We start from the raw sequence: 230,686 nt of genomic DNA, 5'->3' as shown, positions 1-230,686 counted from the left end.
TACAAAGGTTCGGCTTCGCTATAGCGTCCTGTGTATTCGTAGATTAATGCCAAATAGCTCAGGCTTGTGGCGACATCGGTATGTTCTTCTCCTAACAGACGTTTTCTCAGTGCTAAAGCTTGCTCAAGCAAGGGTTCGGCTTCTCTGTAGCGTCCTGTAGTTTCGTAGAGTACTGCTAAATTGTTTAGACTAGTGGCGACATGGATATGTTCTGAACCAAGACGATTTTGAGTCAGTTCTACACACCGTTGCAACCAAGGTTCTGCTTGTTGATAAAGTCCTTGACTTTGATAAAACCAGGCTAATTTGGTAAACAAAGTGATTAAATTGTCATCACCTAAATATTCGGATAGGTGAGTTGCAACTTCTGTAATATGCGGGATATGTGGAGTGAGGTTGAGAATATCTTCTGGGTTAAGCTGTTGCGGAATTAGCTTTGCTACCTCTAACATCATGGCTGCAAATTTAGTTTTTGCTTCATCCGCCTCACTTGACTTATCCAACTTCATTCGGAAAAGTTGTCGAATCTGTGGATTTAGAAGATAAATTTCTTTACTTTTCTGTTGTAATAAATGTAATTCTAGTAAATCGGCTATGGCTTTCGCGTTGAGTTCTTGTTTTTTGTTATCTTCTATTGTCTCAACAGATAAAGGAATGTCAGCTAAAGCACACAAACTTAGCAAACAGCCGAAGCTTTGAGCATTTTCATCCAACTGTTCCCAACTCAATTCAAAAGCTTCAACTATACCGTATTCATCAGGCATCAATGAGTGAGCATTGACTACTAGTTCATGTTCCACTCGTTTCTTCTCTAGCCGCTTCAGCAGTGTTTCCAGAGACAAATCTGGCATTTTATCCAAATATCGTCCCACTAACTCTAACGCTAAAGGTAAATATCCCAAAAATTTACAAATTCTTCTTGCAACCCAAGCTTCTTGTTGCAGTCGTTCCCGAACCACTAGCGATTTGAATAATTTCATCGCCGCCAATGGTTTGAGGACAGCCAATTCGCTATGATTATATTTTGCGCTCAGGTAAGCTTGTAACTTTTCTAGTTTTTCTTGATTGTTGAAAGTCGCTAACTCAGGATTATTCTGGGCAAACTTGTTATATACCTCACCCACCCACTTTGTGAAAGCGGCAATGTCAACGTTTAATTCGCTGGCAAGTTTAGCTTTAGTTTTACCTAAGTTTTCTGTCTGAAAATATTTTGTAAAAGCTGCCGTTTGCTCCAGAGATAAGCCATTCGTAGCAGCTTCTTTTGCTATAAAATTAGCCCATTGCATAAACAGCTTGTAAAGTTTATTTTTATTGTAGCTTTGTCTTTATTAGAAAATCTTCTCTGCTTGGGGTAAAAGTACCATTTATATAAAAAAATTTAAATTTAGTGGCTACGTACTTTGTGATTTAGGATGAGAATCAAACCACAGAGTCGCAGAGGGCAAGAAGAAAGAGAGAAAAGGAAGCAAAAGCTATTTGAAGTTACAATTGATAGCGATCGCTCTTCTTTTGTTTGAAGTTTTCAGTAAATTGACCAAACTATCGGATAACCTCAAACCAGCGTCACACCAAGCTGGAATTTAGGAGATATGCTTGGGATTAGTCCACGTCTTTTCGCTAATATCAGCAAGCCTCCGGTTCCGATAGTATTAATACCTAAAGCTTGACCACAACGCCATGCTACTCTATCGTCAACAATAGCAGGACAGTCGGAATTTTTTAGTGTCAAACTCAATTCATTTAACTGCTGCGGCAATTGGCATTTCTTGGATAAATTCTTTTGGATTTTTACAAAATGCTGAAAATACTGTTTCCTACTTGAAGCGACGCGAACATTTAACTCAACCTACAAATATTATTAACTGAATCAGATTGCGAGTTAAGGGATAATTGGTAATTGGTTTTCCAAAAGAATTCATTTCAGAAATTAGACCGGCTCTAGCGGTATCTAGCAGTTCCGGTGAGTACTATAGTTTGATATGACTGTAATTGTCCAAATAGGGGAGTACGAATAAATCCTGATGTTCTTTGAGTAGTTAAAATGGCTTCGGTTTGGACAGCAGTTTCTCGTGTTCCGATCGCTAGGTTGATAATTGGTATGAGTAAGCTCAGTTTAACTATATTTCCTCCCAAATCAGGGTTTAGTGGTTTGCTAATAATTATCGTCACTAGCGTACCGATATCAGTAGCTAATGTCTGAATTTGATCGCCACTAAAATGCTCAGAAATTTTTTGAGTTTTGTAATCAAGCTGTGGAACTCCATTGATAATTGAATACTTGATATTAGTATCTTTACCTTCAAGTTCAAATTCATTTGGTCGTTGCACAACAATTGCTTGTGCTGGCTTGATGGATTTGGTAATCCCAAAAGATAATAGTGATGTCGTAGTTAAGCCAGTCACAAAAGTGAGAGCAGTTTTGATAACTTGACGACGGGGAAATTTTGAGGATATGTCTTTAAGGTTCATCATCGTAATTTAAACCATTGATAAAGAAATATTTCTCTTTATAGAAAGAGATTAAGATTGCGCTATCCGATATAGAGCGTGACGAGCGCTAATATGATTCTAGATTATTCAGTTAGCAAGGTAATTAAAATACCAATTGTTGATTTTTAACTCTTCAGTTAGATAAAAATAAATTTCTGATGACAATATTAAGTGGTGTTGCAGTTCGTAAGCGATCGCACTTGAGCCTTTGAACCTCGAAGTTGCACCTTTGAACTCAAAATGGCTATACAATGTCTACGACGGGCTACGCCTACGCACTATTATTGACTGTACTATTTGGTGTGTAGAAGGCGATCGCTGCTAAAGTTTGAACTACAACTGTTGTGTGGCATCAATTTGGTGTGGTTTTTTGAAAGGGTGCGATCGCTAGCGATATGCTTCTCTTAAAAACCTTGCATAATTTTCCCGAACTGCCATTGTACCGGGATCGCCTACACCTAAAGTCTGCTCATAAATTGCCAAAGCTTGCTTATACAAGGGTTCGGCTTCGCTGTAGCGTCCTGTACATTTGTAGAGTAATGCAAGATTATTCAGGCTATTAGCTACATGAGGATGGTTGTCTCCCAAGAAGCATTTACTCAGTTCTAAAGCTTGCTGATACAGGGGTTCGGCTTCGTTGTAGCGTCCTGTAGAAGTGTAGAGTAATGCGAGATTGTTCAGGCTAGTGGCGACAGATGGATGTTGTTCTCCCAGTAACCGTTTTTTTAGTTCCAAAGCTTGCTGATACAAGGGTTCGGCTTCGTTGTAGCGTCCTGTAGAAGTGTAGAGTAATGCGAGATTGTTCAGGCTAGTGGCGACAGATGGATGTTGTTCTCCCAGTAACCGTTTTGTCAGTTCCAAAGCTTGCTGATACAGAGGTTCGGCTTCGTTGTAGCGTCCTGTAGAACGGTAGAGTTCTGCAAGATTGTTCAAGCTAGCGGCAACATCGGGATGTTCTTCTCCCAATATGCGTTTTCTCAATTCTAAAGCTTGCTGGTACAGGGGTTCGGCTTCACTGTAACGTCCTGTAAAACCGTAAAGTTCCGCAAGATTGTTCAGACTAGTGGCGACAGATGGATGTTGTTCTCCCAGTAACCGTTTTTTTAGTTCCAAAGCTTGCTGGTACAGGGGTTCGGCTTTGCTGTAATGTCCTGTAGAAACGTACAGTGCTGCAAGATTATTCAAGCTATTAGCGACATTGGGATGGTTATCTCCCAATAAGTGTTTTGTCATTTCCAAAGCTTGCTGATACAGGGGTTCGGCTTCGCTGTAGCGTCCTGTAGAAACGTATAGTCCTGCGAGATTGTTCAGGCTAGCGGCGATATCGGGATGTTCTAAACCAAAACGATTTTCAGCTACCTCTACACAGAGTTTGCACCAAGGTTCTGCTTGCTGAAAAAGCCCTTGGCCGTCATAAAAAAAGTTTAAACCTGTCAAAGACCTAATTAAATCCTCGTCGCTGAGATATTGGGATAGCTGCGTTGCAACTTCTGCTATGTGAGAGATAAAGGGAGTGAGGTTAAGAATATCTTGACGGTTAGGCTGTTGAGAAATTTGTTTTGCCACCTTTACCATTTGCGCTGCAAAGGCAGTTTTAACCTTATCCACTTCACTTGACTCATCCAATTTCATTTGGAAAAATTGCCGAATCAATGGATGTAGACGATAAATTCCTTTACTTTGCCATTGTATTAGATGGAGTTTCCGCAAATCAGCTACAGCTTTTTCCTTAAGTTCTTGTTCTTCCTCATCTTCTATTGCCTCAACAGAAAAAGGAATGTCAGCCAAAGCATACAAACTCAGCCAACAACCCAAGCTTTGTGCATTTTCATCCAACTGTTCCCAACTCAATGCAAAAGCTTCAGCTACACCATATTCATACCACATCAATTGGTTAGCCTTGGCTACTGCTTCGTGTTCCAGTCGCTTTTTCTCTAGCCGCTTCAGCAGTGTTTCCAGAGACAAATCTGGCATTGTATCCAGATATCGCCCTACTAACTCTAACGCCAAAGGCAAATATCCCAAGAATTTACAAATTCTTCTCGCAACCCAAGGTTCGGTTTTTAGTCGTTCTCTATCAACCAGTGCTTTTAATAATTTCATCGCCGCCAATGGTTTGAGAACACCCAAAGGTAATTGCGGCAAAGTTCTATCAAACCCCAGGCGCGTTGTCAGCAATACTTTAAACCGGAGTGATTCTGGTGGTAGATAAGGCTGAACCTGTTTTTTGTAGTCGGTAACATCATCAAACACCAACAGCACTTCACCTTTTTCCCAATTCTGCCAGCAGTATCTCAGTCTATCTGCTAATTCCCAGTCATCCGGTGCAATGAGTTTAAATTTCAATTCGGCAAATCTGAGAATCTGAATTCCCACATCAATACCCTGTGCAGATAACCAGCAAACCCCACCTTGATAATTCTGCAAGCGCTGTTTTGCATATTGGGTAGCGAGTTCTGTTTTCCCGACTCCACCCATACCCGCCACAGCTACAATGGCAACTTGCCGAGATGTTTGTAATGAAGAGTGCAGGTTTTGTAGTTCCGCCTCACGTCCCACAAATTTTTCAAATGGAACAGCAGGGGGAATATTTTGATGAATTTCTTTAATTGTTGATTGGGCATCTTGCCCGCCATTATATTTGTTTGTCAGACAAGCCCGTAACTTTTCTAGTTTGCCCCGACTGTTAGAAGTGGCTAATTCAGGATAACTCTTGGCAAATTTTTCATACACCTCAGCCATCCGCTTTTTGAAAGCAGCTGCACCAATGTTTAATTCGCTGGCAAGTTTCGCTTCACTCTTTCCTGAGTTTTCAGTCTTCAAACGCTCTACAAAAGCTGCCGTTTGCTCTGGGGATAAGCTATTAGTAGCAGCTTCATTGGCTAGAAAATCAGCCCATTCCATAGACAGCTTGTGAGATTTCTTCTCGATTCTACTTAATTTCTACTTTCTTTCTACTTTGTCTCAATTTCTACGGAATCTCCGCTTCTTCTGGCAGAAATACGATTTGCATAGAAACATTTAGAAAAGATTCAGCCATGAAAACTGCCTTAACAACTCCAGTCAACACCAATCAAACCACCCAAACTTCGCAATTAATCCCCGCCTCACCAACATCGGTAGAGAATCCATCTACCTGGATGCGAGATGGATATAGTCCGACTGAAATTATTCTGGCGGCGGCAATTTTAACTTCATTGTCGATTGGGGGAATTGCCACTGTGATTGTGGCGATTACGGGTTTAGTTAAAACTTTAGTACGCCCGACAAGCGAAAAAACAAAGTAGGGGTACTGGCAAAGGGAAATTCTTCGCTTCGTTGCTATCCCGCCTCGGAATCAATTCCGGGGCTAATAGCCTAAGTCCGTTCAAACGGACTAAATTTTAGTTAATTTGAGTCAGTTTTAACTGACTTATGCTGTTAGCCTGCGATTTGAATCGCAGGTGGGCTGAAGGTTTCGCCCGTAATTTGAGCCTTTTAACCTTTTAACCTCAACGTTGCACCTTTTATCCTCAACGTTGCACCTTTTATCCTCAACGTTGCGCCTTTTATCCTCGAAGTTGCGCCTTTTATCCTCGAAGTTGCACCTTTTATCCCCGACGTTGCACCTTTTATCCTCGAAGTTGCACCTTTTATCCTCGAAGTTGCACCTTTTATCCTCGAAGTTGCACCTTTTATCCTCGAAGTTGCACCTTTTATCCCCGAAGTTGCACCTTTTATCCTCGAAGTTGGGATTTGCTATTCAAAACAACCAGATAAATACTCCATCTCCTCTGCCCCCTGCCTCCTAATACTAAGGTGATTGATTTAACACCCACTTCAACCACTGACTAAAGGAACTTAAAACATTCAACCTTTGAACTCCAGGCGCACGAGCGGCGGCGAGTCCATCAACGGCGACTAATGCAGCGTATTGCAAGCCCAAGAAACTATCAACTGCGGCATAAGGGCCACCTAAAGTAATAGCTCCCGCAGCATACATTTGACCTCGATCGCTACGCATTTCTACCAATTCAAAATTGTTCGCTACAGTCAATCGCCCCAAGTGATTCACTGGCAGATTGTAATGCTTCACCAAATCTGCCAAGAGGGGATTGGCATCTACTTTGGCATCCAGTCCAGTAGCATCAACAATAAAGTCAGCTAACAATTTCTTTTCCCCAAAGCTTTGTTCTCGGATACGGGTAATAGTCCGGTTTTGGGCATCTCGTTCTACATCCAACACCTCACCGAAGGTAATTTGATACCAGCCTTCGCTTAACCCTTGGGCAGTAATTTGCTGCCAATCTCGGCGGTCGGCGGTGGTAGTTCCACCCCAGTCTGCTAGTAAACGCTTGCGTTCATCGGGGGTGGCTTTTTCTAACATTGCCCGGAGTTCGCCGCCCCAACAGGCTTTCGGCCAGTTAAAGGGTTGAAATTCGTAATGATTTTTGACTAGGCGCGTGGCTCTTTGAAATTTGTTACCTTGAGGTTTAGGCGATCGCATTAAATGCAAAACTGCAATATTTCGATTTCGCTTTCTAGCTTCATAAATTCGCTGTACAATCCGCGAAGCCACAATTCCCCGCCCCCGAATCAATACCGTACCACCATGTTGCTCTAGTTGCTCATAAACGCGATCGTGAGCTTCATAAGCATTGACTACAGATGTAAAATCTTGATATTTTTCCCTATAAGCTTGCAAATCTGGGAGAAACTGAATTGCTGGATACCCAGTAGCTAAATGTAAATAACGACTAACTAAAAAAGCATAATTTCCCGGGCCGCGAGAATAGGCTACGCAATATCTACCGTCATCAGTTTTGCGAATTACCCTAACTCGCCCATACCGATAAATTTGATTCCAACCAATGCGCTTCGCTTCTCGGTCTATGGAATCAAAGACATTACCCGCACGAGGAGTATAAGTTTCTGCAAATGTTGGTTCAGCAAAAACTTGCCATAAATACTTGAATGCTGACTTGATCTCGCCCTTGGCTAAGTCTCCCCAAGCTTCACGCAAGGCATAACTAGGCCAACCCCAAATATTATCGGGACAAGAATCAGAATTAGAACGCAGTCTTTCATATAAGGGAATTTGCGAATTCAGACAGAGGCGCTTGTAACGAGCATAAGGTTCCGCCTCTAATCCCAAAGCGACAATTTTGTCAGCACGTACACCACTAATTCGCAGCAAATCAGCCCAAACGAAGCTACCCAATCCCGCCCCGATCGCTAGATAATCAGATTCATCTACTGGTAATCCTGTAGCATGAAGTGCTTGCACAGAGACTTTTTGTGCCTGAAACGCCAATGGCGGGAAATTACTGGCTACGGGCGTTAGCGGCTGGACTACAGGCAAGCTGGGGTCTGGGCGATTAGTATTTGCGTTGAAGTGAATCGTTGAAGGGGGGCTAGTATCTGGTGCAGAGGCGCTAGCACCAAATGTCACTGCGATCAGATACGGGCCAATTTGCAACGTATCGCCATTAACTAGAACACTGCGCGTTTGTGGTTGACCATTGACATAGACACCGTTAACGCTACCTTGGTCAATCACTACTAAATGGTCTTGTTCCCAGTCAATGAGGGCATGGTAGCGAGAAACTTCATTACTGTTAAGCAGCATCCGAGAAACGCGCACTCCCCTGAGTTCAGCAGGTAAGCGAGCAAATTCTCGACCAAAAGCGATCGGCACATTTAATAATGGTTCTCGCCGTTCACCCGTCGCTGGTTCTTCCCAACTCAATTGGATTTGTAGGTCATTTGTCATTTGTCATTTGTCATTGGTCATTTGTCATTTGTCATTGGATATAGGGCATTGGGCATGGGGCATTGGACAAGAAGGCAATAGGCAATAGTCAATAGGCAATAGTCAATAGTCAATAGGCAATAGTCATTCTCTCCCTTGTCTCCCTTGTCCCCTTGTCTCCCTCATCTTCCCCTGCTCCCCTGCTCAACTACCCCGTGCTACCAACACACTCACAGCCGCAGCTAAAGATGTCCCACACCAATGACAGCCAATTTGTAGATTCTCTCCTGGGGAAACTTTATGACATTTGGGGCATTCTAAGCCATAAACTCCTGGCGGTGGTGCGGGGGGTGTTTGTGGGTGATGGTGATGTCCGAGATTTACTGCTGGATTGGGTGGTAGCAAAATTGTTGCTGGAATGCTACCTGTGGAAACGCTTCTAACGTTGAGTTTTATTTGTCCTAAAGTGATAGTAGTGTTTTCAGTTAACGGCATTTCACCTTGGACTAATTGCCGTCCATCAACAACGGGGGGATTTTGCGATCGCAAATTCCTGATATAAAAACGCTGTTGTTGGTGATGAAAAAAGATTTCAACGTGCAGTCCAGACACAGTAGGATGACTCAGAACAATATCGCACCGGAGAGGGTCGCGACCAATGCGGACAGTACCAGGATTATGACTTGGCTGTTGTTCGTAAATATTCTGAGTTTTATCTTGGCCTGCATCGTGCCAATGTAAAGTTAGTGCGTTCATTGTTCTAACTTCGTAAGTGGTATTTAGCTACATCAACTTCTTTCTGTGCGATTCCTAACACGATTGAGTAGGTGCAAGCAAGTATTTAGAAAAAACTTCAACAAGCTTTATCTATCCGACGCTAATTTATCAGCAATGCGTGTAGTTTCTGGCAGTCGATATTTGGGCGTGCAGCGCAATACATAGTCAATTGCTGTCGGTAAACTAATTCGATGACCACTGGAAATATACAGAGGTTTTACTCCTGTGCGCGATCGCAAAACTGCCCCAATGGTTTCACCGTTATAGATCAGTGGTTGCGTGCTGCCTTTGGTTTGTGCCAATTCTTCATGCTTACCTATCAACCTGGACTTAGCTACACCAATTGTTGGCATATCTATAAGTAACCCTAAATGGCTAGCTATACCTAATCTGCGGGGGTGAGCAATTCCTTGACCATCACACAGAATGATATCTGGTGTTGTTTTAATCTTCTCCAAGGCATCAAGGACGGCTGGAATTTCCCGAAATGACAGGAACCCAGGAACATAAGGAAAGGTCGTAGGACGATGTGCTAGGCTGGTCTCGATTACTTGCAAATCAGGAAAACTCAAGACTGCGACAGCAGCACGGCTAATTGTCCCATCAGCTTCAAAACCCATATCTACTCCAGCAACATACTGGATAGGTTCTTGCAGTCGATCCTCAGTAATTACTCTATTTTGCAGCGTTTCTTGGATAACTATGGCTTCTTCTAGCGTCGAAGGCCAAGCACGATCTCGGTAAAATTTCATATTGAAAATTGGAATTTAACTGATTAATATTAATTTTGTTAATTTAGCAAGTACAAAAACAAAAGTTTTTGATGTTGAGACAGGGAAAATATATTTTTGTAAAAGTCTGTGAAAGACTATCTTTATATTAAATATTTTAGCCCAGGTTAGCTGATATCTTGCATCACAATGTTACTTAAGGCTGTCAAGAGGGAATCCTAAGAATATAAGCTTATTTTCCTAGATTTTCTCTTTTACTGGTTATGATACAGCCAAATATTCTAAAACTTGCAAAACAGGGAGATGCAGAAGCGATCGCCTCTCTGATGAACCGCCACTTACACCCCAAAGGGATCAACGCAAAAGTTGCTTTACAAGATGCTTGCTTGGAGGTAACGCTAGAATCTGCCCAAGTACCAAATCAACAAATTTTAGTTGCATTTATCCGCAAAGGGTTAACAGCTTTAGGGGCTGCATCTGTTGAAAGAGTCAAAATTTATGGACAACAAACAGGTAAGGGTTTTCCGGCTTGGAGTAAAGAGTTTGATTTGGGCATGGTAGAAGCTGATTTAGAACCAGTAGATAATGAAGAGTCTTATAACAATCCTCAAACTCTAACTATTTGTATTAACTTCAGTGGTGATAATGCACAGGGAATAACAAACCATGATTTTGAATTTATTGCTAATCAAATCAGCACTGATATTTTATCATCTTCTACTAATGTTTTTATTCAAAAAGTAAGTATTAGTAATGGTAGTTCTGTGATTACAAAGGAACGTTAGGATTTAATTTTTCTCACGCATAGATACAGAGATAGAGCATAAAATTCGGGCTTTTATGAAAATTATCATAAATCTATATAAATTTTAAATATAGGACTATAAAGATTTTGAAGATGTTGCTTTCACCTGTAAATGGGGAATTCTGAGATAGAAGAATATTATCTTAGTTGTTTGGATTTATTTATTGGTTATGAAACAGCCGAATACTCAGGAACTTACTAAGCAAAAGCAACAAACGTTTTCCTGGCCTTTATGGTTTCCTTATCCTACTTCTTGGTTAAAAGCATTGATTTTAACTCTATTTTTGAGAGTTATTATATTTATACTAAAGAATCCTGGAAAGTTAGGCTACCGTATCGCATATTTTGTAAACAGTCCTGACTTATTTGCTATATTTACAATACTGTTAATCCTATCTCCAATTCCTATAATTTCTTTTACTCATCACTGTTTACACTTGCTCATTAGTCGATTTATCTCAGAAATTCAAGCACCGGAAATAGGTAGAACACAAGGATTATTACCAGGAATAATGAGTTGGTGGGAAGGATTGTACGCTTGGCTTGTAATTGCAATTTCTACACTGATAGCAGCTTTGTTTTCTACAATACTTCTACCATTCTTTAATCTTAGTCACACCAGACAAATTGAATACTACGTACAAATGCAAAATTTTAATAATAATACAACATTAATATTTGGGTTATTTTATGTTTCTACTGGGGCACTAACTTATCAAATTGAATGTTTGGTAAAACAACGAATAATATCTGCTTATTCTGGTAATCAAAGAACAGATGCAAGTGAAGTAAACCCTGATTTGAATACAGATAAGAAAATAAAAATATTGCCCGAAGAAATGGGGATGCACAAAAGAAAATCAGATGTTTTATCAAATGATAAAAAAACTACAATCATCAATAATCGACGAAAGTATCGTAATTTAAATAAAATTTGGCTGCTCCTTTCTGTGATAGTTTCAATTGCTGTAGGAATATACTTTTCTTCAAAGTTTGTAGAAATACTTCCTCTAACCTCTAAGATTCCAACACAAGTACCATCAAAGTCTGTATTAGTTACACCATCACCAGTGACTTCAGAATCGCCTACTGTGTTACTTGAAACTGATAGATTTCGAGAGGCAGTAAATCAAGCAATTAATGCAGCTAACCTGACTCAATCAGCAAAATCTCCAGATGAGTGGAAGACAGTTGTGAGTCATTGGAAAGGTGCGATCGCACTTATGAAAACTGTGCCATCTTCTAGCCCAAATTATGTAGTAGCCCAGCAAAAAAGTAAAGAATATCAAATAAATCTCAACTACGCTGAGAAAAATTCCCTTGAGAACAAGTAATGCGATTTCGTGCCAGTATTAACATCAAATTACCAGATGCGCTCCATGCATCCACAGCACTGTTGACTCAATGCTTTACTTTTCTAACCAACGATCGGCGCTTTCGTAGTGTTCCTAAACTATCAGTAATTTTGCTTTCTGAGATTAATCCCCCCTAGTTAGAATTTATAATAAAAGTAATTTCGCCCCCGAACCCAATCATGACAGAAGGAAAAACGCGGCGTAATTTCCTAATTACTAGCATTGCTGTGACTGGAGGTATTGTGGCAACTAATGCTTTTGAGCAAAATACTACCAACACTGCAACACCGCCAGCAAATATGCCGGAACGGGTACTAGGACGCACGAAAGTAAATCTGCCTATCTTCGGGTTTGGAGCAGGACAAGTGCCACTATCCGGCGGCGAAGGAAAAGAGGATGATGCTACGGCAATTATTCAAAGAGCGCTGGAACTTGGCATTCGCTACTTTGATACAGCCGCTAGTTATGGGCCGAGTGAAGATTATTTAGGCAAAGTGCTACCACCCCATCGCTCAAAGCTGTTTCTAGCAAGCAAGACCGATCAAAGAGATCGGGATGGTGCATGGCGAGAATTGGAGCGATCGCTTAAACGTCTCAATACAGATTATCTCGATTTGTGGCAGTTGCATCACGTCTCTTTTTCGGAAGAACTCGACACTATCTTTAGTCCATCTGGTGCAATTAAAGCTTTAGAAGAAGCCATAGAACAAAAATTGGTGCGTTTTGCTGGGATCACCGGACATCACGACCCTGAAATAATTGCTGAAGGGTTACGTCGCTATCCTTTCCACACTACACTGATTCCTGTAAATGCTGCCGATAAACATCACCCACGTCCATTTATCCCAGTAGTTCTACCAGTTGCTCAAGAAAAAAATGTCGGTGTGATTGCGATGAAAGTCCTAGCTTATGGTCGGTTGTTTAAATCAGGTGCGTTGACAGGTATGGAGGAAGCTTTAGGTTACACACTGTCTCAGCCTGGGGTTCATTGTTGCGCGATCGCAGCACAGACAGTTCCACAATTAGAAAATAATGTCAAGATAGCGCGGGCTTTTGTACCCCTGAAGGAACCAGAATTAACAGCGATCGCAGGGCGGGCTGCTAATGTCTGGGAAGATAGTACATTCTTCCGTGCTTGGACTTAACCTAACTTGCACATATTACAAAGTGTATTCTTACTAATCACACTGATAATATTGTGCCGCTTGCGACATATTAAATTGTACTAGCTTCTCCTCTGGCAACTTGTATCCCAAACTCGGCTTCAAAGGCGAAATATTCAAACTGCGAATAATTTCTGACGCCACAGCCTTGGCTAATAACGGTGGTACAGAGTTACCAACTTGTCGAAATCCGTGCCATTTGGTTACATGAAATCTAAACCAATCGGGGTAAGAATGCAATCTCGCCGCTTCCCTGACAGTGATACAGCGCGGCGTAGATGGATGAATCGGTCTCGGAGATGTGAAAGAACCTCTATACTTATCTGTTCCGGCTCTTAAAGTATTACAGACACCATCACGATGTAGCTTATGAAAACGACTAATTTTTTCTCTCTCGCCTTGTTGAGTCTCCTGAAAACGTTTAACAGTTTCTGCGGAATGTTTGGTTCTTAAACTTGAAGAAAGTATTCGCAAATCATATTCTCGTTTGTAAGAATAATCATCATCTAGGCATTTGATCCCGCGAAGTATAAGAGCATAGTTACTAGGCTTTTCATAGTCTGCAACAACCCAATCTCTTGTTAGTAACTCTGGATATTTTTCTATTTCAGGTAAATCTCCAATTGCATCCCATACTGTAGGACTCAATGGAATGTCAGATATTTTTTGAGAATTTAAATTATTTGGTAAAGCTTGTTTAGTAATCGGCTGAGGATATTTCGGTAATTCTATATCCTCCCTTGCACCTATAAGAAATAATCTCTCACGTGACTGTGGTACTCCGTAATTTGCAGCGTTAAGAACTTTATAATTTTCTTCTACTTTATAGCCATGAATTCTAAAATCGCTAATTAATGTTTTGAGGATTTGTTTATGTTCGCCAACTGTAATTCCTCGAACATTTTCCATCACAAAGAATTTCGGTTTTAGTTCAAAAACCAGTCGATGAAAGTGAAATACCAAAGAGTTTCGAGGATCGTCAACAGCCCGTTTACCAATTAGGGAAAATCCTTGACATGGTGAGCCACAAATAACCACATCAATTTCGCGATCGCCAACACGAGACCGATTCCTAATTTCTTCCCCAGTTGTATCCACAACACTTTTGCATAACACAGAGCAATAAGGGAAGTTAAACTCATGTGTTGCACAGTGGATCGGGTCGATTTCCACAGACGCTAGCACATCAAAACCAGCTTGCTCAAAGCCAAGAGTCATACCGCCCGCACCAGCAAATAAATCAACTGCGATCGCTCGTTGTTTTTTCATCTCATAAGCCATGACACCTCAATATATTTGGTCGCATTTGCAAAATTTCTTGAGCAGCGCGATCGCAAACCCCAACTTCTCCCAAACTTTGCCGCATTTCTTCATAATCTAGCAAAGTTTGCTCTCTGCGACTGGGATTGAGTAGCAGTTCCATCGCGGCTTGGGTAATATTTTCTCCTGTGGCTTGCTCTTGTAAAAATTCTGGCACAATCGGCTTCATTACGATTAAATTAGGTGGCGATGCGAAGGTTATAGAACCTTTGAGGATTTTCCGAGCTATCCACGCAGTCAAACGACTGAGGCGATAAACTACAACCTGTGGCACATTTAATAGAGCGAGTTCTAGATTGACAGTACCAGATTTGCTAATGGCTAAATCAGCCGCAGCAAAAACTTCCATTTGTTGACTTGATAGAACTGTCGCCCGTAAACCGTAACGCTTAATAGCCTCTTCGATTGGCTGTCTATAGACTTCTAGCGATAGGGGAATCCAGAAACGAACTTCAGGTAATTTAGCTTGAATAGTTTGGGCAGCTTGAAAAATTACTGGTAAAAGATATTTTAGTTCTTGACGGCGAGAGGCGGGGAGGAGTGCGATCGCAATTTCTTCTGGTGCAATCCCCAATGTTGCACGAGCTGCTTCCCGACTAGGAGCATCTTGCATTCGGTCAACCAAAGGATGTCCCACCCAACTAACTTTTGCGCCTTTCTCGCGAAAGTAACGGGCTTCTTGTGGGAAGATTGCCAACAGCTTATCTGTAAAACCAACAATCCGGTTAGTTCTTCGCAAACTTATTGACCAAGCCCACTCTTGGGGAGCAATGTAATACACCACAGGCACATCTGGCAGATGCTGTTTCATATAAGTCCCAATTTCCAGATTGGGAGTCATATAATCGATCAGCACTACCAAGTCAGGTGGATTTTGCTTTAGGGAAGCGATCGCCTGACGTTGCACCTGAAGAGTCGGTAAAATATAAGGCAGCCCTTCTAGAATACCCATTGAGCCAATACTACTGGTATTTCCCAGCAGAGTTGCCCCAGCCTCTACCATTTTTTCGCCACCCAGCGCCACAATCTCTAATTCCAACCCAATCGCCGCAGCTTGACGCTTCAGCGCTGAAATTAGTAGCGATCCTTGTAAATCGCCAGATACTTCGCCAGTGCTGATAAATATCCGCATTTGATAATTAAAGTTAGGAGTTAGCTGTTAGAGAAGCGATTAACCCAAGTCTTTCCAGGAGTTAGCAGTTAGGAGTTAGGAATGAAGAGTGAAGAGTTAAAAAATTTAATTTATCAACTCATAACTCATAATTCCTAACTCCTAACTTTTAATTCACGATTCATCACTTGCGCCTTTTTTCCCTTTACTAGGAATCAAGCCACGTCTTCCAGGCATCTGAGAAAGTAGAAGGAAGCGCCGCAGATGCTGCAATTCTTCGCTATCCCCTAATAATTCCAACTGTTCCAAGGCATCCTTAAAAGACAAATCAGAACGGTAGAGAATGCGGAAGGCTTTTTTCAGCAAAAGCAAATCTGCTGAGTCCATACCAGACCGTTTGAGTCCGACAAGATTGAGAGTTCGCACCCGCGCTGGATTTCCCTCCACCAGCATATATGGGGCCACATCTCGATCGATACGTGCCATACCTCCCACCATTGCTTGTCTACCAATATGCACAAATTGATGGACACCTAAAACGCCACTTAGCCTAGCGCGTGACTCTATATGGACATGACCAGCCAACGCCACAGAGTTAGCAATCACTACTTGGTCTTCAATCACGCAGTTATGAGCCACATGGACATAAGCCATCAAAAGATTACCGTCACCAATTATTGTCGCTTCACCAGCACCAGTGGCGCGGTTAATAGTAACGTACTCACGAATCAAGTTGTTATCACCAATTTTGACCCAGGTTGGTTCTCCTACAAACTTCAGATCCTGGGGTTCCATGCCGATGGCCGCACCTGTAAAAATCTGATTTTGCGCCCCAATTTCACAAGGCCCCTCTAGCACTGCATGAGCGCCGATTATTGTTTCAGGGCCCACTTTGACATGCGCTCCAATCACAGCATAGGCACCGACTTGCACTGTATGGTGGAGTTCCGATTTCGGATGAATTACAGCAGTTGGATGAATTAGCGTTTTCAAGGGTGAATCTCCAGAACTGTCTTAATAATCCAGCGCCAGGCGGGGTTTTTGAGGCAGCGCGTTACTCTGGTTAAAAGAGTTATACCGACTACCGCCCCATTGAGGCGACTGGCGTTGTTGAGCGTGAAATATTTCAGTGAACGAAAGTGTCGGTCAAAGCAAGTTAAATGTGTTTGTGAGTGCGTCTCGTAGAGAGGGCGGCGAAAATCAAGAAATTATTCAGATGCTGTTGTGGATTTTTTAACTGTTATCCTGAAACAGGATTCAGTAGGGGCATTTCACGGCTATACCCATACCACGAAAGCAAACTTTTAGCTAACTAAAGAAAACATTAATTCTCCTTCACAAGCAAGTTGACCATCAACTTCGGCACGACCTTGCATCTTACCGAAACGACGTTGTTTTACCCATAACAGTTCCACCGTCATGACTAGTTGATCCCCCGGCACGACCTGGCGACGAAAGCGAACTTTATCGATACCAGCGAAGACGAACAGCCCGCCTTCTACCGAAGACATTTGAGTTAGGACAATGCCTCCAACTTGTGCCATTGATTCAACAATTAGCACCCCTGGCATCAGTGGACGTTCAGGGAAATGTCCTTGAAAATGGGGTTCATTAATAGTGACATTTTTAACCCCAATAGCTTTTTTACCTGGCACGTAGTCAATGATTTTGTCTACAAGTAAAAATGGGTAGCGATGGGGTAGCAATTTCTGAATTTCTTCAGATGTGAAAGTTGTTTTAATCTCCGAACTGATTGTAATCTCATTTATACCCTGTGGTTCGGTAGATGTAGGTGTAGTCGTATCGATGGTATTCACTTCAGTGAGGATTGACATTGGCCGTGTAGTTGATTTTTTATCTAAAAGTTGAGTAGGCAAGCGTATATCCAAAGCCTTAATAATCCTGGATGCAAACTTTAGATCGAATCTAAAATCTAAAATCGTTCGACTGAGCGAAGCCGAAGTCCAAAATCTAAAATTTTCTGAGCCAGTTGAATGTGTAAATTATGACTGGCTTTATACGCTAAAAAATGAGCACGAGGAAAAGTTCCTAGTAAACTCAAATCTCCTACTAAATCCAAGATTTTATGACGGACTGGCTCATTTGCAAATCTCAACGGTGGATTTAGCCAGCCTTCTGGGCCACAAACGAGTGCATTATCCAAACTGCCACCTTTAATTAACCCTGTTTTTTGTAAGTGTTCAATTTGATGTAGTAACCCAAAAGTACGAGCAGGAGCAATTTCCGCAGCAAAGCTAGCAGAAGTTTTTTCTAGTTCAGCGGTTAGCGACCAACTATGCCATTGATTACCAATAGCGGGCAGGTCAAAATCAATACCGTAACTAAACCGGGTTTCTGCTGCTGGAAGGGCAGATACAAAGGCATCCCCTTCATAGACCCATAAGGGTTCTGTAATAGCCAAGGGAACTTGGTTGTTAGCGGGTTGTGAGACTAAGCCAACTTGGGCAATATTGGCTGTCCACACACTTGCTGAACCATCTAAAAGTGGGACTTCTGGGCCATCAATTTCAATTCGGGCATTATCCACACCCATACTCGAAAGTGCTGCCAACAAATGCTCTACCGTGCGAACATATACCTCACCTTTACCCAACTGAGTTGAAAGAACAGTGTGACTAACTGCTGCAACTTGGGCTGGAATTATTGGCAAATCCGGTAAATCCACCCGCACAAAGTAGCGTCCACTTCCCGCCTCGGCTGGTAATATCCGCACCTGGGTATTCACACCGCTATGCAGTCCCACCCCTCTTTGGGTGATTTGGGCTGCTAGAGTGTGCTGTCGCATAGCCGAAAAGTCAATATATTTCCTTTAGTATTGTTCATCGTCTGTTTTGGTAAAATCCCTGATATTCCCTGAAAAATGTCATTAATCCCTTTATCGGAACAGTATTGAGGTAAATGTAACAATTAGCAAGCTAATCCAGAAAAGTTATGAGTTAACAGTGAAAAGTGAGGAATTAAAACTCATAACTCCTAACTTCTGACTCCTAACTAATTAAAATCTTTCGCCAATACCGAAATTAATCCGGCTATCACCATCATCGTTGATACCGTAGTCAATCCGAATCGGCCCCAGTGGAGATTGGACGCGAACGCCAAGGCCATAACCATAGCCACTGCCATTTTTGTTCAACACTTCAGCAGCCCTAGTACTAGTTCCCAAGTCACTGCCGAGATCAAAAAATAATGCGCCACTAACTACTGAAAAAACTGGAAACCGATACTCAACTGATGCTTGCACATAAGAGCGTCCACTACCTAATGCTCCTTCTTCATAACCCCGGACGGAGTTGCTACCCCCAAGAGTAAAAGCTTCGTAGGGAGGCAAGTCACCAACGATGGTTCCTGCTTGCAGGTTAAATGCTAAGGTTTGTGCCCCTTTGCTAAGGCTAATCAGCTTAATGGGTAAATATTGGCTGTAGCTACCCCGGAATCTGGTCAGGAAGATGTTGCCTAGCCCCACAGGGACTGACTGATCGACTCCAAAGCGCAGATAAGAACCACTAGTGGGTTGCAGGGGGTTATTACGGAGATCGCGCTGTACCCCTACTTGAAACAGTAGTAAATCGTCTTGACCGCCGCTAGAGAGAGTCAATGGAATTTCATCACTGAGGCGGTTTCCAGTATTATCATCAAATACCGCTCCTGTTTTTCTCAGATTGCCATCAGCATCACGGGCGGAAACTCGTTGATACTGTAAACCCGCTGAGGCAGTCCAGACAGAAGTTTTATAAGGGTTGGCAGACAAGGGACGAGTAAAGGTGACACCACCACCTAGACGGAGAATCCGGGGGCGATCCTGAGAATCTACATCGGTGGGATTACCCGGATCAAACGTCCTAATATCTTCATCTTTACCATCGAAAATCAACGAAATAGAACTGCGACGGAAAATATTGGTTGTGTAGGAAGTCCGGTAAGGATCTCCTGCGATCCAGGGATCAGTAAACCGCACGTCAAACAGCAGTTCCCGTTCTCCTACCTGGATTTCTGTCCCCAGTTTTTGGTTCCTACCGTTCAGGTTTTGCTGTTGATAGCTAACTGTTCCAAAAAGTCCGCTAGCAGAACTAATCCCTGCCCCAGCCGCAATAGAGCCGCTGCTGCGTTCAGCTACATTCACTACTACATCCACCTTGCTGGGGTCGGTACCAGGGTCTAGAGACACATTCACATCTTCAAACAGTCCCAGTCCATACACGCGCTGTAGGTCTTTTTGTACTGTGTTGCGATTGAATACTTGTCCTGGCTTTAACTCCACTTCTCGGGTAATAATGTAATCTTGTGTTTTTCCCCGAATTGGTTGTCCTTTCTCGTCTGTCTCCTGTCCATCTTTGTTGCGGAACCGGACTCTAATATTTTCTACTACCCCTTCTGCTACTTGTAAGGTAACAACTCCGCTTTCAGAGACTTGTGGCGCTCCAATCACGTTAGCTAGGACGTAACCTTGGTCTTGATACCGCTTGTTTAACTGCTTGATGCCTTCTTGCAAGTCACGCAAATTGAGAATTTTGCCATACTGCTCCCGAAACACTTCATCCACAGTGTTAGCTGGTAGTACAGAAGGGACACCAGTGCCAGGATTGGCTTGCACTTCTACTTTACTGAGGACGGGATTAGGCTGGACAACAAAGCTTACCCGCACTCCCAAAGGGGTATCTTCTGGCGCTGCTTGGACGTTGGAGAAGAAGCCAGTACCAAAGATAGCGTTAATATCTTCTTGCAGTTGGCTGCGGGTGGTTGTTTGTCCTGGTTGGGTACGAATTACTCTGTAAACTTGGCTTTCCAGTTCTGGTGATAGTTGGCCAGTCTGGGATCTAACGACTACTTCCGATACCAGTACGCGGGGATCATTGGCTTCTGGGGCTGTGTTGGGTTGAGTATTGTCCGGAGTTGTCGGTGGATTAACATTCTGCGGACTGGGAGTAGCGCCTGGAGTTGTCGGTGGATTTACATTTTGCGGACTGGGAGTAGCGCCTGGAGTTGTCGGTGGATTTACATTTTGCGGACTGGGAGTAGCGCCTGGGAATGGAGTATTGCCCGGAGTTGTCGGTGGATTAACATTCTGCGGACTGGGAGTAGCACCTGGGAATAACGTAGGTGTTCTTTGTTGACTAGCTGGGGGGGGAATATCTGGAGTAGCTGATGGTTCTGGAGTTGTGGGTAATAAAGGTTCTGTTGTCGGTGGATTTACATTTTCTGGGACTGGAGTGGTCTCAGGAGTTGGGGAAGGCGTTGGTTGTTGAATTTCTGGCGGTGGAATGTCTGGAGCCGGAGACGGCTGTTGAGTAGGACTGGAATTAATTTCAGGGGTTTGTGCAGTTGTTGGCGTTGTGGAGGTTGGCACAATTACCTTTGGGGTCGCGCTTGCTGCTGGGTTGGCAGGGTAAATTGCGACGACGCGGGATTGGGGACGCTCTGCCTCTATAGTTGCTGTAGATTTAGGTTGAGATTCTAGACTTTTACTAGAGTTAACCTGACCAGTGTCCTTTTCTGAGTGTTGATTTTTTTCTAGTGTCAAAACTTCTGTTGTCTGTTTGGAATTGTTGGCGGTTTCTGCATTCGCACTCAATGAGCCACCCAAAGGGGCTGCAATTGCTACTGCTGCCAGCAATACGGGAGATAAACGCATTTTACTTATATTCCTCTTCACGACCACACACACACCATCACAAGGCAATAATGCCCTTATGCCAAAGGTAAAATTTCAAAACATAATTTTTTTCTTTTGCTTTTTTACTTTACAAGGCAAAAGGCAAAAGGCAAAAGTTAAATATAATTCCTTCTCACCTTTTGGTTTTTACCTGGTTAACTTATAGTTTCTACTGCTTTTAGCACTCTTTGTAAGACCTCCTGGTAGGCATCCTCTACATTTCCTAAGTCTCGGCGAAAGCGATCTTTGTCCATTACCCGGCGGTTTGAGTCCTTTTCTGCGGTATCCCATAAACGACAGGTGTCGGGGCTAATTTCATCTGCCAAGAGTAACTGCTGTTGTGAGTCCAAACCAAACTCTAGTTTGAAGTCTACTAGGGTAATGCCACACCGCTGCCAAAAGTTATTGAGAAATTCATTGATTTGCAATGCAAGATGTGTAATTGCGTCTACTTGTTCCGCAGTCGCCAGTTCTAGCAGGTACAGGCGATCGCGTGTCAACAAAGGATCTCCTAATGAATCGTTTTTATAATAGAACTCAACCAAAGGCTGTTTCAGAATTGTACCCACTGGTAAACCAGTTTGCTGACACAAACTGCCAGCAGCAATATTTCTGATCACTACTTCTAAGGGTAAAATCTTTACTGCTCTCACCCGCATTTGATTCGGGGCAGGACTATCGATAAAGTGAGTCTTTATACCATAAGCCTCCAACTGTTTAAAAAGCTGGCTGGAAATGCTACAATTAATTTTTCCTTTCCCTTCGATGTTGCCACGCTTTTGGGCGTTAAACGCTGTAGCATCGTCTTTAAAATCAGCCAACAAGACTTCTGGATCGTCCGTTGTATAAAGAATTTTTGCTTTGCCTTCGTATAACTTGGAATTAACAGACATGGTGGCAGGTAGTGTTTTAGGCGATGGACAAAAATTGTCCTTTGAGGCTTCACCATTTTATCTTTAGTTATTAACTATTAGCCATTGATGATTATTTAAAAGGAAGCAGAGGCAGGTTAAAATAAGTAATAACTAATACCAAGACCAATTTTCTCTTCTGCGTCGCTGCTTAATAGCCAGTTGCCAAATATTTATAACTAAATATCTAACTTTTAACAGAGGACAATTTGCTTTCGGATATACTATGTTCACCTAAGTAGTTTTACGAGCGGGATTTTCAGGAGTTTTGATAAAATAAGTTACTTAGGCATACTAGTATGTCATAATAATTTGTACCTAAAGGTTTCGACTGAAGCTAATTACAATTTCAACTTCATAAATTAAGATGAGATAAATTGATAACCAGGAGGAAAATAAAATATTCTCTCTAGTTACTTTGGCGGAATTTTTTTGTAAGATTTGGAGTACAGAATATTACAAGCTTTATCCTCTAGCCTTAAAATCTGAATCAACTAATTCCTGCATCAACAATTGGAAAAGGAATTGAACAATCTAATTTAACCCAATCTGACAAAAGAAAGATTAGGTTAGCTAGTAATTCAGCTTCAGAAACCCCAAGATAAGGTGAATTGAATAAATGGAAAAAAAAATAGTGAACAAGGATGATTTTCTCTTCCCTCGCGGTCGCTACTACGGTCAAGTGAAGCCAGAAAACTTGGTTTTTAATGCAAATCTCCAGGAATTTGCCCAACGGGTAAGTTACATTTGCAACTTAGAAACAGGCGGAAAAGTGCCTCCAGGTGTAGCTTACGAACAAATAAGGGATCTGTGGAAACAGTTGAAACGCTCAAAAAAAGAGCTAGGAATTGGCGAAGATCCCTTTCAAGATGACCAGGGAGAGACTAAAGATTAAATGGGGTACGGGGCATTGGGAACTGATAAATCACAAATGACCAATGACCAATACAACTCTTAGAGAGGCTGCGCCCGAAGCGTAGCTATGCCGCAGGCTTTACGACTACGCTCAGTACAAGTGACCAATGACAAATGACCAATGACTACTTAGTAAGCATTGTCCAAATACCATCCCAGGACTCTGGAGGCGGCGTTTGTTGGTAATTACGCGCACGCTCTAGGTGGATATCAACAGCTTGGTCTTGGGGTTGGATAGATTTGGCGGCTTCAAAACAGGCGATCGCTTGTGAGAAGTTGCGCGATAAATAGGCATCGCGTCCAGTATGATAATGAAACAAAAACTCTTGAGTGTTGGCATCTAGGGGAGTAGTGCGATCGCCAATTAACTCGTAGATATTTACGGCCTGGTGTTTCCCTTTGACTCGGATTTTATCTAACTGGCGCACCCAAATGCGATCGCTGCACAATTGGTAAGTAAATTCGCTTAAAAGAATATCACAACCGTAATCTTTAGTTACCGCTTCCAGACGCGAACTTAAATTTACACCATCTCCAATTACGGTGTAATCCATTCGTTTGCGGGAACCAATATTACCCGAAACCACATCCCCAGAACTAATCCCAATGCCAATACGAATTTGCGGCTGCGCCTGGATAATTCGCCGTTGGTTAAATTCCTCTAAGCGGCGTCTCATATCTAACGCTGACTGCACAGCCCTCCAAGCATGATTCTCTGTCAATGGTAGCGGCGCACCAAATACCGCCATTAAGGCATCACCAATAAATTTATCGAGAGTGCCTTCGTGATTAAAAACCGCCTCTACCATCGTTTCAAAATACTGATTGAGCAGCAATACCACCTCAGCTGCACCGAGATTTTCCGTAAGTGTTGTGTAGCCACGGATATCAGAAAACAAGATAGTTACTTCCTTGCGTTCGCCTACCATTAAAGCATCTTCCCCTAGAGCCATAACTTGTTCAGCGACATGGGGCGTCAGGTAGCGGGACATGGTAGTTTTCATCCGTTTTTCCTGAGTAATGTCTTCTAAAACCACCAAACCACCGCGCACACCGCCTTCTGGGTTAGTCAAGGGATTAACAGTAAGATTGATATTGCGCTCTAATGTTTGTACTTGATTAGAAGTGAGAAACTCAGATTTGGGAGTCAGAGGTTGATTCCAAGGAATAAAAAGATCGGGGTTGGTGCGATCGCGCACTGCTAAAATTGAGTGCTGAGTACTGAATGCTAAGTATTGAGTTTCACTTTTAACTCCTAACTCCTCACTCATAACTTGATGCATTCCCAGCATCAAACTTTGCTCTGGCACATAATGTTTAGCTCCAGTTTTTAGACTATCTTCTAGTCGCATTTGGAGATTTTCAATTGGGACAACTTCCCAAACTAGGCGACCAATCAAATTTTGTTCCCACAAAAGCTTGTTGTTTTTACTATTAGCGTCTCCTATCGGACAACCCAGCAACTCTAGGGCTGCATCATTAATCGTGACAATCTGTCCTGCCATATCTGTAGAAATCACGGCATCTGACAGACTTTGCAAAATATCTTTTTGATACTGTTTTTCTAACAGCACATTTTCAAACAGCCGAGCATTTTCTAAGGCAATTCCTGCCTGATTATTAAAAGCCCGCATAAACTCTTCATCAGAAGCAGTAAAACTGCTTTGTTGCTTATTAATTAATTGTGTAACGCCAATCAATTCATTTGCAGAATTAAACACTGGTAAACATAAGATATTGCGAGTTATATAACCAGTTTTTTTATCTGTAGTCGGGTCAAAGCGGGGGTCTTTATAAGCATCAGAAATATTTAAGGCTTCACCAGTGGAAGCTACATATCCAGCAATGCCACGGTTAGCAGGAATGCGAATTTCTATCAAGTTTGTGCCATCTGCTGCTGCTGCAACTTTCGTCCAGAGTTCGTTTAGCTCTTTACGATATAAAAACAGTGTGCTGCGGTCTGCTTGCATTAAAATTCGAGCTTGTTCCATGACTATCTGCAAAGTCGCTTCTAAATCTAAACTTTGCCCCAGTGTCTGAGTTGCCCGCAATAAAGCCGTTGCGCCTCTTTGATTGCGAGCCGCTACATAAAAAGATTGGCAGCTTTCTAGGATAATACCAATCGAAGCGGCAAAGTCTCGAAAACGTTCTTCATCATCATGATTAAACGGAACATTCCCGGTTTTATTAGCTAGTTGCACTACCGCTACAGTCTGGTTTTTGCTACTGATAACGGGCATACATAAAATATTACGGATTTTGTAGCCCATTTGTTTTTCAAGTTCTGGGCTAAATAGGGGATGAGTATAAGTTTCAGATATATTGAGATATTGGCCTGTACTAGCAACATGACCAGGGATACCTACTGTAATGGGAGTGCGAATTTCTAAGAATTTTTGGGTATTATCTTGAGGAACTTTTGACCACAGTTGACCTTTGTCGTAATCAACTAAAAAAATGGCTGTATGTTCTGCTTGGAGAATTTGACCAATTTTGAGTGTGATAGCTTCTAATACTTTCTCCAACATAGTTTCTAGAGCTTCATTATTGATTAGTTCAATAGCTCTCAGAAATTGTTGGAACTCAGCAGTTATAAAGTCGAGTAAGCAAACAAATTCATTAACAGATAAGTCTTTGACGCGACGCAGTAGGGCATGAGCGCGATTAACTTGAGTCAATTCAGTTAATGTAGCCAAGACGCTGCCAGAGTTAGGGAGTGTCACGTTGCTTCGCTCCGAATTAAAAATTCACGCATTCAAAATTAATAATCCCCATAAATAAATGGGCTTGTATCATGAGTCTGTTTTGGTCATCGGAATTTTAGATTTTAGATTTTGGGCATAGGGCGTTAGAGTGCTGTTAGCGATAGCGGGGCGTTTAGCCCGTGCTGAGTTAGGAGTTAAAAGTAGAGACGCGATTAATCGCGTCTGTACAAGAGTTAGGAGTTTTGTTTATCTTCCTCATCTCCCTCATGCCCCATGCCCCATACCCCAATACCCTATTTTGCCAACTGTTCAGAAAATATCACCTTTTGATAGTAATCTTGTAGCTGCCTGGTAGCAGCTGCCCAACCCCAACTTTCTGCTTCCTGGCGGGCATTTTGACGGATGATATCTCGCTGTTGTTTTTGTTCTAAGAGGCGAACAGTAGCAGCGATGGCTCCTTGAATATCTGCTGTTGGCTCAAAAAGATATCCATTTACCCCATCTGTCACAATATCAGGAATTCCCCCGGAACGGGCTGCTACCACGGGACAGCCAGCAGCCATCGCTTCTAGTAGCACTAAGCCTAGTGTTTCTGTGCGGGAAGGAAAGATGAAGGCATCAGCACTCGCAAAGGCAGAACCTAACTCTTGCCCTATAAGATAGCCAACAAAATAAGTGTTTGTGCCAGCAAAGTGTTTTTGCAATGCTTGACGGTGCGGCCCATCTCCAACCAATGCTAACCGTGCTTGGGGAATTGCTTCTAAGATTGGTTTGATGCGCTCAATTTCTTTTTCAGCCGAAAGTCGCCCAACGTAAAGTAATAATGGACTTTCTGGATGATTTTGTGATAGACGCGATCGCATCTCTACACTAGCTAAATCGGGGTGAAATAATTCTGTATCTACCCCACGCTGCCATAAATCTACACGTTCAATACCATGTGCTCTCAGTTCCTCTACCATTGCTGTGGAGGTACATAGATTCAAAGCAGCTTGATTATGAGCACCTTTGAGCAGTTCCCACAGAAAACCTTCCAGCATCCCCAAACCGTAATGCTGGAGATATTGGGGTAAATGGGTATGGTAAGACGCTACTAAGGGGATTTTGAGGATTTTGCTATAAAATATGCCAGATAAACCTAAAACTGCTGGATTTACGACATGAATAATATCTGGCTTGAACTCTTCCAAAGCGTACCCAATGGCTGGGCGGGGAAGTGCCATTTTTAATTCTGGATACAATGGCAGAGGAAAGCCAGTAACGCCGTAAACTTTAGCGCCTTTGTGTTCTGTGATGCCTCCATCAGGGGCAATCACCAGTACTTGATTACCACTGCGCTGGAGATGGTCAACAGTATGGCGCAGGCGCGTTACAATGCCGTCAACCTTGGGTAAAAAGGTTTCGGTAAATAGGGCAATTCTCATAAAAAACTATTCAGTCCAGGCAGATAATCTCAGCTTTGCTTGCGTTTCGGTATCAAACACAGAATAGACTCTCTCGCGTGGTGTAATCAACTCTGCACAGTCAGATTTAATGTTTTGCCGCTGTTTTTGTACAAAGTCCGAGATATCCTCAATGTTCACAATCCAATCTTTGGCGTAAGCAGCTAGTACTTCACCACGTAATCCTAACTGAATAGCGCGTCTTTCTAATTTTTTCCCGCTTGGGTGATGGTCTGGGTCCCATTGTAGGCGAACTTGGGATTGCTTCAATGCTCTTTGCCATGCACTTTTATCGGCATAAAGTTCTGGAACGTAGCTGGAATGAACAGCCGCCGCTAAAATTTCTTCAATTGCCGAACGCTTAATCCAAATAGCTAACACTACCTCTTGCCCATTTTTTGTACCCCATCCAGAACGATGCATCATCCAAAGGAAGTTAGGTTTTATCCAACTCATACGGTCAAAACCAAACTCACCACCAAAATAACCGTAAGTGGCGGCGAAGTTACCAATAGCTGGACGATACGCCTGATAAACAACAATTGAATGGTCGTCATATTGTGCTAATATATGACGACCATTTTCAGGCCAATTACTGACTTGAGTTAAATAAGGTTCTGTTATCAGCCGCACGCAGAGTTTATCCTAATTTCTGTGCCAAGAGACTTTAGGCAAAATTTGTTTGCGATCGACTCGCGTCTGATATTTGATAGCAAAGTTTAACAGAGAATCGAGGAGAGAATCAGAGAGCAAGTGAGGCTGTAAACCTAAATCGAGCAATTTAGTGTTTTTAGCATTGAAATAATGTTCTTCTTTTTCAACTCTGGGATTATCTAAATGATTGATTTCTACCTTCAATCCCATAGCGTTACCAGCTTTTTTCACCATCAATGCCAAGTCACCGACGCTAAATTGTTCGGTAAATTGGTTAAATACGCGGAATTCACCAGCTTCAGCAGGGTTAGCGATCGCTAATTCCACACATCTAACTGTATCCCGAATATCCAAAAATCCGCGAGTTTGTCCACCTTTACCGTAGACAGTTAACGGATGTCCAATTGCTGCTTGAATACAAAAGCGGTTCAGTGCAGTACCAAACACACCATCGTAATCCAGCCGATTAATCAATAGTTCGTCCATCCCCGTTTCTTCGGTTAAGACGCCATAAACTACACCCTGATTTAAATCAGTTGCCCGCAATCCCCAAATCCGGCAAGCAAAGTGGATGTTATGACTATCATGCACTTTGCTTAAATGGTACATTGAACCGGGCTGCTTGGGATAAGGTAGGGTATCCTTGCGTCCATTGTGTTCAATGGTGATATACCCTTCTTCGATATCAATATTGGGTGTACCATATTCGCCCATCGTCCCTAGCTTCACCAAATGACAGTCGGGGAAATCTTCCCGCATAGCGTACAGCAAGTTCAACGTCCCAACTACATTATTGACCTGGGTAACAACTGCATGTTCTCGGTCAATCATGGAAAATGGGGCCGAACGCTGTTCGCCAAAATGCACCAAAGCATTTGGCTGAAATTGCTGTAATGTTTTATGGAGAAACTCGTAATTCGTAATATCGCCGATGAACAAGTCAATCGATTTACCCGTCAAATCTTGCCAGCGCTGGAGACGTTGTTGAATTAGTGCGATCGGAGTGAGAGTTTCGACACCAAGTTCATTATCCCAATGCCGCCGCACCAAACTATCTAAAATTCCAACTTCATAACCTCGATTGGAAAGGTAAAGAGCAGTTGCCCAACCGCAATATCCATCACCACCAATAACCAGGACTTTCATCTTCACCAGTTTTTACTCGCTGATAGCTAAATCTATCAGGTTTCTGTACCCTCTCAATCATCATTCTGAAAGAGATGTGGATTTTGGGGAAAGTGGGGAGCAGGGGGGAAAATTCTTCTCCTCTGCACCATTCCCCCTGCCCGTCTGCCTCTTCTCAATACCCAATGCCCAATGTTTATCTTTCAAGATTTCGGAATGCGATACTGTTGGGCAATGTAATAAAAGAAACGATAGTAATTTTGAAATTCTTGGCTCTTGCTTCGTCCCTGCCAGTAGTATTTCACTTGACTCTGAGTTAGTGTTAGTGTCATTGAACCTAGTCGTCGATCGACTTCTACAACCAGCACCCCAGACACTCCTTGGGCAGTTTGAAAGTTGGGTTTTCTCTTTTTCACAGATTCTTGCTCTGTAACAATAGAATTTGGTAACTGCTGACTTGCCCACCCTCGAATTTCTACTGAGTTATCCTGTGGTGAAAAAAACGCAATTCCATCATCATTTGCTGGTGCTGCTAAAGAAGTCCAATTACTCGGATATGGAAATTCAAAGCCATAACGGGAGTTGCTATAAGTTTTCCAGGCGATCGCTCCAGCGTTAAAATCATTTGCAGTACAACCCCACAGCATGATTAACAGGGCAATGACTCCGCTAACGCTGGCAGCAAACCGATAAATTTTTCGCCCCAAACTAGAGATTTTATTAGCAGTAGCCATTTACATCACACATTTTGCCAAAGTCACTGATTTCATAGAAATACCAGAAACTCTGATATTGCACTATTCTCAATCAGCTAACAAGTAATCTGCCAGATCAATTTTAAGAGATTCGTAGTGAGCGATTTATCGCTCAATTTCAAGGGCTAGAGTCACTAGTAATGATGCCAACAAACCCAAATGTAAATAAAAGTAACGAAATAGACGTTAAAACGTTTTACTGTCTTGACAACTAATAAAAGAACCGATAACTTGATATACATACCCGGGTAAGACCGTTAAAGAGTTATATGCAAACGCAAACTAAGCAAAAGGTCACTTTGTATTTATCGCCAGAGTTGCACAGAAAACTGAAGATTCGTTCAGCAGTTGATTCCGAGCCAATGTCAGAACTTGCCGAACGTGCCCTTGGTTTTTACCTATCCAATCAAGAATTGGTTGATGAGTTACAAGATTCTTCTTATGGGCGGACTCATAGAGTCTATTCATGTCCAACTTGTGATAGCTCACTAGTCTTACGTGATGGGGAACTGGTTACTTTAGGCAATCAACCAGGAGTAGTTGGTCAAGAGCATCTTTCTCTTAACGAGATGGATGAAGATGAAACCAATCCCAAGAGTGAGGAAGAGTTAGTTCCTTGCTAACTTGCTAAATAGATATTCACAGATGCGGTTGTCTTTACCAGAAGCAATGTCTCTACTGTCTCTATAAGGTCTCAAGTAGGTCGAAGTATGAACGAAGAGCTCAAGATCCTAATTCAAGCTCAATACCCTTTAATCTACCTTGTTACCTCCGAGGAAGAGCGGGCCGAGCAAGCAATTTCCACTATCGCCCAGTTGTTAAAGCCCCAACGTCGGGTATTTGTTTGGACAGTAACACACGGGATTGTTGAGTACGGTCAACCCCGGAATGTTACCCAACATAATACCGTGTCTCCAGAAGCGGCGATTGAGTGGATTATCCGACAGAAAGAAGCTAGTATATTTATTCTTAAAGATTTACATCCCTTTATAGATGCGCCTGCAACTAACCGATCGCTGCGTGATGCGATCGCTAGTTTCAAAGGTATGCAAAAGAACATCGTTTTGATGTCTCCGATGCAACAAGTACCTATAGAACTGGAAAAAGAAGTTGTCGTTCTCGACTTTACATTGCCAGATATGGCTGAGTTGAATAAAGTCTTAACTCACCATATAGAGCAAAATCGCGGTCGGCGACTGACAACAGAAGCCAGAGAAAAACTTCTCAGAGCTGCTTTGGGTCTAACTAAAGATGAAGCGGAGAAAGTCTACCGTAAGGCACAGGTAACTAAAGAGCGTTTAACGGAAGATGAAGTAGACATAGTTTTATCTGAGAAAAAGCAACTAATTCGGCGCAATGGCATCTTAGAATACATTGAAGAAGATGAAACTATTGATGCTGTAGGTGGCTTAGAAGAGTTAAAAAGATGGCTCAAGCAACGCTCTAACGCTTTCACAGAAAGAGCGAGAGAGTACGGTTTGCCTCAACCAAAGGGGATGTTAATTCTAGGAGTTCCCGGTTGCGGTAAGTCATTGATTGCTAAAACTACTTCCCGGCTGTGGGGTTTACCACTGTTGCGGTTAGATATGGGGCGAGTCTACGACGGCTCAATGGTGGGACGAAGTGAGGCAAATCTGCGAAACGCCCTGAAAACAGCAGAATCTATTTCCCCAGCGATTTTGTTTATCGATGAATTAGATAAATCCTTTGCTGGTAGTGGAGGTTCATCTGATTCTGATGGGGGGACTTCAAGTAGAATCTTCGGCTCTTTCCTGACTTGGATGCAAGATAAGAAATCACCAGTGTTCGTGATGGCAACAGCCAACAGAGTAGAACGCTTACCTGGCGAGTTCTTGAGGAAAGGACGATTTGATGAAATTTTCTTTGTCGATCTGCCCACACCGGAAGAACGGCAGCAGATTTTCAATATTCATCTGACCAAGCGCCGTGAAGACATCTCTCGATTTGACCTTGAGCAACTAGCCAAGATGTCTGATGGCTTTTCTGGGGCAGAAATAGAGCAAGCGATCGTTGCGGCAATGTATGAAGCTTTTGCCCAAGATCGGGAGTTCACCCAACTAGATATTATTGCTGCACTGAAGGCAACATTGCCGCTGTCTCGAACGATGCAAGAACAAGTAACGGCTCTGAGAGATTGGGCCAGACAGCGCGCACGCCCCGCAGCATCCTCCGTAGCTGAATATCAGCGAATGGAGTTTTAAAAGCTTTCCTCTGCCATCCCAGGGGGAAAGGCTAGCAGAAGATGCTAGCAGTTATAAGAAAAGCCGCATCCTGTTAAGCGCGGCTTCGCCCAAAACAAACCGTTGTCGTTTTTCTCAATCTTCTCATTGGAGGAAACCCAAATGTCTCACTTTAGCACCCTGCGTACCAAAATCACCGATGCCGAAATCCTCAAGGCTTCCTTGCGCGACCTCGGTATCAGCGTAAAGACTGAAGCTGATGTCCGTGGTTATAACGGTCAGCGTGTCCGTTCTGACATCGTTGCCGTGTTGGAAGGCGAATATGACCTCGGCTGGTCTCGCAATGGCGATGGTTCTTTTGACCTAATCGCTGACCTGTGGGGCGTTGCTAAGAAGCACAACCAAACCGAGTTGATCAACTCAATCAACCAAAAGTATGCCGTTAACAAAACTTTGGCTGAAGTGAAACAGCGCGGTCTGCAAAACGCCAATGTGAAGTTGGTATTGCAATAACAATTTCTCTGCGCGTTCCCAAAGCTGCACGGGTTAACCATATAAATAGCGGTTAGCCCGCTTTTTTATCGGGACTGAGATTTATTTCTCAGTCCCGATTTTTTCGGCTTCATTTTTTTGTAAGCATTGGCGAAGTTTATGAGGTAAAGCATTCACAAATACTAGTGCATCTCTATAAAGTTGATAGATTTCATCAGACGTTTTTTCTAGAGAAAATGTACCAAAATCTTGATGAACTAATCTATTTCTTTCGCGTCCTATTTCAAGAAATGCTTTAATAGATGAACTCAGTTGCTCACTATTTTTAACCTCTTGTTTGATAAAATTTGAAAATATATCACCAAATAAACCAAAAAAACTATTTGCATTTGTATCTTTCCAATTGAAATACGTATGATATTGTCTACTTATAGCTTTATTATTCACAAAGGAAACTAAAAGCTCGTTTTTGTTAGATATTTCACCAATGTACTCGATAATATCATTAGTTATACGGTATTCAAAATAACTTGCTGCGGACAAGAGTAAAGCTTTCCTAAAATTTTCATCTACAGTATTTCGGAGTGATATTTCATTTCCTTGTTCAATATATTCTATTAAAGTTTTAAACTCTTTATATAGCCTATCAACACCTGTTTCTTCTAGCACTTTTCTACCCTTAAATATCTAAAATATCTTTAGCCCGTTTTAAACGAATTTCAACATTTGTCTTTTTTGTTGTGCCTTCTGAGGAAGCCTTTATAAACTGTCCATCGGTTTCTATTTGCCTAATTTTACTAATGTCTACAGGAGAATCTAAAAATTCATGGTGTAAAAATCTTGGTTTACATACTCCGGCAAAAACAGCTTCAAAAAGTGCTATATGAAAGCGTTTGTTACGTTTTCCAATAAATGGATCTTCAGGTAAAGATTCAAATTGCCTTAGAAATGATTTAAACAAGTTCTCAAGATAATCATTTTGAGCTTGAGTGTTTTTTCTACTCCTTCTTGAAAAATTATTTAAAAATTTTGGTAGTGAAGGGGCATAATCTTCTCCATCAATTAGCATGGCAAAACCTCGAAGTAAAAGCTCAACATCTTTCATATGAATATCTGGCTCATTCATTTGTAATAATTTTCGCCATCCTTCTTCCATATTTAGACGGTTAAGCATTTCGTAAAAAGGAGAATGATATAAGCTGGCTCTAATCTCTTGTGGATACAAATTAACACCACCCGAATTTAAACGATTAAATATTTCATATATTGAAGAACTATCATCTTTAGGGAAATTTTGCTTAACTATTACATTCCGAATAGGTCTAAGCTCAAACTGTGTTTTGTAGTCGCCTAAAGTGTAGTAATTAAGCCCTTTAAATTTATTAGGCTGTTCGGGGAGCTTTTGTGGAAGACTTAGATCAAACTTACTAAAATAATTATCATCACTCAATATTTTATCAGGAATAAAACCATCTTTTTCAAATATTATTCTTAGTTCAACACGTTTCTCCTTAAGGGGAAATCTACCTTTAATAAAATAGTATATAGACATTAATCGCTGTTGACCGTCAATAATTAAAAATTTATTTCTTGCTTCTTCATAGAGAAAAATTTGTGGAATTGGTAGACCTAAAATTATTGATTCAATCAGCTTAGATGCTCTGTTTATATCCCAAACATAATTTCTTTGAAATCCTGGGATTTTCACAGCACCAGATTCCATAAAATTGTAAATTGTTATTACATTAAAATCATTTGGTGTAGAGGTTAAATCATATTCATCAATTTGAAAATCATCTTCTTCGTCAGCATAATCATTAAACCAAATTTGTTCTTCATCAAAAGGATAGTTATTATCCATAAAAATAATTGTTGCTTTTACTATGCACTGATGGGTTACTAAGACATGATACTCTTATACCCTACACTTATAGCATCTTGCTTCATTCAGTGTCTTAGTTATCTAATACTTCAACTGCAATATTAGGACGATAAATAAAAACTTGGCGTTGTTTTCTATCAATTAACCAACCAAGCTGTGTGCCATTCTCTATATACTCTTGCATCTTGTCTTGCAAAACTTGTAAGCGATCGCTCTTAGAACACAATTCAATCACAAACTGGTGCATACTTATTTAGCAGTTTTGCTGGTATCGGATCACACCATTAGCCATCATCAACCCACCACTGGAACTAAACCCTACACCTATACGATCTTGATTGTTTCTGCTAATTTGCAAAAGTGCGATCGCATCGCCGGAGATCCACTTTTGCACCTATAGCTTAGACTTAAAAAAAGCTTAGTATCGATGAATCAAAGTCTAAGTGCTACTCCCAGCCTGGAAGAACACACTCATGAAAATCCTGTTGTTACCAAACAGCAGCTATTTGGGAAGCAACTAATTGTGCTTGTCTTGGAAATGCTTCTGGCATTACCTCTGGGTTTACTCCTCGCAAAGTTCCAAATTGGTAGGATTGCCTGGATATTTGGCGGAATTGCCGCGGGTACAGTGGTTCTCCAAGGGTGTCGAATTTTTTATCAATATTCTCCCCAACCTAATCGCACTGCTAGAAAAGTGGGAATGGCACTTGTCGGCTTAACTGTCGGTGCTTCCAATGCCCACGCTAATCTAGCGAGTGTTGCTTCCGGTATTCCTATATTTATTTTTCTTACCCTGTTTTTGCTGCTGAGTGGAGGCTGTATCGGTTACATTTACTCCCGCGCCAGCAAAACCAACCTATTTACAGCAATGCTGGCTACAGTTCCTGGTGGTGTAGGAATTATGGCTGCGATCGCAGCCGATTACAATAAAAATGTGAGCTTGGTTGCCTTAGTTCAGGCGATTCGCGTCACCTGTGTAGTTGTTCTAATTCCCTTCATCGCTAGGACATCAGTTGGTAATGATTATCCGCAAACACTTCCAATCAAAGCTGCTTGGCTCAATCTCGATCCGTCTCAACTAGAATTACTCTTGTTAGTACTGGTAATTACTGGATTAGTAGTTTATCCAGCTATATTATTTAAAATACCTGCTGGCGATTTCTTTGGTGCATTGTTGATTGGTATTGGGTTTAATCCTTTGCTACATTGGCTGCCTTTTGTAGGTGATATTAGCTTTAGTCCGCCGCCAATAATAAATTTATTGGGTCAAATGCTCCTGGGAATTACAATTGGTGAATATTGGGGAGACAAACCTAACTTGAGAAAGCGGACTGTTGCCTATGCCTTGATGTCTGTGGGGATGACTCTCGTAGCTGGAGCGATCGCTGCTATACTTGCAATGCAATTAACTTCTTGGGACTGGTTAACCTGTCTTTTAGTCACAGCGCCAGGAGGATCGGCAGAAATGATCTTGGTTTCCCTGGCATTAAATCATAATGTTGAAATTGTCACAACTGGTCATTTAGTACGACTAATCGCGATTAATAGTTCTCTACCGCTTTGGCTGTTTTTGTTTCGCCGTCTGGATAAGCAACTTTCTGAACCAGTTTAATTTTATGAAAAATAAAGGTCAAATCACCCAATTTTGCTCTATTGGAACTTTCCTTGCTCAAATCTAGGACTATCTAATCTATTTAGGAAAAACGAGTTTCTTCAATAAAGGAGATGCCATCAAAAATACCATCTTTAAAAATTTGGGTACTACGAACTCGGTGATTTTCATCAAGTAAAGTCATTGTTTCTATAAATCTAATCAGCACGTTATCTTGAGTTTTCGTTACCCGAAAGCAAATTGTGTCCTGACCAGCATCCCAAGCGATGGACGAAAAGTCAGAATAATTGCTAGAAAACAATTTCAGAATTCTATCTTCAAAGTATCCTTCAAAATTAAGCTGGAGGTGAGAGCCATCTGAATATTCATAATTGTTAACCTGTCGGTACTGGCTTCCCTCAATCAAGATGGTAAAACTACCGAAAAAGCTGCGGGAAAAATGTCCGCCTTTATCAGTTTTGATATACTCACCTTTCCAAGTGCCAATATGACGTGTAAAAATTTCTGGAACTTTCTCCAGATCGACAGATATCGCCGAGGTGATGGTATTTTCGCTCATTACAGGATCGTTACTCATTAATTTTAGATAAAAACTAATTTTACTTTAAGTTTCGCCTTGGCTAACGACGACCAATTTTCTGGCTCATTTCCCGACTGGTGCGTTGATATTCATGGACAATGGGTAATCTTTCCGTCTGATAATTTTCCAAAGCTTCGGCAATACTACCACTAGACTTGATATGTTGCGTTAAAGCCAAACCATCTTCCCAACCTGAAGTCATGCCTCTAGCGCGAGTCGGACTTTTGGCGTGAGCCGCGTCACCAATTAAAATAACGCGACCATCATACAATTGAGGCAGGGGATCGATGTCATAGGAATAACGACAGATAATATTTTCCACAGGAGTTGACTCAATTACATTTCGTGCATCCTCTGGGAGTTTGGCTAATTCTTCGGGAGGAATAGATATATCAGTCGGTTGTAGTGCGCCTATTTCAGAACCCGTTTGCTCTTTTTCTATAAAGAAACCCCAATGAGTCAGATTTCCCCCAATATGAAAGAAATTTGCATAAATTCCCCGACCGCGTACATAAACAAAAAAGTTTCCTTCTGGACAGAAGCTATTATCTGTCACAATCCCTCGCCAAACTAGATCGCCTAAATAGCATAGTTTTACATTCGGAACCACAAACTGCCGAACCTTAGAAAGAATGCCATCAGCACCCACGATCAAATCCCCTTCCCAGTGACTTCCATCTTTAAAGTGTGCGATCGCACTATTCTTAGTCTGCGTTATCGAAGCTAATTGAGCGTTAAAATGAATATTATTAAGGGGTAAAGTATCAATAATTGCTTCTAAAATCGCTTTCCGGTGTACGAGCATTCCTGGTAATTCATCTTCAGCATAGGTGACGGTTTCTGAATTGATGAATCCACCTTTAAGGTTGCGAAACTCAAAGTATTTTACAGGATCGCCTGAGTTAATAATTTTTTGGCTGATTTGAGGATTTCCTTGATGAAGTGCTTGCATACCTGATTGGACAATAAGAATACCACATCCATCGGTACGAACTACGGGCGCTTTTTCAAACAAGTCAACTTGAAACCCTTCTTGAATAAGCAAACTGGCAAGATAAGCTCCTGATGTCCCTGCGCCGATAATACCTATCTTGCTGTTGGAAGAAACCATCTGTGACTCTCTTGATTTAATCTTGTTTAGATGATACTTGATTGAGATATTATCTTAAATAGTAAGCCAAAAAGTTGTTTATGAAGGGCGATGCCTGCGGTGGTCACTGAGCTTCTTGCCTTGAGTTTCGACTGCGCTCAACTACCGCGAAGCCGAAAGGTGTCGAAGTGCGGGCTACGCTTACGCTAATAATCAGCTGTATTTAACTGAAATTAAAAGGCTCCTTATAACAAGCTCAATAATACATCCAGTTAAAAGCAAATAAATTTCATATTTAATTGATATCTCATTTAAGCTGGCGGTTGTATCTTTTGAAATTCTTTAATTGCTTCGATATGGGCTTGATTTACCTTCGTATGCTCCTCTACTGCTTCTGAATATACATCTGTTGAAGGTTCTTCTATTAGTCTGTGCGCCAAATCTTGAAATTTCTGCGCGTGTTCGTGCATGGTTTTTCCATAGGCTTCGATACGTTCTTTTTGTTCGGGATCGATTTGGTCATCTGTTTCTAAACTCTTACCCAACTCTTGTATCTCTTTGCTATGCTCAATTGCTTTTTGAGCATGTTTTTGTGCTGCCTTTATAGTCTGCTTTGAAATTTCATGCATAATATTAATCCCAACTTTCGTCTTAAAAGAACTATAAAATACTCTAAAATAAAATTCCTCTACCCCTTTGCTTGTTTCAAGCAAATTTCGCCTCTCGATCTGAACAATCAAATAGATGTAAACCTAACCGTTGGGAAAGTTCTTCACACACCTTTACCCCCCGCACACTATTACCACGCACATCCAGCAGTGGCGAAAAAACTCCAATGCCCATCTTATTGGGTACAACGGCAATAATACCACCAGAAATACCGCTTTTCGCCGGAATCCCAATTTTATAAGCCCACTCACCTGCAAAGTTGTACATCCCGCAGGTATACATCACACTCAGAATATCTTTAATATAACGCTTATCTACCGCCTGTTCTTTGGTAATCGGGTTAATACCTCTGTTAGCCAGAGTAGCCGCCATCACTGCTAAGTCTTGACAATTCACCATCACAGCACACTGCTGGAAATAAAGATCCAGCGCCTCTTCAATATTCCGGTCAATCATGCCAAAGTTGAGCATCAAATGCGCCATTGCACGGTTGCGATGTCCTGTACTTCGTTCTGAGGTAAAAACTGAAATGTCAACGAATACGTCGCGGCCAATATATCGGCGAAACATATCCAGCATCCGGTTGAGGCGTTCGGTGGGGCCGGAACCTTTGATTAAGCTAGTGGTGGCGATCGCACCTGCATTTACCATTGGATTATAAGGTCGCTTTGATTGCTCATCCAAAACAATCGCGTTGAATGCATCTCCCGTCGGTTCAACGCCAACTCTAGTTAAAACATAATCCAGTCCATGATCTTCTAAGGCAAGTCCATAAGCAAACACCTTAGAAATTGACTGAATGGTAAAAAGTTGCTCGTAGTCCCCAACTTTATAAACCTGACCGTCTACTGTCACAATGCAAATGCTGAACAAATCCGGGTTTGCCTTTGCCAGTTCGGGAATGTATTTCGCTACTGCACCCTCTTGCACACACTTGTACTGGGAATGTAACTCGTTGAGAACAGCTTTTAATGGCGATGGTTCTATTTCTATATCTCCTGGATGTGCTTGGTTTGTCATTAGGCTGATGGCATTTCCCAAAATACCTACTATATATAGAAGAGGTGCAGCTGTACATCCCTACAGTTACAAAGATTTTGTCAAAAACAGCTTGCTCTAAAAAATCATACTTGAGCAATTACTGAAGATAAACAAGATAAGATGTGATTTATGCTACATGCAACATCTGTTGTTTAAGCGATCGCAAAGTTTTCTTAATTTTTAAGTCATTAATCCTGAAAAATATTTCTTTGGGTATTGTCCTTTTTTTTATACTCAGCAATACGGTCATGTAAGGTTATATTTATCACTAGTATCAGTTTAGTCATGGAGAATAAAAGTAATGATTGATGTAAGTAGAAAAAACTTTGAAAAAAGATATCAGACTCAAACTAATTTGCATAATTTTTTAAGATGTAACTGAGATCGTGACTTATTCATAGTGAAATCTAAATATTTCATTAAATAAATGATTTTAGGTATTTATGCCGATGCCATTTAATTAAAGTTATATTACCTTCTTATAGGAAATAGCCAAAAACAATGTGATCTAGAATACACGAATAGTTGCGAGCCTTTAGAAGTGATGTGAATAGGGTATCGCTACTTTAGTGTGAAATAAGCGTAAAGTTTTTTTAAGAAATTTTTGACTTACACAAAAAAGCGTTACATAGCCGAAGTCCGCTTTTGAGAAAGGTTTCGACCTTCAAATTGGAATGGGAATTTGAGAAAGTGGCCCATAGTTACGCTAAAACCCTGATCCCCAAGCTAAAAGGTTCGTGTTAGTCTGTTGCAGTTATAAAGAACAAAGTGAAAACGGAACGAGTTCGAGTTTTTCAAAAGGGAAATCACTTTCATTAGCGATAAATCCCGCAAGTTATAAAACTTTAAGTTCTACAGTCGCTTTCAAAAACGGACGCATGAATCAAAGACATTTGTGGACTATTGTTGCCCTGTTTATGGCTGTTTTGGGAGTACCCTCAGTCGGTTGCACTCAAACCACCAAAGGAAATGCGCTAGCATCCCAAAAATCACCTGCCCCTGATGTGGTTAAGGTGGGAGAGTACCAATCAACAGCAGGGAAACAAACCTTGGATGCTGTGATTACAGAAATTCATCCTCACAACATTAAAGGACGTAAGGCGGCAACCCTTTTTATCAAAAATATACCTGTTCTCACCTTTTTGAGTTCTGTATCAAATACAAATCTTGAGACTAAAAAAGTTGGTGCAATTGGCAATACTGGGGGCGTACAAGGGTACGCCCTTATTGCTAGCAATTCATCAAATGCATTGAATACTGGGAACGCAACAGATGCGAGTAACCAGATTAGCTCCACTGACGATGACCCGGTTCAGATAGCTGGTGTAGTAGCAGCTAAGATCAACCAGTTGAATCGAGAAAACGTGGACGGGAGTAAAATTACCGTCAGTTGGAAAGCAGGGGAAAAATCTACTGCCAATCAAGCGCAAAACAAAAGCGTCCCTGCCCAGCAAAATGGCGATCGCTATGTAATTAAAATTAATGACGAAGAGTTGGTCGAAATCAGCGAAGGTACGCGATTAGCAGGTACTACCAACGATCTAGCGCAAGATGCATTGCAAGCAACCAATCGCTTGCGGAGACTACTAGGCAATGCATCTCCCCTAAAAGAGATTGCAAATTTACCAGTTCGTCAACAAATATCAATATCAAAACTGCCTCAACAGGTTGCCGTCGGAGTAGTGCGAGCCACCCTGAGAGGCATGGCTTCTTATTACGGCTATGACGGTTCTGGTAATCGCACTGCTAGCGGTCAGAGATTTAATCCCGAAGCAATGACTGCCGCTCATCGTAGTTTACCCTTTGGTACGCAAGTTCGTGTAACTAACACTCGCAACGGTCGTTCCGTAGTGTTGCGGATTAACGACCGAGGCCCATACATTCGGGGTCGAGTCATTGACGTGTCTGCCGGCGCGGCTCGAATTTTGGGAATGATGGGCAGTGGCGTAGCGCCAGTGCATATTGAGGTATTGGGGAAATAATTATTAGGCAATAGGGAATAGGCAATAGGGGTTTTTCTAATGCCCAATCCCCATTACCCCTTATCCCCAGAGGGGACCCCCGCCTTCCCCAATCCCAGTTCCGTATCACTTAATTCCCCTAGTTCAATCAATTCCCTCTATTTCGGATATAAACTAACGGGGGAGGGATCGATAAGAACTAGGGGTATTTTTGTGCGCCTGCTGACAACAGTCGCAGCTTTACGCTGCTATTTAACTAAACGCTGCTCAGAAAACAAGCTAATTGCAGTTACTGAGGATCTGAGACTAGATGAGATGACTGGCTGGTATCAGACGGCAGTCGGTCTGGTGCCAACGATGGGAAATTTGCATCAAGGTCATTTAAGCTTGATCCAACGGGCGCGGCACGAAAATTCTACGGTGATTGTGAGTATTTTCGTTAATCCCCTGCAATTTGCTCCTAATGAGGATTATCAACGCTATCCCCGCACTTTAGAGCAAGACCAACAACTTTGCGAACAAGCTGGGGTAGATGCGATTTTTGCACCGACTCCGGAAGCAATGGCTGTTCCCCAGAAGAGTATACAAGAATCAAAGGTTACACAAGTTATCCCCCCATCTGCTATGGTCGCAGGTTTGTGTGGTCGTTCTCGGCAAGGTCACTTTCAGGGTGTCGCTACGATTGTTACCAAACTTTTCAATTTGGTACAGCCTGACCGTGCCTACTTTGGTGAAAAGGATGGTCAGCAACTAGCAATTATTAAACGCTTAGTGGCTGACTTAAATTTGCCAGTAGAAATTGTTGCTTGTCCAACAGTACGGGAAGCGTCGGGTCTGGCCTTCAGTTCTCGCAATCAATATTTGACGGCAACGGCAAAAGAGCAAGCAGCGGTATTATATCGGGGCTTGCGACAAGCCCAAGCCGCATTCATTGCAGGCGATCGCAATAGTAACAAGTTGATAGCAGTGGTACAGCAAGAAGTGGCAATGGTCAGCACGGCCTGTGTGGAATATATTGAATTGGTTGAACCGACTACGTTGATGTCTTTAGAAAAAGTTGAGGAGGAAGGAATGTTGGCGATCGCAGCTCGTTTTGGTGCTACACGTTTGATTGACAATATTATATTGCGCGATCGTCAACCCATTATCGCCATTGATGGGCCAGCCGGGGCTGGAAAATCCACAGTGGCGCGGCAAGTGGCAGCAAACCTGAATTTAGTGTATTTAGATACAGGAGCGATGTACCGTGCTGTCACTTGGTTAGTACTGCAAAAGGGTATTGCTATTGACGATGAGTGTGCGATCGCCGAATTAGCTAATCAGTGTAAAATTGAACTGATTCCCACCCAGGATTTACATTCGTCCGTGCAGGTTTGGATTGATGGTGCTGATGTTACCCAGGCAATTCGCACGATTGAGGTAACTTCTCTTGTATCGGCGATCGCGGCACAAAGCGCTGTCCGTCAAGCACTGGTTAAACAACAGCAAAACTGGGGTAAAAAAGGTGGTTTAGTTGCTGAAGGTCGGGATATCGGTACTCACGTATTTCCCGATGCCGAAGTTAAAATCTTCTTAACCGCTTCTGTAAGTGAACGCGCCCGTCGCCGCCAACAAGACTTTAACACCCAAGGTCAACCGGAAGTGAGTTTAGAGCAGTTGGAACACGACATCGCCGAACGTGACTGGAAAGATAGTACACGCAAGGTTTCTCCTTTGCAGAAAGCAGCAGATGCGATCGAACTTCAAACTGATGGTTTGGACGTGTCTGAAGTCACAGCACAAATCGTTAACTATTACCAACAGCGTTTATCTCAGTATTAATTGCTGCTATTTGCTGTTAGCTTTTTAGTTTCAAAAGGTGGTGAGTGATTATTCACTTACCATCCTTAAAACTGTATTTAAAAATAAATATAGATAAGTTAACTATCGGTTATTTTAATTTGAAAATTAACACTATAGTAAGTGTAAATATTTATTAAATTAATTTAAACTTCTTTAATTACTAAATCATCTCGCTTTCGACTGATTTTTAAAATCGTAATTAATCTTACTAAAGATAGAAGTATTAAAGTTTTAATTGCTAAATGCTATTTAGTTATTAGCCTTTAGTTATAAAATATTAGTCATTTTTATTTATAATCAGGAATTGCTAGCGATTTGACTTATCAACCAAGTACTTTGTTTCTGTCTTCACTTTGGTAGTAGAATGACGATGTTAAGTTTTATGTTTCACTAATCAAAGGCATAAAACCCCTAAAAATAAAAGCTATTAATTTCCCAAACTTCTGCAATAGCTTACAAACTAGAAACCGGTAAAGAGAGGATTTGACACAATGGCATTTGTACAGCCCCCACTACCCTTTGAAAAAGATGCTCTAGAGCCTTTTGGCATGAAAGCTGAAACTTTTGAGTATCACTACGGCAAGCATCACAAAGCTTATGTAGACAACCTCAACAAGCTCACTGAAGGTACAGAACTTGCTGATAAGTCCCTAGAAGAAGTAATCCAAATTTCTTTCCAAGACCCCTCTAAGGTGGGAATCTTCAACAACGCTGCCCAAGTTTGGAACCACACCTTCTTCTGGAATTCTTTGAAACCACAAGGTGGTGGTACACCCACAGGTGAACTCGCAGCCAAAATCGATAAAGATTTTGGTAGCTTTGACAAATTCAAGGAAGAGTTCTCTAACGCGGCTGCAACTCAATTCGGCAGCGGATGGTCTTGGCTGATCGATGATGGTGGTACGCTAAAGGTGATCAAAACACCAAATGCAGAAAATCCCCTAGCTCATGGTAAGAAGGCACTCTTAACCTTGGATGTTTGGGAACACGCCTACTACATTGACTATAAAAACGCCCGTCCAGCGTTCATCAAGAATTTCCTAGATAACTTGGTCAACTGGGACTTTGCTGCTGAAAACTTGGCTAAAGCTTAATTACTTGCCTAAAGAAAGGCAGAGGGCAGGAGGCGGGAGGCAGGAGGAAAGAATTTATTCTGAATTCTGACTCCTGACTCCTGAATTCTGTTAGATAAATCAAAATATATGGATAGCAAAGAACTAGCGCAATACATCGAAGCAACGAATAGCATCTCTAAACCTTGGGTATTGATACAACTGCGTCTCAAAAAATTGCAAGAGCGTCGAGCCACTCTGACAAACGATGTTTATACCAAAGAATTAGAAGATATTTACCAAGACTTGATGAAATTAGGTGAATGGTGGCGCGGTATTGAAGATGAGGTATTTTAAAGTGAGGAGTTATGAGTTATGAGTTTTCCTAACTTTTAACTCCTAACTCTTAACTTAAAACACAACCTGATGGCTCAAGCTCTCGATCAAGTCGATTACGATACTCTCGATGCTGCAAAACGACGCTTCATCGATGCTGCAAAACGCACACTTGGCTTTGCAAGCTCTTATGGCATCGTCCCCGCGTCAGGTCTAGGAGCAAGTGCTAATGCTTTCAGCTTCAATCTCGCTCCGTTTCTAGAGGCGGGGGCTAGAGAACTTTCGATGACACTTGTGCCGGAAGGACTAGGCACCGCAGACGATACCCGCCCTGACGATCTTTCCGAAGAAGAACTTCGACGATTCTGGTGGAATATTGGGATTAAGATCGTTTCGTGTCTGACGAATGATGCCGCAACTTCAGGTATGCAGACTATACTTCTCGGTCTTTATCTGCCTTCGAGTACTCCTGAAACAATTTTTACCCCCGCTTTCCTTGATGGGTTTCTTGATGGAGTAGTAGAGGGGTGCAAACGAGTCGGGTGTGTGTATCTCTCAGGAGAAACTCCTCAACTAAAAACCAAGATGATTCCAGGGCGGCTCGATATCGCTGGCTCGGTTTTTGGGGTTATGCCCGCTGGTGTCGTTCCTATTGATAGCTCGCGTCTGGATGCCGGAAATACTATTGTTCTGGTTGAAAGTTCGGGCCCCCATGAGAACGGCTTTACACCACTGCGAAAACTTGCCGAGTCGCTTCCTGATGGCTATAGAACAAAACTTCCGAGTGGGCAAGAGTTCTGGGAAGCGATGAATGCTGCTTCGTATCTTTACACGCCCCTTGTACAGGCGGTGCTTGGCGAAGGAATTCGTCCGACGGCGATGGAGAATATTACTGGTCATGGCTGGCAAAAGCTGATGCGGTCGGTGAAGCCGCTTCGGTACGTTATCGAAACCATGCTCCCAGTACCAGAGATATTTACATTTGTTGAGAGTCATCTTCAGGGCGGGGCCGAGACGATGCTTTCGGTGTTCAATTACGGTGCAGGATTCGCATTCTATACAGAGTCTAAACAGGATGCAGAGAGAATTGTCCTACTTGCAAGAGAACATCAACTTTCGGCTGCGATCGCTGGAAGAGTTGAAGCGTCTCTTTCCCGCGAGGTAGTGATAGAACCTCTTGGAGTCACCTTGAAGGGAGATTCTTTTGGAATTGCGCGAGGGGTATGATACAACCCAATCGTAGGCATAGCCCGTCGTAGACATCGCTAGTTTTCTCGAAGCTATTTTAAACTCACTTATGCAATGCCTGCGGCGGGCTACGCCTACGCTAAAATCATTATTAGTTAGAAAAAAGCTGTAATTACTGATAAAAATAATATTTTTTACACACGAAATCAATTTGTATTTCCGGCTTATTAAAGATAATTACTCTACTAAACCTTTATTTTTACGCCATTTAACACAGATGTTATGGGCGAATTGATGAAAGTTTAGATGTAATATTTACTACTACCAAAGGTAAAAGTAGTGCAAATTACCCATGACTACTGAGATTAAGATTTGCTAACGTAGTCTTAACATATTGAAAAATTTGCTGAGAAAGCTGAGAAAGTAGCAATCGATACTAATTTTTAGTGTTGGTTCTTTCTCATCCAGAGATGTGGCATTTTGGTGTGTTAAGGATAGATATTTTTCTTCAGAGGGGGTTATGGCTGTAAATTTGGCCCGTACTACAACTTCGGCAGAACTTTTAAAGCAAGTATTCCGCAACATTGATGCACATAGTTGTCCAAAGTTATTCAACTTTCACATGCACACTGTCTACTCGGATGGTAGATTGCAGCCTAGTGCATTGATGGAGCAGGCGATCGCTATTGGGTTAAAAGGGTTAGCGATCACCGATCATCATGGTATTGTCGGCTATCAAGCGGCCCTTGCTTGGTTAGAAGATTGGAAATGGAATAATCCTCATGCAACCACTCCTCACCTGTGGAGTGGCGTGGAAATCAATGCCAACCTTTTGAATATAGAAGTTCACATTTTGGCTTACGCTTTTGCAACAGAACACCCTAGTATGAAACCCTATCTGCAAAGAAAGCCGACTACAGGGCAAGAATATCAGGCAAGTAACGTGATTGCAGCTATTCATGAAGCTGGGGGATTGGCAGTTCTGGCTCATCCAGCTCGTTACAAGCGATCGCATTTTGACTTAATTCCAGCTGCGGCACAAAAGGGCATCGATGGTGTGGAAACTTTCTACGCCTACAATAACCCTAACCCTTGGAAACCCAGCGTATTGGAATCAGAACAAGTGCAAAAGTTGGCTGATGAATACTTTCTTTTCAATACCTGTGGTACTGATAGCCACGGTTTGAGTCTGCTACAACGCTTGTAAAGATGAATCAATTTTTTTAAATCTCCTGGTTCAATCTGCCAGGAGGTTATCTTTTTTTGGATACTCAATAGTCAATTTGTTTTAGAGTTAACTTCAAGAGATTGAGAGGCTATCATGATTGTCTCTTTGGCAGCTTTTTCCTTACGTTCGCTATAGCGGTCTGTGAGATAATCAACTTTGTCACGCAACAGCAAGGTAAATTTGTAAAGTTCTTCCATAACATCGACAACGCGATCGCGGTAGGGTAATCCTTGATAGTGTCGTCTTTGTTAAACTCCTGATATGCTTTGGCCACTGAGGATGGTTTTAAAGCATTCTCAGTTTATGAGAATGGCCACCAAGGAAAAAAATGTTTAGCAACCTCGTTAAGAAGTTTAATAACAGTGTTATTTACAAAATAACCAATGGTTTCTCCAATCTTTTGACCCCAGTCTTCTGCTATATATTTTCCTCCATCTCCTCCCAATTTCTCACCAATACCTATTTTGGCTTCCTCCTTAGCTTTCTCTGAACGATTTTCATTTAGTACAGTATTCGTAAATTCACCGAATTCTTTAAAAAAACCATTTTTCGCTTCCTCCTTAGCTTTCTCTGAACGATTTTCATTTAGTACAGAATCCACAAACGTTAACTTTTTCTCTTTAGGGATTGCATAGACAATTGTTTCCACAAGTGTTACCACGTTATATTTTTTACGACAGGAGACTGGGATAACGTTTTTGGTATCAAGACCAAACTTTTTAGCAACATCCTTTATCTTGGCATCAATATTTTTTTGCTGTTCACACCCAGGAATAGAGTTGTTTAAATCCCATTCATCCATCGGTTCAACCTTATCAACCTGGTTCAGCACAATGATAAAAGGCTTACCTTGTACCAAGTGAGGCTTGACAACATTGTGATAAAACTCTTCATCAGTACTAAAAGCTCTGTCATCTGCTTTGAGAACCCACAAAACTACGTCTAATTCTGGCAACTGTTTAGAATATAAATCTTTATATTCGATATCTCGCTCTTGACTTTCACCTACACCAGGTAAATCAACTAATTTGATATTTCCTGAACCCTCACCTACTGGATATTCCTGAGATTTTCGTGTAATAGATTCAATGTGACCGATAGGTGCAACGTCTTTTCCAAAAAGAGCGTTGCAAAGGCTTGATTTTCCTACACCTGTCTTACCGAGTATGCCTATTTTGGGCTGATAATTAAACGTTTTTGAAATAAAATTTTTTATTTTTGTTGCTACTCCAGGCTGTAGTTTGTAAAGGTGATCGAATTGGTCTAATACATTTTCTGGCATATTCATCATGAAGAACATCATCTTAGAGAAAGACTAGCTGTATTATTCCCAAAAAATCTATTTCATGATCACAAAGCATATATTTAGATTATAGATGTCATTATTTGAGATTTTGACGACATCGGGACAAAACCGCTTACCGTAAAGTATTCAGCGCCAGATTAACCCGCAAGTGCGTAGGCGTAGCCCGGCGTAGGCGTCACTTTTGAGTGGGAAATAAGAATCTTGAAAATTTGCTACTCCTGGATCGTTAAAAGCCAAATCTCCATTTTCGCCAACACCGAGATAGGATAAGTTATTACAATCTTTATTGAACAGGTATAATTTCTTTATTCACAAACTTAATCAATTGAGTGACTCGTTCTTTGATTTCATCGCGGACTCTCGGAAAAATTTCTGGTTGTTCTGCTGGATCGTCTAACTGCCAGTCTTCAAATACTTCTTGCACAACCCACTCAGGCGGCAAATTCACGCCACAGCCACACAAAGAAATCACTACATCAAAGTCTTGTGCTTGGAAATCATTGAGGGGTTTGGAGTGTTGATCGGTAATGTCGATACCGATTTCTTTCATAGTTGCGATCGCTTCTGGTCTGACCTGACTTGCTTCTAACCCAGAGCTAATCGCTGCAATTTTTCCCTTACCAAGAGTTTTAGCAAAACCTTCCGCCATTTGGGAACGGGCAGAATTTTTTTTGCAGACAAACATCACATGTTTCATGGTTCAACTCCTTTGAATAATTTGGCTAAATTTAAAAAGTTCTCGATTCAGATGGCAAAAAATAACGTTTTTCAAACCAGAAAGCTACATTAACCAGACCAATCAATACAGGCACTTCCACCAGAGGCCCGACAACGGCGGCAAAAGCAACACCCGAATTAATGCCAAATACTGCGATCGCAGTGGCGATCGCTAATTCAAAATTATTTCCTGCCGATGTAAACGCGACACTTGCGGCTCTAGAATAGTCTGTTTTAACGCGCCAAGCCATGTAAAAGCTGACCAGAAACATGATGATGAAGTAGACGATCAACGGAATTGCAATCTTCACCACATCGAAGGGGATCTGAACAATCAAATTCCCTTTCAAGCTGAACATAACCACGATTGTAAATAATAAAGCAATCAGTGTTATGGGGCTGATTTTAGCCACAAATTCCTCATGATACCACTGCTTACTTTTCACTTTTAATAAGAAGTAACGAGTGAAAAATCCAGCTAAAAACGGAATACCAAGATAGATAAACACACTTTTGGCAATCTCAGCAATGCTGACATTAACAACACTGCTTTGTAAGCCGAACAGTGGCGGCAGTACAGTAATCAAAAACCAGGCGTAAGGACTATAAAAGATGACTTGAAAGATACTATTAAAAGCAACTAAGCCAGCCGTATACTCTGTGTTACCTCGTGCCAAGTCACTCCACACAACTACCATTGCAATACATCGGGCTAATCCAATCAGAATCAATCCCGTCATGTATTCTGGATAGCTATGTAAGAAGATAGCCGCTAGAGCAAACATCAAAATTGGCCCAACGATCCAATTTTGAATTAGTGAAACACCAAGAATTTTTCCGTTGCGAAATACATCCCCTAATTCTTCATACCGCACCTTGGCTAAGGGCGGATACATCATCATAATTAACCCGATGGCGATCGGTATATTGGTTGCTTCCACCTGGAACTGATTGATAAAGGCTTCTACTCCAGGAAAGAAATAGCCTAGACCAACGCCGATCGCCATTGCTAAAAAAATCCACACGGTCAGGAAACGGTCAATAAAGGAGAGGCGTTTTGAAGTTTTTTTGTTCATTACAATTAACCCCATACATGAATGCAGGAGCTTTCAGCAGGAATTTCAGATTATTCAGTCTAAAATCTAAAATTCGTTGAGTTTATATCAAGAATATATCTTTATCATTTCAAAAAAAATTGATTTGTCAATGCCTAAAAAGCGAAAAGCCAACAAAATATTACAAAAAAAATTGATGTATTTTTAAATCTCGCAGGGGGGACGAATAGATAATATGGGGCTAAAACGGCGGAATTCTGCTAAATACTGCTCTAAGGCAGCAAACTGCGGTAGATTGAGGCTGTAGTAAATCCAGCGCCCTTCTTGACGAGCGCGAACTAAACCCGCTTCTTTCAGGGTTTTGAGGTGAAAAGACAGTTTAGATTGAGTGGTTCCCAGGTGGTCGCATAGGTCACACACGCATAGTTCTTGAGAGCGCAGCAGTTCTAATACCTGAATCCGTAGAGGGTCAGACAGGGCATGAAAGCCAGCAGCGATCGTGTCAGGAGTGAAGGTGCTATTAGAAGCCATCAACTTTTCTTGAAGTATTTCTTTATGGTAAATTCCCAATCATCGGTTAAATAATACCTTAACTAAAAAGAAAAGGTCAGTCTATAGTCGATTCTTGGTGGGAATCACAATCATTGAGAAATAGGGTACTTCGGCTGGATCGACTTCATCTAGGGGGATGATGCGTTGCTGTGATGTTGATGCCCGCTCAATATATCTTGCCCGTGATGCTAGGCCTAATTTATGCAAGATATCTCGTACTTTGGTAAAGTGACGACCTAGTTTCATAATTGCGGCGGCGTCGGTCATCAGCAGATGTGTAGTCAGTTCTTCTGCTGGCAAAGGGGCGGGTAAGACTGTGAGAATATCATTGTAGTAGGTGAAAGGTACACCCAAGGCTACCGGACAAGTCATCAGCGAGGAAACTCCGGGGACAACTTCTGTTTCGTACTGGTCGCATAACCGCGTGAACACGTACATGAACGAACCATAGAAAAATGGATCGCCCTCGCATAATACTACAACATCTCGACCTGCTGCTAAATGGTCAGCGATTGGTTGAATTTCCTGGTCATAAATAGACTGGGCCTTTTCTGGTTCCAAAGCGCGGGGGAGGTGAAATAGTACTTCGATTTGATTGCCAGGAAGATACTGCGCCACGATCGCTCTAGCAATACTTTCTTTATCTGTGGCTGATTGATAAGCTACCACAGGAGCCGCACGTAATAGCCGCAGTGCTTTGATGGTCAATAGTTCGGGATCGCCTGGACCGATACCAATTCCATAAAGACGACCTTTGGGTTGCATATTCATTCTTCCTCCGTTGCCAGGGCGTTAACTGCTGCTGCCGCGATCGCACTTCCACCGCGCCGACCGTGTAAGGTTAAAAATGGTACATTTCTGCTATCTGCTGCCAGTGCGGCTTTTGATTCTGCTGCACCGACAAACCCCACTGGAAAGCCTAAGATAATTGCAGGTTTGGGCGCTCCTTCATCAAGGATTTCTAACAATCGGAACAGGGCTGTGGGCGCATTCCCAATTGCAATTACTGAGCTTTCCAGGTGCGATCGCCATAATTCAAGAGCTGCCGCCGACCTTGTAGTACCCATACGCTGGGCAAGTTCTGGTACTTCTGGCTCGTTGAGGGTACAGATAACTTGATTGTTTGCAGACAACCGCCGTCTGGTAACGCCATCGGCAACCATGCGGCAATCGCACAGTATTGGCGCTCCATTTGCCAGTGCTGCTCTTGCGGATTGTACTGCTGTTGGTGAATATCCCAAGTCAGTGACAATATCCGTCATCCCACAGGCATGAATTAGACGTACAGCAACTTTTGCTACATCGGGTGGCAACACATCTAAGTTCGCTTCTGACCGGATGATTGCAAAAGAATTACGGTAAATTTCGTTGGCATCTCGGATATAGTCGGGCATTCAATTTGGGATTTTAAATTTGGGATTAATATATAAAAATCAAAAGGCTTAGATTGCCGACTTCTCTAAAAAGTTGGGAATCTTTTTGTTCGCAATTGATTGAGGGATTATATTAAATAATTGCTGTAATTGTTCCAGTGCAAATCGATTAGCAAATTCTCCAAAGGACTCATTAGAATTTAAGCGTTGAATTTTATATACATATAGCATCCGCTCTATTAATGCAGGTAGTTCGGCAAAAGTTACATATTGATATAGTTCGCGTCCGAATTTCTGATTGCTGTCACCAACATAAACGTGATAGCCTTCCACAGTTCTATTTTCAGCCTCAATGGTGACGCCGAGGAGAGTAATATCACTTTTGCTGTGCTGGGCACAAGATTTTTCGCAGCCAGTGAAGTGGATATTAACTGGGTAATCGAGAGTAACGCGAGTTTTAAGATACTCTGCCAATGCCAATGCATGACTTTTAGTGTCAGTGGCAGAAGCGGCGCAACCTTTTTTTCCCGAACAGGCAACTAATCCACCCTTGATATTGGTTGCAGAGCAATCTAATTCTAATAAACCAATTTCACTTTGGACATCAGCAACCCATTGCTGAGGAATATCTGTAAGGAGCAAATTTTGCCAAGGGGTTAGCCTGAGAGTTCCACTACCGTATTTTGCCGCTAAATCTGCTAAACCCCGCATCTGTCTACTTTCCAATCGACCAAGGGGCAAGACGACACCAATGTAAAATAAGCCTTGCTGACGTTGGGGATGAATGCCAATATGCTGATATTTCTCCCCTTTGCCTTGGTCTACGGTGTACACACAAGTCGAATTACCCCCCTTAATCCCCCCTTGGAAAGGGGGGAAACTAGAAATACAGTTCCCTCCCCTTTCCAAGCGATGCCCTGAGCTTGTCGAAGGGGGGAGGGTTAGGGAGGGGTAAAACTTACGCTTAAACTCAGATGAGTGAACTGTTTCAGACTTGTGTGTACACTGTAACTTGCCTTGCTGAGGGAGTAGGTCTTTTCTGTCACTGTACAAAAGAGAAAAAGGTAAACGCTGCTCAACTTCTTGGAGATAATTTTCACAACCCAAAGTATTCAATAACTCTCTTAGACGTAGCCGCCGCTTACTCGTAGTATGATCGCTATAAGCTAGATAGACATCCGCCAAAGCTGCTAAGACGGGCAAACAGTCTTCTGGTGGTAACAAAATTCCCGTATCGCTGGGGGGTTGACCCTTCTCACCAACACTGAGAGAGAGCCGAAAATAAACATTATCGTTAAGTAAGACAGCTGCAAAGGCGATATCATTCAAGCGATCGCCCACCTGAATTATCCCACCACCATCAAAGCAAACGCTGAATTTGGCCGACAGTCCCGAAAGCGCCGGATGTGCTGCAATATAATCATCCCAACCTTGAACAAAAGGGCGAGTATCGATTAATTCTAGCGGGTCGATACCAGCAGTTGGACTGGTCATAATATTGCGGATTTGGTCTACAACAGTATTGTCAGAACCCAATCCCATATTTTGGAGGTATTTCAGAACCTCAGCATTTATCCCGGTGCGGATTTCACGAACTTGCAGGTTAGCTCGATTAGTCACATCTATATAGCCGCCACCGTGCTGTTCTGCTATATCTGCGATTGCACGGCACTGCTGACTAGTAATAATTCCACCTGGTATTCTAACGCGAGATAATATCCCATCTGCGGCAGGAGTAGCATAAAACAAGCCGGGACAAGTGGCAAATCCAGAAACCAATTTTAGAACTCCTTCCCCGTGCAACGCAGGGAGTAGACGGTGAGTGTGTCTTGAGGACATCCTGAGAGTTGGCATTCTGACTTGGGTCATCCCATCACAGCTGCGGCACAGTCCCGGAATTTCACCGGAGTTTCCCAACTCTCAGCTTTAGTAATTTAGACTTTGTTGAGGTTATAGATATCAACCAGACATCATCCAGATAATCATTTTACATTACTATGGCGATAAATTTTAACTGAGCTTATCCACTACCGATCGCAAGATATAGTTCTTGAAGCTAATCTATAAATTGAATTTAGTCATGGCTCAGGCAGGAATGCTTGCAATACGGTTCGGTTAAAGGGGAAAGGGGAAAGGGGAATAAAAAACCTTTAACCGCAAACCCATTTCCCTTTTCCCCAAAGCTAATTCTGAGTTCAAAATGCTTATCCTAACTGTATTGGGAATGCTTGAGCCTTTTTGCTGAAAAACTTGCTTTAGAAAAAGTTAGGCGATCGCCGCTTCACGAGTAGCAACTTTGCTAAACTGATTTACTGGACGAGGTAAACCAAGATTTTCGCGCAGGGTTCGTGCTTCATACTCTGTACGGAACAGACCCCGACGTTGCAATTCAGGAATTACCAAGTCTACAAACTCATCCAATCCTCCCGGCAACCAGGGCGGCATAATATTAAAGCCATCTGCCCCGCCATTGACAAACCAATCTTCTAGCTGATCGGCAATTTGTTCTGGTGTGCCTAGAATCTGACGATGCCCACGCGCTCCAGCTATCGACAAATACAGTTGTCGAATCGTGAAATTTTCTCTCTTAGCTAGGTCAATCAGAAGTTGCTGACGGCTTTTACCCCCGTTAGTCTCTGGTAGCTCTGGCAACGGCCCGTCCAATGGATAGCCGGATAGGTCAAATCCACCGATCATTGAGCCAAGCAAATTTAAGCCGACCACCGGATCGATCAACTCCTGAATTCGATCGAATTTGTCTTTAGCTTCTTGCTCAGTTTTGCCGATAACTGGGAATACACCTGGCATAATCTTAAGATGCTCAGGTGAGCGCCCGTATTCAGCCAGTCTCCCCTTCACATCTTGATAAAAAGCCTGAGCTTCTGCCAAGGTCTGCTGGGCAGTGAAAATTACCTCCGCCGTTTGTGCAGCCAGATTCTTACCATCCTCGGAAGACCCAGCTTGAATAATCACCGGATAACCCTGGATAGGACGCGCCACATTTAGCGGCCCACGCACTGAAAAATGCTCGCCTTTGTGGTTGGGAACGTGCAGTTTATTGGGATCGAAGTAAATACCCGATTCTTTATCATGTAAGAAGGCGTCATCCTCCCAACTATCCCAGAGCTTGGTGACTACATCCACAAACTCTTTCGCACGCTGATAACGTAGGGTATGTTCCATGTGCTTTTCCCGATTGAAGTTCAACGCTTCAGCTTCGGTAGCAGAAGTTACAAGATTCCAACCTGCACGGCCACCGCTAAGATAATCTAATGATGCAAATTTGCGGGCGAGGTGATAAGGCTCGTTGTATGTAGTCGATACTGTCGCCGTCAAACCGATGTTTTCCGTCACCACAGACAAAGCCGACAACAGGGTGAGAGGCTCAAAGTGGACGAGTTTGCCATTTCGGCTCAAAAGGTCGGCGCTTTGATTGCGATCGCGCACAGCCACACCGTCTGCAAAGAAAATCATGTCAAATTTGCCGCGTTCTGCCGTCTGTGCCAGCCTTTTATAATGCTGAAAGTTCAAACCAGCATTAGCTTGCGCTTCGGGGTGTCGCCATGACGCTACGTGATGACCAGTACTGGGCAAGAATGCGCCTAGTCTAAGTTGAGGTTTTTTCGTACTCATACTTTTGTCTGTAAAATCGTAGTGTTTTTAAACGCATAGGCACGCAAAGTTAAGCCAGTGCGTTGCGCGGGTTCCCCGCGTTGTAGCAACTGGCGTAGCGCAGAGGAATGCAGAGTTTTGCCGAATTTATGCAATGTTGTACTAAGGTGTTATGAGTTAAATCACGTTAGTTTTTGGATTTTGAATTGCTTACACTGGCTGGGGTTTGAGTAAATCTGTTTTGGTAACAAATTCACTGAATGTACTTGCAACCTGCTGCGGTAATGCGATGCCTGGTGTTTGCACTGGTAAGCGAGGAAACAGTAATTCTGCGACTCGATAGGCTTCTTCGAGATGGGGATAACCTGAGAAAACGAAGGTATCAATTCCTAAATCGGCATATTCCAGCATCCGCGCTGCAACTGTGTCTGGATCTCCGACTAAGGCAGTCCCAGCGCCGCCACGTACTAAGCCAACACCTGCCCATAAGTTGGGGCTAATTTCTAGGTTTTGGCGTTCGCCTTTATGCAGTTGAGCCATCCGGCGTTGTCCTTCTGATTCCGATTCAGAAAACCGCTGATGTGCAGCTGCTATGGTTTCATCATCGACATACTGAATCAGTTCATTAGCTGCATCCCAAGCTTTTTGCGTAGTTTCGCGGACTATGACGTGCATCCGAATCCCAAAACGTACCGTTCTACCTTGTTCTGCTGCTAATCGGCGTACTTTTGCAATCTTTTCGGCAACTTGCTCTGGTGGTTCACCCCAAGTTAAATACACATCAATGTGTTTGGCTGCAACTTGGAGCGCCGCATCTGAAGAACCGCCAAAATACAAGGTGGGATAAGGCTTTTGTACGGGAGGAAATTGGAGTTTTGCGCCTTGAACTTTGAGATGGCGACCACTATAGGTTACTTCTTCACCTTGCATGAGCGATCGCCAAATTGTCAAAAACTCATCTGTCAGTTCATAACGCTGGTCACGATCTAAGAAAATCCCATCTTTTGCAAGTTCTTTGGTGTCGCCACCAGTGACAACATTCAGAATAATTCGACCATTAGAAATCTGGTCAAAAGTCGCAGCCATTCTAACTGCTAAAGAAGGCGACATAATTGCCGGACGAAAGGCTACAAGAAACCGTAAGCGTTCTGTAACTGAAATTAATGAAGTAGCGACAATCCAAGTATCTTGTTTTTGTCCGGTACCAATCAACATCCCGCCATAGCCCAATTTATCAACAGCTTGGGCGATTTGCTGCATATAGGGGTAAGTGGCTGCTCGTCTGCCAATTGTAGTACCTAAATAACGTTCATCTCCCTGGGTCGGCAAATACCAAAAAACTTCCATTTTCTTATCTCCTGGCGCTATTTCTGGCTAATGGTTTCCGGTGTTATCGCTGCATATTGTTCGCTAGTCAGCATCGCTTCCTTAATATTGATGGGTTTAGGAATCACTTTTTCTTTGGCAAATAAATCTGCAATTTTCTGTTGTTTTTCCATAATTTCAGGCGTAATTGGTCTTATACCGTAAGTTCGCCTTTCAACCATTGTTGTTAAAATATCTTCATCAATTTTGAGGTGAGGAATAGTCAGTTTTACAACTTGCGATCGGTTTTTTTCAGCCCATTGACCTGTGTTATCTATCTCCTCAAGAACTAATCGCACTAATTTCGGGTTTTCTGTGGCAAATTTTCGCGCTGCCATGTAATATCCGCCCTGAGTAGAAATGCCACTAGCATCTCTCAAAACACGAGCATTTGCTTTTTTTTGGGCCACGGCTAAATAAGGGTCCCAAGTTACCCAGGCATCAATTTTGCCTTGAATAAAAGCATCACGGGCTTCTGAAGGAGGGAGGCTAATAGCTTGAATATCACTATATTTCAAACCAGCCTCTTCCAAAGCTTTTATTAATAAGTAATGGGAAGCAGAACCCTTTTGAAAAACTACTTTTTTACCTTTGAGATCGGCTAAACTCCGAATCGGTGAATTCTTTTGAACGATAATTCCGCTTCCTTTACCAGTACTGGGTTTATTACTAGCAATATAAACTAAAGATGTGCCAGCCGCTTGGGCAAATATCGGGGGAGTCTCGCCTACAGAGCCAATATCAACCCTGCCTACATTCATTGCTTCCATCAGTTGTGGCCCGGCGGCAAATTGCGCCCATTCCACAGAAATACCTAAAGGCTTTAGACGTTTTTCGATCGATCCTTTAAGTCTGAAAATATCCCCAGAACTTTGATATCCCATTCGGACAACTTTGGTTTTCAAACTAGTGGTTTGATTTGCTGAATTTGGGATTTGGACTGAGCAACTGATTAAGGTTGTTGAGATTGTTAATAATCCAGGTAAAAGGAATAATGAAAAACGTTGTAAAATCTTAACTTGTGGCTGTTTGAAAACGGGAATCATGGACGTGATACTTTGTTTTTTAATTTGCTTTTGGACTTATTTGGCTAATTGCCTATGTTCAGTCGTAGAGGCGCACAGATGTACGCCTCTAGTGTTGTATTGCTTCTAATCTCAAAATTTAGACTTTTTGAAGCTGAAGGTTCTTTTGGAACAGTTCTTGAACATTTTTCCAAGCATCGGCGGCAGCTTCGGCATTGTAGCTGGCGCGATGGTTGCAGAAAAAGCCATGTCCTGCACCGGGATAACGGAAGATAGCATGAGTAATCTGATTTTTCTTCAATTCAGCCTCAATCTGTTCTGTATGTTCTAAGGGGATTCCCTGGTCATCAAGACCAAAGAAGGCGTAAATGGGGCCTTTAATCTCTGGAGTGCGCGTGATGGTTGGTTCTCCACCGCCGGGAGTTGAGTTGGGAATCCCGCCACCATAGAAAGAAGCTGTAACTTTAATATCTGGTAAAGTGGCAGCTAGATAAACGACGTGACCACCAAAGCAAAAACCAATAGAGCCGATCGCATCTCCTTGCACATTTGGTAAAGTTCTTAGATAGGCGATCGCAGCTTTAATATCACTCAATATTTCCTCGGCTGTTGTCTGCTCTTTATACCCTCTCCCTTGTTGGACATCTTCAGGAGTGTATCCCCCCTCAAAACCGGGAGCGGTGCGTTGAAATAAAGTCGGTGCGATCGCCACATACCCCTCTTTGGCAAATTTCTCAGCAACTTCTCGAATGTGAATATTAACCCCAAAAATTTCCTGAATCACGATAACGGCTGGGAAGGTTCCTTTTTGTGCTGGTTCAGCCAAGTAAGCATCAATTTGCAAATCTCCGTTAGGAACTTTAACTTGAGCAGTGCGAATTTCTGTGTTTGTCATCTTAGGATTAGCCTGTAATTGCTTTCAGGACGCGATGTTTTATGGTAATTTTTGTACAATACTACTTAAAACATATCGATTTGCCGTAGTTTTAAGAGTAGTATTTCACAAACAATGTGCAAAGGCAAGTCCTTTGATTTAGAGATGTAGATGAATATAAGACCATACCAAGAATCTGATGCTGAATTAGTCAGTGCTTTGTGGGATGAGGTGTTTCCTAATAACCCATCGCACAGCAGCCCAAAATTGGTAATCAGTCAGAAACTTGCTGTACAGCCTGAGTTGTTTTTCGTTACTGAGATTAACTCTGTGATTGTAGGGACTATCATGGCAGGATATGACGGGCATCGCGGTTGGCTATATACAGTTGCAGTCAGTCCTCAGTATCAACGGCAGGGTATTGGTAGCAAGCTAGTGCAGCACGCAGAGAAGGTATTAATAGCGATGGGATGCCTCAAAATCAATCTCCAAGTTCGTGTCTCCAACGCAGAAGTAGTTGAGTTTTATAGAAAACTTGGCTATCTCATTGAAGAACGCATCAGTATGGGAAAGCTTGTCGTATAGATGTTTGGTGAGTTTGAACAGAAAAACTTTAAAAATACGCCAGGATTACAGCAAAAGGTGATTGTAGGCATACCAAATTTAACCCAAATTAGGAGAAAAATTTATGAAGCTTAATGCAGTTCATCATATTCAAGTAACCTATCCTCTGGAAGTGGAGGATGCAATGCTGTTTTTTTATAGTAAAGTTTTAGGATTGACTGAAATTGCCAGACCTGATGTCATCAAAAATGATTCAGGAGCGTGGTACAAATTGGGAGATATTGAACTGCACGTTAGTAGAGAGAAAAACGCCAATAACCAAGCATCAAGACGGCATTTTTGTTTCCAAGTCGATAACTTGAACGCCTTTGAAGAACATCTAAAAGAGTATGGGATAGAAATTATTCCCGATCGACGACCACTTCCAGGATGCGTGCGGTTTTTCCTCCGAGATCCCGGTGGGAATCGTATAGAGATTGCAGAGTTCGTTAAGAGTACTTTTGCACAGCGACAAACAATCGATTTGATAGCCTGAAATTCTTACTGTGAAAACAATCGACACCATTTAACGTTCGCGCAGCGTCTCGTAGAGAAGTTACGATGGTTTTCAAGGTTCTGGCGAGTGGTGTCGATGAGTTCAACAAATTTGGAAAAAAAATATAGCATCTTATACCAATTTTGTATGAAGATGCGCTAAACCATATTAGGAGTGAAGTATAAGAAAAAAAACGAACCGCATTGCGCAGCGTCTCGTTAGAAAAGGGCGCAAAGTACACAAAGAAAAAAAATTTGGCGCAGCCTCGCAAAGAAATGGTACTATCTGACTTGTCAAAATTTTGTCAATCTAAATTCTGATTTCTGAATTCTTTTTCAAATCAACAATTTTCTCCTGATGTTTCACACGCACCAATACTCACCCAGGTGCTAGAACCATCTTGCCAATGTTCTTTCTTCCATATAGGGGCATTGTGTTTGAGCGTATCAATAGCATATTGGCAAGCTTCAAACGCCTCACTCCGATGAGGAGAACCCACAGCTACTAAAACGCTGATTTCCCCAACTTGCAAACGTCCAACACGATGATAAATCGCGACTCGATTCACATCAGACATAGATAAGCGAATATCAGCAGCAATTTGATAAAATATCCGCAACGCCATCGGTTCATAAGCTTGATACTCTAGAGCAATCACAGGTTTACCATCAGTTTGATTGCGAACCATACCACTCATCACAACCACAGCACCATTGGCTGGATCGTCGGATTTGGCATAGATTTCTTCCAGAGATAATGGTGCAAAGGTAATGGCAAAACTATCTTCGGCTCTTGGTTTAACAGCAGAGGTAAGTGTAGTTGTCATAACTGCGTTGATATTATATGGGTTTTTTCTATTGTCTCTGAAGAAAGCATTACTAGTAGTCTGCCAACCCAAAATTGTTAGGTGGAGATTGGGTAAAGGTTAAAGGGAAAAGGGTAAGGGATAAAAAACATGAGTCCCTTTCCCCCCGCCCCTTATCCCCAGAGCTTTCAAGGGCAGGTTTTTAGGCTTTCGATAAATAGTTGAGAATGTTCTCAATTATTGAACGTAGTTTTAAGTTCTCAGACAATGGTTTTGGTTTTAAAATCCCAAAAATTTGTCTAATCAAAAAAACCTGCCCCAGAAAGTATCCCCAGAGGGGGCCCCACCTTCCCCTTTTCCCGACTTATGCCAAGAAGTTTCTTATACAACGCAAGAATTATTAAAAACCCTACATACAGTTATTAGTCATTAATCTGCACCATCTAGACGATCGCAGTCATATCTACCTTTAATCTCTTGATTGAAAAAGCTGCCAATTGAGTCAGAGGAATGTAAATCTTCCCAAGTATCCTCGTCTACGCCTAAGTACTGATAAACCGCTCCACTTTGAAACTCAACTTGCAAAATCTGTTCGTTGCGATCGTAGCCTACAGCCATAGCCATTGATGAGACAACTGGTAGCATGACAATTGGTTCTTCTTCAAAGGGTAATGCAGTCGTTTCGGCAATTGCTTCGTTGAGTTCTTGCAATCCTTCATAAGCTTGTATCGGTGCTGGAATTTCCAAAAACTCTAGTTCGTTGCCTCGGTCGAGCAACAACTGCAAATATCCATCAGAATGAGCGATCGCTACTAAACTGCTCAAGTCTACCTTAGATAGCTTCATTTATTTTGTACTCTCCTATTAGCGTAGTCGGGAGTGGTAAAGTTTTATGCAATATCAAGCGCTTTTATAGTACATTTATACTAAATGAGCGCTTAAGTGTCAAGTTTTTCCTTCTAAGAGAGAATTTAATGTCTGTAGAGACGCTTTAGCAAAGCAGCACGCAGTGTTTTTCTCTGACATCCGGGTAAATACCCATGATATCAAGTCCGGTTAATTACTTATGATTACCGCATCTGTGCAAAATTCCGAAAAGCCTCTTTTCACTCGCTCTCTGGTCTAAAAGGATGTTTGAAAAGTCTGTAGTAGTGTATGCTAGTGAATTCTGAATTCTGCTGTAAGTACTTGACAATTTCAACCAATCTTTGTTGTATCTAGACTCAACTGAGTTTCCATTGCTGTTTGTATCACTCAATGAGCTCACCCTTTTGGGTGAGTCATATATCAACCGATCAGATGACCTGACTGAAGGAAGTTGAGATTAATAATAAAGAGGACTCTATTACTAAGGAACACCGATCGCATTTTACCTAAATATAACTTATGAAACTTGCTACCTTAATAAATTCTGCACTGATTTTTGCTTCTATCACTCTTGTACCTGGAATTGCTGGCGCTCAAACAGCTACTACTAACAACAGTGAAACAATAGCTGTTAACTCTAATAATTTATCCACGAACTCGACTTCTGCGAATTACCTCCAGCCTTTGAATCTAGTTCATTTTGCTTATCAAGGAGGTCTGCAACAACACGGTATTCCTAGTGGAGAAGCGCTAGTACTTAAAACTTTGAATAGAAATATTCTTGCGAAAGATTTGGTTAAAGCTGCTGTGAATGCAAATAAATTACCATCACAAGTTTTAAACGATCAAAATTATTTAAGTGCTGTTAATTCAGAACTCAACGTATTGCCAGATTATGCTGCTGCTGATTAATTTGGTTTTTCTGATATCTTTTGAGAAAGCTAAGTTTTTCAGTATGGTATATTTGTATGCTTGTTACTAAGGATAGATAAAAGCTTTTTATACATAGCGATCGCTGTGTATGAAAACTATATAAGAAAGCTTGATATTCAAGAATAATTTCTAAATTTTGACATAAGTTGCACTTATCCTGTGCTAAAGCCACAGAAAATTGTATAATCGTCAGCTTATGGAGCAAAAATTTCTATAGAGAATGACAGAAGTAATAAGATCCGGGGGACTAAATAATATTGAGTCCATTGAGTATGAAGAGCGGTGTTTAGAAAAAGCCAGAGAAACAGGCGATCGCAATCGGGAAGTGATTTCTTTGGCAAGTTTGGGCAATGCTTACCAGTCGCTAGGCGAGTACCACCTAGCAATTGAGTTTTATCAACAATGGTTAGATATAGCGAAAGAAATAGGCGATCGCTTAGAAGAAGCCAAATCTTTATCTGGGTTGGGTAACGCTTACCAATCACTGGGCAAATACCAGCGAGCGATTGAATATTATCACCAGTGGTTGAGTATTACCAGGAAAATAGGCGATCGCACTGGGGAAGGTCTTTGCTTGGCAAGCTTGGGTAATACTTATGAATACCTGGGTAAGTACGAGCAAGCGATAGAGCTTTACCAACAATGGTTGAGTATAACGAAGAAAACAGGCGATTGGACAGGGGAATGCATCTGCCTGGGAAGTTTGGGCAACATTTATGAATCGTTGGGATCTTACCAACTCGCAATTGAATTTTACCAACAATGGTTAGGGCTGGCGAAATTCATCAGCGACCGCAATGCTGAAGGCATGGCCTTGAGTGGATTGGGCAGTGCTTATAAGGCTTTAGGAAAGTACCAAAGGGCGTTGGAGTTTTATCAGCATTCATTAGAGATTAGAAGCGATCTTAATGACCCAAACGGAGAAGCAAATGCCTGGTTTAATTTGGGTTTGGTGTTAGAAAAAATCAATCGAGAATCAGAAGCGATGGATGCCTTTTGCAATGCTCGTGAAATTTATCGTGCAATGGGACTCGATGCCAGCCTGCAAGATTGTAACCATGCCATTGAGTTTCTTTCTCAAAATATTGCAAGCGCATCATCTACTTTCTGGTTGAGGAGATGGTTAAGTCATTTGTCGCAGTCGATCAAAACTGGTTCTAAATAAAGAGTGCTGAGTTTTGAGTTAAAAGATTCTTTCTATTGACTCAGAACTCACCAGGATACTTATTGAATACTGCAACTGAGTTCTTGCGATCGAAAGAAAGCACAGAAAACGGGTCTTTTCGATTCCCCATTTCCATCCCAGGAGTGCCTACAGGCATTTGCGGAACAGATAAACCAACAACATTTGGCTTTTCTTGAAGCAGACGTTTGATGTCGTCTGCTGGGACGTGTCCTTCAATAACATATCCATTAACAATTGCCGTGTGGCAAGATGACAAGTCATCCGGCACGTTGTACTTTTGTTTGACTGTTTCGATGTCAGGCTCAGAAAAATCTGTGATTTTAAAACCCTGTGTCTTTAAGTGCTCAATCCACCCGCCACAACAGTTACAATCGGGACTGCGATATACAGTGGCATTTAGCACTGTTGATTTTGATTGTGTCTGTTGCTCCTGGATGTAACTACTGCTAAAAACAGCTTGAGCATGACTCATAGGAGCAGTGCTTCCCAAAATGCTCAACACCCCTAATGTTAGAACCACTATTTGCACAATGGCAGGCATCAAGATGGGAAGTAACCATTTTTGCCAGCAAGAAATCAATTGTTTGTGTGACATCTGATACTTCCTAAATACAACATTACTTCCAAAACACTCTGCGTTTAAAAACACTACGATTTTAAATAAAAATAATCTCTCCATTGCAGTATTCATCGGGTTCTGGGTTGGTTTCTTCCATAGCCCGATGCTCATCTAACGTCAGGCGAGTTGTTATTACATCTGAGCGACTGGTTTGAGCAAAGACCACAATCAACCTCTTAAATAGACTTCTTGGCATTTGTCGAGAAAAGGCTCTGTATTTTTCCCCCTCTTGCAAAAAGCACAAATGCCAAGAGGTCTAATAATTAGCTCTAAAACTATTATCAGCAAAGGAAAGAAGAATTACCAATGAACTTTTAACTCATTCTTGGAGGCTCCGCCTCCAGTAGCTTGACAAGAGGCAGAGACTATTTTAAATACATTCTCAAGCCTCCAGGTTGCGAACAAGACAACACAAGCTTTTGGGCTTTACAAGCGTGCCATTCTCAGCTAGCACCTTGAAGTTAAACCTCATCTATGTTGAAACCTAGAGTTTTTTAAAAAATATATTTTTGTAGGTTGGGTGGAGTGAAACGCAACCCAACATTACCACCAAATTTTATGTTGGGTTACGCTATCGCTGCACCCAACCTACAAAACTACGGTTTTCAAGGTAGACGAGGTTTAGTAACAATATCTTTAATATGAAACGAATCCAGGCAGTTCATAAGTAAATCTTATATAAAAGAGAGTTTTTTCTACGTAATATAGACTTTGTTAAAAAATTTCCAAGAGACTTTAATGGTAGAATGTTATAAAATCATGACATTAAGCAATATTCTATTGGACTTGTTAATTTAGCGTTAATAGGTCTATGTAAATGTTGCTCTTAATGTCTTGAATAAATAATCTAGTCGATGCCTTATCTACAATTTGGAAAGGTACTACTGTGTGCATTGTTATCTTTAGTATATCAACCGAAAGATACTATTTTTGCTAAAAAATTTGAAATAAATATGTTTGTTTATTTCGGTATTGATAACTAGCTACAGGATAATGTCACCACTCATATTTTCTAAGTTGATGCTTATTTATGATTGTGGAGTTTATGAAAGGAAATTTCCCAAAAAAGCGAACTAATTCTGCTTATTTAAAATTATTTAATTACAAAAATCTTCACTTGAAATTGAAGAATTACTGGTTTAAGATAAGTGGAACCTGGCAGTCATGTCCTTTAACATGTCCTATAGATAAACCTCATCACAAACATATTTTTTGGAGTTGGCTTGGTAGTTTCTTAGCAATCGCAGCAACGGCTTACCTATCTGTGAGAACACATTCTCCTCTGCTTATGGCTCCGTTTGGTGCTACTAGTGTATTGATATTTGGTGTACCAGACAGTCCTTTGGCTCAACCCCGTAATGTAATTGGTGGTAATCTCGTAGCTGCCTTAGTCAGCCTAATTATTTTACATCTTTTCGGTTCGTCACCGTGGACAATGGGAATGGCAGTAGCAACAGCCATTGGGATGATGCAGCTGACTGGAACTCTACACCCACCTTCAGGAGCAGTTGCCTTAGTCGTGATGATGACAAAAGCTCCTTGGCAATTTCTATTAACACCTGCTTTACAAGGTTCTATTATTTTGGTGCTTTGTGCTGTGGTTTTTAATAATCTGGCACAAGAGAGGACTTATCCCAAGCACTGGCTGTAAGAAAACCTTAATCGAACCGTATTGAATTCTATTCTGGTTTTTTGTGCCAATGCCCATCATCGCCTTTTTCGTAATCGCGCTTTACCGCACTCCAAGCGACTCGAAAGGCACGTTCTTCTCCACCATATTGTTCTTGAGCGCTGTTAAATGCAGCTCGGAAAATTTCTTGGGCGTGTTTGGGTAAGTTTTCTTTGACTGAATCTGGTAAGTCTGCAATTTGTTTGTAAGGCATAACTTTTATTTCTCCAGTTTCATGTTTGTGCTTTGCTTTAGGGTGGAAAACCATGTTTGATTCTGCCTTCATCAGCAGCATATGGCTGACAGCGATACCTGCGGTGAGCTACGCTAACGCACACCACTTGCATTAGTTAAAAGCCAGCCACGGGCGATCGCTGAATTTCAATGCAGTGCTTTCAGTTACTCAATACCGCTAACAACTGCCGCAATTTCGGACAATAATTACACGTTTTAAATAATTCCTCATTGAATTCTTAACTACGAATTATTAATTACTTAAAGGCGTGATGTTGTCAAAAAACTAATTGTTTGTGGCTTGAAACTCGATACACTATCCCAATAATTAACCTGGTTAATATTTACCTTCAGCAAAGCAATACCAGGTTCATCTAGTCCCTTAGGAAACCAGGTTTGAAGTTCCGGCTTCCATAGCTGTCGCATTTTGTTGCGCTCTTTCACAAGTTGTGCTGTACCTGAGATAGAAACGTATCGCTGCTGTTCGGGTGAAGAGAAACTAATATTGACTTGCTCGTGATGTTCTATTTCAGTCACCTTATGGGAATCAGAATAAGTAAAGAACCAGAGTATGCTATCAGAGTTAATCTCACCACTCTTTGACATCGGGTAACTATGCAAGCTGCCATCATCATCGACTGTAGTAAACATCCCATAATCAATATCTTTGATGAGTTCACGCAGTTTTTGAATCTGTTGCTCGCGGTCAGTAGAAGTTGCCATTGTTTGTACTTTTTTCTCTATTTATCTATTTGTTTGTTGTCTAGGTTGCAATTTTTGATTACAACCATATTTAATTTTGATAATGTTATTTTTTAGTATTACCCTTTTTAGTTTAAATTGCGTGAGCCTAAAGGTGGAATTATAATAAAAGTAGCTTTTTTAGTTATATCTATAGAGATATTTGTTGAGAATGACTATTTTGTGCATACACAACTTTTAGGTATAGTCAGGTTAATTTTGCGCTTATTTCTTTAGACATAAATTTAATAAATTTTCTACTAAATTCAAAGTGCTTCTGTAACTTTGGCTGATAAAGTCATAATTTAGCAGACATATAGGAATCCGGTTTAATTCGGAGAATTTACTTGCGTGGGTAGGGAACAGGAAAGAAGGCATAGATCCGTTTGAAAAAGTCAAATGCCATTTAGCTTGTGGAAAACACTGAAATGAGTAACTAAACTGGTGTTTGAGAAAGCATTTAAGCCTTTTGCTTGCGGAAAACACCAAAATGAGAAAGCATTTAAGCCTTTTGCTTGCGGAAAACACCAAAATGAGAAAGCATTTAAGCCTTTTGATAAAGCATTTAAGCCTTTTGCTTGCTGAAAACACCGAAATGAGAAAGCATTCGAGTATTTTGAGAAAGCATTGAAACCTTTTGAGAAAGCATTTCGGTATTTTGAGAAAGTATTTTAATATTTTGATAAAGCAATTAGGCTTTTTGATAAAGCAATCAGCAAATATACCTGACGATTAAAAATCACGGCTGTACATAGCCTGCTTCCGGTTCGCCTTTAGAGGTTGTTTGAAAAGTTGCAAAGTATACTATAAAACCCACTTCTATTCCTCTCCCCGTTGGCGTCAACCTGCCGTTAGCCAAGCGGAGAGAGGCTTTGAAACCCCCATTCCCTTGTGAGTGTTGGGGGGCTAGGGGGGTTAGGTTTCCGAGGCTTCAGATGTGATGAAAAATACTTGTTCATTTTAATCCTAATAACCCAGCTGTAACTACCTCATACCATTTCACAAAAAATATGATACAGATGCAAACGCCCAAACCTATGCTACTTCTTACTTTCTTAATTTTGAATACTTCGACTACGCTCAGTACAAGTTTTGAATTTTGAATTGGTATCAGTTCCCCCAAATTCAAAACCTTTGCCAGCAACAGTATTGCTAAACTCCTCCCAAGTCAACCGTTTTGGCGTTGTTTTACAATCAAACGCACCAAATCTATGTAGGTAGAACTGTGACGCAACCGCCAGTTACCGAACCACCTGACACCAGTCCAACTTAATTAAATACTGGATACAACTACGGGTTTGAGTACTGTATAATTTCAATAATTTTATTAATAACCTCTGTTAATTTTTCAAGTTTTATTTGACCTGCTTGATATAAAATAATTTGTTTATCAGCAGTAAAAACTCGATTTGGTCTAATATTACTTGGCTGATTTAATTAACCGTAGCTAAAATCACTATTATCTAATTGAATGGCATAGATATCGCCAACAGCTTGGCTAGTAATTTGGCAAAGTATCAGATCGTCTCTCTGAAAAGTAGCAATAACTAAAGCAGGTCTGCGTTTTGTACCAGTTAAGTCTGAAAATGGAAATGGAACAATAACAACATCTCCTTTTACAAATCCTGCCATGCTGTATCTTCTTCTGGTCTTAACCAATCTTTTCGCAGTGATGATTCACTCATAATAGTGATTTCTAAGATTTTATCTTTTTGATACTTTGCTTGTAAGAATTGAACAAAATCTAAAATTTCCTGTAACAGAGGTTCAGGTAATTTTTCTAGTTCTTGTGTAATCTGTTCTTTAAGCATAATTGTCTGATTCTGTATTTGGGCAATATCTAAAATAATATTTATCATATCTGTTTTTGAATAAAAATATAAAATCAAACAAATCCTGCAACTGTAAAATGTTATATAACACCAGTAGCGATCGCAGCTAGTGACAATCGTTATTACATTTGCGATCGCAACTCATAATTGCCTTAAAATTAGGGTAATAGAGTATTACTACTTTAAGATGATGTTAAATTTATACCTTCTGAATGAGCCTCTTCAACCCATAGCAGGAGTATCACTTTCCATTCAGCGTCTAATATAAGCAACTAGGAAATCAAATTGCAGTATATCTGCCTTTTAAACTATGGACTGGAAGTATAGGTGGAAAAATGGTTATCGACCAAGCCGAGACGAAGCAGCAAAAAATCCTCATTTGTTAGATGAGAGCCAGTTCGAGAACGAACAAGACCGAAAGCTTGCTGAAGAAACTGCAAGGAAGCATTTGGGCGTACCTGCACCAACTTTAGACGAAGATCAATCAATACTACCTCATGCAGCTTTGCCTAATGACAAAATTTAATCCGAAGACATAGGCATTTTTTGCTTATGTCTGTTCCATACCATTATCAAGTTTAACAAAATGCAGATTTCGCAACTTGTCAATCGATTAAATAATAAATTTACTCAGTTACTCACTCAGACTGTAGCTTTAGGTGTAGGTGCTATTGTTCTTTCAACTACTAATGCTAATGCTGCCGAGCAAGTTATTTTAAAGTATGGTACTTTTCAGGGGCAAGTATCTGTTGAAGAATTAAGTCAGTTTACAGAAACTGGCAAGACTACCCCAACATTAAGAGCTTATTTACAGGCGGCGCAACAAGACCCCGCAGTAGCTCGTAAGGCATTGAAAGCCCCAATAAAAGCTGATGCTGCTTTTTTGAATAGTTTACTAGCTAGTTGGGCAGGGCCAATTTTAGTTAACCAAATTGGTGAGGTAGTTCATCCTCCCGCAGGACAATTAGACCAGCAAGCATTGCGAAGTGCTTTAAGTACATCTATTCAACAAAATGGTGAAGTGACATTACTTGGAGCCATTCAGAATTATCCAAATACTTCTGTTGAACTTGAAGGAGATCGTCTTATTTCTGTTTATGAACGTCTCAGCAATCTTGCAGAACTATTATAGGGTAATTTAGAGACAATACAGTTGCGATCTGATGATTGATTTAGTATCTCAATAGTCGTAAATTTTAATCACGATCGCAACGAAGTTAATACTGATGAGTCTATCTTAGGGTTCATACTGTGTTAATTAAAAATTCCCTAACCTAAATGTAGAGTTTAGTCTAAAAATAGGAAAGGGATTTTTATGACAACCGATGTTTCTAAAAATACTAACAAAAATGTGAATGGGTCACTGATAACAGGTGTTCTCTTGAGTATTTTAGGGGTGATTGCGATCGCAGCGCCTAATCTATCGACCATATTCGCCGAAACTTGGATTGCGGTGATTTTGATTTTCGCCGGATTTACAAAACTAGTTTATGCCACTCAAACCCGCCAGCAGGGAGGTTTTATTTGGAAACTTCTATTGAGCGGACTCTATATTGCAACCGGCATAATGTTGTTTGTTTATCCTTTTACAGGTGTACTCACACTAACTTTGTTGCTTGGCAGCTTTTTACTGGCTGAAGGTACATTCGAGTTAATTCTGGCATTCCGGTTACGTCCCCAAGAAAACTGGACGTGGATACTCGGTGATGGGATTATTACATTGGTCTTAGGCGCAATGATTTGGTTTCAGTGGCCCTTCAACGCACCCTGGCTTCTGGGTACACTAGTTGGCGTCAGCATTATTTTCACTGGCGTTTCACGCGTCATGCTATCTTTGAATGCGCGTTCTACCTCAAATCCTACTAATGAAGCTGCAAATCCTACTTAGTAGATAGGAGTGGGGAGTGGGGGGCAATACTGCTCGGTTAAAGGGGAAAGGGTAAGGGGAAAAGGATTGGAAGGCTCGATATATTAAGATAAGGTTTTTTCCCCTTCCCCATTTCCCATTCCCCCTTCCCCATTTCCCATTCTCAAACTTAAGTAGTTAAAGTTTACAAGACGACATTGCAGCAGCGATGCCTATGGCTGGCTATGCCTACGCCAACAAAATTGCTAAATTAACAAAGGAAATCAAAATCAAGGCCAGCTAGCTGCAATCAACAATGGTATCTATTGCTACTCCATTCTCGGATATTCAAAACCATTGGGCACGCTCATTTATAACAGCCTTAGCCCAACGCGGTATTGTCAGTGGGTTGCCTAATGGCACTTATCGCCCTGATAATTCACTTACCCGTGCTGAATTTGCCGCAATTATTGCCAACGCATTTGGGACAGTTTCCAAGAAGCGGCAGTATGTTTCCTTTGTTGATGTACCCACGAATTATTGGGCAGCAGCAGCCATTAAAACAGCTTACGAAAAAGCATTTATTAGCGGTTTCCCTGATAAAACTTTCCGTTCAGCTAACCGAATTACTAGGGTAGAAGTCTTAGTTTCCTTGGTAGCAGGCTTAGAAATTGCTACCAAGGTAAAACCTGACCTGCTCTCAAAACTCTCACAGATTTATCAGGATTCTGTACAGATTCCTGAGTATGGTAGAAATCATGTAGCTATTGCCACCAGCGCTGGATTGGTGGTTAGTTTTCCAAATATTAAATTACTCAATCCTAATCTCGCAGCTACTCGTGCAGATGTGGCAGTGATTATTTATCAAGCTTTGGTGTATTTAGGTCAGGCAGAAAAAATTGCCTCTAGTTACTTAGTACAGCCGCCAATCTTAACACCAACTCCAACTCCAACACCAACTCCAACTCCAACTCCAACGCCAACTCCAATACCAACTCCAATTCCAACACCGACACCAATACCAACTCCAACGCCCACACCTATCGGTAGCGTTAGGGTAAATCATAGCCGGGAATTCCGGGGAGCATGGGTAGTATCTGTGTGGAATGGTGATTGGCCTTCCAAACCGGGACTTTCTGTTGCTCAACAAAAAGCAGAACTTACCGAGATTATTACTAAATTACAAGCGCTAAACTTCAATGCTCTGATTTTCCAGGTGCGACCAGAGGGAGACGCTTTGTATGAATCTCGATTAGAGCCTTGGAGTGCTTGGATTACAGGAACTCAGGGGAAAGCACCGGAACCATTTTACGATCCTTTAGCGTTTGCGATCGCAGAATGTCATAAGCATAATCTTGAACTCCATGCTTGGTTTAACCCTTACCGCGCTAGCACTTCCACTGACCCAGCTAAAACAGTCCGTCCCCACATCGCAGCGACTAATCCAGAAAGCGTTTATTTGTGGAAAACACAACGCTGGATGGACCCAGGACTAAAAATAGTTCAGGATAGAGCTTACAACGTAATTCTCGATGTAGTGAAGCGCTACGATGTTGATGGCATTCACTTAGATGATTATTTCTATCCATATCCCATTGAGGGGCAGTCTTTCCCCGATGATAAAACCTACGCTGCATATAAAGCAGCTGGTGGTACACTCAGCCTTGGCGACTGGCGACGAGACAATGTTAACAAAATGGTACAGCGCCTCTGGCAAGGGATTAAAACAACTAAACCCGACGTTAAATTTGGTATTAGTCCTTTTGGGATTTATCGCCCCGGCCAACCCGCGGGTATTACTGGATTGGATGCTTACAATGTGCTGTATGCCGACTCAAAGAAATGGTTAGAAGAAGGTTGGATTGATTATATTGCTCCTCAACTTTACTGGCGCACAGACCAACCACAACAAAGTTATCCAGCGTTGCTACAGTGGTGGACACAGGTAAACACAAAGCAAAGACACGTTTATGCTGGTAACAATTTGACAGAACCAAGCAACAAGAGTCGGGAGAGTGATGAGATTGAAAAGCAGGTGAAAATTAGTCGTAGCCAAGCTGGACGATTGTCACTAGGGAATATCTTCTTTAATCTCAGTGTTTTGACAGAAAATAGTCAGGGTATTGCTGATAAATTTCAAAGTCTGCTGTATAACAAACCTGCCTTACCGCCAACTTTGCCTTGGCAAGATACAACACCACCATCTCCACCCATTGGACTACAAGTCAATAACCGCAAATTAAGTTGGCAGCCTGGAGATAATCAGCCAGTTCGTTCCTGGACACTTTATCGGCTGAGTGGCGATACTTGGACAATTCAACGAATTTTATCTGCTGGCACAACCTTCGCTACCGTCCAACAAGCCGGAACCTATGCCGTGTGTGCAGTGGATAGATTAGCCAACGAGAGTGCGGGAACAGTTATTACAGTTAGTTGAACAACAGTGTTGCCCAGATTCCTGAGAGGATGTTTTAAAAGTCAAAACCAGTCAAAAATTATGCCAGTCGTCTGACCATAATACGAATCATGGCAATATAGATAAATATCTCGGAAGTTTCAGGTAATCTTTCATAATCTTTGCTTAAACGCCGACACCAATTAAGCCACCCGAAAGTTCGCTCAACAACCCAGCGCTTTGGTAAATGAACAAAACCCTTTTTTTCCAAGGGTCTAAGAACAATTTCTACAATCCAGCGAAACATATCCATCACCCACCGCATAAATTCTTCTCCTCGGTATCCTCCATCCATCCAAATAGTGTTCAACCGTTTTACTTGATTGCCTGTATTGTGAACTCGGCTGAGGACTTTTTTCGCGCCTTCACGTTCTGGAAAACTAGCCGATGTTACCAAAACCCGTAAAACTAGACCCAGTAAATCTACACTCAAATGGCGTTTACGCCCATGAATTTTTTTACCTGCGTCGTAACCAACATCAATAGAGATCATCGTTGCTGTTTCTACTGACTGGCTATCAACTGCTGCTTCTGATGGGCTAGGTTCACGCCCCGCGTCTACTCTCACCCACTGGTAGAGTTGATCGTGAACTTTCAACCATGTACCATCTTTACCCCATCTCCAAAAATAACCATAAACCGTTGACCAGGCGGGAAAATCACCTGGTAGACCTCGCCACGTACACCCCTCACACAATACATAGAGAATCGCATTCACCACCGCAAATAAGGCTAATTTTCGGGGACGACCACCTGGCTTTGCTCCTGGGAATAGGTCTGCAATTAATTCCCACTGTTCCCATGTCAAATTGCTACGGTATGCTTTAGTCATTCGCTCACAAGGTGCTGTTTTCTACAAATCTCAGCATAAGCCTTGTGAGCTTTCTTACAACAGCCCCTCTCTTTTAAAACATCCTCTGATAACTTTTGTGGAGACAAGTAACGAATAGGGGTCTGACTCTTCAAGATAAAACCAGTCTGACAATAATACTGTAACTGCGGCATTAAAACCATCATCACCCGCTTAAACACTGATGCTGGAAATTTTTTGAATAATTAACTCTTATAAGCAAAAAATAGTTTTAACCTTTTCATAACTTAAGATTAACCCAAATTTATCCGGTATCAGCTCTAGAATTTCTGAAGTAAACATTGTACAAAAAAGCTAGGACGTACAGGATGTAAATTACATGACTCGAAAAGCCAGTAAAGTGTTTATACAGTCTGGGGTAATTCCTTACAGAGTGAACAATGGTAAAGTTGAAATCTTGCTAATTACAACTCGTGACTTTCAACACTGGGTGATTCCCAAAGGAGATATTCCTAATGGCATGAGTCCACCTGATTCCGCAGCCAAAGAGGCGTGGGAAGAAGCAGGGATAATTGGGCAAGTGGATGCAAATGAACTAGGAACTTACAAGTACCGCAAACAAGGCAAAATTTACTGCGTCAAGATGTATTTACTATCAGTTGATATGCTGAGTGAAGATTATCCAGAAGCAACTAAAAGAAAACGGCAGTGGGTAGAAGTGAAGAAAGCTATTAGGCGAGTTAAGTTTAATTCACTCAAACGAATCTTGAAAGGTTTTTTCCAGGTCGAATCTCAATTTTGTTCGTTACGATGTTAAGTAATAACCACAATAAATCAAACTACATTATACAATATAAAATTAATTAAAGGTTTGGAGCCGTTGACCACAAACCTTTGCTTATTCACACCTACTTACTTAAATCCATAGTAAAGCTATCCAAGTTTTTATACCGACAATTCCATCAGCTTGCAATTTTTTAGATGTTTGAAAACTAACAATTGCATTCTTAACTGACTCAGAAAAACGCCCATCGATGGCATCAGTATATAAGCCAATATCTTTTAATTGCTGTTGTAATTGTTTTACTCTTAGCCCAGAATCTCCTAGCTGCAATCCATTAAATCTATTCAAATCGGCTCGACCACTAACACCAGTTACACCAGATATATCACCTTCATATTGATGGATTAAGTATTGTCCTTGCCAAGCACCAGGAATAGTTGGGTTTCGAGTTCCGTAGTGGGCAATCCATAACGGATAAGTAGCAAAATCAGATGGATTACCAAGTTGTTCCCAAAAACTGGGGAAGGTATAAATAATTGGTTTGATTGGTTTTTTTGTTTGTTGCAAAAGGGCTTTTTCCACCTCTGCTAACCACAACTTCGCTCCATTAATTACAGCTTGGCTACTTCCTTTGTCAGTTACCTCTACATCCAGAACTGGTGGTAAGTCTCCCGGTTCTAATTTGCCCAAAGTTTTTAAGAATTCCTTTGCTTGCTGCACCGGATCGGATGTATGAGGGTGAAAAAAATGATAAGCACCGCGAATCAGACCAACAGCTTTCATAGTTTGCCAGTGATGAGCAAAAAGAGAGTCTTTGATGCTAGCTCCTTCTGTGGCTTTGACAAACGCAAAAGTTTTACCAGAGTTTTTTACTGCCGTCCAATCTACTCTGCCATCTTGATCGGCAACATCAATTCCTTCCATAAAATTTTTTAACCTTTTTGATCAGTACAATCCTGAACTTATCAGAGGCTTTGATTAAATTTATGCTTTTTTTGGGTATTTGAGTAAATTACAGAAATTTACTAGGGTTGAGTGTTAACGGCTCGTACTGGAGTCACTCTAACTTTGCCTGTACAAGGCTTGATTTGTTCTGTAAGGGTCAAGTGCTCGTAAGCATTAGGAGGTGTGATTTGAATTTTACTAGACATTGGGCAGTTTTGATCTGGGGAATTAATGTGGTTGTATGCTATCTGAAATGAGGCTTGTTTTCCAGGAGCCAGAATTACTTGTTGTCGAGGTTGCTTACTCGAAAAGTAAGTATCCTTGGAGCGAATAACTTTAATCCCCTGCAAAGGTTGATCTTTTGCATCCAGTAGTCCCAGTCCCGGATAACCATAGAGGGTGCAAGGGGATGAGCCGTTATTGGTGAAGGCGTAGGTGAGTGCAACATTCCCAACGCCAGCATCTTCGGAAATTCGGCGCACTGATAATTGGCTAGTTTCACAGCGCGTCGGATTTGTGGCAGTAGTGGCTTCAGGGGTAGAATGCTCTATAGGTTTTGCAGTCGGTGTAGGTGTTGAGTTCAACACAGCTTCTTTCGTCGGCTGTTCAGTGATTGTTGGCAAAGCTTGCGGCTGTTTTGTAACAGAGGAAGAACCGACACAGCCAGTTGTCATTGCAGTTAGGAGCAATAACAGACTGCTTTCCACAATTAGAATTCGCATATCTTCTTTTTTTGTAGTGAACTACTTACACTGATGCTTCATATACAGTATAAGTTTCCAAATTTACAAGGGTTATGCACGTCCGCTCCAATGACTTGTTCTGCTGCATCATTAGACCTCTTGCAAAAATATATTTTTGCAAGAGAGGGAAAAGGGAAAAGGTTAAAGGGAAAAGGTTTTGAATTTCTTTACTCTTTTACCCTTTTCCCCCGCCCCTTATCCCCAGAGCAGGGTGGTTTCATACAACGAGAGAAAAACTAAAAATAGATTTCAAAGCCTCTCTCCGCTTGCCTAACGGCAGGCTGACGCCAACGGGGAGAGGAATGGAAGTGGGGTCAAAATCTATGGTTATATATGAGAAATCAAGACTTATGTATTTTTCTTTTTTCGTATGAAACCACCCTGGCCCCTTATCCCCTTCAGGGGCCCCACCTTCCCCTTTACCCCGACAAATGCCAAGAAGTCTATTACATAACAAATTCAACAGCTTATCCATCTTTTCGGGCAACGTGAACAGCAGAAAGAAACGAGAGGTTTACACTGTCTCCAAAGTTCCTCAGCTTTTCTTGCAATTGTGCAAATAGCAACTCCTTCGCCTTTGGCTCCAGTGTACTCATGGTACTTAATAGCTTAAAGAAGTCATCAATGCTGTACGTCACCTCACACGCGATTTGCTCAGTTACCAACTCCTTAAAATAACCAGAGTCTAGAATGTCTTGTTCAAACCCTCTCAAAATTTCTGCTTGAGTTTCTGCACCTTCATAGCGGACAAGTGAAGGAGCATAAACTTGATACACTTGCTCGATCGCTTGGTAAACTTCATATTTCAGTTCAGGTCTCAGATTCCATAGTAGGATGAGAAACCCGTTGTCGCGTAATGCTGTCGCTGCCTTGGCATAGCGAATTTCTGACGGTATCCAGTGAAAGGCATTAGCAGATAGAACGGCATTGAACTGTTTTGCTTTTAGTTCCCACTCCTCAAATGAGGTGTTGTGGATTGCAACGTTTGGATAGGTTGCACAATGGCGTTGTGCCAAACGACAAAAATCTTGGTTTGGCTCAATACACGTCATTGAAAAACCAAATTGAGCGTAAGCTACTGTCGCATTTCCTGGACCACAACCGACCTCAAGAATCGATGCATCTGAGTCAAGTTGGGCTAAAACGACAGACCGCTCGATCAGTTCCTTTGGATATTTTGGTCTAGCGTTGTAATAAATATCAGCTACGGGAGAATACCAATTCCTTCGCTGTTCTAAATCTATAGAAGCTCTGGCATTTATTTCTTGTTTAGAGTCTTGCATAATTATCTGTTGCTTCAATCAAAACGCTATACTGCTTTTCACAATTAGAATTCCCATATTTTCTTTTTTTGTAGTGAACTAGTTACACTGATACATCATATACATTGTAAGTTTCCAAATTTACAAGGGTTAGCGTTGCTGTTCATATATATGTATTGGAAGATGCAAGAGGTAAATTATGAAAGATGAAAGAAAGTTTATCGAGCGTAGAAAGTTGCTTAAGAGATATGCTGCTGGCGAGAGAGATTTTGCTGGAATTAGAATCAGTTCCTCCGGGCTGGATGGAGAAGATTTGCGGGAAATTGACTTGAGCGGAGCCGATTTGATAGGTGTTGATTTGAGTGGCTCCAACCTGAGCTATGCTAACTTGAGTGGAGCCAAAATGCTTTGTGTTAACCTCACTAATGCCAATCTCAGTTATGCGAATCTGCGAGGAGTTGACTTAAGTGGTGCTGATTGCATAGGGACTGACTTTTCCAATGCCAGTTTGAATGATGCTATCTTTACTGCTGCTGTATTTGATGGGGCTAATCTCTACAGGGCGGCGATTGGTGGTACTGCCAAATTCATAAAAACTGATTTTAGAGGAGCCAAAAATTTCCCCCCTCTCGGAGAAGGTGTTTTGGTGTATAAAACTTTTAGAGAAGATGGAAGTTTCTTCAAAGCCCCTAATTGGATTGAGTGAGGTGGAGAGAGTAATAATTAAGTGCAAGCTTATAGGGAAACATATTGACAAAACGCGATCTTTGCTTTCGACTTTTGAATAATGTAGGGAAATAGATTTATGCTTCGTTCAGATCGCCCATTTACATAACTAGCAACTTGAGTTAGTAACAGAAATTCTACGAATGTATGATTAACTGTACTTAGTAAGTATGATTGTTTGAGCTAAAAAATTATGAGATTTTTCAATTTTTGTCAGATCAGTCTTCCACTGGTCGGTTTTGCCTTACTAGGATGGATAGCGCCAAGAGCTAATGCAGCGCTTTTAGTCGGGAGTTATTATAATAACTCCGTTCTGCGCTACGACGAAAAAACGGGAGAATTCATTGATGACTTCGTTCCTTCCGGTAGTGGCGGACTAAAGGGAGCAACTGGTTTAACTTTTGGACCCGATAAAAATCTCTATGTTAGTAGTATTTTGAGCGGTAGTATCCAACGTTACGATGGTAAAACAGGGAATTTCATTAGTACCTTTGTTCCTTCAGGTAGTGGTGGACTAGATTCACCTGAAGACTTAGTTTTTGGACCTGACAACAACCTCTACGTTACCAGTATTAACAGCCGCACTAGTAATAATGTTCTACGCTACAATGGGCAAACAGGAGAATTTATCAATGCCTTTGTCCCCTCCGGTAGCGGCGGACTCACTGCACCTTTTGGTTTGAGCTTTGGTTCAGACGGGAACCTTTACGTAAGTAGTAGTCTGACTGATAGTGTTTTAAGGTATAACGGGCAAACAGGAGCTTTTATTGATACTTTTGCTACAGAGGAAAAAGGGTCGGAACCTGATGGCTTGAGCTTTGGACCAGACGGTAATCTCTACGTCGCTAACTTTCGGACTAATAATATCTTGCGCTATAACGGTAAGACGGGAGCTTTTATCGATACTTTTGTCCCATCTGGTAGTGGCGGACTTAACGGCCCTGTAAAGCCAATCTTTGGTACTGACGGCAACCTCTACGTTAGTGGTTTAAATAGTAACAATGTATTACGTTACGACGGCAAGACAGGAGCTTTTATTGATACCTTTGTCCCTGTCGGTAGAGGTGGGTTGAATGGGGCTGGCTTTTTGGCTTTCACTGAAAATAGCACTGCTATTCCTGAATCTAGAATGGGGTTAGCTGTGTTGGCACTTGGTACTGTGCTAGGAGCAAGCAAGGTACTTAGCCGTAAGCAGAAAGCTACATCATAAAAATCCAGCAATTACTAAAGTTTGAGTAGGAACCCCAGGCGATTTGAGCATTTTGATTCCAAATACCCAAAAATTTAAATCTAAATTGAATTTACTACAATTTGGAGAGGAAGTAGCAGCTAATGGCTGTACTTACCCTCCAAATAATGATTATTTTTACTATTTTTGGTGATTTTATTTTTTTTAATTCCTTGATACAAATTAAATATTATCTGTTGCCTCAATCAAAGCACTGCAAATTCCTGGTTCGCTCATCGAATGTCCGGCATCAGGAACCACTATAAATTCCGCTTCTGGCCAAGCGCGATGTAATTCCCAAGCTGATATCATTGGGCAGACTACATCATAGCGTCCCTGAACAATTACAGCCGGAATATGGCGGATGCGGTCTACATTTAAGAGTAATTGATCTTCGGTTTCCAAAAATCCCTTATTCATAAAGTAATGGCATTCAATCCGTGCGAAAGCGGAAGCAAATTCACTCTCGCCAAACTTTTGCATGAGTTCTGGGTCTAAGAAAAGTCTACTGGTACTAGCTTCCCAAATTGACCAAGCACGCGCTGCTGTTAATTGAATTTCTAAATCTGGATTGGTCAAACGTTTGTAATATGCTGCGATTAAATCGTCACGTTCATCTATCGGAATTGGTTTAAGATATTCTTCCCAAGCATCAGGAAAAATATAGCTAGCACCCTCTTGGTAGAACCAGCGCAATTCTTTTTGTCTCAGCATGAAGATCCCACGCAGAATTAATCCTGTACAGCGAGAGGGATGGGTTTGACTGTAGGCTAATGATAAAGTGCTACCCCAACTACCACCGAAAACCGCCCACTTTTCTATACCTAAATGTTGGCGCAGTTTTTCAATATCACTGACTAAATCCCAAGTGGTGTTTTCTCGTAATTCTGCATGGGGTGTACTTTGACCACAACCACGCTGGTCAAACATGACTAACCGCCATTTTTCTGGGTGGAAATATTGCCGATAAAAAGCTGGACATCCACCACCAGGGCCTCCATGCAGCAAAACGATGGGTTGACCTTGCGGGTTTCCTGACTCTTCAAAATGGATAGTATGAAGGTCGGAAACTTGTAAACTACCTTCTAAGTAAGGCTCGATCGCTGGGTAAAGTTCTCGCATTTTCGATATTTTATCAGTAATGTTGTGATGGCGATCGCTATGTATCAATACGGTTCAGATAAGCATTTTGAACTCAAAATAGGGTTTGGGGAAAAGGGAAATGGGTAAGGGTTAAAGGTTTTTTATTCCCCTTTCCCCTTTACCCTTTCCCCTTTAACCGAACCGTATTGCGCTATGTCTTGGTCAAACAACATTTTTTACCTTGGAACTGGTACTTGATTAATTACCGACGCAATTACCGCATCCATTTGTAAACCATCCAGCATCGCTTCTGGTTTCAATATAAGACGATGACGCAGTAACGGTGATGCAACTGCTTTTACATCATCTGGCGTTACAAAATCCCTTCCCGCTAACCACGCTAGAGCTTGAGATGTCTGCAACCAAGCACCGGTAGCGCGGGGTGATGCACCCAAAGTCAAATCAGGATATTGACGCGATATTGTCACCAATGCCAACAAATAATCAACTATCGCTTCTGATACTTTAACTTCTTTAACTGCTTGTCGTGCTTGCAAAATGTCGGCTACTGTTGCGATTGGTTTCAAACGGCTAATATCTAAACGTCGTGCTGCAAAACCCGCCTGACGATTGAGTAACATTTGCTTTTCAGCAGCTCGATCGGGGTAATCTACCATCAGCTTAAATAAAAATCTGTCTAACTGGGCCTCTGGTAAAGGATAAGTACCCTCAAATTCTAGGGGGTTTTGGGTTGCAATTACCCAAAATAAATCTGGTAAAGGCAAACTTTCACCATCCAGTGTTACCTGCATTTCTTCCATTGCTTCTAGCAGCGCCGCTTGTGTCTTGGGCGGAGTACGGTTGATTTCGTCTGCTAGCAATACTTCAGTAAATATTGGCCCTTTTTTCAAAGTGAAATTGCGGCTATTCAAGTCAAAAATATTAGTACCAGTAATATCTGAAGGTAAAACATCTGGTGTTAATTGAATCCGGCGAAACTCCCCTTGAATTAACTGCGCCAACACTTTTACTAGTAGGGTTTTTCCAGTTCCCGGTACTCCTTCTAAAATTACGTGCCCACCCGCTAACAGTGCTACTAAGAGTTGCTGTATTAAGCTAGATTGTCCGACAATTACTTGATTAAGACCTTGACCAAGCCGAATTAAAATAGGATGCGTTTCACTCATATTTTTTATTGATAAATAACCAACGCCGAAATATTATGCATAATTCAAAAAAGTTAATTTTGAATTTTGAATACTTCGACTGCGCTCAGTACAAGTTTTGAATTTTGTATTTCCCTAATGGTTCGCCATTTTCCCAACCAGCTTAACAGGTCTCGTTCACTGATGGGTTGTTTGCGAGATTGTAGCTTTAAAACTGCATCTAGTTCGGCTGCACTTGCACCTGTCTTTTCCATCCAGAAATCGATCAAGGCTTGACGTTCTAAAAGTACTTGCCCTAATCCCAAGACTTTTTGGAGTTCTAGTTGTTCTTGTTTACCCACCATTTCAACCACAAAGTCGGTGGTATCAGCTTTCTGCAACACTCCGGCTAAAGCTTGGATGTATGCTTCGCTATTATCTATAACTGGTGTATCTAAAGCTACTGGCTTGCCAAAGCGGCGATTCTGCGCCCAAACTAGTACTAATAGCAGGATACCTGCCTGTATCAAGATTGGAAGTAAAGGAGTTTTGGCAAAAAAGCTAAATAAATCTCCTTCGCTTTCTTTCTTCCTGACCTCGGCATCTTTATAGCCGTGGATGTATTCATCGACAAAGACTGTGTTACTTTTTTCAGTAACCAAACTAGCTAAATACTTGAAATTACTTAAATAATCTTGGTAGGCGTTGGCAGCTAAATAAGGAGTAGTAGAAAAAATCACCTTTCCTTTTTTGTAATTTTTTTTCCAGACAACAGCACCAAAGCGATCGCCTAAATTAACTTGCTGGGAGTTAGCTTTTTTATATCGTCTACGTGTATCAATTTTAATATCACCTTCAGGAGATTTTTGCATAGTGCTAAACTCCGCTTCTGTAACCCGCGCCTTTGCACCCAAAATTACCAAAGTATTCCCTTTCTCTACCCATTCCTGCTCTTGACTATCTAGTGTGGTTTCTCTGGGATAGCCGCCTACTTGTAGGAAGGTAACTGGGCTGTTCTCTGGCTGAATATCACTAAAAGGCTTTTGCCAACGCTTGATAGAAATTCCCTGTTGTTGCATAAAAGCGTACCAAGCACCATAGCCATCAGAGTTACGGTTATAGGTAGAGCCAGCGTTAATTTTAGTATTATTGGGAGCCGCGAACAAACTAAGTAAAACGATCGCAGCCAGTGCGATCGCTCCCATCCAAGCAAGGCGATTTGGACGTTTCATTTTCGACTTTCATAGCCTTTGAATATCACTGTTAATACTTACTTATTTTTCAGTTAAAGTCAAAATATACTTTAGACCTCTTGCAAAAGTGCTTTTTGCAAGAGAGGGAAAAGGGTAAAGGTTAAAGGGGAAGGGGACGATACAGAACTTTTTCCCCTTCCCCTTTCCCCTTTTCCCGACTTATGCAAGAAGTCTTTTCTTTAACTTCTTGCAGCGATCGCCTGTTTGATGAATGCTTCTAAATTTTGGGTAGCGGTGGGATTGTCAAACAGAACCTTGCTTGAGAGTTTTAGGGCTTCACGAACTGAGTATCGCCAATCAATATCTTTGGCTAATCGCACTGCAATCTGAATATATTGCGAGGGATCGTCTGCAATTGTCTGTGTGACAGCGATCGCTTGCAAAAAACCATAGGAATGACGCCCCCGCATAAACTCACCAGGACAAGTAACAATTGGTAAATGACAGGCGATCGCATCCAGTGTTGTGTTACCACCCGCCCAATCGAAGGTATCTAAATAAATGTCTGCCAAAGAAAGCAAGTCAAAGTAATCATCACGCGGCAGGACAGGAGAAAATACACAATAGTCAAGACTATCTAATCCGACAGCCGCAAATGCCCGTTTCAGACGTTCTTGAGAAATCCCAGAGCGAAGAAACATAAACTGAGCATTGGGAACTTGACGGGCAATTTCTGCATAAACGTAATCGTACTGCGGTAAATATTTATAAGCAGCTTGACTAGAAATGTAGACGATCGCATCTTCTCGTAATCCAAAAAATAATCGGTTGCGGCTAACTGAGTCAACTTCGATCGTTGGATAGGAAATCCCAACACCAGTCAAACGTACAAGGCTTTCGCTGTAGTGATATTGCCCATTCACAGGCTCCATCAGTTCGCTAGATAAAAAATAGTCAATGGTGGGTAATCCAGAAGTGACAGGTTGCCCCCAAGCCATACATTGAATCGGCGCTAAACGCAGTCCAGCAATACATAGTGTTGTGGCATCCATTCCTAACTCTGGAAAAATTAACACATCAAGGCGATCGTCAATAACTTGTTGACAAATCTGTTCTAAATTATTCGGCAAATGATAAAACTTCGTACTATGACACTGGAATAATTGAGTAGCAGCATCAATTTGATGCCCGATGTGATATGAATAAATTTCAAAATTTTGATTATCTGCATATTTAAGCCAGTTTAAGAACAAAACTGTTCCACTCCAGCTACATAAAAAATAGGAAAGATAGCCAATTTTAATTCTGCGATTGTTACTAATAGAAGAAATCGGAGATACCTGACTCCATTGTGGATAATTTGCCGTCATAATTTGGTGAACTAGCTGTCCATATTGCTGCTGTAATATCAGGTCATTTTTTGCCTGATATGCAAGAAAAAAGTTTGTATGATGGCTGATTCCCATGAAAGCTTTTTTCTGCTCATCTGGGCTATTCATGGTTATTTCTTGAATCAATTTTTCTAGCCCATCTTGAAACCAGGCTCGATAGGTATCAATTTCTTGAGGAGTATGATAAGTTTCTGGCAGCATCAGATAGCTCAACATTTTAAATACGTAGTTTTCAGGAAACTTCTCTGTAACCTGTTGAGCGAAGTTACGAGCTTCCAGATAGTTCTGGCTTTGCTTTAGACGAATAATCAGCCAGTAATAGAGTTCTTCTGCTTGAGGGCAATTGCTAATACCATTTTGCAATGTTGCGATCGCCGCTGGCATCTGACCAGTTTTATACAAAACATTACTTAACTTTAGATAATAGTTAATTTGGTGCGGACAACTAGATAAATACTTGCTGTAATATGAGATAGCGTTTTCAGGCAATTCACTATCTGCGAAATAATCACCCCATCTTTGCCAAGATTCTAGCCGAGCCGCTTCATAAATAGTTGGCTGTTCAATTTCTGACAAATCACATCTGGGAATTTGTGCAATTTCTGGCTGCTGGATAATGTAGCGATCTTCGTGATTAATTGGGATGCGAAAGTTAATTAATGATTTAATAATAGACCATTCTTCGGTAGTTAATTGACCAGTAAGCCCTACATTTAGGTCTTCCGAAACAGCTTCTTCTAAACTAAGTTTCAGAACTGTTTCAAAAAGTAACGAGTTAGCATTATCCTGTAGTTCATCCGCTAAACTTTGGCTGTCAATTAGTAGTGTTATATCTTGTCTAGCTGGATGTGTGAAAAGAGTTCTGAGAACATTCGTCAAGTCTTCTGCGATTGCAGTTTCTAAATTAGACCAGTCAGGAAAGATAATCAAGTTAATATTTCTTAATTCATTAATTAACATAGCGTTGCAATTACTAATGATACGATCGTCTATTAAACTCGAAAAATCCTAAAAAGCCTTCAGTTTCCCCAGCGACTCAAAAAAGTTTTGCATTAGTTTATGGACGAAAATGAAAAACGAATCCTTGACTCATGGCAGATGAATGCTAAATTATGGACACAAGCAGTTCGTAATAAACAAATTGAAAGCCGTGCGATCGCCACAGATGCCGCTATAGTTAAAGCGATAACCCAACTTAATCCCAGAACATTCTTAGATATTGGATGCGGTGAGGGATGGTTGTCTCGACAGCTATTTTCTTTAGGAATTGATGGCTGGGGTGTTGATTTTTGCGCCGATCTCATCGAGACAGCAAAGGATAGTGGTGATTCTCGCTTTGTTGTCTGTTCGTACTCGGATCTTGCATCACAAAGATTTAGCACCATTAACTATTTCTCTTGCTTGATTTGCAACTTTTCAATTTTAGGCGAATGCGCTGTTGATGAGATCGCTAAGGCAGGTCATAGCCTGTTAGAAGACAAAGGCAAAATAATCATTCAAACACTTCATCCGATAATTGCTTGCGGTGACTCTCCATACTCCAATGGGTGGCGCGAAACTTCATGGCAACCAAATGCAGATCGACCATTCTACCCTACTCCTTGGTATTTCCGAACCCTGGAATCATGGATTAACGAATTCCATGCTTTGAATTACCGATTGCTAAATTTATATGAGCCATCCGATCCCAAGACAAATAAACCGATTTCCATTATTTTTGTCTTTGAACGGGAGTAAAGTATTAATTAACCGGACTTGATATTAGAGGATGTTTGAAAATTAGTATGCTGTGATTTTAATCACATTATTATCCCCCTTAATCTCCCCGATATATTGGCTACGGGCATTTGTAGGGAAAAGGTAAAGGGGAAAGGGAAAAGGAATAAAAAACTTTTCCCCTTTGACCTTTCCCCTTTTCTCGCAAGAGTGCAAAAGTTACTTTTGCAAGAGGTCTAATAATCTGGGTTTTACCCCACCCTAACCACTGCTTGAATTCAAGAAACGATCGCCCGAATTCAAGAAACGATCGCCCGAATTCAATAAACGATCGCCCGAATTCAATAAACGACCGCCCGAATTCAATAAACGATCGCCCGAATTCAATAAACGACCGCCCGAATTCAAGAAACGATCGCCCGAATTCAATATCCCTCCCCGCCTCGGAGCTACGGTGTATACACAAGTCAGAAAAAGTTTGATTTTCCATTGTTCTTTCGTTTGTCTCGTTCTCATGCAGAGCATGAGAATGCTCCTCGTTGAGGCTCTGCCTCCAATTTAGCATTGAGTCAGAGACTCAATGAATGCATTCCCAGTAGAAGACTGGGAACGAGGAATTTTTTCGTTGTCAACTAAGAATATTTCTGCCCCTCTCCGCCTCCAAGAGGGGTTGGGGAGAGGTTCATCGAACTCACGTCAAGTTACTAATTCCATGCTGAAGCAAAACTAAAGCTCTCCTTCTAACTGTTGGGCTACCAGTCTGGCAAATAACCCTGGTTGAGCAATCAATTCCGAAAAAGTACCTACCTGTACGACATGACCAGCGTCAATCACATAGATGCGATCGGCATTACGAATTGTGCTGAGGCGATGGGCAATTACCACTCTAGTAGCGTTTAACTTAGCTAAACTTTCAGTCACAATTGCCTGGGTACGGTTATCTAGGGCACTGGTCGCCTCATCCATCAAGATAATTTTGGGCTTGGAAACCAGCGATCGCGCAATCAATAATCTTTGCCGTTGTCCACCGGAAAGATTACTACCACCCTCAGCGACGATCGTATGCATTCCCATTGGCATTTGCTTGATATCATCAGCAAAACCTGCCATTTGTGCGGCTGACCAAGCTTCTTCTAGGGAGACTAAAGCTCCGGCGGTGATATTATCAAAAACCGATCCTGTACCGATTTTACCATTTTGCAGTACCACTCCTAACTGTCTTCGCACAGCTTGGAGTTCCATCTCTGCTAAATCTTTGCGATCGTAATAAATGCTCCCTGTTAATGGAGTTTCAAAGCCCAATAACAACCGCAATATCGTTGATTTTCCACTTCCAGAAGACCCAACGATCGCGATAAATTCCCCTGGTTCGGCATGGAGGCTGACATCATTGAGGATTAAGCTGCCATTTTCCGAATAGCGAAAGCTGACACGATTTAGGGCAATGCGACCGCTTAATTGACCGGGATTAACCTTGGTTGAGTCATATTCCGGCTGCGATCGCCAAATCGGTTTTGCTCGTTCCCAGATTGGTATAATACTCCAAATTTCCGATACAGTATTGCTCAGGTCAATTACTCCTTTGATAAAAATCGCCAAAGCATAGTTAAAAGCAACGAATGTACCCAGTGTTAGGCGTGTCTGCATCAACAACATGGCAAACCCAAACAGCAGTATAGAACTTACCAAAGGGAGTGCTTCGTTAAATATAGAAACACCATCTTTAATCTCTTGCCAACTCGCCTTCAGTCGGATCTGCTGGCTATACTTTTTTGCCCAAGCTGCAAATGCGCGTTCTTCCGCCATTGTGACTCGCAGTTTGGCAACACCGTTGATTAGTTGTACCGTGAGTCCCTGAATTGCACCATTGAGTTCTTGCTCTTTTTGCGATTTCTTCACCAAAAGGAAACTTGCAACAGTCGTAACCACAGTGGCAAATATTGCTAAACCCACACCCACAAGCGCTAGTTGCCAACTGTAAATAAACATCAGCACCAAGTTGAATAAGGCAAAAACTCCACTCAACAACGTTCTTTGGGTAGCACCGCTAAGTTTTTGATGAATTTCCCTCACCGCCATAACGCGGTTGACCAAATCTCCAGAAGTATACTGACGAAAAAAGCTAGGACTTAATCTGAGTAACCGATCCCAAATGGCTGGCTGTAATATGCTATCAGTGGCGCTTTCCACTCGTAGGGTAATAATGCTTTGGGCAACTTGAAAAGCTAACTGCCCAAAGGCGACTGCAAACATCACCAATCCGATCTGCCAAAGCATTGCGCGATCGCTATCGGGAATGGCATGATTGATTAAAATTGCTGTTGCTTGCGGTGCAACCATTCCCAAGATTGTGCCCAGTAGCCCTACCACTAAAATACTGGCGATGTCTTTTTCATAACCCTTGACCCCAAAGCGCAGTAAATCAATGGCGTTGAGCGCAATTTGTGGTAACGGTCGATACAGAACGTATGCTAAAGGTGACAGTGTTTTTGCTATTGATTCATTTACAGGTGTGCGAGTCCGCGCTACGGGGTCAAAGATGACATAATCCCGATTATCTGTAGGTAACAACGCCACTGGGCGTTCCAACTGAGTATAAGCTAACATTGCTCCTTGGTCTTGACGCCACCAGCCATCTGCTAAAGTTATACGCCGAATCCGAATTTGTGATGCTTGTGCGATCGCGGCTACAGGGTCTTTAATAGAATTCAAATCCTCTGCTGGTGGACGAATCTCTATCCCCAGCGTCCGTCCAACTGCCCCAAATGCTACTAATAAGGGCGGCCCTTCCTGAGAAAAAACCGCCTCCTGCTGTGGCTGTAATACTGTTGCTAAATCAGAGAGTGCCCCCTCTATTACTTGCTGATTAAATTGTTCGCGTTCCTGAAACTGCCGAAATTCTGCTTCTGTTTCTTTGTTCGCCAGCAAACTGAAGTAGTGAAAGAAATAAGTCTGCAAACTGGCTAAACCTGCCAGAAGTTCCTCGGAATTTTCTAAATCTGCCGTTGGCAAAATTTGTCCGATAACTGCATCTTCTGCCTCCAGCCACATATCACTCGTGAGTGGAAACGCTGGTGAAGCAGAATTCAACGTTAATTCCTCAACTCCCATCCAGTGAGTATTGCCTTGCTGCAACTTCACCCATACAAGTGTTTGTTGCGTCCACTGTAGCGTTTCATCAGGCGATAATGAAAAATCTCGCCCTAATGTCTGCACAAGGTTTAATGGCGTAGTCAAAACTGTCTGCTGGGCGCTAAGAGATTGTCCTAAATGATTTACCCAACCTTCTAAAAGTTCTATGGATTGAGAGTCAGCCGCCGTGATTCCCTTAACCAAATCAACCATTGACATCTGGCATAATTGGGTAGGTTCAATTGCGATCGCTACAAAATTCCATTGGCTTTGTGCGATTACTTCCGGTAACAAGACTTCACCAGCGTTGGCATGAAACAGATAGCGGCGATGCTCTTTTGGTAAACTGTTTTTAACTCTAGTTGCAAACACCGCCAATGTTCCAGACTGTACTATCCACAATGTTTCTGAGTCATTCAACAGTACTGGTTCGTTTGGTTGAAGAAAGTATGGTTTGGGAAAAGGATTCACTGAAGTAAATCGATATGAGTTTGAGCAGTGGAAAAAGATATAAAAAACTATTGTATCCCGGCTGAATATAACAGAAATTTTTTTGATGATAAAATTACGAACTGCTAACCTAAACGATATAGACTTCATCTTTACTCAAGAAACTAGAGATGAATTCAAAGACCTTATCCTCTGCTGGAGTCGAGAAGAACACGGCAGAAACTTACACTCTGCTGACAAACATTATTTAATGATTGAAAATGCTTCAGGAGAAACGCAAGGCTACGCTATTTTGTCTGGCTTAGAATCACCGAACCGTAGTATTGAATTAACTCGAATTATCGTTGCTGAACCAGGGCTAGGATACGGCAAGCGTGCATTACGAATAATCCTCAAAAAGATTTTTGAAGAGTATAATGCTCATCGTTGTTGGTTAGATGTATTTGAACACAATCAACGTGCTAGACATGTTTATCAGTCAGTCGGCTTTCAGGAGGAAGGAGTTTTGCGAGAAGTCTTGAGGCAAAAAGATAAGTATTCTTCGTTAGTAATTATGTCTATCCTTGAAAACGAATACTTCCAATAAATGTTCTCAAAACATTATGCTTCTGCTGCGTGAAGTAAGCGAACATAAGTTCCGCCTTGCTGCCATAATTCCTCATGGGTGCCACGCTGCACGATTTTACCTTGCTCTAGCACAATAATCTCATGGCAATCGCGTATTGTGCTGAGGCGGTGGGCTACTACAATACACGAACAACCGCGCTGTTGCAAGTTGCGGTTAATAATCAACTCCGTTTCTGCATCCAGGGCACTGGTTGCTTCATCCAGTACTAAGATTGTGGGATTTCTCACCAAAGCGCGGGCAATTTCTAAACGCTGGCGTTGGCCACCACTAATATTCATACCGCCTTCAATCAACTCAAAGTCATATTTTCCAGGCATAGATACGATCGCATCATGAATCGCTGCATCTTGGCAAGCCTGCACCAAATCGGCTTCTGGTATAGTTGAATCCCAAAGAGTGATGTTTTCTCGCACAGTGCCGGCGAATAAAAAGATATCCTGTTCAACCATTGCCAACCAGTTAGCCAGAACAGAACGCTTAATTTGCGATCGCTCTACACCATCAAAGCAGATTTCCCCTTCCCACGGTTGATAAAGCCCGCAAATTAATTTAGCAACTGTGGATTTACCAGAACCACTTCCCCCCACAAGCGCTATCCTTTGCCCTGGCTTGACTGTCAAGCTCAAATTCTCAATCAACGGAGGTTCTACACGACTGTAGCCAAATGTAATATTTCGTAACTCAAGATTACCCTGTAATTGCCAAAGAAACGAGGAAGTAATTTCTCCCCCTGCCCCCCCTGTTTCCTCTGCTCCCCCTGCTCCCCCTGCTCCCCTGTCCCCCTCCACTTCCAAATCAACGGGATTTTGCAATACATCATCAAGCCGATTTAAATCAGCTTCTAAATCTTGGAGTGTACTGCCAAAATTAACGAGGCTATTAACTGGCTCTAAGAAGCTCAGTGTTAGACTTTGGTAGGCAACCAGCATCCCAATGCTGAGATTACCCTTCATTATCTGTAAACCACCAACCAGCAAAATAGAAGCTGTGGCTAGGGCTGTCAAAATTGTGGGTAATGTGGTGAGAATTTGAGTTTGTAAGCCTAATTGTTGCTGGGCGTTCATGGCTTTAGCATAATAACCCGCAAACCGAGCAAATAAATCTGACTCCAGCCCAGAAGCTTTGATGGTTTCTATCGTTTGGATGCCACTAACCGTTACTCCGCCCACTTTGCCATATTCCTGAGCTAGGCGCATGTTTGCATCTACACGAGTTTGCGATAAAAATAAAAGAGCGAGAATGTTGATTAAAGCAAAACCGACTGCGATCGCACTCAGCAATTGATCATACTGAATCATAATCAGCAGGTAAAATATCATCATCACCGCGTCAATTATTGTGGTTGCCAAAGGCCCTGAAAGTACTTCTGCTACCCGGCCATTCAGTTGTACTCGGCTACTGATTTCCCCAGCAAACCGTTGATCGTAAAACCCAATGGGCAATCGCAGAATATGCCAGAGAAACTGTCCAGATGTGCTGACTGATAACTTAACCATCAATCGCCGCAGGTAGGTAAGGCGCAGTCTAGCAAGGAATGCCCGTAATAAAGTAGTTAACAGCATTCCTAACAGCAAAGGTCGTAACCAATCTTGCCGGTCTTGGATTAAAATCTCATCGATAAATACCTGAGAAAAGGCTGGCACAGCTAACCGAGGCAGTGTTAACAATAACCCCGCAAGCAAGCAAAATAAGATAGTAACTCGTGAATTTTGTAAGCGGCTACTTAAGGCTGAGACAATGTGATTTTTTTTGCCTCCCTTCTGAAAATCCGCTCCTGGTTCCATTGTCAGCACAACACCTGTGTATGCGCGATCGAACTCTTCCCAACTTACTTTTCTCCGACCATTGGCAGGATCGTTGAGGTAGACACGTTTTTTGCTGTATCCTTCTACTACGAGAAAATGGTTAAAATTCCAAAAGGCAATGTAGGGGAGGCGGGTAGTTTTGACGTTTTCCAGAGACAGTTTTAAACCTTTAGCATTGAGTCCATAATTTTTTGCAGCTTTGACAATATTAAAAGCTTTACTCCCATCCCGCGAAACACCGCATTCTTCACGCAGTTTAGCCAGTGGCACAATCCGCCCGTAATAGCTCAGAATTATTCCCAAAGCAGCCGCACCACATTCGACCGCTTCCATTTGCAAAAGTGTAGAAGTGCGGACACGATTTGGTTTAAATTTTGGGATTGGGAATGGGGCATTAGGCATGGGGCATTGGGGAGTTAAAACTTGAAAGTTGACCTTCTGAGGGTGGAAGTTGAGCTTCTGAGGATGGAAGTTGACCTTCTGAGGGTGGAAGTTGAGCTTCTGAGGGTGGAAGTTGAGCTTCTGAGGGTGGAAGTTGAGCTTCTGAGGGTGAAAGTTGAGCTTCTGAGGGTGGAAGTTGAGCTTCTGAGGGTGAAAGTTGAGCTTCTGAGGGTGGAAGTTGAGCTTCTGAGGGTGAAAGTTGAGCTTCTGAGGGTGGAAGTTGAGCTTCTGAGGGTGAAAGTTGACCTTCTGAGGGTGAACCTTCAAGTTTTAACCTCAATGCCCAAATTAACGCGATGTGCAACTTATCCTTAGAACCTCTCCCCCACAGGGAGCAGGGAGCTACGGTGTACACACATCTTGGTAATGAAGCTCAAACCCTGGATTTACCCCCCTTAATCCCCCCGATGTTTTGGGGGGAAATATCTGCTTCTCCCTTTTGCTAAAGGGGAAATATCCGGTTCTCCCCCTTACCAAGGGGGAGTTAGAGGGGGTGAAAAGGACTTGTGTGTACATCTTAGGCACAGGGAGGAGAGGCTTTGATTCTTGCTCCCCTTCCCTTGTAGGGAAGGGGTTGGGGGTTAGGTCTGAAAGAAAGTTGCATACGGCGTAAACTAATAAATTCCCGTCCAAGAGCGCAGCATAGGAATAATATAAGAAATCGGTGCTTTTTCTCCAACTTTTACTTGAACTGATGTAGTTGTCCCAGAAGATATTTTTAAGGCTGGGCCATCAGAGGATGACCATTTGTAGCCACTGACTGATGTAGGGTTTTCTTGGAGTTGGATAAAAGCTTGCACCTGATTTTCACCTTTACCTGCAAGACTGGCGGCAATTTCTTTGTTACCAACGATCGCTGTAATATCTTGTGTACTTACCGGAAATGAAGAAATATCTGCAACGGTTCCGACAATACCACCTTCGCGCTCGCGTTTAGCAAAGCTGGGAGTCACTTGTACAGCCATCCCTGGCTTGATTTGCTTACCATCTTTATTCGCAAAGTAAACAAGACTCATAAGTTTTGAATTTGGCTGTTCAGCTTCAATTGACCCCAAGCGACTACCCGGATTCATCATTTGTCCGGGGACAGCGCTCAGTTCGAGAATGTGACCATTATATTTGCTAATAATTCTACTTTCTTTAGATAATTGCAGTTCTAACTGGGCAATTCGCCGCTTTACTTCCCGAATTTGATTTGTTTTATCAATTGATTGCTTTAAATCTTGTTCGCGTAGTTTAGTATTTTGAGTATTAATATCTTTAATTTTGGTTTTAATTTCGTCAATTCTATTAAGATTTTCCAGATATTCGCGTTGCGTAGTGGTTTCTTGGATTTCCAGATCCTTGAGTTGTACATCAATATCTGACAGTTCACTTTGAGTATTAAAATATTCTTGTTCGGCTTGCACCAACATATCTTGGCTGATGACGTGCTGCTCAAAAAGGTGACGACGGTTATCAACCCGTTTTTTAAGAGTTTTGAGTAAGTAATTAATTTGTTGTTTGCGGGAATTAATGCTTTGGCGTTTTTGAGCGATCGCTCTTTGAGTTTGATCGCGTAACTTTGGCGCATCTTGCTCTCGGCGCAGATTATTTTCCAAATCCATTCTCTGCTGCCCAAGAGTGATAATTTGTTGGTCAATCAGCAGCTTTTGTAGCCTGTCAGTCTCTTGATTTTGGGTTTGCAGTTGTTGCAATTTTACTTGCTCTTGCTGCAACTGCTGTTTTAGCGCTGATTGGTCGATAATACCGAGTACATCACCTTGTTTAATAATATCCCCCGCCTTTACCTTCAGAGTTAGTAATGGCCCAGAACTGGGTGCTTGAAATTCCACAACATGGTGCGGTTTAATCAAGATACCTTGACCTGTGACAGTCAGGGGAATTCTGCCGAACACACTCCAAACGCCAGCTACAGCAACTACAAAACTCAAAGTAGATAGAGTCAACCAAGCTTGAGGTTTGACAACTTGTATTGCTCGATCCAGTTGTTCTGGTGAAGATAAACGCTCTAAGGCTTCTTGGCGATATATGTGGCTGTGTTTTAGTTGCATTGTTCTCCTTTTTCCTGAGAGCGCTTAGAGCTTCAAGTCTTCTAGACTTTTAAGATTAAAGTGCGATCGGGGAGAACTAGGGGAGAATTAAGGGAAGCGATCGCTTCTACTACACCAAACACGCATCCGCTAATGACATTGGAACTGACTGATAACGCTGCATCAACTCGTCAACAGCAGCTTCTTTAGAGAGCCGAAACGGAAGATGGATGATTCCCTTTTGCACAAAAGAAATTACTGCTGCTTCTCCTCCGTAAACATTCTGTAAGAGAAAACAAGCCTCTGTTACTACCGATTCACAAGTTAACAAAGGTGGTTCAATCTGTCCAAACTGATTTTTCACCCATTTATGAAACTGCTCTCGACTATTGACTAAAGCTACTAATGGGCCTGTATCTAGCAGTACCGCTTGCTTCATTCTGTTAATGGTCTTTTAAGGTACTCCTTGTTTGTCGAGAGATCCCCAGGCCCAGAATCCACGCAGCCAATTAAGTCTCCTGCTGTTTCTAAAGCAGACATTGGCGTGCCATCATGATGCTTAAACTCCACTGTTGGTGATTTCAATTGCAGAAATTCTACAAAGTCAAGTACTTGCTGCTGTTGTTCCTTTGATAAGGTAAGAACCTTTTGGGCAATAATTTGCTCTAGACCAATTGCTCTCGTCACCACTCTTTCCTCCAGTCCCATCACTTCAAGTCTAAATCCTACTGTCTCAGTCACACAGAAACCAGCAGAACGTTAAAATTTTGAGATGACTAGCTTTTGGGCTGTTATCAGCAACCAACACCTTGAGAGGGCTAGTTCTGACCCTATTAGTTTACTTTAATAGGGTGTGGTCAAAAGCGGTTTTTGGGTACGAACAACAAGCTCAATCCCACAATAATATTGAAGGCAAGTCATTGTTAGCCAAACGCAGCAATTGATAACCAATTCCAGATATACCGGGTAAAAAGCCAGGATTAAATACAGAATTGGGTAAGTTGGGGAACAGTTGATAAGCTCCAGTTCGCTTGGCTCTAGCCACAACATTTGTTGCATTCTGGTGAGCAATTTGATGCCAATCAGGACGGGAACAGATTTTTGCACCGACTAACAGCACTTCCGCTCGACCGAAGTTACCACAGCACAAGTGATCGATCGCCTGTAAGCCAAAATTTTGAGTAGTTTGGAGAGCAATTTCAATTTCTTGTTGAATTTCCGGCGTTTCCACGATTCTCAAACTGCCTAAGCGTCCCAAACCAATGCCGGCTGCACCATGACACCACTTATTTGCAAAGTCAGGTTGTCCTGGTTGTCCCATTCTGCGGAAGTCAGGCCAGTTGGCGGTGGACTGGCAAAAGACGCTACGCTCATACTCAATTCCTGCTAAACCTGCTTCTAAGTATTTGCCCTCTGAGGTGGCGGCATAAAGTCTGAGCAAGGCGTATGAGATACCTGCGGCTCCATGAGAGAAGCCAGTTAAGGGCTTGTCCCAATAAGTATGCCAAGCTTTGGGCGCACCGTTGTGGCTAACTTGACGGTTGATTAAATGTTGTCCACAGGCGATCGCTTTTTCTAAAACTGTTGCTTCTCCTGTGGCTTGATGCAGGGATAATAGCCCTAAAATTGCCCCTGCTGCTCCGCTCATAATATCCAAGTGTTCGTCGGCAGCAATTAGTTCTGGTGTCATGAAATCGGCTAATACTTGAGCCTCTGACAACAGCGTTGCATCGTTGAGAAATTGACTAATTTTCACCAGGCTATAGATCATTGACCCTAAACCTGTTGCACCCCCAACGCCCATGAAACGAGCCATGCGTTCCCAAGTTTCGGGATCGACGGTGTGGATTTGGCGACGCAGAGATTGCAATGTTCTAAATGCTAAATCGCGGTAACGGGAATCACCAGTTACTTGACTTAGTGCAGCTAAAAACAAGGCAACTCCAGAGCGTCCGTCACAAAGAGAATTGTTTAATACTTGCAGTTGATATCGTTCGGCGCGAGGCACAAAGTCTAAGCCAATCCAGTTAACGCTGTCATCAGGGTCAGAAATGGCTCTGGTTTCCAGTTGAGTGGCGATTTCTTTGGCTTCGGCAATCAATTGTTCCGAATTCAGCAACGGTAACGATTCGCCTTGCCATTGCCCACCTTGGCGGCTGGAGGTGGTTGCAATTTTAGCATCGAAGGAGCCTTGAATAATCGCTACTTGTCGAGCTAAGTCGGTTTCATCTAGAGATTGTAACTGGTTGAGCAGGTCTTGATAACTGGATTGCTTGAAGTAGTTGGGAATGGTTGATGAACCGTTTAAACTCAGTTCATCAACCACAGCGCTAGCCGTGAAGAAGGGAACATCCAATTGTTCCATCGCTCGCAGTTCCGCGCTCAAAACAGGAAAGGCGTTCGGTTTATTTTGAGCAACTAGAAAGGCACGGCTGAGAACATCGAGTTGAATACTGTAATCTACGCCGTGTTTGAGGTAATCGGGTGCCAAAGCTTTTTGCAGGATGATGCCATAGATGCGGGTGTTGCGGAAGATAAAGCGCACCTGCTGATTTTGCATAGCAGATAGCAAACTTTGGCGTGAAATTAAGAAATCTTTGTGCGCCATCAAAAAGCGATACATTTGCTCAAACCCAGTGGTGATTTGCTGCTGATAATCGTTTGGAGATAGAACAACTTCACCCAAAAACGGCACATTTTTTCCCATCGGCAAGGTTACAGACTCAGAGGACAGATGCATATTATCTGTATTAATATTCTGCCAGCGCGGCACTTTCCGGCGAGATAGTCGGGGATCTGTGCTGCCTAGTCCGCTAATATCATAAGCGACACTGCGATCGCCACTAAAATCCCAACGCGGTAAAAGTCCGGTGCGGAGTACGGAATCCCAAAATTGTTGTGTGGCGGTTGTTTCTAAATCTTGGGTAAGCGGTGAGTCTTCAATGAGATTCGGTTCGTGGTGCAGCAACGTTTCCATATCAATCAGCACCAGATGTTCGCCATTGGCAATTAAGTTTTCGTAATGGCAATCTGTGGCTCTGAGGGCATAAAGCACACACAATAACATCCCAGAACGCTGATAGAATCGTTTCGCAGCTGCTTCATCCACACAAGGCAACTGTTCAACATGTTCTACCCAACCGTAGCCGTTGCGTTCCAGTACTTGAATGACTTTTAAATCTAAAAGATTGCTGTGTTGATTGCACCAATCCAAAAATTGGTTAAAGACAACTTCTAATCCTAAATCTTTAGGTTTATAAACAAGTTTAAGTCCAGACTCAAAGGTGAGCAAAATCACCGTTCGTCCGCGCTTATGTGGATCGGAAATGGATGTTTGAATTTCAGCAACTTTGTTTTGAGAAAATGGGGCGATCGCTTCATCAAAAGTTCGTTGAATATCTGTCCTATCTGCAACTAAACGTTCGAGAAATTCAGCAGTAAACTCAACCCAAAAATTGACTGCTGTTGCCACTAACCGACCGAGAACTGGATACTTCTGGAAGAAGGTCAGCATTCCATCTTCTAGGAGTTGATTGACGAACTTAATGTAGTGAGTATTATTATTTTCTGTTTCCAGCCCCAGCAAACCGAGCAAGTTTTGACCAAAGGGACGTACCTGAGAAAATTCAAAATCTAATGTCTTTATGCAAAGTCCTGCTAATCGTTGCAGTAGACCGCGTTCTAAAGAACTGTAAGCTTCGTGGGAAAGAATCGATAAGGGAAGAGACTCGTGGGTGAATTGACTGCCGCACCGAGTCAGTAATTGCTGTCTGGCTACCAAAATAGCAGGCAAAAGGATATCTTCAAAGGCGATCGGATTTTGTGAATCGATTGGTAGAAATACTTCGGTTGCAGAATTGAATCCTGTAGCGGTTTGGATGATTTGCTGTAAGGTTTCTGCCCACTCAGGCAAAGGTCGATCGCCAAGCAACTCGATAGTTCCCAATTTGGAACTAACAGTATCGAGGTCTAGCCCTTCCCACTGTAAGCGTTTGTGCAATGTATCCAATTTACCTTCTGCTGCAACTTCGCACCAGCGATCTCTACGACGGTTAATTTCTTGTTCGTTGACTCGATCGCCATTAATTGCAAATCTGCTTTCATCAAGGCGTTCCCAGATAAAGCTAGCATTGGCTGCGATCGCCCTGAAATTGTCTGATATTTTCTGTTGAGATAAGCGAACAACTTGTTGAACCATAGCTAGATTTCTGATAGTGGGAGTTAAAACAGAAGAATCAATGGGATAAGGCAGAAGGTAGGAGTCAGAATTATATTTTCTTAAAGTTACGTGAGTTCGATGAACCTCTCCCTCCCAACCTCCCTCTCCCACGGGTCAAGGGAGGAGCAACGAGAAATTACGGTTTTGGCTCCCCTCTCCGTGTCCAAGAGGGGTTGGGGGAGAGGTCAAAAAAGGTCTTGTTGAACTCACGTTAAAGTTGGTAAGAATTATGAATTAAATTTCCTCTTTACCTTCATAAAAAAGTAAAGAAGCAATTCAATACTTGTCAGATTTTGAGGAAAAGGAAAGGGAAAATAAAAAACCTTTACCCTTTAACCTTTACCCTTTCCCCCCTCTTGTAAAAAGCACAAATGCCAAGAGGTCTATACTTTTTTTAACAGCAACCACCGTGTCCACCACCGCAGGAATCGGTATGACATAGTTTGGGCGCACTTTCAGCCATCATCCCGCCGCTAACACTGAGTAATTCTTCTTCGCTCAATTCGTTGGAGTCCACAAAGGTCAACTCTGCCAATATTTGAGCTATGCTTTCGGCTGTGAAAGTATAACCTTTTTCTGCACTGGCAATTAGCAACAGTTTGATGGCTTCTGTTTGAGTAACTGCTGCTTGCATATTCTCGCGTAGTTGGCTATTTTGGAGTAAGCTTTGAATTTGTGACAACATAATTGTATTTTCTCCGAGTTGGTGATAGTAATTGTTAATGGAATTCCCTCATTTTCTTGATTAAAAAAGTAAAGAGGGAACTGTTATGCAGTATCTCTTTGGGCATTGAACCTCAGTATTAGATATGGAAATTATCCAAATTAAAATATTGGAGATGTTGAATCTAAAAAACTCTTTTAGAGAAGCAACCTGACCTGTGGTGGTTACAATGCCAAAGAAAAACAGAAGCCGTTTTTAGCAGCAGCCTGCGTGTCCGCCACCACAGCTAGCTGTATGACATAGCTTGGCTGCACTATCAGCCATCATTCCACCACTAACACTAAGTAATTCTTCTTCACTCAGTTCGTTGGAATCCACAAAGGTTAATTCTGCCAGCATTTGAGAAATAGTTTCAACTGTGAAGTTATAACCTTTTTCTGCACTCGCGATCGCTATCACTCTGATAGCTTCTGCTTGGTTAGCTGCTGCTTTTACTTGCTGTTGTAATTGTGCGTTTTGCAGCAATTCTTTAATTTGGTGTAGCATAGGTTTGTTCTCCATTTTTATTGACTTATTTATACGGCAGAGATTGCGCGCTTGTTTGGGGCGGTGTTCTCTGCTTTTCTGATTTGAATTTAGAAAGAAATAGGGGAGAACTAGGGGAAATAGTTACGATTGCGAAAAAATTTTTCAGCACAGATTAATTCGGGAATGACATCGATATCCATCGAAATGCGCGGTGTATTTCTGCCTGACAATTGATTGTCCAGGTTTTACTGTAGATCCTCCCCTTTGGAGTCAACGCCCTTCGGGCAGGGAAAAGGTTAAAGGTTAAAGGGGAAAGGGAACACCATAACTTTAGTTATGGGCTTGAAGTAAAAACGCTTCGCAAGGGTTTGGGGTAAAGGGGAAGGTGGGGTCCCAAGAAGGGGATAAGGGGCACTTTCAAGGGCAGGCTTTTAGGCTTTCGATAAATAGTTGAGAATGTTCTCAATTATTGAACGTAGTTTTAAGTTCTCAGACAATGGTTTTGGTTTTAAAATCCCAAAAATTTGTCTAATCAAAAAAACCTGCCCCAGAAAGGATAAGGGGCAGGGGGTACTGGGTTTGGGATTTAAAACCTTTCCCCTTTCCCCTTTCCCCTTTACCCCGCTTGCGTCACGAAAGCGAACTACTAGATCCATCCAAATTAGTGTTGTAACTGATCCGTTGCGGTCTGCCGATCTCGATATTGTTTGCTTCAAAGGCTAGCCGCACCCGTAAACGGAACTCTCGCCCAACGCGCCATTGTTCCATCGCTGCCGTTTTAATCCAGACGCGCACTAACATACCTGTGTGGGAGAGGTCATCAATGCCTAGCACTTCAGGCAATTCTGGTAGGCGATCGCGCCATTCTGGTTCGCTATACAATTGCTGGGATACTTGCCTGAGAATCTCTAAAACCTGCTTCGGGTCGTTTTCATAGGCCACCACAATCGAAAAGTCTACCCGCGACCAAAGGCGGGTTAAGTTGTTGACATCAGTGATATTGCTATTAGGAATGGTAATTAGCTTACCTTCGCCATTGCGTAGTTGAGTCACGCGCAGGTTGAGATTTTCCACCAGGCCGCTTTTATTCCCAATCTCAATCACATCTCCCACAGCAAATTGATCCTCCAGCAAAATCAAGCAGCCATTGACCAAATCTTTCATCAAACTTTGGGAACCAAGGGAAATTGCAATACCGATTACAGCACCCCCTGCCAAAATTGAACTAGTGGGTACATTAAAAATGTCTAGAGTCCGCAAGATACCGAAGGTAATGAAAACAAAGGTGATTAATCCTTTTAGTGCCCCGGAAACTGTTGCAGCTCGCAGGGCAATCCGTTGCATTTCACTCAAGGGTAGAGAGGGATGGGTTGTCCAGACATCGGTGATGTAGTCAATTAAGCTTTTGCCAATACGAATGACAACACTGATGAAAAACCAAATAATCAGCAGCGCCAGGGGACGGGCTAAAGCGTCAGTCGACCATCTCATCAAGTAGGGGACGCGAGATATGATGACCACAATCCCGATGTACCATACGAGAATAAACGCCCAAAACAGGAGCAAGGTAAGAAAAGAATAGATCCCCAGTTGGCGCTTGAGAGTGAACTGTCGCTGGATGATTTCCAGAAATTGCGATCGCCCATCGGTGATGGTGTGTGCTTCTGGTTCGCTGGTGTCGATTGCCTGAGAGCGTTTGACCGCAGACTGTTTTGCCTCAGCTATATGCTCTTGATAACGAGCTTGCAATACCGTCTGTTTGCGAATTAGAGTTCGCCGCAGGAACCAGAACACAACACTACCCAACACCAAGCCGATGCTGATTTGTAGTGCTTGCCCAACCCGTTGAGACAATACCTGAGGTGAGAAGAGTCGCTCGATGCGTTCCACTTCTGCTTGTAATATTTTTTGCCACTCCTGGGCCAATTCCTCCAGTGTTTTCCCATAGTAGTCTGCATCTGGCTCTGTCACTGTCACCAGCCTTAAAGAATGGGTCGTTTGATCGTCATTGAGCTGGAGGATTAGGCGGTTATTCAGGGTGGCAACAGAAATTATGGGAGTTTGTTTGGCTTTGTTGGCTCTATCGAGCGCTCGCATCAGCCGTTGGGTAATTTCTTCAGCACGTACTTCCACAGGAAGACTTCCCTCTGGCGGTTCGTCGCGATTAAAAACAGTGGGAGAGACAACCTTAAACAAAAGGTTTTTGTCTAGTGGTGAATTCACGTCGGCAATTTCATATTCACCGAGACGGGTGACGCCTTTAGGGGGTTTGTGCGGATTGTTAGAAGCGGCGGTGGGTAACGAGGGCAGTTGACTGTGGGCGATCGCACCCCAGCCAAACACCATTGCGATCGTCACCACAATGATTAGCACAAACCGAATTGTTAGACGCTGCAAGCGATTAAACGAGAGTATAACCATAGAGAACTATTGCCCAACTGAATATTAGTTTCTCAGGAGGGGTTTGAATCCTATAAGTGAAAAAACCTCCTGCCTCCTGCCTCTCTCTGTGCAGGGGTTTTCGGACTTAACGGGAAAAGTCAGATTTAGCAACAACTCCAGACAATCTCAAGGATATCAGCGATCGCTTCGCTCTTTGTCAGGAGGAATAAAACATTGAACCAAACTCAGTCATAGAGGCACGACCCTAGTGGATGGAGAAACTCATGCTGGGTGAATATGGGTGGATATATTAAGCAAAATAAGCTACTAAGTAGGTAGACATAATTAAATATAAAATAAACTCCTAGTTTGTAGTGAGCGATTTATCGTTCAATGCAAGGATTATCAGGACTAAAGTCCTTACTACAAACTTTAAATTTATTTATGCCTGGATACTTAACTACAATAAGCCAGATTGCTTAATCCCGGAGTATTCGCTAAGTCAGTATTGACTATCCAACCATTACCAGATAATTCTCCAGGGAAACTTCTGGAAAGGTCTATTTCTACCCAAATATAATTCTCAGATTTGTATGACTTAACTATATTACCTGTAACCAAGTTCACAAACACAACTGTATTTGGCGAAAGTGTTGTAATAAAAGGTTCTCTTGTACTTGGTTGGCGACGTATAGTTTCCTGTCGTACAATTTGCCGACATACACTGCCAATAGTAGGTTTATTCCATATATTTTGAGCGTTGTTATTCGACTGGCAAAATTTCAGTACAGCAGTTTGAATAAACCCTGAAGTCGGAGATTTAATTCTGACAAATTTATCTCCACTAACTGGTATATATGCTAAAGTAATCTTTGTTTTTGGCGACAATATTCTGATAGCGTTGGATGATGTTGAAGGTTCTTTGAAAACTGGAGTACTTATTTTAGTTACACGACAACTTGACTGTGAAGAATTAAAGGGAGCCTGTGTGATTTGAGCAAATACAGGTACACTCAGAGCAAACGTAGCAATATTTACTAGAGTAAAAATATACAAGAACTTCTGAAATTCCACGTTTTTTCCTCAACATCACTTACGAAAAACTGTACATTAAATTCGGAACTTCTAAACTCTGATATTAAAAGAGCCTAACCAAATTATTTTTAACTATTAGAATATCATATAATGACTTATTACTACTAATTACCAACTATCTGCCATTTCTTAATTATGAATAAATCCAAGAATAGTAAAATATTTGAACAGTTTGTGAATACAGTGATGGGGGTAAAATCTGGGAATAAAGCACAGTCTCTAAACACATCAATAGCTACTACACAAGAACTAGATATCAAGGCAGTTTTAGTTTATACACTAGGGACTATCCTACAAATATTAGTTATGATTCTGGTGTTGTTGGGAATGGAAAAATTAGTAATGCTCATCAATAATTCTTCTTTTCCCAGTTGGTTTAGCACTTTATTGACTGGATTATTTTTTGCTCTATTAAGTATCCGTTCTCGAATTTTTTCTCTTTTAGATAATACCCGTTCTCGTCAGACTTATGACCAGGTAATCAGACCAAGATGGTCTCCTCCACCTTTAGCATTCCCCATAGTTTGGATGATAATTGCTGTTTTGCGGGTAATTTCTTCTGTATTGATTTGGCAGCAAATGAATCACCATTTTTTAGTGTTGCCTTTAATTTTGTTTGTGGTACATCTGGCTTTAGGGGATACTTGGAATACGATTTTTACTGTCGAACGGAGATTAGGTGCTGCTGTACCTGTAGTTATTTTAGGCCCTTGGTTATCTGCTGTAGTAGTGACGGCAATTTATTGGCAAACTAATCCTATAGCAGGAATGACTTTATCATTTTCTTGTGTGTGGTTAACTGTAGCTGCTGTCTTGGTATTTAGAATTTGGCAATTAAATGGATCTGAGCCATTGTATCCTTTAAAACTAACAATTTTGGATCGATAAATATCTAAAATTAACCTTGAGATCAAAGCTAGTACCGCTTTGCGTAATTCGTAATACTTCGGTTCCCAACTCTTGGAGAGGCTGCGCCCGAAGCGTAGCTATGCCGCAGGCTTTACGACTTCGCTACCTCGACTCCGCTCGGCACAAGTCAGGGCAAGACGCTCAGTACAAGTTCGTAATTCGTAATTCCCATTTTGTAAGGGTTTTAGAGGATGTCTGAAAACTTTTTGGTGTTGTATTCGAGACTTGTAGATCCCCCTAAATCCCCCTTAAAAAGGGGGACTTTGATTCCAGTTCCCCCCTTTTGAAGGGGGGTAGGGGGGATCAAGCGAAATATTTAATACTTCTCAGACATCCTTTTAGACATTTAAAATGGGTAGCTAATTTACGCCGAACTGTATTAGCAAAAATATTACTTGACTTTGGATTACCGCATTCAACATTCTCTAAAACAATTTTATCTAAATATTTTTTCTTAATCATAAATAATGACAAGCATCGCCAGTTCTAAATAGTGCCGAAAGTAACACCTTGTTGTTTGAGCCACTTTCGGTATGCTATAGAATAGCGATCGCTCGATAAATGCACTTCTGCTTGCAAATCTAAAGGTAAGCGTCGGGGTTGCTGGGACTCGACAATGGCGATATCTTGACTAGCAACTTGATTTTGAATATCTAGATACACTTCCACTTTTAATTCGCGATCGCTGTTAACCATTAACCAATATTGCACCACGCACTCATCTTCATCAACTGGCGTAATTGTATAGAAGATATTTAAACGCCGATCTCCAGGCCCAAGTTTAAAGTATGCCACTAGCGGACGGAAAATCCGGTAATCGTAAGTGTTAAAAATCAGTGGTGCTGACAGAGGATTACCGGAATTAAAATCTAGTTCCCACAAACCACATTTGAAACTAATCCCATCTGGAAGAGACTCTAATTCATAGTGCGTCAACTCAGGATGACTGGCGTGGGCAAATAATCCCGAATGCATAATTGGGAAGTGTGCCGGATCGATGAAATTTTCCAGTACCCGCAAAGGGCTAGAGTGATAGTAGTAAGGGCCACAGAAAATCTTCTGATAGGCCGGATCGTACCACTCAGAAAACGGAGCTATGTCTTGTTTTGGTGTCCCTAAACAAACCCAAAGCAGATCGTAACGCTCTTGAATTTGGTAAGTTTTAACACAAGCTTGAGCGGGGGGCGATTGTTCGGGATTAGCCGGAACTAGTACACATTTTCCCTCGCTATTAAAGGCTAAACCGTGGTAAGGACAAACAAGAGTTTCTTTATTAACATATCCTAGAGAAAGACGAGCACCACGATGAGGGCAAAGGTCTTGCCAAGCTAAAACTTTGTCCCCATTATGCCAAAGCAATATATTTGAGCCTAATAAGCGCTTGTGCAGAACTGTTCCAGGTTGGAGGTCTTGCGATCGCGCTATTACATGCCAATCATTCAGCAAAATCTGGTCTTGCACCATGAGTATCGACACCGATTAGACAATTTTGGATTTGAGATTTTGGACTTCGACTTCGCTCAGTCGAACGATTTTGGATTGACTCCATAGATAAATCTAGGGACTTGGGAATTTTAGTGAATCTAGATAAGCGTGTTGGGTTTCGTTCCTCAAACGCCACGTGCTTCAAGTCGGGGAACCCGCCCAACGCAGTGGCTCCCCAACCTACAAATATCATAAGTGTTTAACCGAACATGATATAAGTCCTAAAAGAACGTGAGTTCGACGAGTGCTATTTTGACCTCTCCCCCAGCCCCTCTCCTGGTAGGAGAGGGGATCAAAAACCCTCCTTACTCGTTACTCCTCCCTCGCCTTTTAGGAGAGGGAGGCCGGGAGGGAGAGGTCTGTCGAACTCACGTTAAAAGATATGCCAACCGAGAATTAGCTCGGAAAAACTTAGGCGATCGCACCTTGCCGAGCGCAGATTTGCAAATAGCAACATTTATTTTATCAATCACGGTGAAAGAGGAAGTCGAACGCTAAATGTACTACCTAGCCCAGGTTGACTTTGAACGTGAATACTACCTTTATGTGCTTGGGCGATCGCGATCGCAATGGCTAATCCCAATCCCGAACCGCCAGAGGTGCGAGAGCGTAGGCGCAGTCCGCCGTAGGCATCGCGATCTACTCGGTAGAAGCGATCGAAAATTCGCTGTTGATGTTCTGGGGCAATACCAATTCCTGTATCTTGAACTTTAATTATGGCGTAAAGCTCACTTTTTTCCCAAAAAACCGTGACTTTTCCACCGCTAGATGTCGCTTGAATTGCATTGACAATTAAGTTAGAAATTAAGCGATAAAGCTGATCTTCATTTCCCATCACATACAATTTTTCTGAGACTTGCACCTGCTTAGAGAGATTGACCTGAGTCTCTACGGCCAAAAATGCTAATTCCTCAATTAAATCGCTAATGATATCATTCAAACAGCAAGGCTGATATTCTCCTGTTAGTTGTTTCTGGTCTATCTTCGTTAATAACAGCAAATCTCCAACTAATTGTGATAAGCGCCGATTTTGACGTTTGAGTACATCTAAAATTCCATCATTGGCTTTTGGTTCTTGCTGTAACTTGATAGCAGCTTCAATAGTAGAGTACATTGCTGCTAAAGGTGTGCGAAACTCATGGGCAGCATCAGCAGTAAATTGTTGCATTTGTTGGTAAGAAAGATATACAGGTTGCATTGCCCTTCCTGCCAACCACCAACTAGACAAACCAACGAAAATCATGGAAATTGGCAATCCCAATACCAAAGTTAATCTTAAATAAGTAAGATGTTGGTCTAAATCAGTGATACTACGCGCTACTTGTAGATAACCCGAAACCTGGTTTTGAGTATACAAAGGTAAAGTGATTTCGCGGTATCGAGTGCCAGAGTAATCTGTTAATATCTGCCAATTATGTAATGTTGAGGCAATCGGTAACTTGTTAAATTCCATGCCGCCACTGGCAAAAAGTTTTCCTGAGCGATCCAATAAACGGATATAGTAATTAACTGGATTTGCTGCTTCTGTGATTGATTTGTTAATGGATGTTTTTTTAGGCAAACAATTAGTCTGAGCCACACATAATTCTAAATAAAATTCTTTATTCAGGCGTTGTAATTGTCCGGGTTGTCGCCAAGCTGGTTCAATACTTTTATGAAGTGCATTTGCGACTGATTGCAATCCCTGGTCTATGGTTTCATAGTAGGTATGGGCAACCACACTATAAACTCCCAAACTAGATAGCCCTAAAATACCGCCCATGACAAGGGTATACCAAGCCGCAAGCCGCAACCGAGTTTGGTGGAAAATGGGATTGCTTTCCATATTTTTAAACCCTTGCTGAAAGTATTGCTGTCAAGTTAGCAAAAATCAGCAGCATGAATAGATCCCCCGATATATTGGCTACGGTATACACACAAACCCTGGATTTACCCCCCTTAGTCCCCCCTTGTAAAGCTACGGTGTACACACAAGTCCTAAAAACCTACCTTGATAAGACTTTCCTCGTTCCCAGTCTCCGACTGGGAATGCATTCATTGAGTCTCTGACTCAATGTCAGATTGGAGGCAGAGCCTCAACGCGGGGCATTCCCATGCAGAGCATGGGAACGAGACAATACGGTTCAGTTAGCGCCAAAAACCTTAAGCTGCGTAGGTTGGGTTGAGGAACGAAACCCAACATTTCCGGGGCTTTGTTGGGTTGCGCTTTGCTTAACCCAACCGACAAATTTTCTTAACTTATAAAGGGGGGAAATAAGAAATCTTGTTCCCTCCCCTTTATAAGGGGAGCCACTGCGGTCTTGGGGTTTCCCCAAGTGGAGGAGGCAGTGCGGTCTTGGGGTCTCCCCAAGTGGAGCAACTGCCGTCAAGTGGCGTGAGGGTTAGGGTGGGGTAAAACCCTCAAGAGGTCTAATATTTAGGCGATAGCCTACACCATAAATAGTTTCAATTAAAGATTCGCTGTCTTCTTCTCCTAATTTGCGTCTCAATAAGCGAATTTGTGCTGCTACTACATTGCTAACTGGTTCTGCACCAATTTCCCAAAGTTGATTGATAATTTGGTCGCGGCTGATAATTTGGTTAGGATGCCTGATAAAATATTCCAATAATTGAAATTCCTTGGTGGTTAGTGAAAATACTTGCTTTTCACCATGAGCATACTCACGAATAACTTGATGAGTGCTGTAATTGAGCGTCAGACAACCTACTTGTAAGCGTCGGGGTTGGACTTGAGGTGTCAGCGTTGCTCCGACGTAAGAGGCTCGCCGTTGTAATGCTCGCAATCTTGCCAACAGTTCTGCCATATCAAACGGTTTAACTAAATAATCATCCGCACCGCTATCTAGACCAATAATCTTTTCTTCCATCCGGTCTTTAGCTGTTAGCATTAATATCGGTAGAGTTAATTGGCGATCGCGCAACCATTTACACAACTCTATCCCCGATACTCCAGGCAGCATCCAATCAAAAATCGCCAGTGTATACTCAGTCCAGCCAGTTTCTAGATATTGCCATGCCTGATTACCATCTAGAAACCAGTCAACTATATATGCCTCATGGCTCAGAACTTGTTTGATTGCTGCACCTAAATCTGCTTCATCTTCAACTAATATAAGCCTCATTGTCAACCCATTGCTAAGAGGTTGTTTGAAAAATAGTTGGCTGTAATTTTAAATTACATTATTACCCCCCTTAATCTCCTCCCTTCGACAAGCTCAGGGCATCGCTTGTCGAAGGGGGGAGGGTTAGGGTGGGGTAAAAAAGATTTCATACATCAATCATTACCAGAGGGAAGCTTTAGTTCAATGCCGAATTTGCTCCCTATTTCTATAACATTTAAGTTGAATTTGGTTAATGTTGACATACGGTTCTATTTTATTGCCTTTTCGACTTCTTCGCAAATTTTCACCCAAGCTTGATTACGTTCTGCCTTATTTAGAGTGTCGAGGGGTTTATTTGGAGGGTGAACAGCTTGGTATTCTTCGATTTCAGTTTTTCTGTATGAGCTTGCACTAATTGGAATCCAGATAATAGTTAATCCCTCTTTTTCGGCTGCGTTGAGTAAGGGGGGGAGTTCATGTTTGTCGATGAAATCAGAGCCTATAAAGTCAGGGCTGACTAGCAGGATAGCAACCTTAGCTGTGGCTAATGCTTTTTCAATCTCGGCTTTCCATTTTGCGCCAGGTTTGATTTTGGTGTCATCCCAAACGATGAAACCTTCTGCACGAATATAGGGTTTTAGTTGTGTTTGCAGTTGTGTTAACCATTCAGCATCTTGATGACTGTAGCTAACAAATATTTGGTTTCTGATGCTTTCTGACATAATTAGTTCCTTAATGGGGGCTGGTTCAATAATTCCTTTGTCTATTTGTTGTCTTTGTCGAGTTCTTATATCTTCATACCCATCAAGTAGTTGACGCAAATCGAGTTTTAATTTTAGTTTGCCGATGGTGATTGTACTTTCACCCATTGATTCGAGTCCGAGGAGTTCTTGGTAGTCGAGGGGCGGATGTTTGGGATAGTTGGGGACGGGAACCCATTCGGTGATTTCGAGATTGGGGAGGGTTTTGTGGATTTTTTGGAAGACATCGCGGATAATGCCAAGAAATAAGCGGCGGGTTTCTTGGCGGCCGCTAATGGTGATGAAGATTTTTTTGTCTTCGGGATCGGCTTTGATGCGAGCGAGGTTGTAGATTTCGTTGTTGTCTTCATATTGCAGCATTACGCCACTGCGCCAATAGATTTGGTTATAAATTTTTTCGTGGCTGATGACGATGAAGCGGGAAATGATGCTTTCGGGGAGAACTTTGTAATGGTATTGAAATTCCAAGGTTTCGCCGTGGAGTTCTGTTTCGTCTGGTTCGTCTTTGGGCAGAAGTCCCGGAATCAGAAATTGTGGAGGATAACATTCTAGTTCAAAGCAAAGCTCAAATTCTTTCATCAGCCCGATCAGATACTCGTGACGCTTGGTGGGATATCGCTCTGGATTGAGGATGCGGGTGAGATCGGCGGGGGTGAAAATGCCTTTGGTTTGAGTTTTGAGGTTTTCATCGCTCAGGAGCGTGTAAATGCCTTCTGTCACCCAGTTGGGTTTGAGGACGTTGGTATCTTTGAGGATGGGATGATCGCGGAAGTTGAGAACTAAGCCGAGTCGATGCAGCAAGTCGATTAGTTGCTCTTGATTTTGTTCTTCGGGAATCATGTTTTCGTAGCAGATGCCGATGTAGCGGTTGTAGCTGATGAAGTCTTCGGTCATGGATTCGAGTTTTTGTTTAACCTTAAACCATGTCAGGGGTAAAAGGTCGTAGACTTCTTTGAGCTTGGCGATTTGCTGCAAAATGGCGGTGCGAAGTTCATCAATGCCGATATTGTCTTGGCAAGAGGTTTCGATTATCGCTTGGATGTTAGGATATTTTTCGCGTAATGCTTTGCGGTTGATGTCGAGGGGTTGTTCGTCTTTTTTGTTGCCAACGATAATCGCGGGGGACTGTCCGCCGAAGCTTTCGATTAGTTTCAGCCAATATTCGATGCGGTTTTCTTCTTCGCTGGTGCGACAATTACAAACGAGTAGATAGAGGCTGCGCTTAGTCAGAAAAAACTGATGGGTGGCATGATAAATTTCCTGTCCGCCAAAGTCCCAAACATTGAGCCGGATGTCTTTGCTATTCACCTGCACGTTCCAAGTTTCTACATTGAGTCCGTCAGTTTGGGATTGATTTTTATCGTATTTATCGCGGATTAATCGCTCGATCAGGCATGTTTTGCCGACGCTGCCTTGTCCGATGAGCAAGAGTTTGGCTTCGTGTAATGGTCGAGTTTCACTTGTGCTAATTTGCCTCAAGTAATTCAAAATCTTTTTTACATTTTTTGAATTAAGAATTTCTAATGGAATATTGGTAATTGGATTTTTATTAAGGTGAAGCTGCGTCAGATTGGTTAAATTAGCGATCTCCCCTGGAATCTCGGTTATTTTGTTGTCACTGAGGTGAAGCTGGCTCAGATTGGTTAAATTAACGATCGCCTCGGGAATCTCGGTTATTCTGTTGTAACTGAGGTGAAGCTGGGTCAGATTGGTTAAATTCGCGATTGCCTCTGGAATCTCGGTTATTTTGTTGGATGTGAGGTCAAGCCTCCTCAGATTGGTTAAATTCGCGAGCGCCTCTGGAATCTCGGTTATTTGGTTGTTACTGAGGTGAAGCTGCGTCAGATTGGTTAATTTAGCGAGCGCCTCTGGAATCTCGGTTATTTGGTTGGATGTGAGGTCAAGCAGCGTCAGATTGGTTAATTTAGCGAGCGCCTCTGGAATCTCGGTTATTTGGTTGGATGTGAGGTCAAGCAGCGTCAGATTGGTTAAATTCGCGAGCGCCTCTGGAATCTCGGTTATTTTGTTGTTACTAAGGTGAAGCTGCGTCAGATTGGTTAAATTCGCGAGCGCCTCTGGAATCTCGGTTATTTTGTTGTTACTAAGGTGAAGCTGCGTCAGATTGGTTAAATTCGCGAGCGCCTCTGGAATCTCGGTTATTTGGTTGTTACTGAGGTGAAGCTGCGTCAGATTGGTTAAATTCGCGAGCGCCTCTGGAATCTCGGTTATTTGGTTGTTACTGAGGTGAAGCTGCGTCAGATTGATTAAATTCGCGAGCGCCTCTGGAATCTGGGTTATTTGGTTGTTACTGAGGTGAAGCTGCGTCAGATTGGTTAAATTCGCGAGCGCCTCTGGAATCTGGGTTATTTGGTTGTTACTGAGGTGAAGCTGCGTCAGATTGATTAAATTCGCGAGCGCCTCTGGAATCTCGGTTATTTGGTTGTTACTGAGGTGAAGCTGCGTCAGATTGGTTAAATTCGCGAGCGCCTCTGGAATCTGGGTTATTTTGTTGTAACTGAGGTGAAACTGCGTCAGATTGGTTAAATTCGCGAGCGCCTCAATCTGGGTAATTTGGTTGTAATGCAGGTCAAGCTGGGTCAGATTGGTTAATTTACCAATCGCCTCTGGAATCTGGGTTATTTTGTTGTAACTGAGGTGAAGCTGCGTCAGATTGGTTAATTTAGCGATCGCCTCTGGAATCTGGGTAATTTGGTTGCTAGTGAGGTGAAACTGCGTCAGATTGGTTAATTTAGCGATCGCCTCTGGAATCTGGGTAATTTGGTTGCCAGTGAGGTGAAACTGCGTCAGATTGGTTAATTTAGCGATCGTATCAGGTATTTCAGTTAGCTCTACTCGAATTAAGATAAGTTCCTCTAAATGTAGTATTTGCGTTACCACATCGGGAATGCTCTCTAAAGGATTGCCACTAATATCCAACTTACGCAAATTAGGCAAACCCAATAGTTCGAGTGGAAGCGTTTTTAAATTGTTGCCTGAAACCTCTTCGAAATAGGGGTTTACTACGTATTCATAACCTTCAACCTTCTTTCCCAAAATCAAAGACTCAAGCTGCTTCAACTTACCAATTTCTCTAGGTAACTCAGTCAACTCTTGTCCCGATAAGTCTAACTCTCGCCAACCCTCAGCCGCCGCGCGATCTATCAGTACCAACAACTCATCCTGCGTCATAATTCCAAGGAAAAGGGTGAGGAAAGAAGATTGATAAAGACGATCTTAACTGATTAGTGAAAAATGCTACATTATCACTTGGTGGCGATCGCGCTGACTATCAGTTTGAATTGCTTTCTGTAAATCAGCCGCCTCATCATCACTCAAAATACCCGCAAATTTTGCTAGAGGATGATGACTACGCGTTGTCTGAACCCGATGCAAAAAATCTAACATTACTTTGACTAACTCATCTGGAAGCTCTGCAATTTCTTGGATAAGCTGCTCGCGGCTAGTCATACATTTGCCCTCTTTAGCAAAGTTTATCGTCAATATTATAACGAATAGAGATGTGGCGATCGCACATATCTAAATTTGGTTTCTAGCTATCTCTGTGATTATACCTGCAATCAATTATTTGGCATTGTTTACAAAATCGAGCGATCGCTAAGTCAGAAAAACTTCATCCACCAAAGATTTGCGGTGCGTTAGGCTGGCGTGACAAAGCTAAATTGTGGCAATCATGGCGATGCCTACGGTGGTCACTGAGCGCAGCCGAAGTGTTGGCTACGCTTACGCATTTGTTGATTTGGAGTTCGCATTTGTTGATTTGGAGTTCGCAATTGCTGATTTGGCGATCGCAATTGTTGATTTGGAGTTCGCAATTGCTGATTTGGAGTTCGCAATTGTTGATTTGGCGATCGCAATTGTTGATTTGGAGTTCGCAATTGCTGATTTGGCGTACGCAATTGCTGATTTGGCGTACGCAATTGTTGATTTGGCGTACGCAATTGCTGATTTGGAGTTCGCAATTGTTATTTTTGAGTCAAGCAAACGCTCCCCTTACCAAGGGTACGGTGTATATACAAGTCTGAAATAGCCGATCGACGAGGGTTTTACCCCACCCTAACCCTCCCCGTATGTATTGGGGAGCCACTGCGTTGGACGGGTTTCCCGGCTTGAAGCAAGTGGCGTGAGGGAACTGGATTTATTTTTCCCCCCAATACATCGGGGGGACTAAGGGGGGTAATTCAATATTAAGTTTTAACCATGATAACCGTACAGTTACTCTTGCGAGAAATATTCTCGGCAATATTTCCTTGAATCGCTTGTTGCAATAAACTTTCACGGCTAGCTCCCAGGACAATCACATCACTGTTGTCAAGTTTTGCACAATTAAGAACAGCATCAGAAACCGAATTGGCACGAACGGGAGTAGTCATCACTTTACCACTAACTCGGCGTTGCAGAAAGCGAGCAGATTTATCTAATAATGTTGTGTCAGGAATCGAGTTAGTCGGCTGGAAAACTTGACATAGCTTGATTTGGGGTGATGTACTTAAAGAAGCAAGAGCTGGTAATAACTTAATTGCTTGACTGGAGTTAGGGCCCCCTGCCATTGGCAACAACCAACGGTCGAAGGATCTTTTATCATCCAATTTAGCCAAGATCACATCACAACCTGCCTGTCGAATTATGGTATCCACCACTCGGCTAAAAACTCTACCAGGAGTTGATGTACTGCCTTTCCATCCCATCAGCACCAAGTCAATGTGTCGTTCTTTGACAGTCTCCAAAATTGCCCCAGCAACATTATGGGCAACTCGGATCTGGGTGTGAACGGGAATCCGCAAATTCTCTCCTAAAATTATTGCCTGTTGCAAAAGTTGAAGACTTTTGCTGATTTGCACTGGTGTTTCCGATGGGATGCGGCTAGACGAAACGATAATCACTTGTAGGCATTCTATTTCGTAATTGCGATCTTTGGCGATCGCAACTGCCATGTCTAGTAAAGTCTCGGCTGTTTGAGGATGTGAAAGCGGTACTAACAACCTTCCTTTGCCTGTAGCCGGAGCGCGAGTTTGGTAAACTACATAAGAAGGTGCTGATTTACGTTCTATTTGTTCGTTACCACTGAGTCGCTCTGCTTCTACACGGATAATATCACTACGAGTAATAATTCCTATGAGCTTGCGATTTTCGGTAACGGGTAAGCAGCTGAGGTGATAATGATTGAGTATATGCAGTACATGAGCCAGTGTTGCTGTGGGATTTACTGTCACTGGCTCTGGTGTCATAATCTCGCCGATAGTTGTATCTTTGCCTGACTGTTGCGAAGCAATATTAATTAAATCTTGCTGAGTTACAATACCAACAACTTTACCATTTTTTAAAACTGGAAAGTTGCGATGGTGAGAGTTGGAAAATGCCTGTACTGCTTCATCAGTACTCATTTGGCTAGAGAGAGTTTCCACCCGCCGTTGCATCACATCTACGGCACTCAGTTGTGCCAGAAGCCCCTCTGTGCTAGGCTCTTTGGTGATGTGAATCCCTTTCCACTCTAGTAGAAGGTCGTAGAGCGATCGCCGATCGATTTTTTCTGCTACTAAATAGGCAACCACAGACGCAATCATCAGCGGTAGCACCAGATTGAAATCTGTTGTCATCTCAAACACAATGACAACTGCGGTAATTGGTACTTTGGAGACGGCGCTAAAAAAGGCAGCCATGCCCACATGAGCATAAACTGTGGCAGCACTCATTCCCAGTAAACTGTGTTCCACAGCACCCACTAAGTAACCAAGGGCAGCTCCCAAGGCTAAGGTAGGAACTAGTAAACCCCCTGGCGCTCCAGAGCCGTAGGTAAAAATAATTAAGGTAAACTGAACTAAAAAAGCGATCGCGGCAAATGACCAATTAGCACTACCCACAAGCAAAATTTCTCTCAGCCCAGCATGATCGCGAAAAACAGCAGGTAAAAAGGCGATCGCCACACTACTGACTAACCCAGCAATTCCAATTCGCCAGGATAAACTCAACCTTACCAGACGGCGGTTAATTGCTAGACTCTCAAGAATACCTTTATTAAACAGAATGCCTAAAAGTCCCGCCAGCACTCCCAAAATCAAGTAGAAAGGGATTTCTTGAGCGAAAAAAGTTGTATCGGGAAGACCTAAATTTGCATGATTCAGATCCAGGCTGTGACTACCATAGAGCCGAGAAATCACTGAAGCGATGAAAGAAGCCAAAATCGCAGTACCAAGAGTGATACCTGACACATCTTGGAGTAATTCTTCCACTACAAATAGTACACCTGCGATCGGTGCATTAAAAGCCGCAGCTAACCCAGCCCCGGCTCCGGCGGCGATTAGTTGGCGACGATGCTCTGGTGAAGTCGGTGCCCAGTTACTAAGTTGATTTGCCAAGGCTGCCCCAATTTGGACAGTCGGCCCTTCTCGTCCTAAAGGCATTCCCGAACCCAAGACTAATGTAGCGCCAATCAACTTGACCAAAGCAATCCGTAGATTTAATGGCATTGGCACGCGAGCCAATACGGCTTTGACTTCAGACATCCCACTACCTGATGCTTCCGGTGCGAAGCGCTCTACTAGCCAACCAGCTAAAAGTCCCCCTATTAATCCAATACCTGGTAGCACCAAGTAGGCAGGTAAAAGGTAAGAAAAACGCACTCGCAATGCGCCTGCCCAATCCACTGCCTGTCCTAACAGAACTGCCGCTAACCCAGAAACTAGACCAATCAGGCAAGCTTCCACGAAAGCCAACCGTTTGGGTCGAAGCAACTGACGCCAAAGCCTCAACCAGAGAATTTTACCCTTGACTAACATATTTTTAGCGATCGCTTGTCATCAATGAAGGTATCATAAACGTCTGAAATGTCTTACCGTTCACTCTATTCATAGCTTTTCGTAAAAAAATGAAATCAGAATGAAATTTTTCTCTGCCTAAAGATAGATATGCTTTTTGCACTCTTGGGGGAAAAGGGTAAAGGTTAAAGGGGAAGGGGACTTTTGCAGAACCTTTTCCCCTTCCCTTTTCCTGACAAATGCCAAGAAGTCTAGTTAAACCTCATCTATGTTGAAACCTAGAGTTTTTTAAAAAATATATTTTTGTAGGTTGGGTGGAGTGAAACGCAACCCAACATTACCACCAAATTTTATGTTGGGTTACGCTATCGCTGCACCCAACCTACAAAACTACGGTTTTCAAGGTAGACGAGGTTTATTATAATGTTTTATCCGAAATTGACCATGAGTTTATTAATATCACAGATATTTTGCCAATCCGTGAGATGATTCAAAACTGGGTAAAGTCTTTCGGGTTTGCGTTAGGATTTACGCATAAAGATTTTCTAAAAAAATTGAGTGTAAATTTACTATTAACGCTGCCAATCATACATTAATCGTCCATAGCGATCGCGCACAAGTTCCCATTCTCCATGACGATATCGTTGTCCGTGATAACGTATAGAGCGATAGTGTCGTCGATAATAATGTCGTCGATTCCACTGGCGTTGATAATAATATTTTCCAGTCCGATGCCGTCTATGATAACGTCGTCGAGTCCGTCGGTGAGCTAACAAAAACTCTTCATTTTGCTCTCCAATTAATTTTTTTTGTGCGTCAATACTCTGTTCATTTAGAACTGTGTTGAGAGTGTTCTCTTTGGCTTCAACCAAAGTAGGTGGATAAATGAAGGCTAATAACAGGAAGACGATTGAGGATAGCTTTTTGAAACGGTTCACGTCTTTGCTTTTCCTAAACTATTGGTAATAATTTTATTTAATACTTAAGTTTAGTAATTATATAGTTCAGAATTTACAAACTTGAGTTACGCAAACGTAATTAAAGGTACATTTATAAAACTCCGATTTGATTTCTGAAAACATACTGAGACTGAAAGCCCGTTTTATCAGGGTTTTATCTGAAATTTTGTTCACAAATTAGATATGAGTTCTATAGCAGTTCCCATCCAGATGAAGTACAATCTTATATCGCTTGGTATAGTTGCTTTAGTATTATTAGTAATTTTGAGTTTTCTAAAAAATGGCATACATTCCTAAGAATGCAAAGTGGTATATCGCTGAATTAGTAATCGAGTGTAAAGTTGAGGGAAATCCACATAATGTTGTTCATGTAAATATTGTTCTTGTCCGTGCTTCTTCAGCAGAAGAGGCTTTTGAGAAAGCCGAAGAACTTGGTTGTGAAAGTAACGACACATATCTTAATCCCAAAAATCAAACCGTAACTTTTACTTATAGAGGCTTACGGCATCTCGATGTGATTCATGATGAATTAGAACATGGTGCTGAACTGATGTTTGAAGAAAAAATTGGTATACATGAAAGCGAGTTACAACAAATGTTGACTCCAAAATCTCAGCTAGCTATCTTTCATCCGTTAAAACCAATAGATCCATCTAAGCCAGACTATAGCAGTAAAGAAATTATGGATGAAGTCACAAAAATGATGAGTGGCGATGGTGTTATTGAAAGACTTTAAATGCTTCAACCCAACAATGTATTCGCCATCCTAAACTTTTATAGAGCTAATGTCATAAATACGCTGTTCGGCTCGTCAATAGACATCTTGCAAAAGTAAATTTTGGAAGATGTCGGAGAAAGGTTAAAGGTTAAAGGGTAAATGGAAATTAATTCTATCCCCTTTCCCCTTTCCCCTTTAACCTTTTCCCTACCCGAAGGTTTTGACCCTTTCCCCTTTCCCCTTTAACCTTTTCCCTACCCGAAGGTTTTGACCCTTTCCCCTTTCCCCTTTAACCTTTTCCCTACCCGAAGGTTTTGACCCCCTTGACCCCACAAATGCCAAGAAGTCTAATGCTCTCCTTAGCTATAATTAATTAGTTTTTTTGCAGATTGCTAATTGTCAAAAATATTTCATCATCAGCGATCTGGCTATTATAATCAATGTTAATTTGAGTTGGATAACCAAGTACTGGATCGTATTGTACAGTCAAGTTTGCGGCTTTACGAATCAGCGCATCCCTGATGATATTAAAGAGTTTAGGAATTGTATTATATTGTTGAAATAATTCTGCCTCAGCCGGCTTTTGAGTTGCTTTATAAGTAATAGAACTTGTGACTCGATTACGTACTTTAATAATCACTGGTTCTGTGGCTTTAGGTAAACAATTGCAACTTCTAGTGAATTCATAGCGGTAATTAGAGATTTTTTGCCGTTTCCATAATCGGTAATTAATCTTAAATTGTTCTAAGGTTAAACTACTAGGCGCGGGGGTTTTGGCTACCTGTATAGGAGGAGGTTGAGATATTACAGGTGCACTAAAACCTAAAGATGCCACTAAAACAGCACTAATTGCAATTGGTAAGCGCATATAAATCCATTTTTAACTCCAACTGCTCACTTTAACCTAGCTTCAAGATGATTGCCAAAACATTGAAATTATTTGTGACACTCAAAGCTAGTATGGTATTACGCAAAGAAAATTGCATATTGTTTTTAGAAACACAAATGACTAATAACTAATGACTAATGACAGTCTATATGGAAAATAGGGCAATATATAGGCGCATTAGCTTATCAGCTGTATATGTTTTCTGAAGTTAAAAAATGTCTCATGTTAGCCGTACCTTTGGCAGTGGCACAACTGGCTCAATCTGCAACTGGTTTTGTCGATACGGTAATGATGGGCTGGTTGGGAAGTCAAACCATTGCATCTGGAGGTTTGGGAACTGCTATCTTTACTTTTTGTCTGTTGATTGTTGCTGGTATCGTTTCTGCTGTCAGTCCGTTAGCTGCCCAAGCATACGGAGCCGGAAATAGAGAAAAAGTTGGCACAATTGTCCGGCTTGGACTAGGGATATCTCTGGTGCTAGGAATACCAATTACATTGCTGCTTTACAATGGAGGTGCTTTACTACTTTTACTAGGACAGGATGCTAACACAGTAGCACTAGCAGAGATTTTTTTAAGAGCGATCGCACTGGGTTTTATTCCTGGTTTGGGCTTTGCAGTACTTAAAAGTTTTCTTTCTGCTCTGTTGCAACCGCAATTAGTGATAGTGACTGTGGTTTTGGGTACTCTGTTCAACATCACAGCTAACTATGTGCTGATGTTTGGCAAACTGGGATTCCCGGCGCTGGGTTTAGCTGGTATCGGTTGGGCAAGCACGTTTTCACTTTGGAGTATGTTTGTTGGTTTGACAGTTTATATATGTAATCAGCCTCGCTTTGCAGTTTACGGTATTTTTCGACCTTCGTCTCACGAAGCCTTTCCTCTAGAGCATCGCCGGATCGTTGGCGAGATTTTTCAGGTTGGATTGCCCATCGGGGGGCTGATTGCGGTTGAAGCCGGACTGTTCACCGTTGTCACTTTATTGATTGGACAATTGGGAACAAATGCTCTGGCTGCCCATCAAATTGCTTTACAAACAATTTCGATGTCATTCCAGATGGCACTAGGCATTTCTCTAGCGACAACAATTCGTGTTGGACTGTTAGCCGGACAGAATGACCTAGTTGGCACTCGTCTAGCTGGATATGTAGGCATTGCCATTGCAGCTTTAGCTATGGGTGTAGTAGCCATTGCATTTTGGCTAGTACCAAAGTCGATTATTTCTCTTTATATTGACATCAACAATCAGAACAATGCAGATGTGGTTGCCCTCGCGGTGAAATTGCTAGCAGTCGCGGCAATTTTTCAAATAGTTGACGGCGTGCAAGTTACTGCCGCAGGAGCATTACGCGGACTCAAAGACACTCGAATCCCAATGTTAATTGGCATTTTTGCTTATTGGTGTGTTGGTTTATGCACTGGTTATACTTTTGGGATCTCGTTGGGGTCTGGAGCTATTGGTCTTTGGTGGGGATTGGCTATTGGTTTAGCCAGCGCTGCAATCATCCTAACTTGGCGGTTTAGCACCAGGAAAACTAATAACTATTGAAGAAGTTAGGGGTTAGGAGTTAGGAGTTAGGAGTTAGGAGTCAGAATTCTGTTTTGATAAACACAGATAAAGTTAAAGGCAAAAGTCCTCAAGCAACTAAATTATAGTAAATTAGGTTGAATGAAACAACAAATCTCAGGTAACGGATTAACTAAATTTCAAGTACTGATTATGGCGATCGCATCTGGGGTGTGTGTTGCTAACGTTTATTATAATCAGCCAATTCTCAAAGATATTGCATCTTCCTTTCAAGTTAGCGAAAGTGAAGCGGGTAGCATATCTGTGCTTTCGCAAGTTGGTTACGGTTTTGGGCTTTTCTTTTTAATCCCCTTGGGCGATAAAATCAACAAAAAAACATTAATTCTTTCCTTGCTTATATGTTTGTTTTGTTTGTTGATAGCCATGACGTTTTCACAAAATATCGTCCAGGTTTGGATATTGAGCATAGCAATTGGAATTACAACAGTCTCCGCTCAGGTTATTCTGCCCTTAGCAGCAAGTATCGATAGAGTAACTACAGGACAAACTGTCGGCAGTATTTTTACTGGTATATTGATTGGAGTTTTAGGAGCAAGGGTTTTTAGTGGATATATTGCTGAAAGTTTGAGTTGGCGTTATGTATATGGATTTTCAGGAGTAATGATTTTAATTGTTACTGTCTTGCTAAAGATTTACTTGCCTTATGTAAATAATGAGTACACTGGAGATTATTTTGATTTATTAAAATCAACGCTGCAACAATTAAAACGTTTTTCTTTATTGAGAGAAGCATCTTTAATTGGGGGATTAATGTTTGGTGTTTTTTGCTCATTTTGGACAACGTTGACTTTCCATTTAAGCGGAGCGCCTTTTAATTTTCAATCTGACACAATTGGGATGTATGGCTTTGTGGCGATCGCTGGTGCATTAATGGCACCAATTTTTGGTAAATTAGCCGATAGAGGTAATTCCCAACGTTCCTTAACTATTTCTGCATCTCTGGTGATTGCAAGTTTAGTAATTGCTAAAATTGCTTCTAGTTCAGCGCTGGCGATCGCTGTTGCTGTATTGTTACTAGATGTAGGCGTACAGGCAATTCAAGTCACCAATGTGGCAAGAATATACACTCTTGATGCTCAATCGAATAGTCGCATCAACACAGTGTACATGACTACCTATTTTATCGGTGGTGCTGTAGGTACTAGCATTGGTCTATTATGCTGGGATTTTGGGGGCTGGAATTTGGTGACTTGGCAGATGTTAGTTTTTACTTTGCTTGGATTTATTGTTATAGTCAGACCCAAAATCACTACAGCAAGCATAAATAAAAAATAATCATGGCGATGCTGTAAAATCTGCGATTCAAGACTCAGATTTTACCCTAGCATTGCTTTTTGCCAAATTTTCTAGTGGGATGGGTGTCCCCACCCGTCCCAGATTTAGGGCGCTCATGTTGCCCACCCCACAAGATGGGTAATTTATTTCTTGTAATTCCCGATAACAACGTAGATTACGGAGTCACCTTGTTTTCTCTTCACCACTTTAGAGTGTCAAGAAAGGTTGTGATTTTAGTCTACATAATCTGTTGGTAATTGCGAATCAGGAGTGTTATTTGAAACTATTGGACGGCTACCATCTATCTCTAGGGAATCCTGAACTTTAAATTTACTCTTGGCGATGGGACGTTGACCATCTATGTCAAGAATTTCCTCAACTTCTATATCACTAGGGTCAATTGGACGCTCACCGTCTACAGGTAGCGTCTCATGTTCTTCAAAATTACTCTTAGCGATCGGGCGTTGACCGTCTATATTAATTGTTCGATCGCTATGATTTTTATCTTTCGCAATTGGGCGTTGACCATCTATATCAATTGTTTCCTCAATCTGAATGTTACTTGGATCGACTGGACGATGACCATCTACATTAATTGTTTTAGTTGACTTTTGAGGTTTATTAGATAATGAAGTTATATTAGTTTCATCCACTTTTTTATCCCGATTTAAATTATTATTACTCTCATTTTTGTTTTTGTTATCCATGTTTTTTATTGTTATTTTAAACTATTTATCTGCTATAGATATCATTTTAAAAACTGTTTATTTCTCTAGCTAAAGAGACTAATTTGAGTCAATAGCAGGAAAATTTGTTTCTATAAAAATATACTGAAGTAGAATCAAAAAATCCTCTACCACAGCACAGAATATATCTCTAACTTTAGAGGTATTTTTCATCTTTCAAAAAATACTTAATTAAATTGCTGGAGGAATGTGAGATTCTATAACTGGTAGGAGCCATCTTTTAGGGTCTTTTTTGTGCTTTCACGCAAACATCTAAATATTTTTATGCAAGTCGTCTAGTACAACAAAGCAAAAGTAAAAAGTCAAAAGTAAAAAGAAAGAATTCTTATGCTGCAAGCTTTTTACCTATTTCAAACGGTATCCCTATTTCCGCCGCTTTGTACTAGTTTCATTTTCATCCCAAATCAATATCGGTGCTATAACAACCCAGGAAACTTATTCTTATAGTGTAAATACAAAGCAGTTTTTTGTATTTTTTTATACTATTAAGTAGCAGTAAAAACCCTCGTATTGAATCATATAAAATTCTCAGTAGTTATAACAAATTATACATAAACTTTATAAAAATATTGACAAAGTATTTTTATTTTGCCAAAACATTTATATCAACAATCAGCTATTAGCAATCATTACGTCATTTTCTAACTAAGGGAGAATGCATACCGCATTTTCACTTAATTTTATACTGCTTAGTTTTATTTACTAAGTATTATCTCTAAATTTATTCCTTTACCAATGAGACTATATGAGCATTCGTTTTTTCCATATTCCTTTAAAGAAAATAATCCACTTTTCTATGCTCGCTCTAGCTACGACTGTAGCACTTACAACCGTTGAACCTAGTCGCAGTAGTACTACATCTGGGTATCAATGGAATCAAGTCTCTATAGGAGGAGGAGGCTATGTTACCAATATTTATCTGCATCCTTTAGAGAAGAATTTAGCCTACATTAGAACCGATATAGGTGGCTTCTATCGTTGGAATTCGTTAGAGAAGAGATGGATTCCATTAATAGATCACTTTGGTTCTGATAAAAGTAACTACTATGGCGGAGAAGGATTAGCGCTTGACCCGAACAATCCAAATGTTGTCTATATTGCAGCAGGCAAATATACTGGGGCTGGCTTAGGAACAATCTTCAAATCGACCAATAAAGGTCAAACCTGGAACAAACTGAACATAGATTTGCCAATGGGTGGCAACGAAACTAAGCGATGGACGGGGGAAAGACTGGGAGTTAATCCATTTAATTCTAATATCATCTTCTTTGGTTCGCGTTTGGATGGGCTATGGAAGTCGGTGAATGCTGGTCAAACATGGAAAAAAGTAAGTTCTTTCTCTGGAAAACCTAATGCATCCATTGGTATTACAGGAATTTTGTTTAGCAAAAAGAATGCTGGCTTGGTTTATGCAAATGCCTATGGAGACGGAATATATAAGTCTAGCGATACAGGTGTTACCTGGAGCAGAATAGCCGGAAGCCCATCAAAAGTAAATCGAATGGTGCTTAATAGCAATGGAGTGCTGTATGTAACGCACACTTCAGGAGTTAGCAAATATGCAAATGGGGCTTGGAGCAATATTACACCGACTAACATCAAAACTATTTCATTTAATGGCCTTTCTGTAGATCCTAATAACTCCGATCGCGTTTTAGTTACTTATGACCAATACCATGAAAGTACTAATTACTCTAGAGTCTTTCAATCTACTGATGGTGGCGCTACATGGCAACAGAAAAGCCATTCATTGAATCCTCAAGTACCTTGGTGGCCAAACTGGTATTTTGCTTCTGCGGCCTCAGCGATTGAATTTGACCCAAATATTGCTGGCAAAATTTGGTTAACAGACTGGTATGGAACTTGGCAGACAGACAATATCAATGCTAACAAGCCTATGTGGTCTAACTATGAAAAAGGACATGAGGAAACAGTTGCTTTTGAACTTATCTCACCTCCAAAAGGCTCACTATTGTTAAGCGGTTTGGCTGATGTAGAAGGCTTTAACCACGGCCAGAAATTAGATACTTACCCATCTACTCAATTGGGTGGTAGTAACGGCCCTTGGTATCAAGAAACATACAGCATTGCCTACAGTGAAAAAGATCCCTTACGTATGGTACGTGTTGGCGGACATCGAGGGTTCAACACCTTTACAGGAGGAACTTCCACAGATGGCGGACATACCTGGAAGAACTTTTCCTCATTTCCGCAGAACATTATGCCACTACGGGTAGCTATGTCTGCAACTAATCCAAGTTTGTTTGTAGCGATCGCCAGCGAGAAACAACCTATACGTACAACTAACGGTGGAGTTTCTTGGAGTGGAGTATCAGGTTTACCCAACGGGCCCAAGGGACCGTGGTATTGGGGTCAACCATTGGCATCAGACAAAGTAAATGGCAATATTTTTTACTACTACAACGATGGCAAAGTCTACCGCAGTCAGGATGGAGCTGCATACTTCAGTCTTGTCAACTCAACACTTCCTAGCGAAGATTGGTCTATGCTCAAAACAGTTCCAGGGGTGAGTAACGAAGTTTGGATAAGTCTCAATTCAAATGGACTTTATCGTTCAACCAACGGTGGTACGAAGTTTGCCAAAATCGCTGGTGTGGAGAAAGCTTATTTATTTGCCTTTGGCAAACCACAAACAGGAAGTACAATTCCAGCACTATATTTATATGGCAAAATCATCGGTATGGGAGGAGGAATTTTCCGTTCTTTGGATAGAGGGCAAACATGGACAAACATTTCTAATCCTCTATATCCCATCGGCAATGTCCCGAACGTGATGGAAGCTAGCAGACAGCAATTTGGACTAGTCTTCATTGGCACCGACGGTAAAGGAATCTACTATGGAAAACCAAATTAATATAGATACATTGCATTCCCTACAGAATTGGATGTCACTACCTGGGTATCGCTGTTGTCGCAAGAAGTTATAAGTTTAAGATAACGTAGACGCTTTGGCTTGCCGCAGGCTACCGCAAAGGAAGAGAGATGAGAAGAGAAGAGTTTGATGTGGGTGAGTATGTCGATCTGATGAGGTTGTTGTTGGATTTAAAGATCGAAGATGAGTATCGTGATGGTGTGGTGGCAAATTTTGAGAGAATTAGAGCGATCGCTAATTTGGTAAATTCTTTCGCTTTACCAGAGGAAATTGAAGTTGCACCAGTTTTTGAACCATAATTGCTTCGAGAATAGCTATGTTGATGTTTTAGTGAAGTAAAAATTATTGCTGACTGCTATTACTCAAAAAGCTAAACGTGCTATCTCTTAATATTTCAGCATGAATTTTGATTCAGCCGATGCCATAACAATATCAACTGCTGTACGCGAAGGTAGAACTAGCGCTGTGGAGGTTACGAAAGCTGCGTTAACACGAATAGCAACGCGAAATCATCTATTCAACTGTTTTACCACTATAACTGCTGAGACAGCTTTAACAGATGCAGCACTAATTGACAGGGAAATTGCCCAAGGGAATAATCCGGGAATGCTGGCTGGTGTGCCTTTTGCGGTGAAAAATCTCTTTGATATCGCTGGTTTAACAACTCTGGCGGGATCGAAAATTAATGCAAAAAATCCAGCCGCAAGCCTTGATGCAACAGCTATAGCGAAGTTGAAGCAAGCGGGTGCTATTTTGCTTGGTGCTTTGAATATGGATGAGTACGCTTATGGGTTTGTAACAGAAAACTCCCATTACGGTGCTACTCACAACCCCCATGATTTACAGCGAGTTGCTGGTGGTTCATCGGGTGGTTCGGCGGCGGCGGTTGCGGCTGGGTTAGTACCGCTGACGCTGGGTTCTGATACTAATGGTTCAATTCGCGTTCCGGCGGCGTTGTGTGGCGTTTTTGGTTTCAAGCCAACTTATGGAAGATTATCTCGTGCTGGAGTAGCTTTATTTTCTAGTAGTTTTGACCATGTTGGCCCTTTTGCGCGTTCGGTGCAGGATATCGCTACGGTGTTTGATGTGCTTCAGGGAGAAGACGATCGCGATCCCATTTGTACAAAGCGTCTACCTGAATTATGTTTACCACAACTCAAACAAGATATTTCTGGTATCAGAATTGCGATTGCAGCTGATTATTTTACCAAAGGTGCAGAAACGGCAGCTTTAGCAGCAGTGCAAAAAGTAGCTGATGCAATAGAAGTCACTGAATACGTAATCATACCAGAAGCACACCGCGCCCGTGCGGCAGCCTTTGTAATTACAGCTAGCGAGGGCGCAAATCTGCATTTGGATAAGTTGCGATCGCATCCTGAAGATTTTGATTTCGCTACACGCGATCGTTTTTTGGCTGGGGCGTTAATTCCTAGTAGCTGGTATCTCCAAGCACAACGGTTTAGAAGATGGTATCGTGATCGCGTTCGGGAAGTTTTTCAAAATGTCGATGTCATTCTTGCCCCAACTACACCAATTTCTGCGCCATTAATTGGTCAACAAACCATGATTTTGGATGGCGAAGAAATTCTTGTCCGTCCTCATTTAGGGCTATTTACTCAACCATTATCTTTTATTGGTTTACCCGTTTTATCAGTACCAATTCAGTGCCAAAATGCATTACCTTTAGGTGTGCAATTGATTGCAGCACCATATAATGAAGCGTTAATTTTACGGGTTGCGGCTGCGTTAGAGGCAAAGGGTGTAGTTTCAGCACCAGTAATTTTAACGTGAGTTCGACGGCTCTAAAAACCCCATTTTCATTCCTCTCCCCCACTCTTCGAGAGGCTTTGAAAACCTAATTTTTTCGTTGTCAACTAAGAATATTTCTGCCCCTCTCCGCCTCGGAGAGGGGTTGGGGAGAGGTTCATCGAACTCACGTTAATTTTAAACGCTCTTAACTCAGAGGTTGTTTGAAAAATCTAATTTATTACATCACAAAAACGCGAGAAATCCATCACAAAGACGCGATAAATCGCCGTCTATACAATTATTAGTGTGCTGCTAATTCTTTGAAAATAATTGTTTTGTTTTCACGCACCACTTAATCCTGGTTATATCCCCGAAAAGACTTAGTATCAAACATCCTCTAACTTAATTGATTGCGAAACTTATTAATACTAATAGTTAATAACACAACAGCAATACTAAGCAATGCCAGAATATGCATCCATAACACATCTAAACCAACTCCTTTAAGTAAAATTCCTCGAACAATGGCAATGTAATGACGTAAGGGATTTAGTAGAGATAGGACTTGAAAAAAGGGGGGCATGGCTTCAATAGGGGCAAGCACCCCAGAAGTCTGCAATATCGGCATATTGACGAAAAATGACATCAATACCACCTGTTGTTGCGAACTGGAAAACATCGCCAACATAATACCTATACTGATCCCAACCAGCAAATAGATAATTGACAGCCCAAAAAATAGTAGAAAATTTCCACGCAACGGTAAACCAAAGACCAGTTGTCCTAAAGTCAAAGCTAGCAGAATATCTCCCATGAGCAAAAACGCTAAAGGCAAAATTTTGGAAAGCAAAATTTCCCAGTTTGCGGCTGGTGTCATAAGTAATTGCTCCAAAGTTCCGCTATCTTTCTCTCGTACAACAACGACTGATGAAACTAGTGTTCCAACAAGCGTTAACACTAAACCCATGACTCCTGGCACAAAATACCAGCTACTTATTAGTCCTGGATTATATAAAAATACCACTTGAAATGATATCGAAAAATTCAGTTGGGTTTGCCCAAAGTTACGATTATAATTTTGAATAATCTGAGTCATGTAGCCATTGGCAATGCCTGCTGCGTTTGCATCCACTCCATCAATGAATACTTGAATCTCAGCTTCTTTTGTTGCCAGCTTTCTAGGAAATTCTGGTGGAATAATCACCCCTAGATTGAGTTTACCTTCTTCTACTTGACGGCTCAAATCTTTCTCAGATGTTGGTACAGATTCGATGCTAAAAATACTATTAGAGGTCATTGCTTGAACAAGTTCCCGACTAGCACTTACATTCGCATAATCAATGACACCCAATTTTAAATTATGTACATCGGGATTAAGTGCAAATCCATAAAGTAATAATTGCATCGTTGGTGGTACAATCAACAGAATAATTAACTGCTTATCTCGTAAGATTTGATTGATTTCTTTGCGAAGTAATGCCCAAAACGAGCTATTAAATAGTCGTGAAACAAACATATTGGTTAATAGCTGCAACATCTAGAATAATACAGTTTAATAAGGTAATTGCATCTTACCTAAAGCACGGCGTGTTATATTAAAAAACACCAATCCAAAAACAATTAGTACGATTAAATCAAACCAAACTCCTGCCCATCCAATACCCCTAACAAAGGAATCACGAGTGATATCTATAAAATAGCGGGCGGGAATTATGTTAGGCATAAGTGACAGGGGAAAGGGAATGTTGCTAATAGGATAAATAAAACCAGAGAGTAATAAAGAGGTAACAAAACCAATCACAGAGACACTTTGTACAGCAGCATTTTGGTTACTGCTTCGTACTCCAAATAGCAAACCAAATAAAACACTGTCTGTAAGAAAAAGGAGAGTTCCTATTAACAAGGTGATAGAATTGCCTACTAAGCTAACCTGGAAAATTAGCGAACCTAGACCCATGACTGTGAATGCTTGAAGGATAGCTATCACTAGGTAAGCTAGTCCTTTACCAAGTAACAGTTCAGTTGCACTTATACTAGAAGCGTAAAGTTGTAAGATGGTGCCTTTCTCCTTTTCTCTCACCATTGAAATCGCTGTCAGTAAAGAGGGAAAGATCCATAAAACCACAGCGTAGACTCCCGGTACAATATACAGAGACTCTAACCGACCGGGGTTAAACCATAAACGAATTCGAGGTGTGACGCTGTTATTAGATGTTATCAGTCCTTGCTCCTGCATAAAAAAATTCGTCACTCTCTGAATGCTATTTTTTATGACACGAGCATTATTGACATCTGTACCATCAATCAGTACTTGCAGCGTAGTATTTTTACCAGCTTGCACATCTCGGCTGAATTGAGGAGGGATAATGACTGCTGCCTTGGCAATGCCACGGTCGATAGCATCCCGCACCGGATCGTTTCCCGACCATTGGGTGGGCATAAACTGATTGGTGGCGTATAGTCGCTCAATATAGCTATTGCTAATGTTTGTGCGGTTAAAATCTTGCACGATTAAGGGAATATTTTTACTTTCTAACCGGATTGCAAACCCAAAAATGAGTAACGTTATAAATGGCAGTATAAATGCTAACGCTAATGTCAGGCGATCGCGCTGAAACTGTACTAGTTCTTTGGTAAACTGAGCAAAAATCCGTTTCATAAAAGCTATGCTAATTTCATTCTGAATTCTGACTCCTGACTCCTGAATTCTTACATTATCCCTAACTAAGACAATACGATATGTGTTGTCACCAGAGCTAAGATAAATACAAAATCAACTGCCGAACCAACTAGAGAACCAAAAAACTTTGTCGGTAAAGCATTGCCAAACAACATTACCACTGTTCCCACAAACATCCAAGGCCATTGGATTTCACGCCAAATGTAGAATCCTGCCACACCAACTAACAAAGCGATTAAAATTGTCAAAATTGGCGCTTGACTTTTTTTCGGTTTATATCGCAGACTGCCAGCAACGTTTATTGGTGCTAGTTCCAAGTGCTTAAGATTAGTAAACAATCCCAATCCAATCAAACCAAATGTAATCGTCCAGCAACCAGAGAACAAAATCGGTTTACTTGCCCAGAATACACCAGCAGCACTAGCTAGTCTAATGGCTACTACCACCAACAATGGAATCAATAAATCATGTAATAAGAAGCGCAGACGATTAAGAAATTTTAGGAAATTACCTTCATTAATTAAACGACCTAGCGAAATAATCAGATTGTCATAGGTCATTCCAGCTACCACTAATAGCAGCAATAATATGTTGGCATGGTGTGAGTGTTGCCATAAACTTATGCTCCATGTAGCTAAGAGCAAATTAGCTACCGTATAGAGTGGATATAAGATAGCCCCCATAATTTAATTCCTAGTATTTTTAGAGAACGAAAGTTTAGATTACAAATTTAACTTCTATATATTCTTAATTCGGTTCAGCTAATCAACTGAAGCTTTTAAGAAATTAGGTATGAGCTAATAATTACCATCTGGAACAAGCAATGTTTTATACTTTATCATCACTCGATTTGAAATAGTGTAAAGAAATAATTCGTTTTTGATTTTTAAATAACTCTGTAAAAAATTAATTCCAATGTTGAATTAGCATCAAAAAATAAGATGAAATACAATTGATTTAACCTCAAATCTTGAACTTTTCGTCTAAAAGCGTGCTTTTTCAGGTCAAGGTGAAAATTGCACAAGATATAAGTCGGGCTAGGGCAAACACATCTAAATAAACGTCAAGTCGATGAACCTCTCCACAACCCCTTTCCGACGCAAAGAGAGGCAGAAATATTCTTCGTTTCCAATGAGAAAATCATGATTTCAAAGCCTCTCGAAGACTGGGGGAAAGGAATGGAAGCGGGATTTTTTAGATCCGTCAAATTTACGTTAAATAAAATTTCAAAGCCTTGACTGAAATGAACATATACTTGCATTGCACAATTAGCGACATTATAAGCACGACGTTAAAAAATGAAGGGCTAGAGTAAAACTTTAACTCCAGCCCTAAATATACAGCTTTAGGTAATGCCTAAAGCATTAATTTGTCTAAGTGGGTGAAGTCACACCAAAGGTGGCTGATCCAAAATCTAAGCGGAAATTGTTTACCGTACCTTGAAGGACACTTTGACTGGTTCCATTGGCAAGCGAGCTTCCACCATTAGTAAAACCTATGAATGTTTGTGAGGTTGCTGCAGTAATTTGAACACCAGCTGCACCCCAATGAACAGCGTCCAAATCTGTAGCTGATACTTCTTCAAGCAAGCTAGATTGTAATTCAGCGATTTTGATATTAGCCATAATTTCCTCTTTGAGTTTTCTTGGTAGTACGTTGACGTATCTTATTTACTATGCTTCTAAAATTTTCCCTGATGACTCTTAAGAAGGGAAAGACCGTGAGAAAGCATCAGCATTAAAAGTAATAGTGAAAGATGGCGATCCAACCCCTGCTTGAATGCTACCAACTGCTCGAGTATCGTTCGTAATCCTTCCCGATCCAACATTTATACCTGTGGCAAGAGAAGTTCCACCTGTAGTCACTTGGAAATCATTGCCTCCTCCATTAATTAACCGTAAATCGGCATCAGAAAGTTTCTCGAATTGGCTTTCTGGCTGCAATTCAGATATTTTTATCGTAGCCATAGATTCTATCTATTCAAAAGAGATGAATTGAAATTTGTGCTGTGTATGTTTGAATTTGCAAACATAACTCTAACGGTCAGAGTACTTCCGTTAAATTCTATTACAAAACTTGAAAAAGCTTTAGGTAATGTCTAAAGCATTAAGTTGTCTAAGTGGGTAAAGTAATACCTTGGGCTGCTGATCCAAACGTTACGAAGGCATTTCCTAGTTGACCATTAGCGAAAGTAAAACTGCTTGAATTGCTAATCGTTGATCCACCACTAGCAAAACCTAAGACACCTCCTGAGGTTCCTCCAACAGCTTGAATACCAGGTGCACCCCCATGAACAGCGTCCAAATCTGTAGCTGATACTTCTTCAAGCAAGCTAGATTGTAATTCAGCGATTTTGATATTAGCCATAATTTCCTCTTTGAGTTTTCTTGGTAGTACGTTGACGTATCTTATTTACTATGCTTCTAAAATTTTCCCTGATGACTCTTAAGAAGGGAAAGACCGTGAGAAAGCATCAGCATTAAAAGTAATAGTGAAAGATGGCGATCCAACCCCTGCTTGAATGCTACCAACTGCTCGAGTATCGTTCGTAATCCTTCCCGATCCAACATTTATACCTGTGGCAAGAGAAGTTCCACCTGTAGTCACTTGGAAATCATTGCCTCCTCCATTAATTAACCGTAAATCGGCATCAGAAAGTCTCTTGAATTGGCTTTCTGGCTGCAATTCAGATATTTTTATCGTAGCCATAGATTCTATCTATTCAAAAGGGATTAATTGAAATTTGAACTGCTTTAGTTCAACACAATAACTATTAAACAATTCAGATAATTTTGCAACACTTCTTTCCTTAACTTTTGTAAATTTATTTTTGATATATTTGCTAAAAAACAACAATTTAGATGGAGTATAACGCCACCCAAATTGTTGTTTTAGTTTTTAATTATCAGAATAATTAATATCTAAATTAGAACTGGGTTGATAATTCACTTTTAAAGGAATTATCTTGAACACCAGCACTTTCCACACCATGATTGATCGAAACAAAATTCAGGAGACAGGAGTCAGAATACCCTTCTTGTATTCTGATCGAAAAAGCGGATAGCGCAGCGTAAAGCCTGCGGCATAGCAACTCTTAGAGACGCTACGCGTAGCTTGCTTTTCTGCAAGAGTACCCTTAGAGCGAATCCGCGAACGTCTGAATAAGCGGGTTTAAGACTCCCACAAAATTGTAGATTTAGTAGTCTTCCCTACGGAAAGCTACGCCAACAATTAGTTGCGGGTCTGAACCCCCAAATGAATTGATTATGATTTCTGAATTCTTATTTAACTAAAAGTGCTTAAAGCAAAAGCAAACACTTAAAGCCAAAGTGCCAAACAAGCGAGTTGTTATTTTATTTGACTATAGAGTTAGCTCGACTTTATCCATTTTTAGCAAAGTGAATATTATCCCTGAAATCTTTGTGCAAAAGTAGTTTTACTTTTTTAACTTCATCAGTAATCTGTGATGTTGAAAAAGTATTTGCCAAAAAGCCAGGGTTTTTGCTGGATAAGGAAAACCAGATTTTTAATTTTGGATAAAGTCGAGTTTAGAGTATGTTTGAATTTGCAAACATACTCTAACGCTCAGAGTACTTCCGTTAAATTCTATTGCGAAACTTGAAAAAAGGTCTTTGAGGCTAACGTCGTGTTAGTTTTTCTTAGATGGTTTTACTATTGCTTGAATTAAAGTTCCAGCCGTTACTATTTTATTACCGGCAGGGTCTAGAGATATTGAAGAAGTACTAAGACTTCTAGCATCTATAGTAGCTCCTGTGTCGTCGTAAGCAGCGAATGAGCCAGTTGTGAACGCTATAATCGTAGTACCAGCGCCTACAACTAAGTTTTCGGCTTTCTCATCATTTAGAGATTCTAAATAACTCTGCTGGCAGTCTAAATCACGAATTTTAAGCATACTTCTCCCTTGTTAACTTCCTGTTTACCTTTGATTAACTTCCTATTTAGGATTATTCTCTAAGTACAATCTCTTGATTGCTTTTTCGTGCCACAAAAAAGAATAGCACTATTAGAAATTAATAAATAGTAGTTTTACATAAAATTTTTGCATATCATCCATAAAAAAGCTCGTCCTGTCAAGCTGTTTACCTCATTTTGTCTTTAGAGGTTGTTTAAAAAGTCTTTTGCTGTGACTGATTTTAGGTACTTTCAAATCCTCTGTATCCTAGTCATAGAGACCTTTTAGCGCACAATCGCAATAAGTTTACCAATATGAGATTAGAGAAATCATTAAGAAGTTGCAATGGAAGCATTACTACTTATGCGAAGAATATTTAGTTGCTTTTCAGGCGATTTTAAGAACAGTAGTGGTTCGCGAATATCATTCGCGAACCGTAAATAGATAAAATGATTTTTCGATTTCAGGTATTAACAAGCGAGTCTGTTATCACACACAAAAATACTGTGCCTATTCTCCGTTGGTATATATATCGTTGGCAGATAGAAGAGTATTATCAAATTCTGAAATCTGGCTGCAAAGCCGCAAAGCGATCGCTTGATGGGTGAGAGATATCTTTGATGATAGGTTTTTCGACTCTAATTGCCGCACAACTATTAAGAATGACTTATTTATAGCGTTCAACTATTAAGAACGACTTATTTGTATTGAACTAAACTACAAATTGTTTGCTCGTAGATGTAAAATAAATCACAGATGTATCTGCTGCTTGAAAATACACCTCCAAAGCAAAAATAATGTTGGATTGACTACTATTGATTGGACAATACGCGCAATAGTGTGGGTGGGATAATACTTAGAATATATAAAAAATAGTGTAATTAAGATACAAGTTTGGTGAAGAGGTTAGTTAGAGTTGGAAACCTTGTACCAAACTTGTTTGTTGTATTCTTTACTACATTTTGTTGCACTATTTATTACATTTTGTTGTATTGTTTATTACATTGTGAAATCAATGATTTAATTTTAATTGTTTAAAAGCTTTGTAAAGCCAAGAATGGTTTGTATAAATTATTCGCGAACCGTAGAATTTTTGTTTTATGCCTAATAACTCAAAACCCTCGCCCCAAGAAGATTTATATGCACGCATAAATTGCGTAGTTCAAGCTAAAGAGCATCTTGAGAAAGAAATCCAAGCAATAAGTGCAAGTGCTTCGGAAGAAGTAGCTGCATCTTCCTGTTGGATTGTTCGCTATCTTGCTAAAGGCAGGAAGTCTGTATATTGGTATTATAAATTACATGCTAGTATGGCAATATTTCCAACAAAGACTGATGGTAAGAGTTCTCGTTACAAGCATTTAGGTAAAGCTGGTAGTCAAGCATACCTGGATGCTGTAGAACAAATTTTTCTCAAAGCCAAAATCGAAGCATTAGATCGTTCAATTAAAACTTTAGACCAGGGTTTGAAAGATTTAATCGAAGAAACTTCTAAATACAACAAAGATTAGTAGTGGGTTTACGAATAATGTACCCGCGAACTACTCTCGCTTCTTATATCCTGTGAAAAGTCAGGAGTAATAACGAATAGCGTACTCCTACGGTGAAACAAGCTACGCACAGCATCTCGTTGGCGCAGCCTTTCATAGAGAAGAGAAGAAAGAAATATTTAACTAAACTGTATTGTACTATACTTCATCAAAAGCACCTGGATAAACAACCTTGCCTTGATACTGCTTTTGATAGTTTTGCAGTGCTTTCACCATGAAAAATTCCTCTGGTACTGGAAAGGGAGACTCGATTTCATAAACAACAGAAGGCTGAAAACCAAAGCGAGTATAGAAGTGGGGATGACCTAGTACAATTACTATGGCTTCTTTGTTTGCCTCTGCTATTTCTAACCCTGCTTTTATGAGTGCGCTGCCAATTCCTTGTCTTTGAAACTGTGGACGAACTGCTAAAGGCGCTAAACCGAGAACCTGGAGTATTTCTTCACCCACTAGATCGATGTAGCTGAACAAAATATGACCGACTACAATATTTTCAACCTCTGCAACTAGAGAAAGTTCTGAAATATAACGGTCAGAATTGCGAATTTTTTCTACAAGTTTAGCTTCGTTTTCCTGCCCAAAGGCTAATGTATTTACCTCAGCTATTGCTGTGTAGTCTGACAAAGTTTCACAATGAATATCGATCATTTTAAGAGGTTGTTTTAAAAGTGGTATGTTGTGATTTTAATCGAATTATTACTCCCTTTAATTTCCCCTTATAAATCTACCGTGTATACACAAGTCGAATTACCCCCCTTAATCCCCCCTTATAAAGGGGGGAAAAAGAAATCTGGTTCCCTCGCCAATATATCGGGGAGTACTTGATTAACTAATGTAGGCGGCTTAAAAGTTGAGTGTAAATGTCTCAATTTTATCAAAAGATTATAGTTATTTTGAGGGATTTGCTAATGCGATCGCAGAATTTTTTGGTCAGGCTCCAAAATGAACAATTCTATTTCTGCTTTATGTCAATAGGCTATCAGAAGGAATGAAAAAATGCCTTTAGAGAGAATCAGCAAACAATGAGAGTGTGGTAATCTCCAGTTCAATATTTCTTTGGCTGCATAGTATCACTTCACTGAAAAACTGGAGGTAGGGAACAGAATGGAAATTGATTTTACAACTATTTTAGGACTAGTAGCAGGAGTACTGACTACACTTGCATATCTCCCTCAACTTATTAAAACTTGGCAGTCCAAATCAGCCAATGACCTTTCTTGGAGTATGTTAATTATTCTTTGTGTAGGTATTATTTTATGGTTGATTTATGGTTTTTCTGTTCATGATATTCCTTTGATTGCTGCTAACATTGTTACCTTACTTATTGCATCGGTGATTTTAGTGCTGAAGATTAGGTACAGCTCAGGTACAGATGAAGAAGGCAAGAAACAGGAAGCACAAGGCAGAACCGAAACCACATAGATTAAGAGTTGAAAGCAGGAAACAAAAGTCAAATGCCAAGGGTAGAGACGCGATTAATCGCGTCTCACAAGAATCATTTTGCAGAAATGGGGAAAAGGGTAAGGGGTATGGTTCGACAAGCTCACCAACCAGGGGAAAGCGGCTCATAAAAACCATGAATCCCTTTAACATGAGTCTCTTTCCCCCCTCTTGCAAAAGTTACTTTTGCAAGAGGTCTAGTCTCTACCTGGATAATTTTAAGCAAAGTTTATACCTCCGCTAAATAATTGCATAAAAATACACAAGTTATGACAATTACTAAAGTTGATTTCGCGCTTTGAGTTGCAGATATCGCTCAACTAACCGATCGGCAATTTGATTTGCTGGTGCATCTAGAACCAATACACCTTTTTGTTTCAATTGGGCATAAGCTACTTGTCTTTGCATTAATAAATCTAGTGCTACTGCACGGGTATAAGCACCTGCAACATCATCTGTAAAGGTGTGTGCTAGACGATCGATTTGTGGATCTCGCAAAGTCACGCAAAATGGAAGGTAGCGGGGTGCTAACTTGGAGAGTGCAGCTAGGAGTTCTGTAGAGGCAGTAACATCAACTAAATCGGTAATCACTACTACCAGCGCCCTCCGAGTTTGTCGCTGCACAACATTTGTTACCGCCCCCAAATAATCAGATTCAAATAATACCGGTTGAATTGGAGTTAAACGATCGATTAACTGATTCAAATGATGTTGACCGCGTTCTGGGGGAATCCACGTATGCATTTGGCGGTCAAATACACCAATACCGACGCGATCGCCTCGATGTAAACCTGCCAAAGCTAAGGATAAAGTTGCATTCAATCCCCAATCAAATCGCTGCAAATTCTGCACTTTTGCTGTCATCAGCCGACCGCGATCGAGTAAAATCAGTAACGTTTGTTCCTGTTCTGGTTCTAGAACCCTGACCAGTGGCATGGCATTACCATAAGCCCCAACCCGACGGGCAGTAGCTTTCCAATCAATAAACCGCAAATCGTCACCCGTGCGATAGTTTCGCAGTTCGGCAAACTCTGTACCAATACCAGTTTTGCGAGATTGGCGCATCGCTCCTGATGATTGCAGTGTCAGACGAATGGTCAGCGATCGCAATCCCACTAAATCAGGATAAACTTTCACTGGCAGACTTTGGGGAATTTGCCAATCATCCCAAGCTAGTCCCCAAAGCCCCAGTTGTCGGACTTGAATATTTCCCCAAGGAAACTCTCCCCGTTGTGTTGGGTGGACGGTATACGTTAATTCCTCAGTGCTGTTACTGGGAATAATGGCGCCCAGTGCAGGTGCAGACACGCCAAATCCTGTTGGGTAATAGTCGCGGATTTCAATTTGGGCGTCGGTATTTTGTGATGTTACCTTTAGCACTACGGGATTATCTCGCCCAATGGATAATCGTGACGGTAATTCGCGGGTAATTTGCACGCGAGAACGCCGCACCCGCAAACCATCTGCAACCATCAGTCCGAGAATGATGGCATTAAATAGCACAGTTATGGCGATAGTTGCTTTAATGCTGATAAATAAGGATAGGATCGGGGCGATCGCTATACCCAAAACTAATAATAAATAAACTCGTTTGGAAGGAACCATTTTTTAAAGTGAGAAGTTAATAGCTAGGTATAAGGTGAATTCAATGTAACCGAAATAAGAAGACTTGCTAAATTATTTTATTTTTTACTTGTAGAAAAATAACTACCTAATGTACTATTTTTTTGGGTAAAGTAGCAAATTATATTTTGGACGGGTGTATGAGAATCTTGCTAATCGAAGATGAAGAAATTTTAGCAAGTGTCTTGTTGAAGTCTCTGACTAAGCAACACTATGTTGTTGATGTCGTACAAGACGGACAAATGGGTTGGGAATACACGCAAAGTACGAACTATGACCTGTTATTAATAGATGTAGGATTACCAAAACTAGACGGAATTACATTGTGTCAGCGATTGCGTTCTGGTGGCTGCTTCACTCCGATTCTTTTAATGACGGCGAGAGATGGTAGTAAAGAGCGAATTCAGGGACTTGATGCAGGTGCAGACGATTATCTAATCAAACCTTTAGATTTAGAAGAACTGCAAGCACGGATACGAGCGTTGATCCGTCGAGGCGATCGCCCCTGTACTCCTATACTGGAAGTAGGCGCACTACGACTAGATCCCAGCAGTTGCGAAGTCACTTATAACAACAAACTCCTGGAATTAACAGCCAAAGAATATAGTTTGCTGGAGCTATTTTTACGGAATCCGTCGCGTGTTTTTAGTCGGGGGGATATCATTGAGCATTTGTGGACTTTTGACGACCCACCCCAAGAGGAAACTGTAAAATCTCACATCAAATACTTACGACAAAAGTTAAAAGCAGCCGGAGCAGTAGACTGGATTGAAAATGTTTATGGTTTGGGATATCGGCTGAATCCTGGTGCTGAGAAAGGCAGGGGGGCAGCACTTCGGCTCATTTCGGCTACGCTCAATGACCAACGCTCAGTGACCGGGGAGCAGGGGGCAGGGGGGCAGGGAGCAGGGAGCAGGGAGCAGGGGGAGAAAGAAAAATTGCAAGTTGTAAGTCCTCAAGTTGAGGAGCAGTTTCAGCAAGCGATGGGTGGCTTGTGGAAGCAATATCAAGGATTGATGGTGCAGCGATTGGCGGTGCTGGAAGAGTTAGCAGCTGCGCTTTCTAAGGAAACTCTGACTGGGGAGTTACGTAAATCGGGAGAACGAGAGGCGCACAAATTAGCTGGTGTCTTGGGAATGTTTGAGCAAGACAATGGCACTCTGCTAGCGCGGCAAATTGAACAGATTTTAGGGAAAGATGGTGATTTGTCAGTAAGTGAAAAGCGGCAATTGCTGACGCTGATTGAAGGTTTGGGTAACATCATTAATCTGATGGGGCAAAATGTAGACGATCAAACTTCAGCTGCGATCGCACCAGAAATTAGTACCCGATTGATATTAATTGACCCGAATCTGCAACTAGGTTCTCAGTTGCAACAACTGGTTGAGTGCATGGGAATATGCTGGCAGCAAATTAGCAACTTAGAGGATGCAAAAAACTTTCTCCAAACCACATCACCAGATTTAGTAGTGCTAAATATAGATGATATCGGCTGGCGTAAAGAAAGTTTGGCACTACTTTCGGATTTAGCAACGCGTACCCCACCCGTACCTGTTCTGGTGCTAGCTGCAACTGATGAGTTAGTAGAACGCGTAACTTTTGCTCAGTACGGGGCGCGGGGTTTTTTGGTCAAGCCTGTAACAGCTGCTCAAGTCTGGGATGTTTCGTCCCAAATATTACAGCGTACTCGTTCTTTGCGGGTAAATATACTGGCAGTAGATGACGATCCGCTGATTTTAGCAGCACTGCGCCCAATGTTAGAGCCGTGGGGTATGCGGATGACAGGATTAGAAAATCCGCTACGTTTCTGGGAAGTATTGCAATCTACTAAACCGGATTTGTTGATTTTGGATGTGGAAATGCCTCATATAAATGGTATCGAACTTTGCCGAGCAGTTCGTACCGATCCCCAATGGCAGGAATTACCGATTGTGTTTCTGACTGCTCACCGAGAGATGGAAACTGTGCAGCAAGTGTTTGCTGTTGGGGGAGATGATTATGTGATTAAACCTGTTGTCGGTGCAGAACTATTGGCACGCATTACCCATCGCTTAGAACGCAGTCGTTTACTACAATCGCTTTCTACTAAAGATCCCTTAACTGGACTAGCAAATCAGTTTCAGTCTAACCGCGACTTGCAGCACCTAATTGCTCAAGCCGAGAAAAATCAGCAATCTGTTTGTTTGGCGATTTTAAGCGTGACTGATTTGCGTCAAATTAATATTAAGTATGGTCATCAGGCTGGAAATCAGGTATTGCAAAGATGGAGTCGTTTATTCCAATCGGCATTTTGCAGTGGTGAAGTACTAGGTTATTGGGGTAATGGTGAATTTGTCGTGGGAGTTTCTGGGTTAACAAAAACAGAAGTAAACCATCGCCTCAGTGAGATTTTAACTACTCTGCGCCAGCAAATATTCACAGCCTTCGATGGCGATCGCTTTCAGGTAATATGTAATTTCACTGTAGCCGAATACCCGAATGATGGACTAACGATACAATCTTTATACCAAGTAGCCGCTAGGCGTAATATCATGTTCGGTTAAAGATTTATCATTAAGACGGCAGGGAGCAGGGAGCAGGGGGCAGGGAGCATCTCGTTCCCATGCTCTGCATGGGAATGCCCCTCCTTGAGGCTCTGCCTCCAGTATGGTATTGAGTCAGAGACTCAATGAATGCATTCCCAGTCTGAGACTGGGAACGAGGAAACCGAAAACCGCTATATTTTGAAATGCCTACACATTTGTTACTTTGGCGATCGCATTTGTTACTTTTGCGAACGCAATTGCTGATTTGGCGTTCGCAATTGTTGATTTGGAGTTCGCAATTGCTGATTTGGCGTTCGCAATTGTTGATTTGGCGTTCGCAATTGCTGATTTGGCGTTCGCAATTGCTGATTTGGCGTTCGCAATTGCTGATTTGGCGATCGCAATTGTTGATTTGGCGATCGCAATTGCTGATTTAGCGATCGCATTTTTGTAAAATGAAGAAAATATGTAGTTTTGCTGTAGTCGAATATTTCAGTCAGAGACTAACGATACAATCACTATACAGATTTATTAGTATCATCTTTAGCACATGATTATTAATTTGTACAGTAGTTAATTAATAAAAATTACGAATTACGTAGCTTGCTTCTCGCCTTTGGCGAGTATTACGAATTATTTAACAGGAGTCTTGATGAATACACTACAGCTAAAGCAGGTAGAGCAATTGCAAGCCACTGCGAAGAAGATGGAAGTAACGCTGGGTGCGATCGCTGATGCTGTAGTCTGGGTAGGAGAAGACGGACTCATTCAATGGTGCAATTCTCGCTTTGAGTCTATAGTAAACCAATCTCACGCTACTGTCTGCGGTGCGAAGTTAACTGACTTGCTACCCCTGACACAATTAGGACAACCAGTTGCTTTATCATGCTATCCTGATGCGCAAATACTCAATGGCGAGTATGAAACAACAAATTATCAGTTGCAGCAAGATGAGCAAATAACACTACAAATTTCTGGTAGCTCTACCGGAATGACTGGCGATCGCTGTGCCATACTGGTAATTCGGGATGTCACGCTGACGCAACGAACTCAAGAATCCTTGCAAGAGATTGAGGAGCGATTGCAGACATTAATTAACGCAACACCCGATATTATCTGTTTAAAAGACGGTGAGGGAAAATGGCTGCTGTCAAACCAGGCTAACCTGGAATTTTTAGAGCTACAAGGCGTTGATTATCAAGGCAAAACAGACTCAGAACTGGCAGAATTTAGCAATTTTTATCGCGATGCTTTGCTCAACTGCAATAAAACAGACGAACGAGCTTGGCAATTGGGATGTGTGCATCGGGTAGAAGAAGCTGTTCCTCGTCCTGATGGGACAGTGAGCAGTTTAGATATGATTAAAGCTCCCCTATTTCACCAAGATGGTAGACGCAAAGCCTTGGTAGTTTTAGGACGGGATCTGAGCGAACGCAAACAAACCCAAGTAGCTTTAGAAAACTCTCTGTCTTTATTAAGCGCTATCTTTGAATCGATTCAAGATGGTATATTAGTAGTCGATAGCTCAAGTAAGATCGCTAGTTATAACCAAAAGTTCTTAGAAATGTGGTCAATTCCACCAGAACTTTTGACGGAACCAGATCGTACTCTGCGACTAGCGTATCTAGCAAATCAATTAAAAGATCCTGATGAATTTTTGCAACGAGTCCGAGAATTATATTCACAGCCGGAATTAGTTAGTTACGACTGGCTAGAACTAGAAGATGGCAGAGTATTTGAGCGCTACTCTTGTCCTCAGCGCATCGGCGAACAAATTATTGGTAGAGTGTGGAGTTTCCGTGACATCACCCAGCGCCAAAGGGCAGAAGCAGCACTGCGACAAAGTGAATTACAATACCGCAGTATTTTTGAAGCAATTAATGATGGACTATTTATTACTGAAATAGAGACTGAAAAAGTCGCCGAAGTTAATCCGGCTGCTTGTCAGATGCACGGTTACTCTTATGAGGAATTTCTCACTTTACATCCATCTGCTTATATTCATCCAGACTCGCATTCTGTTTTTCTAGAGTTTGTCGAGAAAACCCGATGTGGCGAGCAATTTTATGGACAAGCTGTTGATATCTGCAAAGATGGCAGTTTAATAGATGTGGAAGTCAAAGGAACGACTTGCATTTACAATGGCAAGCGGCATATTTTAGCAATAGTCCGGGATATTACGGCTCGCAAACGCACCGAAGAAGCGTTACGCCAAAGCGAAGCTCAGTACCGCGATTTGGTGCAAACAGCCAACTGTATCATTCTGCGTTGGGATGGCAATGGTGACATTATATTTTTAAATGACTACGGTCAAAGGCTTTTTGGTTTCGATATAGATGAAATTATCGGAAGCAATGTTATCGGTACAATCGTTCCCGAAACCGAAACTTCTGGGCGCGATTTGCAGACATTAATGGTTGATATTTGTCAGCACCCAGAAAATTATCTATTCAACGAAAACGAGAACTTATGCAAAAATGGCGATCGCGTCTGGATTGTCTGGGCGAATAAACCCATTTTAGATGCCCAAGGAAACTTAATCGAAATTCTTTCAGTCGGTACAGATGCCACAGAACGCAAACGCGCCGAAGCAGCTCTCCAGGAAAGCGAGTTAAAATTCCGTAGCATTGTGGAAAATGCCAACGATCTGATATTTGTGCTTTCGCCAGAGGGAATTTTTACTTATCACTCGCCAAATGTGACTGCAATCATGGGCTACAGCCTAGAGGAAATCGAAGGTCATTCTGTGGTGGAGTTTACCAAACCGGAAGACTTAGCAACTAGTGCCAGTGCCTTACAAAGGGCGATAACTGGTGAAAAGCTGACTAATATAGAAGTGCGATTGCGACACCAAGATGGTAGCTGGCGATGGTTCAACTTTAACACTTCCACAATTAACACTCCTAGCGGTGTTGCGATCGCCGGCGTGGGACGCGACATCACAGAACGCAAGCAAGCAGAAGAAGCCTTGCGTCGTAGTGAAATGAAATACCGCAACATCTTTGAAAATTCTCAAGTGGGGATTTTTCGCACCTGCCAAAAAGATGGATTGATTATCGATGCGAATCAACGTAGTGCCGAGATATTAGGTTTTACCTCTGCTGCTGACTTAATTGGCAAGTATTTCACAACGGATTTATATGTCAATCCAGAAGATCGGGTGCAAATGTTAGCAGAGTTAGAACACTCCGGCGAAGTTCGCAATTTTGAAGTAGCACTGCGACGCTTGGACGGATCTGTTGTTTGGGTACTGTTATCACTTCGTCTCAACGCCGAAGAATCCTGTTTGGATTCTGTTTTTACAGATATTAGCCAACGCAAACAGCAAGAACAAGCTTTACGCTTAATTGTTGAGGGTACAGCCGCGAAAACAGGCAATGAATTTTTCAATTCTTGCGTTCGTTACCTTGCCGAAGTCTTGCAGGTTCAATATGCCTTAGTAACTGAGTTTGATGACGAGCCAAAAACAAGAGTCCGCACTTTGGCATTTTGGTGTAATGGGGCGATTAACGATAACTTGGAATATGATTTACAGGGTACTCCTTGCGAACACACCTTGCGAGGGAAGATGTGTCACTACCCGCAAGCAGTGCAAACTAGTTTCCCAGAAGATGCCGATTTAGTGAAGATGAATGCCGAGAGTTTTTTTGGCGTTCCTCTCACCAGTTCATCCGGCGAAATCATCGGACATCTAGCAGTAATCGATGTTAAACCCATGAAACCCGATCCGGGACGGGAACTGATTGTGAAAATATTTGCTGCCCGTGCTGGTGCCGAATTGGAACGCAAACAAGCAGAAGCAGCCTTACAGCAAAGCGAGTTAAAGTTTCGCACTATTGTTGAAAAAGTTAACGATGTGCTGTTTGTTCTTGATGCCAATGGGGTTTTCAACTATATTTCTCCAAATATCTTGAAGACTACCGGATTTGCCCCCAGCGAAATGGAGGGTAATTCTTTGGCATTTTTTACTCATCCCGATGATGTGCCAAAATGTCAAGAAGTTGCCCAAACTATCCTAGCAACAGGTGAGGGAATTTCCGGGACTGAGTACCGCGCTAAACATCGAAATGGGGGCTGGGTTTGGCTAACTAGTAATGCAGTCCGCACGCAAGATGCCCAAGGTAATTTTCAGATTGTCGGCGTAGCTCGTGATATTAGCGATCGCAAACAAGCAGAAGCAGCTTTGCAACGTCGAACTCAAGCCGAAAGTTTAATCAGCAGCGTTTCGCGGCAATTTATTGACCAAGATTTAGCAACAGCAATTAATTTTACACTGCGAGCGATCGCTGAATTTATTGATGCTGAACACAGTTGCATCTTTGAATGCTCCCAAGATAAAAGTGAATTCAACCTGATCCATGAATGGTGTGGTGAAGATGTTGCACCATTAATTGATATTGCCAGAGGTTCGCCTGTGGAAGTTTTCCCCTATTTCTACGAGCCGATTCTCCGTGGTAGGCATCGACAAATCTCTTGTGTGGAAGATTTACCCCTGCATCTACCTGAGCGACAACTTTTTGAAAGTATGTCGTTTCAATCTATACTAGCTGTGCCAATGGTTCATGCTGGCAAAGTGGTTGGGTTTGTTGGTGCAGCGATGATTCACTACTCAAAAACCTGGAACCAAGAAGATATTAATTTATTAAAACTGGTAGGTGAAATAATTGCGATCGGTCGAGCTAGACACCAGGCAGAAGAAGCGCTGAGAATTGCCAAAGAAGCTGCCGAAACTGCCAACCGAGCCAAGAGTGCTTTCCTGGCTAACATGAGTCACGAACTCCGCACCCCTCTAAATGCAATTTTGGGTTTTTCCCAATTAATGGAGCGAGACATTAGCCTTAACTCCAACCAGCGCGAATCATTAGCTACCATTAATCGCAGTGGAGAACACTTGCTTAACCTGATTAACGATGTCTTGGAAATGTCCAAAATTGAAGCTGGACAAATCATTTTCAACCCCGAAGACTTCGACCTATATCTGCTGTTGCAAACATTACAAGAGATGTTCCAAGTGCGGACACAGGCAAAGCAATTGTTTCTCAAATTTGAAATGGCTCCCAATCTCCCGCGTTACATCCAAACAGATGAAGGTAAACTCCGCCAAGTTCTCATAAACCTTTTGGGTAACGCCGTCAAGTTTACTCAGAGTGGCGGAGTAACGTTGCGGGTGAGCTTGGGGAGTGGGGACTGGGGACAAGGGGACAAGGGGACAAGGGGACAAGGGGACAAGGGGACAAGGGGGCAAGGAGGACAAGGAGGACAAGGGGGACAAGGGGGACAAGGGGGACAAGGGAGAATTATTAAACAACTCTCTCCCTTGTCTCCCCCCTCTCCCTTGTCTCCCCCCTCTCCCTTATCTCCCCCCTCTCCCTTGTCTCTTCCCAATGCCCAATCTTTATTCTTTGAAGTCGAAGACACTGGACGGGGAATAGCAGCAGCAGAAATGAATAACCTGTTTCAGCCTTTTGTCCAGACAACAAGCGGTATTCAAACTAAGGAGGGAACTGGACTCGGACTGACTATCAGCCGTCAATTTGTGCGGTTGCTGGGAGGCGATATTTACTTAACGAGTAGCGTTGGACAAGGGTCTATTTTTAGCTTTGATATTCAAGTGAATTTAGCCGCAGCTTTGAAAGCTGCACCAAAATTGAATAAGGGACGCGTACTCAAGCTAGCAGAAGGCCAACCTTCTTACCGTATTCTCGTAGTAGATGACCGTAAAGAAAACCGCGATCTGATTGTGCAACTTCTTGGTAGCATTGGTTTTGAAATTCAGGCTGCGACTAATGGACAAGAAGCGATCGCTATTTGGCAAACCTGGCAACCTCACTTAATTTGGATGGATATGCGGATGCCTGTAATCAACGGCTACGATGCCACTAAAGATATTAGAGCCAGGGAAAAAAATACAACTAGAAATTTCCGCACCGTAATTATTGCCCTAACTGCCAGTGCTTTTGAAGAACAACAGGCAAGTATCTTAGCCGCAGGTTGTGACGATTTGGTTCGTAAGCCATTCCGAGAGCAAGTGATTTTTGAAAAGATCGCTGAATATTTGCAAGTACGTTATATATGTTCAGAAGAAAGTAATGAAGATACAATCGGCAACAATTTAGAGAATACTCAATCTACTATCTTGGATCTTCGCTCTGCAATTACCATTATGCCTACCCAATGGCTAACAGAACTTAATCAGGCAGCCGTTGAAGTCGATGCTGAAAGGATTTTGCAACTAATTGAGCAAATTCCCCAAACTCATTCTGCTTTGGCAGAAAAATTGGCAAATTTAGTCCGCAACTTCTGCTTCGATGAAATTATCGAATTAACTGAAAAAAATACCAATTATGAATAACAAAACTAAATTCTTGACTTTTGTCACCGTCATGCTAACAGTTTCTTCTTTGACTATTAGCACAGTTGTCGCCAAGGCGAAACTAACGAATCAGTCAAAACTGTTTATTAACGGTATTGGCACAGTAAAAGTTGGCATGACTGTCTCTCAAGCGGCAAAGGCTGCTGGTACTAAGCTAGTAGGCGATTCCCCAAATAATAATTGCTATTATGTTAAGCCAGAAAAGGAACCCAAAAATCTTTCGTTCATGGTGACAAAAGGTCGAATTTCGAGAGTAGATGTGAGGCAAAATAATCAGATTACTACCTTCAAAGGTGCAAAAATTGGCGACACCGAGGCGCAAATCAAGTCTCTTTATCCAGGACAAATTCAAGTCACACCTCATAAATACGTCCAAAACGGACATTACCTAACTTTCATCCCGAAAGACCCTAGCGATCGCAACTATCGCCTAGTCTTCGAGACTGATGGTAAGCTTGTCACTGAATTTAGAGCGGGTAAATTACCAGAAGTCGAATATGTTGAGGGCTGCTCTTAATTTGGCTGATTACAGCTATTTTCAGGTAAATAGACCACGCGGTAGGGGCACAGGATTGCTCATTAATGTCAACTTAACGCCAAACCCCTTGTCCGCCGGAAATTAAAATTCCCGTCTCATAGCTAAAGTCATCTGAAGATGACTAAATATCGCCAAAAATTTCCAGTCTTTCAGTAGACTTAAGCTAAAAGCCGGAAAATTTATTTCCGGGCGGGGATGTAAGCCAACAGATAACCTATTTCCAGCTGAAGTTAACACATATCAGTAATGCTGTGCCCTGAGGACAGATGTGGTTCAAATACATGAAAACTGCTAGAAGAAGGGTTTGCAAGTGTCAAAAAACGCACATTTAGGGGGATGATATAAAATGTCATCTTCGTTGTCATAATTTAGGAGCTTTATGACGATCAAATCTTCAAATTCGTTTTTAGCAGTAGCACTGGCGATCGCTTCTTTGAGTTTTCCTGTATCCGTCAAAGCCGATACCGTAAATGCCCGTTGCGATGTGTTCCCAAAAGGAGAAGACCGCGCTACATCCTCTGGCCCTTGTACCTTTTCCCAACGGCAGGGTGCGGTTAGCATTCAACTGGAAAATGGTAATAGCTATGACCTGCTCCCTTCGGGTAATCGACCCGGCAATTATCGCGATCAAAATGGTGATGCTGCCTATCGACAATCTGGACTTGGCGATCGAGGACAGATTTATCGTCTCGCCAATGAGTCGATTTTTGTCTATTGGGATACATCTGCCAATGGACAAAACTCAGGTAACAGAAATGGTAGGGTTGCTGCTAGGCGTCAGCCGGAAGCGGGTACTACCGTCTCTCGGTTGAGCGATTTAGTGGGAGCAAGGGCAGGACAGGCAGAAAACACAGTGAAAAAACGGGGCTATCGATGGGTAAAGAGTGATGGTTCGGGCTACAGCTACTGGCTAGAAGGCAAAACCAACTACTGTGTAACAATTCAAACAGATCAAGGACGCTACCAATCGATCGCTTACACGGGGAATTCAGAGGATTGTAAGAATTAGTTGCTATCTGGACAAACAATCCAATTCAGAGAGTACTGAGAGGATAGACCTCTGGGCATTTGTGCTTTTTGCACTCTTGAGGAAAAGGGTAAAGGTTAAAAGGGAAAGGGACAATACAGAACCTTTTCCCCTTCCCTTTCCCCTTTTCCCGACAAATGCCAAAAAGTCTACTGTATCAGGCACTCTCGCTCGCCTCAGCATTTCGGCTGGAATCTACTGTAATCAACCTAACTGTGCAGCACCGCGCACCCTCGCAATCTCCGCACGCGCGGCTTTGGCTGCCGGACTATCGAGATTGTCCGTAGATGCAATTGCTGCTGCAAGATCGATCGCCGCATCGAGTATGAACCCAGCGCGTTTTGCCGCTTCAGGCCCGGATGAGGACTTGATCTCTCTCAGGTAAACTCGCCGATCTTTCGGTCGGTTAGAAATCGCAGCCAGTTCGGCTTCTGTCACGATTCCGTTTGCAACATCGTCAGCCAGCAGGACGCGGACAAACTTGCGCTGACGCTGTTCGGAGAACCGCCACGCAAGCAAAATCGCAACCGTTCCAATGACGATGCCGATGGGCAAGAAGCCGATAAACCCACCAACGGCATCCCAACAGCTATGAGCCAGACAAGCCAACAGAAAGAAACCTACCAAAACCGCGAGCCGATGTCCGAACGAGCGATTTTTCGCTTCGAGGAAGTAGCCAAACCCCGTACCCGCAACCGCCGTGTAGAGCGAGTGACTCCAGAAACCGCTCACTGTACGCACTACCAACACCTGCAACGTATCAGCAACCTGCTGCGACCCAAAGCTGGCGTCGGGAGCGCCCACAATGTAAGACACGTCTTCAAAGACCTGAAAGCCAAGACCCACAAACGCACCAAGCAGAAACCCGTCGTAGGAGTTGCGGATATGGTTGCGTGCTAGTAAAGCGAGCATGACCAGCCCGACGAATTTGGAGCTTTCTTCCACGATGGGTGCGGTGAGGGCCGGACTCCAATGGCTATAAAAGTCGAGGCTGGTCAGCTTCGCAAATAGCGATAGGATTGCACCATTGCCAGGGACACCCATAACCCACGGCGCTACTAGTCCGCCCCAGAGAAAGCCGAGCAGCGCGAGCTTGGCTGGCTCGCGTTCATAGCGATCTTTGTGGGTGAGAAACCAGATCCAAGGCAGGCAATACAGTGCCTCAGAGGAGAGGGCAATAAACAGAGCAGTGGGATAGATGGCGTTGGCGAACAAAAATCGGCAGAAGACGTAGGTGCCTTTGAGTACGAGCAACCAATACAGGTAGCACGCCGGGTTGTGCGGCTGAAAAAATCGGACGGAATTGCTCCAGCCTGAACGATCGATGGCAGTCTTGCGGATTGTGGCCTCACTCTTTGAAGTGCTAATCACGAATTGCCCTCCTTTGGTTTAAATGTGATGCTCTTAATCATGTCAGCGATCGGTTGCTCCAGTTGTGTGGAGGTAGCGGCCGGGCCCTTCACAATCACTTCGACTGCCTGACCCTTGCGATCAACGTATGCGAGCAGTAGACCAGTATAATCGGAACCATTAATTCTCTTAGCTACTCCGGCAACCTTTTGCACTGTTGTAACGGGAACTGTTTTACCCTCGACAACAAATTCATTCTGTTCTTTCGCTATCTTGTTAAGAAGTTCTTCCGCAGTTCCCCTCCAGACGCCGCTCTTGACGCTAAACGTGACGCCATCTTTGAAGACCTCTGCGGTTGATGAACTCCCGACAGGAAATGGTGTCTTAGTTATCACCCAGCCTTGAGTTGGCGTAAACCTTACGGAACCAACATCATAAGCTGTCCCTGCTAAAACTTCCTTGTTATGAACAGCCTCGTCGATGGCTGGCATGACTCCCGACCATAAAAACACCACAAGATAAACGCTCACCGTCGGCCAAATGAGCCGGCGATCGAGTCCAAGCAGTCGATATTCAACCGGTACAGGGGCTTCGTATCTTAGGGGGGACATACAATTTTCCTTTTTGCGGTGCTAAACAGGCGTGAAGCTGATGAGGGTGATTTGTATTTTGTCGTGTCTCAAAAGATGGTCGTTGGTAGCCGCCGAACTAGGCGAACTATATTATATTGGGCAGAAATTTTTTGCCTCAGATCCCGCGCATAATACGCTGTTCGAGGTGTTTAGACTGTTGCACTTCCAGCGATCGAGAAAACTGTTAGGAGCAATGCGTTTATCACATCGCTGCTATGACGCGTTTCAAGCTTTTGTTTAGTAGACTTCTTGCAAAAGTAGGGGAAAGGGGAAGGGCTGAATGGCACGCTTGTAAAGCTCGAAAGCTTGTGTAGTCTCGTTCCCAGAGGCAGAGCCTCTGGTCAAGAAAGAGGAGGCGAAGCCTCTCAGAATGGGTTAAGAGCCTGGAGACTCTTAACCAGTTAGGGCAAGGGCTGTGTCTTAACAAGCGTGCCATTCCCCTTTAACCTTTGACCTTTCCCCAACATCTTGGCATTTGTTACTTTCGCAAGATGTCTAGTATTGAAAAGCAACCATCACAAAATCCCGACTGAAAGTTCAAAAGGAACTGTTCGATTTCTGTCCTTATTGTTACCCTTTAGATACACACGAACTGTATAGTTGCCACTTTGTGACAAACGAACGTTTCCGTCGTTGCCCGATATTGAGCTGTTATAAATTGCTCGATCTGTGCTGCCTGGTGAGAGAATGTTAAAGTATGCTGCTCCTTTGGTAATCAACGAAACCGAGAGCCTTTGCCCTGCCCGCCCATTCAGAATATAGTCATGGTATTGGTTGCCCGTAATTGAAGACCGTATAAAAGTGTTGTCTTTGCCAGCGGAAAACCTTACGGTCGTATGAGCCTGAGCTAACGACGGTGCAGTGAAGCTAAATGTGAGCGATGTGGCGATCGCCGAGGCGGCTAAAACACTACGAATAAGAGTCAAGGCAGAGTTTCCCATGTGATAGTTTCTCCAGCGCAAGCAATTCTTTGTTTATTGTTCTAATTAATCTGCAAACCGTTTAGCTTAATTAAATTACCCCAAGCAAAAGTATTAATCTTCAAATTTGAAGATTGGTACTATGTTGTTGATGGTATCAAATCTATCTAAATGTATCTTGATTTTTGTTTTCTCGTTTTACCTTTAGTATTTATTCAGATTTACCTCGATTTTTCGTCTATTAGCTAGTGTCGAAGGGAGCAATGCGATCGCATCTGCACTAACACGAAGTCTTGATGCCACCGATGTAGCGAGTTTTGAACTGCGAAGATATGGGTTTCGTCTTTGTCTTGACGAAACCCAACAATACAGCAGACTAGAAACGAGTTCTGCCACTGCTCCAGTCACCTGAATCGCAAGTACCACGGAAATGCTCAATTCCATTAATGGCAATCCGTCCACTGCGTCGATCGATCTCAACACGCGGATGATTTAGTCCATTTACTTGGTATTTTCCCGTGATTTGCTCAGGTGTGACACGGAGATCCTTAAGGTTCCACCATCCATCAGTACCACCTGAATTAATTGGCGGGATGAGCCTTCCGCCCAGATGAATTTTTCCCTGCATATTACGAATCTCGACTTGAACCTCAGAATCGAACTCGTTTGTCGAAGACTCTACACGATTTTGCTGTTCATAGCGATGACGACGTGAGTTCCATTCATAGCTATTGCGGTTTTCAACACTTGGTTTGCGACCTTCACCGTAGCAGATTAAGGTCAGTCTTTGCCGCATTGAATTGTCACTGTTGCGCTCAGATGCGCCTTGCTCCCGGAGATAGGTATCGATCGCAGTTTGAGCTTTACCAATTTCTCTTGAACTACAGGAACGACCATTTTGAACTAGCTCCCCTTGAGGACTAAAAAGGACAGTGCAACCGCTTCCTCGTGTCATCCCCGTCACACTTAAATTACCGTTGTCTACAGTGTCAATTATCGCTTGAGCATTCACAGAACTCGCGACTGTAAGTGTAAGTAAACCCAGCGCGCTCGGCGTTAAAGCCCGCAATGTTTTCATTGTGATGTTGATTGTTGTTTTGAATAGATATGAATTAATGGGATAACTCTATCACTAAGAGATTGAATGGTAAAGTGCCTAAACCTTAGCAATCGCAATCAGTAGCAGGAGAATTTTATTCTTTCTGCGCTTTTTATTTTTCAATCTTAACTATCAATGTTTGACAATCTATTTTGGACGGTAAATCATCATCTGACTGAGTTAAACCAAAAGTAGCAATCACTTGTTTCGTGGTCTTTTGGATAACTTTTTTGCTTTGCTCTGGTTTTAATAATCATCTTGCACAAATACAAAATTTGCCCTCAACCCCTTCTGCCAAAATTGCAATAAAGGGAGCCAATCTCAAACTCCCTCTCCTTTGGGAAAGGGATTTAGGGTGAGGGCTGATATTACTCCTCATTTATCGACTTTATTTCTTCTGGTAGTAAAGTAGTTTCATCTTTAGGACGTTCGCCATCTACGGATTTGGCTATAGTTGTATAGGGTTTGATAATTAAACTGACACCAATCGTCCAACCTAATGCAACCATCCAACCTGCAAGAATGTCACTAGGAAAATGAACCCCTAGATAGAGACGACACCACGCAATCGCGATGATGTATAAGCTGCCGAATATGAGAACCAACCAGCGCCAAGAGGTAGCCCAAGTTAAGAATAGTAAAATTGCTACCAGTGTTACACTCGTCATCGCATGAGCGCTGGGAAATGCAAAAGTAGACTCAGGTGCAATGGACTGCCACAATTGTGGACGCACTCGATGCATTAATTGTTTTGCGGTGCGGTTGATGATGACGCTTCCTGCTGAGGCGGTGAGTAAATAAGCTAGCGATCGCCAGCGTTTTTGCAGTAGCAATATGAGTGCGATCGCACCCAAAATCACCATTGCCGTCCCAGGCAAGCCAATTGTAGCTAGGGTGACAGCTAAAACATCTAACTCTGGGTTTTCTGTAGAATGAACTGCTAACAAAATCGGTACATCCCACGGAAAGCCCGCTTGATTCTTCCATATATTCACTGTCAGGATTTCAAAAATCTGCAAAGGCAAATAGACTCCGAGCAAAAGGAGTAAGAGCGATCGCCAACGAGCAATCAACAGGTTTTTGAGAAAATCAAGCGGCGATTGACTCTCTTTATTGATTTGTTTCTCTTTTTCCATGTCTAAATTTAAAAGGCGATCGATGACTTCAGTGATTACAAACTACTGGAAACTTGAGAAGTTCCACAATGTTTACAGTACGACAAATGCTTATAAGTAAGATTATGACAGTTATGGCATTCAATGTACTGATAATAACCGCAGTGAGGACAGTAAGTATCAAGTCGAATTTTCTTGGCACAATTGACACATCTTGATTTTTGAACTCTGCTAGCTGCTTGGACTTTAGCGTTAAAGACAAATTTTTGAAAAAATTGGATGATTCCAAAACCAATAACTGGAATTAGCAAGATATAAACATAATTTATCAGGAAAAGTAAACCACCAAAAATGGCACTGACTATCTCAAATAAAAATTTGAATATTGCACCTATTTGGAGAAATTCAAATATTTTAACGATTAATGGGATAAAAAAGATAACTAGCAAATGCCAGCTAATTAGCGAGACAAGTCCATATCCTCTTCTTTGCGCAAATTTATGAACTGATAAGCCAATGAGAATCAGTGGTAAAAGAAAGAGGGACTGAAAACCAAGTTGGATACTTGGATACCAAAATGACGCCTGATGATAGCCTTGCTCGACTTCTTGAAATCGATTGTCATTTTTAAGAAAGGCTATAAAACTAATGCTTTCTGGTTTGGCGAGTAGTTCATTTTTAAGAGTAGAAATTTCTTGTTGAAGAGTAGAAATTTGGCGATTATTTTCTTCTAATCTCTGTTTAGCTTTTTCAGCACTGACTTGATTAATTGATTGTTCGCGATTCTGTCCGGCAATTTTTTCTAAGAGCGTTGAGTCATACTGAGATTTAATAGTGCTATTGGCTTGTTCCAGTCTACTAATAGTTGCTTGTTTTTGCTCGATATTTTTGATAATTTGCTGCTTTTCAGAGTTCTTAATCTTATCTTTGTAATCGCCATATTGCAAACACGTTTGAGAAACCTTACCTAGATGTCCTGCTTCGGCTTGTTGATAGTTTCCCCGAAAACTAAATTGATTGTTGGTGTAAGATGACAATGAAAGTCTAACAATTTCATAGTCTTTATCTTGATTAGTTTTTGCTCGGTAATTTTGCCACTCTGAATAACATGGATAAGCCTCAGTTGGACTGATATGCCATCTGCTAATATCATCGAGTCCGGTAAAAACATTAATTAAGATAAAAATATCAACTATAATAATGACAATCAAACTGACTTTATTCAGTGGTTCATTGTTGATTGTTCTTGAATTACTAAAAAATTGACTCAAAATTTGGCGAATTCTGGCAAACATATTCTCTTTTAAGTAAATCTAAATTTAATCCGAATCAATTTTAGGCGATCGTTAGTAAATAGCTAGACAAAAATACATCTACCGATCTGAAGATTTGTTAACTGCTGATAAAAACAAAATTCCCGACAACTTTTACGAAGTCAGGAATCGGTGTTTTTCAATTCTCACAAATCAGGCTGCGGTCAAAAATATCATAACTTTCACCTGAAGTTGACACAGTTGATGACTGTGTACCCCAACTCAATACCGTTCGGTTAAGAGGATGTTTGAAAAGTATTTTTGGTAACATCTAAATCTCAGAAACCTAACCCCCCTAGCCCCCCTTCCCTACAAGGGAATGGGGGTTTCAAAGCCTCTCTCCGCTTCGGGGAGAGGTTTGGAGAGGGGTTTATAGTATACTTTGTGACTTTTCAAACAACCTCTAAGAATATTCGTCGCACCTGTGTACTCGATCGCAATGCGACAAAGTTTAAAGTACCTCAAAACGACTTCGGAGTACCTCAAAACGACTTCGGAGTACCTCAAAACGACTTCGGAGTACCTCAAAACGACTTTGAAGTACCTCAAAACGACTTCGGAGTACCTCAAAACGACTTCGGAGTACCTCAAAACGACTTTGAAGTACCTCAAAACGACTTTTAGACTCGTTCCCAGCCTCCAGGCTGGGAATGTATTTAAAAGAGGTTCTACCTCTTGTCAAGCTATGGAGGCGGAACCTCCCAGAATGAGTTCCCAGCCTGGAGGCTCTTAACCAGTCAGGATAAAGGCTGTATCTTAACTTAGTGCCATTCGGTTTAGGGGGAGTTGCAAAAAAATTGTAGGTTGGGGAGCCACAGCGCTCTTGCGTGTTCCTTGCGTTGTAGCAAGTGGCGTTGGAGGCTTTGCCAAAGCCAACATCCTGATATATGTTGGGTTGCGCTTTGCTCCACCCAACCTACGTCTAATGCACTATTTCAAGCTTGCCACACTACTACACATTTCTATTTTTTAGGCAAAACCTATGCAGTATTGCAACCCTACTCAACCCTATTTAGCAGCGAAGTAGGCTTCTAATGCCTCAGAACCACCAATTAATTTACCATCGATAAATACTTGGGGAACTGTTGTTGCACCTGCAACTGCTTTTAGCGATCGCGTGGTGATATCCTTACCCAAGGTAATTTCTTCGTAGTTGATGCCATGTTCCTTGAGCATTGCCTTAGCACGGGCACAGTAAGGACAACCCACTTTCGCAAACAGGGAAACTACTTCGGGCTTAACTGCTTGGGGATTGATGTATCTGAGCATTGTCTCAGCATCCGACACCTTAAAGGGATCTCCTGGCTCCTCTGGTTCAATAAACATCTGGTTAATTACACCATCTCTCACCAGCATAGAATAACGCCACGATCGCTTGCCAAACCCCAGGTCTGATTTATCTACTAATAGACCCATCCCTTCAGTAAATTCCCCATTCCCATCAGGAATTAGTGTGATATTTTCTACTTCTTGATCCTTTGCCCATTCGTTCATCACAAAGGCATCATTAACAGAAATACAGATAATATCATCGACACCATTCTGTTTGAAAATTGGAGCTAATTCGTTGTAACCAGGAAGATGAGTAGATGAACAAGTCGGAGTATAAGCACCTGGTAAAGAGAAGACAACTACTGTCTTATTAGCAAATAGCTCATCGGTTGTCACATCCACCCATTGATTGTCCTTGCGAGTATGAAAAGTGACATTGGGTACTCTTTGTCCTCGGCGATTGGGTAACATAATTTTGCTTGCCTTTAGTAATCAATTCCAGTCATAACCTATCATGGGAGAACTGGTACAATGTAACTATCAATCGTCTAAGAAACTTCATTAATGAATGGAGCGATCGCTGCTACAAATTCAGTGGTTGATTCATACGGTAAAACATTACGCCCATTTATTTTTAAACCTCGACTTTCAGGCAAACAACCAAGATAGTGAGCCAAGCGTTCATCTGGCGTTTCTTTTTTATTGTCTTGGCTAATACTGGATGCAATTTCACCCATAACTGCTAATGTTGGTTGCCCAATCGAGGCCATAAAACTAGTATAATCATCTCGCCAAAACCCTGCTAAAAAAGAAAATACTGCATAGCGACTAGCAGGATTTTCTGCACCTGCAAGCAATGTATTTAACCATTCTGCATCCACAGCAGTTTCAGAAGCAAAAAGTTGGCGAATCGAAAAAGAACGTAAAAATTTTGGAGTGCGTGCATACCGATAAAAAGCACTACCAAAAGGCGAATCTAACACATTCCAAAGGAATTTCTCTTGCCATTCTGGTGGTTTATTTGTCATCAAAGCCCATGTTGGCGGCCCAGCAAGTACCAGTCCGGCAATTAAATTTGATTCCTTTTGGACTAATTGAATAGCAACTGGCAATAAAGCGCCTTGTACTACTAGAATAACCGGTTTTTGGACTACTGTTTGTAAAAAGAACTGCAACTGTTCTGCCCAATCACTAGGAGTGTAAGCTATACGGGGCATATCACTTTCACCACATCCTAGTAAATCCGGGTTATAAATTGAATTACGCTGACCTGTACTATACCACTCGCGACAAAATCGTTGCCAAAATCGCCGCGACAATCCCACGCCAATCGGATGAATTAATAGTAAGGGAATGCCCTCAGATGTTGTATTAATTGGTTGATGTACTTCGTAGGCACAACGATAATTCTGCCAACTGTAAAACTGGCTAGGAGATGCTGTCAAATTAGTTGTGTTAGCTACAGCAGATGGTTGCATAATTCCTAGTTTTTAATACGTGCTAAAAAATCATCTGTGGATGAATCAATTTGTATCCAGCTTCTTTGAGCTTTTCATTCGATACCCAAGCATTATATGGGCGAGTACTCTTGATAGATGTATCCCATTCTACTTTGGGTAAATTATGTTTTTCAAATAAGCTATCTAGCAAGTCTCGGCTGGTAAGATGTGCATCATCTACCAGATTGTAAATTCCTTGCAAACGACGCTGACGGGCAAATTCTATCGCACCAACAATATCATCTAGATGAATCCAATTTGTGGTATCCTCACCATTGCCCGGACGGGTTGTACCAGAATATCTACCAAATATTTTCAACAATTCTCTACCATTTCCATAAATCCCTCCTAAGCGGAATATACAAACACGGAGATTTTCGCTAGATGCCGAGAGCAATACTTCTTCTGTTTTGCAGAGGATTTGGGCATTTAAATTAGCAGGTGCAAGCGGTGTTTCTTCATCTACCCATACACCATTTCTGTCACCATATACGGCATAACTACCTGTGTAGATTAATTGTTTTACACTCTTAATCTGCTGTAAGCACGAAACTAAAGTTTGGGCAGTTTGTAGATAAGTTTTTTCATAAACTTCTCCATTTTTTGCCCCAACACTCAAAAGTACAACTTCTTGATTGTGCAAAACAGATTTTAGACCATCTATATCATTACCACTGGTAACTACAACTCTTTGAGATACTGATTGTAGGGCGGCAACACGCTCAGGAGAAGTTGTGGTTACACTAACAACAAAATTCATATCTTGCTGCCAATATTGAGCAACTTTATAACCAACATAACCACAACCAATGATTGCAACGTTCATGACAAATTAGACACAAATAAATTAAACTACTCATTGAGATGATTTTCTCAATTTAGACTGTCTGGAAGTCAATAATTTTAACAGTCCAGAACTAATAGTCAATAATTAACAGTACAGAAATTTTTACCTAATGACTATTTCGCTAATTCTTTCTCAATTATGGCAATTATTTCTGGTGAATTTGGCTGGACACTACTATTAAATCGAGCGATCACTTCACCTTGCTTATTAACTAAAAATTTTTCAAAGTTCCAAGCAACATCTCCTGTTGGCTCAACAGCTTTAGTAAGTCGCTCATAAAGTGGATGCTGTTGTGAACCTTTGGCATGAACTTTATCAAATAGTTCAAAGGTAACACCATATTTACTCGTGCAGAATTGCACAATTTCTTCATTGCTCCCTGGTTCTTGCCCACCAAAATCGTTACAAGGAAACCCTAAAATACGTAAACCTGCTTCTCCATACTTTTGGTTCAACTTTTCTAACCCCTCGTATTGAGAAGTATAACCGCAGAAGGAAGCCACATTTACAATTAAGAGTACCTTATCGGTGTAGTCGTTTAATTGCTTATCTTCACCGTTGATGGTCTTGACTGCAATATCCGAAATTGTGTTATTCATCTGAAATTTGATTGATAGGGAATATTGCCAAGTCTCCCATATTACAGGTACTTTAAACTCGGTTTCTTTAAGGAAATTACGTTTGTTAGTCTTGTTGTAACAATTCTATGTGAGTTGTGTAGTTGCAAAACCCTGTATCTTGCAGAAATAGCTCGAGAAAGCTATTGTTTCAGCATAAATACGTTACATTTACGTTGCTTTTAATACCGAATTTTGAGTGCGGTGATGAATCGATCTAGGTTGAAAGCTACAAAGAATTGACTCTTTGTATCAAAAGTTAACAACATCCTGAATTCTCCAATTTATGATTTTGGAAAATAGGTAGCTAGAAAGAATATAGTTACTTTTTTGTTGCATCATGAATTATATTTCATCACAAAAACTAAAAAACTGTATCATAAAATACAGTTTTTTAGTTTTAATAGTGAATAGAGCTAAAAATCACATTGTTAGCTTAAAAGAGCCATTTTAGGGTAGTTCTTTGTACCTGATTTTTTATTGACATTATTCCAGACAATTTTGGGCGCTTTTTCAGCTAATTTTTTTAAAACATTTAAAGATTAAGTTAAAAAGACTTGACTCTTCCAGAAAATACATCATAAATTTCTTACGAAGAACTATAAAAAATATTTACAGATGTGCCAATAGTTTCTTAAACTCCTACTAAGGTTATTTGAGTTTCTGGTTTTTCAACAATTTGTCTAAAGAAAAAATATCAAAACCTACTGGATCTAATTTCGGAGAGTATTTTTTTCTGCTTAACCTGCTTTTTACCTTTTTTAAGGATGATTTGGAGGATAATACTCAAATTCATGTACAAACAAAAATCGAAAACCAAAAATAGGCATTCGTCTGCAAAAAATTACGTTATCAATTCACAATCTAACTCTAAAGTCAAGCGATTTAATTTGATTAAGCGACTTTCTCCCAGTTGGCAAGCTTGTTTACCTATCGCTTGTCTGATTGTGTTGGGTTGGGGTTATGCCGCAGTTGCCCAAACTCCAGCCGCAGCGCCAACGACAGCAGAACTCAAAATTGCTATTGATACCCTGTGGGTAGCGATCGCTGCTTTTTTAGTGTTCTTCATGAACGCTGGTTTTTGTATGTTAGAAACTGGCTTCTGTCGCCAGAAAAATGCTGTCAATGTTCTTTCCAAAAACTTGATTGTATTTGCTCTGTCTACCGTTGCCTTTTGGTCAATTGGTTTTGCCTTCATGTTCGGTGATGGCAATGACTTCATTGGATTGAATGGGTTTTTCTTAAAAGGAGCAGATAACAGTCCCGCTACAGCAGACGCTTATAAAGGTGTGTTCAATGCCATTAATTGGGCTGGTGTACCTTTAGCAGCCAAGTTTTTATTCCAGCTAGTGTTTGCTGGAACAGCAGCAACAATCGTTTCTGGTGCAGTAGCCGAACGGATTAAGTTTGTTGACTTCCTAATTTTTAGCCTTTTACTTGTAGGTATTGCCTATCCGATTACCGGACATTGGATTTGGGGTGGTGGTTGGCTAGCAGATAGAGGCTTTTGGGATTTTGCCGGTTCTACGGTGGTTCACTCTGTAGGTGGCTGGGCAGCTTTGATGGGAGCAGCATTTCTTGGCCCCCGTCTTGGTAAATATCAAGACAAGCAAGTTGTAGCAATGCCCGGTCACAACATGAGTATTGCTACTTTGGGCTGTTTGATTTTGTGGTTGGGCTGGTTTGGTTTCAACCCCGGTTCTGTCATGGCTGCCGATCCTGGTGCGATCGCTCATATTGCTCTAACTACTAACATGGCTGCTGCTGGCGGTGGAATTGCTGCCACTATCACAGCTTGGTTGTACTTAGGTAAACCAGACTTGTCAATGATTATCAATGGTATTTTGGCTGGTTTGGTTGGGATTACAGCATCTTGTGCTTACGTAGGTGTCGCTAGTTCTTTAGTAATTGGCTTCATTGCTGGGGTACTGGTAGTTTTCTCTGTAACATTCTTTGACAAACTTGGCATTGATGACCCAGTGGGAGCTACCTCAGTTCACTTAGTTTGTGGTATTTGGGGAACCCTAGCAGTTGGTCTATGGTCTGTTGGCCCTGGTGCTTTTACCTGGTATACACTTGGCCCAGAAAAAGGTTTATTTTCCGGTGGTGGCTTTGGACAGTTTGGTGTTCAGTTGCTGGGCGTTGTCTCAGTAGGTGGGTTCACTGTTTTACTCAGTAGTATTTTTTGGTTGGCACTAAAAGCTACTTTAGGTATTAGAGTATCTAAAGAAGAGGAATTAGAAGGTTTAGATATTGGCGAACACGGTATGGAAGCCTACAGTGGATTTCTTAAAGAAGGTGATGCAATGGTATTTTCTGATGAACAAACCTCAAGTGGGAGATATTAGGGAAAATATTTCTTTAGCTCACCCTCTGGCATATTCTGACAGCAGAAATCATGTATTTGAACCACACCTGTCGTAGGGGCGTAAGGCCTTGCGCTCCTACCGCGTGGTCTATTTATCTGAAAATAGCTGTAATTTGAGCGACCAATACACCATTAGTTGATTGAACTGATTTTGCTTCTCTACCGAAGCGGGGAAAAGTAGGGGGTATAAAACCTCCTGTCCGGTTGTTGAGTTTCGACTACGCTCAACTGCCGCGTAGTCGAAACACTGCCTCCTTCAATAATTTAGCGATCGCATTTTACCTTGTGAAAATTTTATGCTTAAAGGCTTAAGAGTTAGTATGCTGCTATTGGCAGTGATGGGAAATTTAGCATGGTCATTTAATGCCAAAGCAAATTTTAACGGCAAACTCACCGTAGAAATTGATGGCTTGAAGAATAAAAAAGGACAAGTCTGTGCCAGTATATTTGCTAGCAGTGAAGGATTTCCTAGCGATGGCGATCGTGTCTTACAAAAACAGTGTACCAAGATTACTGAAAATCCCTTACCACTTACCTTTAATAACTTGAAAGCAGGTAGTTACGCCGTTGCTGTCTTCCACGATCAAAATAATGACCGCACTCTCAATACCAATCTTTTTGGTATACCAAGGGAAGGTTTTGGATTTTCCAGCAACCCAGAAATTCGCACAAGAGCGCCTAAATTTAGCGAAGCAGCATTTTTAGTAGTAGGGCCAGATACTAATATCCACATCCAGTTGAAATACTTTTAAGCTGATAGCAGATTCAGCTTAGTACACTGCCAATACTTTTCGGGTTTTGGGGAAAAGGGGAAGAAAAAATCTTTAACCCAAACCCAGTAACCTTTTCCAAAACCCAATTCCTAATTAAAAATGCACAAACGAGAAGTATTGGGTACACCATCAATAGACTTCTTGCAAAAGTCGGGGGGAAGGGGAAAAGGGTAAAGAAACTCAAAATCTTTTCCCTTTAACCTTTCCCCTTTTCCCTAAAAGTGCAAAAATATATTTTTGCAAGAGGTCTAATATCAGGTTCGGTTAAACACTTATAATAATATCTGTAGGTTGGGGAGCCACTGCGCCCTTGCGGTTCCCCGACTTGAAGCACGTGGCGTTTGAGGAACGAAACCCAACATTTGATCCTTGTTCATGTTGGGTTTCACTGCCGTTCAACCCAACCTACATTGATAGATTTTATTATAAGTAATCACCCGAACTTGATATAATCTCTATTGTTGTGAATTATTCTCAGAATCTTCCTGTAGACTCTGTTGCTCTGGCAAGTCACGTATTCGTATTCGATTCATCTGATTTAAAGCATATCGTGCTGTTGCTTGCACATCGGCATCTGGATCTTCTAGCGCATGGTGCAACATCTGAGTCATTTGACCCATCATGTCATAAACGCGCGTCAGGTCACGAATCGCATTTTGCCGCACTTGTGGACTTTCATCTTGAATTGAAATTGCTAAAGCACGGTTCATTGGTTTGAGTGTGCGGATGCCAATTTCTGACAAAGCTGCCAAAATTAAGCTGCGTTCTTGAGAATCAGCATCAATTATCAGGTCAACCAGATGTTGAATTGCCCGCGAATCTCCCTGCTGGCCCAAATCCCAAATAGCCTTGCGCCGCTTGGTTGGGTCAGAACTGCGTAAATCTTGAATTAATTCCTCAACGATATTGAGTTTAGCAAGACGGGAAGTTTTTTCTGGTAACAGTAATTGTGCGGAAAATGTTGGTGGTGGAGGAGGTGTTTGTAAATGAGTGACAGTCTCCAGTAAAGGTGGTGTAATCGGTTCTTTGTTAGCTTCACTCAAACTTTTAGGTTCTGATATTTCGGACTTTTGCACTTGCTTTCTCTTTTGAAACAACCTCAGCAGATAAAAAAGTGCGCCAGTACATCCTAGAACTCCAATGGCAAATAGTAACCACCAGACAAAACCTCTCTCAGGTGCTTTGGGATTTGCAGAAGTCGGAGCAATAGCAGTAACTTTTGGAGAGGTAACTTTTGGAGAGGTGAACAACTGCTTTTTCGCCTCTATTGCTGCTTGCAGTTTCTCCTGAGTCGCCGGGCCAGCAAGCCCATCTAATTTTAAACCTTTTACTTTCTGGAATTTAGCGACAGCGATTTCCGTATTGGCGTTATACTGTCCATCTACTACATCCCTGTAGTACCCCAACTGCTTTAATTGGGTTTGTAGTCTCTGCACATCTGATTTTCGACTACCATATCTCAAAACAGCTGGACTAGCAGTAACTGTTGAACTAGCTTGTGCAAGTTCTAAAATTTCAGGTGCTAGGTTAGGTGTAGCTGCATTTGAGCGATTTGGGTAAAAACCCACGCAAGCAAAACAGGTAAATATCAGAATTGAGGAAGGGCATAGCCTCATATTGCAAGTTTCAGCTTGAAGGTGCTTTTCAAATCTTCGATACCACAATAGCTTCTAGACGACCAAATGTTAACTGTCATTTTTAATTGAGAATTGGGTATGGGGCATTAGGAGTGCTATTAGCGTCAACGGGGCGTTGAGCCAGTGCTGAGTTAGGAGTTAAGAATTAAGAGTTTTGTTTACCCCCTTGTCCCCTCATTTCCCCACTGAATTACGAATTACGAACTTGTACTGAGTTTCGACTACGCTCAACTACCGCGTAGCCGAAGTATTACGTAGCTTGCTTCTCGCATGAAGGCGAGTATTACGAATTATTTTAACAAGTTAGGGTAATATTTCTGGTTCCGATTCTTTAACTGCGAGGCTGATGGGGTTCAATTTTTTAGCAGATGCTTCTAAAACTGGTTGCTGTATATTAGCTATCTCGCCGACAGTAACTGTGTCGTTTTGTCCTGCTAAAGTATCGCGTTGGTTAATGAGATAGATGCTGATTAAAGTGAGAAATACTCCTACCCACTGCAACGGACTGAGGACTTCTGAGAGGAAAAGATTGCCGAATAGTAGCGCAAAGACGGGTGTTAGGAAGGTGAGAGAACTAAGACTCGTGAGACTGCCACTAGAAGCAAAGTAGAAGAATAACCCATAAGCGATCGCACTGCCGAATACGGTAGCATAACCCAAGGCCATGAAATCAGTTCCTCCCAGATTTTCCCACTGCTGGGATTCAACAACTGATGAAATTCCCCATAGCGGCAATCCGCCCAAAATCATGTGCCATCCCGTAGCGCTTACAGGGTCAGCATGTCGGCACACAAATCGAATCAACACTGTTCCCACTGCCATTGATAGTGCTGCTAATAGCATTAACCACTCGCCACTAGCAAACAAATCTTGCCAGTTGCCGATTGTCATATTTGCGCCTGAGTCGAGAAAATGTAAAATCCACTCATCAGGTAAGCCAATTAAAGTAATGCCTGTGACTCCCAAGCCTAGCCCCAGCCATCCCCAAAAACCAATCTGTTCTTGGAATAGCCACAACGACAGCAAGGCAACAGCCAAGGGTTGCGAGTCAATCATCACAGACCCCAACCCTGCACTAGTTCTGACTAATCCCTCTGCCAAAAAGCCTTGAAACAGCGTCCCATCTACTAGGGCAAATAAGGCAATCCACAGCCATGCAGCCCAACCCTTCGGCTGGGGTTTACCCATGAATGCTGCTGCAATCAGAATTAACATCCCTGCTGGTATCAGACGCACACCTGCCATGAATAGCGGTGTAGTATGGGGTATCACTCCTTTCATCGCTACCATTGCCGTCCCCCATAGGAAAAAGGGGGAGATTAACAACAGGGGGGCGAAGGGAAGTCGAGATGCACTGAGTTTCAGTTGCATGGGTTTGCTGATGCCTTTGTTAAACAAGCGCAAAAATTGCTTTACCCAATTTTACCGAATTATGTAGTTTTGCGATCGCAAAGAGCAATGAAGGAAAAATCCACACTACAAGTCCGTAAGGCTATTTATTTTACACATTGAGCAAGAATTCGTTTCATATATATTAAGTATGGCTTTGGCTAAAATCATAGTGTTTTTATTAAACGCAGAGGAACGCTGAGGGTTTTGGAGGATGATTTGCTTTATAACTCTTTTTCTATTTTGGCGATCGCTGTACTATACCAATAAAGGCATCTTCTAAAGAAAAAGGAATCGGACGTAAAGAATTGATGGTAATTTGATTAGCTTTTAAAAGTTGAGTTAGTTGATTTATTTCCTGTTCGGGGCGATCGAGAACAATGTGTAAACTATCAGCGAAAATCGAGACGCGCCAAGACTCAAAGTGTTGTTTTAGTATTTTAGAAGCTACTTGGTTTTGATTGACAATAATTTCTATTAATTGTCCCGGCTGCGAGGCTTTGACAGAACTGGGTGAACCTTCAGCGACGGTTTCTCCTGCAACCATAAAACTCATGCGGTTGCACTGTTCAGCTTCTTCTAGATAGTGCGTTGTCACTAAAATAGCTGTACCGTTGCGGGCGAAATCATTAATCAGCTTCCAAAACTGGCGACGCGCCAACGGATCTACCCCTGATGTTGGTTCGTCTAAAAACAAAATATCTGGTTCGTGCATCACGCAAGCACCGAAAGCAACTCGCTGCTTCCAACCACCTGGTAGCTGCCCTGTAATCATATTTGCTTGTCCTTCTAAGCCGCAGGTAGCGATTACCCAATCAATTTTTTCCCGTCGAAGCTTGCGAGGTACGCCGTAAACTCCGCTATAAAATTCGAGATTTTGCAGAATAGTTAAATCGTCGTAAAGAGTGAATTTTTGACTCATATAACCAATGCGTCGCCGTAAGTCTGCACTACGTAGATTTCCTGTTTCACCACCCAAGGAAATTTCACCGCCACTTGCTCCTAGTAATCCACACAGCATCTTAATGGTGGTGGTTTTGCCAGCACCATTAGCACCTAACAACCCAAAAATTTCCCCATAGCGAACTTCGACGTTGACATCTTTAACGGCTTGGAACTTGCCAAAAACACGGCTGAGGTTGCGAGCATATATTGCTAGCGCTGAGTGCTGAGTGCTGTTAGCGGAAGCGGGGCGTTTAGCCCGTGCTGAATTGTCCCCCTGCTCCCCTGCTCCCTGCTCCCTGCTCCCTGCTCCCTGCTCCCTACTCCCCCACTCCCCTGCTCCCCTCTTCCGATAACGAGGAAATGGAAAAAATTGCGGTGCAGAACCTTGTTGTCGCAAGCGCATGACAAAAACGTTTTCTAATGTGGGTTCGCCATATTCGATACTGGGAGAAGGTAAGTGATGTTGTTGCAGTAGTTCGCGGACTTGGGTTTCGCCAGAATTTATATCTTCAACGAGGACATCCAAGCGATCGCCAAAAGTTTGCACATCTACTATATTTGTCTGAGTAGCCTGGGAGAGTATTTCTTCTGTAGCTTCTAGGTTGGCTGTTCGCACTTCTAAGCGATGCAAGCCTAAGTTAGCCCGTAACTCTTTGGGTGTGCCAATTTCATGAATTTGTCCACTATACATCAAAGCCACGCGGTGACAGCGTTCAGCTTCATCTAAATATGGTGTCGCAACTACAATTGTCATCCCCTCGGCTGATAATTCCCCCAGTACATCCCAAAACTCCCGCCGGGAAACTGGATCGACACCCGTGGTAGGTTCATCTAATAACAATACTTCTGGTTGCGAAACCAAAGCACAACACAGCGCCAGCTTTTGTTTCATCCCACCAGAAAGTTGTCCCACTAAGCGATCGCCAAATCGCTCTAAATTCATTAATTTTAAATATTTATTGCGGCGTTTTCTTAATAAATCATCTGTTACTTGCCGCAACCCTGCTGCATAACGCAAGTTTTCATCAATACTCAAATCCAAATACAGCGAAAACTGTTGAGTAAGATAACCTGTTATTAATCGGGCATCTCGTGCAGGTTGATTAAATATTTGCACCTCTCCTGCGGTTGCTTCCATCACACCGCCCAAAATGTGAAATGTACTAGTTTTCCCCGCACCATCAGGGCCAATTAGTCCAAACATTTCACCTTTGTAGACACTCAAATCAATTCCTCGCACAGCAGCTAAGTTTCCATAGTGCTTGTGCAAACCGCGAACTTCAATTGCTGTGGTTGTGGTTAGCAAACTAGATGATGGAGGTAAGTTTCGAGAGAAAGTAGTAATTTGCTGTTTCATTCCCTTCAGCGTCCTAGCTTGAAAAGTGGTGTAATGGTTTCAGAGGATGGAGTGTACACGAAGATACCTTTTTCATAGTTGGCAATGAAATTTTTTAATCGGGACTATCTTAAAAATGCTAAATATTTCCCCCCTGCTCCCTGCTCCCTGCTCCCTGCTCCCTACTCCCCTGCCCCCTGCTCCCCTGCCCCCTGCTCCCTGCTCCCCTGCTCCCTACCCCCTACCCCCTGCCTTCAAATTAATTTCGGCATCTGCTGGCATCCCCATTTTGGCGCAGGGTAAATCTGATTCCCTATAAGGTTTTTCGGGGTTAAAGCAGCTATCAGGGTTTTGAACTTTGATCCGAATTCCTACTACTTGCCTGACTCGATCTTTTTGAAAGTAAATATTTTCTGGTGTAAATGAAGCTTGCGGATCGATGGAGATTACTTTACCTTCTAATGGTTTTTTTGGTGCAGAATCAATGAAGATTTTTGTTGTTTGTCCTAGACGCACTTTGCCAATATCGCCTTCGGGAATAAAACCTCTAAAATACACTGTTTTGGGGTCAACAATTGTCAAAATATTAGTCTGACTGCTAACTATTGCACCTGGTTCGACATTACGGGCTGTCACTACTCCATCTAAAGGACTAACTACATTTAAATCTTTTTTGGAGTCTGCAATCTGGGTAAGGATTTGCTGATTTGATGCTTGGGCATCTTTCACTTTGGCACGGGCAGAGTTGACTTTTGCCTGTGCAGATTTAAGTTGAGCATAACTTTGCTGTTGCTTTCTAACTAAAGCTGTTAACTGGGCGTTGCGAATATCAGGATTGAAACCTGTAGTATTAACTTGAGTTAACGCTCCTGATGTAGCCTTTAATTGCTGGCGTTCGGCATTAACTGCTGCAACTCGTGCTTCTAGGGTTGCGATCGCGGTATCTAGAGTAGTTTGGGCTTGATCGAATTGTTGTTGATTGACTGCCCCTTCTTTTACCAATTGGGCATAGCGATCGCGGTTGATTTTTGCTAAATTAACTTCTGCTGCTGCCTGTTTAACTTGTGCCTGTGCTTGCACTAATGTGGCTTGGGCTGCTGCGACATTTGCTTTTGCCTGCTCAATTCTTCCTTGGGTATCTCCTTGAGACTGCTGTAAATTCAGTTTGGCTTCGTTAATTTGGCTGTTAATTTCTTGAATTTCTCTACTGACTCGCTCTACATCTGAAATTGCCTGTTGTTCATCATACCTAGCAGATGTCACTCTCGCTTGACTACCAAGTAGTTGTTGTTGCAGCAATCGATCGTCTGTGTCGTCTAACTTAATTAACTCTTGCCCCTTTTTAACTGCTGCCCCTTCCCGCACGGCAATTGTCTCAATTCTTCCAGAACGCTTGATCCCGATCTCGGTTTCATAACCCTCAATCCGTCCACTAACTTGCAGTACATTTGGTGATACTTGCGGTTGAGAGCGCCACACCGCGTAGCCAATACCACCAGCCACCAGCAGCACCCCAATCGGTAAAAGGATCGGTTTCTTGCGGTTTTGCTGCTTCGATACTGCATCTTTGAAATTTTCCGGGGATGTTGGGATAGTCTGAGTCATGGTATCACCCTGGATTGTGAAAAATATTTTGTAAATTGAAAACTTTGAATTCTGTGTCATATACTAGACTGTCTAGTATGATAAGACAAGATATAAGTCAAAAAGTTTACTTTTCATGCCTATAAACCCTACTTTCCACCTAGAAAATACTTTACCTGCGATCGCTCCCAAGCAGGAGCAAATCTTGCAAGGAGCCATACAGGTATTTTTGAAGGAGGGTTACGCTAGAACAAGTATGGATCGTGTTAGCGCGGCGGCTAGAGTATCTAAGCAAACAATATACAGTCACTTTCAAGATAAAGAAGGGCTGTTTAAAGCGTTGATAGAACGGTTGACCCTTGCTTGTTTTCAAAGTATTTTTTGCACAGAAAATTTACATGGCGAACCAGCGATTTTTTTGCGTCAAATTGCTAAAATTTATTTAACCGAAGTCGCTGATAATCCCGATTATTTGGCATTATTGCGTTTGATTATCACCGAGTCACAAAACTTTCCAGAACTAGCCAAACTTTATACTCAAACCGTTGTGCTACGCGGTCGGCAAATGCTGAGTCAGTATTTCGGATCTCATCCAGAATTAAGAATCACCGATCCAGAAGCAATGGCTCATATTTTTTTTGGTTCGCTGGTATCTTACGTGATTTTACAAGAGATGTTGTATGGAAAAGAACTTACATCTTTATCACGCGATCGCTTGCTAGATAGCTTAATAAATGCGGTTATGAGCCAGTCCTTAAATATGGTTACTCAGGGATAATGGGTGTATTTGTTTGAGATGATCGAGTGAAATCACAAGTAAAATATTATGCTTAGTCAATTACCGAATTGCATTACTAGCCCTTCATGGTGGCAACTGATCGGATGGATTGCCGATCCGATTGGATTTCAGCAAAAGTATAGTCAAGAGTATGGAGATATTTTTTCCATGCAACTAGCTGGACTCGGTTCTTATGTAATTCTTAGTCATCCCCAAGCCATTCAAGAAATTTTCAGTCAAGATTCTAAATTTGATATTGGTCGTGGTAATAAACTTGCAGAGCCTCTGATTGGGCGAAATTCTCTCATGTTAATAGATGGTCCCCGGCATCGACGAGAACGAAAATTATTAATGCCTCCCTTTCATGGAGAAAGGCTACAGACTTATGCTCAACAAATCTGCTTAATTACCGAGCAAATCGCCAGTCAATGGCAAATCAATCAACCTTTTGTGGCTCGTTCTGCCATGCAGAAAGTTAGTCTAGAAGTAATTTTACAAATTGTCTTTGGTTTAAGTGAAGGGGAACGCTATCAACTAATTTTACCTCTACTAACTAGTTGGTTGGATATGACTGATTCTCCTTTGCGCTCTAGTATGCTATTTTTCCGATTCCTACAACAAGATTGGGGAAAATGGACTCCTTGGGGGCAGATGAAAAGTAGACAAAACTATATTTATCAGCTACTTCAAGCAGAAATTGAAGAGAAAAGAACAAAGAACAATCACCAGGGTGATGTTCTGAGCTTAATGATGGCAGCACGGGATGAAAATGGGCAAGCAATGACCGACGATGAATTAAAAGATGAATTGCTGACAATTTTATTTGCTGGACATGAAACTACTGCAACAACGCTAGCCTGGGCTTTCTATCAAATTCACCAAAATCCAGATGTCCTCTCAAAATTGCAGCAGGAACTCGACAGCTTGGGAGAAAATCCAAACCCGATGGAAATTGCTCAACTTCCTTACTTAAGCGCAGTTTGCCAAGAAACCCTGCGGATGTATCCAGTCCTTCCAGGGCTTTTCCCACGCATTACCAAATCATCCATAAATATTGCCGGATATCAGTTTCCTCCTGACACAACTTTAATGCCAAGTATCTACCTTTTGCATTACCGAGAAGACTTGTATCCTAATCCTCAACAATTTAATCCCGAACGTTTTTTAGGACGCCAGTATTCCCCTTGGGAGTTCATTCCTTTTGGTGGTGGAAGTCGGCGCTGTTTAGGATATGCCCTAGCTCAGTTAGAAATTAAATTAGTCCTCGCAACAGTTTTATCTAATTATCAACTTACTTTAGTAGAAAATAAACCTATTAAACTGCAACGACGTGGATTTACCCTTGCTCCGAATGGTGGAGTTCGGATGATGGCTATTAAAAAACTTATTTAACGTGAGTTCGACGGCTCTAAAAACCCCACTTCCATTCCTCTCCCCCACTCTTCGAGAGGCTTTGAAACCCTAATTTTTTCGTTAGAAACTAAGAATATTTCTGCCCCTCTCCGCCTCCAAGAGGGATTGGGGAGAGGTTCATCGAACTCACGTTAGTTTAGCTGTATATTATTCAAATTTTTCTAGAGTGAAATCATAACCAGCTTCTTTGACTAGTCTGGTAGATTCATCCTTGCTTTCAAATTGTTGCATTTGAGTACGAAAAGCTTCATCATTAACTAGCTTTTCATAGAAAGCTCTGACATTTTTAAGAGACATAATTTTCTCCTTAAATAACTACTTCAGGTAGAGCAACTTCATGCATTAACTCGGATGGATTATAATTGTCGGTTATAACTTGTGGACAACGCAGACAAGCTGCTTTGCCTTCTTGCTGCCACCAACGGCAATCTCTTCGTATAAAACAGGGAGGAAGTTCTTCTACTACAGCAGGTAATTTTTCTGCAACTCTCGTTGCTAGACGACAATCTTTACCGTCAAAATGCTGACAATCTTTTGATGCACAAGGGGCAGCAGTGCGAAAAATTTCAGTGGGTGTAACTGGGCTAGCTTTTGCTAACAGTTCATCTGTAACAGGTAGTGGCTGCTTGAGATAAGTTACACGCGCTTGGCTCGCTTTTTTGCCAACTATACCAAAGACTATACTGTCTGCCAGTTCTGGTCTAGCACTAGGACACAGTGTAGTCTTATCAACAGGAATTTCCATGATTTGAAGCTTTAGCGAAGATGATTTTTTACTCAATCAGGACTTACGCAAAAATAATTGAAAAGCCTATTATTCCGTAGTGGTAATTCATGAATTACTGCTACTTACGACATATTTTGCGTAAGTCCTGTCAATATCTAAGCTTTAGTATCTGTTGCAATCAGTCCCACGATTATTGGAGGAGGACAAACAGATTTAAAACCTGCGATCGCAGGTTGAGTTTTACCTCCTACAATATTTGCCACTTCTTCATCAGATAAACTTGATAAACCTTCGCTTGCATCTGGAATTTGATTTCTACGTGCTAACGCATTGTTTACTGCTTCATTAATCAAATCATGAATTTCAGTTTGATTGTTGTACTCTCTGTTTTCTCTTTTCATCTTGATTATTCCCACTCACTAATTTTATTTTCAGTTTACTGCTCATTGGGGAGTATGACAAAATAAAGTAATCACATAATATATTGAAGATAAAACTCTCAATAAATGCTTTATTTACTTCGCCACATTCTACTTAGAGGATGCTTAGAAAGTATTTTTAATAACATCAAAAAATTGGTAATTCCCCCCCTAGTTTACTGCGAGATCGTGAGAGTTGAAAAGTCTCTCCCCTTTAAGGGGAGAGATTTAGAGAGGGATTTTTAATATACTTTACGACTTTCTAAACAACCTTTAAGGTTTCATAAAATATTAACACTAAAATTCTATTATTTTGTTGTAACTTAAAATCTTCCTACCTTTCCCACTTTTCCCACTTTTTCCGGTTTTTAAGTATTCAATTTTCCCAGTTTTTCAGTGTTAACGTTAACAGATAACTTCTTTAATAAGGGCAAGCACACATGATTTCATCAACCCATTGTTGGATAAAAATGTTGTTGAGAAAATAGCCTATCTAATACATTTGAGTTTAAGTGTATAATTAGCAGCTTCTTCTCCAAAGCTAATAGAAAGCATATCTGTATGAATAATACCTGGATTGAGGGGTATAGCTGCCATACCATTCGGCAATTCTTGTGCCAAAGAACGAGTTAATCCTTCGATTGCCCACTTAGAAGCGCAGTATGGTGCAACGCCTAGCTGAAGTCGAACGTCCCCAGCCAGAACTAAAGTTAACAATAATACACCGTTTCTTTTTCACCTTTGGTGTACCTTGTTAATTCTGTGCAATTTAGCGTTGCATAATTGAAGTATGAATTTGAGCGATCGCATGATTCATACTTCGATTCAGCAACGCCGAAAATAAAATCAAAAATATTGGCAAAATTCAAATCACACTTCAATTGGTACAGGTTTCTCCATAGCTCACGCTTGGATTAAAAGCAGCCGACGATCAAATCCAAGGGCGTAACTTTCTGTACGGATGCTTACTTCACCCCGGATACAGAAGAAGGCCGCCCTAGAAATGCCTGTTTGATAGGAGCGCATGGTTAGGCCTTTGGGGTGGACGATGGAAGTGGACAGACTTCCATAGCTTGAATCAAGCCGTGTTCAAAGGTGAATCGATGGCCCACGTGTTCATCGGCAAGAACTGCGTAAGCCTTGTCACGCACGACCTGATGCACATCGACCAAAATGCGCCCGCCCTCCTCCAAGTAAAAGGAAACCGGCTCGACGTGCGGATCGATCTCGCTCCATTGCTCCGTCCAGTAAGCGCGAACTTCTTCAGGCCCACGGACAAAACCGCCTTTGAACGCTCTCGGCCAAACCACGTCCAAAGTCATGAGGGCAAGGGCAGCGTCAATGTCTCGCGCGTTGAAGGCTGCGTAAGCCGCACGGAGCAGTTCGATTAGGAGTGCTCTTTGATCTGACATAAGAGGTATGGTGAACCAGATGCAGTAAGGACTAACAATTTATTGTACAGAGTTTAGCTGAAGCTTTTTTATCGACACTATCATGCCTGATGTCAGGTTTATTTCCAGGATTTCCCATTTTTAATTCTTCTATTGTAAGGAAGGTTGTTTTATATATATAGGACTCATATTTGATTGGGTGAAAAAACTCAGTACACCTTAGAGGATGTTTGAAAAGTGTTTGACTGTGATTAAAATCACCCCCCTTAGTCCCCCCTTGTAAAGGCTTTCTGGGGCAGGTTTTTTTGATTAGACAAATTTTTGGGATTTTAAAACCAAAACCATTGTCTGAGAACTTAAAACTACGTTCAATAATTGAGAACATTCTCAACTATTTATCGAAAGCCTAAAAGCCTGCCCTTGAAAGCCTTGTAAAGTGGGGAAACAAGAAAAATCTGGTTCCCTCCCCTTTATAAGGCTACGGTGTACACACAAGTTTGCCCAGAGCGAGCTTCCAGCCAAAAAAGGTGGATTCAAATTGCTCAAGTCCGCGGCTCAAAGTAGTAATACCGGGAGGTTTTTGGGATTTGTAACCAGACCAACCACCAAGCCGAGCGATAATCCAAGTCGCCCAAGCAAGAGTTGAAGGAGGATAGGGATTTTGTTGCAGTCGAGTTTTACCTTCTAAAGTAGGAGCAATAGTAGATAAATATTGCTGTTGCTCATGAGAAAAAGCAATATTTGCCGGTAAATCAGGATGATCCCGTCCACCAATCAGTTGTAAAATTCGCACAGCAACAGACAAGGCTAATATAGTTAATCGTTGAATGGCGGTAACCGACTCTAATTGGGTGGCTTCGAGATTTAATCCGGCAGTTTTGAGTGTGGCAAACAGTTGTTCAATTCGCCATCGCCATGTGTACCATCGAATCACCTGTAGTGCTTGTTCTAAACAAACGACTTGGTGGGTAGTGAGTAATCGCCAATGAATCGGTGCTTGACCTGATGGTGGGTTGACTTCAACTGCTTCCACTGCGTAAAGTGTCACACTAGGGGGATAATCTTGCCCATTCAACTTATCTGGACGTTGAATTTTCACTACCGCACGGCGAACAATTAATAATGCCTCCCTTGCTGTTCTACTTTGGCGTGCATCTGACGGCACATTGACTGTATAAGTACCCTCACTGGGCTGTTCATTTAAGTATGTATAAAGTGATTGGGTTTTTCCCACAAGGCGACGGTCAATGCGCGCTCTCACCAACACATGATTGTCTTGATTTGGGACTGTAGCAAATTCCTCATACATATCGCTTTCGCGGTCGGCGATGTGAGTCACTATTTTGGCATTGCCAATAGTTAAACATCTTTGCGTTTCTTCGGCAGAACGTAGCCACTTGTATGATTCTTTCTTTTCTATTGGTAATCGGCTGTAATTGCGCTCATGCTTATCCTGATGGTTAATATCTCTCGTCCACAGTTGTACTGTACTTATCCCCAAGGGAAATCCATTTGCTGCATCTAATACTAGTGTTGGATGAATATAAAATCCTACATCCGTGTTGTTTCCGACTACACCGACACCCTTTGCTTTCAACCTGCCTACATGAGACTGCAAGTTAATTTCGCTTGTATCACTGATAGCTAATATATGCTTTCCTTCTACATGAGTTACGCATTCGTCTGATAGGCTTCGCACTAATTCCCCTACTGTCACATTCTCATTCTCCAAAAACCGATAGTATCCTACTTGTTCGGCTCTATTTTTACTTATTTGGCGAATGCTCACTGATTGATTTTTTCCCAAAGCTTCGTACAATGCTGCCCCCTTTTAGAGAGTCGCGGGTCTCCAAATGCTTTTCCCTCAACTGCTTGCGCGTGTCTTTTGATTGGATTTTCCATCACCTTTTTCTCCCCACAACTCCTTCCCTTATTACTTTACTTGGACTTGTGTGTACACCGTAGCCTTTATAAGGGGAGGGTTAGGGAGGGGTAAAAAATATTTGATACATCAATCACGACTTTTTAAACAACCTCTTAGAAAGCTTTCTTTCCTGTTCCCTATTCCCTATTCCCTGCCTATCGCGCTTGCGCTGCGCTTCTGTGCGAGACGCTTTGCGAACGCGCACCACACAAGTAAATTCTCCGAATCAAACCGGATTCCTATAGTCTCCACCTTTGTATCTTTGAAGCAGTAGGTGTTCGATACCGATACGGCTAAGGCTCTCACTTTCACTTTTGAGGGTTTGTAGTAAGCACTTTAGTGCTTAGAAAATAAGGACTAAAGTCATTACCACAAACTTGCTTACCTATCAATTTAAACTTGACAAACTACTACCTGAAAATCATTCTTTTCGACTATTATTTGCGTAAGTCTTATTCACTTTTTGCTGTCTGGCTGAAGACTCGATAGTATAGTGACGTACTCGTTTCCTTTAAGGGAAACAGCAGATAGGTGAGAGGATTTATTGCCACAATAATATTTCGGAAGTCACGCCGCGCCAAAAATAAGATCGCACGAGCAACTTGCTGTGCAGACATCACTCCATAAGGATTCAGTTGACTCTTAAACGGGCCAAGAATTAACTTGCGAATGACACAATCCCCATCCAAACGCTTGAGCGTAACAATATCTCCTAGCGCTCTTTTGCTGAGTTCATAAAGCGGACTCAGTGCTGGAGAAACCTCAGCCTCAGAAGTGTTTACCCAAATTTCCTTGGTTGCTTTTGCTTGTGGCCCTGTTACAGTTGTCAAAAATATATCTATCAACCGCAATGCTGAAAAGGTATTCACTTCATAAGAGGAATTGATCGCCTCCGATGTGCGGCTGGCGTAGACATTGACTCCATGATTGATAATTAAAATATCTACTTTCTCTAAACTATCCTTCAGATTAGCTTCATTGCCCAACTGCCAGGAAACCACTTTTACCCCAAGCTCTACTAATTTTTCTGGATTAGTAGTTAATGCCACGACTTTAGCATTATTCTTGACAAGTTCAGCTGCCAACGCTTGCCCCAACGCTCCTGATGCTCCAGTTAAAGCGATGGTTTTACCTTTGAGAGACAGTCCTGTACCCAGAATTTTATCAACTAAGGGAAAGACGCCACTGTAGTAGGCGTTAACATCATCAAAATGATGTCGCCAATGGTAAGACCGATTCACCCACCAAATGGATGGAATTGTCTCTAAAGGGCCGGGTAGGTGGTTGTAATCTGTATCAATTTTTCCTTGAAAATATCGCACAGACGCGCCATACAAAAAGGTGCAAGCGTAAGCTACTCCTAGCCATAACCCCATTTGCTGGACAATTAAGGCAACGACTACCAATACCACCAGCAGTAGACTCGACTCTAAAATGTCGTGATAAAGCTGCGATTCTTGATAAACTTTCAGAGAAACTATCGATAAATCGCGGCGATAAGCCATGTGGTGCTTGTTGTGCCATTTAGCAAGCCAATTGACTTGGTGACACAAAGCATGGTAGCTGTCTCTCAATATCTCAGCAAGTAAAAGTGAGAAGAGTGCCCAACTAGCAAACTGTAAGCTGGCATTTAGCCAAACCCAATTAATTTGTAAGCTTGTCTCAATTCCTATCAAGTTTTCAGCTAGCATTTTTATCATGTTTGTCTATACTCGTTTTTGTTAATCATTCTTCACGATCTGATAAAGGTACGTTCAGGTCGAGTTTAGAGCAAATTCAAATCAAAGGGAATGGGGGACAAGGGGATAAGGAGAAATAAGCAATGCCCAATTACGAATTAGTTACAGCGTATTCAGGTAAATTCTGCCCCTGCACTTGCAGCCACATCTGCCAAATCTTGTTGAGAAGTCTGGACTATAACTTCTAATGCAATTCGAGTGTGCATGACCCAACAAGTTGTACCTACGCAATTGCCCTACCAGTGGAGTGACAATCTCTGCAACAGGACAGCCAGAAAGTCTATGAATATTCATAATTCACCTGACGCTGAACATCAAGGGGACACTATGACTAAAATTTTAGTGATTGAAGATGAGCCAGAAAGCCGAGATATATTTTTAGACAGTTTAGAAGCAGAAGGGTTTGAAGCGATCGCATCCAGTGGTCAGATAGCTGGCAGGATGAACTTAAATCTACTTACGCCCTAGCAAGAGGTGTAATATAACAACAATTAGCAGCAAAATTACAACAGGATATAGGTTTTGCTTCTCGATTTTATCGAGTGATTGCTACCTTGCTTGCAAATCGATTACAGGAAATGTTCAGCCGGCTCGGTTATGGCAGACGCATTTATAGCAAAGGTCAATCACTGGATCAAAATGTTGAATATGAGGATGAACTGGATTCTAATATTTTAGATAACATGGCACTGGCTGGAACAAGATTTGATTGGATGTTAAGCTCACTCTTTAATGTATAGTCAAGGAAATCCCGTTATCTTTGGGTTTTAAATTGAGAATAAACGGAACAGCTTTCAATACCCAATCGGACACGGGTGTATAATTAGCAGCTTCTTCTCCAAAGCTAATAGAGAGCATATCTGTATGAATAATCCCCGGATTTAGGGGTATAGCTGCCATCCCAGTCGGCAATTCTTGCGCCAAAGAACGAGTTAATCCTTCTATTGCCCACTTGGAAGCACAGTATGGTGCAACTTGGGCTGAAGTAGAACGTCCCCAACCAGAACTAAAGTTAACAATAATACCCCGTTTATTTTTCACCATTGCTGGTACGAAATGGCGAATTATATTCGCTACTCCTTTGATATTGATATCTATCAGATCGGAAAATTCTTCAGATGGTATTTCCCACAAAGGTGCTAGGTAATTAGTAATTGCCGCATTATTAATTACTATATCTGGCGGTGCATATTTTTGAAGTATGTCTTGGGCCCATTTTTTTACAAGCTGTTCATTTGCCACGTCTACAGATGTGAAATCATTGGGCGCACTAAACTTTTGGCGTATTTTATCAATAGCATCTGATGAACGGGCGCAACCAATAACAGTATGTCCTTGTTGAATAAAACCCTCGGTCATGGCATAACCTAGACCTTTGCTTATGCCTGTAATCAAGATGAGTTTAGTCATATTTTTCTGCTATTCCTGACAGCAAGAAATAATTCCTAGTAAAAAATAACCACTACCTCGTGTTGTCAGGATAAATTCTGGGTTATTGGGATCGGATTTTACCTTTGTCCGCTTTTCTAGAGATATGCACATCTACCACATGAGTATCTGTATGAACCTTTGGTACAAAACCTCATAATTATAACACTTATAATCGCAAAAAAATATTTCCCGAATGATTGTTAAAGATATAGAAATTGACTTCGAGCGTAAAAAAGAGTCCCGATTAACTGCATTCCGTCAGCTAGTACAACTTATTGCTAAACTTTGACCCATTTCAGCACATCAGGATCTTTATCATAACGGTAGGTAAAGCCGTCTCTGGCAGTAATCGATTCGCCTTTGCTTGCCTTACTTCTAATAGTTTTAATAGAATAAAAAGTTAATTCAGCCATTTCCTGATGAGAAAATCCTTCACTTATGACTTTTTGAGTTAATCTTTCTAATTGATTTTGGGATTCATTATTAGGTAAACTGTCTGTGCTAACGCGGCTCTTTTCTACAGAGGTATAGATAGCTGTTTTTTGAATCCGATAATCTTTCACAGTCAAAAGTTGCCAACTGGAATCTTGTGTAAGCTCTAGAACCCATTGATGATAATCAAATAGACTTTCCCTATGCCCAACGCTGATAAACGTTGTTTTCGTTTCTTGTAATTGTCTATATAAATTACCTTCGTTCTTTAAATCTAAAGCACTTGTTGCTTCATCTAATATCGTGAAATGAGGATGAGTCACTAATAGGCGTGCGAAAGCAAGGCGTTGTTGTTCTCCTAGCGATAATATGTTTTCCCAAGGAAGCTCTGTATCAAAACTATCAACTCGACTTAGCAAGTTTTGCAGGTTTACTTGTTGCAATACTTCTTTGAGTTCTGCATCGGTCATTTGACGATTTCTATTAGGATAAAGTAACTGTTCGCGCAAAGTTCCCAAAATTATATAAGGACGTTGAGGTAAAAATAAAACTTCTTCTAGGGGAGGTCGCACCAGACGACCAGTCCCTGCATTCCACAAACCTGCGATCGCTCTCAATAAAGAACTTTTACCTCGACCACTCGGCCCAACAATCAATAAACCTTCTCCCGGTTGAACAGACAATGATAAGTCTTCAACGATTAGCTGCTCGTAGTTGGGCGTTTGTAAGGTAACATCCTCAAAAGCCAGACGGTTTTCTTCGATTGTTTTGATGTTACTGACATTTTCTGGTTGTTTAGTTACTGTTTCTAAAGCATCTGAAAAATTAGCTAAACGCTCAACATAACTCGAAAATCGTCCAGAAGTTCCAAATTCATCTATTAATGTTGCCAGACCATTAGCAAACATACTGCAAGCTACAACTGCTTGGCTAACTTGTCCGAAATCAATTTCACCTCGAATATATACAGGTGCAAATATTAAATATGGAAAAATTTGGATTACAGAGCGGTATCCTCTATTAAAAATATCTTTATTTCTTTCCCAATTAATCTTGCTTTCAGAATTTTGAAAAAGATTATTAAATCTTCGCTGAATGATATTTAATTCTTGGTTTTCTCCCCGGAAGAAAGCTATAGATTCAGCATGATTACGAACATGAGTTAGGCTATATGTATAATCAGCTTTAGATTCAAGTTCTTCTTGAGTAATCTTATCTAATTCTTGACTCAAGTAAACAGCAATCAAATTGCCTATAATCGTATAAGTAAGTAGAAATGCAACAGCAAATTGGGAAATTGACCAAAGAATTATTAAAAAAGTCGCCATTTCCAGGATTTTTTCTAACAAAGTAGCTGAAAAATTGAGAGCAGTCCTGGCAATAGGTTCGATTTCTTGAGATAGACGTTGGTCTGGGTTATCAATATCGGAGCTAAAATTGATTTTATAATAAGCGCGATCGCTAAAATATTTTTCTAAAATCTGCTGATTGAGCCATTGATACCAATCAAGGGCAATTTTTTTTCTGACAAATTTAGTAAATCCTGTCAAGAACGTGATTAAGAGCAGCCCAAGGGCGTAAAGTGATAACGTACTAAAAAACTTAGAAGTATCTTTATCTTGAATAATGATATCGACTAAATAGCGATCGACAAAGCTATTAAAGGCAGTTACGCCCACAAGCCCAATTATTAATAAGATTAGGAGAATGAGCATCCCCCATGTTTGAATTACATCTGAAAATGCTCTTTGCCCTGGCTCTATTGGAAACCAGTAAGGACTAGCGATCGCTTTTACATCCTCCCAAAATTGAGTAAAATTAGAAAGGAAAGAAGTATTTTTTGAAGGTTGATTAGAAATAACTTGAGCTTGCATATTATACCTCTTATAAAAATAATTTTTAGGATGATAAATTTTTGTAAAATATTGTTTTTTATTTCATTAGCTATAGCTAGAAAATAAAAAAATGCAGTATTAATCCTGATTATTTAAACAAAATCATCATATCATAAAATAATTTTGCTATATTTCTAGTTATAGAAATATAGCAAAGCAATTCAATGATAAATTCCCAGCATTACTTTTGTTCTGGGATGAAAAATTACGAACTCCAAACTTCAGGATTGACAATGTAAGGCGGCTTCTCGCCTTGAAGCACTTGAAGTATTTGATTAGCTGCGGAAAGTGCAGCAGCCATACCAGCTTCAGGTGTCACTCCAGCCAAATGAGGGGACAAAATTATATTGTCAAACTCATATAAAGGATTATCAAGAGATGGGGGTTCAGGCTCAAACACATCAATTGCAGCCCCTGCTATCAACTTTTCGCGTATGGCTGTAACCAAATCTCGTTCGCGAACTACCTTTCCACGAGATGTATTGATCAAGAAAGCAGTAGGCTTCATTTTCTTGAAAGCTTCTAAAGCAAACATTTCATAAGTTTCATCAGTTAACTCAGGATGCAAAGATACAAAGTCAGATTCAGTAAGTAGGTAGTCTAAATCTTGTACTAAGGTTGCACCGGCTGCTTCTGCTTTACTGATTGGGACATAAGGATCGTATGCTAAAACTCGCATTTGAAATGCTGTACTACAAATTTTAGCAACAGCACTACCAATCCTTCCCAAACCGACAATACCAAGGGTTTTTGCTTCGACTTGAATTGGTTGTACCTGATTACGAATCAAGTAGTTTCCTGTTTTGACACACTGATTGAGAAAAGTAAGCTTTTTAGCAAGTGCTAAAATCATGGAAATCGTGTGTTCTGTAACAGCAGTTGTTGATAACCCAGGATTATTAACTACGACAATTCCCTGTTGTGTTGCAGCCGCAATATCAATTGCATCAGTGCCAAATCCAGAGGTACTAATAACTTTTAAATTTTTTGCTAATCGAATCGCTTCGGCATCTAATTTAGCAGGATAACGGACAAATACGCCAGATACGTCTTGAATAGCTTCATGGATTTGATGCTGCGTTGGTTCTTTGATAATCTCGATATTAGTGTATTCTTCTAGAAGCTTTTCACCTGTTTCGTGATACATTCTCCCAATTAAAAGAATCTTGTGATTTTTAGTAGTCGCTGGGGAAGTTTGAGGAAAAATAGCTGTCATCTTAATTAACCTTAACTTATTTGATACAAAGATGTTTTAGACTCAACAGTTGATGAATGAAATTGCTGAGATAATTTCATTGTTTCTGTCAGCAAACTAGAATTAGATGTGGCTGACTCTAATAGCTGAGATAAGTTTTCGGCAATGGTAGTTAAAGGGTCGATCGCTTGAATAGAATCAATGCCATTAAGCTTGAGATATTTGGCAAGGATATGAAATTCTGTACAACCAGAAATAAAGGAACGAGTATTATATTTATCTAACAAATGTTGAACGTCTTCAAGAATTGTTAGTGGGTTTTGTCCTCGTTTTAGTACTTTAAAAATCATCTCATGAATCAAGCGGTGATCTTTTTCATCTGGAGAAATAATCCGATTTGCAGCAGTACAACCTCGCTCAAATAATTTTTTTTTGTAAGTACCTGTACCTGCAAATAAAAGGGCCGGCTCATCATGTTCTTGCAGTTGTTGGTCTGCAATTTTAATTAAGGAAATTACTTTATTAGTCTGATCCTCTGGAAGATGAGCCAAAGCATAATGAGCAGTACAACAACCAATCACTATACGATCGACTAATTGATTAAGTTTTTCTAAATGTATTTGCACAAAATCAATGAATTCTCTTTCATTTCCGCTATGAACTGAAGTTGTGCGATCTGGTGCAGAGGGAAGTGAGAAAACAATAACGTTGGGTGCTTCTTGTTCGTTGTCGATATACTGGTTGTATTCATAAATGGTTTTAAGGAATTCAACGGTAATTACAGGCCCCATTCCGCCTAAAACCCCAAGCACTGGTAGTTTTTTATTCATAAACTTTCTCCAAAACAATGATGACTATGATTTAGCCGTGTAGATGACTAAAAATTAAAATTTGTAGCGAAAAGATTGTTATCTTCTCCTTCGGGGTTCTCTGTGCGATCGCATAGCTTCAATAATGGCGTGTCAGGAGATTTTACTACTTCTTCTAGAAGACCTTCTAACGACTTGATAATTAAGGAAATACGTTCGCTGGCAAATATATCTGTGTTATAGATTAACTTCAGATATAGTTCTACTTCGTCTACAAAAGTGAATTCTAGATCGAACTTAGCAGTGACAATTTCTTGGTCAATCAAGTTAACAATAATTCCATCTAACGCTAGGTCTACATTTTGATTATTTTGCAGTACAACTGCAATATCAAATAGGGGATTCCGGCTAGGATCGCGTTTGAAATTTAAATCTGATACTAGTTTGTCAAAGGGATATTCTTGATTATCGTATGCTTCTATTGTTGTTTGTTTCACTTTTGCAAGTAAAGTAGTAAAACTATCGTCTGCTGCTATTTGATCGCGTAAAACTAAAGTATTAACATAAAAACCTATTTGTTCTTCTAAATCAGGATGATTTCGTCCAGCAATGGGAGAGCCGACTGTAATCTCATTCTGTTCGGTATAGCGAAAGAGAAAACTTTTGACTAAAGTCAGTAAGCCCATAAACAAACTGGCTTCTTGAGTCTTGATTAATAACTCAAAATCCTTGATTGATTCTGGTCTTGGCTTCCAAATAATCGCAGTTCCAGAGAAACTTTGCACTGCTGGTCGAATGCGATCTAAAGGTAAGTCAAGACGCGCCGGAGTAGGAGTTAATTTAGCTAACCAGTAATCGCGTTGTGCTTGTAGTTTCGACATTTGCAATTGCTGGTCTTGCCAGTAGCTATAGTCTTTATAATGAATCCTCAGAGGTGGCGGTAATTCTACATTTTGTTGTCCGTAGGCATGATAATGTGCGAGAAAATCTTTAATTAAAACGCCTGCTGACCAACCATCTGAAATGATGTGGTGCATATTAAATAGAACTATATAACTCTGTTGACTGAGTTTTAGTAAGTTAACGTTGAGTAAAGGCCCTGTTTCCAAATCAAAAGTAGTTTTGGCATTGTTTTGAATAGCTTCAGCAATAATTTCTGATTGTTTTTCATACTCCATTAAGTCTATTTGTGTGACTGCAAAATTCATTTGCTCGTGTACGACTTGACGCGGTTCATTATTTATTAAGGTAAAGGTAGTACGCAAAATTTCGTGGCGTTGGATCAAATGTTGAAAAGCATTTTCAAAAGCAGCAATATTTAAATCACCGTTGAATTGATAAGCACTGGGCATTCCGTAGGCATTATGGTTGCGATCGAGGAATTCTAAAGCCCAAAGACGGCGCTGCCCATGAGACATAGGATAAGATGTTTGCTGAGTTATTGCTGGTATGGGTTCTTGATAGTCATATTGAGTTTTAGATATTAAAGCTGCTAATCCGACAATTGTAGGAACTTTAAAGAAGTCAGCCAATTTGACTGACACATTTAATTCTTTATGAACGTGAGTGATTACTCTCGAAAGCAGCAAAGAGTGTCCACCAATTTCAAAGAAGTTATCAAAAATACCGATGGGATGTTTAGTGAGAATTTTTTCCCAGATATTAACTAGCTTTGACTCTAAATTATTCCGAGGAGCAGTATAAGCTATTTGTGCGATCTTACCTGTTCCTTGAAGTTCGGCAAGCGATCGCAAGTCAATTTTCCCATGTCTAGTTAAAGGAAATTGCTTTAAAAAGATAAAGGAAGTAGGAATCATGTAAACTGGCAGAAAATCCGAGAGGAATTCTCTGATTTCTGAAATTTTTATCTCTTTATCAGTTTGACAATAGGCAGATAACTGAGTTTGATTATTTAACTCTGTCGGTAACACAATTGCTCTCTCAATCTGGGCATAACGGCTAAGTTGGTATTCAATTTCACCTGGATCTATACGATAGCCATTTACCTTAACTTGATTATCTTTTCGCCCCATAAATTCAATCACCCCTGGGGCAATTTGTTTACCTAAATCTCCCGTTCTAAAGAGAATTTTTTCTGGATTTAGAAAACTGGGTTGAAATTTTTCCTTGGTGATTTGAGGAAGATTGCGATAACCAGCGGCTAATGCTGCACCTTCTACGCAAATTTCACCTACTATATGCAAAGGTACGGTGTTATTAAATTCATCCAGGACAAATAATCGATTGTTATGGAAAACCTGACCAAGAGGTACGTCTGTATTTAAATTTTCGTCGATTGTATATTGAGATACTCCAACACAAGTTTCTGTGGAACCGTAGACATTGCTAATAATTTTCGCAGGGAAGCGTTTTCGTAAAGCGATCGCAGTTTCTCGGTCTAATTTTTCTCCGCCGCAAGAGATATATTTTAAGCTGGGGATAGTTTCTTCAGGTGCGAGTACAGCTAAAATTTCTCGATAAATAGATGGCGTTGTGTGCAGTGCATTTATTTGGTTTTCTTGTAAAAAGGAGACTAAATGTTCGATATGCTGTACTTCATACATATATAAAGCAGCACCTATGGTTAAAGGTAAGAATATATTACGAAAAGATGGATCGTGGGTGACAGGTGCAGTGAAAATATAGCGCCATTCAGGATGTTTCTCTAAGTCAAATGTGAGTCGTAAACTCCGAATTACATTCAAAATAGAGATGTGACGACCCATGACTCCTTTAGGATTTCCTGTGGAGCCAGATGTGTATAAAATGTAGGCAATTTGGCTATAGTCTGGTTTAAATTTAGGCTCAGTATTATCAAAATCTGCCAAAATATTATCGATTCGATCCAAACAAATTGCTTCGATTTCTTGAGGTAATTGGGAGACAAAGTTACTCTCCGTGAGACAGAGATTACAGCCACTATCTTTTAAAATAAAATCGATGCGATTACTAGGATATTGGGGGTCTATCGGTACATATGTTGCTCCAGTTTTAAAAGTAGCCAAGATGGCGATAATTAAGTTTTGATTGCGCCCGATCGCGAGTGCGATCGCTTTTCCGGAATCAATGTGATACTTCTCATGTAAGTAATTAGTTAAACGATTTACTTTCTCATTCAATTCTCTATATGTTAAAGTCGTTTCTTCAACTATTAATGCAGGTGCATCGGGTGTAGATTTGACTTGAACAATAAAGTCATCAATAATTGTAGAATTTGGGGGTAATTCTATTGTTTTCCCTGTTAATTCTGCCAATAATTGTTGTTGTTGCACTTGTGTTAATAAAGGCAACTCAGAAAGCAAACCATTAGCATTTTTAATTACCCCTTGCATCAAAATTTCAAAACTTTCTAGAAACTGTTTGATAGTTTCTGGTTTAAACAGTTCTGTATTGTAGTTGCAATAGATAATAAGTGCGTCATTGACTTCGATGAAATTAAAGCCTAAATCGAAGGGAGTGTAACCAATTGGCTCTGCTGGTAGCGATACTTGTAGTCCCTTAAACTCAGGTAGAGTTAAACTAGGGTCCATATTAAAAGATACGGATATCAGGGGAGAACGAGAAAAATCTCGTTGTAATTGTAAGGCTGCTAATAATTCTTCTAAGGCGTGACTTTGGTGTTTAAAAGCGGCTATGAGTGTTTCTTTGGTATGACGGAGATGTGCAACAAAAGAAGTAGTAATATCTGTCTGAATCCGAACTGGTAAAAATTGCGAACAAAAGCCAACTAATGTTTCGCTGCCTTCAAATTGTCGTCCTGAAATCGGAATACCAATTACTAAATCATCATGACCGGAAATTCGACGCAGAAAAGCTGTGTAAGCAGCGAACATTGTCATAAATAATGTCGCTTGATTTTTGCGTCCTACAATTTGCAAATTTTGCCACAGTTGAGGAGCAATAATTTTACTTTCTCTACCGCCTGTGTAAGTTTTGACAGCAGGACGGGGAAAGTCTGTAGGAAGCTCAAATACGGGGATTTCTCCCTCATAAGTTTTCAACCAAAAAGCACGATGCTCTTGCATCTGTGAACTTTGTGCTTCTTGCTGTCGCAAAGCTAAATATTGGCGAAACTGCATTGGTGGCGCTAAAGAGTCTGTAACAACACCAATTTTTGCTGAATAAAGTTTGCCAATTTCATTCAAAATTAGCCCTAATGACCAACCATCTGCAACGATATGATGAGTTTTTAAAGATAGCAGATAATGTTCGGGTGCTAAACGCATCAGCACAGCCGCAAATAAAGGAGCAACACCCAAGTCAAAAGGCTTTTGAGATAACTCAGTTCTTAATACTAAAGCAGTTGCTTCGGGATTATCTTCATCCATCAAATTGATTAACGGTAGGTCAATTTTGACACTACCGATAACTTCTTGGAGTTCGCCTTGTTCTAATATTTGGGTTCGTAACGCTTCATGACGATTGACTACTTCATTAATCGCTTGCTGTAAAGATGAAATATCTAAAAAACCACGCAATTCTAAAGAAGTAGTAACGTTATATGATGCTGAAGCGGTTGTATCTAATTCTGCCAATAACCAAAGCTGACGTTGCGCTTCATTGGTAGAAAATTTTTGGTTTAAATTATTCCTACCATCTTCATCGTCAGAGCGATCGCTTGCTTCTCTTTTCTTTGCTTGTGGTGATTTGGCATTTTCAAAAAAACTTGCTTGTTGAAGTTCTATAATCGCTTCTTTGACAGCAGCAACTACTTTGTCTATATCTTCATTAGTATGACTAGTTGAGAGAAAACAAACTCGTTTTTCCCATGTATACACACCTTTGAGATTTAGCAAGTAGTAAAAGAGTGGTAATTCGATTGGTTGTAAGAAAATACTATAAGCGCCAAAAGATTCAAAGCGAAACAAAGAGCCAAAATGAACAATGCGGATAGGAATTCCTGTTTCTTGAAAGAACTGATTAACTTCAGTAGCTAATCGATTAGTTAATTGATTTACTCTTTCTTGAATAGTTGCGCCTTGTTCGCGTAAATGTAAAAGTACTGCACGACAAGCAGCCAAAGCCAAAGGATGACGACAGAAAGTACCGCCATAAGCAGTTAATTCTGTTTGCGGATGGGAATCATCTCCATAACTCCAGAAACCGCCATCAATTGTATCTAAGAAATCTGCTTTGCCACAGATCGTACTAATAGGCAAACCACCACCAATTGCCTTACCATAAACTACTATATCTGCGTCAACATCAAACCATTCCTGCGCTCCTCCTGGAGTAATGCGAAATCCAGTAATAATTTCATCAAAAATGAGGGCAATTTCTTTTTGTTGAGTCAATTTTCGTAATTTTTGCAGAAATTCTTTAGGCTGTAAATCGGGTTTACGGCTTTGCACAGGTTCTACTAAAACTGCTGCTAAATTATCAGCTTGAGTAGCAATTATTTCTAGACTTTCTTCGGCTCCATATGTAAGAACTATGACATCTTCAACCATTCCTAATGGTGTCCCAAGACTCAATGGTTGAGCTGTTCCCGCTTCCTCTCCAACTCGCGCTAAAATGCCATCAAAAGTACCGTGATAAGAACCAGCAAAAATCACAATTTTTTGGCGTTTTGTCCGAGAACGAGCAATACGAACTGCTGCCATAATCGCTTCTGTACCAGTATTACTAAAAGCGACTCGCTCCACACCTGTCATTTCACAAATTAAAGCAGCCGTTTCTGCTGCAATATTAGACTGCATTCCTAATCCGATTCCGTGTTGCATTTGTTGCTGAATTGCTGACAACACAAAATCAGGACTATGCCCAAAAAAGTTAACACCAAACCCCATTGCTAAGTCGATGTAATCATTGCCATCGATATCACGAAAATATGCTCCTTGGGCTGATTCTGAAACAATGGGATACTGAAATTCTTTTAAAGCCATACGGAAGTCAATGGTAGGTTTAACATCAACCATTGTCTTGCGGCTATTTTGCGAATATGCCTTAGATTTCGCTGTTTTTTGGTTATAAATAATCTCTAAGTTTTGGATAAAAGCTTGCTGTTGTTCTGTTAAAGATTTATTCTCTGCTAGCTTTAAGGCTAATGGGTTTAAATTTGGAGAATTAATTTTTTTGGTAGGAGTTGCAGTTTCTATTTTGCTTGTTTTAGGAGTAGGTACAATTTCTGTCTGACTAAACAAAACTTCTGATGTATTGCTCGGTGCGACAGATACAGATTGGAGTATTTCTAATTGCTTGATAATAGTTTTTTCATGTATATCTTTGAGTTCTTTCAAAGATTGCAATTGAGCCATCATCAAAGCTTCTTTGCCAGAGGTTGGTGTTGATACAGCTACTGTTTTTGCTTGGTTATCAATAGCGCTTTCAGCAGAGGTGGAAGCAATAATTAACTCTTGTCCATTGTAGATGCTGGTATTATTCTGTTTAGAAAAACTATCCGCAGTAGCAAAACCGCAGCGTTTTAAAACAGCACACCAACTTTCTCCACTTAACAATGGAGTATCTATACGTAACTCTTTGTCTTGAAAGCGCCACCATCCTGGTGTGAGTCCAAAGGTTAAATCAAGCCAGGAATTATTTTCTACTGTTTCTAGTAGTACTAAATAACCACCAGGTAGTAGTAATTCTCGAATATTATTTAGTGTTTCTGTAATATTTCGGGTACTATGAAGCACATTAGCAGCAACAACTATATGATAAGAATGTGCTGTAAGCCCTTGAGAAACTGGTGATTTTTCAATATCTAATTGATGGAAGTTGAGATTATCTCTGTGTTTAAACTTTTGACGCGCTTTATTCAGGAGAACAGGGGAAAGTTCGGTGAAAGAATAATTAGTATCATTGAGATTTAAATTATTAATAATTGCTTCCGAAGTTGCACCTGTACCACCTCCCACTTCGATAATTTGGTAAGGGCGATCGCTACTAGAAAAACTCTTTAAAATGGAGTTAATTTCTTGGGCTACTCGTTGATTCATCAAACGAGATACCGGAGAATTACCATATATACTTTCTGCATGAACTACTGAACCTGCTGGGAAAATTAACTCTAAAGGATCTATATTTCCTTTCAGGACTTCTGCTAGATTTTCTCCACAGCGTTGCAGCATTTCTAACTCAGGTTTTGCTGCTGGACAAGTAGTTTGCAGATTTTCTATAGCTTCTGGTAAAGAAAAAGGTGTAGGTAGGTTTCGTACTATCCAGATGTTACCTTGATTTTGAATAATTCCAGCTTGTTCTAAAGTTTTTAAATAACGAGTAATTAAAATATGATATTTGGGAGCAATAGGCAAAATTTGTAATAAGTTTTCTGTTGTCCAAGTTTCTGCTATTTTTAGTTTCTTACCTAATACTTCTAAAGCTTTCAATATATAGGCAATACTAATCGGTTGTAATTGGGAAATTACCCACAGATAATTATTTAATTCTGAGTCAGAATTAGATACTTTATTAGAGTTTTTATTTAGTATAGTAGCTACTGAAGATGTTTCTAATGGTTTTGGTTCAATAAAATCAGATAGATAATTAGCTATTTCAGCAATTGTTTGCAAATCGGTAAATAATCGATCTATCTTAACTTTAACGCCAAACTTCTCTTCAACTTTACGAGCAAAGTCAGTCAAAATAATTGAATCTGCCCCTAGATTTAATAAGGTTTCATCATCTCTAATGTCATTTTCATCTTCTTTGAGCAACAGAGCTAAGATAGACTTTAACTGATTGCCGATTTCTTGCTGATGTTTTTGGATATTTGAAACTTTTGCTACAGTCATCTTGGTCTCCATTAGCTCGTTTTCTACAGGCATTTCTTTGATTGAACTTGATTCGACTGAAATAGCAGATTTAAATTCAAACCTTTTTCGTTGAAAAGGATAGTTTGGTAATTGAATATTTCTGTAACCGTAATCTTCATTGAATTTTTCGGCGTTAAAATTTACTCCATGAATGTAGAGTTGGGCTAGTGTTGATAACATCGTCTGCCAGTTATCCAAACCTCTATTGAGAGAACTCAGCCAGATAACTTCATCGTGATAACGGCGACCTTGTTCTGCAAGTATTGGTCTTGGCCCCACTTCTAAAAACAGGTTGTATCCTTTGTTTAACGCCGTAATCAGACTTTGCAAAAATTGCACGGGTTGACGGCATAGTTGTCTCCAGTAGCTTGCATCGGGCGCATTTGCTAAAGGTTGTCCGTCAATGCCTGAAATTAGCAAAACTTGAGGATGATTGTAGGAAATATTACGAGCAGCAGTTTCAAATTCATCTAAAATTGACTCCATTAATGGAGAGTGAAAAGCACCGTCAACTGATAGTAATTGTACAGCTATTTTTTGGTGTTTGCAGTTAACAATAATCTCATCAACGCTATTACTTTCTCCAGAGATGACAATTTGTTGAGGATGGTTAATAGCTGCAATTGAAACTGTCTTACTATAATTTTGAATTAAAGAAATTACTGTAGCTTCATCTGCAAAAATTGAAGCCATTTTTCCTGTAGGCGCAGTTTGCATTAATTGCCCACGTTTCACAATTAATTCTAGACCTGCTTCTAAACTAAATACTTTTGCAATACAAGCTGCGACATATTCACCAACACTATGACCAATTAGTAAACTTGGTGTAATTCCCCAAGATTGCCACAACATGGCAACTGAATATTCAAGAGCAAATATAGCTGGTTGAGCGTATGCAGTTTGATTGAGTAAATCTGTGCGATCGCCAAATAATATATCTTGTAGTGGATACTCTAAATAATTCGCTAAAATATCTGCACATTTGTCAATATATTTACGGAATGTAGGTTGGGTTTGGTAAAGTTGATGACCCATACCTGCATAACAAGCTCCTTGACCAGTGAAAAGAAAGGCAATTTTTGGCTGTTTTTCTCCTGCGAAACGTTGATAAAAAGTCAAATTATCAATAGTTTTTTCGTCAGCAAAAGTCGCTAATTTTTGTTGCAATTCTGGTAATGTATCTGCAACGATCGCTAAACGTTCGGGTAAAGGCGCTCTACCTATAGCCGCACTATGACAGATATCGCCAATTTCTGGATGAGATTCTAGGTGGATGTGAAAACGTTGTGCTAGTTCTTTTAAAGCTGTTTCTTGATGAGCGGAAATCATCAATAGATGACTAGGACGTTGTAGCTTAATTTCCGGTGTGTTTGCAACAGGCGCTTGTTCGATAATTACATGAGCATTTGTTCCAGAAAAACCGAAGGAACTGACACCAGCAATGCGGACTTGGCCATTGTTCGACCAGGGTATGGTTTGATGAGGAATTTCGATCGGATACCCTTGCCAATTAATCAGAGGATTAGGTTCTTGGAAGTGAAGATGAGGCGGAATCTCACCATGTTGGAGGGCAAGAATTGTCTTGATTGTGCCTGCTATCCCGGCGGCGGCTTCGAGATGTCCGATATTAGTCTTCACTGAACCGACGTAAAGTGGTTGCGATCGCTTTCCATAAACAGCGGCGATCGCATTCATCTCAATGGGATCGCCTAAAGAGGTTCCCGTGCCATGTGCTTCTATATACCCGACTTCCTGGGGTTTGACTCTGGCATCAGCTAAGGCTTGACGAAGTAAATCTTGTTGGGCGGGGCCGCTGGGAACTGTTAACCCGGCGGCTGCACCGTTATGATTGACCGCAGATCCTCGGAGGAGGGCGAGAATGCGATCGCCATTTTTTTCAGCCACAGATAAGCGTTTGAGTACTAAAACTCCGCATCCTTCGCCCCGCACATATCCATTTGCAGCTGCATCAAAAGTTTTGCAACGACCATCGGGAGACATCATCCCCGACTGGGAAAGGTTAATCGTAATTGCCGGATTTAAGAGCAGATTTACCCCAGCTACCAAAGCTAGTTCGCATTCATGATTTCTTAAACTGCGAATAGCTTGGTGAATGGCAACCAGTGAAGAAGCACAGGCTGCATCAATAGACATACAAGGGCCGCGCAGGTTGAGAAAATAAGATAACCTACCTGCTGCGGCACTCAGGGCGTTTCCCGTACCAAAAAAAGAATCGATTTCATCGTAGTTGCTTTTGTAGACTGTCATCGCGTGGTCAACACTAGTTATACCGACAAATACACCCACGCGATCGCTTGCTAAATTAGTTGGTGGTAAATTAGCGTTTTCTAAAGCTTCCCATGTCACCTCAAGTAGTAACCTTTGTTGGGGGTCCATTGAGGTTGCTTCGCGGGAAGATATAGAGAAGAAACGGGCATCAAATTCTGTAATATCCTCTTGTAAAAATCCTCCATAACGAGTGTTCATTTTGCCGGGAGTAGGTTCGGGAGCATAAAATTTTGAGATATCCCAACGGCTTTTAGGAACTTCTACAATTGCGTCAAGTCCGGCTTTACAGTAATTCCAATAAGCTTCAGGAGAATTTATGCCTCCAGGGAAACGACAACCCATCCCAACAACAGCAATTGGCTCGCTTTGTCTAGTTTCTAATTCGGTAATGCGAGCCTGCATTGCCTCCATTTTTGTTAAGGTTGATGCTATGAGTTTTTTATAATCTGTAGTTTGAGCCATGCTTCTATCCGCAATTTTTTTATTTTATATAAATATCTAATCGGGTTTTTCTCCTGAAAATAAAAGATAGTCATCAAAAGCCATAAACCACCCCCTATCTCTCGACCAAGCTTCAATTCCTGGATTATCTTTCTGGAGATCGATCGCTAAATCGTGTTTACTAATTCCTTTACCTACTTCGGCAAAGTAACGCACAGCAGCCGGCCAAACATATTCGCTAATTGATACAGCTTGGATATTTACAAATCCATGCTTTTTGAGTTTTTCAACATAAATATTTCGGTCATATTGGTTGGCGAAAGGAATACACATTTTCTTGCTATTGACGCGCAGCCAAAAGTCAATATCTCGTCCAACTCTCGGCAAACAATCTGCTAATGCTAATTTTCCACCAGGGCGCAAAACTCGAAATGCTTCAGCAAAAAAATCTTCACGAGTATTGAAATGAAAAGCACATTCTAAAGCTGTAACTTTATCAAAAGAATTGTCTTCACAAGGAATTTTTGTTGCCGAACCAACCTGAAGATTTATGCGTTCGGCTAATCCCGCTCTAGCTACTCGTTCTTGAGCAATTTCTACTTGTAGCTCTGTAGTATTTATCCCAGTAATTGCATCTACATTGTTTTCACGTACCCAAAGGATATCTTGTTCGGCAAAACCGAAGCCGACATCTAAAACTTTGTCTCCAGGGCTAAGTTCGGCAATTTCTCCTAATTTACGGGCTAAAGCGGCACAAGCTCCGTCATAAGTAGTTTCTTCTTGCCAATAACCAAAGTTGAGCCATTGGGGAATATTGGGATTGTGAAGATCGCGATCTCGTTTTGCTATCCCGGTGTAAAGGTCAGACACCTCAAATTTATCTTGTAAAAACCAGATTTCCTTAAGTGGATTCTGGATGAATTCTTTGATAATTATCCAGCGATTGCGCCATTCATCATTGAAAGGGATTTTGCCAATATTTTCCAAAGCTATACCTCCTATTTGTAAAATAAAAATTTTCGCTGCACTGAAAGTTTTATAGCGTTTCCCACTCTAGTGAGATACGAAATCACCCCTCCCCAGCCCTCCCCTTGCCAAGGGGAGGGTGCGCGACAGCGCGGGTGGGGTGTATTTTATGTATTTGGGAATTGCTATAATATTTACTCACCATATTCCTCCAGCTCTGCTAACTTTTGATTAAGTAGTATAGCCAATTCATCTTCATTGAGACTTTCATAAGGATTCAAAGTATCGCTATTATGTATTGCGATCTCAAAATCAATATGCTTTGCTAAAACTTCTGCCTGTAGATAATTGCTGAGACTTGCAAGATTAGGATAATCAAAAATTATAGAAGTAGGTAAAGTGCAAGCTAAGTTACTTTCCAGCCGATTTTTAAATTCTAATACCATTAACGAGTTTAAACCTAACTCTAAAAATGAGGTATTTTGAGGAATAACACTACTGGCAGCTAATCCAGTAACTTCGCGTAAAATTTGCTCAATTCCTTGAGATAAACTTTCTATTCGCTCATCTATGGGTGCAGATTTTAACTGTTCTAATAATTTTGCTTCTTTGCTATTTTCTTTGATTGCGATCGCTTCGGCAAAGAATGGTTGATTAATCTTAAAAGCTCGATCAAAAGTAGACCAATCAATATCAATAATAGCTCCTTGAGAAACGTTAGCCAGAATTAACTGGCTGAGATATTTTAGGGCAGTATCAGAAGACATACTTTGAATACCCCAATTAGCAAAACGTTGTTTGTCAATTTCATTTCCTGTATCCCATGCTCCCCAATTGATGCTGATACTTGGTAATCCTAAACTTTGCCGTTGCTGCATTAAAGCATCCATAAAAGCATTAGCAGCAGCGTAACTACTTTGTCCGGGCGAACCGAGAATCGCAGCAGCAGAAGAAAAGGCAACAAAAAAGTCTAAAGATAGGTTGCGGGTATAGCGGTCTAATAATAAAGTACCTTCTACTTTGGGACGCATGACATTTTGATATCTTTGCCAATTTTGATTGCTCAAAAGACCATCATCTAAGACACCAGCAGCGTGAATTACTCCACGTAAAGGAGGTAAATCTGCACCAAAACGGGAGAACATTTGTTCTATATCTGCGGCTGAGGTAATATCAGCACCGATAACTGTAATCTGTGTACCATTTTTAGTTAACGAGGCGATCGCTTCTGGTTGAGACTTAACATTGCGGCTACACAAAACTAAATGTCTAGCTCCCATTTCTGATAACCACTCAGCCATTAGCAAGCCCAGTTTACCTAAACCACCAGTAATTAAATAAGCTCCTTCTTTGCTAACTAACTGCTGTTTTTGAGCTGTAGGAATTGTAGCAGATACTAACCTTGCTCCATAGCGATTTCCTTGGCGTAAAGCTAGGCGTGACTCAGCGCTTGCAGCGTGGAATTCGTTGAATAAAAATTCAGCTTCATTAGGTTCTACCGTGGGTGATAAATCTAAACATACACAACGAATTTGCGGGTATTCATTATTAATTACTGCGCCTAATCCCCAAAGGGAAGATTGTTGAGGTTGCAAATCAGTCTCAGCTAGAACTCGATTTGCACCGCGAGTTATTAACCATAAATCAGGTAGTTTTTTCCAACTAGCGGTAAGAGTTTGAATTAAGTGCAATGCAGCATGACAACTATTGTAAACAGTATCCGAACATTCTTCATCAGATACATTTTCCCAAGCAAAAATCACACCCGTAGGAAATTCTCCCGATGGATATGCTTCTTGATATAAGCGCTGAAAATCAGATATTTGAGATGGATTGACGATAAACTCATCTTGAGAATGGCATTTATATTCATCACCAAATTCTACAGTAATAACTCGTTCTCCAGCTTCTTTCAATAAATCAATAGAATGATTCAATGCTGTTCCAGGATGTACAAACACTAACCAAGAATTGTGTTTTTCTGTAAGAGTTGGAACTGTATCAAGCTTTTGCCATTCAATTTTGTAAAACCAATTATTTTCATTTTCTTGCCATAAACGTTGTAAAACCGCCGGATTAGTACGCCGTGCTGTTAAGTCTGTAAACCGAGCGCAAAGCTGTTCTTGCTCATCGTAAATATCTACGTTTACGCATATTTCGCCGTTACTATTAGATTTAACATCAATGTGCGCCCAAGCTTGAGTTCCAGGATTGCCAAATAATTCTAGTGAAGAGAAACCATAAGGTAAATGCAATTCTTGGCCGTGAATTTCTGGGAAAGCCGCACCAACACTTTGCAAACAAGCATCTAAAAGCACGGGATGCAGGCTATATCGCCGATCTGCCAAACTGCGATCGATACTAATCTTAGCCTGAGAACCATTTCCTAAATAACTTAGCTCTTGAATAGCTTCAAACCCCTTACCATAGCTAATTCCCATCTGCTCATAAAGGTCATAAAATCTAGAAATCTCAATAGATTCTCCTTTTTTATCAGACCAATTCCTAACAGATGTGGGTATTTTTTGATTGTTGGGTTTAATTTCACCAGTTACATGAAGAATCCAGTTATCTTTTGCCGAATCACTACTAAATATCTCAAAACCATAGCCAAATGACTTGTTAGGCTTAAAAATCATTTGTAATATAGTTGGAGATTGAGATAAAAGTAATCCCTGATGAATAGACACATTTTGAATAATCGCCAAATTATCAGTAAATATTTTCTGGCTAGCTGCTAAAATCGCTTCAATAAAACCCGTAGCCGGAAATAAGATTTTTCCAAATACTTTGTGTCCTTCCAGATATTCTGGACGATCGGCACTTATCTCTCCCTCAAAAATAAATTCTTTCGTAGCTAGTTTTTTAACATCGCTAATAAAAGGATGTAACTTAGTTTTGATATCAGCTACAGAAAATTGTGAATTGGTTAGCCAGTAACGTTCTCGTTGAAATGGATAAGTAGGTAAAGTAATCCGCTTTCCTTGCTTAAATACCTCTGTCCATTCTACAGAATAACCATTCACAAAAAGTGTCGCTAAACTTCTGTACATCTGGGCTTGTTCATCTTGTCCAGGTACGATGCTGGGTAGCCATGATATTTCTTGGATTTGATAAGTTAGCCGTGCTATACCCAGTAACACAGGCTTCGGCCCTAACTCTAAAAAATGGCGATAACCACTGTCAATTAAGAATTTAAATCCTTGACCAAAATGCACAGTGTTGCGAAGATGGCGCAGCCAATAATCAGGACTAGTAATTTCTTGACCAATTGGTTTACCTGTGACATTACTAATAATATTCAAGTTTGGTTCGTGGAAAGAAATTTTATCTAAAACCTTGGCAAACTCATTAATAATTGGCTCCATTAACAGAGAATGAAAAGCATGAGATACTGCCAAGCGTTTAGTTTTATAACCCTGTTCTATAAAAGTTTTCTCTAGTTGTTCAACAATTTCACGCAAGCCAGAAATGACATTAATTGCGCCATTGTCTGCGGCAATATCTACTTGATTTTTATATGGAGCAAGATAATCTGCTACTGTTTGATAATCAGCATAAATCGCTGCCATTGCCCCATTATGCGGTAATTCTCCCATCAAGCGACCGCGTTGGACGACTAATTGCAAAGCATCTTCTAAAGAAAAGACTCCTGCTAAACAAGCGGCGACATATTCACCAATGCTATGTCCTAAAAGTGCAGCAGGTTGTATTCCCCAAGATTGCCATAATTTAGCAAGTGCGTATTCAAGTGCAAAAAGTGCTGGCTGTGTGATTTGAGTCTGTTCGAGCAACTCGCTATTTTGCAATTGAAAGATTAAATCTAACAGCGACTTTCCTAAAATCGGTTCTAAGATTTGGTTACAAAGATCCAAAGTCTTTTTAAAGACAGGTTCTTGGTTATAAAGAGTTTGTCCCATCCCTGAATATTGAGAACCTTGTCCTGAAAAGATAAAAGCTACATTGGGCTGATTTACTGATGTAATTGGCGTAATTACATGATGAGAATCTTCATCTTTTTGGAAATCAGCAAGTGCTGTTTGTGCTGTAGTAATTGAGTCGGCTAAGACACACAATCGATGCTGGAAAACAGCCCGTCCTGTACCGGCAGTAAAACAAGCATCTGCTAAATTAACAGATTCATTCAAAGCGTACTGATAATTTTTGGCTAACTCTTTGAGAGATTTTTCAGAACGAGCAGAAAGCGGCAGTAGGTAAAATTTATTCTCGGATTTTTGCGGAGAATTAGATGCAATTTCTCCAACAATAATATGAGCATTAGTACCACTAAATCCAAAAGAACTTACTCCCGCGATGCGTTCTCGTTCGCTAGAATGCCAGTCTTTTCCATGTACTGGAACTTCAAAAATATGAGAACTCCAATCAAAACGGGGGTTGGGTTTTTCAAAGTGAAGATGAGGAGGAATTTTGTGGTGTTGTAAGGCTAAAACAGTTTTAATTAATCCAGCAATTCCGGCTGCTCCTTCTAAATGTCCTAAATTAGTTTTGACAGAACCAATAATTAAAGGTCGATTTTGGGGGCGCTTCCCAAATACCGCAGCCATACTTTCTAATTCAATCGGATCGCCTAAAGCAGTTCCAGTACCATGAGCTTCGATAAAATCTATTTGCTCTGGTTTGAGTTTCGCTGTCTTCAATGCTTTATGTAATAATTTTTCTTGAGCATCGCCATTAGGTACAGTCAACCCACTACTTGGTCCATCGTGATTCACGGCTGTACTATGAACTTTAGCTAAAATGCGATCGCCATTTTTAACTGCTTGACTCAACCGCTTGAGAACAATCATCCCGCAACCTTCGCCGCGCACCATACCATTGGCACTCGCATCAAAAGTCTTGCAACGTCCATCGGGTGCAAGCATATGAGCGCGACTTTCTATTAAGGAAATTACCGGGGTTAACATGATGTTGACACCACCCGCCAAGGCAATGTCACATTCACCATTACGCAAAGCATTGCAAGCTAAATGTACTGCTACTAAAGAAGAAGAACAAGCAGTATCAACTGTCATTGATGGCCCTTGCAAGCCCAGTACGTAAGAAAGACGACCGGCGGCTACACTTACAGAAGTTCCAGAACCGGTATACGCGTTGATTGCTTCTGGTGCATGACTCAACTGGGCATAGTCTTGAGTCATCGCCCCCACAAAAACACCAGTTTGACTGTTGCGTAACTGCTGCGGATTTTGTCCGCCTGATTCTAAAGCTTGCCAAGTAGTTTCTAGTAGCAGGCGTTGTTGAGGATCTATAGCGACAGCTTCGCGGGGGATAATGCCAAAAAATTCGGCATCAAATCGATCTATTTGTTCTAAAAATGCTCCGTAAGGAGAATATATTTTTCCTGGTGTATCTGGGTCGGGATGATACCATGCTTGCATATCCCAGCGATCGCTGGGAATTTCTCTGACTGCATCTTTTCCTTGTTCTAAAAGTTGCCAGAATGATTCCAAATCATTCGCACCGCCAGGAAACCGACAAGCCATCCCCACAATCACAATTGGATCTTCTTCTTGTTGTGGTTTTTCTAAGAGGATGTTTGAAAAATCATCAAGTTTACGGAATAACCCCTCTCCAAACCTCTCCCCCAGTGGGGGAGAGGCTTTGAAACTCCCATTCCCTTGTAGGGAAGGGGGGCTAGGGGGGTTAGGTTGATTAGGATTGAGTTGTTGTACAGAAGTTTGCTGTTGAGAAATATTTAAAACTTCTCGCAGCAAATAATCTGCTAAAGTTTCCACATTGGGAAACCGAAAAGTAATTGTTGTGGGTAAAGAGCAATTAAAATCTGTTTGCAAAAGATTGCGAAGTTCTGTAGAGGTGAGTGAGTCCATCCCCATATCAAAAAAGCCTTGTTGGGGAGATACTTCATCGGTTGATAGTCCTAATACAGTGGAAACTCGCAAACTAATCTGGCGGATAAGTAAATCGCGGCGCTGTTTTACAGGTATAGTTTGCCATTGTTCTAAAATATTTGATGCAGTTTGAGATTTAACTTTTCCTTGAGGTAAGAAGTTTTGATAAAAGTTTTGATGAATGTATGGGAAACGCTTCCAATCAATAGCAATTACACCAGCACGGACAATCTTGTTAAACAAGATTTTTTCTAGAGTCTTGAGTGCTAAATCGGGTGCGATCGCATCATAACCTTTGGCGGCTAATCTTTCTAAGACATTGCGATCGACTGCTGCACCGATTTCGCTCCACGGCCCCCAATTGATGACTGTAGCTGGTAAATTGTGTGCATGACGATAATAGGTAAAGGCATCTTCAAAGGCATTGGCAGCCGCAGCATTAGCTTGTCCCGCCGAGCCAATTAACGACACCGCAGAGGTATAACAAACAAAAAAATCTAAAGGATCGTTCAGGGTTAGTTGATGCAGTAACCAAGTTCCTTTCACCTTGGGCGCGAGAACATGGTTAAAACGTTCTGGTGTCAGCCGCAGTAATGTTGTATCGTCTAATGTACCAGCGATGTGGAAAATTCCCCGCACTGGATATTGCGATCGGCATTCTTCTAGTAGGGCGTGCAGTTTCTCGCCATCTGTGATATCAACATCTTTAATTTGGATGTCTGCGTTACTGGATTGCAGACTTGTTATAATTTCAGGAGTGAGAGCTTTTGCACCACTGCGACTGCACAATACTAAATGACGAGCGCCACGTTCTATCATCCATCGGGCTGTGGCTAAACCTAATCCGCCTGTACCACCAGAAATTAGATAAAAGCCATCTTGACGGAAATTAATGTTTCCGTCTGCTAGTTTGCGCTCTACCAAACGCGGACAGAAACGTTGTTCGCCCCGCAAAGCAATGCGATTTTCTTGGGTGTTGTTGTAGATTTCTCTAAATAATTTTTCTGCTAAATCTTGTGTATGAGGATCTAAATCAATCGCTCTAAAATTGAGTTCTGGATGTTCTAGAACTAAGCTTAAAGCGATTCCCAATAAGGAAGATTGGGCTGGAGAAGTTAAGGTGGTGATTTCTTTTGCTGGTACAACACCTTGAGTGACAAGAATGAGTGCAGGGGGATTTTCTTGTTGTAATAATGCCTGAAGTAAAAATAGAAAACGTTTACAATGAATCTCTACTGCTCGATAAATTTCGCCTTCTATTTCTTGTAAGGGCCAGAGGTAGATGATTTCACGAGTTTCTGGTGTTATCAGCTTTTGTAATAGTGATAGATAATCGTCGGCGCGATCGGGATCGATTTCTTGAGGGTAAATGAGAGAACAAGCAACTCCCCTTTGTTGGAATGAGGTGATTAAACTGCGACTAATTTCTTTATTATCGGCAAAGATTAATTCATGAGAAACAGAGTTATGATGACCCTTTTCTTTAGCAAAGATGACGCTTTGTCGTAATAGATTGCGTGTCTCTGGTTTGGTTGGTTCGATGACGTTAACTTCTGCAAATCCATGATTAGCGAGTAAATTTTGCCAATGTTCAGTATCTACTAAAGGATAACCATTTCGGAGTGGATCTTGACTGCATAACCACCATCCCTCTGTTAAACCAAAGGTTAAATCTACCCAACGACGCGCCCCAGTACTTTCTAATAGTATTAGTAGAGCATCAGGAGCTATTAGAGAACGGACATTTGCAAGTGTTTTGTTAATATCTGTTGTGGCATGAAGGACGTTAGCAGCGATAATAATATCAAAATATCCGGGGAGAAATCCTTGAGTCAGGGGATTTTTTTCTATATCTAAAGTTTGATATTGAATGAAGGGATAATCACTAAAACTTTCTTTGGCTCTGGTTAAAAAACTAGAAGAAATATCGGTAAATATATATTCAATTTGCTCTTGAGGTAAATGTGGTAAAATTGCTGCTGTAGCAGAACCCGTTCCGCTGCCAATTTCGAGGATTCGTAACTGTCGATTTGTTGGTAAATTTGCTACTGCATTTTTAATTGTGTCCGCGACTAGTTCATTCATCAACTTAGCACCAGCCGCATCAGAATATACAGATGCGATCGCATTCAAATCGCCTTGAGGAAATAATAATTCTAATGGCTCAATTTGACGGCGCATCACCGCAGCTAAAGCCGATCCACAACGTTCTATCAGATTAATTTCTGCAAGGTAATCGGGATATTCGCTACGTAGTTGTTGAATTTGTAATTGAGATGAAGATATAACAAGTTCTTTTGCTAATAACCATCCATCTTTTTGCTGAGTAACTATTCCTTCCTCAGCTAAAATTGCTAAACACCGCGACAATAAAGGACGATAAAATTCAACTACTCCACCTTGATTCGCAATTTGTTCTTCTTGATAAATTTGACCTAGTTGGGGTTGCCAGTTTAGCTCTTTTAAACCTTCCCATATATAACTTACGCTTAAATTTTCCATTTCTTCAAGTAAGCGTTCATATTGCCGCAATTTTTCTGCTAATTGCTGTTCTAATTGCTGTGGTTTAACTTGAGTTTTAATAGCATCAGGATTTAGTAAATAATCTCTACCATCAGCTAATAATGGTGCTAAAGGCATCCATTCTTCTATGTAAGATTGTGGTTGTATTTCACGGCGGATAATTTCTTGACGTTGAACAGCTTTGAGTTCAAATCCTGTAATTGTTACTAGTAACTCACCTTGCTCTGAATAAATATCAATATCAGAGATGATAAAATTATCAGAATTTTTAGTTAGTCGAGCTGCACTGATGACACTATCACCTGGAGATTTAAAAAATTGAAATTTAGCAATGCGGACTGGTACATAAGTTACAGATGATTCTTGCTGAAATAAAATTGCTGCGATCGCCTGAAAACAAGCATCCAACATCGCCGGATGAAAACGATAGTTTTTCGCTTCTAAATTCTGACTATTTGTTAACTGTATTTCAGCGAATACACTATTTTTACCATATTGAAGCTTATTGATTATTTTAAAGCTACTACCGTAATTTACTCCAGATTTTTGGTAGGTTTCATAAAAAGAATTAATCTCAACATGTTCTGGACAATTAGCTATTATTTGCTCAATGTTTTGGGAAAAATCTATTAATTTTAAGTTATCAACTTCTCCAGTAACAAGTACATCCCAATTATTAACGCTTTGCTGATATATTTGAAAATGATTTTGTTCAATAATTAACTGTAATGTATCCTCTTGTTCTTGCAGTAATAATGCTTTTTTAAATTCGATATTTTCTAAAATCACAGCTTGGCTTTGTGCCGCAGCTAACGCCATTTCAATAAATGCTGCACCGGGAAATATCGGTTTATCAAAAACTTGATGTTCTGCTAAAAACGCTGGGTTGTTCTGACTAATACTAGCTCGATATTGAATAGAAGATAAGGGAGAAGGGAAGCGATCGCCTAGTAAAGGATGTCCAGAGCGATGATGAGATTTAGTAGCATCTACCCAGTAGCGCTTGCGGATAAAAGGAGAATTGGGTAAACTAATTTTTTGTCCAGAGCGAGAGCGATGAAATTCTTGCCAATTAATATTTACTCCTCTTACATATAGTTGGGCTATGACTGTTTGAATTTGTTTATAGTTACTGCCATCTTTGGCTAAACTACATAAGTAAATGATTTCATTTGCTGGTAAATTACTACGCTCGACATTAATTATGGGTTGATTTCCAATTTCTAGAAATATTTGATAGCCCATCTGATGCAAAGTTACAATTCCTTTTTCAACATTTTCTGATTGACGTAGCTGTTGCACCCAATAAGCGGCTGTTTTAATAGATTTACTAGCAACTTCACCATTATTAGCAATTAAAGTGAGTTGGAAATTACTATAAATAACTTCTTCAGCTACTTTTTGAAAAGCTAAAAATTTGCTTTCTTCAGTTTGTTTGTTAAATAAATGAGCGCGATTTGCAACTAATTTAACTGCATCTTCAATTGAAAAAACTCCAGCTTGTTGAGCAGCCAGATACTCACCAAAGCCAGAACCTAAAACCGCAGAAGGGTAAATTCCCCAAGATTTCCATAGTTCACACAGCGCATATTGCAGTGCAAATAATGCTGGTTGAACATATAAAGGATCGTTTATATCTTGATTGTTATCAAGTAACTTTTCTAGAGAGAAATTTAAATGATTTTGGAATAGGCGATCGCATTGCATCAAAGCATCACGAAATGCAGGCTCATTTACAAAAAGCTCTTTCCAAATTCTTGAAAATATAGCTGTTGCCTCATTGCAAACAAAAGCAATTTTAGTGTTTCCTCTTGCCTCATCGCAAATAATATTAGTTTCTCGCTCATTACCACTAGCAAAAGCTCGAAGTTGTTCTTGAAAACTGGCAATGTTGGAAACTAATAAAGATAATCGCTGTTTATGATGAAAACGACCTGTATTTAAAGAAAAGGCGATATCAGTTAAGTTAACTTCTGGTTTTTGGTCAATATAATTAACAAAGTTAGCAGCCAATAAACGCAAACGTTCTTCATCTTTAGCAGACAGAGTAAATAGTAGAGGAAATGTATTTGTAGTTGGAGATTGCACTTGCGGAGGTTCGCTCAATATCGCATGAGCATTAGTTCCCGATGCTCCGAAAGAACTGACTCCGGCGGCTTTTATTTTGCCATTACCTTGAGACCAAGGACGAGTTTTTGTCACTACCTGGAGAGGTAAGCTATCCCATTTAATATGAGAATTTGGTTTTTGCAAATTGAGATGAGCCGGAATTTCAGCATGATAGATAGATAATATCGTCTTGATCAATCCAGAAATCCCCGCCGCCGCCGCTAAATGACCGAGATTTGTTTTGACAGAACCGACTAACAAAGGTTGGGATGAAGAACGATTGACACACAAAGCATCAGCGATCGCTTTAATTTCAATCGGATCTCCCAAAGATGTACCAGTACCGTGAGCCTCGACATAATCAATGACATCAGCACTCAAACGAGCGTCAGCCAGAGCTTCACGAATCAATTCTGTCTGCATGGGGCCGTTAGGAACTGTAAAGCCGCCACTCGCACCATCGTTATTAACAGCTGTTCCCCGAATTAACGCCCAAATGCGATCGCCATCTGCTAAGGCATCACTCAACCTTTTTAAAACGACGACTCCGCAACCTTCGCCAATCCCAAATCCATCGGCACTTTCGTCAAAGGTTTTGCACCTACCATCAGCAGCTAACATCTGATTTTTGCACAAGGCGATCGCTACTTCCGGTGTCAAAATCAGGTTCACTCCTCCCACCAAAGCCTGACGACATTCCTGGGCGCGCAAAGAACGGCAAGCTAAATGCACTGCTACCAGCGAAGAAGAACAAGCTGTATCCACAGCCAAGCTGGGGCCATTGAGATTTAAAAGATAAGAAATGCGTCCGGCAGCAGCATTTATATGGTTGCCAGAGATATGATAAGCCCCAACTGTGCTATAATCTCCTCCTGGTGCAATCAGACGAGCATAATCATTGTTTGTGATGCCAATAAAAACACCAGTTTTGCCAATTCTGGCAGTAGGCGCAGCCATTCCCGCATCTTCTAACGCTTCATAGCCAACTTCTAACAGTAACCGTTGCTGGGGATCGATATGCAAAGCTTCTCTCGGTGCAATTCCGAAAAAGTGTGCGTCAAACATCGAGACATCATCGAGAAAACCGCCTTGAGATACATAGATTTTGCCAGGTTTACCACGGTCTGAGTCATAAAAATCAGATATATTCCAGCGATCGCTTGGTACATCTGTTAGCGTATTACCACCAGCTTTGAGAAAAGACCAAAAAGCTTCAGGAGTAGAAATATTTTTACCAAAACGACAACCCAAACCAACAACTGCGATCGGTTCGCTTTGTTGAGCTTCAACAGCCTTTAATCTCTCCTTCGCTTCATTCAGTGCCTTAAACACCCTAGCTTGGACAGACTTATCGTTACTTGATATCTCCAACTCCATCTTTTCTCCTTCCTCTGCGCCTCTGTGCGAGCTAAAAAATCAAGAATTACCCAAAAAAGCCTCCAAATCTGCAAGCTCTTGTAAAACTAAATCCTCATTAACCTCCTGCTCAATAGGAGCAACATTGATAGATTGATGAGAAGTATGTGGAGGGACGCTCCCTTGCTTTTCATGAACCTGGCAACCAAACACCTGTTCCACCAAATAATCAACTAATCTTCTAATATTGGGAAAATCAAAGATCAAAGAAGCAGGTAAAGCCACTTCCAATCCTTTTTCTAAGCGATTTTTCAATTCAATCGAAAGCAAAGAATCAATCCCCATTTCTAAAAATCCTTGTTCGGGGTCTGGCATCTGTTTATTTCCCAAAATTATCGCTACTTGTTTGCCAATATATTCAAACAAATGTTCCCGACGCTCTCCTGGGGGAATTTCTTCGAGAAGACTACGTGTAGAGGTTGACTGTTGAATTTCTTTGGCTGAATTTGGGTATTCTCCTAATTTTTCAAAAATTGGTTTATTGCCTTTAAATTGATAAATACTTTTGAATCGTGCCCAATCTACATCAGCTAGTAAAATTTGGGTTTTTCCAGATTCCATAATAGCATTCATGGCTGCAAAAGCTCTATCCAAAGCAATTTCTTTCATGCCAATTTGTTTGAGCCAATCCTCATATTCTTGAGAAACTATGCCATTTCCAGCTAATAATGCCCAATTCAAACTAGTAGCTGGTAATTCTTGAAGATGACGTAAATGAGCTAAAGCATCCATGAAATGACTAGCAGCATCGTATAAACCTTGCTCTTTAGCTCCCCAAATTGCACCTGCGCTAGAGAACAATACAAAGTAGTCTAATTGAGTTGCTAAAGATAACTGATGCAAATTCCAAGAACCGCGAACTTTAGCCTGAAAAACTTCTGCGATATCAGCTAATGTACATTCGCTTAATTTAGCTTTGCGTCCTGACACTCCGGCAAGATGGAAAATACCCCGGAGCGGATAAGATGTTTTTTGGATGTTGGCAAATATACGCGACATCTGCTCAAAATCTCCAACATCTGCTTGACAAACTTCTACAGCTGCTCCCTTTTGTTCTAAAGTCTGGAGATTTTGAATTATTTCTCCAAATTCTGATTGTGAATCCCACTCTGCTCGTGGTGGAAATTGACGGCGTGTAGTCAAAATCAGGTGTTTTGCACCCAAATCAACTAGATGACGAGCAAGTTGCAACCCTAGATGACCAATACCTCCTGTAATCAAATAGGTTGCTTGAGCTTGGATAGTAACTGGTTTTGTAGGTAGAGATTCCTCTGGGACTAGACGCGCAACGTAAGCTTGACCTTTGCGGAAGAGAAGCTGATCTTCACTGACAGAGTTGGTCAATCCTGAGAGTAAAGCGCCAAGATTTTGAGCAAGATCGGCGTGGGGATCGAGGTCGATCGCTCCCCCCCCATAATTGTGGTTCTTCTAGCGCCATCACGCGCCCCAACGCCCAAAGCGGAGACTGAGTAAGAAAATATGGCTGCTCTAATCTAAAGGGTTGACCGCCTTGGGTAACGAGGAATAATTTGGGAGGATGAGGTATTTTTTTGATTGTTTGGAGAAGATTTAAAAGATGGTGACAGCGATTGAATAAAGTAGACTCATAGCGATCGCCCTCTCCAGCATTCACAAGATAAATAATTCCACGCAAAGATGTGTCTAGCTCAAAGCTATGTTCTGGATTAGCGATCGCACAATCACCAAAATCTTTTGTTAGTTGTTCTTGAATGGCTACAGCTAGATTATCGGCTTCATCAGTAAAAATTAGCCAATTACCCGAAATATCGCTAGTTTTCTCAGTATTTTGAGCAACAATGATACTTTGTTGAAATAAAGGACTGCCAATTTTTTCGTCGGGAGAAATAAATTCAGCTTGAGCAAAACCAGATTCGATGAGGATCGATTGCCAAGTAGATGCTGCAATTATGGGATGATCTGTGCGTAAATTGCGTAGCTTGCCGCCGTAGGCATCGCTAAAACGCCACCAACCTTGAGTCACACCAAATATCAAATCAATCCACCGCGACTGATTCGTAAGTTCTAGGAGTAATAAGTGTCCCCCAGGACGCAGCAAACCTCGAATGTGGGGTAAGGTTTCTCCTTGTAAATCCCGCGTAGAATGCAATACATTTGCCGCGATAATCAAATCATAAGAACTGGGTGAAAAACCTTGAAGTTCGGGGTCTTTTTCTATATCTAAAACCTTGTATTCTATGAAGGGAAATTGAGCAAAAGTATCTCTAGCAGTTTCTAAAAAGAATGGCGAGATATCAGTAAATGTATAGGTAATTTGACGAGAAGTACAAGCTTTGAGAATTTGATGAGTAGTTGCTCCAGTTCCCGCACCAATTTCTAGAATTCGGATTGGTTCAACTTGAGAATAGTTGGCTAATAAAAGTTCAATTGTTCTAGAGATACTAAGGTTAAGAACTTCTGCCCAAGATGTATCTTTATAAAACTCTGCGGCTCCAATTTCTCCATTTTGAGAAAATAAGATGGATAAAGGAGAAATTTTCCCTGTAAGTATAGCTGCGAGATTGGCAGCAACTCGCTTAAACAGTGTTAATTCTACACGAGCATTTGGATACTGAACAATCAAATCATCTACTGTTAAATCAGGGTGAGATTGTTGCGATTCGCAGATGATTTTCCAGTCAGAACCATGTTTTTCTAGAATGCCTGTTTCTGCCAATATCATTAAGCAACGATGCCATAGCAATCGATACTCTTCTTTAATACCAGCCTGACGTAAACTGTTTTCTGACGAGAGGATAGTATTGATTTGCCATAATTCCAAATCTTTTAACGCTTGCACAATAAAGTCTGCACTGAGTTCTTCCATCTGGGAAAAAGCTAGAGAAACTCCTGTAAATTGTGCGGATTTTATTTGTTCTCCAAAATAAGAGTCTAAATTAGTTTGGATTGTTGCTAAATTATGTAATTTCTTGCCTGAAAAAGCATAAGGCAACCATTCCAACTGGTAAAGTAAGTTCTCAAAATTAGAATTACCAGTGTCTTGATGATGTAGCTGAATTAGTTGTTGAACAATTGTTGATAAAGTTTGTTTTTCACCTTCAGAATAATTTCCAGTTTCTAGTAAAGTCTGCATCAAGCTTTTTGTATCTTTTTGAGACAGCATCTTGACAACAGCAGATTTTTCTGAAATTGGTACTTGAGTTTTTAACGGAATCCAATGTCGGCGTTGCTGGAAAGGATAAGTTGGTAAAGTGCATCTTCGAGGTTGGTAATCTTGGTGAATACCAAACCAATCGATATCTGCACCGCGCACATAAAGTTTACCAAGGCTTTCTAGCAAAACTTCCCAATCAGCAAATCCTGAGCGTAAACTCGGTAATATTAAAGGGTCAGATAAAGATATTGATGACTGAATAATTCCCAATAAAACAGGTTGCGGCCCAATTTCAATAAAAGTATCACAACCTAAAGATTGCAGAGACAAAACTCCTTGATGAAATTGTACAGTGTGCAACAAATGCTGAATCCAATACTCAGGAGTAACAATGCTGTCGTCTGCGATTTCTCCTGTCAGATTAGAGACGATCGGAATTTGAGGTTTGGCAAAGTCAATCTCTTGCAGAGTATTTTTAAATTCTTCGCATACGGGTGCGATGAGTGGTGAGTGAAAAGCATGAGAAACTTTGAGTTGGCGAACTTTAATTCCTGCGTTGGTAAAGTGTTCGCAAAGGTGTTGAATAATTTTTTGTTCGCCGGAAATTACTGTATGTTGTTCGGCGTTGATTGCGGCGATCGCAATTTTTATCCCCTGATTTTTGCACGCTTGCCGCACAGATTTTTCATCTAGGAAAACGGCAGCCATCGCTCCTTGTTCTGCGGGTAATTCACCAATTAAATTTGCTCGTTGTACGATTAGTTTTAAACCACTTGCAATATCAAAAACTCCGGCAAAACAAGCAGCAGCATATTCGCCCAAGCTGTGTCCTAAAACTGCTGTAGGCTGAATGCCCCAAGAACGCCATAATTGAGCCAGTGCTACTTCAACAACAAATAAAGCTGGTTGGGTATAAGATGTATGATTTAAAGCTACATCAGAATTAGCAAATATAACTTGCAGTAAAGATTTACCTGTTAGTTCTTGATAAATAGTTTCACATTGGTCTAAAGTTTGCCGAAAAGTTGGTTGAGTTTGATAGAGTTGAGCAGCCATTCCCAGATATTGCGAACCTTGTCCTGTAAACAAGAAGGCAATTTTGGGAGGACGCTTTTCATCAACTTGAGCGTGAATTACTGACTCTATATCTTGTTGTCCAAACTGCTGCAATTTAATGACAAAATCATCAATTTCAGAACCAGTTACCGCCAACCGATTTCGGAAGTGAACCCGGCTAGTATTGGCTGTGAATACGACATCACAGATATCGCTTTCGGGATGATTTTGAAGAAATTCTGCATAGCTTTTTGCTAAATCTATCAAAGCCTGTTCGGTTCTAGCAGAAAGTGTAAGTAAATGGTGAGGACGCTTGATGTGATTCTGCTGAAGAGTAATGGCGGGAGCTTCTTCCAATACGACATGGGCATTCACACCACCAATACCTAAAGAGTTAACCCCAGCGCGTCGAGGTAATTCTTTGCCATCTTGTTGCTTTGCAGTCCAGGGTATGGCTTTTGTATTGACATAAAAAGGAGTCTTGGGAAAATCAATTTGGGGGTTGGGAGTATTGAAGTGTAGAGTCGGGGGAATAATTTGATGTTTGAGAGCCAAAGCAGCTTTGATGAGACCAACAATACCAGAAGCAATTTGCATGTGTCCGATATTTGTCTTCACCGATCCCAAAGCACATTCTCCCTGGTTTGCAGTGCTATATGCTCTGGCCAAAGCATCGATTTCGATGGGATCGCCGAGTTTCGTACCTGTACCATGAGCTTCTACAAAGCCAATAGTATCAGCCTCGACTCCGGCAAAGGCTAGTGCTTCGGCTGCTACTGAAATTTGACCTTCTCCTGATGGAGCTGCAAATCCTAGTTTTGTACCGCCATCGTTATTGATAGCAGATCCTTTAATCACAGCATAGATGCGATCGCGATCTGCTAGAGCGTCTGTTAATCTCTTGAGTAAAACTACCCCAACGCCACTGCCAAAAATCGTACCATTTGCTTGGGCATCAAAAGCGCGACAATGCCCATCTGGAGATACAATCAAACCTTCTTGATACAAATAACCGATTTTTTGGGGAGAGTTAACAGAAGCAGCTCCAGCCAAAGCCATGTCACTTTCACCATTCAGCAAACTTTGACAAGCCAGATGCACAACTACTAGTCCGGTGGAACAGGCTGTTTGGACGTTAACACTAGGGCCGCGCAGATTTAATTTATAAGAAATCCGCGTCGTCAAATAGTCTTTGTCGTTAGCCACCATCGTTTGGAACCCTCCCATCGAATCTAATGTGAAGGGTTGTAATTCGTCATTGCTATCTAATTGACCGCGATTTGGATAGCAATTATTGATAAAGTAGGTGTTCATGCTTGCTCCAGCAAACATCCCGATCGCTCCCTGATATGAGATCGGATTGTAACCGGCGTTTTCTAAACACTCCCAGCTAGATTGGAGCAGTAAACGTTGCTGTGGGTCGAGCAATTCTGCTTCTCTATCTGTGTATCCAAAGAAGTCGCTATCAAAACACTCTGCTTTGTCAAGAATTGGTCTGGCTTTGACATAGTTAGGCTGCTGGAAAAGTTCAGGAGAAACTCCCGACTCTAGTAATTCTTCTTCTGAAAAGAAAGATATTGTTTCGACTCCGTTTTTGAGATTTTCCCAGAAACTATCTATGTTATTCGCTCCAGGAAATCGTCCTGCCATACCAATAATGGCAATATCATGAGTTGCATTCTGGTGACGCGAACGGTTTGCGGCGCGTTTGCGACTTTTTTCTTCTATAGCCTTTGGGGAATTAGATTCTTCAGTTAAGAAACAAGCTAATGTAGCAACTGTAGAATTTTTAAACATTTCCGCTATGGGCAACTGGCGACCAAAAAGTTTTTCTAATTGATTTTGGACGCGAATTAAGTGTAGAGAATGTCCTCCCAATTCAAAGAAGTTATCGTGTAAACCGACTGACGAAAGTTGCAAAACTTCACACCAAACTGCTGCGATTTGGCGTTCATTTTCAGACTGTGGTAAGCTGGGGTTGTTTTGGCGATCGCTAGCTAAAGATTCATTGATTGCTTGGATGCGATCGCTAAATAATCCCTGTTCAAAATCTTTTTTTAATTTAGCTTTTTGAACTTTACCAATAGATGTTTTCGGAATTAACTCAGCCTCCAAGGGGATGACATAAGCAGGCGCAATTCCTACTTTCTGCGTTAAATGGCTGCGAATTTGTCTGACTAATTTTACCGAATGCTCAAGATTATTTGATTCGGGACTAAAAGTAATAATTAATAAATCTGTTTCTCGATTTTGGTCGAAAACTGCAAAAGCAGCTGTATATGAAATAGCTACACCATCTAATTCTTCTATGGTTGTTTCAATTTCATGGGCAAAATAGTTAATGCCGTTAATAATAATTTCTTGTTTTTCTCTACCAGTAATAACTAACTCCCCATTGTGCAGATAACCTAAATCTCCTGTAGTAAACCAACCTCCATCTGCAAACACTTCTTGGTTGAGTTCGGGATTATTATAATATCCTTCAGTCACAGAAGGGCCTTTAATCTGAAGTCTTCCAACTTCGTTTTCTGGCAAAACATTTTGTTCTTGGTCAATAATCCGAATAGTAGCTCCCGGAATCGGCTGTCCTAGAGATACAAAACTATTCTCTTCTATCAGTTCATCTTTGCTTAAACCTGCTGACCAAGTAATTCCAGAACACGATTCAGTCATCCCGAATGCTGGTTTAATTACTCTATCTCGTAATTGATGTTTTGCTAGAAGTTCTAAAAACAAGCGAATAGTTTTGACTGAAACTTGCTCTCCGGCATTAACTAAAAATTTGATTGAGGAGAGATCGTAGCAAGACTGATTAAGTTCTTGGGCGTGCTGATTAATTAAGGAGAATGCAAAGTTAGGGGCCCAAGAGATAGTCGCTTGATGCTTTTGAATCAAGTCTAACCATTTGAGTGGTTGACGCAGAATCAATTCAATTGGCACATGAATTTGATGACAAGCCAAATCCACAGCCATAATTCCTAAAAATACTATTGCCCCCACATGGTCTAAGGGCATCCAATTTAGCGTAACTTCTTGTTGTGTAAAATTATTCATCCGCACTGTACCGGCGGACATAGATAAAAGGTTGCGATGATGTAACATCACACCTTTGGGTAGACCTGTACTACCAGAAGTAAATAGTAACAACGCCGGATCTAGTGGTGCAAGATTGGGTAATTCATCAGCCGACTGTTGGTTTGATAGAGATTGATGACTTCGTAAATCATCTATCGATACTACTCGCAATTCCTTTAGATGAGATTGAGTAGTTAGTTTTTCTATTTCGCTAATTAATTCACAATCTGATAAGATAATCGGTTTATCTAAAATCTGCCAGACATTCTCAAGTTTTTTAACTGCGGCATTTTTTATATCATAATTGGGAGCAATGCTCAGAGGTGCAGGGATAATCCCACCTAAAAAACAAGCCCAAAGTGCTGGAATAAAATCTTGGCTTCGGCCAATTTGCAATATAACTTTATCCCCTAATTTCAGCCCGCGCTGATAAAGCCCATTTAAGATAGTGAGAGCGTCGTTATATAAATCTTTATAAGTTTGAAAATATTCTGTCTCGTCATTTCTAATGTATGTAATTCCTCGATCGTACTTGGCAGCATCAATTAATGCTTCCGAGAGAGTCCGCCAGTTATCTTCTAATTGCCCACCAAAACTAATGGAATTTCTCAAAATTTTTTCTTGCTCAGGTTTCTGATGCGATTGTTCATGCAAATTAGTGTCGATGAGCTTCTTAATTTGTGGGTGCATATACTTTAATGGCAAGTGTTGATTAGGTAATTACTTGACTCAAGATTTTTCTTTTAATGTTTTACATACTGGTGGATTTTTATTTTGTCAATTTAAACTTTCGTTATTTAAGCTAGATTTTGTCTATTAAAGTCTTTTTGTTTGAGGTAATCTTTGAGTAGGTAAAATTATAATATTTGTTTTAGTTATGTTGTCATTTGTTTACAGCGAAATAAAATTCTGCATAACTTAAAACAACCTTCCATTTGTTTAATGCTCATTACTAAGTCTATATTATTACTGATAAAATCAACCGTTTGCTATAAAAAAAAATTGTAACTTTTACTATTAAATTTTTTATAGATTTTTCTAAACAGTTTTACTTCTTGTTTTCACAACTTATGTAGTCCCATTCGTGAGAGATTAAGGTCAGATCCAATTTGTCAATAAGCAATCGTACTTAATATCTTGCCAAAATTGGGGTTGAGAACGGAATTTTTAGGCAGGCATCGCATAATCTCGATCCGTATCATTCATTGTCGCGCTCAAAATTAAGTACAATAGTTCACTTAATACTTCTGCTTTCCCCAAATTTTCAGCATAATTTCTGATTGACAAAAGTAATATTATTTTAACCTCTCACCGATGATGTAGGTCTGACATTCATTACAACTTATGTATAATTGGAGATTTTTTGATATTTAAATTCAAATATCATCTCACTACTAAGATAAATATGCAATACCAAATCAATATATTTTTCCTTAACTGTCTTAACTGTCTTAACTGTCTTAACTGTCTTAACTGTCTTAACTGGTTAACAATTGAGATTTTTTATTAAACGCAATTATCGCAGTGAAAATTGCTGTTATATTAAACTTAGCTTGAGTTAAAGAATGGTCAAACTAAAAAGTAAAAACAACATAACTATATATCCCACAGCGATCGCTAGCTATTTAATTAACCTGGATTTAGTAGCTATGTAAGCTTTAGTAGATAGAGGATACAAAAATTTGCGATCGCTCTCTACTCAAAAAAAGTTTACAAAGAAGTTAACTGTATACAATTCTTATTGATACAAGCATTTTGGCTCTGAGTTGAATCCTAGCGTGAAAAATAGATGAAATTTTTTCCGAATTACTTATTGTTTCCCAAACGCTTATGGTGTAAATTTAAGCTTTATGGTTCTAGTACTTACCACTAGTTACTCAATCACAAGAGTTGATTAAGAATTTAATTAAATAATCAGGCAAGCTACTCGATCAAAGAATAATGAGGACAATTTTTGCGATTGTTCTAAATATTTTTATGTTTTTTAGCAATCAAATGGTTATATACGCCAAATTAGAGTTAAATTTTGCATTAAACTTTTAAGATTTAATAAAGCAGTTGAAATCGCAAATTTGTTGGAAAACATTCATAAAAACCGAACGATTTTCATAAAAATTATAAAAATCAGAAATTAAATTATTTTTTCATTTTTTTAATTGGAGTAAAGCAATGATACCTTCTATATTCAAACTCAAAATTGATATTCTCAATGAGCCATATAATTCAGTTACAAACAATAACCAAGTAATACCCACCCTCTCGTATAAGGCAATTCAAAAATCTGTTAAACTTCTTCAGTCTTGGGGAAATTACTTACTTCCAATCTACAACGTTTCTGAAGCTGATATCGCTGGCATCATGCCTCTATTACTATTCGTTGAATCCATAATCTATCAGATTGATGAAGATAACGAAATTCATGAAGATATTAATAAAAACGTTTCAGTGTTGCGAAACGTATTAACCCAGCTAAACTTATTTGATGACGCATTAGAAACTCGGCTTCAACAAGGATTAACATACTACAGCTTGGAAACGCAGTTTTGTTCTGGAAAGATACCTACACAAGCAGACATTGACTCCGTATGTATAGGTAAAGCTTTTGATTATTATATTTTAACTCGGCTATTTTTTAAGTTAACTAGTCAATCTGATGAAGAAATGTTAGGAATCTACCGCATCGCAGAGCAAATTGCAGAAATTGGATGTGACTTAAAATCATACAAAGAAGATATAGAACGTAATGTGATGAATATCTATCGAATGTTTGTTCGCCTTTACGGTTCAGAAGCACCTCAACAGTTGCAGCAATATCTGGAAAAATTGAATTCACAATTGCAATATCAACTCAAATTACTCGAACAAACTCGACCAGATATGGCTAGAAAGTTTATTAGGCTCTGGAATAATATATTTCCTGAAGATTGCCCGATACCTGAAATTCCTGCTCCAATTTTGGAAGAGGCTAATTTAGTTGCAGGCTCAATTGCTGCTTACACAACTTAAAACTTTAAATTGTAGGGTGCGTTATCGCAACGCTTAACGCACCGAGAAAAATGGTGCGTTACGGCTAGTCTCAAACTCCCAAATCTTTGCATAGCCCTAACACAACGGCAATAAAGCGGGAGGAACATCCACGCCGCTTTTTGCCTCCCCTACTTAATATTTACTTGATAAATAGGCTCTAAATGTGCAACACAATTCACGGAGATTTGTATGGAAGTAGCAGAATCACATCTTGTTGCATTAGATTACCAAATTCGACAACTTCGAGAAATCCAGCCAGTCACACCTTTATTTAACAGTGTAAATCAGGATCGAATAGAGCATCAAGAAAAATTAATTAATATTATATCTGTAAATATACGTGATAGTATATATCGTTTGACTGCTAATTCTCCGGTTAATAAACTTGCTTTATATCTATCAGCTATTAAATTTTTAATATTTAAATATACTGCTCAAGAAGAGTTTGTTGTGGCAACGGGAGCTTTAAATCTACATAAGTCTGATAGCCTAATATTCTCCCGATTCTCTGGTCAAAAACTCACATCATTTAAGGATTTATTAAAAACAATCCGCAGTGAGCTACAAGAAGGATATCGCTACCAAAGCTATGATATTGATGCTTTTCTCGAAACATTTCTTGCAAGAGGCGGAAATCCAGCAGCAATTTTTGACATTGCTTTGATCCAAGAGGGATTGTGCAGTCGCAGTTCTTTATTAAACAACTTTCAATTAGTCTTTGAAATTGATGAACGAGATACTGCTGTTTCTGTAACTTTTGCCAAAGATGCTTTTCATCGAGATTTTATCCAGAGAATGCTGGGACATTTTCTGCAAATCTTGGAAACTGTTACAGCTAATCCTGATTGTGAATTGTCAGAAATTGACATATTAACAACACAAGAGCGTCATCAATTACTGAAAAAATGGAATAATACAGAAATTCAATATCCCCAAAAATGCATTCATCAACTATTTGAAGAGCAAGTAGAGCGGAATCCCGATGCAGTAGCGGTAGTATTTGAAAATCAGCAATTGACCTATCGACAGTTAAATGAGCAAGCTAATCAGTTAGCGCACTACTTGCAAACACTAGGCGTAAAACCAGAGGTACTGGTAGGTATTTGCATAGAGCGTTCCCTAGAAATGGTAGTGGGACTGTTGGGAATTTTAAAAGCGGGGGGAGCTTATGTGCCATTAGACCCCAGCTATCCAGCAGAACGTCTGGCTTACACGCTTCAAGATGCAGCAGTACCAGTGTTGCTCGTTCAGAAATCGCTGTTAGCATCAATACCAAGAAATCAAGCAACAGTGGTGTGTTTAGACACAGATTGGCAAGTAATTAATTCTTGCAGTCGAGAGAATCTAGTTAGTGGTGTCCAGCCAAATAACTTGGCTTATGTAATTTACACTTCTGGGTCTACAGGAAAACCCAAGGGTGTGTTAGTTAATCACCAAAATGTGACTCGTTTATTTGCAGCCACTCAGTCTTGGTATCACTTTTGTGCAAGTGATGTCTTCACACTATTCCACTCAATTGCTTTCGATTTTTCCGTTTGGGAACTCTGGGGTGCTTTGCTGTATGGTGGACGTTTGGCGATCGTACCCTACTGGGTAAGCCGCGATTCCTCAGCTTTTCACACCTTGCTGCGCCAAGAGCAAGTCACAGTTCTCAACCAAACGCCATCTGCTTTTCGCCAACTGATCCGGGTGGAAGAACTGGCGGAAAATCAAGAATCGAAACTGAGCTTACGTCTAGTCATCTTCGGCGGCGAAGCTCTAGAGCCGCAAAGTTTGAAACCCTGGTTTGAGCGATATGGCGATGCCTGCGGCGGGCTTTGCCAACGCTCTCCCCAATTAGTAAATATGTACGGGATCACAGAAACAACCGTCCATGTTACCTATCGACCGCTAACAATAGCAGATGTTAACAATAGCAAGAGCCTAATTGGTTCCCCGATTCCCGATTTGCAATTGTACATCCTGGATGAACAGCTAAAACCTGTACCTATCGGCATCGGGGGTGAGATGTATGTTGGTGGTGCTGGGTTGGCTCGCGGCTATCTAAATCGTCCAGAACTGACAGCAGAGCGGTTCATTACTAATCCGTTTAGCGACGAACCAGAAGCAAGGTTATACAAAACTGGCGACCTAGCCCGCTATTTAGAAAATGGAGACATTGAATATCTCGATCGCATCGATAATCAAGTTAAGATTCGCGGTTTCCGCATCGAATTGGGAGAAATTGAAGCCGCACTGCTAAAACATCCAGAGGTGCGGGAAGCGGTGGTAATCGCCCGAACTGACCAACCAGGAGACAAACGCCTAGTAGCTTATATAGTTGCCAAATCTTCAAATCAAGTAGGTGAGAACCAATCCCAAAACGAGCAGATATCACAATGGCAACAGGTATTTAACGATACTTATCGCCAAAATGCTCCCACTCAAGACTCAACCTTCAATATTATCGGCTGGAACGACAGCTACACAGGTCTACCCATTCCTCAAGCACAAATGGGTCAATGGTTGGACTCTACAGTTGAGCGGATTCTGGCTTTGCAGCCTCAGCGGGTGCTGGAAATTGGCAGCGGTACGGGGATGCTGCTGTTTAGAATTGCTCCCCAATGCTTGCGTTACTGTGGCACTGACATTTCCGACAATGCTATCCGTTATGTGGAGATGGAAATGCAAAAACGTGGCAGCGATTGGTCACAGGTGCAGCTAATCAACAAACCAGCCCACGACTTTGAGGGTTTTGAAGCCAACACATTTGATACAGTTATCCTCAACTCAGTTGTTCAGTATTTTCCCAGCATTGATTATCTGGTAAGTGTCTTAGAAGGTGCAGTGAAGATGGTAGCTCCAGGGGGCTTTATCTTTGTGGGGGATGTGCGTAGTCTACCCTTACTGTCAGCCTTCCATGCCGATGTCATGCTGTACCAGACATCCCAGGAGCTACCGACAGAAGATTGGTGGCAGCGCGTACAAAAAAATCTCCAAGAAGACCAAGAACTAGTAATTGACCCGGCCTTCTTTAATGCTCTTGTGCAGCATCTACCGCAAATCAGCCGAGTGCAAATTCAGCTCAAACGAGGTCGCGATCGCAATGAGCTGACACGGTTCCGCTATGATGTGATTCTCTGTGTAGGAGACAGGGTTTCTGCCTCAATTGAGCCTCAGTGTTGGGACTGGCAGCAAGATGAACTGACATTGCCCTCGCTTCGCCAACTTTTACTAGAGACACCAGAGATTGCGATCGTCAAAAACGTTCCTAATGCACGTGTTTGGAAACAAGTCAAGCTCTTAGAACTACTGGCAAGGGATGAAAAACCAGCCACAGTCGGCGGTCTAGTTCAAGATTTAGAAGCTCTCACCCAGCAAGAAGGCATAGAACCTGAAGACTTTTGGAGCTTGAGTGATGAGTTACCTTATACCATCGACATTAGCTGGTCGGATACAGGGACGAATGATTGTTATGATGTTGTGTTTAGCAGGCGATCGCTAGGGCTAATATCTCATGGAATACTACCTCTACTTAGGGAAACGCCCCAACTCAAACCCTGGAGTCACTATGCCAATAATCCTTTGCAGGGTAAATTAACTCGCCAGCTAGTCCCACGGCTACGCAGTTTCCTCAAACAGTCTCTTCCCGACTATATGATTCCCTCCGCCTTTGTAACGCTGGAGGCACTACCGCTAACATCCAACGGCAAAGTTGACCGCCGCGCTCTACCAGCACCCCAGACAACTAGAGCAGACTTGGAAAAAGCTTTTGTTGCCCCTCGAACTCTAGAAGAACAGGTACTAGCCGACATTTGGGCTGAGATTCTTGGTCTAGAACGAGTTGGTATCCACGACAACTTCTTTGCTTTAGGCGGCGATTCCATCCGCAGTATTCAAGTTTTAGCCCTAGCTAAAGAAAGAGGTTTGCACTTCTCAGTTCAACAGATGTTTTTACATCAGACGATTTACGAACTGACGCAAAACCTCGCCACAGCGGAGATTGGTAATAGAATCACAGAAAAAGTCCAGCCGTTAGCTCTCATCTGCGAACAAGACCGCCTCAAGTTACCTGACAATATAGAAGATGCTTATCCTCTTGCCAGACTTCAGATGGGGATGTTGTTTCACAGCGAGTACAGTCCTGGTTCTGCTGTCTATCACAACGTCAACAGTTTTCATCTGCGAGTTGTTTTCGACGAATCAAAATGGCGAATAGCTGTACAAGAACTTGTTGCTAATCATTCTGTACTGCGGACTTTTTTCGATGTCAGCAACTTCAGCGAGCCGTTGCAGTTAGTTAGGCGCATAGTTCGTGTTCCCTTGGTAGTAGAGGATCTGCGCCATTTATCTGTCGCTGACCAAGAAAGTATTTTGGATGCTTGGTTTGCAGCCGAAAGAAAACAAAATTTTCGTTTAGATAGTCCTCCTCTATTACGCTTTCATATCCATCGCCGCAGCGATGAGACATTTCAGCTAACTTTGATCGAACACCACGCTATTCTCGACGGATGGAGTGTAGGCTTACTATTCACTGAATTACTGCAAAGATATTTATCCTTCTTAAGTGAAGAAATTCTCCCTCTCAATCCATCACCTGCGTTGGCACAGCCCGCCGTAGGCATCGGATTCCGAGACTTTATTGCTTTAGAACAAAAAGCCCTCAATTCCCAAGAGTGCCGACAACATTGGTTGGAAAAACTTAACGGTATTACTATTACAAAGTTGCCTCGTTGGCCTCAATCCTATCACTCACATGAACCTGAATTAGGTACATTAGGTACTCAGGAAGTAACCCTATCTCTAACAGTTTCTCAAGGTTTAAAACAGATAGCAAATAAGGCAGGAGTTACCCTCAAAAGCGTACTTTTAGCGGCACACATGAAAGTGTTAAGTGTGCTTTTTAATCAGTCCGATGTCTTAACAGGTATGGTATCTAATGGTAGACCAGAGGAGGCTGATGGAGAGCGAGTACTGGGACTTTTTCTGAATACTTTGCCATTGCGTTTGCAACTTTTGGGAGGTACTTGGATAGACTTGATGCAAGAGACATTCAAGGCTGAACGAGAATCCCTACCTTTCCGACGATATCCCCTAGCTGATTTGCAGTGGAATTTAGGCGGTCAGCCTTTATTTGAAACATCGTTTAACTTTACCCATTTTCACGTTTACCAGAGTATCTTAGGGCTGCCAGGTCTACAGGTATTAGATAGCAAGTTTCTGGGAAAAACAAACTTTACTCTGGGAGTCCACTTTAGTTTGGATCTCTTCTCGTCCCAGATACATTTAACTCTAAAATACAATGCCAGCGAGTTGTGTCAAGAACAGGCGATCGCCATTGGCGATTATTACACTAGTACCCTGGCGGCAATAGCTAGTGACCCTTCACAACGCTATGAATCTTTCACTTTACATCTTCTAGAACCAGACAAAACTGCAATATCTCATGCTCAACAAAGCCAGTCAATACAACAAATTGAGTTGAATACTGATGCAGTGTGGTCAAGCAATATTTTGCCAACTGAAAAACATAAAAAACATCTAGATTATTGGCGACAGCAACTTAACGATGGGCAACTACCCCGCGTTCACTTACCTACAGATTTCCATCGTCCGCCTACAAAAACATTCAATGTTTCTCGTTTAAACTGGACATTTCAACCAGAAATTGTCTCTGGTTTACGAACGATTTGTAATCAAACAGAAACTACTTTATTTATGGGGCTTGTGGCGGTAGTAAAAGTATTACTTTATCGCTACAGCGGTCAGCACGATATTGCTATTGGCACAGAGATTACCACTCGCAATAATTATCAACTTGCATCTCCCAGCCAATTTTTGAATACAGTTGTTATCCGTGATGAAATAGAACCAGATCGAGGATATCAAAATCTGCTAATTAAAGTTCGTCAAACTGTTACCGAGGCATTGGAACATTCTGCTTATCCGTTTGATATTTTGGTAAAAGAACTGGCAAATTCCAGTGAAATTAACCGCACACCTTTGTTCGATGTGTTGGTACTTCTGCAAAACATTAGTCAACCTGTAGAAGAAGTACAGATAAAATCTCTAGGTTCGCTAGACGATCTAAACAAATTTGACCTCTCTTTTGTTTTTATTGAGCAGAACAACGAACTCAGTTTAGCTCTAATTTACAATACAGATATATTCCAAGCTGAGAGGATACAACAAGCTCTGAGACATTTGGATAAACTACTTCTAGAAATGGTAGTAAATCCCAGCCAACCAGTTTGTAAAATACCTCTTTTGTCAGCCGCAGAAACAGCTTTTATCGAAAGCTTTACAAAACCAATTCCGCGCTTAGAAACACGCACAGTCATCTATGATTTTATCGACCAAGTAAAAGCCCTACCAGATAAAACATCAATTCTTTATCCGGGTGGAGAATTTAGTTATCTAGAATTAGATATACTCACTAACTCTTGGGCGAACATCTTTAAAGATTTAGGCATTCAAAAGGATATTATTTGTGGCGTAATGCTTGAAGGAGATTACCGTCAAGTATTAGCAATGCTAGCAGTATTTAAAGCTGGGGGAATTTATTTACCTCTGCGTTTGGATGAACCAGAAGAACGTTATTCACGCATGATGCTTAAAACATCCCCCGCCATTATAGTGGTCGATCGCAAAAATTTAGATAGTGTCAAACCTCAACTGGCAGTATTACCAAAACCACCTCATATATTGGTAGCAACTGCCCATGAGATTCAGCAATACTATCAGTGGAATGGCACAATTTATCAATGCTTGCCTGTAGTAGCAAGTAATGATGAAAAAGCTCTAATTCTGCCTGAAGCTGATGATTCTAACTATATTATGTTTACTTCCGGGTCAACAGGTGAACCCAAAGCCATACTTGGTAGTCATGGCAGTTTGCGTCACTTTATCAACTGGGAAAAACTAGAATTTGGGATTAATCAAAACTGGCGCTGTCTGCAAATTGCAAAAATTAACTTTGATGCTTACCTTAGAGAAACTCTCGTCACTTTATGTTCTGGAGGTACTCTCTATATTCCAGATAGCACAGACCGCGAAGATTCGGAGCGTTTGTTATTAAAGTTGGGAGAGTGGCAGATTAACTTACTGCACACCGTACCTTCGGTAATGCGCGTATTTTTAAATATCGGTCGCAATTTAGTTAATGCTGACCAGTTACTAAAAAACTTACAAGTTTTGGTGTTGGGAGGAGAACCTTTATTTACCAAAGAACTGTGTGAATGGCATCAGGTTTTTGGTTCTCAAACAGAATTTGTGAATATTTATGGTGCAAGTGAAACAACTTTTGTCAAGCATTTTTATCGGATTCCCGACCCAAATAAAATTACTTATGCACGAGTTCCTGGAGGTAAAACATTACCAGAGGCGGCGTTTGCAGTCATTGATGAAACTCGTCCCTGTGCTGTCGGAGAAGTGGGAGAAATTTTTGTCAAGTCGCCTTATTTAACAAAAGGCTATTACCAAGATGAAAGTTTAACCAATTCTGTTTTTGTACCCAATCCTTTGAATAACGGCGCTGATGTAGTTTATCGCACAGGAGACTTGGGACGACTGCTACCCGATTTGACGGTGGAGGTGATAGGACGCAGCGATAACCAAGTGAAGTTGAATGGAATACGGATTGAGTTAGGAGAAATTGAAGATGCACTGGCTGCTATTGATGGTGTAGAAAAAGCACTGGTAATTGCTGAGAAACAAGAAGAATCGGTGACAGTTATTGCATATTATCAAGCAAAGAATGCTGTAAATCATCAACATATTAGCAGCCAATTAAAACAAGTTTTGCCGATTTATATGCAGCCAACTTATTTGATGCAGTTGGCCGAGTTTCCATTATTGCCAAATGGCAAAATCAATCGTCTAGCACTACCAAAAGTAGAAGCAAATATTGTTCAAAACAATCATCTAATTACTAACTTTAATCCACAAGAGACTTTATTAGCTTCAATTTGGAGTGAATTATTAGAGGTAGAGGTGAGTGACGCGAATCAGTCATTTTTTGAATTAGGAGGAAATAGTTTAAAAGCAATGCGCTTAGTGTCGCATATCCGCAATCGCTTTGGAGTTGCACTGCGATTACGAGAAATATTTACTCAAAATACTTTAAAAGCTCAAGCTGATTTGATTCAATCACGACAAAACAAATGATAAAGTCACTACCGAATCAACAATATTACGAAGTATCCCACGCTCAAAGGCGGATGTGGATTCTGCACCATATAGATGAATATTCTAGCGCTTACAATATTAGGCTGGCAATGAGAATCAATGGCAGCTTAGATATTTCAGCATTTAGAGAAGCCTTTCAACAACTTGTGAGTCGCCACGAAATTTTGCGAACTACTTTTACAAGTGTCGCAGGTGATATTCAGCAAATTTTGCATGAAAAATTGCCTACAGAAAAATTAATAAATTTTCAAGATTTAAGAGGGCAAAAAGATGTTGAGGCCGTAGCTGATACCTTAATTCAAGAATCAGCTAACTCGCGCTTTGATTTAGAAAAGTTACCTCTAATGCGAGTTTTATTAGTGCAGATCGAGTCAGAGGAATTTTTGTTTGGCTTGACCATACATCATATTATTGGGGATGCGCGATCGCTCGATATCCTTTTCCAAGAGTTCGTTACTTTATACTCTGCTTACACGCAGAAAAAAACTGCCGTCTTACCTCCACTACCATTGCAATATAAGGATTATGCTGCATGGCAAAATCAGTGGTTAGAAAGTGAGGAGGTAAAAGAACAACATAGTTATTGGTGCGATCGCTTTGCCGAACAACCACCCATACTCAACTTATCTACCGACTTTCCCAGACCGCAATTTAAATCTTCTCAAGCTGGTGTATATACTTATAATTTCAGTCAGAATATCGGCGATAAATTACGCTCTTTTGCTGCTCAAAATCATACAACTCTATTTATAACTCTCTTAACTTTATTTAAAATATTACTCTATCGTTACACAGGGCAGCATGATTTAGTCATTGGCATACCTATTTCTGGACGCAATCATCCAGACCTAGAAAACCAAATCGGATTTTATGTTAACACCCTAGCTTTAAGAACTTCACTCCCAGAAGCGGGAACTTTTAAACAAGCATTGGCAGAAGTAACAAATACTTGCCTCGATGCTTATGAATATAGCGATTATCCTTTTAATAAATTAGTATCTGCCCTGGATTTAGAACGAGATTTATCACGAAATCCTTTATTCGATGTGATGTTTTCACTGCTTAGTAAAGATAGTAAAGCAGTGATGAAAATTCCGGGAATTGAACATAAAACATACCCGTTGACACCACGAACGGCTCAATTCGATTTGAGTTGGAGTCTGTTTGAAGATGCCAACGATTTAAGATTGGTCATAGAATACGAAGCCGATCTGTTTCGAGAAGAGACGATCGCGAGAATGAGCGGTCACTTTTTACAAATAATTCAGGCAGTAGTTAAGAATCCCGATTGCCAATTGTCACAAATCAATTTACTAACTCCTGAAGAAGGCTATCAATTACTAACTCAATGGAATAATACAGAAGTTACCTATCCTCAAGAGAAATGTATCCATCAGATATTTGAAGAACAAGTAAAACTTCACCCTAATGCAGTTGCGGTAATATTTGAAGGTCAAAAATTGACCTACCAACAGTTGAATGAGCAAGCAAATCAATTAGCTCACTGTTTACGAGAAAAAGGCGTAGAACCAGAAGTGTTGGTAGGAATTTTTGTTGAGCGTTCCCTGGAAATGGTAATAGGAATATTAGGTATTTTAAAAGCAGGAGGAGCTTATTTACCCCTAGATCCTAGCTATCCAGCAGAACGTTTAGCTTATATGCTCTCAGATTCGGCAGTTTCTATATTGCTTACCCAGCAGTCCTTAGTAGGTTCTTTACCAGAAAATCAAGCCGAGGTGCTGTGTTTAGATAGTGATTGGCAAGTAATTGCTAAATATAGCCAGCAGAATCCTATCAGCCAAGTGACATGGGAAAATTTGGTTTATGTGATTTATACCTCTGGCTCTACAGGTAAGCCAAAGGGAGTAATGAATATCCATAAAGGCATTTGCAATAATTTATTACGAACTATAGATGCTTATCCACTCACAGCAAGCGATCGCATTCTGCAAATAACTCCCTTTAGTTTTGATGTTTCAGTTTGGGAAATTTTCTGGTCTTTAATAGCTGGGGCTACTTTAGTAGTGGCTAAACCTGAAGGTCATAAAGATACTGCTTATTTAATTAATTTAATTGCCCAAGAACAAGTTACTCAAATCAACTTTGTTCCCTCAATGCTGCGAGTTTTTCTTCAGGAATCTAACTTAGAAGATTGCCGTTGTTTAAAGCGAGTATTTTGTGGTGGAGAAGCACTATCTTATGAACTGACACAACGCTTTTTTGAGCAGTGTGATTGTGAATTGTACAATTTTTACGGGCCAACAGAAACAGCAGTTGATGCCACTTTCTGGCAGTGTACGCCACAGTCTAATTATCAAATAGTTCCTATTGGTCGCCCTATTGCCAATACCCAAATTTATATCCTTGATTCTCATCTCCAACCAGTTCCTATTGGCATTCCTGGAGAATTGCATATTGGAGGCGCTTCTTTAGCTAGAGGCTACCTCAACAGACCAGAATTAACTGCCCAAAAATTTATTTTTAATCCTTTTGGTAATGGTAAATTGTATAAAACTGGAGATTTAGCTCGTTATTTACCAGATGGGAATATTGAATATCTTGGTCGCATCGATAGCCAGGTCAAGCTGCGCGGCTTACGTATTGAATTAGGAGAAATAGAATCGGTTTTAGAAACTAATCCCCAAGTAGAACAAACAGTCGTCATTCTGCATGAAAATCAACGGTTAGTAGCTTATGTAGTTAGAAAAGACCAGTCATTAACCCCTAGCGATCTGCGTCGTTTCTTACAGCATAAATTGCCAGCTTACATGATACCTTCAGCTTTTGTAATGTTGTCAACTATGCCATTAAATCCGAATGGCAAGATAGACCGGAAAAAATTGCCTAAACCCGATGAAACATCGATAGTAGAATCATCTTATTTAGCTCCACGTAATTACTCAGAAAGCATCTTAGCAAATATTTGGCAACAAGTCCTGCAAGTATCAAAGGTAGGAGTAAATGATAACTTTTTTGATTTAGGTGGTCACTCATTACAAGCCATGAATCTCATGGCACTAATTTATCAAGAATTGGAAATTGACATTCCTTTGTCAATAATTTATGAAAAACCTACAATAGCAGAATTGAGTGAGTATATCATCTACGTCAAAGAGATGAATATTCAACCTAAAGAACGTCCTTATGTAGTTTTTAATAAAACACGAGAAAAAGCTGTTTTTATATTTCCACCGGCCCTTGGTTTTGCCGCAGCTTACGCAAAATTAGCTGATTATTTAACAGATTATGCTATCTATACTTTCAGGTATATTGCCGAGGAAGCAACTTTAGAAAAATATGCAGAATTAATAGATCGCCTAGCACAAAATCAAAACATAAAATTGATGGGACATTCAGCAGGTGGTTTTTTGGCAATGTTGATGGCTCAAAAGTTAGAAAGTCGCGATCGCAGAGTTTCGGATGTCATTTTATTAGATACCTATAGAGACGGCCGTGAAGTTAAAAAAGCCCAAATGTCAGAAATTATAGAAGGTGTTGATGGTTTCTTATTAAATCCCAAACGCCAAGAATTAAGACGTTACTTTATGGAGAATCAAAAGTTACGCGATCGCACCTACAATCAAGTTTGGGAATACTTCAATTTTCTTTGGCATTCAGACCTAAAAAATTTGCAGATTGATGCAAATATTCATCTCATTCGTGCTGAAGGCAACTACGATTACGAAGATGATTGGATACAAGCTACAAGGGGAGAACGAATCAATTATTATGCATTTGGTGTTCATCGGGAAATGATCGATCCTCCCTATCTCAATCAAAACGCCACTATTATTAATGCGATTCTCAGTCAAAATTGAGAATTTATAATTCAAAATACTTTAGCGATTCTAGGTATGCAGTCGCTCGAAACAGTTTTTCTAACTCTCAAATTTAGGACTAGAACAACAGATGAGTAAAGTAAAAGTTGATAACGAATGGGACGCTCTTGAAGAAATTATTGTTGGCCGTGCCACCAATGCACGTATTGCCTGTCGAGATCGAGGTTTGTTTGCAGTCGAATACAGAGATTATGGCAGCATTGAAAACATTCCCTCTGGTCAGTATAGCGATCGCATCATCGAAGAAACTGAAGAAGACCTTGATGAACTTGTACATACACTTCAAAGCCTCAATGTAGTTGTTCAGCGTCCTGACATAGTAGATCATTCTATTAAATTTCGCACCCCTGATTGGGAATCAGACGGTCAATACAATTACTGTCCCAGAGACCTATTCGTTACAGTTGGAAGATGGATTATCGAAGCGCCAATGACGCTACGAGCAAGATTTTTTGAAACTCTTTCATTTAAATCTATCTTGATGGATTATTTGCACAGTGGAGCTAAATGGATATCAGCTCCAAAGCCTAGACTCGCTGATGAAATTTATAATATTCACGATCCCAACTCTTCAGCAATCAAAGACTATGAACCTCTATTTGATGCGGCAAACATATTGCGGTTAGGGAAAGATATTTTTTATTTGATTTCAGATACTGGAAACCGCTCTGGAGCATTGTGGCTGCAAACTATATTAGGCGAAGAATATAAAGTGCATACCTATGACAACGTTTATAGTGGAAGTCATGTAGACACGACTATCGCTGTAATTCGACCTGGTTTAGTTGTGGTGAACGCTGAACGAGTTGGCGAACAAAATTTGCCCGATCTATTCAAAACTTGGGATGCGATCTATCTGACGGATATCGTTGATATTGGTTATACAACAACATCCTATGCTTCTAAATGGATTGGTATCAACCTCTTAATGGTAAATCCAAATCTGGCGATCGTTGATAAATCTCAAACTCCACTCATCAAACAGCTTGAGAAACGCGGTGTTGATGTTATACAACTCCAACTCAGACACTCAAGAACCTTGGGAGGAGGGTTTCATTGTGTAACGCTGGATGTGCGACGAAAAGGCTCATTGGAGAGCTATTGTACTGCTTAAAAATTGCATTATAAAGCCTATGCAATTCTTAGTAAAAGACAGATTTTAGACAAAGGATATATCTATAAAGTGGGTAAGTCTAAATAAAGGAATTTGGCTATGGCTTATTACACCGTTAAAAACTAAAGTTACGATCCAATA

Annotated in this window: 173 protein-coding genes, 2 pseudogenes and 1 riboswitch (1 of these 176 cut by a window edge); of the genes and pseudogenes, 58 read left to right on the top strand and 117 right to left on the bottom strand. The window is 41.2% G+C overall.

Annotated elements, in window-relative coordinates:
• Positions 1-1,286, bottom strand: the 5' portion of a protein-coding gene (locus ACR5KR_RS05750) for a tetratricopeptide repeat protein (RefSeq protein WP_448265793.1). The gene continues 484 nt to the left of window position 1, outside the view; the window shows 1,286 of its 1,770 coding nt (coding positions 1-1,286); it begins with the start codon at positions 1,284-1,286; its stop codon lies beyond the left edge, outside the window.
• A 436-nt stretch (positions 1,287-1,722) separates the two neighbouring features.
• Between ACR5KR_RS05750 and ACR5KR_RS05745 the strand changes: the two genes are divergently transcribed.
• Entirely contained in the window at positions 1,723-1,866 is a 144-nt protein-coding gene (locus ACR5KR_RS05745; RefSeq protein WP_448265792.1) for a hypothetical protein, read from the top strand.
• Positions 1,867-1,938: 72 nt separating this feature from the next.
• On the opposite strand, the gene ACR5KR_RS05740 is transcribed toward ACR5KR_RS05745, so the two are convergent.
• Positions 1,939-2,472, bottom strand: a complete 534-nt coding sequence (locus ACR5KR_RS05740; protein ID WP_448265791.1) for a hypothetical protein — start codon at positions 2,470-2,472, stop codon at positions 1,939-1,941.
• A gap of 405 nt (positions 2,473-2,877) precedes the next feature.
• Entirely contained in the window at positions 2,878-5,394 is a 2,517-nt protein-coding gene (locus ACR5KR_RS05735; protein WP_448265790.1) for a tetratricopeptide repeat protein, read from the bottom strand.
• Positions 5,395-5,528: 134 nt separating this feature from the next.
• Here ACR5KR_RS05735 and ACR5KR_RS05730 point away from each other — a divergent pair, with 134 nt between their 5' ends.
• Positions 5,529-5,777, top strand: a complete 249-nt coding sequence (locus ACR5KR_RS05730) for a hypothetical protein (RefSeq protein WP_448265789.1) — start codon at positions 5,529-5,531, stop codon at positions 5,775-5,777.
• A gap of 506 nt (positions 5,778-6,283) precedes the next feature.
• Here the strand turns inward: ACR5KR_RS05730 and ACR5KR_RS05725 are convergent.
• The 3 genes from ACR5KR_RS05725 to nfi all read right to left on the bottom strand — a co-directional run bounded on the left by ACR5KR_RS05725 (position 6,284) and on the right by nfi (position 9,750).
• A complete protein-coding gene (locus tag ACR5KR_RS05725) occupies positions 6,284-8,242 on the bottom strand; it encodes an FHA domain-containing protein (RefSeq protein ID WP_448265788.1) in 1,959 nt (652 codons plus the stop codon).
• A gap of 183 nt (positions 8,243-8,425) precedes the next feature.
• A complete protein-coding gene (locus tag ACR5KR_RS05720; protein WP_448265787.1) occupies positions 8,426-8,977 on the bottom strand; it encodes an FHA domain-containing protein in 552 nt (183 codons plus the stop codon).
• A 107-nt stretch (positions 8,978-9,084) separates the two neighbouring features.
• Positions 9,085-9,750: a deoxyribonuclease V gene (nfi, locus tag ACR5KR_RS05715; RefSeq protein ID WP_448265786.1), complete on the bottom strand. Its 666-nt coding sequence runs from the start codon at positions 9,748-9,750 to the stop codon at positions 9,085-9,087.
• A gap of 242 nt (positions 9,751-9,992) precedes the next feature.
• Between nfi and ACR5KR_RS05710 the strand changes: the two genes are divergently transcribed.
• The 4 genes from ACR5KR_RS05710 to ACR5KR_RS05695 all read left to right on the top strand — a co-directional run bounded on the left by ACR5KR_RS05710 (position 9,993) and on the right by ACR5KR_RS05695 (position 13,034).
• Positions 9,993-10,514, top strand: a complete 522-nt coding sequence (locus ACR5KR_RS05710) for a hypothetical protein (RefSeq protein WP_445627394.1) — start codon at positions 9,993-9,995, stop codon at positions 10,512-10,514.
• A gap of 190 nt (positions 10,515-10,704) precedes the next feature.
• The gene (locus ACR5KR_RS05705; protein WP_448265785.1) at positions 10,705-11,868 is read left to right on the top strand and encodes a hypothetical protein; all 1,164 of its coding nucleotides are present in this window, start codon (positions 10,705-10,707) and stop codon (positions 11,866-11,868) included.
• Positions 11,868-12,026: a type II toxin-antitoxin system VapC family toxin gene (locus ACR5KR_RS05700; RefSeq protein WP_445627397.1), complete on the top strand. Its 159-nt coding sequence runs from the start codon at positions 11,868-11,870 to the stop codon at positions 12,024-12,026. The genes ACR5KR_RS05705 and ACR5KR_RS05700 overlap by 1 nt, the downstream gene beginning before the upstream one ends.
• 42 nt (positions 12,027-12,068) lie before the next feature.
• Positions 12,069-13,034: an aldo/keto reductase gene (locus tag ACR5KR_RS05695; protein ID WP_445627398.1), complete on the top strand. Its 966-nt coding sequence runs from the start codon at positions 12,069-12,071 to the stop codon at positions 13,032-13,034.
• A 33-nt stretch (positions 13,035-13,067) separates the two neighbouring features.
• On the opposite strand, the gene ACR5KR_RS05690 is transcribed toward ACR5KR_RS05695, so the two are convergent.
• From ACR5KR_RS05690 to purC, 7 genes are all read right to left on the bottom strand, one after another.
• Entirely contained in the window at positions 13,068-14,333 is a 1,266-nt protein-coding gene (locus ACR5KR_RS05690) for a DNA cytosine methyltransferase (protein ID WP_448265784.1), read from the bottom strand.
• Entirely contained in the window at positions 14,323-15,504 is a 1,182-nt protein-coding gene (gene lpxB, locus ACR5KR_RS05685; protein WP_448265783.1) for a lipid-A-disaccharide synthase, read from the bottom strand. The genes ACR5KR_RS05690 and lpxB overlap by 11 nt, the downstream gene beginning before the upstream one ends.
• A 153-nt stretch (positions 15,505-15,657) precedes the next feature.
• Positions 15,658-16,476: an acyl-ACP--UDP-N-acetylglucosamine O-acyltransferase gene (gene lpxA, locus ACR5KR_RS05680; protein ID WP_448265782.1), complete on the bottom strand. Its 819-nt coding sequence runs from the start codon at positions 16,474-16,476 to the stop codon at positions 15,658-15,660.
• Positions 16,477-16,787: 311 nt separating this feature from the next.
• Positions 16,788-17,318, bottom strand: a complete 531-nt coding sequence (gene fabZ, locus ACR5KR_RS05675; RefSeq protein ID WP_445627401.1) for a 3-hydroxyacyl-ACP dehydratase FabZ — start codon at positions 17,316-17,318, stop codon at positions 16,788-16,790.
• Between the two features lie 98 nt (positions 17,319-17,416).
• A complete protein-coding gene (gene lpxC, locus ACR5KR_RS05670) occupies positions 17,417-18,289 on the bottom strand; it encodes a UDP-3-O-acyl-N-acetylglucosamine deacetylase (RefSeq protein ID WP_448265781.1) in 873 nt (290 codons plus the stop codon).
• A gap of 210 nt (positions 18,290-18,499) precedes the next feature.
• Positions 18,500-21,133: a BamA/TamA family outer membrane protein gene (locus ACR5KR_RS05665; RefSeq protein WP_448265780.1), complete on the bottom strand. Its 2,634-nt coding sequence runs from the start codon at positions 21,131-21,133 to the stop codon at positions 18,500-18,502.
• A 176-nt stretch (positions 21,134-21,309) separates the two neighbouring features.
• Entirely contained in the window at positions 21,310-22,047 is a 738-nt protein-coding gene (gene purC, locus ACR5KR_RS05660) for a phosphoribosylaminoimidazolesuccinocarboxamide synthase (protein WP_448265779.1), read from the bottom strand.
• A gap of 637 nt (positions 22,048-22,684) precedes the next feature.
• On the opposite strand from purC, the gene ACR5KR_RS05655 reads away from it, so the two are divergent.
• Positions 22,685-22,960 carry a DUF7219 family protein gene (locus ACR5KR_RS05655; protein WP_445627405.1) on the top strand — a complete coding sequence of 92 codons (276 nt, stop codon included), beginning with the start codon at positions 22,685-22,687 and terminating at the stop codon, positions 22,958-22,960.
• 145 nt (positions 22,961-23,105) lie between these two features.
• Here ACR5KR_RS05655 and ACR5KR_RS05650 read toward each other — a convergent pair whose 3' ends face one another.
• From ACR5KR_RS05650 to ACR5KR_RS05630, 5 genes are all read right to left on the bottom strand, one after another.
• Positions 23,106-25,703: a GAF domain-containing protein gene (locus ACR5KR_RS05650; protein WP_448265778.1), complete on the bottom strand. Its 2,598-nt coding sequence runs from the start codon at positions 25,701-25,703 to the stop codon at positions 23,106-23,108.
• A gap of 275 nt (positions 25,704-25,978) precedes the next feature.
• Complete coding sequence (locus tag ACR5KR_RS05645; RefSeq protein WP_448265777.1) at positions 25,979-27,109, bottom strand: glycosyltransferase family 4 protein; 1,131 nt, start codon at positions 27,107-27,109, stop codon at positions 25,979-25,981.
• A gap of 6 nt (positions 27,110-27,115) precedes the next feature.
• On the bottom strand, positions 27,116-27,760 hold the full coding sequence (locus ACR5KR_RS05640) for a DUF4291 domain-containing protein (protein ID WP_448265776.1): 645 nt from the start codon (positions 27,758-27,760) through the stop codon (positions 27,116-27,118).
• A 12-nt stretch (positions 27,761-27,772) separates the two neighbouring features.
• Positions 27,773-28,927: an NAD-dependent epimerase/dehydratase family protein gene (locus ACR5KR_RS05635; RefSeq protein ID WP_334999430.1), complete on the bottom strand. Its 1,155-nt coding sequence runs from the start codon at positions 28,925-28,927 to the stop codon at positions 27,773-27,775.
• A gap of 182 nt (positions 28,928-29,109) precedes the next feature.
• Positions 29,110-29,640: a hypothetical protein gene (locus tag ACR5KR_RS05630; protein WP_448265775.1), complete on the bottom strand. Its 531-nt coding sequence runs from the start codon at positions 29,638-29,640 to the stop codon at positions 29,110-29,112.
• Between the two features lie 290 nt (positions 29,641-29,930).
• On the opposite strand from ACR5KR_RS05630, the gene ACR5KR_RS05625 reads away from it, so the two are divergent.
• From ACR5KR_RS05625 to ACR5KR_RS05615, 3 genes are all read left to right on the top strand, one after another.
• Positions 29,931-30,284, top strand: coding sequence for a hypothetical protein (locus ACR5KR_RS05625; RefSeq protein WP_448265774.1), 354 nt, complete (start codon positions 29,931-29,933; stop codon positions 30,282-30,284).
• 87 nt (positions 30,285-30,371) lie between these two features.
• Positions 30,372-31,883: a stress-responsive protein Ycf46 gene (gene ycf46 / locus ACR5KR_RS05620; RefSeq protein WP_322671475.1), complete on the top strand. Its 1,512-nt coding sequence runs from the start codon at positions 30,372-30,374 to the stop codon at positions 31,881-31,883.
• A gap of 141 nt (positions 31,884-32,024) precedes the next feature.
• A complete protein-coding gene (locus ACR5KR_RS05615; protein ID WP_094350625.1) occupies positions 32,025-32,375 on the top strand; it encodes a DUF1257 domain-containing protein in 351 nt (116 codons plus the stop codon).
• Between the two features lie 81 nt (positions 32,376-32,456).
• Here ACR5KR_RS05615 and ACR5KR_RS05610 read toward each other — a convergent pair whose 3' ends face one another.
• The 3 genes from ACR5KR_RS05610 to ACR5KR_RS05600 all read right to left on the bottom strand — a co-directional run bounded on the left by ACR5KR_RS05610 (position 32,457) and on the right by ACR5KR_RS05600 (position 34,483).
• The gene (locus ACR5KR_RS05610) at positions 32,457-33,023 is read right to left on the bottom strand and encodes a HEPN domain-containing protein (RefSeq protein WP_445627409.1); all 567 of its coding nucleotides are present in this window, start codon (positions 33,021-33,023) and stop codon (positions 32,457-32,459) included.
• Between the two features lie 10 nt (positions 33,024-33,033).
• Complete coding sequence (locus tag ACR5KR_RS05605; RefSeq protein WP_448265773.1) at positions 33,034-34,215, bottom strand: DUF262 domain-containing protein; 1,182 nt, start codon at positions 34,213-34,215, stop codon at positions 33,034-33,036.
• 94 nt (positions 34,216-34,309) lie between these two features.
• Positions 34,310-34,483 (bottom strand): Uma2 family endonuclease, encoded by a 174-nt coding sequence (locus ACR5KR_RS05600; protein WP_448265772.1) that lies wholly within the window; start codon positions 34,481-34,483, stop codon positions 34,310-34,312.
• Between ACR5KR_RS05600 and ACR5KR_RS05595 the strand changes: the two genes are divergently transcribed.
• Both ACR5KR_RS05595 and ACR5KR_RS05590 read left to right on the top strand, forming a co-directional pair.
• A complete protein-coding gene (locus tag ACR5KR_RS05595; protein WP_448265771.1) occupies positions 34,478-34,636 on the top strand; it encodes a hypothetical protein in 159 nt (52 codons plus the stop codon). The genes ACR5KR_RS05600 and ACR5KR_RS05595 overlap by 6 nt on opposite strands.
• Positions 34,637-34,663: 27 nt before the next feature.
• Positions 34,664-35,848 (top strand): AbrB family transcriptional regulator, encoded by a 1,185-nt coding sequence (locus tag ACR5KR_RS05590; RefSeq protein ID WP_445627412.1) that lies wholly within the window; start codon positions 34,664-34,666, stop codon positions 35,846-35,848.
• A gap of 82 nt (positions 35,849-35,930) precedes the next feature.
• On the opposite strand, the gene ACR5KR_RS05585 is transcribed toward ACR5KR_RS05590, so the two are convergent.
• From ACR5KR_RS05585 to glsA, 4 genes are all read right to left on the bottom strand, one after another.
• Positions 35,931-36,425: a hypothetical protein gene (locus ACR5KR_RS05585; protein WP_445627413.1), complete on the bottom strand. Its 495-nt coding sequence runs from the start codon at positions 36,423-36,425 to the stop codon at positions 35,931-35,933.
• A gap of 43 nt (positions 36,426-36,468) precedes the next feature.
• A complete protein-coding gene (locus tag ACR5KR_RS05580; RefSeq protein WP_445627414.1) occupies positions 36,469-37,539 on the bottom strand; it encodes an FAD-dependent monooxygenase in 1,071 nt (356 codons plus the stop codon).
• Between the two features lie 290 nt (positions 37,540-37,829).
• Positions 37,830-38,231 carry a hypothetical protein gene (locus tag ACR5KR_RS05575; protein WP_445627415.1) on the bottom strand — a complete coding sequence of 134 codons (402 nt, stop codon included), beginning with the start codon at positions 38,229-38,231 and terminating at the stop codon, positions 37,830-37,832.
• Complete coding sequence (gene glsA, locus ACR5KR_RS05570) at positions 38,224-39,207, bottom strand: glutaminase A (RefSeq protein ID WP_445627416.1); 984 nt, start codon at positions 39,205-39,207, stop codon at positions 38,224-38,226. Before glsA ends, ACR5KR_RS05575 begins: the two co-directional genes overlap by 8 nt.
• 899 nt (positions 39,208-40,106) lie before the next feature.
• Here glsA and ACR5KR_RS05565 point away from each other — a divergent pair.
• The 6 genes from ACR5KR_RS05565 to ACR5KR_RS05540 all read left to right on the top strand — a co-directional run bounded on the left by ACR5KR_RS05565 (position 40,107) and on the right by ACR5KR_RS05540 (position 46,814).
• Positions 40,107-41,210, top strand: coding sequence for a septal ring lytic transglycosylase RlpA family protein (locus ACR5KR_RS05565; protein WP_445627417.1), 1,104 nt, complete (start codon positions 40,107-40,109; stop codon positions 41,208-41,210).
• 192 nt (positions 41,211-41,402) lie between these two features.
• Positions 41,403-43,010, top strand: a complete 1,608-nt coding sequence (locus tag ACR5KR_RS05560) for a bifunctional pantoate--beta-alanine ligase/(d)CMP kinase (protein WP_448265770.1) — start codon at positions 41,403-41,405, stop codon at positions 43,008-43,010.
• A gap of 512 nt (positions 43,011-43,522) precedes the next feature.
• Complete coding sequence (gene sodB / locus ACR5KR_RS05555; RefSeq protein WP_448265769.1) at positions 43,523-44,125, top strand: superoxide dismutase [Fe]; 603 nt, start codon at positions 43,523-43,525, stop codon at positions 44,123-44,125.
• Positions 44,126-44,233: 108 nt separating this feature from the next.
• A complete protein-coding gene (locus tag ACR5KR_RS05550) occupies positions 44,234-44,440 on the top strand; it encodes a hypothetical protein (RefSeq protein ID WP_322680752.1) in 207 nt (68 codons plus the stop codon).
• Positions 44,441-44,509: 69 nt separating this feature from the next.
• Entirely contained in the window at positions 44,510-45,646 is a 1,137-nt protein-coding gene (locus ACR5KR_RS05545) for an AIR synthase related protein (RefSeq protein ID WP_445627419.1), read from the top strand.
• Between the two features lie 481 nt (positions 45,647-46,127).
• Entirely contained in the window at positions 46,128-46,814 is a 687-nt protein-coding gene (locus tag ACR5KR_RS05540; protein WP_448265768.1) for a PHP domain-containing protein, read from the top strand.
• Positions 46,815-46,885: 71 nt separating this feature from the next.
• Here ACR5KR_RS05540 and ACR5KR_RS05535 read toward each other — a convergent pair.
• The 13 genes and pseudogenes from ACR5KR_RS05535 to ACR5KR_RS05475 form a co-directional block, all read right to left on the bottom strand.
• A pseudogene (locus tag ACR5KR_RS05535) lies at positions 46,886-47,115 on the bottom strand (arsenical resistance protein ArsH); the annotation flags it as partial.
• A gap of 21 nt (positions 47,116-47,136) precedes the next feature.
• Positions 47,137-48,126 carry a GTPase gene (locus ACR5KR_RS05530; protein WP_448265767.1) on the bottom strand — a complete coding sequence of 330 codons (990 nt, stop codon included), beginning with the start codon at positions 48,124-48,126 and terminating at the stop codon, positions 47,137-47,139.
• A 207-nt stretch (positions 48,127-48,333) separates the two neighbouring features.
• Positions 48,334-48,414 (bottom strand): annotated as a pseudogene (locus ACR5KR_RS05525) (glucosamine-6-phosphate deaminase); the annotation flags it as partial.
• 10 nt (positions 48,415-48,424) lie between these two features.
• Positions 48,425-48,838, bottom strand: coding sequence for an arsenate reductase, glutathione/glutaredoxin type (gene arsC, locus ACR5KR_RS05520; RefSeq protein WP_448265766.1), 414 nt, complete (start codon positions 48,836-48,838; stop codon positions 48,425-48,427).
• A gap of 31 nt (positions 48,839-48,869) precedes the next feature.
• Positions 48,870-49,934: an ACR3 family arsenite efflux transporter gene (arsB, locus tag ACR5KR_RS05515; RefSeq protein WP_448265765.1), complete on the bottom strand. Its 1,065-nt coding sequence runs from the start codon at positions 49,932-49,934 to the stop codon at positions 48,870-48,872.
• A gap of 183 nt (positions 49,935-50,117) precedes the next feature.
• Positions 50,118-50,444, bottom strand: a complete 327-nt coding sequence (locus ACR5KR_RS05510) for an ArsR/SmtB family transcription factor (protein WP_448265764.1) — start codon at positions 50,442-50,444, stop codon at positions 50,118-50,120.
• An 81-nt stretch (positions 50,445-50,525) separates the two neighbouring features.
• Positions 50,526-51,230, bottom strand: coding sequence for a precorrin-2 C(20)-methyltransferase (locus ACR5KR_RS05505; protein ID WP_448265763.1), 705 nt, complete (start codon positions 51,228-51,230; stop codon positions 50,526-50,528).
• A gap of 2 nt (positions 51,231-51,232) precedes the next feature.
• A complete protein-coding gene (locus tag ACR5KR_RS05500; protein ID WP_448265762.1) occupies positions 51,233-51,859 on the bottom strand; it encodes a precorrin-8X methylmutase in 627 nt (208 codons plus the stop codon).
• A 48-nt stretch (positions 51,860-51,907) separates the two neighbouring features.
• A complete protein-coding gene (gene cobG, locus ACR5KR_RS05495; RefSeq protein ID WP_448270098.1) occupies positions 51,908-53,692 on the bottom strand; it encodes a precorrin-3B synthase in 1,785 nt (594 codons plus the stop codon).
• Positions 53,679-53,762: riboswitch (adenosylcobalamin-variant (AdoCbl-variant) riboswitch) on the bottom strand. Its footprint overlaps the gene before it by 14 nt.
• Before the next feature lie 341 nt (positions 53,763-54,103).
• Positions 54,104-55,471, bottom strand: a complete 1,368-nt coding sequence (locus ACR5KR_RS05490; protein ID WP_445627428.1) for an LLM class flavin-dependent oxidoreductase — start codon at positions 55,469-55,471, stop codon at positions 54,104-54,106.
• 189 nt (positions 55,472-55,660) lie between these two features.
• Entirely contained in the window at positions 55,661-56,797 is a 1,137-nt protein-coding gene (gene ssuD, locus ACR5KR_RS05485; protein ID WP_445627429.1) for an FMNH2-dependent alkanesulfonate monooxygenase, read from the bottom strand.
• Positions 56,798-56,814: 17 nt separating this feature from the next.
• Positions 56,815-57,861: a sulfonate ABC transporter substrate-binding protein gene (locus tag ACR5KR_RS05480; RefSeq protein ID WP_448265761.1), complete on the bottom strand. Its 1,047-nt coding sequence runs from the start codon at positions 57,859-57,861 to the stop codon at positions 56,815-56,817.
• Positions 57,862-57,979: 118 nt separating this feature from the next.
• Complete coding sequence (locus ACR5KR_RS05475) at positions 57,980-58,735, bottom strand: dienelactone hydrolase family protein (RefSeq protein WP_322671453.1); 756 nt, start codon at positions 58,733-58,735, stop codon at positions 57,980-57,982.
• A 150-nt stretch (positions 58,736-58,885) separates the two neighbouring features.
• Here ACR5KR_RS05475 and ACR5KR_RS05470 point away from each other — a divergent pair, with 150 nt between their 5' ends.
• Both ACR5KR_RS05470 and ACR5KR_RS05465 read left to right on the top strand, forming a co-directional pair.
• Entirely contained in the window at positions 58,886-59,299 is a 414-nt protein-coding gene (locus ACR5KR_RS05470) for a GNAT family acetyltransferase (protein ID WP_445627432.1), read from the top strand.
• 103 nt (positions 59,300-59,402) lie between these two features.
• On the top strand, positions 59,403-59,813 hold the full coding sequence (locus ACR5KR_RS05465) for a VOC family protein (protein WP_445627433.1): 411 nt from the start codon (positions 59,403-59,405) through the stop codon (positions 59,811-59,813).
• A gap of 340 nt (positions 59,814-60,153) precedes the next feature.
• Here the strand turns inward: ACR5KR_RS05465 and ACR5KR_RS05460 are convergent, their stop codons facing one another.
• The gene (locus ACR5KR_RS05460) at positions 60,154-60,639 is read right to left on the bottom strand and encodes a molybdenum cofactor biosynthesis protein MoaE (RefSeq protein WP_094350603.1); all 486 of its coding nucleotides are present in this window, start codon (positions 60,637-60,639) and stop codon (positions 60,154-60,156) included.
• 408 nt (positions 60,640-61,047) lie between these two features.
• Positions 61,048-61,464, bottom strand: a complete 417-nt coding sequence (locus ACR5KR_RS05455) for a KTSC domain-containing protein (protein WP_445627434.1) — start codon at positions 61,462-61,464, stop codon at positions 61,048-61,050.
• A 540-nt stretch (positions 61,465-62,004) separates the two neighbouring features.
• Between ACR5KR_RS05455 and ACR5KR_RS05450 the strand changes: the two genes are divergently transcribed.
• Both ACR5KR_RS05450 and ACR5KR_RS05445 read left to right on the top strand, forming a co-directional pair.
• Positions 62,005-62,397 carry a hypothetical protein gene (locus ACR5KR_RS05450; protein ID WP_448265760.1) on the top strand — a complete coding sequence of 131 codons (393 nt, stop codon included), beginning with the start codon at positions 62,005-62,007 and terminating at the stop codon, positions 62,395-62,397.
• Positions 62,398-62,638: 241 nt separating this feature from the next.
• On the top strand, positions 62,639-63,583 hold the full coding sequence (locus tag ACR5KR_RS05445; RefSeq protein WP_445627436.1) for a tetratricopeptide repeat protein: 945 nt from the start codon (positions 62,639-62,641) through the stop codon (positions 63,581-63,583).
• A 40-nt stretch (positions 63,584-63,623) separates the two neighbouring features.
• Here the strand turns inward: ACR5KR_RS05445 and ACR5KR_RS05440 are convergent, their stop codons facing one another.
• Both ACR5KR_RS05440 and ACR5KR_RS05435 read right to left on the bottom strand, forming a co-directional pair.
• Complete coding sequence (locus ACR5KR_RS05440; RefSeq protein WP_448265759.1) at positions 63,624-64,199, bottom strand: DUF411 domain-containing protein; 576 nt, start codon at positions 64,197-64,199, stop codon at positions 63,624-63,626.
• 61 nt (positions 64,200-64,260) lie between these two features.
• Entirely contained in the window at positions 64,261-64,419 is a 159-nt protein-coding gene (locus ACR5KR_RS05435) for a hypothetical protein (protein ID WP_448265758.1), read from the bottom strand.
• Between the two features lie 834 nt (positions 64,420-65,253).
• Between ACR5KR_RS05435 and ACR5KR_RS05430 the strand changes: the two genes are divergently transcribed.
• The gene (locus ACR5KR_RS05430) at positions 65,254-65,874 is read left to right on the top strand and encodes an HPP family protein (protein ID WP_448265757.1); all 621 of its coding nucleotides are present in this window, start codon (positions 65,254-65,256) and stop codon (positions 65,872-65,874) included.
• 28 nt (positions 65,875-65,902) lie between these two features.
• Here the strand turns inward: ACR5KR_RS05430 and ACR5KR_RS05425 are convergent, their stop codons facing one another.
• Positions 65,903-66,106 carry a ChaB family protein gene (locus tag ACR5KR_RS05425; protein ID WP_334841609.1) on the bottom strand — a complete coding sequence of 68 codons (204 nt, stop codon included), beginning with the start codon at positions 66,104-66,106 and terminating at the stop codon, positions 65,903-65,905.
• Between the two features lie 281 nt (positions 66,107-66,387).
• Entirely contained in the window at positions 66,388-66,849 is a 462-nt protein-coding gene (locus ACR5KR_RS05420; protein ID WP_445627439.1) for a pyridoxamine 5'-phosphate oxidase family protein, read from the bottom strand.
• Between the two features lie 462 nt (positions 66,850-67,311).
• Between ACR5KR_RS05420 and ACR5KR_RS05415 the strand changes: the two genes are divergently transcribed.
• Positions 67,312-67,452: a hypothetical protein gene (locus tag ACR5KR_RS05415; protein WP_448265756.1), complete on the top strand. Its 141-nt coding sequence runs from the start codon at positions 67,312-67,314 to the stop codon at positions 67,450-67,452.
• Between the two features lie 852 nt (positions 67,453-68,304).
• Here ACR5KR_RS05415 and ACR5KR_RS05410 read toward each other — a convergent pair.
• Both ACR5KR_RS05410 and ACR5KR_RS05405 read right to left on the bottom strand, forming a co-directional pair.
• Complete coding sequence (locus tag ACR5KR_RS05410; RefSeq protein ID WP_445627440.1) at positions 68,305-68,499, bottom strand: hypothetical protein; 195 nt, start codon at positions 68,497-68,499, stop codon at positions 68,305-68,307.
• Positions 68,484-68,726, bottom strand: a complete 243-nt coding sequence (locus tag ACR5KR_RS05405) for a DUF2281 domain-containing protein (protein WP_445627441.1) — start codon at positions 68,724-68,726, stop codon at positions 68,484-68,486. The genes ACR5KR_RS05410 and ACR5KR_RS05405 overlap by 16 nt, the downstream gene beginning before the upstream one ends.
• A 283-nt stretch (positions 68,727-69,009) precedes the next feature.
• Between ACR5KR_RS05405 and ACR5KR_RS05400 the strand changes: the two genes are divergently transcribed.
• From ACR5KR_RS05400 to ACR5KR_RS05385, 4 genes are all read left to right on the top strand, one after another.
• On the top strand, positions 69,010-69,225 hold the full coding sequence (locus ACR5KR_RS05400) for a bromodomain-containing protein (RefSeq protein ID WP_445627442.1): 216 nt from the start codon (positions 69,010-69,012) through the stop codon (positions 69,223-69,225).
• A gap of 60 nt (positions 69,226-69,285) precedes the next feature.
• Entirely contained in the window at positions 69,286-69,831 is a 546-nt protein-coding gene (locus ACR5KR_RS05395) for an alpha/beta hydrolase (protein WP_445627443.1), read from the top strand.
• Positions 69,832-70,014: 183 nt separating this feature from the next.
• Positions 70,015-70,587 (top strand): HdeD family acid-resistance protein, encoded by a 573-nt coding sequence (locus ACR5KR_RS05390; protein WP_445627444.1) that lies wholly within the window; start codon positions 70,015-70,017, stop codon positions 70,585-70,587.
• A gap of 274 nt (positions 70,588-70,861) precedes the next feature.
• The gene (locus ACR5KR_RS05385; RefSeq protein WP_448265755.1) at positions 70,862-72,982 is read left to right on the top strand and encodes a glycoside hydrolase family 10 protein; all 2,121 of its coding nucleotides are present in this window, start codon (positions 70,862-70,864) and stop codon (positions 72,980-72,982) included.
• A 58-nt stretch (positions 72,983-73,040) separates the two neighbouring features.
• On the opposite strand, the gene ACR5KR_RS05380 is transcribed toward ACR5KR_RS05385, so the two are convergent.
• A complete protein-coding gene (locus tag ACR5KR_RS05380) occupies positions 73,041-73,832 on the bottom strand; it encodes an IS5 family transposase (RefSeq protein WP_448265250.1) in 792 nt (263 codons plus the stop codon).
• 358 nt (positions 73,833-74,190) lie between these two features.
• On the opposite strand from ACR5KR_RS05380, the gene ACR5KR_RS05375 reads away from it, so the two are divergent.
• Positions 74,191-74,628 (top strand): NUDIX hydrolase, encoded by a 438-nt coding sequence (locus ACR5KR_RS05375; RefSeq protein ID WP_335002491.1) that lies wholly within the window; start codon positions 74,191-74,193, stop codon positions 74,626-74,628.
• 99 nt (positions 74,629-74,727) lie between these two features.
• Here ACR5KR_RS05375 and ACR5KR_RS05370 read toward each other — a convergent pair whose 3' ends face one another.
• The 3 genes from ACR5KR_RS05370 to ACR5KR_RS05360 all read right to left on the bottom strand — a co-directional run bounded on the left by ACR5KR_RS05370 (position 74,728) and on the right by ACR5KR_RS05360 (position 77,566).
• Positions 74,728-75,519 (bottom strand): GH25 family lysozyme, encoded by a 792-nt coding sequence (locus ACR5KR_RS05370; RefSeq protein WP_445627446.1) that lies wholly within the window; start codon positions 75,517-75,519, stop codon positions 74,728-74,730.
• A 101-nt stretch (positions 75,520-75,620) separates the two neighbouring features.
• Complete coding sequence (locus ACR5KR_RS05365; RefSeq protein WP_445627447.1) at positions 75,621-76,262, bottom strand: DUF4232 domain-containing protein; 642 nt, start codon at positions 76,260-76,262, stop codon at positions 75,621-75,623.
• Between the two features lie 488 nt (positions 76,263-76,750).
• A complete protein-coding gene (locus ACR5KR_RS05360; protein ID WP_448265754.1) occupies positions 76,751-77,566 on the bottom strand; it encodes a class I SAM-dependent methyltransferase in 816 nt (271 codons plus the stop codon).
• A 178-nt stretch (positions 77,567-77,744) separates the two neighbouring features.
• On the opposite strand from ACR5KR_RS05360, the gene ACR5KR_RS05355 reads away from it, so the two are divergent.
• Together ACR5KR_RS05355 and ACR5KR_RS05350 are read left to right on the top strand one after the other, a co-directional pair.
• A complete protein-coding gene (locus ACR5KR_RS05355; RefSeq protein WP_448265753.1) occupies positions 77,745-78,251 on the top strand; it encodes a pentapeptide repeat-containing protein in 507 nt (168 codons plus the stop codon).
• 213 nt (positions 78,252-78,464) lie between these two features.
• The gene (locus tag ACR5KR_RS05350) at positions 78,465-79,481 is read left to right on the top strand and encodes a Vgb family protein (RefSeq protein WP_445627449.1); all 1,017 of its coding nucleotides are present in this window, start codon (positions 78,465-78,467) and stop codon (positions 79,479-79,481) included.
• A gap of 201 nt (positions 79,482-79,682) precedes the next feature.
• Here ACR5KR_RS05350 and pip read toward each other — a convergent pair whose 3' ends face one another.
• The 4 genes from pip to ACR5KR_RS05330 all read right to left on the bottom strand — a co-directional run bounded on the left by pip (position 79,683) and on the right by ACR5KR_RS05330 (position 85,271).
• Positions 79,683-80,621: a prolyl aminopeptidase gene (gene pip, locus ACR5KR_RS05345; RefSeq protein WP_445627450.1), complete on the bottom strand. Its 939-nt coding sequence runs from the start codon at positions 80,619-80,621 to the stop codon at positions 79,683-79,685.
• A 197-nt stretch (positions 80,622-80,818) separates the two neighbouring features.
• Positions 80,819-81,769, bottom strand: a complete 951-nt coding sequence (locus ACR5KR_RS05340) for an AAA family ATPase (RefSeq protein ID WP_448265752.1) — start codon at positions 81,767-81,769, stop codon at positions 80,819-80,821.
• 53 nt (positions 81,770-81,822) lie between these two features.
• Positions 81,823-82,959 carry a DUF4350 domain-containing protein gene (locus ACR5KR_RS05335; protein ID WP_448265751.1) on the bottom strand — a complete coding sequence of 379 codons (1,137 nt, stop codon included), beginning with the start codon at positions 82,957-82,959 and terminating at the stop codon, positions 81,823-81,825.
• A gap of 200 nt (positions 82,960-83,159) precedes the next feature.
• Positions 83,160-85,271, bottom strand: coding sequence for an O-linked N-acetylglucosamine transferase, SPINDLY family protein (locus tag ACR5KR_RS05330; RefSeq protein ID WP_448265750.1), 2,112 nt, complete (start codon positions 85,269-85,271; stop codon positions 83,160-83,162).
• A 99-nt stretch (positions 85,272-85,370) separates the two neighbouring features.
• Here ACR5KR_RS05330 and ACR5KR_RS05325 point away from each other — a divergent pair, with 99 nt between their 5' ends.
• Complete coding sequence (locus ACR5KR_RS05325; protein ID WP_448265749.1) at positions 85,371-86,048, top strand: class I SAM-dependent methyltransferase; 678 nt, start codon at positions 85,371-85,373, stop codon at positions 86,046-86,048.
• Between the two features lie 100 nt (positions 86,049-86,148).
• Here the strand turns inward: ACR5KR_RS05325 and ACR5KR_RS05320 are convergent, their stop codons facing one another.
• On the bottom strand, positions 86,149-86,517 hold the full coding sequence (locus ACR5KR_RS05320; RefSeq protein WP_448265748.1) for a hypothetical protein: 369 nt from the start codon (positions 86,515-86,517) through the stop codon (positions 86,149-86,151).
• Positions 86,518-86,753: 236 nt separating this feature from the next.
• Positions 86,754-89,630, bottom strand: coding sequence for an NHLP bacteriocin export ABC transporter permease/ATPase subunit (locus ACR5KR_RS05315; protein WP_448265747.1), 2,877 nt, complete (start codon positions 89,628-89,630; stop codon positions 86,754-86,756).
• Between the two features lie 85 nt (positions 89,631-89,715).
• On the opposite strand from ACR5KR_RS05315, the gene ACR5KR_RS05310 reads away from it, so the two are divergent.
• Positions 89,716-90,195, top strand: coding sequence for a GNAT family N-acetyltransferase (locus tag ACR5KR_RS05310; protein ID WP_448265746.1), 480 nt, complete (start codon positions 89,716-89,718; stop codon positions 90,193-90,195).
• A gap of 14 nt (positions 90,196-90,209) precedes the next feature.
• Here ACR5KR_RS05310 and ACR5KR_RS05305 read toward each other — a convergent pair whose 3' ends face one another.
• The 10 genes from ACR5KR_RS05305 to ACR5KR_RS05260 all read right to left on the bottom strand — a co-directional run bounded on the left by ACR5KR_RS05305 (position 90,210) and on the right by ACR5KR_RS05260 (position 103,383).
• On the bottom strand, positions 90,210-92,444 hold the full coding sequence (locus ACR5KR_RS05305; protein ID WP_448265745.1) for an NHLP family bacteriocin export ABC transporter peptidase/permease/ATPase subunit: 2,235 nt from the start codon (positions 92,442-92,444) through the stop codon (positions 90,210-90,212).
• Positions 92,437-92,838 carry a hypothetical protein gene (locus ACR5KR_RS05300; RefSeq protein ID WP_448265744.1) on the bottom strand — a complete coding sequence of 134 codons (402 nt, stop codon included), beginning with the start codon at positions 92,836-92,838 and terminating at the stop codon, positions 92,437-92,439. The genes ACR5KR_RS05305 and ACR5KR_RS05300 overlap by 8 nt, the downstream gene beginning before the upstream one ends.
• A gap of 259 nt (positions 92,839-93,097) precedes the next feature.
• Complete coding sequence (locus ACR5KR_RS05295; RefSeq protein WP_448265743.1) at positions 93,098-94,537, bottom strand: NHLP bacteriocin system secretion protein; 1,440 nt, start codon at positions 94,535-94,537, stop codon at positions 93,098-93,100.
• 109 nt (positions 94,538-94,646) lie between these two features.
• On the bottom strand, positions 94,647-94,955 hold the full coding sequence (locus tag ACR5KR_RS05290; protein ID WP_448265742.1) for a type II toxin-antitoxin system VapC family toxin: 309 nt from the start codon (positions 94,953-94,955) through the stop codon (positions 94,647-94,649).
• Positions 94,952-95,257: a hypothetical protein gene (locus ACR5KR_RS05285; RefSeq protein ID WP_448265741.1), complete on the bottom strand. Its 306-nt coding sequence runs from the start codon at positions 95,255-95,257 to the stop codon at positions 94,952-94,954. Before ACR5KR_RS05285 ends, ACR5KR_RS05290 begins: the two co-directional genes overlap by 4 nt.
• 148 nt (positions 95,258-95,405) lie before the next feature.
• The gene (locus ACR5KR_RS05280) at positions 95,406-98,714 is read right to left on the bottom strand and encodes a type 2 lanthipeptide synthetase LanM family protein (RefSeq protein ID WP_448265740.1); all 3,309 of its coding nucleotides are present in this window, start codon (positions 98,712-98,714) and stop codon (positions 95,406-95,408) included.
• A gap of 415 nt (positions 98,715-99,129) precedes the next feature.
• On the bottom strand, positions 99,130-99,420 hold the full coding sequence (locus ACR5KR_RS05275; RefSeq protein WP_448265739.1) for a Nif11-like leader peptide family natural product precursor: 291 nt from the start codon (positions 99,418-99,420) through the stop codon (positions 99,130-99,132).
• A gap of 234 nt (positions 99,421-99,654) precedes the next feature.
• On the bottom strand, positions 99,655-99,945 hold the full coding sequence (locus tag ACR5KR_RS05270) for a Nif11-like leader peptide family RiPP precursor (RefSeq protein WP_445627463.1): 291 nt from the start codon (positions 99,943-99,945) through the stop codon (positions 99,655-99,657).
• A 612-nt stretch (positions 99,946-100,557) separates the two neighbouring features.
• Entirely contained in the window at positions 100,558-102,348 is a 1,791-nt protein-coding gene (locus ACR5KR_RS05265) for a mechanosensitive ion channel domain-containing protein (protein WP_448265738.1), read from the bottom strand.
• A gap of 417 nt (positions 102,349-102,765) precedes the next feature.
• Positions 102,766-103,383 (bottom strand): hypothetical protein, encoded by a 618-nt coding sequence (locus ACR5KR_RS05260; RefSeq protein WP_448265737.1) that lies wholly within the window; start codon positions 103,381-103,383, stop codon positions 102,766-102,768.
• 156 nt (positions 103,384-103,539) lie between these two features.
• Here ACR5KR_RS05260 and ACR5KR_RS05255 point away from each other — a divergent pair, with 156 nt between their 5' ends.
• Positions 103,540-104,292: a TspO/MBR family protein gene (locus ACR5KR_RS05255; protein ID WP_448265736.1), complete on the top strand. Its 753-nt coding sequence runs from the start codon at positions 103,540-103,542 to the stop codon at positions 104,290-104,292.
• Positions 104,293-104,799: 507 nt separating this feature from the next.
• On the opposite strand, the gene ACR5KR_RS05250 is transcribed toward ACR5KR_RS05255, so the two are convergent.
• The 8 genes from ACR5KR_RS05250 to ACR5KR_RS05215 all read right to left on the bottom strand — a co-directional run bounded on the left by ACR5KR_RS05250 (position 104,800) and on the right by ACR5KR_RS05215 (position 117,371).
• Positions 104,800-105,777, bottom strand: coding sequence for an aromatic ring-hydroxylating dioxygenase subunit alpha (locus ACR5KR_RS05250; protein WP_448265735.1), 978 nt, complete (start codon positions 105,775-105,777; stop codon positions 104,800-104,802).
• A gap of 490 nt (positions 105,778-106,267) precedes the next feature.
• Positions 106,268-107,623, bottom strand: coding sequence for a two-component system sensor histidine kinase RppB (gene rppB, locus ACR5KR_RS05245; protein ID WP_448265734.1), 1,356 nt, complete (start codon positions 107,621-107,623; stop codon positions 106,268-106,270).
• Positions 107,624-108,179: 556 nt separating this feature from the next.
• Entirely contained in the window at positions 108,180-108,920 is a 741-nt protein-coding gene (gene rppA, locus ACR5KR_RS05240) for a two-component system response regulator RppA (RefSeq protein WP_445627470.1), read from the bottom strand.
• 248 nt (positions 108,921-109,168) lie between these two features.
• Positions 109,169-112,849 (bottom strand): leucine-rich repeat domain-containing protein, encoded by a 3,681-nt coding sequence (locus tag ACR5KR_RS05235; RefSeq protein WP_448265733.1) that lies wholly within the window; start codon positions 112,847-112,849, stop codon positions 109,169-109,171.
• Positions 112,850-112,915: 66 nt separating this feature from the next.
• On the bottom strand, positions 112,916-113,128 hold the full coding sequence (locus ACR5KR_RS05230; protein ID WP_448265732.1) for a hypothetical protein: 213 nt from the start codon (positions 113,126-113,128) through the stop codon (positions 112,916-112,918).
• A gap of 242 nt (positions 113,129-113,370) precedes the next feature.
• Positions 113,371-113,577, bottom strand: coding sequence for a hypothetical protein (locus ACR5KR_RS05225; RefSeq protein WP_448265731.1), 207 nt, complete (start codon positions 113,575-113,577; stop codon positions 113,371-113,373).
• A 288-nt stretch (positions 113,578-113,865) separates the two neighbouring features.
• Positions 113,866-116,454, bottom strand: a complete 2,589-nt coding sequence (locus ACR5KR_RS05220) for a chloride channel protein (protein WP_448265730.1) — start codon at positions 116,452-116,454, stop codon at positions 113,866-113,868.
• Between the two features lie 551 nt (positions 116,455-117,005).
• Positions 117,006-117,371 carry a hypothetical protein gene (locus ACR5KR_RS05215; RefSeq protein ID WP_448265729.1) on the bottom strand — a complete coding sequence of 122 codons (366 nt, stop codon included), beginning with the start codon at positions 117,369-117,371 and terminating at the stop codon, positions 117,006-117,008.
• Positions 117,372-117,672: 301 nt separating this feature from the next.
• Here ACR5KR_RS05215 and ACR5KR_RS05210 point away from each other — a divergent pair, with 301 nt between their 5' ends.
• Positions 117,673-118,128: a DUF4288 domain-containing protein gene (locus ACR5KR_RS05210; RefSeq protein WP_448265728.1), complete on the top strand. Its 456-nt coding sequence runs from the start codon at positions 117,673-117,675 to the stop codon at positions 118,126-118,128.
• 355 nt (positions 118,129-118,483) lie between these two features.
• On the opposite strand, the gene ACR5KR_RS05205 is transcribed toward ACR5KR_RS05210, so the two are convergent.
• Positions 118,484-118,978 (bottom strand): DUF6174 domain-containing protein, encoded by a 495-nt coding sequence (locus tag ACR5KR_RS05205; RefSeq protein ID WP_448265727.1) that lies wholly within the window; start codon positions 118,976-118,978, stop codon positions 118,484-118,486.
• A 243-nt stretch (positions 118,979-119,221) separates the two neighbouring features.
• On the opposite strand from ACR5KR_RS05205, the gene ACR5KR_RS05200 reads away from it, so the two are divergent.
• A complete protein-coding gene (locus tag ACR5KR_RS05200; RefSeq protein ID WP_448265726.1) occupies positions 119,222-120,547 on the top strand; it encodes an MATE family efflux transporter in 1,326 nt (441 codons plus the stop codon).
• Between the two features lie 120 nt (positions 120,548-120,667).
• Entirely contained in the window at positions 120,668-121,861 is a 1,194-nt protein-coding gene (locus ACR5KR_RS05195; RefSeq protein WP_445627478.1) for an MFS transporter, read from the top strand.
• Positions 121,862-122,094: 233 nt separating this feature from the next.
• Here ACR5KR_RS05195 and ACR5KR_RS05190 read toward each other — a convergent pair whose 3' ends face one another.
• A complete protein-coding gene (locus ACR5KR_RS05190; protein ID WP_448265725.1) occupies positions 122,095-122,568 on the bottom strand; it encodes a hypothetical protein in 474 nt (157 codons plus the stop codon).
• A 784-nt stretch (positions 122,569-123,352) separates the two neighbouring features.
• On the opposite strand from ACR5KR_RS05190, the gene ACR5KR_RS05185 reads away from it, so the two are divergent.
• The 3 genes from ACR5KR_RS05185 to ACR5KR_RS05175 all read left to right on the top strand — a co-directional run bounded on the left by ACR5KR_RS05185 (position 123,353) and on the right by ACR5KR_RS05175 (position 127,291).
• A complete protein-coding gene (locus ACR5KR_RS05185) occupies positions 123,353-125,482 on the top strand; it encodes a hypothetical protein (protein WP_448265724.1) in 2,130 nt (709 codons plus the stop codon).
• 128 nt (positions 125,483-125,610) lie between these two features.
• The gene (locus ACR5KR_RS05180; RefSeq protein ID WP_448265723.1) at positions 125,611-125,799 is read left to right on the top strand and encodes a DUF4089 domain-containing protein; all 189 of its coding nucleotides are present in this window, start codon (positions 125,611-125,613) and stop codon (positions 125,797-125,799) included.
• Between the two features lie 100 nt (positions 125,800-125,899).
• Complete coding sequence (locus ACR5KR_RS05175; RefSeq protein WP_448265722.1) at positions 125,900-127,291, top strand: AtzE family amidohydrolase; 1,392 nt, start codon at positions 125,900-125,902, stop codon at positions 127,289-127,291.
• Positions 127,292-127,646: 355 nt separating this feature from the next.
• On the opposite strand, the gene ACR5KR_RS05170 is transcribed toward ACR5KR_RS05175, so the two are convergent.
• The 8 genes from ACR5KR_RS05170 to ACR5KR_RS05135 form a co-directional block, all read right to left on the bottom strand.
• Positions 127,647-128,765: an ABC transporter permease gene (locus tag ACR5KR_RS05170; RefSeq protein ID WP_448265721.1), complete on the bottom strand. Its 1,119-nt coding sequence runs from the start codon at positions 128,763-128,765 to the stop codon at positions 127,647-127,649.
• Between the two features lie 36 nt (positions 128,766-128,801).
• Positions 128,802-129,908 (bottom strand): ABC transporter permease, encoded by a 1,107-nt coding sequence (locus tag ACR5KR_RS05165; protein ID WP_448265720.1) that lies wholly within the window; start codon positions 129,906-129,908, stop codon positions 128,802-128,804.
• A gap of 65 nt (positions 129,909-129,973) precedes the next feature.
• On the bottom strand, positions 129,974-130,612 hold the full coding sequence (locus tag ACR5KR_RS05160; RefSeq protein ID WP_445627485.1) for a hypothetical protein: 639 nt from the start codon (positions 130,610-130,612) through the stop codon (positions 129,974-129,976).
• Between the two features lie 690 nt (positions 130,613-131,302).
• Positions 131,303-131,554, bottom strand: coding sequence for a hypothetical protein (locus ACR5KR_RS05155; protein ID WP_445627486.1), 252 nt, complete (start codon positions 131,552-131,554; stop codon positions 131,303-131,305).
• A gap of 78 nt (positions 131,555-131,632) precedes the next feature.
• Positions 131,633-131,896, bottom strand: a complete 264-nt coding sequence (locus tag ACR5KR_RS05150) for a hypothetical protein (RefSeq protein WP_445627487.1) — start codon at positions 131,894-131,896, stop codon at positions 131,633-131,635.
• A gap of 148 nt (positions 131,897-132,044) precedes the next feature.
• Complete coding sequence (locus tag ACR5KR_RS05145) at positions 132,045-132,296, bottom strand: hypothetical protein (RefSeq protein ID WP_445627488.1); 252 nt, start codon at positions 132,294-132,296, stop codon at positions 132,045-132,047.
• Positions 132,297-132,374: 78 nt separating this feature from the next.
• On the bottom strand, positions 132,375-132,638 hold the full coding sequence (locus ACR5KR_RS05140; protein ID WP_445627489.1) for a hypothetical protein: 264 nt from the start codon (positions 132,636-132,638) through the stop codon (positions 132,375-132,377).
• A gap of 940 nt (positions 132,639-133,578) precedes the next feature.
• The gene (locus ACR5KR_RS05135) at positions 133,579-133,842 is read right to left on the bottom strand and encodes a hypothetical protein (RefSeq protein WP_445627490.1); all 264 of its coding nucleotides are present in this window, start codon (positions 133,840-133,842) and stop codon (positions 133,579-133,581) included.
• Between the two features lie 449 nt (positions 133,843-134,291).
• Between ACR5KR_RS05135 and ACR5KR_RS05130 the strand changes: the two genes are divergently transcribed.
• Together ACR5KR_RS05130 and ACR5KR_RS05125 are read left to right on the top strand one after the other, a co-directional pair.
• On the top strand, positions 134,292-134,450 hold the full coding sequence (locus ACR5KR_RS05130; protein WP_445627491.1) for a hypothetical protein: 159 nt from the start codon (positions 134,292-134,294) through the stop codon (positions 134,448-134,450).
• A gap of 492 nt (positions 134,451-134,942) precedes the next feature.
• A complete protein-coding gene (locus ACR5KR_RS05125) occupies positions 134,943-135,350 on the top strand; it encodes a hypothetical protein (protein WP_448265719.1) in 408 nt (135 codons plus the stop codon).
• 177 nt (positions 135,351-135,527) lie between these two features.
• Here ACR5KR_RS05125 and ACR5KR_RS05120 read toward each other — a convergent pair whose 3' ends face one another.
• The gene (locus ACR5KR_RS05120) at positions 135,528-136,037 is read right to left on the bottom strand and encodes a GNAT family N-acetyltransferase (protein WP_448265718.1); all 510 of its coding nucleotides are present in this window, start codon (positions 136,035-136,037) and stop codon (positions 135,528-135,530) included.
• 456 nt (positions 136,038-136,493) lie between these two features.
• On the opposite strand from ACR5KR_RS05120, the gene ACR5KR_RS05115 reads away from it, so the two are divergent.
• The gene (locus tag ACR5KR_RS05115) at positions 136,494-136,811 is read left to right on the top strand and encodes a SemiSWEET family sugar transporter (RefSeq protein WP_445627494.1); all 318 of its coding nucleotides are present in this window, start codon (positions 136,494-136,496) and stop codon (positions 136,809-136,811) included.
• A gap of 297 nt (positions 136,812-137,108) precedes the next feature.
• Here ACR5KR_RS05115 and ACR5KR_RS05110 read toward each other — a convergent pair whose 3' ends face one another.
• Entirely contained in the window at positions 137,109-138,434 is a 1,326-nt protein-coding gene (locus tag ACR5KR_RS05110) for a DUF58 domain-containing protein (RefSeq protein WP_448265717.1), read from the bottom strand.
• Between the two features lie 158 nt (positions 138,435-138,592).
• On the opposite strand from ACR5KR_RS05110, the gene ACR5KR_RS05105 reads away from it, so the two are divergent.
• Positions 138,593-140,995: a response regulator gene (locus ACR5KR_RS05105; RefSeq protein ID WP_448265716.1), complete on the top strand. Its 2,403-nt coding sequence runs from the start codon at positions 138,593-138,595 to the stop codon at positions 140,993-140,995.
• A 221-nt stretch (positions 140,996-141,216) separates the two neighbouring features.
• Here the strand turns inward: ACR5KR_RS05105 and ACR5KR_RS05100 are convergent, their stop codons facing one another.
• A complete protein-coding gene (locus ACR5KR_RS05100) occupies positions 141,217-141,423 on the bottom strand; it encodes a hypothetical protein (RefSeq protein WP_448265715.1) in 207 nt (68 codons plus the stop codon).
• A gap of 206 nt (positions 141,424-141,629) precedes the next feature.
• Here ACR5KR_RS05100 and ACR5KR_RS05095 point away from each other — a divergent pair, with 206 nt between their 5' ends.
• The 3 genes from ACR5KR_RS05095 (at position 141,630) to ACR5KR_RS05085 (ending at position 148,897) form a co-directional block, all read left to right on the top strand.
• Entirely contained in the window at positions 141,630-147,329 is a 5,700-nt protein-coding gene (locus ACR5KR_RS05095) for a PAS domain S-box protein (protein WP_448265714.1), read from the top strand.
• Complete coding sequence (locus ACR5KR_RS05090) at positions 147,322-147,867, top strand: hypothetical protein (RefSeq protein WP_445627499.1); 546 nt, start codon at positions 147,322-147,324, stop codon at positions 147,865-147,867. Before ACR5KR_RS05095 ends, ACR5KR_RS05090 begins: the two co-directional genes overlap by 8 nt.
• Before the next feature lie 400 nt (positions 147,868-148,267).
• Entirely contained in the window at positions 148,268-148,897 is a 630-nt protein-coding gene (locus ACR5KR_RS05085; RefSeq protein WP_448265713.1) for a hypothetical protein, read from the top strand.
• A gap of 222 nt (positions 148,898-149,119) precedes the next feature.
• Here the strand turns inward: ACR5KR_RS05085 and ACR5KR_RS05080 are convergent, their stop codons facing one another.
• The 6 genes from ACR5KR_RS05080 to ACR5KR_RS05055 form a co-directional block, all read right to left on the bottom strand.
• Positions 149,120-150,286 (bottom strand): PrsW family intramembrane metalloprotease, encoded by a 1,167-nt coding sequence (locus ACR5KR_RS05080; protein WP_448265712.1) that lies wholly within the window; start codon positions 150,284-150,286, stop codon positions 149,120-149,122.
• A complete protein-coding gene (locus tag ACR5KR_RS05075) occupies positions 150,283-150,756 on the bottom strand; it encodes a hypothetical protein (protein WP_448265711.1) in 474 nt (157 codons plus the stop codon). Before ACR5KR_RS05075 ends, ACR5KR_RS05080 begins: the two co-directional genes overlap by 4 nt.
• Positions 150,757-151,412: 656 nt before the next feature.
• On the bottom strand, positions 151,413-151,838 hold the full coding sequence (locus ACR5KR_RS05070) for a hypothetical protein (protein WP_448265710.1): 426 nt from the start codon (positions 151,836-151,838) through the stop codon (positions 151,413-151,415).
• 355 nt (positions 151,839-152,193) lie between these two features.
• Positions 152,194-152,895: a hypothetical protein gene (locus ACR5KR_RS05065; protein ID WP_448265709.1), complete on the bottom strand. Its 702-nt coding sequence runs from the start codon at positions 152,893-152,895 to the stop codon at positions 152,194-152,196.
• Positions 152,896-153,284: 389 nt separating this feature from the next.
• Positions 153,285-154,052, bottom strand: coding sequence for a phosphatase PAP2 family protein (locus ACR5KR_RS05060; protein WP_448265708.1), 768 nt, complete (start codon positions 154,050-154,052; stop codon positions 153,285-153,287).
• A gap of 35 nt (positions 154,053-154,087) precedes the next feature.
• A complete protein-coding gene (locus tag ACR5KR_RS05055) occupies positions 154,088-155,326 on the bottom strand; it encodes a hypothetical protein (RefSeq protein ID WP_448265707.1) in 1,239 nt (412 codons plus the stop codon).
• Positions 155,327-155,728: 402 nt separating this feature from the next.
• Here ACR5KR_RS05055 and ACR5KR_RS05050 point away from each other — a divergent pair, with 402 nt between their 5' ends.
• Positions 155,729-155,968: a hypothetical protein gene (locus tag ACR5KR_RS05050; protein WP_448265706.1), complete on the top strand. Its 240-nt coding sequence runs from the start codon at positions 155,729-155,731 to the stop codon at positions 155,966-155,968.
• A gap of 384 nt (positions 155,969-156,352) precedes the next feature.
• On the opposite strand, the gene ACR5KR_RS05045 is transcribed toward ACR5KR_RS05050, so the two are convergent.
• The 4 genes from ACR5KR_RS05045 to ACR5KR_RS05030 form a co-directional block, all read right to left on the bottom strand.
• Positions 156,353-157,087, bottom strand: a complete 735-nt coding sequence (locus ACR5KR_RS05045) for a glutathione peroxidase (protein ID WP_448265705.1) — start codon at positions 157,085-157,087, stop codon at positions 156,353-156,355.
• 77 nt (positions 157,088-157,164) lie between these two features.
• Positions 157,165-158,094, bottom strand: a complete 930-nt coding sequence (locus ACR5KR_RS05040; protein ID WP_448265704.1) for an alpha/beta fold hydrolase — start codon at positions 158,092-158,094, stop codon at positions 157,165-157,167.
• 22 nt (positions 158,095-158,116) lie between these two features.
• Complete coding sequence (locus tag ACR5KR_RS05035; RefSeq protein ID WP_448265703.1) at positions 158,117-158,941, bottom strand: SDR family oxidoreductase; 825 nt, start codon at positions 158,939-158,941, stop codon at positions 158,117-158,119.
• 134 nt (positions 158,942-159,075) lie between these two features.
• Positions 159,076-159,561 (bottom strand): glutathione peroxidase, encoded by a 486-nt coding sequence (locus ACR5KR_RS05030; protein ID WP_448265702.1) that lies wholly within the window; start codon positions 159,559-159,561, stop codon positions 159,076-159,078.
• An 812-nt stretch (positions 159,562-160,373) separates the two neighbouring features.
• Here ACR5KR_RS05030 and ACR5KR_RS05025 point away from each other — a divergent pair.
• Together ACR5KR_RS05025 and ACR5KR_RS05020 are read left to right on the top strand one after the other, a co-directional pair.
• Complete coding sequence (locus tag ACR5KR_RS05025; RefSeq protein ID WP_448265701.1) at positions 160,374-161,927, top strand: ammonium transporter; 1,554 nt, start codon at positions 160,374-160,376, stop codon at positions 161,925-161,927.
• A 316-nt stretch (positions 161,928-162,243) separates the two neighbouring features.
• Complete coding sequence (locus tag ACR5KR_RS05020; RefSeq protein ID WP_448265700.1) at positions 162,244-162,699, top strand: DUF2141 domain-containing protein; 456 nt, start codon at positions 162,244-162,246, stop codon at positions 162,697-162,699.
• Between the two features lie 476 nt (positions 162,700-163,175).
• Here the strand turns inward: ACR5KR_RS05020 and ACR5KR_RS05015 are convergent, their stop codons facing one another.
• The 4 genes from ACR5KR_RS05015 to ACR5KR_RS05000 form a co-directional block, all read right to left on the bottom strand.
• Positions 163,176-164,336, bottom strand: coding sequence for a peptidoglycan-binding protein (locus tag ACR5KR_RS05015; protein WP_448265699.1), 1,161 nt, complete (start codon positions 164,334-164,336; stop codon positions 163,176-163,178).
• A gap of 324 nt (positions 164,337-164,660) precedes the next feature.
• Positions 164,661-165,728 (bottom strand): DMT family transporter, encoded by a 1,068-nt coding sequence (locus ACR5KR_RS05010; protein WP_445627511.1) that lies wholly within the window; start codon positions 165,726-165,728, stop codon positions 164,661-164,663.
• Between the two features lie 256 nt (positions 165,729-165,984).
• Entirely contained in the window at positions 165,985-168,048 is a 2,064-nt protein-coding gene (locus ACR5KR_RS05005; protein WP_448265698.1) for an ATP-binding cassette domain-containing protein, read from the bottom strand.
• Positions 168,049-168,261: 213 nt separating this feature from the next.
• Entirely contained in the window at positions 168,262-169,632 is a 1,371-nt protein-coding gene (locus tag ACR5KR_RS05000) for an HlyD family secretion protein (RefSeq protein WP_445627513.1), read from the bottom strand.
• A gap of 115 nt (positions 169,633-169,747) precedes the next feature.
• Here ACR5KR_RS05000 and ACR5KR_RS04995 point away from each other — a divergent pair, with 115 nt between their 5' ends.
• Both ACR5KR_RS04995 and ACR5KR_RS04990 read left to right on the top strand, forming a co-directional pair.
• The gene (locus ACR5KR_RS04995; protein WP_448265697.1) at positions 169,748-170,389 is read left to right on the top strand and encodes a TetR/AcrR family transcriptional regulator; all 642 of its coding nucleotides are present in this window, start codon (positions 169,748-169,750) and stop codon (positions 170,387-170,389) included.
• Positions 170,390-170,437: 48 nt separating this feature from the next.
• Positions 170,438-171,781, top strand: coding sequence for a cytochrome P450 (locus ACR5KR_RS04990; protein WP_445627515.1), 1,344 nt, complete (start codon positions 170,438-170,440; stop codon positions 171,779-171,781).
• A gap of 168 nt (positions 171,782-171,949) precedes the next feature.
• On the opposite strand, the gene ACR5KR_RS04985 is transcribed toward ACR5KR_RS04990, so the two are convergent.
• The 7 genes from ACR5KR_RS04985 to ACR5KR_RS04955 form a co-directional block, all read right to left on the bottom strand.
• On the bottom strand, positions 171,950-172,099 hold the full coding sequence (locus ACR5KR_RS04985; protein WP_445627516.1) for a Nif11-like leader peptide family natural product precursor: 150 nt from the start codon (positions 172,097-172,099) through the stop codon (positions 171,950-171,952).
• A 10-nt stretch (positions 172,100-172,109) separates the two neighbouring features.
• The gene (locus tag ACR5KR_RS04980; RefSeq protein WP_445627517.1) at positions 172,110-172,547 is read right to left on the bottom strand and encodes a nitrogen fixation protein; all 438 of its coding nucleotides are present in this window, start codon (positions 172,545-172,547) and stop codon (positions 172,110-172,112) included.
• A 137-nt stretch (positions 172,548-172,684) separates the two neighbouring features.
• Complete coding sequence (locus ACR5KR_RS04975; protein ID WP_445627518.1) at positions 172,685-172,930, bottom strand: hypothetical protein; 246 nt, start codon at positions 172,928-172,930, stop codon at positions 172,685-172,687.
• Positions 172,931-173,437: 507 nt separating this feature from the next.
• Complete coding sequence (locus tag ACR5KR_RS04970) at positions 173,438-173,665, bottom strand: SDR family NAD(P)-dependent oxidoreductase (protein WP_445627519.1); 228 nt, start codon at positions 173,663-173,665, stop codon at positions 173,438-173,440.
• 311 nt (positions 173,666-173,976) lie between these two features.
• Positions 173,977-174,360: a nuclear transport factor 2 family protein gene (locus ACR5KR_RS04965; RefSeq protein ID WP_445627520.1), complete on the bottom strand. Its 384-nt coding sequence runs from the start codon at positions 174,358-174,360 to the stop codon at positions 173,977-173,979.
• A 457-nt stretch (positions 174,361-174,817) separates the two neighbouring features.
• A complete protein-coding gene (locus ACR5KR_RS04960) occupies positions 174,818-176,146 on the bottom strand; it encodes an IS4 family transposase (RefSeq protein WP_448270096.1) in 1,329 nt (442 codons plus the stop codon).
• Positions 176,147-176,715: 569 nt separating this feature from the next.
• On the bottom strand, positions 176,716-177,963 hold the full coding sequence (locus tag ACR5KR_RS04955; RefSeq protein WP_445627521.1) for a bifunctional sterol desaturase/short chain dehydrogenase: 1,248 nt from the start codon (positions 177,961-177,963) through the stop codon (positions 176,716-176,718).
• Positions 177,964-178,329: 366 nt separating this feature from the next.
• Between ACR5KR_RS04955 and ACR5KR_RS04950 the strand changes: the two genes are divergently transcribed.
• The gene (locus ACR5KR_RS04950; protein ID WP_448265696.1) at positions 178,330-178,470 is read left to right on the top strand and encodes a hypothetical protein; all 141 of its coding nucleotides are present in this window, start codon (positions 178,330-178,332) and stop codon (positions 178,468-178,470) included.
• A 110-nt stretch (positions 178,471-178,580) separates the two neighbouring features.
• Positions 178,581-178,742, top strand: a complete 162-nt coding sequence (locus tag ACR5KR_RS04945; RefSeq protein WP_448265695.1) for a hypothetical protein — start codon at positions 178,581-178,583, stop codon at positions 178,740-178,742.
• Here the strand turns inward: ACR5KR_RS04945 and ACR5KR_RS04940 are convergent.
• From ACR5KR_RS04940 to ACR5KR_RS04900, 9 genes are all read right to left on the bottom strand, one after another.
• Entirely contained in the window at positions 178,732-179,412 is a 681-nt protein-coding gene (locus ACR5KR_RS04940) for an SDR family oxidoreductase (protein WP_448265694.1), read from the bottom strand. The two genes, ACR5KR_RS04945 and ACR5KR_RS04940, sit on opposite strands and share 11 nt — an antisense overlap.
• 299 nt (positions 179,413-179,711) lie before the next feature.
• Positions 179,712-181,739, bottom strand: a complete 2,028-nt coding sequence (locus ACR5KR_RS04935) for an ABC transporter ATP-binding protein/permease (RefSeq protein WP_448265693.1) — start codon at positions 181,737-181,739, stop codon at positions 179,712-179,714.
• A gap of 226 nt (positions 181,740-181,965) precedes the next feature.
• Positions 181,966-182,976 carry a hydroxyacid dehydrogenase gene (locus ACR5KR_RS04930; RefSeq protein ID WP_448265692.1) on the bottom strand — a complete coding sequence of 337 codons (1,011 nt, stop codon included), beginning with the start codon at positions 182,974-182,976 and terminating at the stop codon, positions 181,966-181,968.
• A gap of 11 nt (positions 182,977-182,987) precedes the next feature.
• Positions 182,988-183,785 (bottom strand): aspartate/glutamate racemase family protein, encoded by a 798-nt coding sequence (locus ACR5KR_RS04925; protein WP_448265691.1) that lies wholly within the window; start codon positions 183,783-183,785, stop codon positions 182,988-182,990.
• A 47-nt stretch (positions 183,786-183,832) separates the two neighbouring features.
• Positions 183,833-194,272 (bottom strand): amino acid adenylation domain-containing protein, encoded by a 10,440-nt coding sequence (locus ACR5KR_RS04920; protein WP_448265690.1) that lies wholly within the window; start codon positions 194,270-194,272, stop codon positions 183,833-183,835.
• Positions 194,273-194,308: 36 nt separating this feature from the next.
• The gene (locus ACR5KR_RS04915) at positions 194,309-195,238 is read right to left on the bottom strand and encodes an SAM-dependent methyltransferase (protein WP_445627528.1); all 930 of its coding nucleotides are present in this window, start codon (positions 195,236-195,238) and stop codon (positions 194,309-194,311) included.
• Positions 195,239-195,411: 173 nt separating this feature from the next.
• Positions 195,412-207,096, bottom strand: a complete 11,685-nt coding sequence (locus tag ACR5KR_RS04910; RefSeq protein WP_448265689.1) for an SDR family NAD(P)-dependent oxidoreductase — start codon at positions 207,094-207,096, stop codon at positions 195,412-195,414.
• 39 nt (positions 207,097-207,135) lie between these two features.
• Complete coding sequence (locus ACR5KR_RS04905) at positions 207,136-208,479, bottom strand: beta-ketoacyl reductase (protein ID WP_448265688.1); 1,344 nt, start codon at positions 208,477-208,479, stop codon at positions 207,136-207,138.
• Positions 208,460-215,089: a beta-ketoacyl synthase N-terminal-like domain-containing protein gene (locus ACR5KR_RS04900; RefSeq protein ID WP_448265687.1), complete on the bottom strand. Its 6,630-nt coding sequence runs from the start codon at positions 215,087-215,089 to the stop codon at positions 208,460-208,462. The genes ACR5KR_RS04905 and ACR5KR_RS04900 overlap by 20 nt, the downstream gene beginning before the upstream one ends.
• A 1,479-nt stretch (positions 215,090-216,568) precedes the next feature.
• Here ACR5KR_RS04900 and ACR5KR_RS04895 point away from each other — a divergent pair.
• The 4 genes from ACR5KR_RS04895 (at position 216,569) to ACR5KR_RS04880 (ending at position 230,545) form a co-directional block, all read left to right on the top strand.
• A complete protein-coding gene (locus ACR5KR_RS04895) occupies positions 216,569-217,405 on the top strand; it encodes a hypothetical protein (RefSeq protein WP_448265686.1) in 837 nt (278 codons plus the stop codon).
• A 210-nt stretch (positions 217,406-217,615) separates the two neighbouring features.
• Positions 217,616-225,571 carry an amino acid adenylation domain-containing protein gene (locus tag ACR5KR_RS04890; RefSeq protein ID WP_448265685.1) on the top strand — a complete coding sequence of 2,652 codons (7,956 nt, stop codon included), beginning with the start codon at positions 217,616-217,618 and terminating at the stop codon, positions 225,569-225,571.
• The gene (locus tag ACR5KR_RS04885) at positions 225,568-229,410 is read left to right on the top strand and encodes a non-ribosomal peptide synthetase (RefSeq protein WP_448265684.1); all 3,843 of its coding nucleotides are present in this window, start codon (positions 225,568-225,570) and stop codon (positions 229,408-229,410) included. Before ACR5KR_RS04890 ends, ACR5KR_RS04885 begins: the two co-directional genes overlap by 4 nt.
• Before the next feature lie 91 nt (positions 229,411-229,501).
• Positions 229,502-230,545 carry an inosamine-phosphate amidinotransferase 1 gene (locus ACR5KR_RS04880; protein ID WP_445627534.1) on the top strand — a complete coding sequence of 348 codons (1,044 nt, stop codon included), beginning with the start codon at positions 229,502-229,504 and terminating at the stop codon, positions 230,543-230,545.
• Positions 230,546-230,686: the final 141 nt, after the last annotated feature.

The organism is Nostoc sp. DSM 114159, assembly GCF_053470285.1.
The sequence above is the reverse complement of the archived record's forward strand: the minus strand, read 5'-3'. Positions and strand labels throughout refer to the sequence as shown.

Bases quoted from the DNA above. Each gene is read 5' to 3' on its own strand.
- ACR5KR_RS05740 (WP_448265791.1), bottom strand. From the start codon at position 2,472: ATGATGAACCTTAAAGACATATCCTCAAAATTTCCCCGTCGTCAAGTT.
- ACR5KR_RS05735 (WP_448265790.1), bottom strand. From the start codon at position 5,394: ATGGAATGGGCTGATTTTCTAGCCAATGAAGCTGCTACTAATAGCTTA.
- ACR5KR_RS05730 (WP_448265789.1), top strand. From the start codon at position 5,529: ATGAAAACTGCCTTAACAACTCCAGTCAACACCAATCAAACCACCCAA.
- ACR5KR_RS05725 (WP_448265788.1), bottom strand. From the start codon at position 8,242: ATGACAAATGACCTACAAATCCAATTGAGTTGGGAAGAACCAGCGACG.
- ACR5KR_RS05720 (WP_448265787.1), bottom strand. From the start codon at position 8,977: ATGAACGCACTAACTTTACATTGGCACGATGCAGGCCAAGATAAAACT.
- nfi (WP_448265786.1), bottom strand. From the start codon at position 9,750: ATGAAATTTTACCGAGATCGTGCTTGGCCTTCGACGCTAGAAGAAGCC.
- ACR5KR_RS05710 (WP_445627394.1), top strand. From the start codon at position 9,993: ATGATACAGCCAAATATTCTAAAACTTGCAAAACAGGGAGATGCAGAA.
- ACR5KR_RS05705 (WP_448265785.1), top strand. From the start codon at position 10,705: ATGAAACAGCCGAATACTCAGGAACTTACTAAGCAAAAGCAACAAACG.
- ACR5KR_RS05700 (WP_445627397.1), top strand. From the start codon at position 11,868: ATGCGATTTCGTGCCAGTATTAACATCAAATTACCAGATGCGCTCCAT.
- ACR5KR_RS05695 (WP_445627398.1), top strand. From the start codon at position 12,069: ATGACAGAAGGAAAAACGCGGCGTAATTTCCTAATTACTAGCATTGCT.
- ACR5KR_RS05690 (WP_448265784.1), bottom strand. From the start codon at position 14,333: ATGGCTTATGAGATGAAAAAACAACGAGCGATCGCAGTTGATTTATTT.
- lpxB (WP_448265783.1), bottom strand. From the start codon at position 15,504: ATGCGGATATTTATCAGCACTGGCGAAGTATCTGGCGATTTACAAGGA.
- fabZ (WP_445627401.1), bottom strand. From the start codon at position 17,318: ATGTCAATCCTCACTGAAGTGAATACCATCGATACGACTACACCTACA.
- lpxC (WP_448265781.1), bottom strand. From the start codon at position 18,289: ATGCGACAGCACACTCTAGCAGCCCAAATCACCCAAAGAGGGGTGGGA.
- ACR5KR_RS05665 (WP_448265780.1), bottom strand. From the start codon at position 21,133: ATGCGTTTATCTCCCGTATTGCTGGCAGCAGTAGCAATTGCAGCCCCT.
- purC (WP_448265779.1), bottom strand. From the start codon at position 22,047: ATGTCTGTTAATTCCAAGTTATACGAAGGCAAAGCAAAAATTCTTTAT.
- ACR5KR_RS05655 (WP_445627405.1), top strand. From the start codon at position 22,685: ATGGAAAAAAAAATAGTGAACAAGGATGATTTTCTCTTCCCTCGCGGT.
- ACR5KR_RS05645 (WP_448265777.1), bottom strand. From the start codon at position 27,109: ATGAGAATTGCCCTATTTACCGAAACCTTTTTACCCAAGGTTGACGGC.
- ACR5KR_RS05635 (WP_334999430.1), bottom strand. From the start codon at position 28,927: ATGAAAGTCCTGGTTATTGGTGGTGATGGATATTGCGGTTGGGCAACT.
- ACR5KR_RS05630 (WP_448265775.1), bottom strand. From the start codon at position 29,640: ATGGCTACTGCTAATAAAATCTCTAGTTTGGGGCGAAAAATTTATCGG.
- ACR5KR_RS05625 (WP_448265774.1), top strand. From the start codon at position 29,931: ATGCAAACGCAAACTAAGCAAAAGGTCACTTTGTATTTATCGCCAGAG.
- ycf46 (WP_322671475.1), top strand. From the start codon at position 30,372: ATGAACGAAGAGCTCAAGATCCTAATTCAAGCTCAATACCCTTTAATC.
- ACR5KR_RS05615 (WP_094350625.1), top strand. From the start codon at position 32,025: ATGTCTCACTTTAGCACCCTGCGTACCAAAATCACCGATGCCGAAATC.
- ACR5KR_RS05605 (WP_448265773.1), bottom strand. From the start codon at position 34,215: ATGGATAATAACTATCCTTTTGATGAAGAACAAATTTGGTTTAATGAT.
- ACR5KR_RS05600 (WP_448265772.1), bottom strand. From the start codon at position 34,483: ATGCACCAGTTTGTGATTGAATTGTGTTCTAAGAGCGATCGCTTACAA.
- ACR5KR_RS05590 (WP_445627412.1), top strand. From the start codon at position 34,664: ATGAATCAAAGTCTAAGTGCTACTCCCAGCCTGGAAGAACACACTCAT.
- ACR5KR_RS05585 (WP_445627413.1), bottom strand. From the start codon at position 36,425: ATGAGTAACGATCCTGTAATGAGCGAAAATACCATCACCTCGGCGATA.
- ACR5KR_RS05580 (WP_445627414.1), bottom strand. From the start codon at position 37,539: ATGGTTTCTTCCAACAGCAAGATAGGTATTATCGGCGCAGGGACATCA.
- glsA (WP_445627416.1), bottom strand. From the start codon at position 39,207: ATGACAAACCAAGCACATCCAGGAGATATAGAAATAGAACCATCGCCA.
- ACR5KR_RS05565 (WP_445627417.1), top strand. From the start codon at position 40,107: ATGAATCAAAGACATTTGTGGACTATTGTTGCCCTGTTTATGGCTGTT.
- sodB (WP_448265769.1), top strand. From the start codon at position 43,523: ATGGCATTTGTACAGCCCCCACTACCCTTTGAAAAAGATGCTCTAGAG.
- ACR5KR_RS05550 (WP_322680752.1), top strand. From the start codon at position 44,234: ATGGATAGCAAAGAACTAGCGCAATACATCGAAGCAACGAATAGCATC.
- ACR5KR_RS05545 (WP_445627419.1), top strand. From the start codon at position 44,510: ATGGCTCAAGCTCTCGATCAAGTCGATTACGATACTCTCGATGCTGCA.
- ACR5KR_RS05540 (WP_448265768.1), top strand. From the start codon at position 46,128: ATGGCTGTAAATTTGGCCCGTACTACAACTTCGGCAGAACTTTTAAAG.
- ACR5KR_RS05530 (WP_448265767.1), bottom strand. From the start codon at position 48,126: ATGATGAATATGCCAGAAAATGTATTAGACCAATTCGATCACCTTTAC.
- arsC (WP_448265766.1), bottom strand. From the start codon at position 48,838: ATGAAACATGTGATGTTTGTCTGCAAAAAAAATTCTGCCCGTTCCCAA.
- arsB (WP_448265765.1), bottom strand. From the start codon at position 49,934: ATGAACAAAAAAACTTCAAAACGCCTCTCCTTTATTGACCGTTTCCTG.
- ACR5KR_RS05510 (WP_448265764.1), bottom strand. From the start codon at position 50,444: ATGGCTTCTAATAGCACCTTCACTCCTGACACGATCGCTGCTGGCTTT.
- ACR5KR_RS05505 (WP_448265763.1), bottom strand. From the start codon at position 51,230: ATGCAACCCAAAGGTCGTCTTTATGGAATTGGTATCGGTCCAGGCGAT.
- ACR5KR_RS05500 (WP_448265762.1), bottom strand. From the start codon at position 51,859: ATGCCCGACTATATCCGAGATGCCAACGAAATTTACCGTAATTCTTTT.
- cobG (WP_448270098.1), bottom strand. From the start codon at position 53,692: ATGCCAACTCTCAGGATGTCCTCAAGACACACTCACCGTCTACTCCCT.
- ACR5KR_RS05490 (WP_445627428.1), bottom strand. From the start codon at position 55,471: ATGAGTACGAAAAAACCTCAACTTAGACTAGGCGCATTCTTGCCCAGT.
- ssuD (WP_445627429.1), bottom strand. From the start codon at position 56,797: ATGGAAGTTTTTTGGTATTTGCCGACCCAGGGAGATGAACGTTATTTA.
- ACR5KR_RS05480 (WP_448265761.1), bottom strand. From the start codon at position 57,861: ATGATTCCCGTTTTCAAACAGCCACAAGTTAAGATTTTACAACGTTTT.
- ACR5KR_RS05475 (WP_322671453.1), bottom strand. From the start codon at position 58,735: ATGACAAACACAGAAATTCGCACTGCTCAAGTTAAAGTTCCTAACGGA.
- ACR5KR_RS05470 (WP_445627432.1), top strand. From the start codon at position 58,886: ATGAATATAAGACCATACCAAGAATCTGATGCTGAATTAGTCAGTGCT.
- ACR5KR_RS05465 (WP_445627433.1), top strand. From the start codon at position 59,403: ATGAAGCTTAATGCAGTTCATCATATTCAAGTAACCTATCCTCTGGAA.
- ACR5KR_RS05460 (WP_094350603.1), bottom strand. From the start codon at position 60,639: ATGACAACTACACTTACCTCTGCTGTTAAACCAAGAGCCGAAGATAGT.
- ACR5KR_RS05455 (WP_445627434.1), bottom strand. From the start codon at position 61,464: ATGAAGCTATCTAAGGTAGACTTGAGCAGTTTAGTAGCGATCGCTCAT.
- ACR5KR_RS05450 (WP_448265760.1), top strand. From the start codon at position 62,005: ATGAAACTTGCTACCTTAATAAATTCTGCACTGATTTTTGCTTCTATC.
- ACR5KR_RS05445 (WP_445627436.1), top strand. From the start codon at position 62,639: ATGACAGAAGTAATAAGATCCGGGGGACTAAATAATATTGAGTCCATT.
- ACR5KR_RS05440 (WP_448265759.1), bottom strand. From the start codon at position 64,199: ATGTCACACAAACAATTGATTTCTTGCTGGCAAAAATGGTTACTTCCC.
- ACR5KR_RS05435 (WP_448265758.1), bottom strand. From the start codon at position 64,419: ATGCCAAGAAGTCTATTTAAGAGGTTGATTGTGGTCTTTGCTCAAACC.
- ACR5KR_RS05430 (WP_448265757.1), top strand. From the start codon at position 65,254: ATGATTGTGGAGTTTATGAAAGGAAATTTCCCAAAAAAGCGAACTAAT.
- ACR5KR_RS05425 (WP_334841609.1), bottom strand. From the start codon at position 66,106: ATGCCTTACAAACAAATTGCAGACTTACCAGATTCAGTCAAAGAAAAC.
- ACR5KR_RS05420 (WP_445627439.1), bottom strand. From the start codon at position 66,849: ATGGCAACTTCTACTGACCGCGAGCAACAGATTCAAAAACTGCGTGAA.
- ACR5KR_RS05410 (WP_445627440.1), bottom strand. From the start codon at position 68,499: ATGGCAGGATTTGTAAAAGGAGATGTTGTTATTGTTCCATTTCCATTT.
- ACR5KR_RS05405 (WP_445627441.1), bottom strand. From the start codon at position 68,726: ATGATAAATATTATTTTAGATATTGCCCAAATACAGAATCAGACAATT.
- ACR5KR_RS05400 (WP_445627442.1), top strand. From the start codon at position 69,010: ATGGACTGGAAGTATAGGTGGAAAAATGGTTATCGACCAAGCCGAGAC.
- ACR5KR_RS05395 (WP_445627443.1), top strand. From the start codon at position 69,286: ATGCAGATTTCGCAACTTGTCAATCGATTAAATAATAAATTTACTCAG.
- ACR5KR_RS05390 (WP_445627444.1), top strand. From the start codon at position 70,015: ATGACAACCGATGTTTCTAAAAATACTAACAAAAATGTGAATGGGTCA.
- ACR5KR_RS05385 (WP_448265755.1), top strand. From the start codon at position 70,862: ATGGTATCTATTGCTACTCCATTCTCGGATATTCAAAACCATTGGGCA.
- ACR5KR_RS05380 (WP_448265250.1), bottom strand. From the start codon at position 73,832: ATGACTAAAGCATACCGTAGCAATTTGACATGGGAACAGTGGGAATTA.
- ACR5KR_RS05375 (WP_335002491.1), top strand. From the start codon at position 74,191: ATGACTCGAAAAGCCAGTAAAGTGTTTATACAGTCTGGGGTAATTCCT.
- ACR5KR_RS05370 (WP_445627446.1), bottom strand. From the start codon at position 75,519: ATGGAAGGAATTGATGTTGCCGATCAAGATGGCAGAGTAGATTGGACG.
- ACR5KR_RS05365 (WP_445627447.1), bottom strand. From the start codon at position 76,262: ATGCGAATTCTAATTGTGGAAAGCAGTCTGTTATTGCTCCTAACTGCA.
- ACR5KR_RS05360 (WP_448265754.1), bottom strand. From the start codon at position 77,566: ATGCAAGACTCTAAACAAGAAATAAATGCCAGAGCTTCTATAGATTTA.
- ACR5KR_RS05355 (WP_448265753.1), top strand. From the start codon at position 77,745: ATGAAAGATGAAAGAAAGTTTATCGAGCGTAGAAAGTTGCTTAAGAGA.
- ACR5KR_RS05350 (WP_445627449.1), top strand. From the start codon at position 78,465: ATGAGATTTTTCAATTTTTGTCAGATCAGTCTTCCACTGGTCGGTTTT.
- pip (WP_445627450.1), bottom strand. From the start codon at position 80,621: ATGCGAGAACTTTACCCAGCGATCGAGCCTTACTTAGAAGGTAGTTTA.
- ACR5KR_RS05340 (WP_448265752.1), bottom strand. From the start codon at position 81,769: ATGAGTGAAACGCATCCTATTTTAATTCGGCTTGGTCAAGGTCTTAAT.
- ACR5KR_RS05335 (WP_448265751.1), bottom strand. From the start codon at position 82,959: ATGAAACGTCCAAATCGCCTTGCTTGGATGGGAGCGATCGCACTGGCT.
- ACR5KR_RS05330 (WP_448265750.1), bottom strand. From the start codon at position 85,271: ATGTTAATTAATGAATTAAGAAATATTAACTTGATTATCTTTCCTGAC.
- ACR5KR_RS05325 (WP_448265749.1), top strand. From the start codon at position 85,371: ATGGACGAAAATGAAAAACGAATCCTTGACTCATGGCAGATGAATGCT.
- ACR5KR_RS05320 (WP_448265748.1), bottom strand. From the start codon at position 86,517: ATGGAAAATCAAACTTTTTCTGACTTGTGTATACACCGTAGCTCCGAG.
- ACR5KR_RS05310 (WP_448265746.1), top strand. From the start codon at position 89,716: ATGATAAAATTACGAACTGCTAACCTAAACGATATAGACTTCATCTTT.
- ACR5KR_RS05305 (WP_448265745.1), bottom strand. From the start codon at position 92,444: ATGCCTAATGCCCCATTCCCAATCCCAAAATTTAAACCAAATCGTGTC.
- ACR5KR_RS05295 (WP_448265743.1), bottom strand. From the start codon at position 94,537: ATGCAACTAAAACACAGCCACATATATCGCCAAGAAGCCTTAGAGCGT.
- ACR5KR_RS05290 (WP_448265742.1), bottom strand. From the start codon at position 94,955: ATGAAGCAAGCGGTACTGCTAGATACAGGCCCATTAGTAGCTTTAGTC.
- ACR5KR_RS05280 (WP_448265740.1), bottom strand. From the start codon at position 98,714: ATGGTTCAACAAGTTGTTCGCTTATCTCAACAGAAAATATCAGACAAT.
- ACR5KR_RS05275 (WP_448265739.1), bottom strand. From the start codon at position 99,420: ATGTTGTCACAAATTCAAAGCTTACTCCAAAATAGCCAACTACGCGAG.
- ACR5KR_RS05270 (WP_445627463.1), bottom strand. From the start codon at position 99,945: ATGCTACACCAAATTAAAGAATTGCTGCAAAACGCACAATTACAACAG.
- ACR5KR_RS05265 (WP_448265738.1), bottom strand. From the start codon at position 102,348: ATGGTTATACTCTCGTTTAATCGCTTGCAGCGTCTAACAATTCGGTTT.
- ACR5KR_RS05255 (WP_448265736.1), top strand. From the start codon at position 103,540: ATGAATAAATCCAAGAATAGTAAAATATTTGAACAGTTTGTGAATACA.
- ACR5KR_RS05250 (WP_448265735.1), bottom strand. From the start codon at position 105,777: ATGGTGCAAGACCAGATTTTGCTGAATGATTGGCATGTAATAGCGCGA.
- rppB (WP_448265734.1), bottom strand. From the start codon at position 107,623: ATGGAAAGCAATCCCATTTTCCACCAAACTCGGTTGCGGCTTGCGGCT.
- rppA (WP_445627470.1), bottom strand. From the start codon at position 108,920: ATGAGGCTTATATTAGTTGAAGATGAAGCAGATTTAGGTGCAGCAATC.
- ACR5KR_RS05235 (WP_448265733.1), bottom strand. From the start codon at position 112,849: ATGACGCAGGATGAGTTGTTGGTACTGATAGATCGCGCGGCGGCTGAG.
- ACR5KR_RS05230 (WP_448265732.1), bottom strand. From the start codon at position 113,128: ATGACTAGCCGCGAGCAGCTTATCCAAGAAATTGCAGAGCTTCCAGAT.
- ACR5KR_RS05220 (WP_448265730.1), bottom strand. From the start codon at position 116,454: ATGTTAGTCAAGGGTAAAATTCTCTGGTTGAGGCTTTGGCGTCAGTTG.
- ACR5KR_RS05210 (WP_448265728.1), top strand. From the start codon at position 117,673: ATGGCATACATTCCTAAGAATGCAAAGTGGTATATCGCTGAATTAGTA.
- ACR5KR_RS05205 (WP_448265727.1), bottom strand. From the start codon at position 118,978: ATGCGCTTACCAATTGCAATTAGTGCTGTTTTAGTGGCATCTTTAGGT.
- ACR5KR_RS05200 (WP_448265726.1), top strand. From the start codon at position 119,222: ATGTTAGCCGTACCTTTGGCAGTGGCACAACTGGCTCAATCTGCAACT.
- ACR5KR_RS05195 (WP_445627478.1), top strand. From the start codon at position 120,668: ATGAAACAACAAATCTCAGGTAACGGATTAACTAAATTTCAAGTACTG.
- ACR5KR_RS05190 (WP_448265725.1), bottom strand. From the start codon at position 122,568: ATGGATAACAAAAACAAAAATGAGAGTAATAATAATTTAAATCGGGAT.
- ACR5KR_RS05185 (WP_448265724.1), top strand. From the start codon at position 123,353: ATGAGCATTCGTTTTTTCCATATTCCTTTAAAGAAAATAATCCACTTT.
- ACR5KR_RS05180 (WP_448265723.1), top strand. From the start codon at position 125,611: ATGAGAAGAGAAGAGTTTGATGTGGGTGAGTATGTCGATCTGATGAGG.
- ACR5KR_RS05175 (WP_448265722.1), top strand. From the start codon at position 125,900: ATGAATTTTGATTCAGCCGATGCCATAACAATATCAACTGCTGTACGC.
- ACR5KR_RS05170 (WP_448265721.1), bottom strand. From the start codon at position 128,765: ATGTTTGTTTCACGACTATTTAATAGCTCGTTTTGGGCATTACTTCGC.
- ACR5KR_RS05165 (WP_448265720.1), bottom strand. From the start codon at position 129,908: ATGAAACGGATTTTTGCTCAGTTTACCAAAGAACTAGTACAGTTTCAG.
- ACR5KR_RS05160 (WP_445627485.1), bottom strand. From the start codon at position 130,612: ATGGGGGCTATCTTATATCCACTCTATACGGTAGCTAATTTGCTCTTA.
- ACR5KR_RS05155 (WP_445627486.1), bottom strand. From the start codon at position 131,554: ATGGCTAATATCAAAATCGCTGAATTACAATCTAGCTTGCTTGAAGAA.
- ACR5KR_RS05150 (WP_445627487.1), bottom strand. From the start codon at position 131,896: ATGGCTACGATAAAAATATCTGAATTGCAGCCAGAAAGCCAATTCGAG.
- ACR5KR_RS05145 (WP_445627488.1), bottom strand. From the start codon at position 132,296: ATGGCTAATATCAAAATCGCTGAATTACAATCTAGCTTGCTTGAAGAA.
- ACR5KR_RS05140 (WP_445627489.1), bottom strand. From the start codon at position 132,638: ATGGCTACGATAAAAATATCTGAATTGCAGCCAGAAAGCCAATTCAAG.
- ACR5KR_RS05135 (WP_445627490.1), bottom strand. From the start codon at position 133,842: ATGCTTAAAATTCGTGATTTAGACTGCCAGCAGAGTTATTTAGAATCT.
- ACR5KR_RS05130 (WP_445627491.1), top strand. From the start codon at position 134,292: ATGATTTTTCGATTTCAGGTATTAACAAGCGAGTCTGTTATCACACAC.
- ACR5KR_RS05125 (WP_448265719.1), top strand. From the start codon at position 134,943: ATGCCTAATAACTCAAAACCCTCGCCCCAAGAAGATTTATATGCACGC.
- ACR5KR_RS05120 (WP_448265718.1), bottom strand. From the start codon at position 136,037: ATGATCGATATTCATTGTGAAACTTTGTCAGACTACACAGCAATAGCT.
- ACR5KR_RS05115 (WP_445627494.1), top strand. From the start codon at position 136,494: ATGGAAATTGATTTTACAACTATTTTAGGACTAGTAGCAGGAGTACTG.
- ACR5KR_RS05110 (WP_448265717.1), bottom strand. From the start codon at position 138,434: ATGGTTCCTTCCAAACGAGTTTATTTATTATTAGTTTTGGGTATAGCG.
- ACR5KR_RS05105 (WP_448265716.1), top strand. From the start codon at position 138,593: ATGAGAATCTTGCTAATCGAAGATGAAGAAATTTTAGCAAGTGTCTTG.
- ACR5KR_RS05100 (WP_448265715.1), bottom strand. From the start codon at position 141,423: ATGCGATCGCTAAATCAGCAATTGCGATCGCCAAATCAACAATTGCGA.
- ACR5KR_RS05095 (WP_448265714.1), top strand. From the start codon at position 141,630: ATGAATACACTACAGCTAAAGCAGGTAGAGCAATTGCAAGCCACTGCG.
- ACR5KR_RS05090 (WP_445627499.1), top strand. From the start codon at position 147,322: ATGAATAACAAAACTAAATTCTTGACTTTTGTCACCGTCATGCTAACA.
- ACR5KR_RS05085 (WP_448265713.1), top strand. From the start codon at position 148,268: ATGACGATCAAATCTTCAAATTCGTTTTTAGCAGTAGCACTGGCGATC.
- ACR5KR_RS05075 (WP_448265711.1), bottom strand. From the start codon at position 150,756: ATGCCAGCCATCGACGAGGCTGTTCATAACAAGGAAGTTTTAGCAGGG.
- ACR5KR_RS05070 (WP_448265710.1), bottom strand. From the start codon at position 151,838: ATGGGAAACTCTGCCTTGACTCTTATTCGTAGTGTTTTAGCCGCCTCG.
- ACR5KR_RS05065 (WP_448265709.1), bottom strand. From the start codon at position 152,895: ATGAAAACATTGCGGGCTTTAACGCCGAGCGCGCTGGGTTTACTTACA.
- ACR5KR_RS05060 (WP_448265708.1), bottom strand. From the start codon at position 154,052: ATGGAAAAAGAGAAACAAATCAATAAAGAGAGTCAATCGCCGCTTGAT.
- ACR5KR_RS05055 (WP_448265707.1), bottom strand. From the start codon at position 155,326: ATGTTTGCCAGAATTCGCCAAATTTTGAGTCAATTTTTTAGTAATTCA.
- ACR5KR_RS05045 (WP_448265705.1), bottom strand. From the start codon at position 157,087: ATGTTACCCAATCGCCGAGGACAAAGAGTACCCAATGTCACTTTTCAT.
- ACR5KR_RS05040 (WP_448265704.1), bottom strand. From the start codon at position 158,094: ATGCAACCATCTGCTGTAGCTAACACAACTAATTTGACAGCATCTCCT.
- ACR5KR_RS05035 (WP_448265703.1), bottom strand. From the start codon at position 158,941: ATGAACGTTGCAATCATTGGTTGTGGTTATGTTGGTTATAAAGTTGCT.
- ACR5KR_RS05030 (WP_448265702.1), bottom strand. From the start codon at position 159,561: ATGAATAACACAATTTCGGATATTGCAGTCAAGACCATCAACGGTGAA.
- ACR5KR_RS05025 (WP_448265701.1), top strand. From the start codon at position 160,374: ATGTACAAACAAAAATCGAAAACCAAAAATAGGCATTCGTCTGCAAAA.
- ACR5KR_RS05020 (WP_448265700.1), top strand. From the start codon at position 162,244: ATGCTTAAAGGCTTAAGAGTTAGTATGCTGCTATTGGCAGTGATGGGA.
- ACR5KR_RS05015 (WP_448265699.1), bottom strand. From the start codon at position 164,336: ATGAGGCTATGCCCTTCCTCAATTCTGATATTTACCTGTTTTGCTTGC.
- ACR5KR_RS05010 (WP_445627511.1), bottom strand. From the start codon at position 165,728: ATGCAACTGAAACTCAGTGCATCTCGACTTCCCTTCGCCCCCCTGTTG.
- ACR5KR_RS05005 (WP_448265698.1), bottom strand. From the start codon at position 168,048: ATGAAACAGCAAATTACTACTTTCTCTCGAAACTTACCTCCATCATCT.
- ACR5KR_RS05000 (WP_445627513.1), bottom strand. From the start codon at position 169,632: ATGACTCAGACTATCCCAACATCCCCGGAAAATTTCAAAGATGCAGTA.
- ACR5KR_RS04995 (WP_448265697.1), top strand. From the start codon at position 169,748: ATGCCTATAAACCCTACTTTCCACCTAGAAAATACTTTACCTGCGATC.
- ACR5KR_RS04990 (WP_445627515.1), top strand. From the start codon at position 170,438: ATGCTTAGTCAATTACCGAATTGCATTACTAGCCCTTCATGGTGGCAA.
- ACR5KR_RS04985 (WP_445627516.1), bottom strand. From the start codon at position 172,099: ATGTCTCTTAAAAATGTCAGAGCTTTCTATGAAAAGCTAGTTAATGAT.
- ACR5KR_RS04980 (WP_445627517.1), bottom strand. From the start codon at position 172,547: ATGGAAATTCCTGTTGATAAGACTACACTGTGTCCTAGTGCTAGACCA.
- ACR5KR_RS04975 (WP_445627518.1), bottom strand. From the start codon at position 172,930: ATGAAAAGAGAAAACAGAGAGTACAACAATCAAACTGAAATTCATGAT.
- ACR5KR_RS04965 (WP_445627520.1), bottom strand. From the start codon at position 174,360: ATGTCAGATCAAAGAGCACTCCTAATCGAACTGCTCCGTGCGGCTTAC.
- ACR5KR_RS04955 (WP_445627521.1), bottom strand. From the start codon at position 177,963: ATGATAAAAATGCTAGCTGAAAACTTGATAGGAATTGAGACAAGCTTA.
- ACR5KR_RS04950 (WP_448265696.1), top strand. From the start codon at position 178,330: ATGACTAAAATTTTAGTGATTGAAGATGAGCCAGAAAGCCGAGATATA.
- ACR5KR_RS04945 (WP_448265695.1), top strand. From the start codon at position 178,581: ATGTTCAGCCGGCTCGGTTATGGCAGACGCATTTATAGCAAAGGTCAA.
- ACR5KR_RS04940 (WP_448265694.1), bottom strand. From the start codon at position 179,412: ATGACTAAACTCATCTTGATTACAGGCATAAGCAAAGGTCTAGGTTAT.
- ACR5KR_RS04935 (WP_448265693.1), bottom strand. From the start codon at position 181,739: ATGCAAGCTCAAGTTATTTCTAATCAACCTTCAAAAAATACTTCTTTC.
- ACR5KR_RS04930 (WP_448265692.1), bottom strand. From the start codon at position 182,976: ATGACAGCTATTTTTCCTCAAACTTCCCCAGCGACTACTAAAAATCAC.
- ACR5KR_RS04925 (WP_448265691.1), bottom strand. From the start codon at position 183,785: ATGAATAAAAAACTACCAGTGCTTGGGGTTTTAGGCGGAATGGGGCCT.
- ACR5KR_RS04920 (WP_448265690.1), bottom strand. From the start codon at position 194,272: ATGGCTCAAACTACAGATTATAAAAAACTCATAGCATCAACCTTAACA.
- ACR5KR_RS04910 (WP_448265689.1), bottom strand. From the start codon at position 207,096: ATGGAGTTGGAGATATCAAGTAACGATAAGTCTGTCCAAGCTAGGGTG.
- ACR5KR_RS04900 (WP_448265687.1), bottom strand. From the start codon at position 215,089: ATGCACCCACAAATTAAGAAGCTCATCGACACTAATTTGCATGAACAA.
- ACR5KR_RS04895 (WP_448265686.1), top strand. From the start codon at position 216,569: ATGATACCTTCTATATTCAAACTCAAAATTGATATTCTCAATGAGCCA.
- ACR5KR_RS04890 (WP_448265685.1), top strand. From the start codon at position 217,616: ATGGAAGTAGCAGAATCACATCTTGTTGCATTAGATTACCAAATTCGA.
- ACR5KR_RS04885 (WP_448265684.1), top strand. From the start codon at position 225,568: ATGATAAAGTCACTACCGAATCAACAATATTACGAAGTATCCCACGCT.
- ACR5KR_RS04880 (WP_445627534.1), top strand. From the start codon at position 229,502: ATGAGTAAAGTAAAAGTTGATAACGAATGGGACGCTCTTGAAGAAATT.